Source organism: Paraglaciecola aestuariivivens (genome assembly GCF_052983255.1).
In genome coordinates, this window is sequence record NZ_JBRKBA010000004.1 from 1 (window position 1) to 230,686 (window position 230,686).

Sequence of the window (230,686 nt, forward strand, 5' to 3'; positions counted from 1 at the left end):
TTATTCTTTGCTGTTGAAGAAAAAGTAACTGGCTCGAAGGGATTCGAGACATAAACAATCAGGGATGATTGCGCGAAGCGTGCTTTTAAATTTAAGCCAAGTGCAACGACCGCTTTCTCAGTAGAGCAGATGAAGCAATTAATCTATACGATAAGCAGGGGTGTCGATTTGAACTATATTTAGGCCATGCATACAAACCCAGCCTTGATAACTGTCTTCGCCATTTCCAGAAAACTCAAAAGCAAATTCACTTTTCAGATCTAGTTTACCTTTTACGCTACCTAGGCGGGTTTTTATCCTTGCTACACTAATAAGTTGTAGTTGTTGACGTTCACAATACTGCTCAAGTTGTACTTTTATTGACTCTGAAATAGCCCGAAAGCGCCAAAAGGTTGCAGCTAAAATAAAAATACCTATCAGCAATATCAAATCATATAAGTTCATGGGGCTTTTTGTCCAAATAGTTGCCCAATGGCTTGGGTTAATTGTGGGCTTTTGTCGGGCCACCTTAACATGCCCAACATAGTTTCACGTAGTGAAGGAATTTGTACTAAATCTGAAAATAAACCAGAAAACAGCCCAAACTCTTGTTTGGCCAATAGATCTAGATAGCTAACTAAAAAGGTCTTATCTAACAAATACTGCCAGTGTCTTGCCGCGATTAGCATAACTAATGGCTCTTGAAACTGCGTTTGGTTGGCGTTTTCTAGTAGGGTATGCAATAAGTTTTTTACCTCTGTTTTGGCCTGACTTTGACATAAGGCTCGAAGAACGGCTTGCATTATTTGTGGATCATTTGGCGTTGTTTGATACCAGTTAATTAGCACTAGACTTAATGGTTCATCAACTTGATGATTTTCGAGTGCTGAGCAAATGGCTTCTTGTACTTGAGGGGCTAAATGCAAAAACTGTTGCATGAGTTGCTGTTTAAGCTTGGCTTGAGTGTTGTCTGTTGTCTCAGTTATAAGGGCACAGAAATCAGCTATGCCTTGCATGGGCACTAAGCGCCAATCCTGCATAGTAGGCGTACAAATATACTGTTTTGCTAAGTCTAAATGTTCAGATAGCGGGGTGGCTAATGTGGTTCGACAAATACTGTTGAAGCTGGCCAATTGTTGTTGAGAGGGCACAAAAGTAAAAGGGTTTTCTGGTAATTGATTATTAGGGTTATCTTGTTTATCTAAACTTTTCCCTAATGCTTCAACCACTATATGCAAAAACTGTTGCCTACCCGCATTCATTACTAAGCCTTGCTCATCAAGGGGCAATTTTACAAACCAAATATATAACTCTTTGCTGAGTTGTTTGTTAAAAAATAAAATGCCAAACCAAGCGTGTTGTTGACGAGGGAAAGGTGCGGCTTGACTGCCATTTTCAATGTCTAAAAAAGTTTGGCTGCTTAACGGCCTAATGCCGCGAGCCATGTCAAAGACACGGTAGTCGGTGCCAGCTTGAAGTAAAAATTCACTGATAGTATTGATCTGACTCATGATATTCTTATGGGCAATTGGAAAATAATTAAACTGAACATCGAGCTAATACTCGATTCGCTTAAGGTTTAATCTGTTAATCGGTCGATCATGCCACGTAGTTACAAAGAAGTCGAAATTCTACTTATAAATTTAGAGCAAGCAATGTGTGAGGTTAATTTGTGGTCTAGTTCAGCACCTGCAAAAAGTGCCTTAACCAGCACGGTGCCTTTTGCTTACGATAAAATGCCGTTTGAACAATGGTTGCAGTTTATTTTTATTCCTAAAATGCGCGGGTTAATTCAAAACCAACAGGCGCTACCTACACAATTAGCACTTTCACCTATGGCTGAGCTGCAATGGGGAGAAAATCATTGTGTAAAGGTGAAGCGCATTATTAGCCAAATAGATTTAATTTTTACAGATAATTAATATGACCCTAGAGATTATTTATCAAGATCCTTACTTAGTGGCCATTAACAAACCTTCTGGTTTATTAGTGCACAGAAGTATGATTGATAAGCATGAAACTCAATTTGCGATGCAAATGTTAAGAGATCAAATTGGCCAACATGTTTTTCCTGTACACCGTTTAGATAGACCAACATCTGGCGTATTGGTGTTTGCCCTTTCAGCTGAGATTGCCAGGCTCTTAGGCACACAATTTGAAACACAAAGCATTGAAAAAACCTATTTGGCCATAGTCAGAGGGCATGTAAAAAGCGCAGGGCAAATTGATCATCCTTTGAAAGAAAAGCTCGACAAAATAGCCGACAAACAAGCTAAACAAGATAAACCCGCGCAAGAGGCTCAAACTTTTTATAGCCCACTGGCACAATTTGAATTGCCTTTTGCAGTGAGCCGTTATCCTAGCGCTCGATATTCGGTGGTTAAGTTAACGCCTAAAACCGGACGAAAGCACCAATTGAGAAGGCATATGGGCCATATAAACCATCCTATAGTGGGTGATACTACCCATGGTGATGGCAAGCATAATAGTTTTGTTCGTCAGCAATTCAACTTCAACCAATTGGGGTTAACCTGCAAATCTATGTGTTTGACTCACCCAATTACTCAAATCCCTTTAACGTTAAAAGCCGAGCTCGACAAAAACATCAAATTATTGCTAGAAAAATGGCACACTAGCCCCAATCAATTAGCACAGTGGAACCAGCTGTAGCATTAAAATATTTAATTTAGGAAGTTAATATGAGTAAAGTGGGCATTTTTGTGGGGTCGGTATATGGCAACGCACAACAAGTGGCAGAAGACGTCAAAGCCTTGCTAGATGAACAAAAGGTGCAAAGTGAGGTGTACACCGATCCTAGTATTGATGATTTTAAGCAAGCAGCTGCGATCTTAGTGATTAGCTCAACCACAGGTCAGGGTGACATTCCCCCAAATTTAGAGTTTTTTATTCATGACTTACGTGAACAATTTCCTCTGATGGCGCAAAAGCCATTTGCCGTTGCGGCTTTAGGTGACAGTAGTTATGGCGACACTTATTGTGGTGCAGGAAAACAAATATTTGATTTGTTGAGCGAACTACAAGGTCAAGCAATAACAGATGTACTTTTAGTTGATGCGTGTGAAACCTTAGAGCCAGAAGTTGAAGTCTTAGCTTGGGTAAAACAATGGTTGCCTAAACTTGCAGAAATAAACTCTTAATAAGGTTTTTCAGGCATAAAAAAAGCGCCTAAGGCGCTTTTTTAAATTCTCTGACAAATTAACCTAAAGCTTTAATTTGTGCAGCAAGGCGACTCTTATGACGAGCAGCTTTGTTTTTATGGATTAAGCCTTTAGTTGCCATGCGGTCAAGTAAAGGTGTTGCTGCAGTGTATGCAGCTTGAGCAGCTTCTTTATCACCAGAGGCGATTGCAGAAAGTACTTTTTTCAAAGATGTACGTGTCATAGAGCGACGGCTAGCGTTATGTTGACGACGCTTTTCCGCTTGTATAGCACGTTTCTTAGCAGACTTGATGTTAGCCAAGTTGGAACTCCCAAAAAATTCTAGTCAAAATTCAAGGGTGCGGATTATGCGGATGAAGTGACTCTATGTCAATTGATTTTGCGGATTTTATAGCCAAAAGTACGATTCTTTTTGTATTTACTAGAGATTCTTTAACAGTGTTTTGCCTAGCAAGTGTTATTCGGCAGTATATTAACCCAAGTAGACTCGAATAAATGGACTCTTAGCGTAAATTTCGCGCATAATAACCCTTTTGTTGTTAGGGAAGCAGTGGGTGTCAGCGAAGTTATTTAAATCAGGCATGATTGTCAGCGCCATGACCTTTATCTCTCGAATTTTAGGTTTAGTGCGAGATGCAGTGATTGCCAACCTCATGGGCGCAGGTGCCAACGCTGACGTATTCTTATTTGCTAACAAAATCCCCAACTTTTTGCGCCGCCTTTTTGCCGAAGGGGCTTTTGCTCAAGCCTTTATTCCTGTCTTAGCTGATGTCAATCACAATCAAGATGAACAACAACTTAAACGCTTTATCGCTAAGGTCAGTGGCACCTTAGGTATGATAGTTACAGTAGTGACTATTATAGGAGTGATTGGTTCACCCATTTTAGCCGCGCTTTTTGGTATGGGCTGGTTTATTGACTATGTTAATGATGGGCCTGCTGGCGCTAAGTTTGAACTGGCGTCCTTGATGTTAAAAATCACCTTTCCATATTTATTATTTGTGTCTTTAACCGGGTTAGCTGGGGCGATATTAAATACCCTAAATAAATTTGCGGTGGCGGCCTTTACCCCAGTTTTGCTGAATGTGGCCATTATTAGCTGTGCGATTTATCTGGCGCCACAATTTGCAGAGCCTGCTTTTGCTTTAGCTTGGGGGGTGTTTTTAGGTGGTTTATGTCAATTGCTCTTTCTGTTGCCATTTTTATACCGGGCGGGCTTGTTAGTTAAACCTCAGTGGGGATGGTCAGATCCCGAAATAGTACGGGTTCGAACCTTAATTATTCCTGCTCTTTTTGGGGTGTCTGTAGGGCAACTGAATCTGTTGTTTGATACCGTTATTGCTAGTTTCTTAGGTACTGGGGCAATTTCCTGGCTGTATTATTCAGATCGCTTATTGGAGTTTCCTTTAGGTTTGTTTGGCATTGCCATTGCCACAGTGATTTTACCCACTTTGTCTAAAAACCATGTGTCGCAAAATGCTCAGGCATTTAGTGAGAATATTGATTGGGCAGTTAAAATGGTTTGTGTGTTGGGTATTCCTGCAGCGACTGGCTTGTTTATGTTGGCTGAACCTATGCTTCTGACTATTTTTCAAAGAGGTGAGTTTCGCCCAGAGGATGCAACTTTTGCTTCGCATAGCTTAATGGCTTATTCCTTTGGTTTGTTAAGTTTTATGTTGGTCAAAGTCTTGGCTCCCGGGTTTTATTCAAGACAAGATACCAAAACGCCAGTGAAGTTTGGTATATGGTGTATGGGCGCCAATATGTTATTTAACCTGATCTTGGTTTTTCCTTTTGACTATGTAGGCTTAGCCATGGCAACGTCTTTATCGGCCTTGATGAATGCCGTTTTGTTATATGTCGGATTATATAGAAGGGGTGTTTATCAGGCTTCTAAACAAACTTTAGTCTTAGTCACTAAAATTTTACTTGCCAGTGGGTTAATGGCAGCCACCATTTATTATTTCAATCCCAGTACTCAGCATTGGGTTAGCTACGGTTTATTTGAAAAAATCCAGCAGTTAACTCAACTTATCTTTATGGGGGCTGGGGTATTAGCGGTGAGCTTATTGGTCTTTGGGGTAAGAATTTCGACTTTCTCTGCGACTGTGTTGCAGAATAAATAAAAATTAATAGTATGAATGTGGGAAATTTACCCAATGTTCATGTATACCGCTTTCAATCATTCTAGAGTCAGTTATAATCCGCGCCTTTAAATGATTTTTAGTGGGCCAATGGCTTTTGGCAAGAGGTAAAAAGAGAACGTAGTGGAATTAATTCGTGGCCTACATAATATTCGAGAAAAACACCAAGGCTGTGTATTAACCATTGGTAAATTTGATGGCGTGCATCTAGGGCATCAAGCAGTGTTGACTCAAGTAGTCGAAAAAGCCAAAGCCTTGAATTTACCGTCCACTGTCATGGTATTTGAGCCTCAGCCCGAAGAATTGTTTACCCCAGAGCGGGCACCAGCACGATTAAGTTTATTACGCGATAAATACACCCAACTCAAAGCTTTGGGCATAGATAGGTTGTTGTGTGTAAAGTTTGACCGCCATTTTGCGAATTATAGTGCGACAGATTTTGTGGAAGGATTGTTAGTTAACAAGCTGGGCATTAAATATTTAGTAGTAGGTGATGATTTCAGATTTGGCAAAGGCCGAGTAGGGGATTTTGATACTTTAGTGGCTGAAGGAAAAAAGTGCCATTTTGACGTGGTCAGTACCCAAAGTTTTCGCCTAGCCAAATGCCGCATTAGCTCTACTGCGATTCGCCATGCGATTCGCCAAAATGATTTTGCGTTAGCAGAACAAATGTTGGGGCGGCCTTTTACTATTGCTGGCAAAGTGTTACATGGCGATAAGCGTGGACGAACCATAGGGTTTCCCACCGCCAATGTACTGTTAAAACGTTGCAAGGCGCCGGTAAATGGCGTGTTTGCGGTAAATGTAACAGTGAATAATCAAGTCTATGCTGGGGTGGCGAATATTGGCCATAGACCCACTGTAAATGGGCAGCGTTCGCAATTAGAAGTCCATCTGTTTGATTTTAGTGGCAACCTTTACGGACAATTTATTAGTGTGGCATTACTGAGCAAAATACGAGAAGAAATGAAGTTTGATTCTTTTGAATTGCTTCATAAACAAATTCAACTAGACGCCATCGAAGCGAAACGTCGCTTGGCTGTGTCTTGAAATTTTTACTGTAACCATTGACCAATTTGGATTTAACCAACAATGAGTGATTATAAACATACCCTAAACTTGCCTGAAACAGAGTTTCCAATGCGTGGCAATCTGGCTCAGCGCGAGCCCAAAATGCTAAAGCAATGGACTGATAAAAAACTCTATCAGCAAATTCGCGATGCCAAGCAAGGGCACAAACCTTTCATATTGCATGATGGCCCTCCTTATGCAAATGGCGATATTCACATTGGTCATGCGGTAAATAAAATTCTTAAAGACATTATTGTTAAAGCTAAAACTTTATCTGATTTTGATGCCCCTTACGTACCTGGCTGGGATTGCCATGGTCTTCCTATCGAACTCATGGTAGAGAAAAAAGTCGGTAAGCCAGGTAAAAAAGTGACGGCGGCTGAATTTAGACAAAAATGCCGTGATTACGCAGAAAAACAAATTGCCGGGCAAAAAGCTGACTTTATTCGATTAGGTGTATTAGGTGAGTGGGATAAACCCTATAAAACCATGGACTTTGCTTCTGAGGCCAACATCATTCGTGAGTTAGGGCATATTGTTCGTTCTGGACACTTAGAAAAAGGATTTAAGCCAGTACATTGGTGTACCGATTGTGGCTCTGCCTTGGCAGAAGCAGAAGTAGAATATCAAGACAAAAATTCTCCTTCTATTGATGTGCGTTTTAAAGCAGTTGATACAAAGGCAATGGCCGAATGCTTTTCTGCAACCGTCAAGGGTGATGTGTCAGTGGCTATTTGGACCACCACACCTTGGACCTTGCCGGCTAACCGTGCGGTCACTATTCATCCAGAATTAGAATACAGTTTGGTTAAGGTCAACTCAGATGCAACTGAAGAGTCTTTAGTTATTGCAACTGACCTAGTAGACGAATGTATGCAGCGTTTTGGTTTTGAAAAATTCGAAACTTTAGGTGTGTGTAAAGGTCAAGATCTTGAAAATCATAAATTACAGCACGCATTTTATGATTTTTCTGTGCCGCTAATTTTAGGTGACCATGTTACCACTGAATCTGGTACCGGCTGCGTACATACCGCCCCAGGGCATGGTGTAGACGATTTTAATGTGGGCAAACAATATGGGCTTGAAGTTGCTAACCCAGTAGGGGCCAATGGGGTGTATTTAGAAGGCACGCCTTTATTTGCTGGAGAGCACGTATTTAAAGCTAACGACCATGTAATTGAAGTGTTAAAAGAGCATGGCGCGTTATTGCATCATCATATTTATAACCACAGTTACCCACATTGCTGGCGACATAAAACGCCTATTATCTTTCGTGCTACACCTCAGTGGTTTATTAGCATGGATAAAAATGGTTTACGTCAAGCGTCGATCAAAGAAATTCATAATACTCAATGGATCCCAGAGTGGGGTGAAAGCCGTATTGAAACTATGGTGGCGGGCCGACCTGATTGGTGTATTTCTCGTCAACGTACTTGGGGTGTGCCTATAGCGTTGTTTGTGCATAAAGACACAGGAGATTTACATCCTCGTACCGATGAGCTACTTGAACAAGTGGCACTATTAGTTGAGAAAAAAGGCATTCAAGCCTGGTGGGATGTGGATCCTGTTTCTTTGCTAGGTGATGATGCCGATACCTTTGTGAAAGTGCCAGACACTTTAGATGTATGGTTTGACTCAGGTGTAACTCATTACTTTGTGGTAGATAAACGTGACGATATTCCCGCTTCGGCAGATTTGTACTTAGAAGGTTCAGATCAGCACAGAGGGTGGTTTATGTCGTCTTTGATGACTTCGGTGGCCACTAAAGGCCATGCCCCATACAAGCAAGTGTTAACCCACGGATTTACTGTTGATGGTGATGGTAAAAAGATGTCTAAGTCATTAGGCAATACTATTGCGCCTCAGCAAGTAACAGGCAAGCTAGGTGCTGACATTTTACGATTATGGGTAGCTTCAACTGATTATCGCAGCGAAATTGCAGTGTCTGACGAAATCTTAAATCGTTCTGCCGATGCTTATCGCCGCATACGTAATACTGCGCGCTTTTTATTGGCTAACCTCAATGGCTTTGATCCAAGTACAGATTTAGTACCAGTAAACGACATGGTTGAGCTAGACAAGTGGGCAGTAGGCCGTGCTTATAGCATGCAACAAGATATTATTGCTGCTTATGAAAAATACGACATGTTAGTGGTCACCCAAAAGCTTATGCAATTCTGCTCAATTGAGTTAGGCAGTTTTTATTTGGATATCATCAAAGATCGTCAATACACGGCTAAAGGTGATAGCCATGCTCGTCGTTCATGTCAAAGTGCGCTTTACCATATTATTGAAGCACTAGTACGCTGGATAGCCCCAATCACCAGCTTTACTGCGCAAGAGTTGTGGCAAGCCATGCCTTGGCAACAAGATGAGTTTGTCTTTACAGGTAAATGGTATGACGGCTTGCAAGAAGTCAACTTAGAAGGCGATTTTGATAATCAATTCTGGCTGCAAGTTTTAGCGGTTAAAAATGAAGTAAACCGCTGCATTGAGATGACCCGTAAAGAAGGAAAAATTAAAGGCTCTTTGCAAGCAGAAGTGACCTTGTATGTGAATAGCGAATTGCATGCTCTGTTAGCTAAGCTGGAAGATGAATTACGTTTTGTATTAATTACCTCTGCGGCAAAAGTGCTAGTTAACCAACAAGCTCCAGCAACAGCCATGGCAACTGAAGTTGAAGGCTTGTCGGTGTCGGTAAGTGTATCTGAAGCACAAAAATGCAGTCGTTGTTGGCATCATAGAGAAGATGTGGGCGCTAACGGATCGCACCCAGAGTTATGCCACCGTTGTGTAGATAACGTGGAAGGTGAGGGCGAAAAACGCGCTTATGCCTAAGCTGTTTACGCAAACAGGCTGGCGCTTTTTATGGGTGTCAGCGTTAGTTTTGATCCTTGATCAATACACTAAAGGCTTAGTGCTAGAACACATAGAGTTGTACCAAGCGATTCAAGTTTGGCCGTTTTTTAATTTAACTCATGTGTACAATTATGGCGCGGCCTTTAGCTTTTTACATGATGCTGGTGGGTGGCAACGTTGGTTTTTTACCTTAGTTGCCTTTGCAGTTAGCGGTTTAGTGCTGTGGTGGTTAAAACACACCCATAAGCCCCAACTTTTGTTACCTATTGCTTTTAGTTTGATTATAGGCGGCGCATTAGGCAACGCCTTAGACCGCCTAGTTCATGGTTACGTGATAGATTTTTTAGTCTTGTACTATCAAGACTGGTATTGGCCAGCATTTAACCTGGCCGACAGTGCGATTTGTGTCGGCGCGGTAATGTTAGTCATAGATATGTTTAAAAATAAAGAGGAACCCCATGCCTGAACAAGCAAACGGTATTATTAAACAAGGCAGTGAAGTGGTTTTACACTTTGATTTAAAGTTGGCAGATGGCTCAGCTGCAGATAGCACTAGAGTGAATAATAAGCCAGCTAAACTGGTGATTGGTGATGGTAGTCTAACGCTAAACTTTGAAGACTGTTTATTGGGGCTGGCAGCTGGGGATAAAAAGTCTTTTACCTTAGAAGCAGAAGATGCCTTTGGCATGCCTAATCCAGATAACTTGCATCATCTAGAACGTAGTAAATTTAGTGCCGATACCCCAGCCGAAGAAGGTATGATCATTGCCTTTACTCAGCCAGATGGTACAGAATTACCTGGGATCATTCGTGAAGTGACAGGGGATTCAGTGACAGTGGATTTTAATCACCCACTGGCTGGCCAAGTCATCACTTTTGACGTAGAAATATTGTCGGTAAACTAAGCCCTATTTTAAGGAAACCTTATGCAAATCCATTTAGCTAACCCTCGCGGTTTTTGCGCTGGTGTAGACCGAGCCATCACTATAGTTGAACGCGCATTAGAAATGTTTCCTGCGCCTATTTTTGTGCGTCATGAAGTGGTGCACAACAAGTTTGTAGTAGATGGTTTACGCAATCGTGGTGCTGTGTTTGTCGATGAATTATCTGAGGTACCAGACGATAGCCTAGTGATTTTTTCTGCTCATGGGGTATCACAAGAAGTGCGCAAAGAAGCCGACTCTCGTGGTTTAAAAGTATTTGACGCGACTTGCCCATTAGTGACTAAAGTTCATATGGAAGTGATGCGAGCCAGTAAAAGAGGCACTGAGTGTGTGTTAATAGGCCATTCAGGTCACCCCGAAGTAGAGGGCACAATGGGGCAATACGACAACCCTAATGGGGGTATTTATTTGGTGGAGTCGGTGGAAGATGTCGCCAGCTTACAAGTAAAAAATCCGCAGCATTTGTATTATTGCAGCCAAACAACTTTATCGGTTGATGATACGGCTGATGTTATTGATGCGTTAAGAGAAAAGTTTCCAGCCATTGAAGGGCCGCGCAAAGATGATATCTGTTATGCCACCCAAAATCGTCAAGATTCAGTTCGAGAATTAGCCGCCGATTGTGACTTATTATTGGTAGTTGGTGCGCAAAATAGCTCTAACTCTAATCGTTTACGCGAATTAGCGGAAAAAATTGGGGCCAAAGCCTACTTGATTGCCGATGCCAATTGCATTCAACAGGAGTGGTTAGAAGGTGTACAACACATTGGCGTGACAGCCGGTGCTTCAGCGCCAGAAGTCTTAGTACAAGGCGTAGTTTCACGACTTAAAGAGTGGGGTGCAACCACAGCGACTGAGCGAGCTGGACGCGAAGAGAACATAGAGTTTGCAGTGCCTAAAGAGTTAAGGGTTAAAAACCTTAGTTAACTTTTGTTGTGTAGCTTATCTAGCTTATCCCTCATATTAATGAAAGCAGGCCTTAGGCGACGATTGCATAGACTGGTTAATGCTTAAGGTTTTACATTGGCTATCTTCGAGCTGAGTGTTTTTAGCTGTGGCGATTATGGTGTAAGTAGTGGCCGATACATTTTCTACTTTAAAATTATAATACTGACTTTGTGGCATGCCTAGTTGCGTGCCCAAGGCATAGTGATGGTTTTCTATTCTGTAGGCTTCTTGTTGCACTTTTAATTGTAATAAGTGATTAATTCCTTCTCCCCGGCGGGCACTGATGATCTGTTGTTTAAAGGATGGAAATATCACTGCTGCTAAAATACCGATTATCACCAGCACTACTAATAATTCGACTAGTGTGATCCCTAAAAACATGTGATTGGGCTGCTGCTGTAGCTGTTTGTCGTCCTTGAAATGGCTTGGCATAAGTTTTCCTTTTATGCATTTTTATCAAATTACACTATATTTTACTCAAAGGATTTGAGTATAGGCTTATTTAAAATAAGTGCTAAGTAAGGATACATATCATGCCCAAGTATAGTGGCCTGACGTTATTAGAATTATTAATTACCTTTTCGGTATTATTGCTACTCGTCACCTTAGGTGCCCCTGCTTTAACCTCTGTTCAAAAAAATCTTCAATTACGTGGTGCCGCGCAAAATAGTTATTTTGCCTTTCAGCAAGCACGCTCTTCGGCTATTGCCAAAAATACCCCCATCACTGTGGCTATCCAGGCTGGTGAAAATTGGTGTGCAGCTATTAGCGATTCCGGTGAATGTGACTGCCGAGTTGTGAATCAATGCACCTTAGATGGCGCTGAGTATAAGATAGACCACTCAGACTATCGCTTTGTGCAGCTACACAAAGTGACCTTTGGAAAACAACAGATAGCAGTATTTGACGCCAATCGGGGGTTAGCCATAGGGCATGCAGGCTCAGTAATATTTTCAGATGGCGATAAACAATTAAAGTTAATTTTAAGCAATTTGGGGCGGGTAAGAATTTGCGCCATTGAAGAGCCTTTAGGTGGATACCCAAAATGTTAGTTTTGCGTACAAAAGTTAAGGGAAATAGCTTAGTTGAGATGATGATAGCTATGACTTTAGGTTTAGCCTCAATTACTGCAATGGCGTCTTTAGTGGGGCACGGCATAGGGCTAAATAGTAGCTTGCTGGCTAAATCTCGGCTAGATGAAGAAATTAATGCGGTTATGGCAGTGATGACAGATGATCTTAAACGAGCGGGATTTCATGGGTTAACTCAACCTATGCTCGACACGCCCAATCATTTTATTAACCCTTTTGCCTCAGTGTTGTCGGTCTCGGCTTATAGCAAAGAGTCGGCTAACAGCTGTATCACCTATGCCTATGATCAAAATCAAAACGGCCTATTAGATACTAAGGATAGCAACGAAAATTTTGGCTTTAGACTAAAAGATAAAGCTATTGAGATGCGATTGGCGGGTTGGTCTTGTGAAGAAAATGGTTGGCATGATCTGACAGATCCTAGTGTAATTAAAATTACAGAGTTGCAATTTGAACTTAAAAAGCACCAAGTCTTGCAACTGTCACACAGTCAAATTCAAATTAGCTTACATGCCCAATTGATAAAGTACCCTGAACTGTCAAAGCATGTTCAAGCCACAGTGTTGCTAGCCAATTATGACTAATCCAATCAGGTTAAATGCTTCTGGGCTAGGTCAACAAAGTGGAGCTGTAGTGCTACTCACAGTGGTTTTATTGCTTATTATGGTCACCTTAGTGACCTTATACACCGGAAAAATACAATCTTTTGAGCATCGCATTGCAATAAATGAACAAAACCAAAAATATGCGAATGTCGCAGCTAAATCTGGCTTAGCCACCAGTTTAGCTATATTAGCAACCAATAAAACTTGGCCAAGTAGCACTATCAAAGAAGATTTGCCTGATGCCAGTCACTATCTAGCTCAGGCTAACACTCAAACCTTAAAAGGTGGACGTAAACTCGTCAGTATTAAAGCAACTGGGCAGTCACCTGATGGATTAGCCACATCAGTTTTGCAAACACAAGCTGTGATTTATCCACTTTTATTTAACTTACCTGTCGCCCCTTTAATGGTCAAAGCTGGGCTAGCTCAGTATCAACAATTTGCAATAGGCTTTAATCCAAATGGTAGAGGAACGGCTTTGCCTTTGTCGATTTGGACAGATGCACCTATAGTGCTCACTTCCTTGCATTTTAGCTGTGACTTAAGCGACTTTTATTCACAAACTTGTCATATCAATCCTTATTCACAAGCGGGCGATAAACGCGACGACATAGCTGATGCCTCGGGCAGTTTTCCTAGCGATATTTTTAGCTATTTGTTTAATTTACCTACTAAGCATTGGCGTTATTTAAACCAATTGTCAGATCTTGAATTAGCTGAATGCAGTGCATTAGACATAGGCAGTAAAGGGCTGATTTGGGTTAATGGCGACTGCGAAATTTCTGGCAATACTCAAGTAGCCAGTGAAAACCAACCCATTATTTTAATTGTATTCGACGGCCAATTAACCTTGCAATCTAAGGCTTTGGTTTACGGCTTAGCCTTAGTGTTTAAACCCGCTAGCTCGACAAACACGCTGGATATTAGTATGCAATCTCAAGCCATGGTGCAAGGTGCAGTGGTGGCTAATTTTAAGTTAGGTGAGCATTCAGGCATGGTCAGAGTGGGGTATAACGCAGCCGTTGCAGCTGCTTTGCAACAAAACATCCATTTGTTGCGTGTGGCTAAAGTGCCTGGTAGTCATCACGACTTTTAATCTTATGCTTAATAAAAAAGGAAAGTTATGCATAAAGTGTTAGGTTTTACCTTAATAGAAGTTTTAGTTGCCTCTATGCTGATTATGCTAGGGGTAACGGGCTATGTAAGCTTACAAAGTGAATATGTGTTGGCTGACGACAAACTAAATTTACGTTCAAGAGCTTGGCAATTGGCTGAACAAAAACTGGATGATTTAACTTTGTTTACTCAGCTAAGTAAAGACTCAGGTGAGCTGGCCTATGCAAGCATTACCAATAATAGTGGTGGTACAATCCCCGCTGGTGAAAAGCTAGTGAGGTTGTCTAGCAAACAACATACTCAAGCCTATGTATTAAAATGGACAGTGATAGATTTATATTATGTTGACAGTAATTTTGATGGAGTAGCAGATAGCTGGATCCAAGTTGGTGACCCTCTATTTCCGAGCTCTCCTCCATTATTTGCTGATTTAAAGTCTGTGGCTATAACAGTTGACTGGCTTGATACACAAGGAAATAGCAAAAGTATTAGCTTAATGGGCCGACTTGCTCCCATGGCTATAAGTCAAAGTGCTCAAGTGACCCATCTATCAGCCAGTACCTTCGCCCAACCTTAAGTATGCTAACTTACTTCCAGCAAGCCGCGGGGCTTTTATTCATCGATTGATCGACTGTTAACGGAGTACAATCAGAGTCTTTGGTTTGGCTACCTTTAGCCGCAGCCTTTAGGGTATAAGTGGTTGCCGATGCATTTTCTACGCTAAAAGTGTAATAATCACTGGCAGGAAGGGTGAGTTGGGCTGTGGTAGCATAAGAGTCGTTTTCTAAGCGGAACGATTCTTGTTGCATTTGTAATTGTAAAAGCTGGGTAATGCCTTCGCCACGTCTTGCGTCAGTTACCTGACCTTGAAATGATGGGAAAGCCACGACAGCAATGATACCCACTATGGCAATAGCAATCATAAGTTCTATTAGGGTGAGCCCTTTTATACCTTGCATATTATTTTCATACCTCAATTGTTTTGTTTATCGACTATTATTGCCAACGTTGTAATCCGATTATAGGCAAATTTTTTTATGAAAAGGTATCAGTTTTGTTAACTAAGTACTTTCAGCAAGGCCTAACGTTACTTGAATTGCTGGTTACTATTGCAATTATCTCTATTGTTGTTGCTATTGGAGCACCCTCAATAATGCAAGTGCAAAAGTCACTACAATTAAAAGGGGCGGTGCAAACCAGTTACTTTGCATTTCAACAAGCTCGTTCAGAAGCCATAAGTGCAGGGGCCGATGTCACTGTATCTTTAACTTCAGGAACCAATTGGTGCATTGGAATAAGTGATAGCGGTGATTGTGATTGTAATCAAGTAAACGCTTGTACTATTAACGGAGTAGAGCAGATAGTTAAAGGCAGCGATTTTAATCAGGTTAGCATGCAAGATTTAAATTTTGGTGCTGATAGTATCGCCACCTTTGATGGCGTTTTAGGCTTTTCGGTAGGCAGTTTAGGCTCTACCGTTTTTACCGATGGTAGCAACGAAGTGAAATTAAACCTTAATAACATGGGCCGTGCGAGTATATGTGTGCAAGCTGGCTCTGTAGGTAATTATTCAGCATGTTAAATATTAAACCAAAGCGCAAGTTATCTTATCGGTACCAGTCAGGGGCATCACTGATTGAGCTTATGATTGCTATGGCGTTGGGCATTGCAGCTTTGTCTGCCATTGCGTCTTTGGTGGGTTATGGCATAGGCGTTAATGGCAAGTTATTGTCTAACTCGCGCCTTAATGAAGAAATTAATTCAATTGGTGCGCTTATTACTCGTGATATTAAGCGAGCCGGTTTCAACGCTGATACCATTAATATGGTTAGCAGCCCAGCAGACTTCCCCTCAGCTTTTAGAAATTCAGTGGTGGTTTCTGAACACCCAGATGAAGATGAAGACAGTTGTTTATTGTATGCATACGACCAAAATGCAAATGGGGTGTTAGATACAGTAGCAAATAATGAAAACTTCGGATTTCGCTTGCGCAATGGGACAGTGGAAATACGCACAAATGGCGCTACTTGCGCCAGTGAAACATGGCAAGCCCTCACCGATCCAAAGATAGTAACTATCACTGAACTCAGTTTTGATACCGAACTGGTGACTTTCAATAATATTGTTAGTACTCAAATCACCCTTGAACTAGAAGGAGAGTTGGTGGCCAACGATAACTTATCTCGTCTATTTACTAGCCGTTTTTTAGTGAGGAATTATGACTGATTTAAGCAACTTATCTTATGCAGCCTCAACTAAGCAGCAAAAAGGGGCCATGGTAATAGTGACTGTGGTATTACTCTTGGTGATGGTGAGTTTAGTGACCCTATACACAGGCAGAATTAAATCCTTTGAGCATAAAATAGCGCTAAACACCCAGAATCAAAATATGGCATTTCAGGCTGCAGAAGCGGGGTTAATGCACGCATTTGCAGTACTCAGCGAAAATACTAACTGGGATGGCAGTGCCATAAACCAAACCTTAAGCAATAACAGTAGTTTTGTGGCCACAGGTGTGCGTCAAGCCGTAGTGCGCGAATCCAACACTATGACCTTAGTGACCATCACGTCAACCGGAACCTCGGCAGATGGTCTGGCAACAGTGACTATGACAGAGCAAGGGATTAACTATTCAGTATTGGCTAATCCACCTGATGCTCCTCTTATTGTTGCGGGCGGATTAAACGTGTCGGGCAACTTTGAGGTGGTCGCCAACCCTAATGGTGGAGGCGTAGGAGTGCCTTTATCGATTTGGACTGATTTAGATGTAGATATGGATAACGGCAGCGGCACGACTTGTGGATTACAAGAATATACAGACGGTGATTGTAGTTCTTCGCCTTATTCTGAAAAGGGCTTTCAAGATTTAGATATAGTGGATAACGATGCAGATTTTCCCACTGATTTAATGGAATACCTTTTTAATGTGCCTGAGTCTGAGTGGAATACCTTACGCAATGATGCCGATTTAGTGCTGAATGATTGCTCAACCTTAGGTGGTGGTGAATTTGGTCTGATTTGGATAGATGGTGAATGTAGTTTAAATGCCGGTGATGTAGTGGGCAGTGCTACCGACCCGGTGATTTTAATAGTTACCGATGGCGACTTAACTATGAATGGTGGTGCAACTATTAATGGCATGGTGTTTTCGTTTAGAAAACCCACCACTGTTTTAGATTTTGAATTAAATATGATTGGGGGAGCCAGAGTAAATGGTGTGGTGGTCTCTAATCATCCTGTAGGTCACGCAAACGGTACATATAATGCCGTATATGATGCAGAAGTTTTAGCGATGCTAGAACAGCATGATGCATTTCAAAGGATAGCCCGTGTTCCTGGTAGTTGGAGAGATTTCTAAGAGGTGTTTATGAAAGGCTTTACTTTGATAGAGGTGCTAATTGCCTCGTTAATTATTATGCTGGGGGTGACAGGTTATGTCACTTTGCAAAGTCAATATGTACGTTCAGACGTTAAACTCAATTTGCGCAATGTGGCCATTCAGTTAGGCCAGGAAAAACTTGATGATTTACGCCAGTTTACCCAATTAGAAACCACAGCTGGTGCCCAGGCCTATAATGATATTGCCAACAATCAAGGGGGCGATATTGCCGCTGGTAATGTCGACATAGCCTTAACTGCCGATGATACCAATACTTATACCTTTAACCGAAGTTGGACAGTAAGCAATCAGTATTTTGTTGATACCGACGCCAATGGTACGCCAGATACTTGGGTTGAAGTAGGTGACCCAGGCTTTCCTGTTACTGTGCCAATTGTTGCCGGGCAAAAAGCAGTCAGTGTGACCATTAGCTGGACAGACAATGAAGGTGATGCTAAGTCTATGGTATTCGACGCAAATATTGCTCCTGTGCCCATGGGCAATAGTTATCAAGCCACCAACGAATCTGATAGCGCTAAAACTAGCCCCAATGTCAATTATACCCCGGGTCAAGCACCAGATGTCATTGCCTACGAATTAGGTAATGGCGAAAAAGTTGAAACCAGTAAGCCTGTGCCAGAAATCAATAACAGAGGCGACAACAACATTGTTCAATTTGAAACCATTAAATATATTGAGTTATCTGATGCCACCGAAAAGCTCGAACAAGAAGAATTTTTAAACGTCAATTGTAGTTGTACCTTAGCCGGCGTTGGCGATGGCTTAACTCCAGCTATGACTGTATTAGTAGACGGTAAACTAACTATCGAAAAAGGCCAAACGGTAACTAAAATGACTGGCGTTGTAGCCGATAGTCAACAACCCGATTTGTGTAATCAATGTTGTGCTAATCATCATGATACTACCACTATGGTGACCGAAGAAACCTATTACCGACTTGAAAACGGGGCAGCGCACAAACACTATGACAGACTAACCAATGGCACTTATGCCTTAGCCTCAAGTGTGGGGGATGATTATGATGAAATCTGTCGCTTTAAGCGTATTGATGGCTATTTTACTTTATACCCAGATTGGCAACTGTTAGATATTATTGAGTTTCCTTCCAACTATTTGTTTAGTGAGGCTAATTTAAGTGCCTATACTGGCTATACCGAAGGGGTAATAGAAGCCGAGATAGAAGGCAATTTTTATCCCACTCGCCCATCAGGACGAGATTTAGAGGTTGCACCAGGAGGGTATCAGTTAATCTCACGTGGTATTTACCTTGACCGTATGAAATCTAGTCATTTAGCTGAAGTTCAAGCTAAGTTGACCGCAGGAGACTCAGATTGGAAAGCCATCACGCCATTTTATGATATTAACTTATCGCTTTTATCCAACTGGTCGTCATCAAACACCAGCGTGGCCACTGTAACCCAAGAGCCGATTGCTTCTATCGTTGATCCAACCAATGACTATTACGGCACCTATAGCCGCGGTCGAGTAGGCGCACTCAGTGATGGCAGCACAGTAATAAGTAGTCAAGCCTACGGACATAATGCCAGTATTACCGGCACTTATCCTGTTTCGCAAGACGAAGTGAATAAAGTAAAATTGGACGATTCGTTGACTGTAACAGTGAATTCTAAAGCCTCTAGTGAAAAATTTTATGGTTTAATTGGTGATATTAATTGTTTAATTACTGTGACTACCACTACCAGAGGGGTTACTTCTCAAACCACTAGTGCTTGCGAAACTAACAATAACAAAAAGTCTAACTATGTTGATTTATCTGGATTGTCTATTATTCCAACTCCATCACAATTTGTGTGCACAGTGACTATACCTAATGGTAAAGCCACACCTTTCTTTAGTTGTGAGGATGTCTCAGAAAATTGGACTGGAGATATTGATTTTGCCCTTTCTGTACCAGGCAGTAATTCAGTCGCCCTTAGTGTGCAATATCCAGATGGTAGTGTAGTTAATTCTTCTACTATGAATATTTCTACAGCGTTATCGGGTACCTCTAGCCAAGAGTACAATTTAATTATTGAGATCGATAAATAACCGCTAATTCATGGGCCAGCCGTATCGCTTAAAAAAGTGACAGCTGGCCTGTTGGTTTTAATCTTTTTAGTTAGTTGTAGGTGAGTCCTTTGTTTGATTTAACCATATGAAACAAAAAGACGGTGGCTGGAATGCAGTAGATAAAGGCACTACACAACCAAATATACAAAAATGCATCTAGGCTAATTATGCTATTGTTCACTAACGGTTCAAATAGCATAAGTGCACTGTTAGCGCAGGCGTGGAACAATATGATAAGTAATAAATGTTGTTGTTGCTTAATATACAAATAAGTAAAACAAAAACTAAAAGCCAACAAATTCACTAATAAAGCGCTAATAAGTAAGCTATTTGGCATGGCGATAAACTTAGGTATATGCCAACAAGCCCAAATTATAAACACAAAAACAGAGCTTAAAGCTGGCGAGAATCGCTTAAGTAAATTAGGCAGCAAAAAGCCGCGCCATCCTAACTCTTCTCCCAAAGCCACTAATAAAATTTGCCCGCCAATTAACATTAAATAATCTAACTTAGAGGTTAAAAGGTGCTGCAATACCAAGTTTGTGTCATAACCCGTTAAGAAAAATGACAAAATCACAATAGATAAAGTCAGTATTGGCATTAAAGCATAAAGTAAAACCGCATTTTGTCTTGGTTTAATTTGAGATAACAAGGCTTTTACTCCGCCTAGCCTACCTAATAAATAGGTGATACTTAAAGCGGCAATTGCAGGGCTATAAACAAAAAAAGCTTGGTACAGTGACTGATTAAGTGTCTGGTTTACCTGCTGTAAAACTAAGGTTAACAAGGTAGAAATAAGCGGGGCTAAGATAAAAGTGAAAAGCCCAGTTAAAAAAATAAAACTGGCTATAGGGTATCGAGCTATGATTTTTTTCATAAATCGTGTTTGTATTTTTGTTAGTGTCAATAATTGATAGCGAAAAGCTAAGCTACAGATTATATTGATTAATTATTTGCATGATGGCGCTGGAATCTTGCACATTTTTATTTAGATAGAGATATACAGGTAAGGCATTTAGCTGATAAAAATAAAAATTATCATTGGGGTATTTGACTTCTTCCACTGTAAAAGGCGCTTGATATCCAAGCACACATTCGCCCCTGTTGTAGGTTAAAGCTTTAATTGCATCGGCATGGTTTTTGGCTTGCATGTTAATCGTATAACCCAGCTCCTTGGATAAAGCTTGTTGTTGGCCATAGGTGTAACCCGAGATTAAAATAAGCTCACGAGCTTTAAGATCATCTAAGGTTTGAATTTGCCATGCGTCTTGATTACAAATAGCACCTAAAACAATAAAATATACAGGCTTCTGACTTTTCAAAAACTGCTCTGGGGTACTAATAAAGCTGTCTATTACTATAGTAAAATCAACTTTCCCTTGTTCTATATATAACTTAGTGCGTTTATTGGGCAGCTCGTAGGCAGAGTAAGATAAACCAGTTTGACTAAATATATGTTCAACTTTTTCGGCAATAGTGCCTAAAACTTGGCCGTTTTCACTGTAGTGGTAAGGAGCAAAGTTCACATAGCCCCATTTTAATTTGGCCGACTGTGAAGCCAAGGCAAAAATGCTGATTAAACTTAGGCCAATTAGTGATAAAGATTTATAAAACATCCTAGCTACACGTACTTCTTTGCTCAATGGTTGCCTCTATATTTACACATTGTCTAGATATTGCAATTAATTTACCAACAGAATAAAGAGCTGCTTGTGTAATTACGACCCTTATCTATGCGGGCAATACAGGTGCAAAGGCCATGTAGTATTAACCAGTGATGCATATCGACTTTAAACTCAGCAGGCACTACTTTTAATAGTTTTTCTTCTACTTCTTTGACGTTTTTTCCTGGGGCAAACTTGGTGCGGTTTGATATTCGGTCAATGTGGGTGTCTGCCGTTATGGTTTGCCAACCAAATGACAATGAATGCAGAAAGAGTAAGTTTAAAAAATATGAAAATCAGCCTCGTATTAGTTTGGCTGCTGAGTTTAGACTTTTTAGGTCCATTGTATCGTTCTTTTCAGGTTACTCATTCATTTATCATGTTGTTTTGGCCGATAATCAACGCTTTTTTTGCTCGCAAACTATCGACTAAAAAGGCTTTTAATTCTTTAATACGTGGCGTATGTGCCAAGTTTGGATGACTTAGCACCCATAGGTCTTGATAGGGGGTGGGTTTTGAGTTTTTTATACCGACTAAATTTTGAAAGTGAGGTGCGATATAACAGGCACCTCTTATCATCCCATAGCCCTGGTTTGCCATTTGATGGCGCAAAGTTAAATCGGACACACTAAGCACTACCTTTGAATTAGGGTAAGGTGAACGTTCAATCCAGTCAGGTTTGTTAAAAGAGTTTGTGTGAATTATCCATTGATATTGTTCAGGCGGTGTATTGTCTAAATATTCTTGCGTAGCGTAGTACTGAGTAGCAATAGGGAACAACCTATGCCCCACAAGGTGCTCATCCGGTGAATTTGATACTCGTACTACTACATCTGCTTCACACTTCTCTAGATTTACGAGGTCGTAAGAGGTGTCAATATTAAGTTTAATATGTGGATGAGATTGTTTGAACTGAATCAGTTCATCAAGGAGTAAAAACTGTAAAATGGGTGGAGGAACCGAAAGCGTAATCTCGCCCACTAAATCGAGCTGGTGAGCTCTTTCAAATAACTTATCCTGAGCAACTAATGAATCGATTTTTTGGGCTGAAATAAGCAGCTTTTCGCCAAGAGGTGTCAATTGGTAGCCACTGCTAGTTGGCTCTGCTACGTAAGAGCCAATTCGCTTATTTAACGTGGCTAGACGTCGCGATACCGTAGCGTGATTAACTCCAAGTTTATAGGCCGCGTTGCGCAAAGTCTTGCCTTTATGTATGGCCAATATAAGTCGATAATCGTCCCAATTTTGCATAGGTTTATCCATTTATAATATGCTAAAGTTTTTTCACTCCATCAGCATTATGCACTGTAAAAGAAGTAATGCGCCATTCATTGTTGTTTTTTCGCAACAGGTAAGTTACACCAACGCGGTTAAATTCATCGCCAGTTTGTTTGTAACGCCCCGCGATATTGCTCGCTATCGCTAGGTTTTTATCGATCATACGCACATTCACGTTAATCCATCCAACACGCTCAACCCCCTGACTTTTAAGGTTATCTAAAAAAGATTGAGTTCGAAGGTAAAATTCAGATGAGTCGATAATGTAAGGAGAAACAGAAGACGACATCACCATTATGGTATCGGCATACAAATATGGGGCGTTTTTAAACTCTTTTGTGTGTAAATAGTGATTGTATTTTTCCATGTATTTATTAAAAAAACTTTTTATATCAGTGACTTCTTGTTGTTTTAAAGGCTCTGTTGAGGTTATCTCTGCTCTTGCTTGTGAAGAAAAGTAAACGGTAAAGCACATCACGCAAAGTAACATATAGTTTGTGAATAATTTCATTGTTTCAATCCTTTATTATCGTTTTCTGCATGGGCTGGATGTGAAAGTAAAAGCCTCAAAATTGCTCTTATTTCAATTCTCTTGCAAAAGGCATAAATGTAAGTAAGAGAGTTTGGTAAATATACTAACAATATAGAGAAGCTGTTACATGGAGTGTTTTTCGGGCATTTTGTTGCGTTTATGCAACAAGTGATACTGTGAAGGGGGAGAGCACAAAAGTGACTTTATAAAACCGAAGGAAGAGCTTAGCGCTAATTATTGTAGTCGTGAAGATAAAGCTATTCAGTCTTATCTTTAAACTCACACAAATCTTCAATTATACAAGAGCCGCAGCGCGGTTTACGGGCAATGCAGGTGTAACGCCCATGTAGTATTAACCAGTGGTGTACGTCTACTTTAAACTCAGCTGGCACCACTTTTAATAGTTTTTCTTCTACTTCTTTGACGTTTTTACCAGGGGCAAACTTAGTGCGGTTTGATACTCGGTCGATGTGGGTGTCTACCGCTAAGGTGGGCCAACCGAATGATAATTATCGTAGATAGGCATTAAGACTTACATACGTATTCATGTTAATAGTTTATTGAAAATAATTTCACTACATCGCATATTGTTAAAACTTAATCGTTTAAGGGGGTTTATAAATGAAAAACCTTTCAATAATATTACTATTTTTAGGGCTGTGTGCCTGCACTAATATAAGTAAAAAAACTAAGACAACAAATATTTCCTCTAATTATGTTCCACAAGAATATGTGAAGTTAACGCATCCTCAGTGGAGTAAGAACGCAAGTTTTTATCAAATTAATACGCGACAGTTCACACCTGAAGGAACATTTGCAGCCGCTGAGCATCAACTACCACGATTAAAAGAACTTGGCGTAGATATTCTTTGGTTAATGCCGATTCATCCGATTGGCGAAGAAAACAGAAAAGGATCCTTGGGTAGCCCTTATTCAGTAAAAGATTACTACGGTGTTAATCCGGAGTTTGGTACCTTAGATGACTTAAAAAGCTTTGTTAACGCTGCTCACGAATTAGGTATGTACGTTATTTTAGATTGGGTAGCAAATCATAGTGCTTGGGATAATGAATTAAGACATAAGCACCAAAATTGGTATACAAAAAATTCGCAAGGTAACTTTCAACCTACGCCGTGGTGGGATTGGTCAGACATAATCGACTTTGATTATAACGTACCAGAAATGCGTGAATACATGACTGATGCAATGAAGTATTGGGTCAAAGAAGTAAATATTGATGGCTATCGATGTGATGTAGCTGGTTTTGTTCCTCTCGATTTTTGGGAAAACGTTAGGGCGGAGCTAGACGCGATCAAGCCCGTTTTTATGTTAGCTGAATGGGAAATGCGTGATTTACATGCTAAAGCTTTTGATGCTACTTATGCATGGTCTTGGCAGGAAGCTATTCATGATATTTTAAGTGGTCACGCTGATTTAAATAGATTGTTTGTATACTATTCATGGAATGAGGGAGCGTATCCGAAAAATAGCTATCGGATGACGTATGTTTCAAATCACGATGCTAATTCATGGGAAGGAACCGTGTTTGAGCGTTATGGTAGCGAAGAAAAAGTAGCGACAGCAATCGTATTGTCTATTGTCGGTGAAGGTATGCCATTAATTTATAATGGACTTGAAGCTGGGAATATTAAGCGGCTTGAGTTTTTTGAAAAAGATCCTATCGAATGGAAAGAACATAAATTTAAGCCATTGATTCAGAAGCTCTTAGCTTTGCAGAAACAAAATAGTGCGTTGTGGCATGGTAAATATGGCGCGACAATGGAGCGTATTTATAATACTAATCCGACAGAGGTGTTTAGTTTTATCCGCGAAAATACCAAAGATAAAGTGTTTGTTGTGATTAATTTTTCTGATAAAGAGCAAGATATTCAATTTATGGGTCCACAAACAGCTGGAGTATATACAGAGCTATTTAGCAAACAAAAGGCAACGCTTACTGAAGACGCAAGCCTTAAGTTGGCGCCTTGGGAGTATAGAGTTTATGTCCGGTAATGTTTAAAGGTTAAGCGTTTATTTGAGGTTTTCAAATTAAGATAATCATACGTAGGGCACATATCGTATGATTATCTTAATATTTCAATTAAAAATTAGTTACTCAGTCTTTTCTTTAAACTCACATAAATCTTCAATTATACAGCTGCCACACTTTGGCTTACGCGCCACACAGGTATAACGTCCATGTAAAATGAGCCAGTGATGTACATCTACTTTAAACTCTGCTGGTACAACTTTTAATAGCTTTTTTTCTACTTCAACAACGTTCTTACCCATAGCAAATTTAGTGCGGTTTGATACTCGGTCGATGTGAGTGTCTACCGCTATGGTGGGCCAGCCAAAAGCTGTGTTCAGCACCACATTCGCGGTTTTTCTGCCCACCCCTGGCAATGCCTCTAGGGCTTCACGATTTTCTGGCACTTGGCTGTTATGCTGATCTATTAGAATTTTGCAGGTTTTAATGACATTTTCAGCTTTGGCGTTAAACAGGCCTATGGTTTTGATATATTCTTTTAAGCCTTCAACGCCTAAGGCATATATGGCTTCTGGAGTGTTGGCCACAGGGTAAAGTTTGTCTGTGGCTTTATTTACCCCAACGTCGGTCGATTGCGCAGATAAAATCACCGCTATCAATAACTCAAAAGGGCTACTGTAATTTAGCTCTGTGGTGGGGTGTGGGTTAGCATCGCGTAAGCGGGTTAATATTTCTAAGCGTTTTTGTTTATTCATTTTTGGTCGCTTTTTTCTTATTAAAATCAATGCCCTTGGTTAGCCAAGTTAGTTAGGCTTAGTGGTTAACTCTCAGCTGTGACTCTGGCTCGTTGCACCACTTTTTGCTCGGCTTTTAAGGCGAAAATTTTATCCATGTGGGTATCGAGTAGATTTTTTAATGCAATTAATAGCCCCATACATAAAAATGCTCCTGGGGGTAAAATTGCCAATAAAAATGGGCTGTCGGTTTCAAATACTGTGATTTTTAAACTGCTGGCCCAATCGCCTAATAATAAATTGGCCCCAGAAAACAAGGTGCCATAACCTAATAACTCGCGCATTGCGCCTAATAATACTAATACAGCGGTAAAGCCTAGCCCCATCATTAGCCCATCAAATGCAGATTTGCCCACAGAGTTTTTAGATGCGTAAGCTTCTGCGCGGCCAATAATGGCGCAGTTGGTTACTATTAATGGAATAAATATGCCTAGGGCTTGGTACAGGGTAAAGGTATAGGCATTCATTAATAACTGCACTATGGTGACAAAGGCAGCAATAATCATCACAAAAATCGGAATGCGAATTTCGCTAGGCACCCAGTTTCGAATAATAGAAACAGTAGTATTAGAGCCAATCAACACTAAGGTGGTGGCCAAACCTAAGCCCAAGCCATTGGTTAGGGTAGCAGTGACAGCCAAAAGCGGACACAAACCTAATAGTTGCACTAAGGCAGGGTTGTTTTTCCATAAACCCTGCCAACTTAATTGTTTAAATTCATTCATGGCTAACACTCGCTGTTGCAGTGATGTTTGGGCAATGCTGTTGTGAATTAAATATCTGATTTTTATTGGCTAAGTAGTAATCAGCCGCCAGCTTAACCGCTTTAACTACCGCTCTTGGAGTAATGGTTGCACCAGTAAATTGGTCAAATTTTCCCCCATCTTTTTTGACCGACCAAGTGGCTGTTTGTGTTGGTTCATAAAGTTGTTGGTTAAAATCTAGTACCCAGTCACTCACTCTTAACTCAATTTTGTCACCTAAGCCTGGGGTTTCTTTGTGCTCTAGTATCCGTACACCAGTGATTTTAGCGCTGTTACTTGGACCATCTGTAATGCCTACAACAAGGTTTATTTTGCCGCTGTAACCTTCCATTGCTGTGGTTTCTATTGCAACAGCTACCGCTTGGCCATCTTTAGTGGCGCGGTAAACCGCATGGGGCTCAGTTGTACCTAGTAGTTCGGGTGAGGTGACCCATACACAATCTTGCTGGATCACATTGTCGTAACTGTTTTTATCTAACACTGCATGTAACACTTTGAGTAGTTTTTGTTGTTGCTGTAGCGCTATTTGGTCTTTGGTACCAAAAAAGGTGAGTGCGATTAGCGCAGTGGTAAAAATAGCAAAGGCGGCTAAAATCAGTCCATTTTTAGCCATAGTGCGTTGGATTGAGTCTGTCATGACTTACCCTTATTGTTACTTGCACCTTTGGCGGCTGCATGTCCATAAGTGCGTGGACGGGTAAAATAATCGATTAAAGGCACGGCCATATTCATGATTAAAACGGCAAAAGCCACGGCATCTGGGTAGCCGCCCCAAGCACGGATCACATAAACCCATAGGCCAATGGCGGCACCAAAAATAAGTCGGCCTTTATTAGTGGTCGAGGCAGAAACAGGATCGGTGGCAATAAAAAATGCCCCAATAATAATGCTGCCATTAAACAGGTGGAATAGGCTATCTGGATGCAAGTCGCTGTCTACCAGAGACATAACCATGGCGCAAACCGCTAAACTCGCAAGCATGCTGACAGGTATGTGCCAGTTAATGACTTTTTGTTTAATTAAATACAGTCCACCTAATAAATACCCCAAACCTACCCAGCTAGACGCCACACCAAGGCCAGTAATAACGCTGTCGAAAATGGGGAATTCGACTGCTTCTGTATAGGTAAGACCTTGAGTCAATGCGGTTTTTACTGTGTCTAAAGGTGTTGCCATAGTACTGCCGTCTATACCCGTTTGTAACTGCACTATGCTAAAGCCTTCTTGGCTATAACCAGTGAAAATGGCATAAAAAGCATCAATAAAGTCGTGCCCATACTGACTTAAACCCAAAGGCGGCAGCCATTGTGTCATTTGTACTGGAAAAGACACCAGTAACATCACATAAGCCGCCATGGCAGGGTTAAATAAGTTAAACCCTAAACCACCATAGAGTTGTTTGACTATGGCAATGGCAAAAAAACTGCCAATAACCACTACCCACCAAGGAGCAAAAGGGGGAATGCTTACCGCTAGAAGCATGGCGGTGAGCACGGCACTGTTGTCTTTTATGGCTCGTTCAAAATCACGTTTGCGTAATTCTAAAATGGCCGCTTCGGTCACAACTGCAGTGATTACCGCTAAGATAATTTGAATTATGGTGCCCCAACCATAAAACCAGCTTTGTAATATTATGCCTGGGATCATGGCAAGCATAACCAAGCGCATTATCTGGCTAGTATCACGCTTGATATGTTGATGGGGTGAACTGGCTAGTCGATAGTTCATTGTGATTTATCTTGTTCCTTTTTTGCGGCTTGTTCTGCAGCTTTTTTGGCTTTAGCTTTGGCCACCGCTGCGGCTATACGACGCTTTTTTAATTCGAGTTGTTGATCTTCTTTTGACTCAAGCTTAGGTGTTGTGGAACTTTGGCTAATGTCAGTCTCAGTTACTTCGCTGGTTTTAGCCAAGCGTTTGGCTTTAGCTTTAGCCACAGCTGCGGCAATTTTAGCTTGTTTGTCTTGATCTATTGGTGGTTTATTATCGGCACTTTTGCTTGTTGGTTTTTTGCCCTTAGGGGCAACATTTTGCTCAACCTGCTCAACCTGCTCAACCTGCTCAACCTGTTCAACCTGCTTAGGCTCATTTTTAACTTGTGGAGCCGAAGGGCTAGACGCTTTTGCTTGTTCTGCAGCTTGTTTTTTAGCTTTTGCACGGGCTATCGCCGCTTGTACTCGAGCATTTGAGCTGGAAGCTGGCGTTTCAAGCTTGGCTGGTTTGTCAGAGGTTTCAACCTGAGTATTAGCAGTAGAGCTTGCCTTGCCTTCTACTGCTTGGTCAGGCTCTTGGCTTTGTTGGGCTTTTTTAGCTTTAGCTCTAGCTAAAGCCGCAGCAATTTTGTCTTTGGCATTATTGCCTTGGCTTTGCATGGCGGCTTTTCTGGCTTCTGCCGCTAAGCGATGTTTTTCTTCCCGAGCTTGTTGTTCGGCTTCTAATCGCGCGGCGCGTTTTTCAAAGCGCTCACGAGCTTTGTCGGCTTTTTGTTTTTCTTCTTGTTCGATTCGAATTTCTGATTTGGCCACACGATAATAATGCACCAAGGGAATTTCACTTGGGCATACATAAGCACAGGCGCCACACTCTATACAGTCAAATAAATTGTATTCTTGGGCTTTATCTAGCTCTTTAGCTTTGGCGTGCCAAAACATTTGTTGCGGTAGCAAGCTAGCAGGGCATACATCGGCACAAGCACCGCAGCGAATACAGGCTTGTTCATTCGTACTAGACACTTCTTGTTCGCTAGGCAATAAAATACAGTTAGTGGTTTTAACCACAGGTACTTGATCGCTGACTACAGAGAAACCCATCATAGGGCCACCCATTATGATGTTTTTCTTGGTTTGCATGGCGCTTTTATATTGCGCATGTTGCATTAGATCTGAAATAGGAGTGCCAATCATTGCCCACAAATTACAAGGTTTATCAACTGCTTGTCCTGTGACAGTTACCACCCGTTCGACTAGTGGTTTGCCAGCAAAAATAGCATCGGCTATGGCATAACAGGTACCCACATTATGCATGATCACACCTACGTCTACCGGCAGACCTTGGGCGGGGACTTCTCTATTGGTTAACACTTGGATCAGTTGTTTTTCGCCACCCGCAGGGTATTTAGTGGGCACTGCTACAACTCGGTAATTAGGGTTTTCGCGACAGGCCACTTGCATGGCTTCTATGGCCTCGGGCTTGTTGTTTTCAATCCCAATGATCACATGTTTAGGGTTTAACAAGTGAGTTAAAATGTCTATGCCTTGGCGAATTTGCCACCCATGTTCACGCATTAAGCGATCGTCTGAGGTGATATAAGGCTCGCACTCTATGCCATTAATAATCAAAAATTCGATATCTTTTTTAGGCGAAGACTTAATATGGGTAGGAAATCCAGCGCCACCCATTCCACTAATACCCGCATCACAAATTTTTGTGAGTACCTGCATTTTAGCTACATTTTGATAATCGGCTAAAGGCTCAAGGGAGATCCACTGATCTTGCTGATCACTTTGAATTTCTACCGTTAGCTCTGGAATACCTGAGGGATGCGCTGAAACATGTGGATGAATGGCGACGATTTTACCCGAAGTAGGTGCATGCACTGGCACCGCAAAGGGGTTCATGCTTTTAGTTAATGCTTGGCCTTTTAAGACACTTTGATCAGGTTCAACTATAAGATGTCCTTCGACGCCAATATGCTGTTTAACTGTGACATAAAGCTTATCTGGGATCGCCTGTTTTTCTATAGGCGTTTGGTTAGATAGGTATTTTTGCTCAGCAGGAAATACCCCTCCAGGAAAGTCCCATAGTTCTTGGTTATCCAGTTTTTCGATGATTTGATCATAATTATCAGGCATGTTGAGCACTTATCCTATTTGCTTAATAGGAATGGCCTGCATGTCCCATTTCCACGAAGATGGATTTTCTGCCACAGGAACCATGTCGATACAATCAACAGGGCAGGGGTCGACGCATAAATCACAGCCAGTGCATTCGTCTATTATAACAGTATGCATTTGTTTGGCTGCCCCTAAAATGGCATCCACTGGGCAAGCTTGAATACATTTAGTACAACCTATACATTCGTCTTCTCGAATGTAGGCCACTTTTTTAATATCTTGTGAGCCATGTGCTTCATCTAAAGATTTGGCTTCAACCCCCATTAAGTCGGCTAGCTTTTTTATGGTGGCATCACCGCCTGGTGGACATTTGTTAATTTCGTCTCCATCAGCAATGGCTTGGGCGTAAGGTTTACAACCTGGATATCCACATTGACCACATTGAGTTTGAGGCAAGATTTCGTCGATTTGATCCACTAAAGGATCGCTTTGTACTTTAAAGCGAACTGCGGCAAAGCCTAAAATAAGGCCAAAGATTAGTGCTAATACACCAATGGCGATAAGCGCACTAAAGATAGTCAAAGATAACGACATTAAAACTTCACCAAACCAGTAAACCCCATAAAGGCCAGCGACATTAAACCTGCGGTAATCATACCAATTGAGGCACCTTTAAAAGGTTTAGGCACATCGGCCACAGCTAAGCGTTCGCGCATGGCGGCAAATAAAATCAGTACTAAAGAAAAGCCGATTGCAGCGCCAAAGCCGTAAACAACAGATTCCACAAAGTTATGTTGTTGATTAATATTTAACAAGGCCACGCCTAAAACTGCGCAGTTTGTGGTGATCAGAGGTAAAAATATGCCTAAAAGGCGATACAGAGTAGGGCTGGTTTTATGCACTACCATTTCGGTAAATTGCACAACCACAGCAATAACCAGAATAAAACTTAGGGTACGTAAATAACCTAAGCCTAATGGAATAAGTATATAGTGCTCAACTAAATAGCTCGACAGAGACGCCAAGGTCAGGACAAAAGTGGTGGCCATAGACATGCCTATAGCAGTTTCTAGTTTTCCAGAAACCCCCATAAAAGGGCAAAGGCCTAAAAACTGCACCAACACAAAGTTGTTTACCAGTACTGTACCTATTAATAATAATAAAAATTCGGTCATCTTTGCGGAATATTAGCCTAGGGTAATTACGACCCGCCTATTATCGTTATTTCAGAGTGCATTAACAACTTGATATTAAAAAGTTTATTGGCAAATGCTGGAAATCTTTAAATAAAGCTGAATTCATTAAGGAAATGACTAAGGCGTGTGGGTGTTGCGCTTTGAATTGGCTCCCCCTCCCCGACTCGAACGGGGGACCTGCGGATTAACAGTCCGTCGCTCTAACCAACTGAGCTAAGGGGGAATTCAATTTGTATAGTATTTAGCGTAAGACACTTAATACTCGAAACATATTTGGCTCCCCCTCCCCGACTCGAACGGGGGACCTGCGGATTAACAGTCCGTCGCTCTAACCAACTGAGCTAAGGGGGAACTCTATGCTTCTGTTAAATATCAAGTCAGTGTTTGAACCAAGCTGATTTTCAACGGTGGCGAATGTTAATGAGCATACTGCCTGCTGTCAACACTCAATTTCAGGTTTTTATGCTTATTTGTATGATCTTTGGGCGATCAGTTAATTTATTGCAAAATAAAGCAAAAATTGCTGGTTTAATGCGCACAAAAAGCTGAGCAATAACCTCAGTAGCAGTATAAATTTTTATAAGCTGGTTTTTAATTTCTTTATAGCTTTTTGTTATTAATAATTTGTTGATAGCTGTATGTATAGTCAGTAATTAACAAAACTGTAACCTTGACTGGCGACACTAAAGGTTAGTATTTACTAACAGAAATTATTGTCGACACCTAGCGCAAAGGGCGCCAATTAAAGGGCGAGGGCAGTTATCCACGAAAGCTGTGGATAACCTTGTGAATTAAATTGTGTAGAGAGTGGATCTGGCTAGGCTATCTTTGTCAATAGTTTAAATAATAAATTCAAGGTGATTATTATAAATCTTTATATTTCAAAGGCTTATCTTTTTTGTTGATAGTTCGGCAAACTTAAGGCCAAGTATGAATTTTGTAATAAACATGCTTGTGTGTTGTTTTTAAAGAGAAAATTTAATTACTAGATTTATTCTTAATTTATTTTAAATTTTGCTGTCGGTTATTTTTACATCAATCAGAGGTTTTTATTTTCTACTGGTAAATTTTTGCCTAAAAGTGTCAATTAACAGACACTCGTTTGTAGTAAAAAAGATACAGTATGAGATTTGAGTTTGTTAACAACTTTGTAACATGCAAAAAGACTAAATATTCCCATGAAGAATAATAAATCGCGTATTATAGGCAAATTAACTAAAGGGTTAATAAGTGCAAGCAAATGCATAAATAAAAAGATCAAAATCAAGCTTTGATCAAAACTGACTAACCCTAGTGTGCTGTTTATTGACTAATTAAGAATGAGAACCCTATTGACCACCTCCAATAATTCCAAATCAGACCTCGATTTATTGCAAGACGACATTGGTCCTACTTTGCGAAAAATGACCTTACCTATGATCGCTGCCATGGTGATGTTGATGACCTTTGGTTTAGTAGATACCTTTTTTATTGGAATGTTAGGTACCCAACAATTAGCCGCCATTAGCTTTACCTTTCCAGTTACTTTTACCGTTATCAGCTTAAATATAGGGCTGGGAATTGGCACATCGGCAGTGATAGCCAAGTTATTAGGGGCCAAACAACATTCAAAAGCCAAAGAAACCGCCACTGGAGCTTTAATGCTAACTATGGTGTTGGCGATTTTACTGGCCATTATAGGTATGCTGAGCATTCAACCTATTTTTAGCCTAATGGGCGCAGATCCTCAGCAATTGGTGCACATTCAAGATTATATGTTGGTGTGGTACGCAGCTGGGGTGTTTTTAGCCTTACCTATGGTGGGCAATAGTGTATTGCGCGCTTCAGGTGATACTAAAACTCCCAGTTACATTATGGCGGCAGGGGGCTTTATTAATGCTGCCTTAGATCCTATCTTAATTTTTGGTTGGGGGCCTGTGCCAGCCTACGGTATACAAGGGGCTGCGATTGCCACCTTTATTGCATGGGCAGTGGGTTTATTCTGTGTGTTGTACATACTAGTGGTGAAACGTCAGTTAGTAGAAGCTAGGTTGCTTAGTTGGGCTCAGTTTAAACGCAGTTGCCAAGGCATTTTAAAAATTGGCTTACCTGCTGCTGGTGCCAATATGTTAACGCCTATAGCCGCAGGGGTAGTAACCGCAATAGTGGCGGCTTATGGGCCAGAGGCGGTGGCTGCTTGGGGCGTGGGCAGTCGATTAGAGTCAATCGCGGCTTTAGTGGTGTTATCTTTATCTATGTCTTTGCCGCCCTTTATTAGTCAAAATTATGGGGCGAATAACTTTGTTAGGGTGAAACAGGCCTATTTGTTATGCATTAAATTTGTTGTGCTGTGGCAGCTGGTTATTTATGTGCTGCTGGCTTTACTTGCCAACCCTATTGCAGAGATCTTTAGCCGTGAACCCGCCGTAATTCAAACCATAGTGTTGTTTTTATTAATTGTGCCTTTAGGTTACGGTATGCAAGGCGTAACTATATTAACTAATTCGTCTTTTAATGCTATTCACATGCCTATGTCTGCATTGTTGTTAAACAGTTTAAGGCTGTTTGTATTTTTTGTGCCTTTTGCCTTTATTGGTAGTTATTACTTTGGTTTGTTTGGGTTATTAATAGGAACAGTAGTAGCCAATGCTATGGTTGGCTTGTTGTCTTTTAGGTGGTTTAGAAAAGTGTTAATCGCACGTTTAGAGCATAGTGCTAATAAAAGTGGATCTGTATGAGTAGAGCATTCGAATTATCCTCAAGTTATTCGCCAGCCGGTGATCAACCTAAAGCAATCAAAGCCTTAGTTGAAGGTTTAGATGACGGCTTAGCCCGACAAATTTTATTAGGGGTAACAGGCTCGGGTAAAACCTTTACTATGGCAAATGTCATTAAAGAAGTGCAACGACCCACCCTTATCTTGGCGCACAATAAAACCTTAGCTGCCCAATTATATGGGGAAATGAAAGAGTTTTTTCCCAATAATGCAGTGGAATACTTTGTATCTTATTACGACTATTACCAACCCGAAGCTTATGTGCCCTCTAGCGATACCTTTATAGAAAAAGACGCCTCTATTAATGAACACATAGAACAAATGCGCTTGTCGGCAACCAAAAGTTTGATGGAAAGGCGAGATGTTATAATAGTGTCAAGTGTGTCGGCTATTTATGGGTTAGGAGATCCTGAATCCTATATGAAAATGTTGGTTCACTTTCGCCAGGGCGATATTATGGATCAACGTGATATTTTGCGCCGCTTAGCCGAAATTCAATATACCCGCAATGATGTGGCCTTTGAGCGAGGCACCTTTAGAGTTAGGGGCGATGTGATCGACATTTTTCCTGCTGACTCTGAACGTCATGCCATACGCGTGGAGTTGTTTGATGCTGAAATTGAACGCATCAGCGTGTTTGACCCGTTAACCGGTGCGGTAGAAAAAACCGTAACACGAGCAACGGTTTTTCCTAAAACCCATTATGTGACCCCAAGAGAAAAAATTCTTGATGCCATTGAGCATATTAAAGTAGAGCTCAAAGAGCGTCGCGAACAGCTTAAATCTGTTAATAAGTTAGTAGAAGAACAAAGGGTAGCGCAACGTTGCCAATTTGATATTGAGATGATGCAAGAGCTAGGGTATTGCTCGGGCATTGAAAACTATTCACGTTACCTATCTGGCAGACCACCGGGCGATCCTCCTCCTACCTTAATCGATTATTTTCCTGCTGATGGTTTGTTATTTATTGATGAATCCCATGTCACAGTGTCACAAATTGGGGCTATGTATAAAGGCGATAGATCGCGCAAAGAAACCTTAGTGGAATATGGCTTTCGCTTACCTTCGGCTTTAGATAACCGGCCATTAAAGTTTGAGGAGTTTGAACGAATTTCTCCACAAACCATTTATGTATCGGCCACCCCAGGTAAGTTTGAGTTGGCCACCGCCCCTGATGATATTGTTGAACAAGTGGTACGTCCAACGGGTTTGATTGATCCTGAGATTGAAGTTCGTCCTGTGGGCACTCAAGTGGACGATTTGCTTTCAGAAATTCACTTACGCGTGGCTAAAAACGAAAGAGTGTTAGTGACCACATTAACCAAACGCATGGCAGAAGATCTTAGCGATTACTTAGACGAGCACGGGGTAAAAGTGCGCTATCTACACTCAGATATAGATACAGTGGAGCGCATCGAAATTATCCGCGATTTACGCATAGGTAAGTTTGATGTGTTAGTTGGCATAAACTTGCTTAGAGAAGGCTTAGATATGCCTGAAGTGTCGTTAGTTGCCATTCTAGACGCCGACAAAGAAGGCTTTTTACGTTCAGATCGCTCTTTGATCCAAACCATAGGTCGTGCCGCCAGACACATTAATGGTAAGGCAATTTTATACGGCGATAGGATCACAGGCTCAATGCAAAGAGCAATGGAAGAAACTGACAGAAGACGAGAAAAACAAAAAGCTTACAACTTAGAACATGGCATAACTCCCATGCAACTTAATAAACCTATTACCGATATAATGGATGTGGGTGATGGAAAAGCAGACGGTAAAGTGAAACTGCGCTTAGTGGCCGAATCTAAAAAAGGTTACCAAAGCTTAAGCACACCACAGTTATTACAAAAAATTGCCGAGCTAGAAAAGCTTATGTTTAAAGCTGCTAAAGAGCTTGAGTTTGAAAAAGCCGCGAATTTACGTGATGAAATTGAAGCCTATAGAGCGCAGATCAGCAAAAACTCTTAAGGGTATTTTTAGGTAAAAACTAGCCGGATGTGAATTGATGTAAAAATATCCGTTGTAATCCGGCCTAGCGTTTTCTACTATGTGCTTTAGTATCAAGAACTATACCTATAAGTGGTGCTGTTATGTTAAATCGTCTGCAAGAATCAGATATCAAATTATTACGCGTATTTTACGCTGTGGCCTCATGTAATGGCTTTACTGCGGCCGAACCTGTGTTACGCATGCAACGTCCAAATATTAGTGCGGCCATTAAAAAACTCGAAGAACGCTTAGACTTAGTTTTATGTCATAGAGGCCGAGGCGGCTTCCAAATGACCAAAGAAGGCGAAGTGGTGTTTCAAGAAACCAAGCGCATCTTTAATTCATTTGATAACTTTGTATTTAATTTAAAAAGCTTGCACGACGATTATTCTGGACACATTACTTTAGTGATGATGGCAGGCTTGCCTTTGTCTTATCACTTAGCGGTGAGTAAAGCCGTTAAAAGTACCATGAAAAAATTCAATGATATTCATGTGAATATTCAAACTCGTTTATATAACGAAGTGGAACACGTGGCACTTTCGGGTGAATGTCATTTAGTTTTGTCTACTTACGATATGGTAAAACCTGAGTCTGTTACCTTTCACCCTGTTGAAGTCTCTTGTACAGGCCGTTTGTATTGTTCGCCAGCACATGTATTAGCCAAATATCGTGATGGTTTACCCGATAATATAAAGATTGGTGATTATCCGGCCATTGGTATTTCGGGTTTGTCCTCGGCTAACTATATTTCTGATGACACGCGCATGGCCATACAAACCTTTTCTGATTCTTATGATGGCTGTTTATCGGCAATAATGACGGGTGAATATGTAGGTTTGTTACCTGATTATGTGTTAACTAACCAAGCAGCAGGTTTAGGCTTAGTGCCAGTAGGTAAAAATTTGTTTGAGTTTAAGCACGATTTGTTTGTGATGAACGGTAAAAATACCCGTTTAAATCCTGTGCTTAGGCATTTAATTAAAGAAATAAGCTACTTTATTCAACAAGTCGAAAACTAATCAAGCAGCGCTTAAAAAGATAAAACCGGCTAAATCAGTATTTAGCCGGTTTTTTATGGTCGGTTTATTCGTAGGCGAGAGGGTCGGTGACAGCATTGTCGGCAAAAGCTTCAAGCCTTTCTTGACAGGCTCCACACTTTCCACAGGCTTTTTCGCGGCCGTTGTAGCAGGTCCAAGTCAGCGAGTAATCTAAGTTCATAGCCAATCCTGCGGTTAAAATAGCGGTTTTGCTCACCTCTAAAAAAGGTGTAACGATTTCTACCGCTTCGTAATTGGCAATGGCACACACATCATTCATCTTGTGGACAAACTCTGGGCGACAATCTGGGTAAATAGCATGGTCACCAGAATGGGCGCCATAAAATACTTTGGTTGCCCCTAGGGATACCGCATAACCTACTGCCATAGATAATAAAATCATATTACGGTTTGGAACCACAGTGGTTTTCATGCTTTGCTCTTCGTAGTGACCTTCAGCTACCTCAATATCAGAGGTTAAAGATGAGCCTCCTATTAACTGGTTGATGGTAGAAATATCCACTACTTTATGGGCCACGCCTAATTTTTCGCAGGCTCTAGCGGCGTAGGTTAATTCCTTTTTGTGTCTTTGACCGTAATCAAAGGATAACGCATGAATTTCAAAACCCTGTTTATGGGCATGGTGTAAAACAGTGAACGAGTCCATTCCGCCAGAAAAAATGACGACTACCTTTTGTGACATGGGCTTAGCTTCTTTATAATCAATTGAATACGCGCAATTTTAAGTGATTTAAGGCAAAATTCCCACTAAAGGGAGCGTCATGCCCAAAGGAAACCTTTTGAATACCTATAAAATAAATGAAATTTTTGAATCCTTGCAAGGCGAGGGCAGCTACACTGGCTTGCCTTCTATTTTTGTTCGTTTGCAAGGTTGCCCTGTTGGTTGCCCTTGGTGTGATACCCAACATACTTGGACTGTGGATCCCGCGCGGCAAAAAGAGCCAGAACAAGTCATGCAACAAGACTATGAGTCAGAAGACTGGTTTGCTTTATCTTGCCCCGAGTTTTTAGCTTTATACAATAACAAAGGCTACCAAGCTAAACATATAGTGATTACCGGCGGTGAGCCTTGCCTATATGATTTAACCGATTTTACTAGTCAGCTAATTGCAGCAGGCTTTAGTGTGCAAATTGAAACCAGTGGCACCTACGAAATTCTTGCTCATCCCGATACCTGGGTAACAGTTTCGCCCAAAGTGAATATGCCTGGTGGCCGAAAAGTGTTGGCCAGTGCCATGCAAAGAGCCAATGAAATTAAACATCCTATTGCCATGCAAAAACACATAGAAGAATTAGATGAGGTATTAACCTTGTTGGCCGATCAGCCCATGCCAAATGTTTATTTGCAACCTATTAGTCAACAAAAGCGCGCCACCGAGCTTGCAATTAAAACCTGTATAGCGCGTAATTGGCGCTTGTCATTACAAACTCACAAATTTATTGGAATCGAATAATAAGGCTGTAACTACAAGCATGAATGCAGAACAATTTTTACAGGATTACGCCAACGCATTAAATAGGTTTGATCCGCAGTTAGTAAAAAATTTTTGGTTGGCCCCTACTGTGATAATGCAAGAACACAGTAAAAAAATAATGATGAATAACCAAGATATTGTCGAGGCTTTTAAACTTACCTTAGGGCAATTGCAGCAGCATGGGGTGGCCAAAATGGTGCCCGAGTTGCAACAAAATTTGCAGATGTCTGATACTTTATCTTTTTCTAAACTGAGTTGGCAATTTTTTGATAAACACGGCAGTGAAATGTTTCAATGTGCGTCATCTCATACTTTACAAAAAATGCCAAACGGTGAGTTACGTATCATAGTGATAGTAGTTGAAGACACACAAGATGCCTTAGCTAAAATATTTCCTTTATAGAGGTGAATGTATTATGAGTAAATGGTTAGCCTTATTTTTGCTGGGCTGGAGTTGTCAGGCGTTAAGCGCAACTTGGCAAATTACTTATCCGCGTACTGACGAAAATGGCGCCCAAATTGATGCCTACCCGTTAAAGCTTTTAGCCTTAGCATTAGATCAAACTGGGGTTAAATATCAATTAGTGGCGTCAGAAAACGAGCTGCCTAAAAACAAAGCTCTAGCCCGCCTTAAAGACAACCGCGAAATCAACATAGTATGGGGCATGACCACAGAGCAAAGGGAACAAGACTTTTTGCCTATTCGCATTCCTATTTTTAAAGGACTAATTGGCTGGCGGTTATTGCTTATTCGAAGTGATATGTCAGCCCGTTTTAAATATATTCAGCAACTTGAGCATTTAGTTAAATTAAGTCCAATTCAGGGACGAGATTGGCCCGATACTAAAATTTTACAATCCAATGGCTTTGACGTGGTGACTGAAAGTAGCCATGAGGCAATGTTAGCCATGTTAGAAAATGCTCAAGGGGATTTTTACCCTAGATCTATTGTTGAAATATGGCCTGAAGTTGACAATCTAGCCTCCAATAGCCCAATTAATATTCAGAGTAATTTAGCTCTGCATTATCCTGCTGCTGTGTATTTCTTTGTTAATAAAAGTGGCTTACCTTTGGCCAACTTAATCGAAAAGGGCTTAGAAAAAGCAATTGAGAGTGGGCAATTTGATACTTTGTTTTTAGAAAGCTATGGCGCTTTTATTGAAAAGTCACAGTTGCAAAAACGTACTATTTATTCATTGCAAAACAATTTTTTGCCTGAGAAAACTCCCCTTAATCGCAAAGAATTGTGGTTTGAAGGAAGCCTTAATACCGCGCCCAAATAAAAAAGCCAAAGTGTTAGTCACTTTGGCTTAATTAAGCAGCTAGGTTAATCCTTAAACCTTGCCGTGAATGCTTTTCATTGAACGCCCTGACGGGTCAGCATTATTTTTAAAGCTTTCATCCCACTCTAATGCTTCTACTGTACTACAGGCTATAGACTTGCCACCTGGTACACATTTAGCTGCGGTTTCTTGTGGGAAATAGCTTTCAAAGATAGTGCGGTAAAAATACCCTTCTTTGGTATCTGGGGTGTTAGTGGGGAACCTAAATTCCGCAGACGCAATTTGTTGATCATCTACTTGGGTTTCAACAAAGTCTTTAATGGAATCAATCCACGAATATCCTACGCCGTCTCCAAATTGCTCTTTTTGACGCCATAATACTTCGGCTGGCAGGTACTCGTTATTGTCAAAGGCTTTACGTAAGATCCATTTTTCCATTTTGCCGTCTAAGCACATTTTGTCTTGTGGATTTAGGCGCATAGCCACATCCATAAACTCTTTATCTAAGAAAGGCACACGGGCTTCTACCCCCCAAGCCGAGGTCGATTTATTGGCACGGGCACAATCAAACATATGCAAACGTTCAAGCTTACGTACGGTTTCTTCGTGGAATTCTTTGGCATTGGGTGCTTTGTGGAAATACAAATAGCCGCCAAAAATTTCATCAGCACCTTCACCCGACAGTACCATTTTAATGCCCATAGCTTTGATTTTGCGGGTCATTAAATACATAGGGGTAGCGGCACGAATAGTAGTAGTATCGTAGGTTTCTAAGTGATAAATCACATCACGAATGGCATCTAAGCCTTCTTGAATAGTAAAGTGAATTTCGTGGTGTACTGTGCCTATCATATCGGCAACTTTCTGGGCCGCTAATAGATCAGGTGCACCTTCAAGACCCACAGCAAAAGAATGCAAACGAGGCCACCAGGCATCAGATTGATCGCCATCTTCAATGCGTTTAGCCACATATTTAGCTGCCACAGCAGAAACTAAAGAAGAGTCTAAACCGCCCGAAAGTAATACAGCGTAAGGTACATCAGACATTAAGTGTGACTTAACCGCTTTTTCAAAGGCAACTTTTAGGTCTTCTAAGTTAGTTGGGTTGTTTTTAACATTGTCGTATTGCATCCAGTCGCGCTGGTAATACTTAGTTAATTCACCGGTTTGGCTCCACATAAAATGCCCAGGCGGAAATTCTTGAACGGTTTTGCACACTGGCACTAGGGCTTTCATTTCTGAGGCCACGTATAAATTACCGTGTTCGTCGTAGCCTGTGTATAGCGGAATAATGCCTATATGATCTCGCGCAATAAGGTAGGCGTCTTTTTCTTGATCGTATAATACAAAGGCAAACATGCCTTGTAATTCGTCAATAAAGTGCACACCTTTTTGTTGATAAAGGGGCAAAATGACTTCACAGTCTGATTTGGTTCTAAAATCGTAAGGCCTGGCTAAATTGTCTTCTAGCGCTTTGTGATTATAAATTTCGCCATTTACGGCTAACACTTGATTATTATTGCGGCTAATTAGCGGTTGAGCGCCTGTGTCTACGTCGACAATGGCCAAACGTTCGTGACATAAAATCGCATTATCATTATTCCAAATGCCTGACCAATCTGGGCCACGGTGGCGAAGTAATTTGGAAAGCTCTAATGCTTGCGTTCTAAGTTCTGTGACATCACTCTTGATGCCCAGAATACCGAAAATACCACACATAAAAATTGTTCTCTTAATTGCATGTTTAAAGGGCTTGCTATTCCTTGCTGGAAAGCCTGAGTGTTCGATTTTTACTCGCTTAAGCGGGTAAACCGTAGTTTTGAATGTGCCAGTCTGAGAAAAAAAAGCAAGGACTAAGTGATATTTTCTTACACCAGTTGGCTATTAGTAAGAATAAAGCGAATTAGAGTAGGTTTGAATTGGGTTACAGGCCAAGCAAAGACCTGTAACCTAAAGTCGAGTTAAGACTTAATTGGGGCGTTGAAACTCACTGGTGGCCGACCATTGTGGCCAGTCAGATGAAGTAACCAGTGCGTGGCTAACTTCAAATAACACTTGAGTGTCTTGTTGCATGCCAGACAAGTCCCAATTTTCGCGAAAATGATCACATACCTGATGATAACAACCTGTAGTGATCACTTCAGTACGTTTGCGATAAGCTGCGGTGGCTTCATCAATAGGCTCCATTCCACCTTTGGCGTATAAGGCTGGCACACCTTGTTTGGCAAAGCTAAAGTGATCAGAGCGATAATAATAACCGCGCTCTGGGTGCTCTTCTTGGGTTAAATAGCGGTTTTGACGTTTAGCTGCGGTTTCTAAATAGCGCTCTAGTTCAGACTTGCCCATACCTATTACTGATAAATCTTTCGTTTTACCTGCCACACTCATGGCGTCCATGTTGATGTTGGCCACGGTTTTGTTTAAAGGAATAATAGGGTACTGAGCATAATATTTAGAGCCAAGTAGTCCTTGCTCTTCGGCGGTTACCACTAAAAAGGTGGTAGAACGTTTGGGCTTGTTATTCAGCTTAGCAAAGGCTTTGGCCATTACGAGTGACGACGCCACACCTGTAGCATTGTCCAGCGCGCCATTGTAAATTTGGTCGCCTTGTTTACTTTCATCTTTACCTAAATGATCCCAATGGGCGGTAATAATCACATGTTCATCAGGTTTTTCGCTGCCTGGTAAGGTGGCAATCACGTTGTAACTTTTAGATTTTTTAAAGCTGTTGTTCACTGTCACTGAAGCGGTTAAGCCCAACGCTTGATTGTATGGACCGGCAATGGCTTTGGCTTTTTGTTCGGCAAAGTTAAGGCCAGCATCGGCAAAGACCTTGTGTGCCGCTTCTGTGGTTAACCAGCCTTCAACTGCAACTCGATCCGCATTGCCATTTTCGCTAACTAAGCCATATTGTGCACCACTCCAGCTATTGGCAACTACCGACCAACCATAAGAGGCAGGGGCGGTTTCGTGAACGATAAGAGCGCCCGCTGCACCTTGGCGACTGGCTTCTTCGTATTTGTAACTCCAGCGACCATAATAGGTCATGGTTTTGCCTTGGAATTTTTCACCTGTGGGGTTTTCAAATCCTGGATCGTTGACCAAAATTACCACTGTTTTACCTTTAACATCTAAACCTTGGTAATCATTCCAATCGTATTCTGGTGCATTTACCCCATAACCCACAAAGACTAACTCTGAGTCTTTTAACTCAGCTACTGCCTGCTCTCGGCTAGTAGAGGCTATCATGTCGGTTTTATAGATAAATTGGTTATCGCCAATGCTTAGGCTCATATCCGGATCAGCAGTCATTTCGATTAAATCTACTTGCTGTAAATAACTGTCGCCGTTACCAGGTTGAAAACCTAATTGTTTAAACTCAGTGACTAAGTAATCTAGGGTTTTCTTTTCACCTAAAGTGGCCGGCGCTCGGCCTTCAAACTCATCTGAAGCTAAGGTTTTAATATGAGTTTTTAAATCATCTTGATTGATGCTTTGATAGGCCTGTTCAAAGTTGTCCACTTGAGTTTGAGGTTTAGCTTGTTCGGTGTTGCAGCCTGTTATTGCTAAAGCAATAGGCAGACACACTGCGAGTAATGAATGGCAAGTTTTCATAGAGTTGCTCTTGTAGTTAAAGAAGTAAAAGTTTATAACAGCTCGCATTTTTACATAGGATGGAAGGTTAGGGCAATTGTGAAAACCTGGCATCACGCATTTATTCAGCAACTCTCTATGTTGCCCATGCAACAACTCGAGCAAGTTTTTGCTTTGAGCCAATTTCAAAACTGGCCAAATGCCGAGGGCTTAAATGCCTTAAAGCACAGATTAATGGCTAGCTCAAAGGCCTGCCCAGAGTTTATTTGTCAAAATCAATTAGCGCCTACAGAGCAATACTATGAGCAAATTATTTTTGAACAAGGCCTGATCCCAACTCGACCAAATAATTGGCACGACCTGTTTAACGGACTGATTTGGCTACAGTTTCCTAAAACCAAAGCCTTGTTAAATAAATTGCATGTAGAAGATATTCAGGAATATGGTTTATCGCCACGTACCTTAAGACGCAATAATATTACTCACTTTGATGAATGTGGGGTGGTGCTCACTTATCAACAAGGCAGTGAAGCAGAGCAATTAATTGCCGAATTAAAACAGCATAACTGGCAACTGGTTTTGCTAAAAAATAGGCATTTATGGGGCAAGCAACTTAATAGTTTTATGTTTGGCCATGCAAACTTGGAAATGCTGTTGCAGCCTTTTATAGGGTTAACCGGTAAATGGTTGGCGCTAGAGGTGACTAGCGAATTTGCTGAAATTGATTATCAGCAAAAATTACACGAGCTTGATAAACGTTTGACTGAAGTGCTTAACCAACAAAACTTGATGGCAAATAAAAAGCCGTTAATGCCACTGCCTCTGTTAGGCATCCCAGGAGTATGGGATGCCAATCAAGATCCGAGCTTTTATGACAATACCGATTATTTTCGGCCTAAGTCAAAATTTACAGGGCAATAGTTAAGGCCCAAATTGACCAAATAATTAAATAAGGGGCAATGGCGATAGTGTAGGTGCGTTTAGTTGATAGCTGGGTCCACTGGCTCAAGCCCACCGCAATTAAATACATTACCCAAATGCTTTCTAAACGAATACTTTGCATTAATGATGACCATTGTGACCCCATATCCACCGAAAAAATAAAAGCCAAAGAAGTAGGTGAAATACTAATGGGTGATAGTTGAGTATCTTGTGCCAAGGTCACAATTAAAATGGCTAATAGGCTAGACACCATAGCTGGCAAACTGACCCACCAAGAAAATCCATACCAGTCTGTATAGCCTTGCACGCACTCTTCGTCGGCTTTTGTGACTATATTTAAATACAGCGCTAATATTGCGTTAGCTATAATTACCGCAAAAGCTGAGCCAAATACCCCAGTCCAAACCGATTGCGATTGATCGGCCATGGCGTTTCGCACTGCACTTTGTTCAGCTGGACTCATTTGACCAGCAATAGATTGCACCATGAGCTCGTTGTACCAAGCAAAATCCACAAAGTTAAAATACATGTATACCGGCACTGCGCCCACAATAGTGACCAATAAAAATGGGATCCAAGACCAATTATGAATGTCACTTATGGTGGCAAAAACCTGATTAGGCTTACCAACTATAAGCTTTATGGCTTGAAAGGGATTTGTTACCGCTTGCATGTATTTCTCCAAATAAATTACTGCCAAAGGCAAGTGTATGATAGATAAGGTTATCAGGTCTTAATTTGTCGGATATTGTTACATATTTTTTTTCACAACTGCATGTAATAAAACCAAAAAATCAGCGACTATAAGTTGCAGGCGGTCACTCAATAGGAAAACGGAATGATAGAAATAAAACAATTGGCAAAAAAATTTGCTGTGGAAAACCCTAAAAAGCTCAGTGAACAAGAGAAAAAAGATCCGCGTCTAAAAGGGCGCTTTTTCCATTCGGTACAAGATGTTTCTTTTACCTGTCAAAAAGGTGAAGTGTTAGGTTTGCTCGGACCTAATGGAGCGGGTAAAACCACGACTTTACGTATGTTATCAACGGCACTTAAACCAGATGCTGGTAGTGTAGAAATCAATGGCGACAATGTATTAACTAACCCGGTTATTGCGCGTAAAAAAATTGGATTTTTATCTGGCTCTACTGGCTTGTACGGGCGCTTAACAGGGCGTGAAAATATCCATTATTTTGGACAATTGCATGGTATGAGTGAAGCAGACATTCTCACCCGCATTGAACATCTAGCCGATTTGTTAGATATGCATAACTTTTTAGATAGACGCTCTGAAAACTTTTCTACAGGCATGAAGCAAAAAACCGCCATTGCCCGCGCAGTAGTACATTCACCTGAATTAGTAATTTTAGATGAGCCCACCACTGGGCTAGATATTATGGCAACACAAACCGTACTGGATTTTATTCGTGGATTAAAAAAACAAGGTACCCCTGTGATTTTTTCTACCCACCATTTAGATGAAGTAGAAGAGTTGTGTGACAAAGTGACTGTGATTGATCAAGGTAGCACTATGTTTGATGGGGATATTGCTAGCTTTAAAGCCTTATCTTCAGGCTCGTTACATCAATCTTTTATGGCCGCCATTCAATCAACTGCTAGCGAATAAGGATAACAATCATGTGGTTAGTATTTAAAAAAGAAATAAAAGAATTACTCCGCGATCGTAAAACCTTGTTTTTTATGATTGCGTTACCTTTGCTTATTTTTCCAATTATTTTTGGGATAGTAGGTTTTGTCAGCAAACAAGCTATAGATAAGGCCGAAACCAAAGTCTTAAACTATGCCTTAGTGGGGGGCGAGTATGCTCCGCAGATAGTGACCGACTTACAACAGCCAGATAAATTTAAGCGTGTAGACATAGAAGCAAACGCAGATTTTGCTCAGTTGATCCGTGATGATAAAGTCGACTTTGTTTTAGAGATCCCCGCTAACTATTCTAATGATGTGTTAGAAAATGGCCAAGCAAACCTTAAACTGCATTTTAACGATGCGGGTTTAAATCTGGTGTATAGACGGGTTAATGACATAGTAAAAAATCAATCTGAGCTATTCCAACAATCAGCCTTTACTCAGTTAGGTTTAAATGAACAACAACAAACTGCTTTAATCAAACCCATAGTATTAGAAAAAGTAAATACCGCAGATGATCGCGAAAACTGGGGTGAAAAAATTGGCGGTATGTTGCCTTATCTGTTGTTTATTATCTGCTTAACTGGTGCCATGGCGCCGGCCACAGATATAGGGGCTGGGGAAAAAGAGCGCGGTACCTTAGAAACTTTACTGATTTCTCCCATAGACAGAAATAAAATCGTAATGGGTAAGTTTTTAACCATTGCTTTTGCTGGAACCATGACAGCACTAATTACAGTGGCGAGCATGGTGATATGGGGCTTAGTGTTAAGCCAAGGCATGGCCATTAAGTTTGTGGCCGATTTTATGGCTCAAATTGCCATGTTAGACTTTTTATTGATTTTCTTAATGTTAGTACCTGTGGTGGCAATCTTTGCTGCGGTATTACTGAGTATTTCGATATACGCTAAGAGCTTTAAAGAGGCACAAAGTTATATGGGGCCTATGACTATATTTGTCATTATTCCTATTATGATTTCACTACTACCTGGGGTAGAACTAAAAGGTGCCTGGGCTTGGGTGCCTATTACTAATGTTTCTTTAGCGATGAAAGAGTTAGTGAAAGGCACTATGGATTATTTCCAGCTTTTTGCTATTTTTGGTTCCACTGTGGTGATAGCTGGCGCTTTATTTGCGTTTTGTGTGTATTGGTTCAACCAAGAAAAAGTGCTGTTTAGATAAACCTTAGCTTTTACCTAATAAGCCATGCAATGATGCATGGCTTTTTTTGGCAACTTGCCAGTGAAGTAAATATTAAGGTGGCGTGCTTATGCCGCTCGGGTGCAGTTTTTGCCGCCTTTTTTGGCTTCATACAAAGCTTGGTCGGCGCGAGAAAATAACCCAATGGGTGAATCTTGGGTTTCAAAAGTCGCGCTACCAATACTGCAAGATATATTATGCAGTTGCAGCAAAGGGTGGTGCAAAATGGCTTGGCGAATACGTTCGGCAATTAATCCATTGATAGGGCTGTCGGCATCTGGCAGCAAACAGCAGAATTCATCACCACCAAATCTAAAGGCAAAGTCTGAATCACGTAAACAGTTTTGAATAGTACTGGCGCAGGCTAGCAGTACTTCATCGCCTGTATGGTGACCATGTACATCGTTTACTTGTTTAAAGTTATCCATATCTAATATCAGCAACCCAAATGGGTTACCACTGCGCTGGGCTTGATTAACTAACCTAACCATAGACTCATTATAACTGGCTCTATTACCTAAGCTGGTTAAAAAGTCTTTCATCGCAAATTGTTTAATTTTGTGATGCTCTAAGGCGTTTTTGAAGGGATAACAAAAGTGCATATGCATTTGTTGCAATATTTGCCAATCTCTAAGGCTTAAGGGCTGCGTAAGGGAATAACCCATAGATGCTAAGGTGATTTTATCTTCTTTACATTTAAGGGTTTTGCTGTGGCTGTTTTCTAACCATTGGCCTAAAGCTAGATGCGTATCTTCAAACTGGATTTTTATCCCAGACAGCGGTAGGGTTGAGGTTAATTGCTGAAAATACACCTCAGTTAATTTAGGTAAATCTATGGTAGTGAGTAACTTTTGGATAAATCTATTCAGTGTTTGTTGATCTAGGCCTTGTTTACCGCCCAAGCCTAATCTTTGACTAGATTCGTCAAGACTTAAATAGGGTTCAGCGACATTGGGGTCGTAAAACTCATTAAGTTGTTCCAATGTTCTCTCCCGCCAAAAAATTGGCTAATTGCTATACAAATTGGTTCTTAGCTAGCACACAGCAAATACCGTGCCTAGCTAACAAAAATAAAGGTAGTAGATCGGCTATGCATGGAAATTTAGGCAACATCCTTATTTTAATGTCTGTTGCAGTAACCACAGTTTGGTTATTTAAGCGGATAAACTTACCGCCCATTTTGGCTTATTTATTTTGTGGGATAGTGGCAGGGCCAGATCTTTTGGCTCTATTTGAGCACCCTGAAGACATGCAAAACTTTGCCGAGCTCGGCATAGTATTTTTACTTTTTTCCCTAGGTTTAGAATTTTCCTTGCCGCGCATGTTAGCCATGCGCCACTTAGTGTTTGGTGTTGGCTTAGCGCAAATGTTAGGTACCAGTGCGGTATTTATGTTGGCAGCTTGGTTAATAGGTTTTGATGTAAAAGCCGCTTTGGTAATTGGCGGTATGATTGCTTTATCTTCCACCGCTATAGTCATTAAACAAACCTCAGACATGGGGATTTTAAATACTTCAAGAGCCCAAATAGCAGTGAGTATTCTATTGCTGCAAGATTTAGCAGTAGTGCCATTGTTGATTTTGGTGCCTTTACTAGCTGCCGATTCTGAACAAAGTTTAGCTATAGCCATTTCTATGGCATTTTTAAAAGGCTTATTAGTGGTGGCTATTTTAATGTCTATTGGTAAATGGGTATTACCAAAAGTCTTTAGCGAGGTGGCGCGTACCCGTACCGACGAGCTCTTTGTTTTAACCACTATTTTAGTGGCTTTAATGGCTGCAGGCTTAGCCTTTTCTTTTGGCTTGTCTATGGCGTTAGGGGCCTTTTTAGCTGGCATGATGTTAGGTGAAAGCCAATACAGGCATCAATTAGAAGCGGATATTCGTCCTTTTCGCGATATTTTGATGGGGCTATTTTTTATCACCATAGGCATGCGCTTAGATTTAATAAACCTGCCTTCACAGTTGCATTGGGTGGTGTTAGGCCTAGTGGTGATTATGGGGCTAAAAGTATTAATCATTAAAGTCTCGGCCAATCTTTTTAAACTAGGCCCACAAGATGGTTGGGCTGCTGGAATCAAACTTTGTCAAATGGGCGAATTTGGTTTTGTGTTGGCAGCACTGGCGGTTGATCACGCCATTTTAACGTCACAACAAGGCTCGTTATTTTTAACTATTGGGGTGATCAGTATGGCCATGACACCTTGGTTAGTGGATAAAAGCCCAATTATTGCCAAAATGTTAAGCTCGCGCCAATTAGACACATCTGGGCTTCAACCCTTATCTAGTCATAGCGAAACCTTAGTCGACCATGTGCTCATTTTTGGTTATGGACGAGTGGGGCAATCTGTTAGTCGATTATTAAAAATCGAAGCCATTCCCTATTTAGTGGTTGATGCGGACCCGGTGCGAGTACAAGAAAGCCAAAATGCCGGAGAGCCCGTGTTTTTTGGTGATGTAAAACAAAAAGACATTTTGCGTACAGTTGGCATTGAACGGGCAAAAATGGTGTTAATTACTTTTGATCAACATGAAAAAGCCATGAGTGTGATCCATCTGATCAAAAGCTTATACCCTGATTTGCCTATAGTGGTACGCACCAGAAAAGATTACCGAATGGAAGAATTACTTGGGGCTGGTGCCTTTCAAGTGGTGCCTGAAATTCTCGAAGGTAGCTTAATGTTGGTCACCCAGGTGTTGCAAATGTCGGGCGTTCCTATGTCGCGCATTCTCAAACGGGTGCGTAAAGAGCGCAAAGCCCACTACGCTAATATGCATGGTTTTTTCCCAGGTGAAACCACAGAAATGGATTACGTAAAGCAAGATAAGTTAGAGTTTTTACATGCGGTGATTTTAACCCCTAATGCTTATGCGGTAGGCAAAACCCTAGACCATTTAAATTTAACTAAATGGGGTGTTAAAATTAAAGGCTTAAGACGCGATAATCACGAAATTGCAGAGCCTGACCCTATGGGCATTTTACTGGCAGAAGATATTTTAGTGATTGCCGCGAAACCCCATTTAGTAGAACGTGCTGAGCGCTATTTGTTAGAAGGGAGTAAGCCTGACTAAGTTAACCATTAAGGTTGGGGTGTCAGGCTTTTTTGGGATCAATTACTTTGGTTACTGCCAATGCCTTTAAGTAAGCGGCCTAATATATCGGCACCGGTTATTACTCTTGGGTTGTCGCCAGTCCAAACTAGTATCACATCGGCATGTAACACTTCATCTGAGTGAGGCTCAAGGTCGTGGGCCAGTTTAAGTTTTTTCATGGCTTCGCCTAAAGAGCAGTTTTCATCTTCAATAATTAATGGACGGTGGCAATAAGCATAAGGGTCTTGGTTGGCTTCTTCGGTGATAGTCGCGCGAATAAAACCATCTGCATCTAACATTAATAAGGGAGTGTTTTCTTCATCCATTAATAATACCCATTTGTGCCCAGAACGATTCACCGCTTGGCTAAACTCGGTAAATTCTGGTGTGTTAGGCTCAGGTAAAATGGGTAGGTCTAGTTTACATGGCAAAACAATCATACTGTTAGGGTCGAGACTTTCGCCTTCTTGGCTAACGGTTATTTTGTCTACTTGTAAAAAGTTTAATGCCCCAACACCTTGTACATGCTCCATGTCGGTTTCTTCAGATTCAATATGCGCGTTAATAATGGCGGTTAATTCTTTTTCACGAAAATAGGTAATACCTTCACGACCTAACCAGCCATCTAGAATCAGTGCAGTTAATTTGGCCACCGGAAATAATAAAATTTGATAAAACTTAATCACAGGGGTGAGAACCGAGGCTACTTTTAAGGCGTTACGTGAAAAATAGGCTTGTGGGAATATCTCACCTAAAAAGGTAATAGCGACAGTTGAGAATAAAAACGAATACATACCTGCTAATACAGAATCAGACAACAGGGTTAGCAATACGTTTATGGATACATTGCCCCACAAAATGGTCGACAATAAAAAGTTAGAGTCTTCGCGCATCGACAAAATAATTTGCGCGCTGTGATTATTTTGTTTGGCTTCTACTTCAAGTTGCAACCGACTTAAACTGAAAAATGCTAGGTTTAAACCAGAAAAAATCGCCGATTGAGTAATACAAAAAGCGATGCCAATCCAAATTAAAATTTCATAAGTCATTGATTTAATTCTGCTATTTAGATGTTGTTAAATAATAGTATGCCCTTATTTTAGGGCTACCAGTTAAGGATTTTTTTATCTGGTCATTTTTTTATGTGAGGCTATCACAATTTTGTAGGTAAACATGCATTGTTATGCAATCATGCTACGTTTTATTTTTATTACAGGCTAAGCGTAAGCTTAAGTTTAGGTCTAGTATTGGTTCATCACCTTCGATGGTTGGTGACCAACAAAGTAGGTAAGTTATGAAAATTGGAATTTTGTCGCGCAATAAAAATTTATATTCTACCAGTCGGCTTAAAGAGGCTGGCTTAGCGAGAGGTCATGAAGTTGACATCATTGACACCTTGCATTGTTACATGGATATAACCAGTAGTAGACCAGTGGTGCGTTATAAAGGTAAAGAGTTACCTCAATACGATGCCATTATTCCGCGTATAGGTGCGTCAATTTCGTTTTATGGTACAGCTGTGGTCAGACAGTTTGAAATGACCGGCAGTTTTTGTGTAAACGAATCTGTAGCCATCAGTCGCTCACGCGATAAATTACGCTCAATGCAATTGTTGTCTCGAAAAGGCGTAGGATTACCCCGCACAGGCTTTGCTAATCGACCAGATAACATTAAAGATTTAATTAAAAATGTGGGTGGTGCGCCTTGCGTAATTAAATTGCTTGAAGGTACGCAAGGCATTGGTGTGGTGTTAGCAGAAACCGCTAAAACCGCCGAAGCTATAGTTGAAGCCTTTATGGGCTTAAATGCTGACATCTTGATCCAAGAGTTTATTAAAGAAGCTGGCGGCGCAGATATACGTTGTTTCGTAGTAGGTGACCGAGTAGTTGCTGCTATGAAAAGGCAAGGTGCAGAAGGGGAGTTTCGCTCAAACTTGCACAGAGGCGGCTCGGCGGTACTGGTTAAATTAACCAAAGAAGAGCGCGCCACAGCTGTCGCTGCTGCCAATATCATGGGCTTAAATGTCTGTGGGGTTGATTTGTTACGCGCCGAACGTGGTCCAGTGGTAATGGAAGTGAATTCGTCACCCGGTTTAGAAGGGATCGAAAAAGCCACCCAAAAAGATGTCGCCGACCTGATATTTCAATTTATCGAAAAAAACGCCAAGCCACATAAAACCAAAACCCAAGGTAAAGGCTAGGGCAAAGCTTTAGCACTGCTTAAACCCTTAAATTAACAAAGGCCAAACAATTTGTTTGGCCTTTGTTTTATGCAAAAACTTAAATTAGTTTTTTGTTTGTTCTTCTGGGTTAAGAATACGTACTTCGCGTTGAGGGAAGGGAATTTCAATACCATGTTCGCGTAAGGTTTCGAAGATAGTTAATAATAAGTCACCGCCTACGCGATTTTTACCATCATCTATACCGTACATCCAAAACTCCACAAACATATTAATGCCAGAATCACCAAAGCTATCGATTTCGCAGTCAGGGCGTTCTTCAAAAGGAATATCTTCACCACTGATCACTTGAGGGTGCTCTGCTACCGCTTCTTTAATAAATTCCACCATAGCTCGCACATCTGTGGCATAAGGCACAGAAAAATCTACTCTGTAACGCTGTTTGGGATCTTTGTGAGTCCAATTAATCATTAACGATGAAATGAACTTTTCGTTAGGAACTAAAATATCTTTGCCATCGTAAGTTTCAAGCACTGCGTAACGCATGCGAAATTCGCGCACAAAACCTTTTTGTCCATCGTCTAACTCAACAAAATCCCCAACAGTTAATGAGCGGTCGAGTAAGATAATAATGCCGGATATAAAGTTAGAAGCGATAGATTGTAAACCTAGACCTAAGCCTACACCCACAGCACCACCAAATACTGCTAAGGTGGTTAAATTCACTCCCATTACATTCAGCAATAACAAAATAACTATACAGAATAGGCCTACTTCGTAGAGCTTGGTAAAGACTTCTTTGGTGGGGATATCTAACGAAGCTTGTTTGCGAATAACGGCTTTACCAAAGTTATTTGAAACCCGGCCTAACCAAAATAAGAAGCTACCAAAAATTAACACCCGTGCCACACCGTAGGCAGAAATGCTCACGTTGCCCACATTTAACGACATTTCTTCAAGGGCACCAATCACAGTGGATAGTTGCCCAGATAGATGCAAGATCAAAATTGGTAAGCCTATCCATCTAAACAGCGAAGCGGCAAATTTGTGTTGAACAAAGGCTCTAATCAAGGAGTTAAAAAATAACAACACAGCAATAGCTAAGGCGGTTTCAATTAACCAAGGTGTGTAGGCTAAGCTTTCCCCTGCTTTAGTCGACACTTGTAATAAAATAATCGCCACTAAAGGAAATAATATGCCCCCTATACGGTAGCCTAGCTTGCGTACAGGATGGGCAGTGTCGTCAGGTTCGTTGTGGGTTAAGCCCACGCCATGACGAATTTTATAAGCTAAAGCAAAGGACACGGCATAAATAATCACTATTGCTAAAAGCTGTAAATAGGTATTACTGTCAACTAATGCCAGTTCAACTCTTTGTATAGACTCATCTAAAAAGGTTGTGAATGAATTGGCGGTCATAAAGGTTTACTCGTTAAGCATAAAAGTTGTCACTATGAATGAATAAATGCTTGTTGCCTAGTAGAAATGCATGTATTGCTGTATTTTAGGATGCATTCTATTTTTTTAATTTCAAAAGAATAATTATTTAAAAGAAGACCTTAGATTGCAAAAAATTAATCGCGTTAAAAAATCCTTGGTGTTAGCTAGCGTTTTACTTGCACCACATGCACTAAGTACCGAAATGGATTTAGGTTACGACAGCCGTTACGTTAGCGAAGGGCGCAATAACTTAGCCGGTGAAGGGATTACCTGGTTACAGTTAAGTCATCAGGTTAATTCTACCTTCTCTGTAGTGAGCTTGTATGGCGTATCTGATGTGTATGATGAATTCAATCTTGGATTGGTTTATGCCAATAGTTTTAAGCAAATTGATTATTATGTCAGTTATACCCATTTATCGTTTTTTAAAGATGACCAAACAGATAACGAAATTGGCTTTGGGCTAGGCTATGGGCCGTTAGATTGGTTAAATTTAGCCCTAGACACCACTTACAGTGTTGAAGCAGAAGGGGCCTTTGTTGAAGTGAGTGCCAATTCATCCTATGCCATTACTCCTTATTTAAGCCTTAACCCTTATCTAAAATTTGGGTTTGATTATGGGTATGCCAGCGACACGCACCGAGGATATAACCACACCGCAGTAGGCAGCATGTTGAGCTATCAGCATAGTGACAAGCTAGGATTAAATTTGATACTGGAACATAACCGTTTAAGTTCGTCAGTACAGGGCCTTACCCAGCAAAAAAATAATAACTGGGCAGGGCTGCATTTAGTCTATCAATATTAACTGCTGGCTTTAGGAATACTGTGTAAAAGGTCATCGTAATGGGCGTAGATTTTTCCTACGTCCATCTTGTTTAAAAAGCCCGAACAAGTTAAATAGGCTAATAAATATCGGGCATCTTTTACCCAAGGCGGCAGGTATTTAGGTGCCATACATAAGCCCATTTTTTCTAATTTATATAAAACTGGGATGTCTTCTATGTCTAACTTGCCGCAAAACAATAGCCTTAGGCAATCGGCTCTTCCATTTGCGGCTATGGCTTTTAAAAAGTTATGAACACGTATTAAGCCCTCTAGGTAAACCCCATCTTTAGTAAATGGTGCACCACCTGTTAAAACTCCACCACGAAAGACTCTACGACTATTTTCGTAGGCCTGAGACTCACTGCCAATTCGACCTAAAAAGTAATGATAGACCTCTAAGAAGTCGGCTCCTTCAATGGCCATTTGTATGGCAATAATGCGATCCGCTAAGCGGCGTAATCTGTCTAAATCGATAGAATTGGTAATATATTCTGCAAATACCGCTAAGCCTTCTTGGGTTTTGGTGGTGCCAGGGTGCCCAGCCGCCAATATTTTTAGGTGTGGTTGATTTAAGCCATTAATAGAGGTGGCAACATGAATATGGGCTTCGTGGTTGATCAATTGTTGGGCATCAAGATCAGTAAAACAGGCGGTTTTTCTGATCCGAATTAACTTAGGACTAGCTAAGGCATTGGCCGACAGTTCATCAACAATTTCTATTTTAGGCGCCTCATCGCCAAACATATTTTTCACCGCAATTTGCATTTGTTCGGCTATGCCCGAAGCTAAGTAACAAACAGGAGCAGGTGCGCCTAAATCGTAATTTGCATAACTGCTAATTTGTTTGTCGAAGCTGGTGGCCAACTCTAAAGGGGTAGATTTATTATCAACAAAAGGGTTAGTGGGTTTGCCATAAAGTTTTTCTGAAAAGTGATAAAACTTAGCCGTACCAGTAGAAGCCATCATTAGCGCACTGTATTCTAGCTTTACCGCAATTCTTTCTAACCACTTATCTACATCTGACGTGCCTAATAGTGCTCTGGCATCTCGCACCGCATCTAAGGTGGGCTGAGGGTTAAACTCTGGATAACTGATCTCAGGCAAGGCTTTTGCTTGCGTGGCAAAAAACTGACGTTTAGCTTCTCTAGGCCATTCAACATGGCTCAAAATGCGAATAGATTGGCTGGCGCCATACAGTAGTGAACTGACAGTTTGAATTCGCTGTTTTTCAGTTTCGACAGACATGCTTATTTATCGTCCTTAGTATGGTTAGCCTCTGGGTTGGTTTTATTGTCTTGCACGCTAATAGGCATAGGCTTACTGGCTTCACCTGCATACACACTGATATGCGGAAAAGGTATTTCAATGCCCAATTGGTCAAAAGACTTTTTAATCTCTTGGTATATAGTATTTTTTAACGCTAGAAAATTTTCGCGTTTGGCCCAAACTGAAAACTGAATATTGACAGAAGAACTACCAAAGCCCAATAAAATAAACAAAGGAGGGGGTTCGTCTAAACATAAAATGTTTTTAGTGGCTATATTGGTTAGCACTTCACGTACCTGCTCTATATCTTCTTTGTAGGCAATGCCAATTTGTAGATCGGCACGGCGGATAGGAAAGCGGGTAAGGGTTGTCACTTGGCTTTTAATCATGGACTCGTTTGGAATACGCACAAATAAGTTTTCGAAGGTACGGAGTTTTACAGACAATAAATCTATTGAGATCACTTCACCTGTAGTTTCGCCAACGCGGATAACGTCACCAATTGAAAACGGCCTTTCCATCATTAAAAATATGCCACTGATTAAATTCGAGGCAGAGGTCTGAGAGGCAAAGCCTATGGCCACGCTTAAAATACCAGCTGCACCTAATACCACACTTAAATCAAAACCAAGTTCACGTAGGGCTGAGACAAACATTAAAATGAAAATGCCGTAAAAAACCGCGCGCCTAAGTTGTACTCTTCCATGGGGGCCTAAATTGGCTAGCTCTAAGCGCATGATTGCGGCACTGGCTAATTTTGCTAAAAAGTATCCGACCACTAAAATAATAACGGCTTTGCTGATAGCAAATAGATGTAATTGTTCCATTAAGCTCATGGCTGAAGTGCTGTCTGGCATCATTTTCTCCTATGACCAGTAGAGGCTAATTTAATAAGTCTTTAATCGACTTTACAAAGTGATGGCTGTCGGAAATTTGCCTAGCCTTAGATACTAAATTTTGGCTGTTTTGCATGCTATCAGGATGCTCTGGCCTAAGTTTTAAACCGGTTTTTTTACTGTCGTTGTGCTGAGTGATTTCTATTTCTTGGGTCCAAAAACCGGCTTCTTCTGTGTGATATAGAGATAAAAAGGGCACGGGCAAATTGATCCTATCTATTTTTAATGGATCTGTGTGCTCGTTATGAATAATCACTTTAGTAATGGCTCGGTGTGAATATTTTTCTAATAAAGTTAGATTGACTCGCGCATCGGTATTTTTGGCGTAGCAGAGTTCACCTTGCATAGTATTGGTGCCAAACCACGAATCTGAAGGCCTAAAAAAAGGCATATCAATTATGGGTAAATGGTTGTCTGGATTAATTAAACCAAACCATAAAGGCGAACTCACGTACAGCTCAGCATGTTCGTTAGGTAATATGTTTAATCTGGCTGAAGGTCTAGCTACCACTGAACGGTCGGCTAATTTAGGCTCAACTATGATATTTGGCATAGTATGGGTAACTAAATGTCTAGAGAAGTTTATGTCTTTTAATGAAGCATTAGATTTTAGGCTTTTTAAAACAATAGCTTTATTTTGCTCTATTTCACTGGTTTGATCCCAGACTATCCACTCTTTTTCTAGGCGTTGCACACTTATTTTGCGCTCCCCAAGCCCCCATTGTTTTATTTGCTCAACAGAGAATGGGATGTCTCCCCACCACTTATTTTTACTAGCCATGCATTCTCCTAGCCAGATTAGATTAAGTTACTCACTACAACTAGCATATATCACAAAGCATAATTTCCGACTAACATTATGCGCGGTTTTATCAACAAATACCTTTACTTAAAAAACTAAAATAAAATCTTGCACAAAAAAACATCAATATTATACTGTATGTATAAACAGTGTTTGTTGGAGGGTTTTATGAACTGCGCAAATGGATCTCAATTTGATTTATCTCAATATGCTTATCGTCATAGTGTTCAGTTAGTGCTTGATGATTTGGCAACAGGTTTATGTAAGCAAAAAACGCTAAGCAGAGAAGGGGACCCATTGTTGTCTAGAATGGATCAATTAAGAGCTTTGGCTAAAAAGCTGCAAAAAAACAAAATGAGTACGCAAAAAAATCAGCAAAGCAGTTTTTGTTTTTAACTAAGCTTAAGACAGGTATTTTATACCCTGTAAAATTAAATCTGGATTGAGTGATTTAAGGGGGGGGGTATATTGAATCTAATCTGGACTTTTAGGAATTAAGTCGGGCATTCATTTTTAAAACCTATAAACTAGGTTTACTATCTTTGTGCTAATCCTTACATTTATTTTAGGAAGTTTATGATCAATAACGATGTATTACGTCGAGTCCGTTATATTTTCGATTTTAACGATGCAAAAATGCTTGAGATTTTTGCTCAAGCTGATTACCCCGCTACCACCGAACAACTTCATTCCTGGTTAAGAAAAGACGATGACCCGGCCTTTGTTGCTATCACCGATTTACAATTTTCTTTGTTTCTAAATGGCTTAATAAACCATAACCGTGGCAAGCGAGAAGGGGTAGAAGCACCAGTTGAGCGCCGTTTAACCAATAATATTATTTTTATGAAGTTAAAGATCGCCTTAAGTATGCAAGCCGAAGAAATTTTGTCTGTGATGGAACTAAGTGGCTTTAAAATGAGTAAACATGAACTCAGTGCTTTGTTTAGAAAACCTGAAAACCGTCAATACCGCTTATGTAAAGATCAAATATTGCGTAATTTTTTAAAGGGCTTACAACTTAAAATCCGTGGTGATGGGTAATAGTAGTAAGGCTTAATTGCGGCGTTATGGTTTTGGCTCTTAGTTGGCATTAAAGGTTGAGTAAAAATTGATTGTGCTTCCAGGTTTTTTTCTAGCGGTATTGCTTGGTGTGATTGCTTGGCTTTTAAGCCAGTATTACAATGGGCCTGTGATGCTTTTTGCCTTATTGTTAGGCATTGCTTGGTCTTTTTTATACGACAATACGCGATTTAAGTCTGGGATCGACATGGCTGCAGGCAGTGTTCTACGTTTGGGCGTGGCGCTGCTTGGATTACGCGTGGCTTTTAGTGATCTTACCGCCTTAGGTTGGCAAACCGCTTTAGTTTTATGCCTGGGTATTATTAGCACGCTATTAATTGGAGTGGGTTTAGCCAAAGCTTTTGGTTTGCAAAAACGTTTTGGCGTACTAACCGGTGGGGCAGTGGGCATATGTGGTGCCTCTGCAGCTTTGGCCATTTCATCTGTACTACCTGCAAGTAAAGCGCAAGAGCGAGATACTTTGTTGACCATTGTATGTATCACTGCTTTATCTACCACAGCTATGCTGGTTTACCCGATTTTAGCCAGTTTTCTTAATCTCACTCCAACCCAAACCAGTATCTTTTTAGGGGGCACCATTCATGATGTGGCTCAGGTGGTAGGGGCAGGGTACTCTGTTTCTGAGCAAACAGGCGACTTAGCCACCTTAACTAAACTGGTTAGAGTAGCGTTTTTAATGCCAGTTGTTTTGTGTATTGCTTGGGTGATCAAGCGTAAATTTATTCATAACACTTCAACTTCAGTTAATAATGCCCCAGTTGGCATACCCGCATTTTTAAGCGTATTTGTGATCCTAATGGTGCTAAACAGTGTGGTAGATGTGCCACCAAGCATGGGGCTGTTAGCAACTGATATATCTCGTTTTGCGTTAATTATTGCTATGGCAGCTATAGGTTTAAAATCTAACCTTAGGCAGCTACAAAGTGTTGGAGTTAAACCCATTTTGTTGGTGGTGTTAGAAACACTTTGGTTAGCAGGCGTAATATTATTGGCGTTAGCTTATTTGTAAGGCCTATTGACCTTCATTATTTATTTTCATTAATAAATGTGATGCCTAAGGGCAGCTAATTCATCTTATACTCTTACCATTCTCACACCTTAATAAAAGCTAACCCCTATGCCTAAGAGTATCTGTCAAATTTGGACGAATAAATCTAATCTAAATGAAACAAAAATTGTTGAAAAACCTTACTCTGAAGATCAGCTTCAAGCAGAGGAAGTGCTGTTACAAGTAGAAAGCTTAGGGTTTTCGGCTAACAACATTACCTATGCGGTGTTTGGTAGCAAAATGGGCTACTGGGGCTTTTTCCCTGCCGATGAACACTGGGGTATAGTGCCTATGTGGGGATTTGCCACAGTTCTTGAGTCAAAGCATAGCGAGATTAAAGCAGGGGAAAAAGTGTTTGGTTATTTGCCTATGGCCTCTCATTTAGTGATCAAAGCAGGCAATATTTCTGCCAGCCATTTTTTTGATGTGAGTGACAACCGAAAAAGTATCTCACCTGTATACGATAACTATGTGCGCTGTGCTAATGATCCTAGTTACCGCGAAGAAAACCAAGCTTGGCAACTAAATTATCGGCCATTATTTATGACCTCTTTTGTATTAGATGACTTTGTTGGTCAGGCTTTAGTGGCCAGTGAGCCATCCATCCAACAAGTGATATTAACCAGTGCTTCCAGTAAAACTGCCTATGGCACCGCGCACCTTTTACAAAAAAATAAAGATCAGCGCGGCAATGATTATCAAGTTATCGGTTTAACATCAGAAAAAAATAAAGCTTTTACCGAGCAGTTAGGGTGTTACGACAAGGTTTGTAGCTATGCTGAAATAGCAGGCCTAGCCTTAGACTTAGGCACTTGGGTGTTAGACTTTGCTGGAAATAAAGCTTTATTACTGGCCTTGCAGCAACAATTTAATCACCCGCAAAGCAAAATTATATTAATTGGCTCAACAGACGTAGATGCACAGCAGCATAAACCTAATGGTCAGATAAACAGTGAGTTTTTCTTTGCGCCAGATCAGGTTAGAAAACTAACTAAAGCCTGGGGCCAACAAGGGTTAGCAACTAAATACGCCCATGCCTGGCAGAACTTTTCGCAACATTTAAGCGGAAAAATTACTCAGGCCAACTACCATGGGCCACAACAAATTCAAGCCCTATTCCAACAAGGGCTAAACAACCAGCTTAATAACCAACATATTAATGTCTTAACTTTTTAAATTGTTAGGCGGCCTAAGGGTTTTAAACTTAAAGTTAAGGCTGTTTATTGGCTTACCGAAAGTGGAATTTTAATGCTGTCTGCCACTATTTCGTATACCTCACCTATGGGTAAGGCTGAGAGTTTTTCAGTTAGGTCTTGCTGGTAATGTTGGCTTTGCGCCTCAGTACGTTGTTTTTTAACTAATTCACCGGTTAATTCTACGGTTTTATCACTACTATCAGTGGGAATAAAAAAGCCATAATCGCGAAAGGCAACGCGTATGACATGTTGATTTTGTTGCGCAATAAAAAAGCAACCTTTCTTTTTGCAAACCTTGGCAATTCTTGTTTGCATTTTAAACGTTTTACCTAAGTATTGCTCAGGTGACTGGCTGAGCGTATCTAGGCTAACGCTTGGCAGTTGAGCATTAAAGTGGGCGCCAAATGTTTCGCTTTTATGGTCTGCTGCTATAGGGTCAGACAAACGAATAACTTGTGCATTTAGGCATGCATGACTAGCAAAAAACAGTAGAAAAAATAAAATAACTCGCATGAACAGCCCATCAGTTAATTTGAGGTGAATAAGTTAATTTAACAAGATAGTGACGCATTGGGAATCTTATTTGCTCGCAGCTAATGAGCCTTAGTAGCTGGTGTGCTCTTTCCACCATTTGTTACTCAGTATAGGTAATTTTGCTTGTTTAAAATGTTGTAATGCCATCAACCTATCGGGTTGATTTAAAAACTGGCCAAATGGCACCACCTTTTGACCGTCTGCTAAACACATATATGAATGCTCAAAAGGCGTGTCGGCTTCTGTAGTAGTTACTAATAATGACGCTTTGTTAAAGCTACACACTCTTTGTGGATAATATAATCCTGCCTGAAATATGACTTTATCTGGATAAATTGTAATAACTTGCTTTTGATAAGTGGCAAGTGATCCTCGATACATTAAAAAAGCTAAAAGTCCTGCTTCTAACCCAGCAAAAGGTAATATTAACCAAGCCCCAGCTAGCGTCCAGATTAGGGCAATCATCATCACAAAAAGTGTGACTAAAATAATCGCGTGTTTAGTTTGCTGCCATGAAGCAGAGCGGTTTGGTTGTAAAATTAAAGTCAGTACATTTTGCTGACGTTTTAGTTTGACCATAGTGGGTGGTTTTACTCATTAAATAATGAATTCTTTTTGTTTCTGTTAATTAATTCTGGCAAAGTCCATTTTCAAATTTTTAGTATAGGACATGCATAGCTAATGTCGTTTTTATCTGCAATTAGAGCCTGGCATTGGATCTTTTTGCTTCTATGGGTAGCGCTAGTCGCCTATCAGCCTCAACCTCAGGTACTACTCCAAGAGTATTTAGGGTTCTCGCTTTTAGGAATTTTAGGTGCCTTATTCGCCAACTCTACTGGTGCTGGTGGTGGTGTGGTATTCATGCCATTTTTTAACCAGTTAGAATTTTCGGTCATGACTTCGGTGGCCACTAGTTTTGCCATTCAATGTTGTGGCATGACAGCAGGCGCGTTAACTTGGTGGGCTTATCAACAAAAACTCAAAATTCACCAAGCAGAACTTGCAGGGCAATGGCAGGCCTTAGTAAAAGTATTAATCATAGTGGTGCCCAGTGCTTGTGTTGGCTTATGGGCAGTACAATATTCTGCAAATTTTCTTGAACAATTAACCGATACCACTGGCCTACATACAGGCTTTGGGGTGTTTTCAATGTTATTGTCGGTAGCCATCATTTTTACTATTTATGCGCTGGCCAATACCCCTATAAAAAGTCAAGCTAGTGTTGGTGACCTAATATGTTTAGGGCTTTTGGCCTTGGTAGGAGGCGCTATTACAGCTTGGTTATCTATTGGGGTAGGTGAGCTTATTGCGGTATATCTGATCATGCGTGGTTTTAATGTGACCTTTTCAATTGCTTTAGCAGTGATGCTAAGTGCATTTGTGGTTTGGGCTGGGGTGATATTTCATGTGTTGGTAAGCCAAGCCATTTATTGGCCTGTGGTTTTGTTTGCCGGATTGGGGGCTGTGTTTGGGGGAATATTGGCCAAACAGTTAGTTTTGTACTTTTCTGCTAAACGCTTAAAGCTGTTTTTTGCGGGATGGATTTTTATTTTGGGTTTAAGCGCGTTACCTTTTTAAACCTTATACGCCGGTTTATTAAAAACGTAAGTGGAGTACAACTTGGCTATCAAATCTTATGTAATTAAAAAGTTCTCTGGGCAGCCTAAACAAGAGCTAAAGCAACTGGATGAAGTCGCAGTCGAAGAGCCGCTGCAAATTTGGCTAAAGTCTTTAGAAGGTCATAATCAAACGCAGTTATTATTTACCACTATGCGTACACCCGGAAACGATCTTAACTTAGTCAAAGGATGGTTGGTAACTAGTGCAGTGGTGCAACAGGCTGACGATATCATCTCAATAGTGCATACGGGGTCTGGGCGGCTAAAACAGCAAACGACTAACCAAGTTTTGATCACCTTAAAAAATGCAATCAATTGGCAATCATTACAAAGGATTGAAGTGGCCAATTCAGCTTGCGGAATTTGTGGGCAACAAAGCATTGAGCAACTATTAGAAAAATTACCCATAGGCACTAAACAGCCCACTGCACCTTTCACTTTTGATGTGACTAAGCTATTTCAGTTAACCCAAAGCTTAAATCAGCAACAAAGTGTATTTGCTAAAACTGGCGGCATACATGCTGCCGCTTTGTTTAACAGTGATCTGCATATTGTTGATGTGCAAGAAGATGTGGGTCGACATAACGCCTTAGATAAGTTGATCGGGGCTAACTTAGCCAACTTATGGCCCCAACCCTATGCGCCATTAGGCTTATTATTAAGCGGTAGAATTAGCTTTGAATTAGTACAAAAAGCGGCCATGGCAAACCTTGGTTTGATTGTGGCTTTAGGTGCACCATCTAGTTTAGCCATTGATTTAGCCAAAGAATGTGACATCTGCTTAATTGGTTTTGTTAAGTCTTCTGGGTTTAACTGTTATGCCGGCAGTGACAAACTTAGCTAATGCTAGTTGGGTATAGGTTTGTAAAGCTGCCAACAAAATTATGCTAGGGTATAAAAACTTATTTGCTGGGTGTTTATTAAAAAGCCATGTCTAAAAACAATATTCACATAGTTGAGCTGACTACCACTCCTGCTAAAAAGTGGGCCGCAGGCTTGCCTGCCGTGTGGTCTGCATATAAAAACGTGACCAGTAAAGTCGGGGCACTACAAGGCCCTAAGTTGTTAACTCAATTAAATCAAATACAAGGATTTGATTGCCCAGGTTGTGCTTGGCCAGATCCACTAGATAAACGTGCGACCTTTGAATTTTGTGAAAATGGAGCCAAAGCTGTGGCTGATGAAGCCACCCAAAAGCGCGTTGATGCTAACTTTTTTGCCCAATTTAGTATTGAACAACTAAAACAAAAATCTGATCGTTGGTTGAATGAACAAGGGCGATTAGTTGAGCCAATGTATATGCCACCGGGGGCGACGCATTATCAAAGTATTAGTTGGTCGCAGGCTTTTGCACTTATCGCTAAGCAATTAAAAGAGTTGCCCAGTCCAGATCATGCCGCCTTTTATACATCAGGTAGAACCAGCAACGAAGCGGCCTTTTTATATCAACTTTTTGTTCGCCACCTAGGCACTAATAATCTTCCCGATTGTTCGAATATGTGTCACGAATCCAGTGGCGTGGGGTTAACCGAAACCATAGGAGTTGGAAAAGGCACAGTCAGCCTGGCTGACTTAGAAAGTGCCGAGGCGATTTTTATTTTTGGTCAAAACCCTGGCTCAAACCATCCACGAATGTTGACTTCACTGCAAAAAGCCAAGCGCCAAGGGGCAAAAATTGTAGTGATTAACCCCTTAGACGAAACTGGCTTAATTAGATTTAAAAATCCTCAAGAACTACAAGGCATTATTGGTCAGGGTAGTGCCTTACGAGATTTACACTTAGGGGTAAAAATTAACGGTGATGTGGCTTTTTTAAAAGGCTTATGCAAGTCGCTGATATTACGCCACGAAGCTGGCGAGGCGTGTTTAGATACTGATTTTATCGCACAATATTGCCATAATTATGCGGCCTTTAAACAAGACATTTTGGCTACCTCATGGGCTGATATTGTTAGTCACAGTGGACTTAGTCAACAACAAATTGAACAAGCCGCAGATATAGCCTGTGCCTCCAGCAAAACTATTTGTTGCTGGGCAATGGGCATGACTCAACATAAAAATGCGGTGGCGAATATTCAGCTAATCACCAACTTTTTAATGCTGCAAGGTAACTTAGGTAAAGCGGGAGCTGGGGTATGCCCAGTGCGGGGCCACAGTAATGTACAAGGTGACCGTACAATGGGGATTTGGGAAAAACCTTCAGCGGCTTTGTTAGCGGCTTTAGCTACTGAATATCAATTTGATGTTCCCCAAACCCCAGGCTACGACTCAATAGACACCATACACGCCATGGCCGAGGGTAACATTCAGTGTTTATTTGCCATGGGAGGAAACTTTTACCGCGCTACTCCAGATCATAGTGCCACCCAAAAGGCTTTAGCAAAGTGCAATTTAACCGTACAGGTATCTACCAAATTAAATCAGTCGCATTTGTACACAGGTAAAAGTGCTTTGATTTTGCCTGCCTTAGGCCGCACAGAAATCGATGAACAAGCATCGGGTATTCAAACCGTTACTGTAGAAAACTCTATGGGGGTAGTGCAAACCTCACATGGTAAGTTGCCCCCTGCATCACCTAGTTTAAAAAGCGAGGTGGCAATAGTGGCGGAGTTGGCGGCTTGCACTCTAATCAATAGCCAAGTGAATTGGTTGCAGTTAGCCCAAGATTATCGATTGATCCGCGACCAAATAGCCAAAGTGATACCGGGTTTTGAAAACTTTAATCAAAAAATTGAACAGTTTGGCGAGTTTGTGTTGCCTAATGCGGTGCGTGATAAACGCCAATTTTTAACAGCAACTGGTAAAGCCAATTTTGTGGTGCATGCCATAGAGCCAATAGACGTACCGTCAGGCTGCCTGTTAATGATGACCATTAGAAGTCATGATCAGTTTAATACCACTATTTATACCAATAATGATCGTTATCGCGGTATTTATGGCAGTCGTAAAGTGGTCTTGGTTAACCCAGATGATATGGAAGAGCAGGGGTTAAAAGCTGGGCAGAAGGTGACCATTTGTAGTCATTGGCCGAATGAAAAAATACCAGTACGCCAGATCCAAGACTTTAGTGTAGTGGCCTTTGGCATACCAAGAGGTTGTGCGGGCGCTTATTATCCTGAAACCAATGATCTCATTCCATTAAGCAGTGTGGCAGATAAAAGTAATACGCCCGCTTATAAGTCTGTGGTGATAAGCCTACACAAACAAAGTAGTTAAGAGTCGGCGCGGCTTATAAACTTAGACTCGGCTGTGTTAACTTTGATTTTTTCACCGTTTGCAATGTACTCGGGAACTTGTACCACTAAACCTGTGGTTAAAGTTGCGGGCTTAGTTCGGGCGCTGGCAGAGGCACCTTTGATAGACGGGTCGGTTTCTGCAATGACTAACTCTACTGCAGCGGGAAGTTCAATGCCAACGGGTTTACCTTCAACTAATAAGACCTGCAAACCTTTAGTATCTTCAGTGATAAAAGGTAGCTCTTCACTTATGGTGTCTGTGTTTAAAAAGTATGAGCTGTAATCTTCGTCATCCATAAACACATATTCATCGCCATCAACGTACGAGAAACTGACTTTTTTGCGTTGAAAATCAATCAGGTTTAGTACTTCATCGGCCTTAAAGCTTTCGTCTGCTTTGGCACCTGTGCCTACTTCATATAAGCGCATGCGATACAAGCTGGCACCTGCACGCCCACTTGGGGTAAGTTTATTAATATCTTTAACTAGGTAAGATTTTCCATTGTGCTCTATGGCGGCATTCTTTTTAATTTCACTGGCTTTTGGCATGCTTGACTCTCAAAGTGGATTTGCGCCAAAAAATAACATGAAAACAAAATTAGGCAAGAGAAGTTGTAATTTGCCATAATTCCCACCTTCGTATTTGCACCCAGCTAAATTTTTTAAGGCGCTATGTCAAAAACTTCATCTTTGTTTGCCGCTGATGGCGAGTTATCTAAGGCCATTAGTGGATTTGTGCCACGTAAAGCGCAAACCGACATGGCAGTAGCGGTAGAAAAAACCATAAAACAAAAAGCGCCGCTTATTGTTGAGGCAGGCACAGGCACAGGTAAAACCTTTGCTTATTTAGCCCCTGCTTTGTTGTCAGGTAAAAAAACCATAGTCTCAACAGGGACCAAAAACCTGCAAGAGCAGTTATTTCACCGCGATTTACCTTTGATTAAAAAAGCCCTTAAATCTACCGGTAAAACCGCCTTATTAAAGGGCCGGGCGAATTATTTATGCTTACACAGATTACGCCAGCATAGCGGCAATAGTACTTTACTGGAACGCTCTACACTGGATGAGTTAACTCAGGTGCGTCAGTGGGCTTCGGGTACAAAAAGCGGTGACATGGGAGACATGAAATCCTTAAAGGATGATGCCAAAATTTTACCTTTTGTCACCTCAACCGCAGATAATTGTTTGGGCAAAGATTGCCCTGACTATGAAGACTGCTACATGGTTAAGGCTAGGCGCAAAGCTCTAGATGCTGATGTGGTTGTGGTTAATCACCATTTGTTTTTTGCAGATATGGCGTTAAAAGACACAGGTTTTGGTGAGTTAATTCCTGAAGCAGATCTCGTGATTTTTGATGAGGCGCATCAAATCCCCGATATTGCCAGTGAATACTTTGGTGAAAGTTTATCTAGTAGGCAGCTGCATGATATTAGCCGCGATATAGATCTCTTGTATCGCACAGTGTTAAAAGACGCCAAACAATTACAAGTAGCAGCGGATAAGTGCAAAATGTTAGCCGCTGATTTGCGCATATTGTTTCCAGAAAATCCGCAAAAAGGCAATTGGCGGCAAATGCTAGAACAGCCTGAAGTGCAAAAACAGGTGGGTAAACTCACCGATGCCTTAGGGGTATTGCACGAAGTACTTAGGTTACATATAGGCCGAGATAAAGATTTAGATAACATTTATGAAAGGGTGTCAGAAGCTAAAGGCAAGTTAGCGAGTTTAACCGACACCACTAAGTTAGGTGTGAGTCTATGGTACGAAACCACCATGCGCCATTTAGTGTTGCACTTAACGCCTTTGAGCATAGCCAAAAAATTTGCAGACTTTATTGCAGAGCCTAAGCGCAGTTGGGTGTTTACCTCTGCCACCTTGATGGTTGATGGCGGCTTTAAACATTTTCAACGGCAAATGGGCTTAAACAGTGCCAGTACCTTAGCCTTAGATAGCCCCTTTGATTACCCTAAACAAGCCATGCTTTGTGTGCCGCGTTTTTTACCCGAGCCCAATGCTAAAGACATGCGCGCAACTTTGTTAGAAATATCAGTGCAGTTAGTCAAAGCTAGCCGTGGGCGCTGTTTTTTACTCTTTACTAGCCATGCTACCCTCAATGCTATTGCCGATAAGTTAGCAGATAAAATCAGTAACCCAATTTTAGTTCAAGGCTCAACCACCAAGCGGGCTTTATTAGAAAGTTACATAGAGAATAAAGATGCCGTACTGCTAGGTACAGGTGCATTTTGGGAAGGGGTTGATGTAAGAGGCGATGACTTAACCTGTGTGTTAATTGATAAGTTACCTTTTGCCTCGCCAGATGATCCTTTATTACAAGCGCGCATTGAAGATTGCCGAAAAGCCGGTGGCAACCCCTTTGCTCAATTACAAATTCCACAAGCGGCCATAGCATTAAAACAAGGTGCAGGCAGACTAATTAGAGATGAAAGCGACAAAGGGGTACTGGTTATTTGTGATAACCGCTTAGTCACAAAAGACTATGGTAAAGTTTTTATGGGCAGCTTGCCTGATATGCATAGAACCCGAGATCTAAACAAAGCCATCGCATTTTTACAAAGTATCCATAGTGAAAAAGACCAACTTGAGATAACCCAATGAACATTTTAGTGATAGATACTGCTACCGAAGCCTGCTCAGTCGCGTTAGAAATAAACCAACAGGTTTTTCATCGTTTTGAAATTTGTCCACAGCAGCATAGTCAGCGTATTTTGCCCATGATTGATGAGCTGTTAAAAGAAGCCAATTGCCAGCTACAAGATTTAGATTATTTAGGCTTTGGTCGTGGTCCTGGTAGTTTTACTGGTGTACGCATTGCAACAGGTATTTTGCAGGGATTAGCGTTAGGCATGCAATGCAAAGTAGTTGGGGTTTCTACTTTAGCCGCAATGGCGCAACAAGCCCTTGCTCAAGAGCAAAGCCAAAGTGTCATTGCTGCCATAGATGCACGTATGTCTGAAGTGTACTTTGGTCAATATCAAGCACAAAATGGCTTGATGGGCTTAGTCGCAGAAGAGCAAGTATTGGCACCCGAAGACGCAATAGCCATAATGCAACAAAGCAGTGGTGCTGGAGTGGGAACAGGCTGGCAAGCCTATCCAAAATTATGCTCGCATAGCTCTGTGCAACCCTTGGCTGAGATTTTATACCCTAACGCGCTGTATATGCTGCCCTTAGCTAAAGCACAAGTAGAGCAAGGCCAAGCGGTAGAAGTGGAAGATATTCAACCGGTTTATCTGCGTGATAAAGTCACATGGAAAAAACTTCCTGGCCGAGACTAAAAAGTGGAACAATTCTTGTATTCAAGAATGCTTTAAACACTGCCCTTAAGTAAATTTGACAGGTTAGGAAGTCGTCTTGAGTATTGAGTCAGTATCTTCACTAAAAGCCTCAGAGATAGGTCGTGCCACTAAAGGCAAACCCAATGTGGCTAAAGTTGAACCCGCTAAAGCGGATCGCGCTGTACCTAATCAGGTCAGTGTTATTCGTGCTGGTGGACAGGAAGCCTTTGAAAAAGCCGAAACATTTAACCAGTTTAGTTCTAGTACCTCAACCAACAGTTTGCACGAAAAATCAGCCATAGCTGCGTATCAAAGCATGTTAAAAGAGCAACAAAGACAAGATATTCAATTATTGTTAGGCGTAGATACCTTCGTCTGATCCTTTCCAGCTTTAGCTTAATATAAAAAGTATGTTAAGTTCAGTGACAGTTCAGTTAAGATAAATCAAACTACAAAGTAATGGTTCGCCACATAAAAGAGGTAAAAAATGATCCGTTTTAGTATGTTAATGAGCCTAGTATTGTTAATGGGTTGCTCGACTTTCCCAGACAAAATTAAACTCCCAGACAACACTCAGCTAGTGAGTTACGAAGAAGCATCGGCCAATGCAGAGCAAGTCACGGGCAAGATGATCCGTTGGGGTGGGGCCATTGCAAAAATCGAAAATAAGCCTGATTTTACTGTATTTGAAATGGTGTATTACCCACTTAATGGCTATGGCCGTCCTATTTCTGACGACGAAAGTATGGGCAGATTCAGGATCAAAGTAAAAGGTTTTATGGATCCTATGGTGTATAAAGTAGGGCGCTTGATGACCTTTACTGGTGTCTTAGGAGAATTAGAAAAAGGCATGGTGGGTGAACACAAATATGTATTCCCCAGTGCCCAGGCCAAAGGTTATTATTTATGGAAAAACGTTCAACGTATTGATGTAAGTGGTGTGCACCTGTGGCATCAAGATTATTGGTATGGCTATTATCCACGCCCTTATCACAGACGCTATTTTATACGCGCTTCGGGTGAAGTCAGTAATCATTCTGCCCCGGCTAACCGACCTAGCGTTACTACTTACCCTAAGCCAATAAAAACTCAAAGAGACGAAAAATAAAACCAAGCTCATCAGTATTGATACAAGGAGTAAGAGTATGAAACTAGGTAAAGTGATAGCGATTTGCAGTGTACTATTGTTGGGCTGTAGCCAAACGCCAGGGCACGACCAAGCCTCTGCTAAAGAGAGTTCGTCTAGGTTATTAAATGAAAAGCCGGCTTTTGCAGAACGCGGTAAATGGGGTTGGCCAATGAAAAGCAACAGGGAAAGAGAGCAGGAAAAACGCGAACAACAAGCGTTTAGAAATGACCCAAACAGAAAAACAAAGGATTAAAACCATAGTGTTTTGATGTTTAAATTCGTTTAAAGTGAGCGGATGTTAATTGCCTTTATTGGCAGTGTTTTTAAAAAAGAGCGGCAAGCTATTGCCGCTTTTTTTATTTGTTAAAAAGGATATCTAGTGCAGTCTTTAGAATTTACTTTAGCCAATCTCACCCTTAAAGGCATAGGTTATGGCAACCCCGATAAACCAATTATTTTAGCCCTGCATGGTTGGCTAGATAATGCCGCTAGCTTTTCGCCAATCTCAGAGTACTTAACTGATTATTATGTGGTGGCAATTGACCTTACCGGCCATGGTTTGTCATCGCACCGAAGTGCCGGCGCACATTATCATTTAATCGACTTTGTTTACGACTTGCATGAATTGATTGCTGGGCAGAATTGGCAAAGCATCATACTGATGGGGCATTCAATGGGCGGTATTATCGCGACTTTATATACCAGCTGTTTTCCCGAAAGGATCCACAAACTTATTAGCATAGAATCTTTTGGACCTATGACTAAAGACAGTCACAGTAGCCCAGAGCAATTGCGTGAATCTATTCTAAGCCGATTAAAAGCAGAGCAATCTGCTGCCAGTCAGCCCAAAAGTTATGAACGTACCCTACAAGCACGAGCAACAGCCGGTGATATGCAACTTTCATCCGCCAAATTATTGATTGATAGAAATGTTCGCGAACACCAAGGTCAACTGTTGTTTAACACAGACAGACGTTTACGTACTTTTTCTTCATTGCGAATAACCGAAGAGCAAGCTGAAGCTTTTATGCGAAATATTCAATGCCCAGTTTTAGCTATACTAGGCAATCAAGGCTTTGAGTCTATGCGCACAACCTTAGACAAAAGGTTAGATTGGGTAGCAGATCTGACTGTTCAGCATTGTAACGGTCATCATCATTTACATATGGACAATCCCCAACCAGTTGCAGCTGCAATAGTGCGATTTTTGAGCAAACAGTCAACTGGTCGTAGTTGTTAATACTTTGTTGATTTATCTTTGTGAAAGCTTTAGGTAGACTTGGCCTCAAGATAAAAATAACAAACGAACCAGTAGTTATTGGTGAGTGACATCTGACTAAGTCATGCTCGGAGGCATAGTGGAAAAAATTTGGTTAAAAAATTACGACTCTAGGGTTCCTGCCGAAATAGACCTAGAAGCATATAGTTCGATAGTGGATATTTTTGAACAGTCTATTGAAAAATATGCCAGCAATATTAGCTACATCAATATGGGTAAAAGCATTACCTTCCAAGAATTAGACAAATTATCGCGGGACTTTGCCGCTTATTTGCAAAACTCTGGATTAAAAAAAGGTGACGCTGTTGCCATAATGATGCCAAATTTACTGCAATACCCAGTGGCATTGTTTGGTATTTTGCGCGCCGGCATGACAGTGGTGAACGTAAATCCACTTTACACAGCTAGAGAGCTACAGCATCAGCTTACCGACTCAAGCGCAAAGGCCATTATCATAGTTGAAAATTTTGCCTGTACTTTAGCCGAAGTCATTGATCAAACAGGGGTCGAAACCGTTTTACTGACCTCTTTAGGTGATATGTTATCGCCGGTAAAAAAGGTTCTGACTAACTTAGTAGTAAAGTATGTTAAAAAAATGGTGCCTGCTTATCATTTGCCTAAAGCCAAGTCTTTTATGCAAGCCCTTAAACAAGGCCAATCTTTGTCTTATACCCGCCCTAATGTTGAGCCTCAGGACTTAGCATTTCTGCAATACACAGGTGGTACTACAGGTGTATCTAAAGGGGCTATGTTAACCCATCAAAATATCGTGGCTAACTTGCAGCAAACCTCGACTATTTTGGAAACTGTTATTGAGCCAGGTAAAGAATTAGTAGTCACTGCATTACCTCTTTATCATATCTTTGCTTTACAAGGTAATTGCTTAACTTTTGTTAAATTTGGCTGCCCTAATTTACTGATCACTAACCCAAGAGATATGCCGGGCTTTGTGGCTGAGTTAAGCAATTATCCGTTTACCGTTATTACTGGGGTAAATACTTTATTTAATGGCTTATTAAACACCCCTGGTTTTGCCGATTTAGATTTTAGCCGCCTTAAATTTGCTTTAGGTGGGGGAGCGGCGGTACAACGCCCAGTGGCCGAAAAGTGGCAAAAAGTCACTGGCCATGTATTGCTAGAAGGTTATGGATTAACAGAATGTTGCCCAGTAGTGACAGTTAACCCTCCGCATTTAGAGGCTTATAAAGGCTCTATTGGTATGCCAGTTCCTTCAACTGACATAAAATTAGTGGATGAGCAAGGCCAAGAAGTGGCCGAAGGCGAACCAGGCGAAATGTTAGTGAAAGGTCCACAAGTTATGAAGGGCTACTTAAACCGACCAGATGCCACAGCGGAAATGATAGTTGATGGTTGGTTAGCCACAGGTGATATAGCAACTTGTGATAAAGACGGATATTTTTATATAGTCGATCGCAAAAAAGACATGATTTTGGTTTCGGGCTTTAATGTGTTCCCTAACGAAATAGAAGAGGTCGCAGCTATGCACGAAAATGTGCTAGAAGCCGCTGCTATAGGTGAGCCAAACGAAGTTTCTGGTGAAATTGTGAAGTTGGTGGTGGTGCTAAAAGAACCCGGCTCAACTGAACAAAATATTATTGAACACTGCCGCGAACACTTAACAGGTTATAAAGTTCCGAAAAAAGTAGAGTTTACTGACGAGCTTCCTAAAAGTAATGTTGGTAAGATACTGCGCAGAGAATTACGCGATAAGTAAAGCTTATTAACCCACGTTTTTTACCCAGATGTAAAAAGCCGGCAGCAGCCGGTTTTTTTATGGCGTAAAAAGCCACAGATTTTGGACATTCATGCAATATAGTTTTATCACTACCAATCAAGCATTAGCCGACTATTGTTTGCAAGCTAAGCAAGCCAGCGCCATAGCAGTAGACACTGAGTTTGTGCGGACTCGTACTTTGTATCCTAAATTAGGTTTGATTCAAATTTATGATGGCCAACAACTGGTATTAATCGATCCTTTAGCCATAGATGATTTTAGCAGTTTAACCGCACTGTTAACCGATCCTCAGGTGGTAAAAGTGTTGCATTCTTGCTCTGAAGATCTAGAAACCTTTTGGCATGCCTTTAAAGTCATGCCAAGTCCTATTTTTGATAGTCAGTTTGCCGCCAGTTTATTAGGTATGGGGCCCGCATTAGGTTACGCCAAATTGGTTGAAACTATGTTAACTATTACGGTAGACAAAGGCGAGTCTCGTACCGATTGGTTAGCTAGACCTTTACGTGAAGAACAATGTGACTATGCCGCAAAAGATGTGTTGTATTTGCTACAACTCTATCCAAGCTTAACCCAGCAAATAGAACAGCAAGGCAGGCTTAATTGGGTGTATACAGAAATGGAACATTTAGCCCAGAAAAAACGTTTACAACCCGATGCTGAGTCTGTGTATTTGTCTATGAAGAATACTTGGAAACTCTCGGGTAAAGCTTTGTTAGTATTTAAAAAGCTTGCCGCCTGGCGAATTCAAACCGCTAGGCAAAGAGATCTGGCACTCAATTTTGTGGTAAGAGAAGAAAATCTCTTTACCATTGCTCAGCAGCAACCTAAAAACAAACAAGCTCTAGCTATTTTGCCGGGGATCAATGCCCATGAGGTGCGTATTCATGGCGATGCACTGCTTAAAATAGTGCAAGACTGTCAACAGGCACAAGCAACAGATTACCCTGCCAGAGTTAACCGTTTAAATGACATAGATGGGTACAAAAATGTGGTGTCTAAAGTGAAAAAAGTTTGTACTCAACAAGCCGAACTACACCAGTTGCCGGTAGAATTGTTAGGCTCTAAAAAGCAAGTTAATCAATTACTAAAGTGGTGTTGGTTTAATGAAAGTGAATATGCTCAATCTGACTTACTGCCAGACTTAGTTAGTCACTGGCGTGGTGAGATTTTAATTAAAGAATTAGCTAAAATAGCGGAACTTAATTTGCCCAGTCAACTAACCGGAGAGCAGCACTAATGTTATGTGCGGTGTATAAAAGCAGCAAAAAACAACAAACCTACTTGTATGTGCCAGCGCGAGATGACTTTTCTAAAGTGCCAGATGGGTTATTAAAAACCTTTGGTAAACCGATTTTTTTAATGGTGATGCCACTAAAAAAGGATCGCAAGCTTGGCAGTGTTGATATTGATAAGTTGCGTTCAGAACTGACCTTAAAAGGCTTTTATCTGCAATTGCCGCCACCACCTGAAAATATGCTAAAGGCTCACTTACAGCAACAAAAACAAGCAGGGAAAGAATGAAAGTGTTGAAACTATTATTACCCAAAGTGGTGGTTATAAGTTGGGTTTTGTTTGCCTGTTTGGCTCAGGCAAAAGTGCCCTTTGAACAATATGTATTGGAATTAAAAGCCGAGGCCACAGAAAAAGGATTTAGCCAAGCGTTGGTAGATCAAGCTTTTGCAAACCTAGATTATAAAGAAAAGGTAGTGAAGGCAGACAAAAATCAGCCAGAACGTAAAATTACTTTAGACAGTTATTTAGCTACCCGTGTACCTGACTGGAAAGTGAAAAAAGCGCTTAGCTTGCTCGAGCAACATCACAACCTTTTAAGCCAAGTTGAACAAGAGTACGGTGTACAAAAGCGTTTTATTGTTGCTCTGTGGGGTAATGAAAGTAACTTTGGCAGTTACATGGGCAAACACTCAGTTATTCAAGCGCTGGTCACCCTAGCTTATGAGGGGCGCAGAGAGGCGTTATTTAAAAAACAACTTTTTGCCGCATTAGAAATTTTACAACAAGGCCATATTGAATTAGAAAACTTTGTTGGGTCTTGGGCAGGAGCCATGGGCCAATCGCAATTTATGCCTACATCTTTTTTACACTACGCAGTAGATTTTGATAAAGATGGCAAAAAAGACATATGGAACAGCCACGCAGATGTGTTTGCCTCAATAGCAAACTTTTTAAAATCCGAAGGCTGGGATCAACAATATACCTGGGGTAGACAAGTTAAAGTGCCTAAAAACTTTGACTTCAACTTAATTGGCTTGAGTAAAAAGGCTAAAAAGACCCTTGCTCAATGGTCGGCTCTTGGAGTAACTAAGTTTGATCAACAAGCTTTACCACAAGTGCCAATTTTGGCTTCACTGATCGCCCCTGATGGTGAGCAAGGCAGGATATATTTGGTTTATCAAAACTTTGATACTTTGATGAAATGGAATCGCTCAAGTTATTTTGGGGTATCTGTGAGTTATTTGTCTGATCGAATTAAAAAAGGTCGTTAAACAGATGATGACCTATGCTCACCAAAGTATTCAAGGCCAGCCAATAGATTTACCTGTGGGAAAAGTGGTGTGTGTGGGGCGCAATTATCTAGCCCACATTGATGAATTAGGTAATCAGGTACCCGAACAGCCCTTACTTTTTATTAAACCTAATACCGCCCTTACTCCTCTAGAGCAACCAGTAGTTATCCCTAAAAACTTAGGCGCTTGCCACAATGAAGTGGAAATAGCGGTGTTAATTCAGCATCCACTAAAGCAAGCCAGTGAAGAGCAAATAAAAGACGCGATTTGGGGGCTAGGTTTAGGCTTAGATTTAACCTTAAGAGAGGTTCAAGATAAAGCTAAAGCACAAGGTCACCCTTGGGAACGAGCCAAAGCTTTTGATGCAAGTTGTCCAATGTCAGGGTTTATTCAGCTGCATAAACTAGATAATTTAACTAATTTGAGCTTTAGTTTACGAGTAAATGATAATCTACGTCAGCAAGGCAATACTCAGAATATGCTAGTGTCAATTCAAGCCTTATTAAAGGAAATATCCCAGAGTTTCACCTTGTTGCCAGGAGATATAGTAATGACAGGTACCCCTAAAGGAGTGGCAGCATTATTGCCTGGTGACCAATTAAGCTTAAGTTTAGACTCGCATTTTTGCGTAACCACAGTGGTTGAGTAAGTATGAATTTCTCCTTTGAATTAGTAGTAGACCCAGCCAATGAGTTACTTATTGTTGATGTGGTGGGCAAAGTAAGTTTAGTGGTAGACGTAGAACACATGTTAAAAAATGTAATTAAGATGGCGGGCAAACATCAAGTTAAAAATGTGGTGTTAGATGTCACCAAATTCTATACCGAATGTTCAAATGTTGAAATTGCCAAGCTTATGATCGATTTGCAAAGCCAAGGATTACTTGAAGGGGTGAAAATTGCTCGTATTGTTTGCCCAGAAAATAACGTACACACTATTATAGAAGGCATGGCTGATAGTCTAGACCTGTCAATTAAAAACTTCGAATCGCGTAGTCAGGCCATGCTCTGGTTATTGTTTGATAAAGTTGACTAAGCTCAACTACCCAACAGAGTAAAACAAAATATGGAAAAGTATTGGGAAACCAAAACCCTGTCACAGATGAATCAAGAAGAGTGGGAAGGGGTTTGTGATGGTTGTGCAAAATGTTGTTTACATAAATTTATTGATGACGAAGCGGTAGAGCAGGCACAAACAACAGATCATATTCAGCAAGGTGAACATATTCATTACACCAACATAGTTTGCCAATTGTTAAATACTAAAACCTGTGATTGTACCCAATACCATCAACGCACACAGTTAGTGCCAGAATGTGTGAAACTAACCAAAGATAACCTGCAGGATATCTTTTTTATGCCGCAAAGTTGTAGTTATCGAAGACTGTATGAAGGCAGAGGCTTACCTAGTTGGCATCCCTTGTTAAATAAACAAAAAAAATCAGCCATGCATAAAGCTGGAATGTCGGTTAGAGGTAAAACGGTTTCAGATAAAGATGTAAACCTTGATGACTTTGAAGATTACATAGCCTTGTGGCCCATTGAAGATCTAGATTAAAACTCTCATCAGGCATAAAAAAAGCTCACAAATAATGTGAGCTTTTTTAAATTTAACGCTTTTTAATTAAATTGTGCGCTGTTGCCATAAGCGTGTGACTAACACAGTTGCCCATAGAGCGGTATAAATGGCAAAAATCACTATCATCCATTGTGGCATGCTCATGTCTAAAAATGACCAATTTAAGTCACCACAGTCACCGGTAGCAGCAAAAATGTTTGGCAGCCATTCATGCAGTGGCGCCCAACTAGGAAAGTTAGGTTCAAACTCACAAGTTGCAAAAAATGGATTAGCCGCTGTTTGAATATCAACATGTTCAATGGCTATGCGTAGCCCCCAAATTGCCGATACGCCCCAGCCAACAAAGCCTAATATTCGGGTGATAATATTGTTAATTAACATTGCGGGTATAGCTGCAAATAATACTCCAAATACAGCTGTACGTTGATATATGCACATTATGCAAGGCTCAAGGCCCATGGCATGTTGAAAATACAATGCAATGATTTCTAGAATGAGCGCAGAGGCAAATAATATGCCCCATGCGCTTTTGCTTGCAGCTAACTGCGATACTTTAGCTATTGATATCATACTTAGTGCGGTTTCGCTTCTGCACTAGGCATAGCCCCAGTATGATGTTCAATAAACTGCATGTCATACAACCAGTCGGTTAAATCGTACAATCCAAAGTAGGTACAAGCTAAACCAACCAAGGTTAAAACAATAGTATAAGGCAAAGCCATATACACCATAGTGCCGTAAGACAATCTAAGTAGAGGTGCAATCGCTGAGGTTAACAAGAATAAAAACGCAGCTTGACCATTTGGCGTTGCAACACTAGGTAAGTTAGTACCTGTATTGATAGCAACAGCAAGTAAATCAAATTGGTCGCGAGTGATTACCCCATTATTTAATGCTGCAGTAACCTCAGTGATATAAACCGAGCCAACAAATACGTTATCGCTAACCATAGATAACAAACCATTAGCTAAATAGAACATCACTAATTGGGTGGTGCCCTCAAAAGTTAATACCCAATTAATAACAGGGGTAAACAAGCCCTGATCAATAATCACCGCAACAATGCCAAAAAACACACAAAGCAGGGCAGTGAAAGGCAGAGCCTCTTCAAAAGCTTTACCTATAGAATGCTCGTCAATAATCCCACTCATTGAAGTGGTTAACACTATGATAGATAGACCAATTAAACCAACAGCAGCTAAGTGACCTGCTAAGCCTATCACTAACCAAACCGCGATTAAGCCTTGGACCACTAAACGCGCTTTGTCTTGAGTGGTGAGGTTCTCTTCAATATTTGCATCATAAGCAGTAAGAATTTCTCTTACTCTTGATGGAATTTGTGCGCCATAGCTAAATAGTCGAAATTTTTCTACCACAAATGTTGTGGCTAAGCCGGCAAAAAATACTGGAATAGTTATTGGCGACATACGAATGAAAAATTCGACAAAGCCCCATCCAGCTTTATCAGCGATGATGAGGTTTTGTGGTTCACCCACCATAGTCATTACGCCACCTAAAGCAGTACCTATACCAGCATGCATCATTAGGTTACGTAAAAACGCACGGAAGTTTTCTAAATCGTCACGATTGGGATGAGGGAAATCATGGTCGTGAGAGTGGTCATGGTCTGAGTGAAACTCTTTACCCGAGGCGACTTTGTGGTAAATAGAATAAAAACCTAACCCCACTGTAATAATAACTGCTACTACTGTTAGCGCATCTAAAAAGGCCGACAAAATCGCCGACGATGCACAAAAAGCAATAGAAAGGACAATTTTGTTTTCGAGCTTAAGCACCAACTTAGTGAAGAGATACATAAGTAGCCCTTTCATAAAGTAGATACCTGCCACCATAAACACTAACAGAAATATAACTTCAACATTCACCACCATCTCGTGTTTCATGTGTTCTGGTGTGGTCATGCCAATAAACATGGCTTGTATTAACAGTAATCCACCAGGCTGCAAAGGGTAACACTTTAACGCCATGGCTAAGGTGAAAATAAACTCCAGTACTAATGCCCAACCCGCAATATAGGGATTATAGGCAAATAGAATGGGGTTGATAATAAGGAACGCAATAATAGCCTGTTTGTACCAAGTTGGGGCTTTGCCCAAAAAGTTGGCTGCGACTGCTTGTGGTATGGTCATTTGCATAAGCGTGATGTCCTTGCTGAATATTATAATTATTTAAATCAACGGGTAGTCAGAGTGTAAACAAAAATTCGTCTAAAATCCCATAGTTAAGCGATTTTTTGGTAAAAAATATGAGCTTTTTAATAATAGATTGTTAACATCTCAAAGATTCGTTGTTACCGACAAATATCATCTGGTACAATCAGTTTATTCTGAATGGTTTCAATAACGAACCTAACTAAAGAAGTGAGTGGTTGATGATATATAAGGCACAAAGCCCAGCAGGATTCGCTGAAGAGTACATAGTAGAATCGATCTGGAGTGGACGCTTCCCGCCAGGTACTATTCTTCCTGCTGAACGCGAGTTATCTGAATTAATTGGCGTAACTCGTACTACTTTACGAGAAGTGCTACAACGTTTGGCTAGAGACGGTTGGTTGACCATTCAACATGGAAAACCTACTAAGGTAAATAATTTCTGGGAAACCTCAGGATTAAATATTTTAGAAACCCTAGCACGTTTAGACGAAGACGGTATTTCAGAACTAGTTGATCACCTATTGGCCGCCCGAACTAATTTGAGTGCGGTATTTATTCGAGGGGCTATCCGTAATCAACAACAAAAAACCATTGAAATATTAAACCAATATTTAGACCTTCCTGATGACGGTAAAGTTTTTGCTGAGCGTGATTATCAACTTAATCATGATCTAGCCTTTATCTCTGGCAACCCAGTTTATGTGTTAATGATGAATGGCTTTAGAGGTTTGTATTCGCGTATTGGTGGTTATTATTTCTCTGATCCAGAATCAAGAGAAGTGACGCGCAAGTACTATCGTACTTTGCTAGAACTGGCGGAAAAAGGCGACTACGAAGCTGTGCCTCTAGTGGTAAGAAATTACGGCATTGAAAGTGGTAAAATTTGGCAAACCTTACGCGATGATATGCCTAAAGGTTTGGTTGATTAGCCTTAAATATCTGGGCTAACAAAGTTGTTAGCTCAGTTTTAGTTTGTTTTATCCCCTTAATTTTACTTTTTTCTAAAATTCATTTTATAGCCTATTTTGATTCATTAATGCTAGCTAAATTAGTTAGTTAGAATTTAAAACTTTTATAGCAATTCCACGTATACATTAGCAAAAGCCCAAATCAGAATTAAAAAGGTATGGGTATTAGTACCTATGTACAATTTGACTAGTGGTTGGAGTTTGCCAAATTAAAATTCCTGAGTACACTGCAGTATCAGCTAGCAAGCTTATTTTTATAGTAAAGATATTAAAATCTTGAATGGAGTCTAATGCTCGATAAACAACAAAACTCTAGTTATACAGTGGCTGTTGACCTTTTGGTGGACGAAATCGCTGGAACTAAAGACGTTAGCAATGAGCAACTTCCAAGTCTGTTTCAGCAGGCAGCTCAGTATTTTCAAGAAGAGCCAGCCAAAAGACTTAAATTAGCTGAGCTTAAAGCCCAAATGGATGAACTAAAAATATCCATTCAATCTAGTTCAGAAAAAACTGCGATGGCATTAAGGCAACAACTTAATACACTAAGCAACCAGTTAAAGTCTGAGCAACTTTCACAGCAAAAACAGCGCCTTGCTAGATTAAACTCTGTGACAGATCTTTGTAGACAGTTATTAGCCCTGACTGAAGGGGATAATTACGAAGAAACCCAGTTATTAAGTGCAAAGTTTTTAACCACTCTAGTGTTGTTTTCTCCTGAACAGGGTAAAAGGCAAGCTGAGTTGCATCAAAAACTAAAACCCGCCTATAAAGCCGTATTAAGTCTGCGTTTACTAGACCAATTATTACGAAGTGAGGTGGTTAAAAACCCTTATATTCTTAAGCATTATCAGGCTGAACATCGTTATCAACAGCAAGATTTTGCAAAAGAATCATTTATCCAAGCTGTGGTGTTGCCCATTATAATAGCGGCTATGTTTCAAGATGTAGGTTTACTTCATCCTGAATTAGTCAATATTTTATATGGTAAAGAAAAAGATCAAGATCCCTATCGTTTGTTAGAAAAAGACGAACGCGAAAAGATGCTGCGCTTGAGTTACGAATATACAGTTGATTATCTGAAAAATGGTTTAGGTTGCCAAATTTTAACGTCTGGAACTCCAGAAGAGCGCGAGGCATTTTCGCTGGCTGAGCAAAAACGCCTGCAATTTCAATTGGGATTAGTACAAGATGCCAGTTCATCTAAGTTAGGTACCAGCGAAATTATTAAGATCCCGCAAATTTATACTTCGGTCATTTTTTCTACTAAGCGAGATTACCAACGAAAAGAGCTGCCCACAGCAGCTATTTTACTTGCCCAATTAGCCATTAAAAAGGCGATAAGCTCGCAAATATCCAAGGCCTTTTTAGATATAGTTGGGCAATTTCCATTAGGTTATGGGGTTGCTTATATTGCACAAGACTTAAATGGCGAAGAACTCGAGTTTTACGAATATGGGATTGTTTCAAGGTTAAACCCCCAAAAATTTGACGAACCCATTTGCCGCTTAGTAACAAAAAATTTAATTTACTTACCCCATGGGAAAACAACAGTCATTAAAAAAGAAAGAAACTTACATTTTCAAGAGGCCAGAAAAAAACTGATAAAAGTGGATCCCAAACGTTTGGCTAAGATAATGCAAAAGCTTTCGCATAGTTATGTAGAGGGTAAAACCCCCGCTATCATCCCTTATTTTTGGGAGCCGCATAATTTCTTTTTTGTTGAAGGTCATCAAAATCTTTGGAGTATGGTAAAATAATATACCTAAACTAGCATTAGCTAGCGGTAGTTAGCTGCCGCCCTTGATTGAAGATTAGTAACGCAAAGATCAACTCTATTACCCCACCTAAAACTGCTCCAGTAGCAAACTCAGCGTTTAACACTATGCATAAAGCACCAACCAGCATTAAACTCGCGCCTAAAGCCCAATAAATTTTACTGCCATACAGGGTAGTAAAAATTAAATACCTAACCCCAATCATCAATAACATAATGGGATAAAACCAAGCCACATAAATTGATGCCACAGTAAAGGCAATAAACAAACCAACAAATAATATTATTGTGCTTTCTATGGCTAATTTACCTAAAGGGTTGTCCTTACTGTGTTTGCCACTGCGCTTAAAGAGCTTGGCTAATAAAATTGAAAGAGGAAAAATTAACATGCCGCCAAAAAACAGGGTTAACATGCTAGCTTGTGCAGAAAAAAACAACCCAACTAAGCCTGCAATACACCAAACTAACCCCGACACTAATACTCCAGTCGCACCCCCTAAATAACTAATATGCATGTTGTGCTGGGCTTGTTTAAATTGCATGTTTTTTCCTTAGTCATGAGTGAGTGATTAGTTTGTGTTTAAAATTTAAACTGTGACTCTGTTAACTTTGCCTTGCGATTCATGCCTTTGCAAAATATTTTTAAACCCCAGCTAATGCGGCCTATTTTGCCGCTGAATGTAAGCAACAAAATTCAGTGTTTTTTGTTATTCTGAGTTTAATCTCTTATCTAAATTTATTGTTGAGTATCAAACTATGAGCGAGTCGCCCCTCACTGCATTTGATTTTATTATTGTTGGCGCAGGGTCTGCAGGGGCGGTTATGGCTGCTCGTTTATCTGAAAATCCACAGATTAAAGTGTGTTTGATAGAAGCGGGCTCGAAAGATAAAAATCCACTTATTCATATTCCTTTTGGGTTGTCTGTGTTGGCCAGAATTAAGCACTTAAATTGGCACTATTACACTAGTGAACAATCCCAGCTGAATAATAGAAAACTTTACTGGCCACGGGGAAAAGTATTGGGCGGCTCAAGCTCAATTAATGCCATGTGTTATATCAGAGGTGTACCTGCAGACTACAACAACTGGCATCAGTCTGGCGCACAAGGTTGGCAGTGGTCAAAGGTTTTACCTTACTTTAAAAAATCTGAAAAATTTCAGGCAGGAGCAAGCGAGTTACACTCAGACCAAGGTTTGTTGCAGGTCAGTGAGTTACGTCATCACAATCCACTGTCGAATGATTTTGTCAAGGCCGCTGAAGTTTTAGGGCTTAACCAAGTGCAAGACTTTAATAGTTTAGAGCGTGAAGGATTAGGTTTTTATCAGGTTACCCAAACCAGTGGGCAGCGATGTTCAAGTGCTAAAGCTTATTTAAAACCTGCCATGCTAAGAAATAATTTGACTGTTATAACTGAAGCCTTAGTTGAAAAAATCTTAGTTAGCGAGGGCAGGGCCACAGGAGTACAAGTCAAGCTTGCTGGCAAAAGTACTCAGCTTAGTGCAGGTAAAGAAGTGATACTCAGTGCAGGTGCAATAAACTCACCCCAGCTATTAATGTTATCTGGAATTGGCCCTGCAGAACATTTACAACTAAAGCAGATTAAAGTTAAAAGGGATTTACCTGGGGTGGGGCAAAATCTACAAGATCATTTAGATGTTATTGTGCAACATAAGTGCAAAAAGCCAGCAAGTTATGCGGTGTCATTACGCAAACTACCTGCTTATATTCAAGCGGCCTTTAAATATGCCTTTAACCGTCAGGGATTATTTACCAGTAATATAGCTGAGGCGGGAGGCTTTGATAAAAGCCAATACAGCACTGAATTAGCTGATCTTCAGTATCATTTTTTGCCGGCTTTATTAGAAGATCATGGCCGCACTACGGTTTTTGGATTTGGGTTTGGCTTGCATGTTTGTGCGCTTTACCCAAAAAGTCGAGGCCATATTCAACTCAATTCCAACAGGCCAGATGATCCGCCAGTCATAGACCCAAATTATTTATCTCATAAAGAAGATATCAAGGTTTTACTTGCTGGCCTAAAACGGGCGAGAAAACTGCTAGCGGCTGCCAGTCTAAGCCATTACCAGTCATGGGAAGTAAGCCCTGGTAAAAGTCTACAAAGTGATGAACAGCTCATTAACTTTATAAAAGCGCAAGCACAAAGCATTTATCACCCAGTTGGTACCTGCAAAATGGGCAAAGCTGATGAAGCCACCAGTGTGGTTGATGCAGAGTTAAAGGTGCTGGGTATTAAAGGTTTAAGGGTGGCTGATGCTTCCGTTATGCCAACTATAGTTGGCGGTAATACCAATGCCCCTACTATTATGATTGCTGAACGATGTGCTGATTTTATTAAGCACGACCATAAGCTTTAAAAATAAATATTTATTATAGTTCTCAATGATTTAGATGGATTAACCGGCTTAATTTAGGTATGGTTTTTAGCGTCTAGGGTGTAATGAAAATAAGAAGAGTACATGAAAAAAATTTTACAAACTGTGTTATTTAGCTGTGTGTTAACAAATTGTGCCAACCAGCAAAATATCGCGCAACAGCTCCAGCAGCCAATAGAACAACAGCCCTTGCCTGAATTAGATTGGCAGAGCAAGGATTTCCAACTTCTTGATGTGCTAAAAAAAGACGATATTTTTGAACTAAATGAAAGTGCGCAACAAGCTTTTTATGCCTATTTTAACGCACCTGAAAATCAACATATTGAAGATCACGTTCGCTTATATAACTATATAGATCAGTTGTTAGATGGGTTTAGTTACAAGGGTGATACATACAGTGCCGATGTGGCTTCTACTATGCTGTCGGGCAACTGTTTATCTTTAGCCATTTTAACTAAAGGTTATGCCGACTTAGCTAATTTAAAGGTTAAGTTTTATAAAGTAAATTCTGCTCCAATTTATCAACGTGAAAATGGCGTCACCACTATCTCTTCACACGTGCAGACCCATATTTTTTCTTCAGGTAATAGAAAAAATAAAAATAAAAATGCCCTAGTGATCCCAGGTAAAGTGATCATCGATTATTTCCCAAGTACAGCTAATATCATTGGCGCAGAAGTTTCGGAAAATGACTTCATTTCTATGTATTACCAAAACTTAGCGGCTAAAGCCCTGATTAACAAAGAATTTGATTTAGCTTATTCGTTGTTGGTTGAAGCCATGAATCTTTCTCCTACTAACTTAGCCACTATCAATTCGTTAGCGGTACTCTATAAAAAAGCAGGACTTAATCTGCAGGCCGAATCTTTGTATCGTTTTACCTTAAATCACACTAAAGGCTCGGTAAACTTATTAAGCAACTACATAGTGTTTTTAAGATCAAAAGGCGAGCTTGAACAAGCGGAAGAACTAGAATTACGTTATCAAGAAATAGAAGATGATAATCCTTATAAGTGGTTTGATTTAGCTAATAAAGCCTTTAACGAGCGTAAGTTTAAAAGAGCCTTAAGGTTTTACGAAAAGTCTATCGAAGTTGCGCCATATCTACATGAAAGTTTTTTTGGACAGGCTAAAACTTTTGCCCGTTTAGGTTATAAATCAGAGGCTAGAGATGCACTAGAAAAAGCGGTAGAGCTAGCGTTTAAAGCTTCAGATGAAAAACTTTATTACGCAAAATTACAATCACTCTAAGTGGCTAGTTGGGCAGGGCTAAATGGCTGAGTTGCTTAAAGATAAGTATTCTATACAGGTTGCCAAAGACATTGCTTACAGTATCAATCAAGTGTACGCCCCATTTGATTCGTCTGGTTTTGTTAAACATGTTGCACAAGGGTTTGATGAGCTTGAATTGATGGCGCGAGCGGCAAAAATCGCCCAGAGTTTAGGCTATTATTTGCCCCAAGATTTTGCGCAAAGTGTCAATATTTTATTGGCGTCACTAAAGGTACCAATAGAGCTAGATGCAAATAACAATATGGCTGGCTTTTGGTATTTGCCACACAATCTATATGTTGCTCAGCACGGCTTGCATGATTTTGAATTGTCTATGTCTGCGTTTTACCATATGACACAAAAGTTTAGCTGTGAATTTGCTATACGACCTTTTATTCAAGCTTACCCTACACAGGCTATAGCCTTATTTAAACAATGGGCTAAAGATCCCAATCTTGATGTCAGGCGATTAGTATCAGAAGGTACCCGCACAAGGTTGCCATGGGCTAAACAATTACCAGAATTTATTCAAGATCCCAGCCCTGTCATTCAACTATTAGAGTTGTTAAAAGATGATAGCGAACTCTATGTTAGGCGCTCAGTAGCCAATAATCTGAATGATATAGGCAAAGATCATCCCAATTTACTAACCGAGATCGCAGCTAGATGGTGGAAAGGCGCCAATGCGCAAAGAAAATGGTTAGTTAAGCATGCACTGCGCTCGGCGATTAAGCGCGCAGATGTAACAGCATTACAGATTTTAGGTTATCAACAAAATGTTGAGCTTAGCATTCAGGGATTAACTGTTAGCCCTACCACAGTTGTTAAAGGTCAAAGTGTAGAACTGGCTTTTAGTTTAACTAACCAATCTCAACAAAGTGTGGCGTTAATGGTGGATTTTGCCCTACATTTTGTCAAAGCGAATGGGCAATCAAAACCTAAAGTATTTAAACTCAAAGCTTTGCAACTAGCCGCACAAAGCCATCAAGACTTTGTTAAAAAAATTAGCTTTAAACCTATGACCACTCGCACTTTATACAGCGGCGTGCACAAGCTAGAGGTGATAGTTAATGGCAAGGTTTTACAAGTCACCGACTTTTATCTAGATGCGGGCAGTTAAAAATACATTTAGTTAAAGACATTTAGCAGTAAAAATATTGATTGCGCAGTTACACATTTCTTCAATATGACTTTGGTCAGCATAAATTCCATCAATCAATAATCTGGCAATGCCGTGCATGGTTGCCCAAGTGATTTGAGCTAAACGTAGGGTTTCTTCACCTGCGGGCAATAAACCTTGTTGCTGCCAACTTTTGGTTAATTTCACTTGATAATGAAAGCTAGGGTAGGCCACATCTCTTAGTGCTTGAGTTGCACTATTTTGCTTCCAAATGGTGCGACCAAACATCAGGTCATATAATTCAGGGTTGGCCGTGGCATAACGAATATAGCCTTGAAAAAATTCTCGATACTTATCTTTTGTTGATAGCAACTCTTGATTAAAAATCTGTTCAGCATCTTGTTGCCAACGCACAAAACCTTGTTCGGCAATGGCGCAGAGCAATTGATTTTTATCTTTAAAATGGTGATAGGGGGCAGTACGTGATACACCAGCACGATCCGCTAGCTTGCGTAAAGACAGACCTTCAACCCCAGATTCTTTTAATAATTGGTGTGCACAATCGAGCAAAGTACTGCGCAAATCGCCGTGGTGATAATTTGTTTTTGTTTGAGGCTGGGTCATTTTTCCTAAATAGCTCATAGTGGTCTATTAATATTTGTGATGTTTTCTATCTTGACAGTGTCAACATAAGCTTTTATCTTGACGCTGTCTAGTTTAACTTTATTTCACAGTCTCTGCTTGTGTTTGCACAAACAAGTTTGGCCAAGGAGCATTACGGTGTCTGATATCGAATTTTCCAAGTTAACAACCCTAAGTATTAGCATTGAGCAACATATTGCCCATATCCAACTATGTCGTCCTGAAGCACTAAATAGCATGGTCCCAGAATTTTGGACTGAATTGCCACAAGTACTAAGAAAAATAGATGCCGAGGCATTAGCTAGAGTGATAGTTATTTCGTCGCAAGGTAAACACTTTAGCGCGGGTATGGATCTAGCAGTGTTTACTAATATGGCCAAAAGTTTTAGCGGTGAGCCAGCTAGACGGGCAGAGCGAATGCGCCGTACCGTGCTTGAGTTGCAAGATAGTTTTAATGCGCTAGAAGAGGTTCGCATGCCGGTTTTAGTAGCGATGCAAGGTGGAGTAATAGGCGGGGCAGTGGATATGATCAGCGCCGCTGATTGCCGGTATTGTACTCAAGATGCGTTTTTTACCATTAAAGAAACTGAATTAGGCATGACGGCAGACGTTGGCACCTTACAACGATTACCTCATTTAATTCCTCAAGGTTTAGTTCGCGAATTGGCTTACACAGGAAGAAACATGCCCAGTTCAGAAGCCAAAGACTGTGGTTTAGTCAATCAAGTATTTAGCGATCAGGCCAGTATGTTAACTGGGGTAATGCAAATTGCTGCAGACATTGCCAAACATTCTCCTATGGCAGTGGCAGGGTGTAAAGAAATGCTCAATTACACTCGCGATCATAGTGTTAACGATAGCCTTAACTATATGGCTACCTGGCAAAGTGGCATGTTTCAAATGCGAGATATTCAAGAAGCCATGGCCGCTTGTCAACAAAAACGTATGCCGGTTTATGCCGAGTTGCATAAAAAATCTTCTGGCTTGTAAGTCAGTAACAATAAGATAAAAAATAGGAATAGAAAGATATGACTGCCAATGCCGCTTTAGCCCAAGGGTTAGCAAAGTATCCGCATTTATTAAAACCACTAGATTTAGGTTTTACTCAGTTAAAAAACCGGGTGTTAATGGGGTCAATGCACACAGGGTTAGAAGAAGCCCCCAATGGCCATGTACGTATGGCGGCCTATTTTGCTGAACGTGCTAAAGGTGGGGTTGGCCTAATAGTAACAGGCGGTATAGGCCCCAATGATGAAGGGGCGACCCATAAAGACACTAAAAGATTAGATACACAGCAGGCGATAGCCGAGCATAAAATGATTACTGATGCCGTACACCAACATGGCGCAAAAATTTGCATGCAGATCTTACACACGGGTCGATATGCTTATAACCCCGAGTTGGTGGCACCATCCGCAGTGCAAGCGCCAATTAATCCATTCAAACCTAAAGCTTTAGATGCTCAAGGTATAGAAAAACAAATTCAAGACTTTATTCATACCTCGGTTCAAGCCCAAAAAGCTGGCTATGATGGGGTAGAAATCATGGGTTCAGAAGGGTATTTTTTAAATCAATTTATTGCTGCGCGTACCAATCATAGAGAAGACGAATGGGGCGGTAGCTATGAAAACCGTATACGTTTACCACTGGAAGTGGTGCGTCGAGTGAGAGAGGCTGTAGGGCCTAACTTTATTATCATTTACCGCTTATCTATGCTGGATTTGGTAGAAGGCGGCTCGACCTACCAAGAAGTGGTTGAATTAGGCCAAGCCATAGAAACAGCTGGCGCAACTATAATTAATACCGGCATTGGCTGGCACGAAGCGCGTATTCCTACTATTGCGACTAAAGTGCCACGCGCGGCTTTTACTTGGGTCACGGCTAAATTTAGACAAGCCTTGTCTATCCCTGTTATCACCTCAAACCGTATTAATACTCCAGAAGTGGCTGAACAAGTGCTGGCCCGAGGCGATGCCGATATGGTGTCTATGGCGCGCCCCTTTTTAGCCGATCCCGACTTTGTAATAAAAACCATGCAAGACCGTGCCGATGAAATCAATACCTGTATCGGTTGTAACCAAGCCTGTTTAGATCATGTGTTTGTTGGCAAAATGACCAGTTGCTTGGTCAACCCTCGTGCATGTCATGAAACAGAATTAAACATAACGCCAAGCCAACAAGTGAAAAATATTGCAGTAGTAGGAGCAGGACCTGCGGGCTTAGCTGCAGCCACTACTGCCGCTCAACGCGGTCACAAGGTCACTATCTTTGATGGCGCAAGTGAAATTGGCGGACAATTTAATATCGCTAAACAAATTCCTGGTAAAGAAGAGTTTTACGAAACCCTCAGATATTACGCCCGTCAGTTAGAATTACTTAAAGTAACAGTTAAACTCAATACTCGGGTAGATGTGCATAGTCTTAATAATAGCGACTTTGATGAAGTCATTATCGCCACTGGTATTGCTCCACGAACACCGCCTATAACAGGCATTGATCATCCTAAAGTGCTTAGTTATATCGATGTCATAGTGCATAAAAAGCCAGTGGGCCAAAAGGTCGCGATAATTGGCGCCGGTGGCATTGGCTTTGATGTATCTGAATACCTTTCCCATGCGGGGGAGTCCACCAGTCAAAATATTCCTGCCTTTATGCAGGAGTGGGGCATAGACATGACCTTTGCTGCACGCGGAGGCATTGAAGGCGTTAAAGCCGACCCTACGCCTTCTCCTCGAGAGATCTATTTGTTGCAACGTAAGTCCAGCAAAGTTGGTGCAGGTCTAGGTAAAACTACTGGCTGGGCGCATAGAGCAGGATTGCTTAGCAAAGGCGTGAGTATGCTAGCTGGGGTTGAATACTTAAAAATTGATGACAAGGGCTTACATATTAAAGTCAATGATCAAGTACAAGTATTAGGCGTCGACAATGTAGTCATTTGCGCAGGACAAGAGCCGCTACGCGAGCTAGTAGATGGCTTGACTAAACCTCATCATTTAATAGGCGGTGCAGATGTAGCTACTGAATTAGATGCCAAACGGGCGATTAATCAAGGAACCAGGCTAGCGGTTGAGTTATAAGCTGAAAATCAACAGGTGATTGTTCAAAGACGGCTCACAGAGCCGGTTTTTTATGCCCTAAGGTTTGGCCTATTTTATTACCCTTTTTCATACTCAGTTACATTTAGTACTCTTCAGCTTAATTGTGTTGCTGTTCAATCTAGATTAATGTTTATAAGTCAAAATTTTAGCTACGACTTTGCTGTTGTGGCTGTCATCTTAAAAAGGAAAACCGGATGCACAAAATCCCATTTTTACTTAGCGCCGCGCTAAGTATCACAATAGCAATTTCACCTTTGGCCTTTGCCAAATCTAAGCTTGAAAAAGTGACTGAGGTAGAAGGCATCAGTGAATACACCTTGGATAACGGCTTGCGAGTCTTGTTGTTTCCAGACCCAACCAAAGAAACCGTCACAGTTAATGTGACCTATCATGTTGGCTCAAAGCATGAAAACTACGGTGAAACCGGTATGGCCCACTTGTTAGAACATTTAGTGTTTAAAGGCAGCCCTAAACATAAAGATATACCGGCAGAATTAAGCTCACATGGAGCCCGCCCAAATGGCACGACTTGGACAGACCGCACCAATTATTATGAAACCTTTGCTGCCAACGATAAGAATATCAATTGGGCATTAAGCATGGAATCAGATCGTATGGTCAATTCGTTTATTGCCAAAAAAGATCTTGATAGCGAAATGACAGTCGTTAGAAACGAATTTGAAGCCGGCGAAAATAGCCCGTTTCGTATTACCTTACAAAAAATGGCTGCATCAGCTTATATGTGGCACAACTATGGTAAATCGACTATTGGCGCTCGTGCCGATTTAGAAAACGTACCAATCGATCGCTTAAAAGCTTTCTACAAAAAGTATTATCAGCCCGACAATGCTACGCTCATCATTGCTGGCAAGTTTGACCAAGCAGAGATGCTAGCCTTGGTTGATAAATACTTTTCACCTATTCCAAAACCTGATCGGGTGATCCGCCCTTTATACACAGCTGAACCCGCTCAAGATGGCGAAAAAAGTGTCACTATTAGGCGTGTAGGTGACGTACAAATGACAGGTACGGCTTATCACATCCCAGCTGGATCTCATGAAGATTACGCAGCTATTGACGTACTAACGCACATATTAGGTGATACCCCTAGTGGACGCTTACACAAAGCCTTAGTTGAAGAAAAACTTGCTAGCCGTGTATATGGTTTTAACTTTCAGTGGCAAGAGCCAGGCTTAGCATTTTATTTTGCTGAAGTAGATAAAAACGCCCCGTTGAACAAAACCTCAGACGCCATGTTGTCGGTGCTTGAAGACTTAAATAATCAACCCATTACCGACCAAGAAGTTGAGCGAGCTAAACGCGCTTTACTAAAAAATATCGAGTTGTCTTTTAACTCATCTGAAAGAATTGCTTTAAACCTGAGCGAGTGGTTAGGAATGGGCGATTGGCGTTTATATTTTCTACATCGCGATCGACTTGAGCAAGTCAGTACTGCTGATGTGCAGCGTGTAGCAGACACCTATTTGCAAAGAAATAACCGCACAGTTGGCCATTTTATCCCAACAGACAAACCAGCCAGAGTAGAGATCCCAGCAGTTGACAGTGTCACTGATATGGTCAAAGACTATCAAGGCCGTGCAAAAATTGCTGCCGGAGAAGTATTTGAGCCTTCTTTTGATAACATCGACTCACGCACAGAAGTGACTAAATTAGATAACGGCACAGAATTGTCTTTGTTATCTAAAAAGACCCGAGGCGAGTCTGTGGTGGTTTCCCTTATGATGAACATGGGAACTGAACGCAGCTTACAAGACAAAAGTACTGTGGCCAGTGCAACCACTGCTATGTTGATGCGTGGTACTAGTGAATTAACTCGCCAGCAAATTCAAGATGAGTTTGATAAGTTAAAAGCTCAGGTAAACCTTTATGGCGGATCAGATTGGTTAGTGGCGAATGTCACCACAACCAAAGAAAACTTGTCGCCAGCGTTAAATCTATTACACCAAGTGTTAACCGATCCCGCTTTTGATCAAACCGAGTTTGAGCAATACAAATCGACCCAAAAAGTAGATATTGAAAAAAATCTGCAAGATCCGCAACGACTTGCCTTTAATGCATACAGTCGTGTGCAAAACCCTTATCCAAAAGGCCATCCTAATTATCAGCCCACTTTTTCAGAAGCATTAGCAAGCCTAGATGCGCTTAAATTATCGGACTTAAAAACCTTTCACCAAGGTTTTTTTGGCGGTAATAATATGAAGATTGGGGTAGTAGGGGATTTTGAAGCAAATCAAATAACAGCAAACTTAGAAAAACTTTTTGGCAACTGGAATGCCAAAAATGACTATAAACGTGTTGCTGATCCCTATAAGCAAGTAACAGCAACGCCAATTTCTTTTGATACTCCTGACAAAGAAAACGCCACTTTTGTTGCGGCCGTTATGTTGCCTGTTGGTGAAAACAGTGACGATGCTGCGGCATTAGAGTTAGGTAACTATATCTTTGGTGGAGGCTTCTTAAATAGTCGCTTAGCCACAAGGTTAAGACAAAAAGATGGCTTAAGTTATGGCGCAGGTTCATTTATCACAATGAATTCACAAGATGACAAATCTACTATGGGCGCGTACGCAATTTGTGCACCACAAAATTTAACTAAAGTCGAAATTGGCTTTAAAGAAGAGTTAGCCCGTATGCTAAAAGATGGCTTTAGCGCTGAAGAAATAGAAAGTGCTAAATCTGGTTTGTTGCAGGGCAAAAAAGTCAGCCGATCGCAAGATCCTGAGCTAGTGCGCACACTACGCAAAAATTTGCAGGTGGACAGAAACATGCAATGGAACAAAGCGTATGAACAAAAACTCGCTTCGTTAACCGCGGCTGATGTTCAGCGTGTTATGAATAAATATTTGAAAGTAGAAAACTTCTCAATTATTAAAGCTGGGGATATGAGCAAGGTCGCAACTGACTAAGGGTTACTTTTAATTGCTTACTTAGAAACCAAAACGCCCTTTTTTAAAGGGCGTTTTTATTTAGATTAAAACAGTAAATAAGCGCTACTAAGCAAGGGTTGTCAACGCATCGCCAGAATAAGTTTCTAATTGATCTAAGTTACCTTGACGGATCTTATTTGCCCATTGAGGATCTTGCAGTAGTGCTCGTCCCACTGCGACTAAATCAAACTCGCCTTTTTCGAGGCGTTCAACTAAATCATCAATCGCGCGAGTGCTTGAGTCTTTACCAGCAAATGCCCCAAAAAAATCGTCATTTAAGCCAACTGAGCCCACAGTCATAGTCGCTTTGCCAGTTAGCTTTTTGGTCCAACCGGCTAGGTTTAGGTCTGAGCCACTAAACTCTGGCTCCCAATAGCGTCGGGTAGAGCAATGAAAAATGTCTACTCCAGCATCGGCTAGTGGTGCTAAAAACTGTGCGAGTAACTCTGGGGTTTCTGCTAACTTGGCCGTGTAATCTTGTTGTTTCCATTGTGAGTAGCGTAAAACAATAGGGAAGTCAGGACCTGTGGCCGCCCGAATCGCTTTAATAATTTCCACCGCAAAACGACTACGGTTGGCCATGCTTCCGCCCCATTCATCAGTGCGTTGATTGGTACCACTCCAGAAAAACTGATCAACTAAATAACCATGGGCGCCATGAATTTCAATGCCGTCAAAACCGATGTTTTGTGCATCTTTAGCTGCCTGAGCAAAAGCATTTATTACATTATGGATGTGCTCTACCGTCATAGGCTCAGCAATTTGTTTGCCTGGTGATAACAAACCTGAGGGGCCAGCACTTGGAAGTTCAGGGTAGGGGGCTTTTTTAGGATTTCGTGCCATACCTACATGCCACAGTTGAGGTATGATTTTACCTCCTGCAGCATGGACTTCTTGCACCACATTTTGCCAAGCCGCTAAGGCCTGCTTGCCATAAAATTGAGGAATGTTTGGGTCCATAGTCGCAACAGCATCATTAACTGTTGTGCCTTCGGTTATTAACAAACCTGTACCACCTTCGGCGCGACGTCGATAATACTTAGCCACTTCTTGGGTAGGAATACCATTAGGAGAAAAGCTGCGCGTCATTGGCGCCATGGCAATTCTGTTGTTTAGTGACAAGTTGTTTAAACTAAATGCTTTAAACAATGCGTCAATTTTATGAGACATAGCGCGTCCTAGTTATTTTTTAGTGAGATCTGGCCACACAAACTTTTCAGTTTTTGGCTGTTTAGTTTGGGGCTGGCAAAATGTATCGAGATAAAGTTGTTCTACTTTTGCTCTGGCCCAAGGAGTTTTACGTAAAAATTTAAGGCTAGATTTAATTGAGGGATCACTGGTAAAACAGTTAATTTTGATTATTTTGCCCATTTTCTCAAAGCCTAGCTTAGCTTCGAGTGATTCCACTATGCTTTGCAAAGTTAAGCCATGAAGTGGATTGTTTTTTTGTTGTTCTGTCATAGGTGTTACCTATTAAAGGTCTATGGGTTTAGCTTTGAGTGCCATTATTATCGGCTTTTTATTGGTAAAAAAAAGCCCTGTAAATACAGGGCTTATATTTATTTTTTGAATAGCAACTTATTAGCCAAAGTTTTTAGCGGCAAAGTCCCAGTTAACTAGTGCCCAGAAACCTTCTAAGTATTTAGGGCGAACATTACGATAATCAATGTAATAGGCATGTTCCCATAAATCTACAGTTAGTAGAGGTGTTAGGCTAGCGTCTGTTAGAGGAGTACCGGCATTGCTGGTATTCACTATGTCTAAGCTGCCGTCAGCAGTTTTTACTAACCAGGTCCAGCTAGAGCCAAAGTTATTCACGGCTTTGTCATTTAACGCGGCTTTAAAGTCGGCAAATGAGCCCCATTTTGCATTTATTGCATCAGCTAAAGCACCAGTTGGCTCACCGCCACCATTTGGACTTAGGCTGTTCCAATAAAAAGTATGGTTCCAAATTTGTGCTGCATTATTAAATACGCCACCTTCAGAATTTTTTACGATTTCTTCAAGGCTTTTGCTCGCCAAATCTGTACCTTCAACTAAACCATTAAGTTTAGTCACGTAAGTTGCATGATGTTTACCATAGTGATATTCCATAGTCTCAGCTGAGATATGAGGTTCTAACGCATTTTTTGCATAAGGAAGAGCAGGTAATTCAAAAGCCATGTTATTTCTCCGTAAGGTAGGTGATGAATAATTCAAATTAGAATCAGTCAATGCTAGTACTTTATCTCACTTTGTAAAAGTCCAGCTAGGTATTTGTTAAAACAAAATCCACTGATAATCAGCAGATATTGAGACAAATACCCATTTTTCAAGTATTCAAACCAATCTAGGGTTAAATCCTTTATTAGAAGTATGATAAAACTTGGTATCAAACCTTGAAAACGTTAAGCTTGACGCCACATAGAATTATCTGCAAAGCATTAAAGATTTATCGTTAACCGAGAGATGTTATGGACACTATTGAAAAAATTAAACAACAAATTGCTGAAAACCCTATTCTTTTATACATGAAAGGCTCACCTAAATTACCAAACTGTGGGTTTTCTGCGCAAGCATCACAAGCGTTAATGTCGTGTGGCGAACAATTTGCGTATGTGGATATTCTGCAAAACCCAGATATACGAGCTGAATTACCCAAATATGCAGATTGGCCTACTTTTCCGCAACTTTGGATTGACGGTGAGTTAATTGGAGGATGCGATATTATTATGGAAATGACCCAGCAAGGCGAACTTCAAGAGATTGTAAAAGAGTCTGTAGCTAAAAGAGCTGAGAATAAAGACGCTTAGTCTGAAAGTATTCCTAGATAAAAAAATAGAGCGCTTAGCGCTCTATTTTTTTGTTTGCTCAACAAGTTCTACCTAGCATTGTTAGGTTAAGACGTTGGGCCTATCAAAATACGTTCGACTTCTTTTGTCTTTTTCTCATTGGCCGCAATGCGCCGGCGTAAATCATCAATCTGATTAATTAAATCGTTATTTGCTAAAGCTGTGGCAATGATTTTCTCACGTAAACTGGCCAATTGCTGTTGTGTATCTGCATCGGCTTGGCTAATTTGCGCCACTTTTGTACTAAGTTGTTGCAAAGTCGTGGTTTGTTTTTCGATTTGCTCACTGACTAGCGATAGGCTGGTATTATTCTGGGCCACTTCATTGTTTAGATTTTGCTGAAGACTTTCACTTTTTGTTCTAAAAGCGGTTAAGCTTTTATTTAGCTCACCAATTTCAGCTTGGTTGCGACGCCAGGCCGAAGCCCAAAGTTTATCCATTTGCTCCCATAGCTCTGCGGTTTTATTGCTTAATTCTGAAACCTTAACCTGCAAAGCTGCGGCAGATTGATCCATGTCTTCACCCGTAGCCGACAATCTCGATTCCAATTCAGTAATACGACTTTGTGCTTGTTGCAAAACTTTAAATTGAAGATATGACCAATAGCCCCCACCCGCAGCAAGTACCATTAGTAAAAAAATAAAAGCTAACCATGAAGGGCCGCTATTCTTAACTTTAACTGGTTCTAAACCCTGATCTTCATCAGTAGAACTCGTAGTTGCTGATTGAGATGCACGACCACGTGTTCGGTGAAAAGAGGCCAAATCATCTTCTTCTAATCTAATTTTAGGAAAGTCATCTAATGGATCTGAAGGCATTTTATATTCGGTTGTTAACTAGCATGTGGCTGATTATACATAGCTAAACAAACATTGGGAGAGGAGAGGCATTAGAAAGTGCAGATTTTGCTGGAAATTTATTTGTATAAACTGGGATTGGGATTAGACCTGCGATAGTTTGTGGGCAATAAAAGCTAAGCTAACGATTTTTATATAAGTATTTTAAGCACTTAGGTCTAAAGGTAAATGTCTATTTATAGGTGACTAAATGGGTAAATTAAATAAACCTCCAAACGTTGTCCATCTGAGTTTTAATCTATACACTGCAAATTAGGAAGGCTTAATTTCCGGTAATAAAAATATTCAAATAAAACCAGATTGTTTGCGGTTTGCAATTCATAGGGAAGTGCTAAGTCATTATATGGCTTTTAGGTTGTAAAACATCTGTACCAAGAGGATAAAAATGCTAAATAAGTGGTTCAATTCAGCCAATGTATTCGTTATTTTTTTAATGGTTTTTAGTGCTTGTGGAGGTGGAGGAGGCGACGATTCCACTCCTATACCAACGCCTGTCACTATTTCTCCCACTGTTAGTGCTGGGGCTGACTTTTCTGTCACAGAAGGAGAAAGCTTTACCTTAGTGGCAACAGGCTCGGATCCAGACGGTAGTATTACCTCAGTGCAATGGACACAAACGGCTGGTACAAGCGTTGATTTAGGTGATGCCAATACAGCAAATTTAAACCTAGTGGCACCTATGGTAAACAGTGATGAAGTACTAAGTTTTACTGTGACAGTAGTAGACAATGATGGTGCTGCAGCCACAGATACAGTCAAAGTAACGGTAATCAATAATAATCAGGCGCCACAAGTTGATGCTGGTGAAGACCAAAGCCTAAACGAAAAAAGTAGTTTTAAATTAGTTGCGAGTGCATCAGATTCCGATGGCAGCATAGCCTCTTACGCTTGGACTCAAACTGCTGGTACAACCGTTGACTTAGGCAATGCAAATACTGCTAGTCTGACCTTGACTGCACCTAGTGTTGAAAATGACGAAACGCTTACCTTTAGCGTAACAGTATTAGATGATGAAGGTGCCAGCAATACAGATTCGGTAAATGTGACAGTTATCAATGTTAACCTTGGCCCTAGTGTGAATGCAGGAACAGACCAAAGTGTCGATGAAGAAGCCAGTTTTAGCCTGTTGGCTAGTGCCTCAGATCCAGATGGCAGCATTGTTTCTTATGCATGGTCGCAAACGTCCGGCAGCCTGGTGGATTTAGGCAGCGCAGATTCTGCAAATTTAGAGTTAGTGGCCCCAAGTGTTACAGAAGACGAAACCTTAAGTTTTGAAGTTACAGTGACAGATAATCACGGTGAAACCGCCTCAGACTCTGTTTTGGTTCAGGTTAATAACGTAAATAAGTTTCCTACTGTTGAACTAGGTGACAATTTAACTATTAACGAAGGAGCTGAATTTACTTTAGTCGCAAATGCAACTGACTCTGACGGTAGTATTGTCAGTTATCAATGGACCCAAACATCTGGTATTGAGTTCGAAACTGCGGCCACTAATCAGGCGAGTTTAGAGGTAGTAGCACCTTATGTTTCAGAACCAATAGTTGTAACTTTTGAAGTTATAGTCACAGATAATCAAGGTGCGACTGCAGTTGATAATATTAGTGTCACAGTTGCCAACATTAATACTGCACCCGTGGCTGAGGCTGGAGAGCAGCAAAGCGTTGATGAAACCCAAGGTTTAACTTTGGTGGGCTCTGGCACTGATACTGATGGCAGTATTGTAAGCCAGTTGTGGACTCAAACTAGTGGTCCCCGCGTTACCCTAGAAAATGACGACACAGAATCAGCTAGTTTTGTTGCTCCCACAGTGACTGAAGACACTGAACTTATCTTTGAGTATACAGTGACAGATAATAACGGCGAATCGCATACCGACAGGGTAAAGGTTTTAGTTGTTAATAAAGAGTCGGGGATCAGTGGCAAATTAACCTTTGAACGCTTTGGCTTTGTAGAAAGTACTAATTTAACAGGTTATATCAAGCTAGACGTAACTAACCCTATTCAAACTGCAGCTAAAAAAGTGGTAGTAGAAGTGCTAAATTCATCAGATGAAGTAGTAGCAAGCACTATAACAAATGAAACAGGAGTCTTTCATTTTGCAGAAGAAAACATCACCTCAGGTCAAAACTATAGGTTGTTAGCTAAAGCTCAGCTTGAATTGGATGATCAGGTTAATGATGGTTTTAAAATAGTTGTGGTGGACCAATCAACCTCGACTAATTTAAGTGAACAGCAGTTATATACATTTGAAACCGAATCCTTCTTATATGAAGGGGACTATTTTCAACTTGATATTCATTTAACCGCAGGTTGGGATCAATCCAATAATACTTTTGATAGTGCAGCTAGTTTTGCCCAACCTTTTGCCATTTTAGATACTTTGTATAAAACCGCAGAGTTTTTAATAGTAGGAGGTATTGAGTTTCAAGATAGCCTGAATAGCTTATATATTAATTGGACCAGACAAGATGGCTATTCTGAAAGTAAAAGTGGCTTTTTTGAACTTACCAACAATCGAATATTTTTAAATGGTTACATAGGCCATGCAAATACAGCTGACGCCAGTAATTATCCCGGCGCTGAAGAGTTTAATGAGCATACTATTTCTCACGAATTTATTCATTTTTATCAAAAAAATCTAATTGGGCGTGATGATACAAGGGGCGGTGAACATGAAGGCTTTGAAGCTAATGATCTGCGTTTAGCTTTGTCTGAAGGTATGGCGAATGCGTTGTCTTTTGCGGCACTAAATGATTGGCGAGATTTACGAATGCCTGCCGATATCATAAGTGAAGTTCCAGTGATCGATTTGTATTCAATCGCCCAAAGCAACCATAGTGATTGTATGACAGACTATGCAGGTGAAAACAACACTACTATTAGTCTTCCTTGTTATCGTGTTTCACCTTTTTCTGAGCATAGTAATGCTTATTTCATTTTATCCTTAATCGATACCCAAAGAGATGCCACTAAGTGGACCTCAAACTTATCTGCAAGTATAGGTTTAAGTGGCCTACATCAAGCAATGCTTGGCGCTGCAGATAGCGAGGCAGCTATGACCATATACAGTCTAGCTGAGCAAGTTAAGCAGGCGTTTCCTAAGGGGGCTGGTTTGGTCAACGACTTAGGAGAAAAACTGAATATGCAATTTGCAGATGAGTGGGGCACGGGGCAAACCGCTATCGATTTTTTTACATTGTCTAACGGGCAGGAATTACCGTCATTTACTTATTTACCCATTTATACCGAATTAGAAGGGCAAGACGAAACGGCATTATGTTTTAACGGTGGTGGCTTACAAAACAATGACTACCGTCCAGGGGTGTTAAGGTATGTTAGATATAAAGCTACCTTGGATGGAATGTTAACTGTCACTGTGCCCGATGCTCTTGATAGTCAGAGTAAAAGAATTGGATTCCATTTTTACGCCCATACCAAAGGCCAAGAATCAGAGTCAGCACTTTTTTACCCTAACGGCAATATCGACCAATTTGAGTTTTTTGCCTACGCTGGCAAAGAGTATATTATTCCTGTACAAATCCGCGACTATGAGCGGGAGTCAGAAATTAGGTTTGATGAACCCGAAACTGTTTGTAGTTCAATCTCTGTGGTGATGCAATAATCTAAACAATAGATAACCTCGCCCTCTAAATTGCCAAACATAATATGGTTTATTTAGAGGGATCTATGCATCTTTAGGTAGTGGCGTCCCCACCTGGAATCGAACCAAGATCTAAGCCTTAGGAGGGCCTTGTTTTATCCATTAAACTACGGGGACTTAGATGTTTAATCTCAATATTATGTCTTAGCCTTGGTAGGAATAAAACCCTTGTTACTCTTTATCGTCTTGCAACAAAATCGTTTGGTTGAATATTAGCCAAAGGCAAGCCAGAAACTGAACTAACCACTGCTGAGTCTGTGTAGACTCGCTTCACTACTACTTTTTCTGGGTGTAAATGAAATTGTCTATGTGATTGATTTTTATCGTCAAAAAATTGATTCAGTTGAAATAGAATAAGCTGGTCGTTTACTTTAACTCCACTTTGACTGCCAATATTAATGGTCAGTTCGTCATTATTTACTGTTAGTACTCGGCCGTATGCGGGTAAACAACTTACTGATTCATCAATGCTTTGCACTAAAGTTTGGATCATTTCTTGGGTCGCTTGACCAAAAGTAGAGGTCCACAGTTGACGGCTACTGGAGTCTAAATCTGTATGTAAATCAAAATCCCAAGGCGCAGTAATACTTTGTTTATCTTTAAATACTTGTTCTCCTGTTTGCCCATTGTATAAAGCTAGGGAGAGGGTCAAATTTCTTTGCATTTGTGGATCCTGCCAAAAAGCTAAAGCAGAAGGAGGCAAGGGCTCCACAGCAAAGTTTTCTATTTCACCAAAAAGTACATACTGAGCATTAGATTGTTTTGCAAGCTCTACTACTATGCCGTGTCTTTCACTATCAAGGGTTTGCAAGTAAAAAGGCTCAATTCGATGAATATGTGCGTAGTTGGCGTATTGCTGACTTTCGCTTTGGATTTTTTCGGCTAACACTTTGCCAAAGTCATATAAATTGCCAGCGGCAGCATGTTGCCGATTGTATAGTGGGTAATAAGTAGTAGTAATAAACTTTTTGTAATCTGAGGCCATGCATTGGGCTTCTTGTGGAAAAATATCTGCTCGAATAGAAACAGTTATTACATCGTCATGATACATTTCATCAATTAGCTCTATTGCATTGACTTCACCCGCCGAGCGTATTTCAAATCTATCGTCTTGCAATAATCCGTTTGCTAATGATTGCACACTAGAAACCGAGGCGCCTGCAAAGAGTAGGGCTTGTTTAATTGCCTCTTGGGTGGCGAGTTGGCGCGCAGCATCTTTCTCACCTCTTTGAACTACTGCTTGGCCAGTGGCTTCGAACCAAACGGCTAAACTAAGCTGGCTGTAGCAAAACATAGTTAGCACTAAAAAGCATTTAAATAAGTTGCGTTGTTTCATATAGAGTTCTTAATCTTTACTTTTTAAGTTAAGGACAAAATTTTGGCATTTGCCCAGTTTCACTTGAATAATAAACATTAAGCACAAACCATACCTAGCTGCAAAATGAAACTACAAAGTGATTAAATTAGATGGCAAAACACAACAGACTTATAATATATAGGTACAGATATTGCTAGGTTGTAAATATAGATTTTAAATCAAGCTATCAATACGAGTAAGACAATGCAAAGCCCAAAACAACTAAGCCTTTATTTAATCTTATTAGCCTCTTGCTGCTTGTTAATGAGTAGTTGTAGCAGCTTATTTAACAAACATGTGGAGTGGGAGACGCTGGCGCCAGATACCTACCCAGTAATCTCTGCTGTGGGTTATGCGCCTATTTCTGCTCAGCAAGGTAGTTCTGAATCGGTGAAAATGTTGATGGCATTAAAAGCGTCTAAATTAGATGCTTACCGAGAGTTAACTGAGCAAGTTTATGGACAAAAAGTTGACGGTGGGCAATCTGTTGCTAGTTTGATTGTTCAAGATACGCGTTTAAGTAGTTCGGTTCAGGGTGTTATACGTGGAGCTAGAGTTATTAAAAGTTACCCAGTAGGCAATGATACTTATGCTACTGAGCTTGAACTTGATTTTAAATTAGTAAACGATATTTATTTATCTACTGCTCGTCCTAAACGGGTTAAGAAAGTTCATTATTATTAATTAGCAGTTGTGATGAGTTGGTTAAAGTAAAAGTATTAGGTAGTTTTATGACCCGCTTTTTAGCAGTATAGTAATAAACTGTTTGGCTTAACTAGTTAAGCACTCACACCACCACCAGGTGTGCCACCCTTAGTGCGGCCACTTTTATCATAAGTCATGCTTTCTTTGGCGCGAGACTCTAATAAAAGATTGCGTAAATGTTCTAAGCGCAGTTGACCTTGCTCTACCGCAGTTTGATTAATTTGGGTTCTAAATTGACATTGAGCAACCATTTCTTTGGCTTGCTCAAATAAGGCAATAAGCTCAGGCTCATCTTTTTGTTGTTGGGTGGCTTTAGCGTAAAGCTTAGCAATTAGATTATCCTGCTCTTGCACATTATCTAATAGGCTTTCTTTGGTTTTTAATAAGTTGATCAGAGATTCTGCATCTCTGCTACTGATTAGATGAAGCTCAGACTCAAGTACTTGTTGTAGCTCAAGTAAATTGGCTTGTTGGTTTGTGATCGCTTGTTTAAGGTCAGACATAACAATGTTCTAAAATAAAGACAGCAACCATTATGCTGTCTTTACGCTTTAGAACCAAATATTTCTGCTTCTAAGGTAGCCATTTTTTGCGCTAAAGAGTCTGGGTTGATTTTGTATTCCCCATTGGCTATCGCTTTTTTCAATCGCTCAACTTTTTCCTGATTAACAGGAGCTTCCGAAGCTTTTTTCTGAACTTGACTTAATTGTTGTGCAGAAGAAGTCAAAGACACTGAGTCTTGACGAACTGCAGAGCCTGCTTTTTTCTGGGTATCAGCTTGTTGGGCGTTATTGTTATTCAACGCCTGCTGTTGCTGACTAAGCCTTTGATTTTCTAGCGTAGGCTTAGATCCGCCATTGTTTACATTATTAATAGACATAATTTATATCCACTACCTTTAATTTAACCTCGATATAGATATCGGCCACCAAGCCCATATCTTTAATTTATTTCCCTATTTTTATCCTTAATTTTTACTATCTTTAGTAAGTTTAGAATAATCATACAGTTATACTATCTTTATTGCATTAAATCGCGATTTCTACTTGTCCTGTACTGGCAACTTTGGCCATTATTTTTTTATTCGAACGACGATTTCTTACTGTTATGGTTTCACCCATATTACCATCTTCTAAGGCAATCCCAGAGGTTTTTACTTGCATACCAGAAATTGCTGCCGAAATTACTACTCTGTCACCTTTGCACACGTAACATAAATTCTTGGCTTCTACTGGGCGTCCTGGTGAAATACGGCGTTTTATTCGTGCGCCTGTAACCTGTTCAATGTCGCTAAAAGTGCTCATTCTTAGGCGCTTTTTGTCCATATAAACTATGTCCAAATTATCTTCAGATAACAAAGTTCCAGGACTAACAGCATTGGCCATCACCACTACCGCTTGAATTTCTACCGCTTTGACCAACACAAACATATACCAATCTTTTGCTGAGCATTGAGCTTTGACGGTAATATTAGATTGGCTTAGTGATTCTGGCGTTGCACTAAAAGTTAAGGAATTAGGGCATTGTGGAATGTGTAAACGTGAGTCAATGGGCATAGCCGATATTTCTAGGGTTTTGTCGTTATTTGGGTTCAATTGTCCCATCACGTATTCTTCAACTTGTTTAATAAGCTGGGTATTAGCTAAATTATTTTCTTCAGCCGCCGTTAAGGTGCTGTAGAAACAGCAATTAATTAGTAGAAGTACGACTAATCTTTGAAAATAATGTAATCTATTCATGTTCACTTATTATTTAGTTGTATATGCATTGGGCAGATCAATCAAACCTGCAAAGTCAATATTTAGTGGCATACAAAGGAATATTTTCAATCTTTTGTTATGCTCTGTTAGTCACTTAATAAAGCGTCAAATTATTGTAATAGCCTGCTAATAACTTTGTAGATAAGCAAAAGTTACGCCGCTTTTAGATCGCATGGGAGTTATACATGTCTGAAATTATGAACTCGGTCAATCAACGCACACAATTAGTGGGCGAAAACAGATTGGAGTTATTGTTATTCAAACTGAATTCAAGACAACGTTTTGGGATCAATGTATTTAAAGTGCGTGAGGTGTTGCAATGTCCAGCCTTAACATCCATGCCCAAGTTAAACCCTTTAGTTAGGGGCATAGCACATATTCGTGGGCAGACCATATCGGTGATCGATATGAGTTTAGCTACAGGCGGCAGAAAAATTGAAGATCTGTCTACCGCTTTTATTATTATTGCTGAATATAATAGCTCTGTGCAGGGTTTTTTAGTGCACTCGGTGGAGCGTATTATCAATACAAATTGGCAATCTATTATGCCTCCACCTAAAGGCAGTGGTCGTGCAAGTTACTTAACTGCGGTGACCGAAATTGAAGATGAGTTAATTGAAATTTTAGACGTAGAAAAAATTCTTAACGAGATCTCTCCAGTTAATACCGATTTAAGTGACGAAGTAGCAACCAACCTCAAAGTTGAAAACGATGAAGAAAAAATTATCTTCATTGCCGATGATTCGTCTGTGGCGCGCAATCAAGTTAAAAAGGCATTGTCGGCCTTGGGCTTAAAAATTGAATTAGCAAAAAATGGTTTAGAGGCTTTAGAAAGATTAAAAGAAATGGCCGCTGAAACTGGAGATATAACAGATAAAGTTGGGGTACTGGTATCAGACATTGAAATGCCAGAAATGGATGGCTATACCCTTACCGCAGAAATTAGAAACACCCCAGAGCTAAAAAACCTACACGTTATTTTACATACTTCTTTAAGTGGGGTTTTTAATCAGGCTATGGTGCAAAAAGTGGGGGCCGATGATTTTATTGCTAAGTTTCATCCAGATGAGTTAGCCACCTCAGTACAAAAATGGTTTGGGAATAAATAAGCTAGGCTAAACTTATATAGGTGATTGTCAGGAAGTATTAAGTGACAGAAATAAAGATAGATGAGCAGCGCTATTTATCCTTTTGCTTTTTTCTAGAAAAAGCATGCGGCATTGTGTTAGGCGAAAATAAGCAATATTTAGTTCGTAGCCGCTTAAGTCCATTGGTACATAAACTTCAATATGAGTCTATCGACGACCTTATTGATGCCATTTTGTTAAATAAAGACAAATTGCAAAACATGGCGATAGAGGCCATGACAACCAATGAAACTTTATGGTTTCGCGATCAATACCCTTTTTCTATTCTTGAACAAACTTTGTTAGATAAATTTGCCTCGCAATCAAGAAGGATGCGAATTTGGAGCGCGGCCTGCTCTTCAGGTCAAGAGGCTTACTCTATCGCCATCACAATTTTAAATTATCAAAAACGTCATAAAAACAGCTTTGCTGGTGGAGTGGAAATTCTGGGAACAGATATTTCAGAGCAAATGGTTAGACACTGTAGAGATGCTGAGTACGATCAATTGGCGTTGGCACGAGGACTTCCCGAACCCTATAGACACGAATATTTCACTTTATCTAACAATGATAAATTAAAGTTGAACGCACAAGTCACAGCTTTAACTCAGTTTAAGCAATTAAATCTTTTACAAAGTTACGCGTCTTTAGGTCAATTCGACATTATCTTTTGCCGAAACGTTTTAATTTATTTTTCAGAAGAGGTAAAAAAACAAATACTGCAAAAGATTGCCGCTTGCCTGCAAGAGGGGGGCGTTTTATTTCTAGGTGCTTCAGAATCTATCGCAGATTTAACCAATATTTTAACCCCAGTAAGATGCAACTCAGGCCTTTATTACCTTAAAAAAGCGCCATAAATCCCGACCTTAGCAAATCTTTCTCAATTTTATTTAAGCCAAAACTAATCAATGGCACAGCCTTTGCTACTTCTTATGAAAACGAGGAGAACAACATGGCTATTAGCTTAGACAAATTGATGGGATTTCATCACAAAGCATTGCAAGTCCGTACCGAAAGGATGGAAGTCATTGCTGGAAACCTAGCCAATGCTAATACCCCTGGTTATAAAGCCAGAGATATTGATTTTAAAAAAGCGATGAAAAGTGCGCAACAAATGCAAAACCAAAGTTTGGTTCGTACTCACGAAAACCATATCAAAGGGTCAATGCAAGCAACAGGCGATTTACAATTTCGCATTCCTAGCCAGCCAGATACAGGTGATGGCAACACTGTTGATGTACAAATTGAAAGAAATACATTCTTAGACAATGGCTTACGCTATCAAGCTGGAATGGAATTTCTGAATGGCAAGATTAAAGGCATGAAAAAAGCCTTAAGTGGAGGACAGCAATAATGAGTCTTTTTAATGTAATGGATATTGCCAGTACCGGCATGAGTGCACAAAGTGTGCGACTTAACACCACTGCCAGTAATGTTGCCAATGCCAATAGTGTTAGTAGCAGTATTGACGAAACCTATAAAGCGCGTCACCCAGTTTTTGCCGCTGAGTTAAAAAGTGCGTCAGAAGCCCAAGGTGCAGGTTCGCGAGTGAATGTGTTAGGCATAGTGGAAAGTTCTAAACCATTGCAAATTGAATATAGTCCAGGGCATCCCATGGCAGATAAAGACGGTTATATCTATAAGCCTAATGTCAATGTAGTAGAAGAAATGGCCGACATGATGTCAGCCTCGAAGGCTTACGAAACCAATGTGCAAATTGCCGATACCACCAAGCGTATTTTTAGACATGTATTACGTTTAGGGCAAGGCTCCTAGGTAGTAATTGAACTACCCAGATTAGATAGAGGATAAATTGTGGAATCAATCAATAATGGCCTAAATAGCGCATTGTATTGGCAGCCAGAAACCGTTGATGTTGACGATGGCAGTAATCAAACACTGACGCAAGAAGACTTCTTCTCATTGTTAACCGAGCAGTTGGCTAACCAAGACCCAACTAAACCAGTTGATAATGATCAAATGGTTGCTCAAATGACCAGCTTTACTATGGCCGACGGTATCGAACAGCTGAACGAAAAATTTAGTGCTTTTGCCACCTCTATGACCTCCAATCAAGCGTTGCAAGCTTCTAGTTTGATCGGACAGCAAGTCTTGTTGCAAGGTGATATTGGTTATATTTCTGGTCCTGGTCAAAATATGTCTGGGGTCGTTATTGCCGAACAAAGTGTTCAAGAACTTGAGCTTACCATTCAAAATGAAATGGGAGAGGTAGTTAGAACAATCAATGTGGGCACCCAGCCTGCAGGCAACATAGAATTTAATTGGGACGGCACAGATAAACACGGCAATGCCATGCCGCCCGGCAATTATGTTGTTAGAGCGCAAGGACAGGTTGGTGGCGAATCAGTGATCTTGCCAACGGCCGTAAACAGACATGTAGATAGCGTGAGTTTAGCGGCGAGCAGTCAAGGTATTATTTTAAATTTGGATGGCGATGTTAGCGTGAAGCTCGACGAAGTCATCGAAATCGGTGGTTAACAGGAGAAAGCAAAATGTCTTTTAATATAGCTTTAAGTGGTGTTGCAGCCGCACAAAGAGACTTAGATACGACGGCAAATAACATTGCTAATGTGAATACAGTAGGTTTTAAAGAGTCTCGCGCAGAATTTGGTGATGTTTATGCCCAGTCCTTGCTAGCAGGGGGCAAAACCAAAGTGGGTGATGGGGTTATTACCCAAGAAGTGGCCCAACAATTTTCTCAAGGTAGTCTGCAGTTTACCAATAACGCATTAGATTTAGCTATAACAGGCAATGGTTTTTTTGCCACTGTGCCAGAAATAGAATCTCGTGATTTTTCTTTCACGCGAGCAGGTATGTTTAAGCTAGATTCAGACAACTTTGTGGTGAATTCAAACGGCGACAATTTATTAGGTTTTCCAGTAAATGCCGATGGCACTTCTTCTTCAGTTGCACTAAGTACGACTATTCCCGTGAGTATTCCTGATTCATCTGGTTCACCTACAGCCACCAGTGAAGTGGGGCTAAAAATGAACCTGCCTGCAGGAGATGATGCTGTGGATCCAGATTTGTTTAATCCTGATGATACCCTAACTTACAATGCCGCAACCTCAGTGACTGTCTTTGATTCATTAGGCGACAGTCACGTGATGACCTATTACTTTATGAAAGATATCAACAATGCTAACCAATGGATTGGTGTGACTTATGTTGATGATCAACCTTTACAAACTCAAGGTGATACCCCTGGAACGCCCCCTACTACTGGAGATAACGTAGTTGGTGAAACTTCATTAGGTGCGGGGAATGGCATCGCCGGATTTAGAATGCAATTTAGTCCAGGCGGAGATTTTCAGGCCATTTATAATGCCGATGGTACGTCAGTTCCAACTGGAGACGTGGCTTCTGAGCCCCTAGGTGCAGGTATTTTATTAAATGGTTCATTACCATCACAAACTATCACTACTAACTTTGCTTTAGATGTGACTAACTCAATTAGCGAAGAGCCTACTCAATATGCTTCGTCGTTTGAGGTTACTTCCCTCGAGCAAAATGGTTTAGCGGTTGGGCGTTTAACTGGTATTGATATTGGTGCAGACGGCTTGGTTCGTGCCACTTATTCAAACGGTACTTCTGAACCTATTGTACGTGTAGCTTTGGTTCGATTCTCTAATGATCAAGGCTTAACCCAACAAAGTAGTACCCAGTGGCAAGAAAGTATCTTGTCAGGTGAAGCCCTAGCAGGTGAAGCCACTACAGGTACCTTTGGCGACATTAACTCATCGGCATTAGAGCAGGCAAACGTTAACCTCACTACTGAGCTTATCGACCTGATTATTGCCCAAAGAAACTTCCAAGCTAACTCAAGAGCCTTAGAAGTGAATAATCAGCTAAATCAAACAGTATTGAATATTCGTTAATAACTTACTGATTTTTAAAGTATTAATAGGCCACATTGTTGTGGCCTTTTTTATGCTTATAGCAAAGTCCAAGTAATCTGGGTAAATGGCATTGAATTTGCAGTCAATTAAATAAGATCCAACAAAGTCAAGATTCTGTCATGGACAAACTACTTTACATTGCCGCCAGTGGCGCTAAACAAGATTTACTCGGAACCTCGGTTCGAGCAAATAACTTAGCCAATGCGCAAACCAACGGCTTTAAAGCCCAGTTAGAACAAGCTAGAGCTATGCCTGCATTTGGTGAAGGCATGCCAAGCCGGGTATTTGCAATGACAGAAAACGCAGTGAATAACTTTGACGGTGGCGCCATGATCCAAACAGGGCGCGAATTAGATTTGGCAATTCAAGGTGAAGGCTGGTTTTCGGTACTAGATGCACAAGGTAACGAAGCCTACAGTCGTAACGGAAGTTTTGAAATTGGTGCTAATGGCGAACTCAAAGATTCGTTTGGCAATAGTGTGGTAGGAGATTTTGGCCCAGTGATCCTGCCCATCCCAATTTCTAATATTAATATTGCTAACGATGGCACTATTTCTGTGAGGCCACAGGGCGCGCCAGAAACCATTTTAGAAGAAGTCGGACGTTTAAAATTTGTGAATCCGAATGTGGGTGATATAGAGCGCGGCACAGACGGACTATTCCGCCTAAAAAGCGGTGAAATTGCGCCAGAAAGTCCATTAGTGAGTGTGCGCACTGGGGTGTTAGAAGGCAGTAATGTGAACCCAGTAGAAGAAATGGTCAATATGATCAGCTTGCAGCGCCACTACGAAATGCAAGTCAAATTGATGAAACAAGCGCAAGAAATTGATACCCGTGGCAATCAATTATTAAGAATTATCTAGATTAACTGGCTGGCAACGAGGAATTTGTCCTTTTTATTTAACCCAGCATACCAACAAGTTTATTAGGAGAAAAACTATGCATCCTGCATTGTGGATAAGTAAAACCGGCTTAGATGCCGCTCAAACTGATGTGTCGGTCATATCCAATAACTTGGCCAATGCCAGCACAGTGGGCTTTAAAAAAGACCGCGCAATCTTTGAAGACTTACTCTATCAAAATATTAATCAACCAGGTGGCCGTTCCTCAGCAGATACCGAATTACCCTCGGGTTTAATGGTAGGGGCAGGAAGTAAAGTAGTGGCTACCCAAAAAGCACATACTCAAGGCAATATGTTAACCACAGAAAACGCCTTAGATATGTCAATTCAGGGCGACGGTTTTTTCGAAATTTTGCAGCCAGATGGCAGCATAGCCTACACCCGTAACGGACAATTTACCTTAAACGACCAAGGCCAAATTGTGACCCCAGGGGCAGGGTTTTTATTGCAGCCTAATATTACCGTGCCAGAAGATGCGCAACAAATCACCATTTCTCAAGATGGTGAAGTGTCTGCCACAGTGCGTGGTCAGGCCGACGGTCAAGTGCTAGGCCAAATTACCTTATCAAACTTTATTAACCCAACCGGGCTACAGCCTATGGGGCAAAACCTCTATGTAGAAACCGCTGTTAGTGGTGCCCCCATTCAAGGCGTACCGGGTTTACAGGGAATTGGCAATATAGTGCAAGGGGCATTAGAAACCTCTAACGTTAATGTAACCGAAGAATTAGTTAATTTGATTGAAAGCCAGCGTTTGTACGAAATGAACTCAAAAGTCATTTCGGCTGTGGATCAAATGCTCGGTCAAGTGATTCAACAACTGTAAAATGAGATTAACCGTGATTATGTCAGTTAAGCTAAAAAACCTTGTCATCGCCATAGTTATGGGGCTGATGGTCATGGGGTGTCAGTCTACTAACGCCAGTCGTGAACCCTTACCAAATGACCCATTTTATGCGCCAATTCAGCCTGATATTCCTAGACATAAGGTGACGCAAGACGGTTCGATATTTCAATCGGATATGGCCAATAGCTTATTTTCAGATGTGAAAGCCAGACGAGTTGGCGACATTATTACTGTGAATTTGCAAGAGAATACCCGAGCCACTAAATCGGCTGGCACTAGTACCTCTAAAGAAACTGGGGTTGATGTTAACCCTATAGTGGGATTAGGTGGCAATGCGATTAATTTAGGCAATGAGTCTATTCAACTGGGTGTGAGTGCCAGTAATGATTTCTCTGGTGATGCGTCAACCAATCAAAGTAATAATCTGGTAGGCAATATCTCAGTCACAGTAGTGCAAGTTTTAGCCAATCAAAACTTGTTAGTTCGCGGTGAAAAATGGCTGACTTTAAACAATGGCGACGAATATATCCGCTTAACTGGTGTAGTGCGTCCTGCTGATGTGAGTCCAGAAAACGAAATCGACTCAACCAAAATTGCCAATGCGCGTATTCAATACAGTGGAACTGGCAGCTTTGCGAATGCGCAAGAACAAGGCTGGTTATCACAGTTTTTCACTTCTGAATATTGGCCTTTTTAATTGGGAGTTGTATATATGAAAATATTTAGATGCTTAATCTTGTTAACTTTACTGTTAGCTCCTGTTACTCAAGCCCAAAGAATTAAAGATCTTGCCAGTATTCAAGGGGTGCGAAGCAACCAATTGGTTGGATACGGTTTAGTGGTGGGTTTGCCTGGTACTGGCGAACAAAGTCCTTTTACCGAACAAAGTTTTCGCACTATGTTAACTAACTTTGGCATTAGTTTATCGCCCAGTGTTAAACCTAAAATTAAAAATGTGGCAGCGGTAGCTGTGCATGCTGAGCTTCCTCCTTTTATAAAGCCTGGACAAACTATAGATGTAACAGTGTCTTCTATCGGTGAAGCCGCAAGTCTACAAGGTGGCACTTTAGTACAAACCTTTTTAAAAGGCTTAGACGGTAAAGTTTATGCTGTTGCTCAAGGCAGTTTAGTGGTGAGTGGCTTTGGCGCTCAGGGCGGCGATGGCTCTAAAATTGTGGTCAATACCCCAACTGTAGGACGTATAGCCAATGGTGCCTTAGTAGAAAGAGCAGTGCCAAGTGGCTTTATGCAAAACGACTATCTCACCTTAAATTTAAATTATCCCGACTTTTCTACGGCTAAAATTCTTGCTGATACCATAAACAGGCGCTTAGGAGCGGATCCTGATAAAGGCTATATTATAGCGACCCCTATAGATGCCGCTTCGGTGCGCGTCTCTGCGCCTCGGGATGTAGGGCAAAGAGTAGGCTTTCTAGCTACCTTAGAGAACTTTGAGTTTACCCCTGCTAAAGCATCAGCCAGAGTGGTGATTAATAGCCGCACTGGCACCATAGTGATTGGCCAAGATGTGCGCTTACTGCCCGCTGCTATTACTCATGGTGGGTTAACTGTGACCATTGCCGAAAATCAAACCGTGACTCAACCTAATGCCTTGGCAGAAGGCGACACAGTAGTTACTACCCAATCCATAGTGGATGTGAATTTAGATGATACCCGTATGTTTAACTTTAACCCCGGCGTGACCTTAGACGATTTGGTCCGTGCGGTGAATGAAGTGGGGGCTGCGCCAGGTGATTTAATGGCAATTTTAGAGGCGCTTAGAGAAGCAGGTGCCTTGCAAGGCGAGTTGGTGGTGATTTAAGGAGCCATGATGGATCAATCAATGATCACCCAAAGTCCACTTGAGTTATCAAGAAACGCCAATGATATTCAAGGGTTAGACAGGTTGCGTCAAGCGGCACAAAGTGGCGACACTAAAGCGCTAGATGAAGCAGCCAAACAATTTGAAGCGATTTTTGTGCAGATGATGCTTAAATCAATGCGTAAAGCACAAGATGTTATGGTGGATAAAGATAGCCCTTTTAACTCTGAGCAAGTGAAATTTTATCGTGGGATGCACGACCAACAATTGGCCAGTGATTTAGCCAGCAATGGCAGTATTGGCTTGGCCGACATAATAGTGCGGCAACTAGGCAAATTAGGTGATGGTTACATGCCTGCCGAAGCGCTACGAAATGACGGCAATCTGTCATCGATTAACCGTGATGCCATTAAAAGCGTACAAAGTGCACAACAACAAGTTCTAGCTCAAAGCCCGATTCAAAGTTTTCAGGGTATTAAAGCCGCTGGTTTTGAAAGTGTTCAATCCTTTATTCAGCAACTTTACCCAGTAGCCCAACAAGCTGCTCAAGAACTTGGCCTAGATCCCAAAGCCTTATTAGCCCAAGCCGCGGTTGAGACAGGTTGGGGGCAGCATATGATCCACAATAAAGACGGACAAAATTCGCATAATTTGTTTGGTATCAAAGCCGGTAAAAGTTGGCAGGGCAGTCGTGCCTTAGTTAATACCTTAGAATTTGAACAAGGTATGCCACAAACTAAAAAGGCCCCGTTTAGAGTCTATCCATCTTTTGCTGAGTCAATGCAAGATTACGTAAGTTTTGTGCAACAAAACCCTAGGTATAGCGAAGCGGTAAAACAATCAGATTCGCCTAAAGCTTACTTTACAGAATTGCAAAAAGCCGGTTATGCCACCGATCCTCAATATGCCAATAAAATCATGGCGGTACTTGAAGGTCAGCAGTTTAAGCAATTTACTCCGCAAGCCGCTAATGCAGCCAGTGCAGCAGGTGACACCTTATGATTACCAGTAGTTCGAACAACAGTACCCGTAATGCAGATTTGTTTAATATTGCCAAAAGTGGGGTGAATGCCAGTAATCAACTGTTGAATACTGCAGGTCACAATATTGCCAACGTAAACACCGAAGGTTATGTGCGTGAGCGCACCAGCTTTACCAGTCAGCTAACCGGGGGAGTTGGGCAATCTACTACTGAGCGTATCATTAATGTGTTTGCGCAAAATCAATTAAGGCGCGATACCACTTTACATAGCGAACATGAAGCCTATTACACTAAAACCACAGTGCTGGATAATGTATTTGCTAGTGAAGCTAACAATATTTCGTCCAGTATTAGTCGCTTTTTTGCATCGGTGCAAACCGCTACAGATGATCCAACCAATATTGCTGGTAGGCAATTGGTGTTAGGTGAAGCTGAATCTTTAGTTGGACAAATAGGCACAGTCTCGGGGTTTTTAAGGCAAAAAGAAGAAGAACTTAACGCTGAAGTCAGTGCCAATATCGGCAGCCTAAACGCTATTATTCAATCTATTGCAGATTTAAATGATGCCATAAGAATTAATCAATCAAATAATAAGTTTGATGAGCCAGGCACCTTAAAAAATCAACGGGATCAAGCTGTCTTAGAATTAGCTAAATTAGTGTCGATTGAAACTCGCCCAAGTGGTAGAGACGATGGCGCTGTGATGGTGAATTTATCCTCAGGTGAATCTTTAGTACTAGAAGACGGCTCTTTTAACGTATTTGAAGTTAGCTCTGGCGCAGATTTAAATGATGTATCTTTAGAGTTAACCAGCAACAGCAAACCTACTACCTTAAATATTAAAGAAACAGATTTAGGTGGGCGTTTAGGCGGGTTGTTTAGATATCGTGATGAGGTGTTGGAAACCAGTAGACGAGAGTTAGGACAAATTGCCCTAGCCTTAACTGAGTCTGTAAATACAGTGAATCGCCAAGGGATGGATTTAGATCAGCAACTCGGCTCAAATCTATTTGCTTTACCAACTTTTACTGGTTTGAATTTTCCCGGAAACAGTTCCCCCAGTAGTATAGTAACAGGCAGAGTGAGCGAGGGGGCGGCTAGCCAAATTACTAGTTCAGATTATGAAATTATTATTGATTCTGTGACGGGTGGCGCACCACCTACTTTAGATATTACGGTCAATGCGTTAAATCCAGATGGTAGCCCAGTAAAAGACATAAACGGTTTGCCTATTAGTCAATCTTACACAGGTATTGCTGCGCAATCAGGCACCTTTAGCGCCATTATGGGAGGAATTGAATTAGAATTTGCCAGTGGCGCCAGTTATAGTGCGGGCGACCAGTTTTTAATTCAACCGACTAAAAATACCGCTGATTTAATTGAAGTGGTGATGACCCGCCCTGAAGACTTGGCCTTAGGTGCGCCCTTAAGAGTGGGAGCCAGCATCAATAATTTAGGCGATGCCCAAATTGTCTCCACTAAGATCACTAATACCTTTATTGATAACACTTTTACGGATAGTGCTGCTTCAGCCTTTAACAACCAAGGTGACATCCATGGTCCAGGTAACTCCCCTACAGGTGTAGGTGGTGTGGGTGCACCTGCTCAAATTGTATTTTCAGCGGCTGATGAATATCAGGTGTTAGATAGTGCGGGCAGTGTTATTACAGTGGTATCTGGAGTAACAGATTTTAATAATTTACTTGAGCAGGCTAAAAATAATGGAGCAGGCCCAGCTTGGCCGGCTGCCTTTAGTGCCTTAGATGACTACCCTGGTTTTGATTTGTCTTTACAAGGTCAGCCTCAAGCGGGAGATAGCTTTAGTATTGGTTATAACACAGACGGCTTAAACGATAACCGCAACGGCTTATTGATGTCTGACTTGCAAAACAAAGACAGCATGCAGCTAAACAATAATGGTTCAGGTGCACCTGTAAGTTTCCATGAAGCTTATGCCAATATTATCAGTGATGTTGGACAAAAATCTTCTAGTGCCGATATAGCATTACAATCCGCAAAAGCGCTTAAATCTCAATCCTCAGACTGGGTGCAATCTGTGTCTGGGGTTAGCTTAGATGAAGAAGCTGCCAATTTGGTTAAGTTTCAACAATCTTATGCGGCAGCCGCGCGCTTGTTAAGTACGGCGCAATCTTTGTTTGATACTATTTTAAGTGTTGTACGTTAATTCGAGGCAGTAAGGCAAAACTATTATGCGTATTTCAACTAATCAACTTTACGATCGCAGTATTCAATCTGTTTTGGATAACCAAAGTGATCTGTCTGATATCCAGCAACAACTTGCATCGGGTAAAAAGTTGTTACGTCCTTCTGACGACCCTGTAGGGGCGGCAACAGTGATCCGCTTAACAGAAGAAATAGAACTCATTGAGCAATACAAAAAAAATAACAACTTACTGACAAATAGTTTAGAGCAAGAAGAAACAGTATTAAGTAGTGTGAATACTGCGGTAAACCGTGCCCGTGTTTTAATGGTGCAGTCGGGTAATGGCATTATTGGCCCTGACGATCGCAAGGCCATAGCCATAGAGTTAAAACAAATTCGCGATCAAGTATTTGATTTAATGAACAGTAGAAACCCAGCAGGCGAATACATTTTTGCCGGGTTTCAATCGGGTTCGCCCGCGTTTAATTACAATCCCAGCGCCTCTGGCAATAAATACAGCTTTGCTGGTGATCAGGGCGAAAATAAAATTCAAATTTCTGATACCGTAGCTTTAACCGTTAATAACTCGGGGCAAGAGGTATTTGAAAACGTATTGGCGCGATTAAAATCTAGTATTTCTGGCTCCTCTGGGGCAACAGATGTATCTCTTGCTGTGCAGGGGCAATCTGCTTTTGACAAATTTCATAAAAAAAATTACGACGCAACTACGCCGGCAAACAATGAATTTCAAGTAAGCATCATTTCACCCACCCAAGCACAAGTTACTAATTTAGGGACTGGGGCTGTCATGGAGACCTTGGATTTTATTAGTGGTGAATCCATGCTTTACCAAGGATTAGAAATCACCATGACTGGTGTGCCAGGGGATTCAGTGAACTTCCAATTAGATCCACCGCAGAAAAAGAATATTGCCGAAACCTTAAACGACTTTATCAATGTGCTTAATAACAGTGAAGTGTCGGATGTAAACTTTGCAGAAGCCATTTCAGATGCCTTAACTGGTGTAGACAATGCCTTAACCAGTGTGGGTAATGCTATGTCAGCCATAGGTGGAAGAATGAATGTGGCAGATTCTGTTTTTTCTTCAAATTTAGATTTAGAGATTTCTAATAAAACTGCGCGCTCTAATATTGAAGAAGTTGATTATGCCGAAGCTGTTTCGCAGTTAAGCCGCCAAGAGTCTGCCTTAGAAGCCGCACAAGCTACTTTTGCTCGTGTAACTGGCACTTCGTTATTTGATTATATCTAGAGGTAAGCGGCTCTAATCAAGCGTTCTAATATCGATGTGGGCCAAATACACACAACTTTTATTATCTTGATGAGATGAGTAATAACTCAGGTATAAGTTGTGCCCCTCAAGCACGCAGCCAGGGTAACTGTTGTCTCCAGATGAAGGTAAAACCATTAACTCCTGAAGATGCCCTGTTTCTAAATGCATTGTTAGTAGTGCTGTTACTAATTTTTTTTGTTTAACAATGCGCGCAGCCACTAAAGCATAGTTTTGATTAAGTGCTAGCATAGTGGGGCCACCTAAATAGCGACCTAAATCAGTCCAGCGCCATTGCTTAAAGGGCGCCTGGCTGTGCCCTAATTGTGCAGTGAAACTATCGGCATCACGCCTAACTAAGGCATAGGCTTTGTCACCTTTAAAAATAAGGTCACTTTCATTTGGATAGCCTTTATTATGTTTCGCTAAGCTAAGTACGCTTTTTTGTTGTAAGTAAAAACCACGTCTGGGGTCGCCTGCATATAAATCTAAGGCCTGCTGTTGTTTGTTGTAAGCTAATCCATAAGCCTGATTATTATGCCATCTTAATCGCCACAACCACCATCCGGGCTGACCAAAGGTTTTGGCGCTAGACCAGCTATGACCATCTGCTGAAAACCAATTTACATTCTCTGAGGCTTTTGAGCCAAGATACCTTGCATAGGCGGTTAATAATAATTTGCCTTGGGGGGTAACTGTGATTTTAGGATCGCGCAAATCACAGTTTGGCACCCGAATTTGCTGTGTTTGTATCACCTCTGCTTGTTTATCTAGCCGTAAAATACAGATATTTCCATCGATACTTAGGTGGTTTTTAGCTTCTCGATAGACACAAAAAAAGTCATTTTTAAAGGCGCATAAATCCACAAAAGCATTGTGCTTTGCTCTAAAACCAATCTTTTTTAGCAAATTTAGATACATTTTTAAAACTTTTTTATTTTAATTAACTTATTGAAACTCATGTAAAAAATTATAGCAAAAGCGGCAAAAGTTGGCCGCTTTTGTGAAAAAAGGCAATTTATTGTTAAAGGGATTTTTATATGGGTCGATACAATTTCCGAGAGAGCCAGTAGTAATGAATTTTTAAATTAAGAAATCATTATTCTATTAGTGTTATTTAACCAACCGAATATCTATTCGGTCGCCAGATTCGTCTGGACTGAGAGTGTAGGAGAAAAACCATGGGTTTATTCGTAAATACCAATGTATCATCGTTGAACGCGCAGCGTCAGTTGTTCAGTTCTTCACAATCACTAAACACGTCATTTGAACGTTTATCTTCAGGTTTTCGCATTAACCGTGCTGCAGATGATGCCGCGGGTTTGCAGATTACCGACAGATTAACCACCCAAGTACAAGGTTTAAACCAAGCCGCACGTAACGCCAATGACGCTATTTCACTAACGCAAACTGCAGAAGGTGCATTAGGTGAGGTAACCACGTCTTTACAACGTATTCGTACGCTTGCTGTGCAAGCACAAAACGGCATTAACTCATCTGCCGACCGTGTTGCTCTGCAAAAAGAAGTCACAGCACTTAAAAATGAAATCAGTCGTATCGCGTCTGATAGCCAATTTGCCAACTTAGATATTCTTAAAGGTGACTTTTCATCTAAATTCTTAGTGGGTTCAAACGGTGGCCAAACTATTTCAGTTAACTTAGAAAGAACCAGTGGTTACGGTGCCTCAGGCTTAGGTATTGGCAGCACTGATGTTTCTACAGTTGCAGGCGCATCTGCAGCCCTAACCGCTGTTTCAGAAGCTATTTCTGCAGTGGGTGGCGTACGTGCTGACTTAGGTGCGTTACAAAACCGTTTCCAATCGACTATTCGTAACTTAACGAATATTTCAGAAAATGTAGCGGGCGCAAGAAGCCGTATCAGAGATACTGACTTTGCATCTGAAACTGCGGAATTAACCCGTAACCAGATCGTACAGCAAGCTAGTTTGACAGTGTTGAGTCAGGCTAACCAGCGTCCACAAGCAGCTCTATCTTTACTAGGTTAATCTTAAAAGGTTAGTCATCTACATCGACTAACTACCGATTGACCTAGGTTTCGAGACCCTTCTTCTGTTTAGGGGCTTAGAGGCCAGGGGGTAGTGCACTGGGTTGATAAGAACCGAGCAGTTGAGAGTTTCGCTCACTCTCTCCTAACGAAGAGCGCTCAGCCGGAGAATTTCTCCGGCTTTTTTCGTCTCTTAACTAATTGATAAATAAGCAAATAATAATTTAGTTAATTTTTTGACTAAAGAATTTTTGCTGCCTGCACGATAAGTTCACATAGACGTTACGCAACTAATAATAAAAATCATGCGAACGGCTCTGCAGAGACTGAATAATAATAAAAATAAGAGTCCTGCAACCATCAAGGCAACTAATAATAAAAATAGTCGGATGGTGCTTACAAAAAAATCGTTAGGAGATTAAAAATGAGCTTATTCGTCAACACAAATGTGTCGTCGTTAAATGCAACGCGTCAGTTGTTTACGTCGAACAATAATTTAAGTACCGCGTTTGAACGCCTGTCGTCGGGTTTTCGTATTAATACTGCGAAAGATGATGCGGCAGGATTGCAAATATCCAACCGTTTAACTACCCAAATTTTGGGTTTAGATCAGGCTGTTCGTAATGCCAATGATGGTATTTCGTTAGCCCAAACCATTGAAGGTGCCTTAGCCGAAACGACTTCTGCGTTACAGCGGATCCGAGTTTTAGCGGTGCAAGCGCAAAATGGTATTAACTCTTCATCCGATCGCATTGCTCTGCAAAAAGAAGTGAAAGCACTAAAAGATGAAATGAGCAGAATTGCTGCTACGTCGCAATTTGGTGGGGTAAATGTGCTTGATGGCGCTTTTTCTTCTGCTTTTTTAGTAGGAGCCAACGCTGGACAAACCATTAGTGTGAATGTTGAGCGGACCGGCGGTTTTGGTGCCTCAGGCCTAGGTATTGCTGACTTAAGCGTGGACACTGTGGCAGGTGCTTCTGCAACCTTGACTTCTGTTTTAGAAGCTATTTCTATCATAGATGCGCAGCGAGCTGATTTAGGTGCCATACAAAACAGATTCCAATCAACCATCCGAAATCTCAGTAATATATCTGAAAACGTATCTGCGGCAAGAAGTCGTATTCGGGATACTGATTTTGCCGTCGAAACGGCAGAGTTAACCCGCTGGCAGATTATTCAGCAAGCTAGTGTGACTGTGCTTGGACAAGCCAATCAGCGTCCGCAAGCGGCACTTCAATTATTACAAGGTTAATTAACGAGTAAAATATGATGCATATTGTTGAGCAATTGCGGGGGCAGGCTGCAACAAAATGGGATGAAACTATCTAAACATTGCCAAGAGCAGTAGCTAGGTAGAATTAAAACGGTCGAATTGCAAAATGTGGGGGCAGGCTGCAATCGACCGAGGGATATCAAATTATTAAGAGTTTTCAACAGTTTACAACAAATGTAAGGGCGTGCTTTGTTTTGTTTAACTAATTTGGCCGAGGCTTTTTTAGTTAAAAATTGCTAACAGACAGATAAGACGCCAGGAGGTAGTGAGGTATTGAGGTTTAGGCCATCATACCTGTCTGTCAGCTTGAGCATAGGCTCACACGTTTTACTTTTGTTTCAGTGCGTCAAACACTTAACAAAATCGCTAACCAGGGTACCAGCTAGCAATAAAGATAAAGCATATGGCGTGCCAATTATGCCATGAAGTTTAAAAAAATTAGCATTACCAAAAAACACAGTCACATAAAAACATAATAACAGTGGCTGACTGGTTAGGAGTTTTAAAATGAGTTTATTTGTTAACACTAATGTTTCGTCGATAAATGCCACACGGCAGTTGTTTACGTCGAACAATAATTTAAGCACCGCTTTTGAGCGATTGTCTTCAGGCTTTCGAATTAACGGTGCCAAAGATGATGCAGCAGGGCTGCAAATATCTAACCGATTAACCTCACAGGTTTTGGGGCTTAATCAAGCAGTAAGAAATGCCAATGATGGTATCTCTTTGTCGCAAACCATTGAAGGCGCGTTGGCTGAAACTACTACTGCGTTACAACGTATCAGAGTGTTAGCGGTACAGTCGCAAAATGGTATTAACTCATCTTCAGATAGGGTGGCCTTACAAAAAGAGGTCACGGCATTAAAGAATGAGATCAGCCGTATCGCCTCAACTTCACAATTTGGTGGAGTGAATATTTTAGATGGATCTTTTTCCTCAGCCTTTTTAGTTGGGGCCAATGCGGGGCAAACCATAAGTGTCAATATTGAGCGAAATGGTGGTTTTGGTGCCTCGGGTTTGTTAATAGCTAATACCTCTGTACTAACTGAAGAGTTTGCGTCAGCAACAATGACATCGATCTCAGAAGCTATTTCTATTATCGATGCTCAGCGCGCAGACTTAGGTGCTATACAGAATCGTTTTCAGTCAACGATAAGAAATTTAAGTAATATTTCTGAAAATGTGTCAGCGGCAAGAAGTCGCATACGTGATACAGATTTTGCCGTAGAAACGGCAGAGTTAACCCGTTGGCAAATTATTCAACAAGCCAGTGTGACTGTTTTAGGTCAAGCAAACCAAAGACCACAAGCAGCCTTACAGTTGCTTGGATAAAAATCAAAGAGGGTAGGAAATGAGAGGCCTCCCTGGGGCAATGCCCTAATACAAAGGAGTGTCGACAGTATTGCTAGGGAAGGCTCTATTTTAAAGGTTATTGAAGGCTAAAAATGTTTTTCAAAAACCATAACAGAGTTTGCTCCAACTCCTAACGTGAGCAAGTTGGCTGGGGACATGGATTGGCTTTTATGCCCTCAGTCTTTTTTATTTCAAGCCTTAAGGTATTAACTAGTCTATTGTTTTACCTTAGTTTTTTCGGCTTTTTTAACATAATGTTGAAATTAAAACGCCGACTAACAGGACCGAGAGTGTAGAAGTTTGGTTGAGAGGCCAGTATTCAGCTCTTCTAACCCTGCCAGTCGGACAGAAACCTTATTTGCTCCAACTCCTAACGTGAGCAAGTTGGTCGGGGTCACTTTCATGGTGTTTGCCCCGGCCTTTTTTATTACAGGCTAATAACTTGACACTATTAGCATGTGACTTTTCTAAAGCAGCTTGTGTGCCAACTTTATAAGTAACCATAATTTTAGTTAAGTTGCGATGCTTTAACTCTTAGGCTTCTTGTTATTTCAGTTTCATCTTTTTCTTAAATAGTAGATCCAAGGCATTTAAATGCTGGGATTTTTATTGTCCTAAGTTATTGGTAAATAAAATAAATTTATTGCTTTTAGGGTAACGAGCAAAAAATATCAAAAAAAAACTAAAGTTCCTCAAGCCTTGGTCGATAACGTTAGTTGAGGGGTAGTCCGCGTGACTTCTTTTAGGTCTCTTGATGATAGAGGTGTCATCAAGAGGTAAGTGAGGCGAAGGGCAAAAAGAGGTTTTTGCGTTTCGATACTTTGAGGCAAACTTACTGGTACAGCATCGTTATCGGCGCTCAGTGAGTTTTCAGGAGGTTTTTATGACTTTATTTGTTAATACAAATGTGTCGTCTTTGAATGCTCAGCGCCAGCTGTTTAATTCAGGACAGGCGTTAAGTACATCATTCGAAAGATTATCGTCTGGTTTTAGGATAAATCGTGCTGCAGATGATGCGGCGGGTTTACAAATATCCGATAAGTTAACTAGCCAGGTGCAGGGTTTAAACCAAGCTGTGCGTAATGCGAACGATGCCATTTCTTTGACCCAAACAGCCGAAGGGGCGTTAGGTGAGGTAACCAGTTCTTTGCAGCGTATTCGTGTATTAGCGGTGCAAGCTCAAAACGGGATCAACTCTTCTGCTGACCGTGCGGCCTTACAAAAAGAAGTGACAGCACTGAAAAATGAAATCAGCCGTATTGCGTCTGATACTCAGTTTGCTGACACCGATTTACTTAAAGGTGACTTTTCTGCCACTTTCTTGGTAGGGGCCAATGGTGGGCAAAATATTGCCGTTGCCTTGAATCGCACTGGTGGATACGGTGCTTCAGGTTTAAGCTTAGCTGACACTAAAGTGGATACCGCGTCGGATGCGTCGGCTGCGTTAACCGCTATAGATAATGCAATTTCGTCTATTGGTAGTGCTCGAGCTGATTTAGGTGCTTTACAAAACCGTTTTCAGTCTACTATTCGTAACCTAAGTAATATCTCTGAAAACATTGCAGCTGCGCGTTCACGTATTCGTGATACCGACTTTGCTGTGGAAACTGCCGAATTGACCAGAAATCAAATTGTGCAACAAGCGTCTTTATCTGTATTAAGTCAAGCAAACCAACGACCGCAAGCGGCTTTGTCGTTATTGGGCTAGCCCAAAGGCTTGAATTTTATACATAGCAGGGATTGGCTACTAAGGTAAGTAGCCAATCGTGTATTTACAGAGGTGATTTATGGATATTAATACTTCACAAGTTGGCCAAAATTTTGCTTTAAATAGAGCTGAGCCAAAGTTAGAGAAAGAGAAAGTTGCGGCATTGTCTGCGGATTCTTTTGAAAATAATGCTCAACAAATTAAAGCTAATGCTATTTCAGCCGAAATAGAGATACAAGATAGTGAATTGAACGAGGATTCAATTGAAACTGCTGTTACGCAAATCAGTGAATTTGTGCAAGCCAATAATAGGCAGCTCAACTTTTCCATTGATGAAGGCAGCAAAAAACAGGTAGTTAAAGTAACAGATGCGGAGTCGGGCGAAGTAATCCGTCAAATACCTTCGGCAGAAGTGCTAAAATTATCTGAACGCTTACAAGATCTGCAGACAGATGTAGGTAATGTTGTAGGCATGCTGTTTAGTAAGCAAGTATAAATTGTGAGTCGTTCGAGGTTAACCTTCAATATGTTGAAGGAATAGAGGTGAAAAATGTCAATTCAATCATTAGGTGTGGGATCAGGCTTAGATCTAGAAAGCCTGGTGACGCAATTGTTAGAGGCAGAAAGTAAGCCAAAGACTGAAGCTTTAAATAAAAAAGAAGAAGCAGTCGAAGCGGAAATTTCTGGTATTGGCAAACTGAAGTCTAAACTCGAAGACTTTCAAGAAACACTTGATAATCTGCGTAGCGACAAAAACTTGAAGGGCCGCGAGCCTAGTATCAAGAATCCATCAGAGTCGAATGAACCTTTTACTGCTGAAGCGTCAAATAGTGCAGTAGAAGGCTCGTATGATATAGCTGTCACGCAGATTGCTAGAGGCAGCAGAATCGAAACTGATGATGGTGCATTCACTAGTACTAGTGATCCTATTTATACTCAGCCAGGTTTATTAGATCCTGCATCAGGTTCATTAACCTTTAAGATTGATGCCTTAAGCGAAAGTTTTACTATTGATGTGACGGCAGGCATGACCTTGCAGCAACTTAGTAGTGCCATTAATAACTCAGCCGACAACTTTGGCGTGCAATCAAGTATCATCAATACGGGCACAGACGCTGGTGGAGTTAAGCTAGTGTTTTCGTCAAGTAAAACAGGTTTTGGCAATGATCTTGTTATTGTTAACGACAATGATTTAGCTGAATTAAATCGTGTTGCTACCACTAACTCGGCTGAAAACCAAAGCTATCTTCCTACTGTGCTCCCCGCACAAAACTCTAAAGCCACTATTGATGGTATTGATGTAGAAAGTAGCACCACAAAGTTTGATAATACTATTGAAAACGTATCTTTTACTGTCAGTTCTAAGTCTGATTTAGCGGCAGATGGAGTGACTTATTTAACCTCTAAACTCAACATTGGTTTTGACAAAGAAGCGGTAGAAGAAACCATTAGAGAATTTGTTGAAAACTTTAATGCCCTGCAAGCCGAAATTAAACTTTTAACTAAGTACGGCGAGTCAGATTTAGAAGACGATGGGGCGCTAGCAGGAGATTCATTAGTAAGAGGTATTCAAACAGGGATCAACAATATTTTGTTTTCGTCTGTTGATTCGTCATCATTAGGTGGGTTATTTCAATTAGGTATTGAATTAAACGATAATAACGAACTTGAAATTAGCTCCAATGACAAAATTGGTTTAGGCAGTGGTGACGACAGGCTGAAAGCCGCATTAAGTGATAACTTTGATGAAATTGCAGCCCTGTTTACTGACGAAGACCAAGGTATTGCGGTGCGCTTGTTTGACTATGTTGAAGAGTACACCAGCTATAGTGGTTTGCTTAAGTCTCGTGAAGACAGTGCCAAAGATCAACGAGAACAAATTTTTGATGACAGATTGGCCCTTGAATTAAGGTTAGCCAATACCGAACAAATTTTACGTGATAAATATTTAAATCTTGACCAAACCGTGGCTCGATTAAATGCCACAGGTTCAGCCTTATTAGCGTCATTGGGATAATTATTTATATGTTAAACAATTCAATTTATAGGAATATATCATGGCGTTAAAAGGTATCAATGCCTATAAAAAAGGCAACTTAAAGCAAGATATTACCCAGGCCGATCCGCATAAACTTACCTTAATGTTAATGCAGGGTGTGTTAGATAAGCTTGCTTATACTAAAGGCTGTATTGAAAGAAAGGATTATGCAGGTAAGTCTGAGCACTTATCCCGTGCCACCGCGATTTTAATGAATTTACGTGACACCCTTGAGTTAGAAGCTGGGGGAGAGGTGGCAGAAAATTTATTTGCCCTCTACGACTATATGATCCAAAGATTGATTGATGCCAATGTACAGAATAGCTTGAAGATTGTGGATGAAGTGATTACTCTGTTTTTACCGATTAAAACGGCCTGGTCGCAAATTCCCGAGTCTGCTAAGCAAGAAGCGTACGAATTGCAAAGGCAAAAACGTCAAGCTGCAGTTTGAAAACATTAGAACTCGATCACTCATATACACCCAAACAGTTAACAGTCATCAATCAGGATCTGGCCGCCTTGCTTTCAAGCGCAGATCCTGATCAAGCTCAGTTTTTAAAACTGGTGTCTCAGCGCGACGAATTTATCCAAAATTATCTTAAAACCCTCGACAATCCACTTAAAAAAGACTTTGTTAATGCCGAACTTAAAGTAAATGGCGCGTTAGTTGCTTATGCTGAACAATCTTTTAAAGCGTCATTAAAACAACTAAGTGGATTAGTTCGAGGTCGCAAGGCAGTCAAAAAATACAAGTGAAGCGAAAGCTAATCACGGGTATTATCCTAAAGACTAGTGCTTGAAATGACGTCATAACAATATAAATAATAAGGTCGTGTATGTTTGATAATAAAACAATCCTAATAACGGGCGGCACGGGGTCTTTTGGTAAACGCTTTTCTGCCTATTTATTAAAACATTACTCTCCGAAAAAAGTCATTGTTTACTCTAGAGACGAATTAAAACAATTCGAAATGCAGCAGCAGTTTACATCGCCTTGTATGCGCTTTTTTATTGGTGATGTACGCGACAAAGAACGCTTAAAAGCTGCCATGCGCGATGTAGATTATGTGGTACATGCCGCCGCTTTAAAACAAGTACCAGCGGCTGAATACAACCCTAATGAATGCATTAAAACCAATATATACGGTGCCCAAAACGTAATAGATGCGGCCATAGAAACCGACATCAAAAGGGTGATTGCTTTATCAACCGATAAGGCAGCGAATCCAGTAAATTTGTATGGGGCAACTAAACTAGCCTCAGACAAGTTATTTGTTGCAGCAAATAATATATCAGGGGCTAAAGGTCCACGTTTTGCCGTAGTGCGTTATGGCAATGTAGTAGGGTCACGAGGCTCAGTGGTGCCATTTTTCCGTCAGTTGCTGAATCAAGGTGTGACTAAGCTGCCAGTCACCCACGAAGAAATGACCCGTTTTTGGATTACCTTAGACGAAGGTGTAGAATTTGTGGTGAAAAACTTCCAGCGTATGCATGGTGGTGAAATCTTTGTTCCAAAAATTCCGTCAATTCGCATTATTGATTTAGTGGAGTCGATAAGTGGCAATAGAGACTATGAATTAGTGGGTATTCGCCCAGGAGAAAAACTGCATGAGGTGATGGTGCCAGAAGAAATGGCTCATCACTCATTAGAATTTGATGATCATTATGTGATCACGCCAGCCATTAAGTTTTTTGATAAAACGGTTAATTACCTAGAAAATAAACTAGGTGAAAAAGGTCGACAAGTAGAAAGTAAGTTTGAATACCATTCTGGTACCAATCCACACTTTTTAACTGTACAAGAGTTGCAAGCACTTGATAAAGAAACACTATAAAGGCTAATCACATGATCCCATACGGACAACATTGGGTTGATGAGCAAGATATAGACGCTGTGGTAGAGGTTTTGCGTCATCAGTTTTTAACTCAAGGTGCTATGGTTCCGAAATTTGAACAAGTCTTATGTGACTATACTCAAAGCCAATATGCCATAGCAGTAAATAGTGCCACCTCGGGTTTACATGCGGCGTGTTTAGCTGCCGAATTAGGGCAGGGCGATTGGCTGTGGACTGTGCCTAACTCTTTTGTTGCATCGGCAAATTGTGGTTTATATTGTGGCGCAAAAATTGACTTTGTGGATATCAATCCAAGTACTCGAAATTTAGATGTACAGGCCCTTGCAGACAAACTATCCGAAGCTAATAAATTAAACTGCTTACCTAAAGTTTTAGTTGTTGTACATTTCTCTGGGGCAAGTTGTGATATGCAGGCCATTTCTGCCTTAACCCAAAATTACGGAATAGTTGTAATTGAAGATGCAGCTCATGCTCTTGGTGCTAGTTATTTAGGCAATAAAGTCGGCAGCTGTCAGTTTTCAGATATGACAGTGTTAAGTTTTCATCCAGTTAAATCTATTACCAGTGCCGAGGGTGGTGCTGTACTAACCAATAGCTCGGCTTTCGCAGAAAAATTAAAACTGGTGGCAAAACATGGGGTAACAAGGGACCCGGCTCAAATGCAAGGAGATAGTCATGGCCCTTGGTATTACCAACAAATAGCCCTAGGTTATAATTATCGTTTAAGTGATGTACATGCCGCTTTGGGCTTATCTCAACTTAAAAAGTTAGACTCTTTTATTCAAAGACGCACCGAACTCGCCCTGCGCTACCAAAGCCTACTGAGTGATTTACCTTTAACCTTGCCTGTTATTGATGAGCATAACCCCAGTGCATGGCATTTGTATATGGTAGAGCTTAAGGCGCATAGCAGAGATAAAATCTACGCATCATTACAAGCAAAAGGAATAGGGGTGAATGTGCATTATATTCCCATTCATCTACATCCTTATTACCAAGAATTAGGCTTTAAAAAGGGCGATTTTGCGGTGTCAGAAACCTTTTATCAACACGCCTTAACTTTGCCATTGTTTCCAAGCATGACCAACCAACAACAAGATAGGGTCAGTCATGTATTGCATGAGGTACTGCAATGAATATTGCCATCATTCCAGCTCGTGGTGGCAGTAAGCGTATTCCCAACAAAAATATTAAAAATTTTGCTGGGCAACCTTTGATTGGCTATTCCATACAAGCGGCTCAACAAAGTGCTGTGTTTGATAAAATTTTAGTTTCTACCGATAGCCAAGCAGTGGCAGAGGTGGCCTTGCAATACGGTGCCGAGGTGCCCTTTATGCGGCCAGAACATTTATCCAACGACCTTATTGGTACCCGCCCAGTCACTAACCATGCCATTAGTTATTGTATTGAGCAGGGCACTAAGCCAGATTTTTGTTGTTGTATTTATGCTACTGCGCCGTTTTTACAAAGTCATTATTTACAACAAGGCTTGCTCGACCTTAAACAGCATCCGGCTAAAGCCTTTGCTTTTTCGGTTACCAGTTTTGCTTTTCCAGTACAAAGAGCCTTAGTTAAAACAGCTGATGGGGTTGCCCCTATGTTTGCTAAGGATATAGCTAAACGCTCACAAGATTTGCCCGAAGCCTATCATGATGCTGGGCAGTTTTATTGGGGACGTACAAACGATTATTTATCAGATAAAGGCATATTTAGTCAGCACAGTTTAGCTGTAGTACTGCCTCGTCATTTAGTGCAAGACATTGATACCCCAGAAGATTGGCTACGCGCTGAATTAATGTACAAAGCCTACATGCAGGAGCGGGGCAATGACTGAGGAAAACACGCAACAGCCAGACAAAGTTTTGATCATTCGTATGCTGTCGACCGCAGATGCTTTTGCCATTGGTTTACCTGTAGTGCAACTTTATCAAAGGCGATTTCCGCAAGCTGAGATTCATTTTTTAACCTTTGAACAAGGTGGGCAGCTGATTGCTAAAGCCGCGCCTCAGGTCAAAATACATAAAGTAGAAAGCCAGCAGTGGCCAGATGATTTCTTTTTAGCTATGGAGTCGTTTTTAGGTTTAGCTGAACACATAATTGGCCAGCAATACAGCCAAATTATCAATCTAGACACAGCATTTATGCCTTGCTTTTTAAGCCGCTTTTTAAAAGATGCATTAGAGCCTGTAGTTGGCAATTACTTAAGTCAGTCTGTGCAACAGTTATTAGATAAAGTCCAAGACCAAAGTTTACAAGCTGATTACGTAAACCAAGCCAGTCAGTATTTATCTAGCACTTTTAGCACAATTTATAAGTGGCATGGCAGTGCTTGGCAGATGGGTAATTTACCCGAAGGCGGCTACCAAGAATATTACTTAAGGCACTGTTGTGGTTTAGAAGTTAAGGATCTGTCGCTTAAATTAGCCATTACCCCAGATAAAAGGCTAGCCAAGATAGCCAAACAGCAAAATGTGATTGGATTATGTTTTAGCCAATCAGAAGATGGTTATCTGTATCCTTACCCTAATGAATTAAAAAAAGCCTTAGAGGGCCTAGGTTATTATGTTTGGTTAGATTCTGACACCAACAATGATCCCCTCAGTTTGTGCAAAATGTTAGCTGCAAGTCATTTATTTGTTGGTAAAGCCAGTGGCTTAAAATGGTATGCACAAGGGGTAGATTGCCCCAGTTTAATCATTAGTGGTGACAGCCAAGCTGAGGTTTTTATGCCCGATTTTGCTACTGAGCCTACGCCACGCTGTGAACAACACGGGCAAGCAAATCATGGGTTAAGCCCAGCCTTAGTTTGTAGTTGTGACAAGCCAATTGATTTAGCCGAAAGTATTCAATCCATTTTTGACCATTTTGCCCAAGAGCATAACCATGCGTGATATTCATATAGCCAATAGAAAAATTGGACCCAAGCATAAGCCATTTATTATTGCTGAGCTTAGTGGCAATCATAATCAGCAGTTAGACTTAGCCTTAGATATGGTGCAAGCCGCGGCTAATGCTGGAGCCGATGCAATTAAGCTGCAAACTTTTACTGCCGATAGCATGACATTAGATGTGGATAATGCTCATTTTGTTATCCAAGAAAAAGACAGTTTATGGCATGGCGAATCGTTACATGCTTTGTACCAAAAAGCTGCCACTCCCTATGCTTGGCATCAACCTTTATTTGATAAAGCCCAGTCTTTAGGCATGCTCGCCTTTAGTTCACCTTTTGATGAACAGGCGGTGGACTTTCTTGATGAACTCAATGTGCCTTGTTATAAAATTGCCTCTTTTGAATTAACCGATTTGCCACTTATTCGTAAAGCCGCAAGTAAAAACAAACCATTGATTATGTCTACTGGAATGGCCAGCTTAACCGAGATTGAACAAGCGGTAAGCGTAGCCCGCAATGCCGGTTGCAACGATATTATCTTATTAAAATGCACTAGTACTTATCCGGCCGAGCCTACCCAGTCTAATATTCTTACCATACCCCATTTGCGAGAGGCTTTTGGTTGCCAAGTGGGGCTATCGGATCATACTGCTGGCGTAGGGGTGTCGGTAGCGGCTGTGGCACTTGGTGCAAGTGTAATAGAAAAACATTTTGTATTAGATCGTCAAGCTGGTGGGGTAGATGCGGCATTTTCTTTAGAGCCTGATGAATTGTCGTCGCTGGTAAAAGAAACCACCCGAGCTCATCAAGCATTAGGTCAAGTGACTTATGGTGGCAGTCCAGCCGAAGAAAAGTCTAAACAATATAGACGCTCAATTTATGTAAGTGCCGATATTCAACCAGGCCAAAAGTTAAGCCCAGATAATATTCGTATAGTAAGACCCGCTTTTGGACTCGCCCCTAAGCATTGGGACAAAGTCATGGGAAAAGTAGCCAAACAGCCTTTAGTTAAAGGCACCCCTTTAGATTGGTCGATGTTCGAGTGAGCTCTGTATGCGCGTAGCGTTTCGAGTAGAAGGCACCCCTAAATTGGGTTTAGGTCACATCATGCGTTGTATGGCCTTAGCTCAAGGTTTGCATAAGGCTGGGCATCAAGTGTTTTTTTTTATGTCAGAGGTGTCATCACAATTTTGCCAAAATCGTAGTGATTGGTTAGGCGAAATTATACCTTTAATTGACTTAGACCCATCAAAACAACCAGAGTGGTTAGTAGAGCAGTGTTGCACGCTTAAGGTTGATTGGTTAGTGCTTGATGGTTATCAATTTGAGCAAAGCTATAGGCGCTTTTTGTCATCAAAACATTTTAAGCTGGCGGTGTTTGATGATCTTAATAATAGCGGCGAGCTGTATGCCGACTTAGTTATAAATGGGGCGCCAAAAGCCCATGAGTTAAACTATCTTACAAAGGCGCCTAATGCCAAATTGGCCATAGGAAGTCAGTTTCAAGTGTTAAGGCAAGAGTTTTTTCAGGTTGAGCGAAACAATTGGTCATCGCGAAACAACCTAAGCTTAATGTTTGGGGGCAGTGATCCTAAAAATATGACCATAAAATTACTCGCAGCATTGCAAAAACAAGCTGCCACTATGCCTATTACGGTCATTACTGGTGCGGCCTACGAAAATCTACCCCAATTAACCCATTTACTTAAACACAGTCAGTTAAAGGTCAAGCATATACACAACTGTCAAAATATGGCCAAAGAATTAGTGCACAGTAAACTGGCGGTATCGGCGGCTGGTGGCAGTCAATTTGAGTTACTGGCCTGCGCTGTACCCGCTTTTTTGGTGGTGGTCGCAAACAATCAGTTGCCAGCCACCCAAGCCGCGGCTAATCAAGGCTGGTGTCATTTGATTAAGCAGGATGAAGCAGAAATAGATGAATTAGCTAAACAGTGTTTGTCAGTGTGGCAAAATCCAGAGTTATTGCAGCAGATGCATAAATTAGCCTTGGCACAGCCGGTAATAGATGGCGCTCAAAACATAGCGCAGTTAATGTTAGCTCAGACTCAGCAAAGTGAGAGGCCAAGATGACCGCCCAGATCCCAAGCCATGCCTTTACCCCTCTACAACAAGCGCACCTTAAATTAGTGTGGCAATGGCGAAACAGCCCTCGGATAAAACAAAATATGCACAATGATGCCCCAGTAAAATGGGAAGAACATTGCGCTTGGTTTGAATCATTGCAAAAAAACAGCAGCCGTCAATTCTTTGTGTTTTTACAAAATCAGCGCCCAATTGGAGTACTAAATTTTTCTGACATGCACACAGCTACGCCAGAGTGGGGATGTTATTTAGGCGAAACCAATGTATGGCCAGGTAGTGGTATTATTTTAGAATTCGCCGCGTTAGATTTTGCAGCTCAGCAGCGGCCATTTAGTCATTTGTTGGCGCAAGTGTTGTCCTTTAATCAGGCGGCCAATAAAATGCATAAAGTGTTTGAGTATGAACAAGTTAGAAGTGAAAAAGGTGGGCAACGAAACGGCCAAGATTACGATATACTGCATTACAGTTATGAGCTTAAGTTGTGGCCAGCAAAGCGCGACAAAATACTTAAAAAGCTGCCTAAAAATATCGCCCTAGCTGCGGATAAAATTGAATTTTTAGAAATGGGATCAAAGTGAACTTAGAACAACAAATTAAACAAGCCATGCAGCAAGTTGCCGAATTAAGCGACTGCACCCTAATTGAGCCAATAGAAGCTAACACTTTGTTGTTAGAGTGTGGCTTAGACTCTCTAGGTTATGCCATGTTAGTGGCACAGCTTGAAGAAGACTTAGGGTTTGACCCTTTTACCGAATTACAAATCGAGACTTACCCTAGTACTTTTGCTGAGTTTTTAGCGATTTATCAATTAGCTGCGCAGCAGCAATAACTCTGCCATGCCTAGCCTGCTAGAGAGATTACAAAGTCTGCCCAAAACTGGGGTGATAAGTTGCGCAGGTAAAAATGTGAGGGTAGAGGAGTTGATGCTTAGAGCGGGTGAAGTTAGGCAACAGCATCCACAACTTGAAGGTCAAAGCATTGCTTTAAATTACACCAATTTAGTGGAATTTATTAGTGCTATTATGGCTTTTGATGGCTGGTGTTCTGCCCTATATCTATGCCCACTTAAAGTGCATCCAGCGCAAATAGATTCAATAAAATGGCCACTGGAAAATAACAATCTTGGGCCAATCATAGCTAATGTGACTAGCTATGACTTAACAAGCGAATCAAGCTCTTGGTTTTTAGCTACATCGGGTACTACAGGTCAGCCAAAATGGTATTCACACTCATTTGAAGCATTAACCGCCAGCACTAAATACAGTGAGCAATTACAAAGCTTAAACTGGGGATTGTTGTATCAACCCTTTCGATATGCTGGACTGCAAGTCGTATTGCAGGCTTTATTAAGTGGCGCTGATTTAGTGGATGCCGCTGAGGTTGAACCTTTAGAACTAATGGCAATATTGAAACAAAACAATGTCAGCGCTATTTCGGCCACCCCTAGTTTGTGGCGACAATTATTAATGACCGGGCAATTGTCAGAGCTATCCCTAAGGTATTTGACCTTAGGTGGTGAGATTGCCGATCAAAGTGTGTTAGATAAGCTTAAAGCTTTATTTCCAAAAGCAAAATTACGCCATATTTACGCTTCTACCGAAGCTGGCGTTGGCTTAATTGTCAGTGATGGTTTGGCCGGTTTTCCGCTTAAATGGCTTGATGATAAAAAAAGAGCTGTTGGGCTAAAAATATCAAATGAGCAAAACTTAATGGTTAAGCCCAAATTTAACCTTAGCCAAAACTTAGCTTTGCAAACCGATAGTCAAGGTTACTTAGATACTCAAGATAAGGTGGAAATTGTAGGTGATAGGGTGCGGTTTATAGGCCGAGCAACAGGCACCATTAATGTAGGCGGCAATAAAGTTCAGCCCGAAAAGGTGGAGCAAGTGTTATTACAATCGGCTGATGTTCTGCAAGCTAAAGTGTATGCTAAAAAAAGTGCGTTGATGGGGGAGTTAGTAGTGGCTGATGTCATAGTTACCTCAAATGCTGCTGAGCAACAGGTTAAAGCTCAACTATTGAAATTATCCAAAGAGCAATTGCAACGCTTTGAAATACCAACCAAGATTAACCTAGTGCAGCAAATTAAGCATGATCCTAGTGGCAAGTTAAATAGAAAGTGAAACAGGAAGCAAACACATGACAGATTACGTCATTATTACCGGAGCCAGTAAGGGCTTAGGCTTGGCGATTTGCCAACAAGCAGTAGAGCAAGGTTATGGCGTGATTGGTATCGCTAGGCAGCTTTCTGACGATTTTTCTGCTTTAAAACAAGCTCATCCAAAGACTGTGCACTTTTTGTCTGCAGACTTAGCGAAGTTAGATGCCTTGTCAGAACTGTGCAAACAAATCATAAAACAATTTGGACGACCTTACGCTTTAATTAATAACGCAGCGGCCGGGCATGATGGAGTATTAGCCACTATGCCAAACTCAGCCATTGAACATCTGTTGCAACTCAATGTGCAAGCGCCTATTTTACTCAGTAAATATTTAGTCCGTTCTATGCTATTAAACCGCAAGGGTCGTATCATCAATATTTCTTCTATCATAGCCAAAACGGGTTTTAACGGCCTAAGTGTATATGCAGCCAGTAAAGCCGCATTAGAAGGATTTAGCCATTCGTTGGCACGTGAAGTAGGCAAAGCAGGGATTACAGTAAACTGTGTGGCACCAGGTTATATGCAAACAGACATGACCAACAGTTTACAGGGCGATAAATTAGAAAGTGTAAAACGCCGCAGTCCTTTAGGAAAATTAGCCACAGTAGAAGACGCGGCAGCCATGGTAGTGTATTTGCTTAACGAAAAAGCCGCGGCCATTACCGGTACAGTAATGACTGTAGATGCCGGAAGTACGGCTTAGTGTAGTAAACAGGCTAGATTAAAGTCGATTCAAGGCAAGCCGATACTGACTACTAAGTAAAACAAAATTTGTGATTAAAAGAAGAGCCAAACATGCCACAATGTTTCACTGAGAATCGGTTATTGTGAATCATCCAGCCTCAAGAGTGGTGATCTTTGGTGCCAGTCTGTCTGGCTGTTCGGCGTTTAAAGATATTGCTGATCTCTATGACGTAATAGCATTTTCCGACAACGACAGTAAAAAGCACCATACTCAAATTGAAAATATCCCAGTTGTTGCACCTTCTGAAATAGCTGCATTAAAGCCAGAGCTTATTCTGATCGCCAGCGAGTTTTTTGAACAAATTCAAACTCAACTAAAGCATCTAGTGCCAGATATAAAAGTTGAAGTATTACCTGCGCGGCTGATTAAACCCATACAACTTAAACACTCGCATCGCCAAGGACAAACGGCGGTAGACTTACTGTTGATGCTGTGCAAAAACTTAAGTTTGCATAAGGTACCGCATTATATAGACGCAGGCACTTTATTAGGGGTCTACCGAGATAACGCCTTGATCCCTTGGGATGATGATTTAGATTTTGCCATTAACGCTGACTATTTAACCCATAGCATCAGTGTACTAGACTCGCTGCTGCCCAAAATGCGTGAGATAACAGGTGTAACCTGGACCTTGCATCAATATATTAATCAGCAAACCTTCGGAGCGGTACCAATTGGCGCCATACGAGCGCTAAAGTTATTACCTAATGATGAAAGACATGTTTTTCCAGGCATCGACTTTTTTGTTAAATATATCCAAGGGCAATACATGGACTATTGTTTGGCCTCCCGTGGGTTTCGAATGCCAGCTAAGCACTTTAGTTCTACCCCTAGTCATGAGTTTGCTGGCGGTTTGGTGTCTTTTCCTAATGAAGTAGAACACTATTTAACGGGTCATTATGGTGACTGGCAAACCCCGAATAAAGACTGGTCGTTAAGCGAAGTTAAGTCGGCTACAGTGTTTCAGGGGGAAGTGAATAAAAAGCACTAATGTATTAGTAAAGTTTAGAATGCCAAAGATTTGAGACAAATGCTCGAAGTTGGAAAGTGTTGATAATTAAACTTAATCTATTAGTGCAGGTGTTAATGTTTTTATTTATGAAGTCGATATTATTAGAAATGCTTGATTTCTTTGCTTTATTTCTGCCTGACAGGAGCTGAATTGAATGATCAAGCTTAAGTCATTAGCCTATTAAAAAGTAGAGTCCAGAATATGGAAAATGGACCTTGCCATTTCTTTGCATTCTTATAAAGCATTAGGTTTTCAGCACTTACACCATTACATATTCATTAGGTACGTAGAATTTTAGTTGAGCGGTTTAGGTTATTTAATAATGTCAGAAATAGTTAAAAAATTGCTGAGTGCTATCAAAACAAAGAACATTAAAGTCGTTTCATTTGATGTGTTCGATACTCTTGTCTTTAGAAAAGTTTCGCGCCCTAATCAGGTATTTTCGCTCGCATATCAACATTTTAACCAAAACATGCAGTTAGCAATCTGTGCTGAAGAGTATAGAGAGCTCAGAGTAAATGCAGAAAAACGGGTGAAAAGAAATGTTGCTCATGGCGAAGTTAGTTTGGGTGATATATATGCAAGTTTGCCATTTTCGACACAGATAAAGAGCGAACTAAAACAAGCTGAACTGGAAGTAGAACAGCAAGTCAGCTTCGTTTTTCAGCCTATGTATGAGTTTGTTGTTGGCTTACGTAAACTTGGCATTGATGTATTTTTTATTTCAGACATGTATCTGAGCCGCGAGCAAATACGTAAGTGTTTTTTTGCTGATTATCCATTATTAGAATCTATACCACTGCACGTTTCATCAGAATATAAATTGAATAAAGCTTCCGGACAAATATTTAACTTTTTGGCAGAGAAGTACAGTATTAATAAATCAAATTGGATGCATTTAGGAGATAACAAAATCTCAGATTTTGAAATGCCTTTGCTGCAAAAGCTGGATGCGCGTTGGTTATCACCTCAATTAGATGCATTAAAAATATTTCATTTAGAAAGTACCTTAAGTACCGAAGAGCAATACTTTAATGCCGCTCGATTTTTATCATCAACCCACAAGCAAGCTAAACACAATCCTATAGCCTTTGAAATTGGGGCACTAGTTTGCGGTCCGGTGTTACTTTCTTTTGTTGATTGGATAATAGCGCAAACTCTTAAAGTTAATAGCAATTGTATATTGTGTTTAATGAGGGAGGCTGAAGTATTTGCCCCGCTAATTGAATTGCGTCTTAAACAAAAATCAATTCAGGACATAAGGGTCAAAAAGCTTTATGCATCGAGGAAATCAACTTTTTGGCCTTCTATAAATATCGAATGTACTCATTGGTTTGAAGATCTTATTTACACTCTCGTACAAAGGCGCGGTTATACAGTTGACGACTTTTATCGAGACTTTTTAATGGAGCCTGATGAAGTTTACATTGCACATAAAAACGTATTAGTACGCGATGCTGACGGGGTATTTCATCAAGGTCAAAACCTATTAAAGCAATTGACCACCGCCGCCCGATTAAATAGCCAAGTAGTAAAACAATATATAGTTAAACAAAAAACGCTCTTTACTCGATATTACCAGCATAATATTGGCGAAGAATTTAGTCAGTGTACAGTAGTAGATTTGGGGAATGGTGGTACCATTCAGTACCAAATACAAGCTATTTTAGATAACAAATGTGCTGGAAATTTGTTGTTCTATTCGTCTGACAGGATTTATCGATATTCTGATTCTACTTATTACTCCAGCTTTATAAATGCGCAGACTGACCAAGGAAATTTACGCCAGATTTTATCGCGTTCGCCAGAATGTCTTGAGCCATTTTTAGTGGGAGATTGTGGCACCACTCTTGGTTATGCTGACGATAAAGTTGGCTCACCTGTTACTGCAGATCATTTGTCTAAAAACTCTGCGCCAGTTCTAGATTTTATGCGAGGTGTACTTAACTACTTTGAGCAGCATCACGAGTTGGGGTTTGGTAACGTTGTCGTTCAACAAGTCATTCCTATTTTGTATCGTTATATTCAACTTCCTACTAAAGCGGAAGCTGAATTGTTCACCGAAATTTTGCATCAAGATAATTTTGGTTCAAATGATTCCTATCCCATAGTGACGCCAAAACAAATCGACGAAGTTAGAAATTGGGGAGTGAACAATTTTTATCAAGAATTTTGTCGCTATCCCAATGTTAAAGTAGGTAAAATTCACTGGCCTCAAGCCGTTATAACCTTGTTATCAGAGCGCTTTTTGTCTCGCCAAATGGGCCTAATGTCAATGGACACAGACAGTGATGTTATAAATTTACTTGAACGACTGTTAGAGCGAAAGTGGGATAAATTTGCTGTTTATGGGGCGGGTATATTTTTCGAAAAGTTAATGCCTTATTTGCAGAAACATAATTTGCAGGTGGAATGTTTAATTGATCGAAAGGCCGAAATCTCGGGAACATATCAAGTTGCGAATTTTGATGTGGTTAGCCTAGATTCTGCGTTGCAGTCAGGTACCACAAAAATTTTGATCTCTTCTTTTGCCTTTAAAGATGAAATTGCCAGAAATATTTATGATCAGTCCTGTAAGGGAAATTTCAAAAATGTAGAAATTTTGAGTTTGTGATTGAAAAGTGAGCTTTTACTTTAGTTTTTGAATGTTGAAACAGTACGTTAAAGCATTAGCTTATGTCACTAAACCTAGAATGACGGCGTACTCCTAACTAGCAAAATGTAAATTGTAATCTAATAGGAAATAGTTATGAAAAGACAACTTTTAATCCACTCATTAAGTGAGTTACAGAGTATTTATTTGCCTATTTTGCAATTGATAAATGCTAAAAAAATAGGCGAAATAGGGGTTGAGTTTGCAGGCAATACCAAGGTGCTTATTGAGTTACTCGAAAAAACTCATGGAGAGCTTTTTTCTATCGACCCAAAACCTAATGAAGAAGTTGAAACTCTTTTTAATCAACACAGTGTTGCAAATCTTTTCAAAGGAAAAAGTTTAGACGTCATCACTGAGTTACCATCGATGTGTGCTTGGTTTATCGATGGTGACCATAATTGGTACACAGTGTTTAACGAACTATCAGCGATTCATAAAACTGAAAAAAGCCATGCAGAAGGACATTCAGTTATTTTTTTGCATGACATTGGGTTTCCTTGGGCTTTTAGAGATCTTTATTACAATCCAAATGATATACCTAGTGAATATTTGCATCCTCACTGCTGGGAAAGTGGCGTTTTACATGACAACACAGCAGAAAAAAACAAAGGTTTCAGAGGAATGGGACATTTTGCCATTGCAACACAAGCAGGAGGAGATAAAAATGGCGTGATGTGTGCTGTTAATGATTTTTTAGCACAACATTCTGATGCCTATAGCTTCTACAATATACCGGCAGTATTTGGTTTGGGAATATTGGTGCCAAAATCACATAAGTTTCACAATGAAATTCACTCGATTGTGCTTCCTTATGTTGATAATCCTTTGTTAAAAAAGCTTGAAGAAAACCGATTAGATAACTATTTAAAGGTCATTGAGTTGCAAGATGCAAGAAATTAAAAAAGTAGTATTTTTAGCTGACTTTTTAAGGTTTTCGGCCTTTTCTAAAGAGCCAATTGTAACCATAAAAAGTACTCAATGGCTTGCCAAAACATTAGATTTTCCTTTGCGCCAGGTTTTACAAAATATTGAGTTTCAGCAAAAATGGCATAAAAAAGGAGTAGATTCTTATGAGTACTATGCAGCTATAGGTAAGACACCAAATTTGGCTGGCTGGGCATCGTCTTTGTATGATATTAATGCTAATACCAAGTTGGACAAGCTTACTCAAAGAGACTTTGCAAACTCATTGGTGATAGGCTGTGAGCTACCCGAGGTACTTTGCCAGTCTTTTGAACGTAATGGAATTATCTATCTAGATACAGTCGCAAGTCCCATAAGATTTTCAGAAGATATTATAAACTGCTGGCGCTCTAACTATTTACCAATCCAACTAAAATTAGCTGAGTTCATGTACGACAAATCTTTGCATTATTATTTTGCAAATATGATTCAGGCGAAATTTATTTGGGCGGCTACAGAGAAGATTTGCGAAGAAACGGCCCTAATTGTAGGTCAAGTGAATGATGACAAATCTTTAATTGATAAAAAACTGGGTAAGTTAGTTTCACTCGATGCCTATGAGCATAATATATTAGAAATTTTAAAGAAATATCCTCAGGTTTTATATAAACCTCATCCATATTCGAATAACTCTGGCTATCTAGAAAAACTAATTAAAAGTAAAAAGTACAATATTAACTGTACAGATACTAATTATTACCAATTATTGTGCACGGAAAACATCTCTCATGTATATGGGATTAATTCTGGTTCACTTACCGAAGCTCAATATTTTAATAAACCTGCGACTCATTTTATGGATCCTCTCTATAATATCGCAGATTGCACAAATGCTGCTTCGATTGTAAATACACCTGTTGAAATAGGTCATCAATGGTTAACCCCACAATTTTGGAAAAGTATTCTCAAATCTGTAGTACAAGTAAATGAAGGCGAATTACCACGAATGGATCACTTGAGCTATAAAAATACTCTTAGAAGGTCTTTAAATGCAGATTGGAATTTTGCCCAAATAGACAAGGTAAAAGTGTAAAGATGATTGATGTGATGCTTTGTAGCAAGCACTTAAGGCTATCAATAGCCAGTCGATTAGACATTATAGTTAAGTATTTGTATGCATTAAATTACCTGGGTAAGTTGCCTAACTTTGCCAGTTTGGATACCAACGAGCTATACCATAAACATATCCATATTCGAACTGGTTCAAAGGAGCCTGGGGACGAGTCGAGGAAAAGCGATATAAATGATTTTTGTGAATTATATGAAGAACTAATTGAAAGCTTAAAGCAGGGATATAACGCTCAATTTCCCATCCCGATTTCTTCAAAAAACCAATTACCTCTTAATGGCGCTCACAGAATTGCCGCTTCACTTGCTTTAGGGGTTACTCCTGAAATTATTTTCAGTGACGAAAACATTGGGGGATCATGGGATTCAAATTGGTTTAAGAACGCCGGTTTTAGCAGAAATGAACTGAATATTATTATTAAAGCGTTTACTTACTCACAAAAATATCAAGACATGTATTTTTTTATACTTTGGCAGCCATCATCTGAGCTATGGGGGAGTATCGAAAAAGACTTATCTGAGTATTTTAATAAAGTGTATGAAGATGAAGAGTGCCTATCACAAGATAGCTTTAATGAGTTCGTTCGTGATGTATACAGTTATGATTGCGGGCCTAAAACAGCCCCTAATATTGAAAGGAAGTTAGCCTATTTAAACGAATCTGAAGGTCGATTTAAATACTTGATAATGGAATCGAAAGCACCATTAACGCCAAAAGACTTAAAAGCGATAAAACAGAAAATTAGAAAGAAATATCAAGATGTTTGCCCGCTAGATAAATTTATAACCTTACATTTTTCCGAGTCAAAAGGTGAGTTTAAGCATCTAGAAGATATTTTGTTAAATGAAGAAAACATGAAAGTTCTAAAAACACGTAGTCAGTTAAGTGAAGACTTTATTGATAAATTATATTGCTATCAACAAAAGCTAGAAGAATTAAACATTACTAAAAGTAAATGCTGTGTTGTTGGGTCGAGTATTCTTAATGGCTTAAATTTGAGGAAAGCAGATGATATAGACTTTACTTTATTGAAAAATGAACGAGACGAAAAGTTTGATAATGGCGTAACTAAAATGGGTGAAATAGATGTTGTTGCCTATAACTATGCTCGAACGTTTTCATTTAATGAAATGAAAGTTACAGATACTCAATTAATACAAAACCCTAAGTATCATATTTTCCTACGCGGACTGAAATTTGCACACCCCAAAATTGTCCTTCAGCGAAAACAACATCAAAGACGAAAAAAAGACATTGATGATATAAAATTACTTGGTCAATATTTGCGAGCAAACGCTTGCTTTTAATTATGGGGCCATTCTTTAACTAAGTTATCCCGTTTAGTTTTTATGTCATTTGCGCTTACCAAAGCCAGCTTTCAAAGATAAATTGCTCTAATTAACATAATTGGGACAGTCTAATCGCACAAGTATTAATCCCTTAGCATTTGGTTTATACAAAATTAAGGTAAATATTAATTCCCCTTAAGCTTTGAGTTAATTAACTTGGTTGCCATGTATTTGTGCGTTTGATAATCATTTTCAGACATTGACATGTAGAACAAGTCTTTTAGTTTCAATTGTTCTAATAATTCTACTGCTCTTGAGCCGTTATTTAGGAGCCCATGAGCACAATGACTATTTTTCTCAGCATAAAAACCAATAAAATATGAAAAATCAAAAGCTGTAAAATTGTGTTTGGGAAAGTTTAAAGAGGCGGCGCCTAATTGAATATTTTCTGACACTATATATTTAGGCATGACTAAACTGCACTTATTGGTATTAAAGCTGGCATTGAGTGCAGATCTTGCTAAAGAAATGGGATTAATAAATAAATTATCATCTTCGATTTCTAGCACTTTAAAATAGGTGAACCCATTAAAGGTGGTTGGTAAAGGTTCTTGGTCATTTACCATTAATATAGTATTTTTTTTACCTTTTATTGGGACATTAGATAAGCATTGGTTTTGGTAAATAATAAAATCTGGCTTTTCATAAACTTCAGTACAAATATCAGTATGATTTATAATTTTCACCTTATTTATCCAGGAAAATTCAGTCGTTAAGATATGCTTGAAACTTTCGGTAAATTTAATAGAGTCAGTGACAATAATTACCGAAGGATCCGGACAACTATACTCCATATTTATCAATTGTCTGGTTACTTTGTTGTATGAAGAAATATCAAAGTTTTCAATTTTATTCGCTGATATTAACCTCTTTATTTTTGCAAAATTACTTTGCCATTTTGATTTGGCATCTTGAAAAGTTTTAGAAGGTACCTCAGTTGTAGAAACTGAAAAAAGCAGTTTAGTCAGGACAGCATTTGCGTAGTTAACCGTGCCGTACAAGTAATAAAAAAGTAGAGAATGCCCATTTTTAAAGGAATCGAATAACATCTCTTTTTGATGTTTTATAAGCCAATCCGCTTGCTTATTTGTTGAAACTTTCTGAGTTAAAAGTAGCTCAAATTTGTTTAATTCTTGTTTTAGCAAGTCCTGAGAATATAAACGGTTAAATTTCTCAAGATAATTCTGCAAAAGTGAATTTGAAAAAACAATTCTAACTAGTTTTTCAGTCACTAAATTCTTTTGCTTCGCGTCCGAAACTATTAATAATTCACTAGGCCTAAGCGGCAATGTACCGGCTATTTTTGCTCCGTCACTGCAGTTGTAAAATTCTTGGCCTTTGGGTTTAGCGTTAGTGACTTGTTCTATCACCTGGCGCGACACCTTGAATTCGTGTTTGGTATTCACTTTTGGGCGAAAGTTGCCTGGTACCACTAGCGAAGTATTCGCACTGTCTTGATAGTTATATGTTTCTTGGCCATCGTCTTGGTAATAGCCAGAGGATTTTGAATGATGATGCTTAACATCTACAAAACCTAGATCAACGCCAATTAAATAGATGCTGGTAAAGCCAATCGTACTGAATAAGTCACAGACAAAATTACTAACGGTAGGGAAGGCATTTTGCAGTACTTGGTAGTTTTCGCGCCCCAGCACATTTAACGCCGAAATGGTTGAAGATTCCCCTTCTTTAAAGGCTATCATCACGTCTTTGTATAAATCACAGGTGTCTGGGTGAATACCGTTGCATGAGATTAAGGTGATCTTTTTTAAATAATCTAAATCACCAATTAACACGGCCCAATCGTAGGTGCTGCGGTTTTGTTCTATTTCTGCGTGAAAGTCTGGGGTTATGCCATGCCTATGTAAGGCTTGCAGAGCGGTGCCACAACTTACAACAATGGCTTGCTCTTGCCATTCTTTAATGGCCTCGATAGAGCTATCTAAAGACGGGCCATTGCCAACAATAAAAATCGGCACTTCTTTGTCATCGTAATTCAGTTGGCTGGCAGGGTTGGCGGTTAATATTGGGAGCTTACGGCGCATACCTTCAGTGGTGTGAGCTATACCGTAATAAGCATGATCAAAATATTCCCCCATAGATATCACCACTTGCAATTGCTCTCTTAATTGGGTGATAGCTGAATTTAGCGAAGCGTTGTAATAACTTTGATAAAAATAGGTACTGTTAAGTAAATAAGGCCCTATAGAGTAAAACTGGCTAAGTAGATCTCTAAATAAATTCGAGCCATCATCGCCAATATTTAGGTAAATACGTGAGTCTGATTGCTCTACTGTGGCAAAGATATGTTGCCAGTCTATGGCAAATAAAGACGCATAAAAAAAGTCGGGATTAGGCTCACAAATGAATAGCTTTTCTACTGTGTGATCTTGCAGTAGCTTTTCTAATTGGTAACCCACGCCTAACCCAAACATAATAATTGAAGGCACAGTATCGGGCAGGGCGCCCACTTCTTCTTCGGCTTCGGCCAGTAATTCTTCAGTTTGTTTAACAAATTGATAATGAATATAGTGCGCCAGCTTATTGCCTTTATAACCCAGCACTAGCCCATCTTTATTAGGTTGTTCATTAAAGTTTTCAAAATTAACAATGCAATCTTGTTTGGGCGATTCACTATACCAAGCATGCAAGCTGTCTTTTTTAATCACATTAACTTCGCCATTGGCTTGACTAACTGGTAGCCATTTTTTTGGCTGGTAGTCGCAAAACTCAGCATAAATATCCGGGAAATAACGTTTTAATGCTGCTAAATTTTGCTCAAACAAAGTGTTGGGTGGGGTTAAAAGTTGTTGGTTTTTGGGCTGATTTACAGGTGTCCAGCTGGGTAAGTAATCTAAATGTTGGGCTTCTGATTGAATGCTAAAACCCGCGTCTTGTATGGCTTTCCAACTACGCTCTGTAAGGTCTTGATACAAAGAGTCAAAGACTTGGTGATTATAGTGTTTGTATAAATAAAAGTCTTTGATGGCAAAGTGTTCAACTAACTCGTTGATATCTTTAATTAAGTCACGTCCGTCTTTTTCTAACTGCAAAAAGAGCGCGCAGCCTTGGGCTTTTGCTAGGCTTAATATGTCGTGCCAAGCTGTGGTCATTACTGAGCATTGAAAATATTGTAATTCCGGCTCGTAAATAATCAGATTTTTAATTTTATGCTGGCTAAGCAAGTGCTTAAGGTGCAAACCCAAGCCACATCCTAAAACAACTAAACACTCAACCTCTTTGGGTAAAGCAGGCATAGTCTGCAACTTTTGCATGCTGCTTAATTGTTCCAGTGAGTTTATGTCTTCAGGTTCGTTATAGCTAGACACCTGAGTTTGAGTGAGTTGGATCTGTGGGCAATGTTGACTAATTTGTTGATATTGAGCCAAGACTTCTTGTTCAGGAGCAAAACCATAAAAAGTCCGGCCCATACCATAGTCAACAATATTGTGTTGGCCGTCTTTGTTAATAAAAACCGAAAAATTGTCTAACTTGGGGTTTTCTACATAAGGTAATAGCGACGGTATATGCCGCATAAATGCATTAATGTTGTCGTGATGAGTTTGTAAAATATGACTGGCGAGTTGCGCATCAAGTTTAGCTTGTTGGTTTTCATCTTTCTCAAGGTGTAAACGAATGTTTTTTAACATGTTTGGTTTGACTCTTTGGGCTTTCGCTAGCGCTTTATTGGCTTATATTAAGCTATCGGCCTCGCTAAAAAAAGCTAAGTCACTGAAATTTCAAATAGAAACTAACTAATACTCTGTAGAATTCGAGCTTAGAATTGGCTAATCAGTTATTAACATCTGTACTTAGGTCTAATTGGCTAGATTTTACACAGCTTGCTAGTTACTGCTATTCTTAAGCAAGGTAATAGAGGTAACTCAAATGATTAATCTAAATTCCGACAGTAACGGGTCTTTACTGCAACAAGTGCAAAATAAACAAGAGTCCATACTGGAAAAATTGGCCTCGGGTAAGCGCATTAATAGTGCCTCTGACGGTGCCGCCGCACAGCAAATTATCGACCGTTTAACCACTCAAGTTGAAGGCAACAGACAAGCCATTTCCAATGCCTTTGATGGGGTGTCCTTAGCCCAAGTGGCAGAAGGGGGGTTAGCTGGAATTAATCAAGATATCGAGCGTATTCGCGAACTCACAATACAATCTGGCAATGGCATTTTAAGTGATTCAGATCGCCAAGCATTACAAGCAGAAGTTAGCCAGCGTCAAGCCAATATTGCGCAATCCATCGAACAAACGCGTTTTGCTGGGCAACCATTGTTAAGTCAAAACGGCGAAATTAATTTTCAAGTCGGGGCCAGTAGTGGTCAAAAGTTAGCGGTTAACACCCAAGATGTGAGCGCAGGCTTAAACGATTTACTCAATATTGATTTATCTAACCCACAAGATCTAGAACAAAGCTTAGCCTCGGTAGATAGTGCCGCTGAGTTTGTGGGCCTTGCTCGGGCTGATTTAGGTGCCACTCAAAACCAGTTTGAAAGTACCGCTCGAAACCTAAGTAAAGCCGACGAAAATGTTGCCGCAGCAAGAAGTCGAATTCAAGACACAGATTATGCACAAGCGGTATCTAGCAATGTAGAGGCTAGTATTTTGAGTCAAACTACTTTAGCGGTGCAAGGCATGGCCAATCAACAACAGGGTCAAGTTTTGTCATTGTTAAATGGCTAGCCCAAGTCTTCCATTACCACTTCTAAAAAGGCTGGCTTACTGCTTTTTTGTGTTTTAGGGCTTTTTTTAGCTAATTTGTGCGAAAAATAGTCGCAAATAAAAAATGCCTTAAATAATATTGCTATCCCACATTGAAAGGTTAAAATCATAACCAATACAGTACATTAGAATAAAAATTAAGGCTGAGATTTGCATGAGTAATATTTTGATTATTAGTTCTGACATTGCGCGGGCAAATAATCTAAGTACCATTCTTACCTTTCTTGGGGAGCCAAGTAGCGAAGTGTTATTTGCCCAAGCTGTGCAAACCTTAAAAGAAAAAAACGATATTAAAGCCGTGCTAATAGACGCGCCCTCAATTGAATTGGCGCAAGATATCAGCGAAAAATTTCCTCAGCATCCTTTTGTGTTTATTAGTGACTTAGATAACTTCGACGCCCAAGCTAATTTAGTGGGGGCGCTATGCGAGCCTGTTACATATCCAGCCTTAACCCAAATGTTGCACAGGTGCCAAGAATACAAACGTCGTCAACCTGCCAGTAAAACCAGTGTGCACAATAAAACTCGCTTGTTTCGCAGTTTAGTGGGTAAAAGTAGTCAAATTCAAAGTGTGAGGCACCTCATAGAACAAGTGGCGCCAACCGAAGCAAATGTACTTATTTTAGGAGAGTCGGGCACAGGTAAAGAAGTGATCGCCCGCAATGTACATTTTTTATCTAACCGCAATGACAGTATATTTATTCCGGTTAACTGTGGAGCTATTCCTGGTGAGTTATTAGAAAGCGAACTTTTTGGGCATGAAAAAGGCGCCTTTACTGGAGCAGTTGGAGCCAGAAAAGGCCGTTTTGAGCTCGCCGAAGGCGGGACCTTATTTTTAGATGAAATTGGCGACATGCCGCTGCAGATGCAAGTTAAACTGCTACGTGTATTGCAAGAACGCACCTACGAAAGAGTAGGGGGCACTAAGCCAATAAAATGTAACGTTAGGGTGATTGCCGCAACTCATCGTGATTTAGAAAGCATGATAGCCGATGGCCAATTTAGAGAAGATTTATACTACCGCTTAAATGTGTTTCCAATCGACAGCCCCGCTCTGCGTGAGCGAAAAGAAGATATTCCGCTGTTGTTACAAGAGTTAGTTTCGCGCCTAGAAATCGACAACGCCCAAATTAAATTTACCGAAAATGCCCTGACTTCACTGATGGAGCATAAATGGGCAGGCAATGTGCGTGAGCTATCTAACTTAGTTGAACGCTTAATGATTTTGTACCCCAATCAGCTAATAGATGTAGGGGATTTACCGCATAAATATCAACACTTAGATGCGGATAGCTATGAGCCTGATTACCCAGACGAATTACTTGAGCGTGAAGCCATTAATGCTATGTTTGGGGCCTGTGATGATGAAGCTGATGAGGCCGATGATAGCAGTAGCTCAACTGAGCTAGTAACAGATTTTCCTGCCGAAGGATTAAACCTTAAAGAGTATATTTCTGAGCTTGAAGTAAGCTTAATTAGCCAAGCCCTTGAGCAACAAGATTGGGTAGTGGCCAGAGCCGCCGATGCCTTAGGAATGCGCCGTACCACTTTAGTAGAAAAAATGCGCAAATATAATATTAGCAAAGAGTAATCTTAAGCATTCTGCTTTAAAGCTGTCACTGGTGTCATTTTATTGACCCTCAAAAACTCCGTTCTTATAGTCTAACCTACTGATTTATCAGGATTATCCCTGTTGGCATGGCATGTGCTTTAGTCCAGCTGTAATGATTCTGTCTAAGTTTTGACGTGAGGACATATGGGGACACAAAACATGCATGGCAATTCTTCCATTGACGTAACAGCAGGTGCAAAAAACGCCGTGGATATTCATCCAGACGCTGCGTCTTGCCGTGTAAACAGTCAAGAGCTAGAAGCCCTTAGATTGCAAGCCACGCGATTGCAACATTTGTTACAAGTGATGCCCGCAGGAGTCGTTGTGGTGGATGGCAAAGGGGTAGTTAAACAATCCAATAACTTGGCCAAAGCTTTGTTAGGTGAGCCGCTAGAAGGCCAATTATGGCGAACTATTATAGCTCGCTCTTTTAAACCTCAAGCCGACGATGGACACGAAGTGTCTCTTTTTGATGGGCGTAAAGTGAAGTTATCTATTACCCCCCTTGAGCAAGAGCCTGGTCAGTTGATTGTGTTAACTGACTTGACCGAAACCAGACAGTTACAACAACGAATTAGCCATATGCAAAAACTCTCGTCACTTGGCAAAATGGTGGCATCTTTGGCCCATCAAATTCGGACACCTTTATCGGCGGCCATGTTGTATGCAGCAAATCTGTCGAATAACACCTTAAATCAAACTCACAGAGAAAAATTCAGCGACAAGTTGGTGTCGCGCTTACGCGATTTAGAAAGCCAAGTGAATGATATGTTGTTGTTTGCTAAAAGTGGCGAACAACAAGTGATCAGTGAAATTTCACTATCTAGTTTGATCACAGAAGTTCAACTAGGTGCAGAAGCCATGCTTGAAAAACATCAAGCTAAGTTAACCCTAGCCTTACCTGATCCTGATGTTGTTATTATGGGCAATAAAACCGCCTTAGCGGGGGCTTTACAAAATCTGATCCACAATGCCCTTACTGTACAACCACAAAATGCGGTTATTACCCTTAGCGCCACTGCCCAAGTAAATAATCCAGACTGGGTTGATTTATGTGTAGCCGACAATGGTCCAGGAATTGCCGAAAAGCATAAAAAGCGCTTATTTGAACCTTTTTATACCACTAAAAGTAACGGCACAGGTTTGGGCCTAGCAGTGGTAAGAAGTGTGGCTCAGTCACATCAAGGCCGCGTTCAAGTACACAACCAAAAGCAAGGTGGCGCCTGTTTTACCTTGTCATTACCCATCTTTAAAACCACACAAGCGACACATACCAATCAAGCTAATGTGGCAGAAACTCAATCGCAACAACACTACGCTCGTGTAGCGGGGAGCTAATATATGACCCAATCTAAAATTTTGATAGTTGAGGACGATGCTGGTTTACGCGAAGCCCTAGTTGATACCCTAATGTTAGGTGGATACCAAGTGATTGAAGCCGACAGTGGCGAACAGGCTATGATTAAATTGGCCGAACAAAGTGTTGATTTAGTGGTAAGTGATATTCAAATGGAGGGCATGAGTGGCTTAACTTTATTAAAAAATATTAAGCTTAAATATCCTAATTTGGCTATTTTACTCATGACCGCCTACGCCACCATAGACGATGCCGTACAGGCCATGCGTGATGGTGCCACCGACTATTTATCTAAACCCTTTGCTCCAGAAGTGTTATTAAATTTAGTTGGCAGATACGCACCTGCACAAAAAGTAGAGTCGCGTACTCCTGTGGTTGATGATCCCAGTAGTTTGCAATTATTAGCTTTAGCCAAAAAAGTGGCGCGCTCAGACGCGACCGTTATGGTGTTAGGGCCTAGTGGTTCGGGTAAAGAAGTTTTAGCCCGTTATATTCACGATCAATCGGCTCGTAGCCAGCAACCTTTTGTGGCCATTAATTGCGCGGCGATCCCCGAAAACATGCTTGAAGCCACTTTGTTTGGTTACGACAAAGGCGCATTTACCGGTGCCTTGCAGGCTTGCCCAGGTAAGTTTGAACAAGCCCAAGGCGGCACTATTTTGCTAGATGAAATCAGTGAAATGGCTCTCAACCTACAAGTGAAATTGTTAAGGGTCTTACAAGAAAAAGAAGTAGAGCGCTTAGGCAGTCGTAAAACCATAGCGTTAGATGTAAGAGTCATAGCAACCAGTAACCGTAACTTAAAACAAACGGTTGATGCTGGAGAGTTTAGAGAAGATTTATACTACCGCTTAAATGTTTTTCCATTAACCTGGTTACCTTTAGATAAAAGGGCTGGGGATATTATTCCATTAGCCGAACATTTAATAGATCGTCATTGCCTAAAACAGGGCAGTGCCATTGCTAAACTCACCGCTGCTGGTCGCAGTAAGTTATTGCAACATAGTTGGCCAGGTAATGTGCGCGAACTAGAAAACGTGATCCAACGTGCACTGATATTATCAGATGGCCAGCAAATTGATGCACAAGATCTTATGATCGAACAGGATATGCCTAGTGCAAATCCAGTGACTTCTGAGCTAGAGATTCAAGAAGAAGATAACAGCAAGTTAGGCTCAGAGTTACGACAGCAAGAACATCAAATTATTTTAGACACCCTGCAAAGTTGTAAAGGTAGACGTAAAGATGTGGCCGAGCGCTTAGGTATTAGTCCTAGAACCCTAAGGTACAAATTAGCTAAAATGCGCGAAGTTGGCATAGATTTACCCGCCTAACACACTTAAGTTGTACCCCTTTAGCCACCGTTTATACGGTGGCTTTTTTTATCTATGACTTAATTAAATGCAGCTATGCATAACCTTTGACTTGGTGGTGCGCTTGCGGCGCTTTTGTTTGATTTAACTAAGAGTCAATTTTATGACGTTAAAATTACACACGTCTACCTATTCAAGTTATTGAAAAATAACAATAAAATTAATTTTGCTGTTATTTTTAATTTGGCATTCACCTTGCTAATACACTAGTTAGTTAAAGCAAAAGTTAAATTGCAAATTGGCAAGTGGAGCGTCTTATGGACATTAAAGCACAGTCTCTTTATCAAGAATTACAAGGCATGGCCGAGCAGACCAAGTTAGGGTTGGGCGAGTCTAATGCTATTGGCGGTAATCCGTCTTCGCAGAACTTTGCCGCTCTACTTAGTCAAGCCGTTGGTACGGTGAATGAATTGCAATTGGACTCTAAAGAAAAAGCCATAGCATTTGATATGGGTGATAAAAGCTTAAGCTTGGCCGATGTGATGGTAGCCAAAGAAAAAGCCGGCATTGCTTTTGAAGCAACAGTTCAAGTCAGAAATAAAGTACTTGATGCCTATAAACAAATAATGAATATGCCAGTTTAGGAGCTAACGCGTGGCTGAAGCAGCAAGTACAGAATTAGCGATGAGTGATACGGGTACAGATATGTACTCAGATGACTCAGTGCCAGAGCAAAAATCTGGTTTTATGGACTCCATAGGCAGTCCAGATTTATTCCGTCAAATTACCTTAGTTGTGGCATTAGTGATCTGTGTGGTCATTGCCATTTTTATTTTGATCTGGGCGCACGAGCCTGACTATCGTCCTTTAGCGACTATGGAAACCCAAGAGTTAATCGAAACTCTAGATTATTTAGATCAAGCGCAAATTGACTATCGCTTAGAAGGCAATACGGTTTACGTGAGTGGCGAGCAATACCAAAGCATTAAATTAGGTATGACCCGTCAAGGCATTAGCCAAAGTGATTCGGCTGGTACCGACATCATCATGCAAGATATGGGGTTTGGGGTCAGTCAAAGGGTAGAAAAAGAACGTTTAAAACATGCCAGAGAAAAACAAATTGCGTCAACTATAGAAGAAATGAATGCGGTGTCTCGGGCTAAAGTTTTATTGGCTTTACCTAAAGAAAATGTGTTTGCAAGACGCGAGAAAAAAGCCAGTGCAACAGTAGTAGTCACCACTAGACGTGGAGCGATGATTTCAAGTGAAGAAGTGAATTCTATCATTGATATTGTGGCCTCAGCAGTACAAGGCCTAGAGCCAGACCGGGTAACAGTGACTAATAGTAATGGACGTTTGTTGAATTCTGGCTCGCAAGGGGCGGAATCTGCGCGTTCACGCAAAGAATACGAATTAGAGCAAAAACGTGAAAGTGAATACCTAGAAAAAATAGACTCAATATTAATACCAGTATTAGGTTTAGGAAATTACACAGCCCAAGCTGATGTCACTATGGACTTTACCTCGGTTGAGCAAACTCAGCGCAGCTACAACCCAGATTTGCCTGCTATTCGTAGTGAAATGACAATAGAAGATAACAGTATTGGTGGAGTGATAGCTGGTATTCCTGGGGCGTTAACCAATCAACCCCCAGTTGAATCGAATATTCCCGAACAAGCTGTAGGCACAGGTGCGTCTCGTACTACCCCTGGGCGTAACCACAAAGAAGAAACCCGTAATTACGAATTAGACACTACTGTTAGCCATACCAAGCAACAGGTAGGGGTAATACGTCGATTAAGTGTTTCAGTGGCGCTAGACTATATCACCACTACTGCCGAAGATGGTACGCAAACTAGCGTGCCTAGACCACAAGCCGAATTGTTAGATATTCGTCGTTTATTGCAAGGTGGCATTGGTTTTGATGTGACTCGTGGTGACTCTTTAGAAGTTGTGAGTATTCCTTTTAGTCGCGAAGGTGAAGTGGCACCAGTAGAAATGCCGTTTTGGGAAGATCCCAAGTTTTTACCCTTGCTTAAGCTTGGCGGCGGCATATTTATCATAGCGCTGTTAATCTTGGTTGTGGTTAGACCTATGGTTCGCAAGCTTATTTACCCAGATGATGTGAAATCAGATGATACAGATGCTGATGAAGGTCTAGACTTAGGTGATGAAACCATCAGCTTGTTAGCCGAAGAGTTTGATGAATCACAAGTAGGCTTCGCCGCTGATGGTACCTTTATGCTGCCAGACTTACACAAAGATGAAGATGTGCTAAAAGCCGTAAGAGCGCTAGTTGCTAACGAGCCTGAGCTATCTTCACAAGTGGTGAAAAACTGGATGTTATTAGATGAATAATACAAATTTAAATTCTTATTGGGTAAAAGGTTAGAACATGGCTGAAGAACAACCAACCGAAGAAGTAAGCTATGACGTCAGTAAATTAGAAGGGGTGGATAAAGCCGCTATTTTATTACTGAGCTTATCAGAAGATGATGCTGCGCAAATATTAAAGCATCTTGAGCCCAAACAAGTGCAAAAGTTGGGTCAAGCCATGGCGCAAATCGATGATATGACTCAGCCTAAAATTACCGCTGTGCATAAACACTTTATCGAAGAGATCCAAAACTACAGCACCATAGGTTTCCAAAGCACAGACTTTGTGAAACGTGCTTTAACTTCGGCCTTAGGTGAAGATAAAGCCGCCAACCTAATAGACCAAATTTTAATGGGATCTGGGGCCAAAGGCTTAGACTCATTAAAATGGATGGACTCTAAACAAGTGGCCAGTATTATTCGTAACGAACATCCGCAGATCCAAACCATAGTGATGTCGTACTTAGATGCCGAACAATCGGCTGAGATTTTAAGCCAATTTCCAGAAAAAGTGCGCTTAGATCTTATGATGCGTGTGGCTAACTTAGAAGAAGTACAACCTGCCGCATTGCAAGAGCTGAACGAGATAATGGAAAAACAATTTGCAGGTCAAGCCGGTACACAAGCTGCCAAAATGGGCGGCTTAAAATCAGCAGCCGACATTATGAACTACCTAGATACCAATATCGAAGGTCAGTTAATGGATGCTATCCGCGAGCAAGACGAAGAAATGAGTCAACAAATTCAAGACTTGATGTTTGTATTTGATAACTTGGCCGATGTTGACGACAGAGCCATTCAGTCTATTTTACGCGAAGTACAACAAGAAGCGTTGCTTAAAGCCATTAAAGGCGCAGAAGACGAACTTAAAAATAAAATTACCAAAAACATGTCTAAACGCGCAGCCGAAATGTTGCTGGATGATCTTGAAGCCATGGGCCCTGTACGTATTAGTGAAGTGGAAACTGCACAAAAAGAAATTCTTTCTGTGGCACGACGCTTGGCTGATGCCGGTGAAATTATGCTGGGTGGCGGTGGTGGTGATGAGTTCTTATAACCGCACCACAGAGCATAAGAGCTTATTTATATGACAGTTAAAGCGTCGCCAGAAAACGTTAAAGCTTGGGATCTGCCTTTTGTTGAAGACAGTCACCTAAAAGACGAAAACAAGCCAACTAATGCGCTGAATCGTAAATCTGATTGGAAGTACGAACCACCAGAAGAGCCTGAAGACATTCAGCCACCCACTGCAGAAGATATCGAAGCCATACGTGCTGCTGCTCATGCCGAAGGTTTTGCTCAAGGGCAACAAGAGGGATATGACAAAGGCTATGCCGCGGGATTAGAAAAAGGTCATCAAGAAGGCTTAGAAAAAGGTCTTGAAGAAGGCACTAGCCAAGGTCTTGCCACAGGTGAAGAACAAATACAGCAGCAAATTAGTAGCTGGGTGGCACTTATTGATGCGCTACAAAATCCTGTAGCGCAAGTTGAACAAAACCTTGAAAAAGAGTTGGTTTTGTTAGCTGTGAGTCTAGCTAAAGGGGTGATCCGCGCTGAAGTTAAAACTAATCAGGACCTGATTTTTCAGGCATTAAGAGAAGGGCTTAAAGCCTTACCTATTCAAGAAAAACACTATCAAATTTGTTTACATCCAGACGACATCACTTTGCTAAAAAATCATTTTAGTGAAGAAGATATAGCTAAGCACAATTGGGATTTGGTGGAGTCTGCTGAGTTAAGCCCTGGAGGTTGTGAAATAGTGACTCAAACCAATGCGGTGGATGTGTCTATTGAGCGCAGGTGCAAAGATGTCATTGATAAGTTTTTACTTGAGCAAGGGCTAAGTCATGTTAGTCAAAGTGACGAGTAACTTATGACCACTGGCATGTTAGACAGGATCAAACAACTAAAAGAGCAAGTGCCACAAGCTCCAGTGGTAGCTTCGGGTAAATTAGTCCGAGGAATTGGTTTAACGCTAGAAGCGGTAGGCTGCCAAATGCCAGTGGGTAGTCAGTGTTTAATTCAAACCGTAGATGGTGAAATTGAAGCCGAAGTGGTTGGGTTTGCTGAAGATGTCACTTACCTTATGCCTACCGAAGCGGTTAAAGGAATAGTGCCCGGCTCACGCGTACAGCCGTTAAACCGCGAGCAAGGTCTGGCGGTAGGCATGGAATTATTAGGCCGAGTGATAGATGGCAATGGCCAACCTTTAGATGGCTTAGGCCCAGTTAAGGCCGAAAAACGTGTACCTTTAACTCGTCCACCAATGAACCCTTTGTTACGTAAACCTATTACTCAACCGCTAGATGTGGGAGTGCGTGCCATAAACTCTGTAGTAACAGTAGGTTTGGGGCAGCGCATGGGATTATTTGCCGGTAGTGGTGTGGGTAAAAGTGTGCTTATGGGCATGATGACTCGGGGCACAGCAGCAGATGTAGTAGTAGTGGGGCTAGTAGGTGAAAGGGGCCGAGAAGTTAAAGAGTTTATTCAAGATATTTTAGGTGATGATGAGCGGCAAAAGTCTGTGGTGGTTGCTTCGCCGGCAGATACCTCGCCATTAATGCGTTTAAAAGGCTGTGAAACCGCAGTAACTATTGCCGAATACTTCAGAGATAAAGGCCTAAACGTACTCTTATTAATTGATTCGTTAACTCGTTATGCCATGGCGCAGCGAGAAATTGCCTTAGCCGTTGGCGAGCCACCCGCGACTAAAGGCTATCCACCTTCAGTATTTGCGCGCTTACCTGCCTTAGTTGAACGAGCCGGCAATGGTGCTGAAAACCAAGGCTCAATTACCGCTTTTTATACCGTATTAACTGAAGGGGATGATTTACAAGATCCCATAGCCGATGCCGCACGGGCGATTTTAGATGGGCACATAGTATTGTCTAGAGAATTAGCAGATTCGGGGCATTATCCGGCTATCGACATTGAGTCATCAATCAGCCGGGTTATGCCTCTAGTGGTGTCAGATGAGCATGTGCAAGCGGCCAGACGAATTCGTCAGGTGTACTCCACTTACCAAAGAAATCGCGATTTAATCAATATAGGGGCTTACACCAAAGGCACAGATCCTCGCATTGATTTATCGATAAATGCCGAACCAGCCATTAATGCTTTTTTGCAACAAGGTATGCAACAGGTATTAAATTTTGAACAAAGTATCACAGACATGTCTACCCTAAGTGGTGGACTGGGCAAAGGTTAGGCAGATAAATGGCACAGTCTCAACTACAAATAGTGGCAGAGTGGGAGCGTAAAAAGGAGCAAAAGTTAGTCCAAGACTTTCAACTCGCTCAGCAAGCGGCGCAAAGTAATAAGCAAAAACTGTCAGGACTTGAAAACTACCGACTCGATTATCTACGTCAAGCCCAACTCAAAGCTAAGCAAGGGGTGGGCAGTGTAACCTTTGGCCAGCATCAGCAATTTATTGGCAAACTAGATAAAGCCTGCGAAATGCAAATGCAGGCAGTGAACCAAGCCGTATTAGTGGCCGACCAAAGGCGCATGCAATGGTTAGCCCAACAACGCAAAAGAAAAGCAGTTGAAATGCTACTAGATAAGCAACAAAAAGCTAAACTTAAGCAAGAAGAAAGAATCGAACAAGCTCTGTTAGATGAGCTCTCTCTACAGAAATTCGTTCGTAAATAATCAGATTTCCCGCCAATTTAAACAGAAGTGGAATGGTCTTTGCTCTTTCATTTAGCAAATGCCAAAAAATAGCTGTTTTTACTTACTCAATATCAGCTTATACAGGCCAATAAATCCATGGCTTTTAACTTAAAGTCATTTAATTCAATAGGTTAGCGAACTTATTTAGAGTTCGAGGGAAAGTTAAGAATGATGCAACAAGTTGCCACTGCGCTATCAGATATTGCCGCTTTTGCCACAGGTGGTGAAGCCAATGCCAACTCAAATTCTGATACACAGGCACAATTTACTAAAATGTTGCAAGAGCAAAGTCAGTCGCAACTGGACAAGGTGAGTAAGCCGCCAAGAGCAACTCAGACTCCAGAGCCAGTTGACACTAAAAGCGCACCAGACTTAGCCCAAGCTGGAGCGATAAAGTCATCTAACTCCTCGACTGACGCACAAGCATTAGCAGCCGAGCAAGGCCAGCAACAAGCTGAGCAATTAGATGAAAGCTCATTAAGCAAAAACTTAGACACCCAGGTGCACGAAGACAAGCCAGTTACCTCCAGCAAAGAAAATTTAAGTAGTGATAAAAGTGCGCAAACAGCCAATGAGTTAAAGATTGTTGCAGAGCAAAAGGCTGAAACTTTGGCTTTATCAAGCGCTGAGGCTGAGCAAGTCCAAGAAAGTAGCCAAACATGGTTTGATTTAGTTGAAAAGTTACAACAACTCGCCGCCAAAGTGAGCGAGCAACCAGAGCAAAACAAAGAATTAGAACAAAACATCAGCTTAACGCAACTTGCGGTTGATACTATGCCTGAGCTTGAACATGCCGACCCTTTGTTAGCGCAATTAACCCCAAATCAGCAAAAATTAGCAGCTGAAGATATAGCAACTGAAGATATAGCGGCAGTGCCCACTCAGGCACAGAATGAAGTTTTGCCAATAACAGATAAAGTTAAAATAGACACCCAAAGTTTGGCGCTGATGCAAGAAGGGATCAGCACTATCCTTAGCCAATTACCTAGTAATCAAGGCGAACAACCAAGCCAAGAACAAGTGCTTGAAAAGCTCTTAGCTCAGCCTGACTTATTGGCAGCCATGCTAAAACAAATGAATGAGTTAAAACAGCAATCAGACCCATCTATGAGCAACAGGGCAACGCAAACAGAGCAAGCCCCATTATTAGCTAGCGTAAAGCAGTTTGAGCAGGCTCCTGATATCAAGCTACAACAGCTAAATAAGGCCGTGCCTATTGCTGAGCTAGATTTAACTAAGGCTGACACTCAGGCCTTGCTTAAAGAATTGTTAACTGAGCCTAATAAACCCGCAGGCAATCAGGGGGGGGACCAAACTTTAGTGGCAGATAAAAGTGCCGCTTTACCAAACAAGCTAGGGCTAGAAACCAAAACACACCTACAAGTTGAACAACAAGTCGAATCTAAAGCCCAGCAATCTTTAGACAATGGCCAAAAGTCAGCTGTGAATCAGGTCATAGCAGCAGAACAAACCCTTGAACTAAATGCGGCGGCTGAGGCACTTAAACCAACAGTTAAACCGTCAATTCAGCCAACTAAAACCCCGAGTGATTTAGCTCAAATTGCACAGCTTCCCGAAACCAAACTAAACAAAGTTTTGGCTCATATAGCTGCGCAATTATCCCAAGATAAAGACTCTGCAGAGGCGCTTAGCCCGCAGATGCAAGCACAGCAGTTAAGTGTTTCTAATGTGGCAGAAGGCCATGTAAAAGAGTTTATTAGTGTACTTAAAACTGGGGTAGAAGAATTTAAACAACAAATGGCTAAAGGTAGAGAGCCAGGCCTAGATTTAAAAACCTTAGTGTCAGATGCCTTAGCAAAAATAGCGGATCCCGTTAGCGCCAATAAAGTGGCACCTAATGTAGAGCAAGTGACTCAAAGTGTTTCGCAGTTAGTTGATTTTGCCCAAAGTTTGAGCCGCGCCATGGATCAGCGTCAAGATCACAGCTACCAAGCTATGGTGAAAGATGTCGGCCAAGTGCAAGCTGAACAATCCAAGCAACTGCATCTAAATCAATTAGACACTAAGTTAGATAAGGCCATTAATATCACTAAGCCAGAAGGTCATCAGCAACTAGCTGAAAAAGTGCGTTGGATGGTGAATACCAGAAACTTGGTTGCTGAAATAAGGCTAGATCCTGCCGAGCTAGGCTCGGTGCAAGTTAAAGTCGCTATGTCTGGCGAAACGGCCACAGTCAACTTTGTGGTGCAAAGTCAACACGCAAGAGATGCAGTGGACACAGCCACCCCTAGACTTAAAGAGATGTTGGCTGAAAAAGGCATCGAATTAGGTCAGTCTTCTGTGCAACAAGAAGACAATGGGCAAAGCCCTGATGAACAAGGCGAATTGGCGCATGGAGCCAACTCTGCTATGCCTGATGAAGCTGAGGCTGAATCAAACGAGCAACTTGTGGCACAACAGTCAATAGTGAATGGCGCCTTAGGAGGCATTGATTATTTTGTTTAAACCCGCAATTAAATGTCTGTTGAACGTTGCCAATTTTGATTTGCCGCGGATAATAGACTTAGCATTCAATCTTTTGAGAGAGCAGCATGGCTGAAGAAGAACTACAAATTGAAGAAGGCGGCAAAAAAAGTAAGTTAATTATTATTATTGTTGCTGTGGTGGTACTGCTAGCGGGTGGTGGTGGAGCTTATTTCTTTTTAATGGGCGGAGAAGAACCAGAAGTGGCAGTAGAAGGTGAGCCAATGGCCGAAGGAGAAGCCGCAGCAGCTGCTCCGGTTGTAACTGGCACGGCTTTGTATGTGGCTATGCCACGGCCCTTTGTATTTAATGTCCCTGGCTCTACTCGGGACCGTTTAGTTGAAATTAAAGTACAGCTCATGATGCGAGGCTCAGATAACGAAGAGCAAGCAAAAATGCATATTCCGTTAATTGAAGGCACCTTATTAAAAACCTTTAGTACCGCAAATGCAGATGATTTAGTTACTGAAGCTGGCAAAATTGCCATTCGCGACAGTGCGTTAAAAGAAGTACAAAAAGTAATGCAAGAGATTACCGGCGAAACCACAGTAGAAGAAGTTTTGTTTACCGGCTTTGTGATGCAATAACCACTTTTTATAAAATGAGAGAATTAGGTTGAGCGATTTATTATCCCAAGACGAAATTGATGCCCTGTTACATGGCGTTGATGATGTTGAAGAAGAAGAGATAGAGTCAAGCGAGTCAGATGGCTCTGCGATTGAATACGACTTTTCTTCACAAGACAGGATTGTGCGCGGGCGCATGCCAACCCTAGAAATAGTCAACGAGCGCTTTGCACGGCACATGCGTGTGAGCTTGTTTAATATGATGCGACGTTCGGCTGAAGTCTCGATTAACGGCATTCAAATGATTAAGTTTGGTGAATATATTCACACCTTATTTGTGCCAACCAGTTTGAACATGGTGCGCTTTCGTCCGTTAAAAGGAACGGGCTTGATCACTATGGAAGCACGTTTAGTATTTATTTTAGTCGATAACTTTTTTGGTGGCGATGGGCGTTATCACGCCAAAATTGAAGGACGGGAATTTACCCCAACCGAACGTCGTATTATTCAAATGTTGCTTAAGCTGATTTTTGAAGATTACAAAGAAGCTTGGGCGCCAGTGATGGACGTGTCGTTTGAATACCTAGACTCTGAAGTGAACCCTGCGATGGCCAATATTGTTAGTCCAACCGAAGTAGTGGTGATCAGTTCATTCCACATTGAATTAGATGGCGGCGGCGGTGACTTCCATGTGTCTTTACCTTATTCGATGTTAGAGCCGATACGTGAATTGTTAGATGCTGGGGTGCAAAGCGACAAAGAAGACACAGATTTACGTTGGAGTAAGGCCTTACGCGACGAAATTATGGATGTGCAAGTGCAACTTTCTACTCATATGATGGATGTGCAATTGCCACTACAACAAATAATGGAATTAGAAGCAGGGCATGTTATTCCCATAGAAATGCCCGAACACATCACAGTGTTAATTGAAGATTTGCCCACTTTTAGAGCTAAGTTAGGGCGTTCTCGAGACAATGTGGCGCTAAAAATTACCGAAAAAATACCACGCCCAACTTCAGTGAAGTCTGAGCTACAACTATTAACCAAAGGTGGTCGAAGAATTGACAGCGACGCCGAATTGCAATCTCTCGAAGACGATTGGTAAAACTTGAGTCGAGTGAGTACGGAGTAAATTATGAGTGAAGAAGAAGGTATGGACGATTGGGCAGAAGCCATGGCAGAGCAGGCCGAAGAAGAAGCGAATGCTGATAAAGCCGCTGGCCCAGAAGTCGCCGAATTAGAAGAATTTGATGGTGATCAAGAGATAGGCCCTAAAGAAAAACGTAAACTTGACACTATTTTAGATATTCCCGTGACCATTTCTATGGAAGTGGGCAGAAGTAATATTAGTATTCGAAATTTATTGCAGTTAAATCAAGGATCTGTGGTAGAACTTGATCGAGTTGCCGGAGAGCCATTAGATGTTTTAGTAAATGGCACGTTGATTGCTCATGGAGAAGTAGTAGTGGTCAACGATAAATTTGGTATTCGATTAACTGATGTTATTAGTCAACTGGAAAGAATCAAAAAGCTTAGGTAAACAAAACTCATATAAAACATGGGCTTGGGTGTTCATGAGCCCATGTTTTATGCTCCCTTTTAAGGCCTATTCTGCGCCTGAAAGTCTGTCTAACCCCGCATCAATAGTGTCAATTTTTTTGTCTTTATTATTGGTTTTGGCCGTGGTTTTTATGCTGGCGTTCATTATGCGTCGGTTTAATGTCACTCATACTGGTACGTCCAATATGAAAGTTGTGGCCTCTATGATGGCCGGCACTAAAGAAAGAGTCATGGTGATAGAGGTTGGGGGCGAACAGCATTTATTGGGCGTGACGGCACATAATATTAATCACCTAGCGACCTTAAATTCACCTATAACGACTCAGAGTGCAACTGGGCAAGACTCCTTTAAAGATAAGTTGGCTATGTTTATGGCCGGTAAAAACCCTGCGCAAGCCTCGAGCCATGAAGCACAGTCTGATGTTAAGGGTAAAAACTAATGAAAAAGTCTTTATCTTTGTTGTTATTCATCGCTTTAACTAGCCTAAGTTTTTATAGCTATGCACAGCCTGGTATTCCTGCCTTAACCTTAACCGACAACCCAGACGGTAGCCAAGAATACACCATGACTTTGCAGGTTGTGGCCATAATGACGGCCCTAAGTTTATTGCCGGCCTTTGTGATGATGATGACCTCCTTTACCCGCATCATTATTGTGTTGTCTATTCTGCGTCAGGCCATAGGTTTACAACAATCACCGTCAAACCAAATTTTAATTGGGGTGAGCTTGTTTTTGTCGATGTTTATTATGGCGCCGGTTTTTGAAAAAATAAACGACACCGCACTGCAACCCTATTTAAACGAAGAGATTACCTCTATTCAGGCCTATGAGTTAGGTAAAGAGCCTCTTAGAGCTTTTATGCTTTCACAAACCCGAGTGAAAGATTTAGAAACCTTTGTGCAAATTGGTGGCATGGATGGACAATTTCAAGATCCCACTGACGTACCTATGAATGTATTGATCCCAGCTTTTGTTACCAGTGAATTAAAAACCGCTTTTCAAATTGGCTTTATGTTGTTTATTCCGTTTTTGATCCTCGATCTGGTGGTGGCCTCAATTTTGATGGCCATGGGTATGATGATGTTGTCGCCCATGATTGTTTCTTTGCCATTTAAATTAATGCTGTTTGTGCTGGTGGATGGCTGGAACCTGATATTTGGCACCTTGGCCAATAGTTTTGGTATGGGCTGACCTATGCAAAACATGCCGTTTTCTACAAATACAGTATTGATTGAGGTGAAATTATGAGTCCAGAGGTCTTTGTTGAAATATTAAAAGAAGCCTTACACATGGTGATCTTGCTAGTGTCGGCGATAATTTTACCTAGTTTGTTTGTGGGTTTAATAGTAGCGGTGTTCCAAGCGGCTACCTCAATTAACGAACAAACCATGAGTTTTTTACCGCGCTTAATTGTGACCTTGTTAGCCTTAAGTTGGGGTGGGCATTGGTTAGTACAGCAGCTAATGGATTTTACTTTTACTATGGTAGAACGCATTCCAGAGGTTGTAGGTTAGTCATGCCAGTTAGCGTTAGGCAAGGTTAAGCAATGGAATTTGCAAGCAGCACCATTACTCAATATTTGGCCGACTTGTTGCTGCCATTTATGCGTATTTCAGGCTTGTTTGCTTCTATGGTGGGCTTAAGTGCAAAGAGTGTAGCGCCGACCACCAGAGCCTTATTAACCCTGTTTTTAACTTTGTTAATTATGCCGGTGATCCCCCCTGTGCCAGTGCAAGAGGTCTTTTCTGTCGGAACATTTTTGTTGGTTATCCAGCAGATCATCATAGGTGTGGCCTTAGGCTTTATTTCTAATATGGTGTTAAACACCTTTGTTTTAGCAGGACAGATAGTTGCCTTGCAAACAGGTTTAGGATTTGCGTCTATTGTTGATCCGGTCAATGGGATCAATGTGCCAGCAGTGGGGCAGTTTTATTTAATTTTGGCCACCTTAATGTTTTGGGCATTAGATGGGCATTTAGCCATGATCCGCATGGTTGTTATGAGTTTTGAGGCCTTTCCCATAGGCCAAGCCTGGTTTGCCCCTGAGCAATTTAGAGATATTGCCCATTGGGCAGGTTGGATGTTTATCTCGGCTGTTACCTTGTCGCTTGCCCCAATAGTTTCGTTATTAATTGTGAATTTAGCTTTTGGGGTAATGACTAAAGCCGCGCCTCAGCTCAATATTTTTAGTATTGGTTTTGCCATTGCCCAAATTATGGGCTTATTAATTATTTGGCTAACCCTAGACAACCTAACACACCACTTTGAAATTATGTGGGATAGAGCACAAAACATGATGTGCCAATTAGTGTTGGTATGCCCTTGAGGAGGTAAGACGTGTCTGATGCAAATGAAAAAACCGAAGAACCCACCTCCAAAAAGATTGAGGACTCCCGCAAGAAAGGTCAAATAGCCCGATCTAAAGAGTTGTCAACTGCCTTGGTATTAATTGCCAGCGCCATTTGTTTTTTAATTATGGGATCGCAAATCGCCACGGCCATTTTTAAAGTGACCCAAAGAACTTTTACTTTGTCCCGTGATGAAACCTACGATTGGACTCACATGTTTCAAGCCTGGGGTTTTGCCATTGAAACCATCACTTGGCCAGTGTTGTTGTATATGCTCATTGTGACTGCTGCGGGTATTTATGGAAACATTGCCCTAGGTGGCTATAACTTCACTTGGGATTCTGCCGCCCCTAAAGCACAAAAAATTAGTCCTATAGCAGGGTTTAAACGTATGTTTGGCATGAACAGTGTGGTGGAGTTATTTAAAGCCATAGCCAAATTTGTGGTGGTGGCCGCTATGGCTTATGTGGCCTTAATTATGTTTGAAGACGAAGCCTTGCACCTTGATTTAGAACTGTACCCCCTCAACCTTTTCCATGCCATGGATCTGATTGCTTGGGGATTTTTAATTATGTGTTGCGCCCTGATCCCTATTGCGATTTTTGATGTGCCTTACCAAAGCCACAAGCACAACAAAGAAATGAAAATGTCACTGCAAGAAGTTAAAGACGAACGCAAAAATGCCGATGGTGATCCTCAAGTTAAAAGTCGTATTCGTAAATTACAATATCAAGCCGCGGCAAATCGCATGATGCAAGAAGTACCTAATGCAGATGTGGTGGTAACTAACCCCACTCACTTCTCAGTGGCACTAAAATATGACCAATTAGGAACTCGCGCGCCTACCTTAGTGGCCAAAGGGGTAGACGAAATGGCCATGCATATCCGAACTATTGCTACCGCCCATGACGTACCTATTGTGGCTTCACCTATGCTGGCTAGGGCAATTTATTACTCTACTGAAGCGGATCATGAAATTCCTGAAAAACTGTTTATGGCAGTGGCACAAGTCTTGGCTTATGTTTATCAACTTAAAGCCTTTAAACAAGGTAAAGGTAAGCGTCCTAAACCTTTAAAAACTAACTTGCCTATCCCTCCTGAGTTAAGACGCTAAGCTGTGAAACGTAATTTATTTGCCGGTTAGCAAATTAAACCCTTATAAATTTCATACTTGGCGTACTAGTTGCTTTGTCTTGTTTTAATAAGATTAACTCTAACAAAGCGTCAATTTTTCGTTTATGCAATTAGCCTCCTATTTAAATCGCTTCGATAGCAGCCAAGTAAAATCTATCGCCTCAGGTTTAGGCGCACCTTTGGTGTTATTAGCCATTATGGGCATGGTGATTTTGCCCATGCCGGCCTTTCTTTTAGATATTTTATTCAGCTTTAATATTGCCCTGTCGTTAATGGTGATTTTGGTTTCTGTGTTTACTAAAAAGCCAGTGGATTTTGGTATTTTTCCTTTGGTTTTGCTTATCGCTACCGTTTTGCGCTTGGCATTAAATGTTGCTTCAACCCGTATTGTATTACTAGAAGGGCACGAAGGGGGCGACGCGGCAGGAAAGGTAATTCAGGCATTTGGTGAAGTGGTAATTGGCGGAAATTATGCCGTAGGTATAGTGGTGTTTGCCATCTTATTGATCATCAATTTTAAAGTGGTAACCGCAGGTGCAGGGCGTATATCTGAAGTAAGCGCGCGTTTTACTCTAGACGCCATGCCAGGTAAACAAATGGCAATAGATGCGGATCTAAATGCGGGCTTTATTGACGCAGACGAAGCCCGCAAACGCCGCTTTGAAATTACTAGCGAAGCTGACTTTTATGGCTCAATGGACGGTGCCTCAAAATTTGTGAAAGGTGATGCCATAGCCGGTTTATTTATTATGTTGATCAACATAATAGGCGGGTTGTTTATTGGGATCATCCAGCACGATCTAACCTTTAGTAATGCAGTAGAAATCTATACCCTATTGACCATAGGAGATGGCTTAGTAGCACAAATTCCTTCGTTATTGTTATCGGTTGCCACCGCTATTATTGTAACCCGCGAAAACGATTCCCAAGAAATGGGGAGCGAGCTGTCTAAACAATTAGGTAATCCGCAGGCGCTATATATTACTTCAGGTATTTTATTTGTAATGGGTATAGTGCCAGGCATGCCAAACATAGCCTTTTTAGGTTTTAGTGCCTTAGTGGGGGGGTATGCTTATTATTTACATTGGCGTAAACAAAAACTCGCTCAGCAACCAGAAGTGCTTGCCCCTGCAACTAGTCAAAGTCAGCAACCCGCAGAAATCAAAGAGTTGGGTTGGGATGATGTGCAACATGTAGATACCATAGGGTTAGAAGTAGGCTATCGCCTCATTCCTTTAGTGGATAAAGCCCAAGGTGGAGAGTTACTAACCCGTATTAAAGGGGTGCGTAAAAAGCTTTCGCAAGAATTGGGATTTTTAATTCCTCCTGTGCATATTCGAGATAATTTAGATTTAAGCCCAAATAACTACAGCATCTCTATGTTAGGGGTGACTGTAGGCGAAGCAGAGCTGAGCCATGACGATGAACTGGCCATCAATCCAGGCCAAGTATTTGGCAAATTAGACGGAAAAGTCACTAAAGATCCGGCTTTTGGTTTAGATGCGGTATGGATTAAAGCCAGTCAAAGAGAGCATGCTCAAACCTTAGGTTACACGGTAGTAGATGCGGCTACTGTGGTAGCTACGCATTTAAGTCAGCTATTAACCAATAATGCTTATCAATTATTAGGGCACGAAGAAGTACAGCAATTGTTAGATTTGCTAGCTAAAAACAGTCCTAAATTAGTTGAAGGCTTAGTACCAGATATTCTACCGCTAAGTACAGTAGTGAAAGTGCTACAAACTATGTTGTACGAAGGGGTACCAATTCGCGATATGCGTTCAATTGTACAAACCTTGTGTGAGTTTGGACCTAAGAGTCAAGATCCAGATGTATTGGTCTCGGCTGTACGTATCGCCTTAAAACGCCTCATTATTCAAGAAATTAACGGTGGAGCTGCAGAAATCCCTGTTATTACCTTAGCTCCAGAGTTGGAACAAATGTTGCACCAGTCATTACAAGCAGGTGGAGCGGATGGGGCTGGCATAGAGCCAGGGTTGGCAGAACGTCTTCAAGGTTCATTAAATGAAGCCGCTCAACAACAAGAATTAGCTGGCGAGCCAGCAGTATTACTGACATCTGGCATGTTAAGGCCAGTGCTATCGAAGTTTTTAAAACACTCAGTGAATGGATTGCATGTGTTGTCGTATCAGGAAATTCCGGACGACAAACAAATAAAAATCGTCAGTGCAGTGGGTCAATAATCTGACACAAAGTGAATACTTAAGGTGTTACACGAGGAGTAAATATGAAAATCAGACGTTTTTATGGCAAGGACATGCGTGAAGCGCTCAAGCAAGTTAAAGATGAACTTGGTGGAGATGCGGTGATCATGTCAAATAAAAAACATGCTGATGGCATTGAAATAGTTGCGGCTTACGATAAAGAGCCTGAGTCGACTCTTACACCCGCTAGCCAAAAGGTGAATTCGCAGATTGAGTCTAGTGCGCCAACTCCTACTCTAAGTGAAATTATTGGTGACTCTGCCCCTGATAGTTTAAAAGCCTTGCTAGAAAAGCAATCAAAAGCTAATCAACAGTCGGTTAATGAGCAAGCTGCGCCTATACAGGCAGAGCGTTTTGCCAAAAATCCCAGCAGCCAAACCAACTCAACACAATATCAAAGCGAATCCAATGCAATTAAAGAAGTGCGTCAAGAGCTATCTTCATTACGCAACTTATTGCAATTTCAAGTTTCAGGTCTGATTGAACAAGAAAAAAACCGTAAACACCCCATGCACGGCTATTTATTACAAAGATTACAACAAATGGGGATTTCAGAATCTCTGTCAGAAGAAGTGGTGTCTTATGCCCCTGAGTCAGCTGACGAAAGGCAAGCATGGTTATTTTTATTAAAATTATTAGCCAATAAGTTACAAACTAAAGATGACGATATTCTAGCTCAGCCTGGGGTGGTTGCACTGATGGGACCAACAGGTACGGGTAAAACTACCACTATTGCAAAATTAGCGGCCAAAGCTGCGCAGAAATACGGCTCAGACCAAGTAGCTATCATTACGCTAGATAACTATCGAATAGGAGCCTTTGAGCAAATCGCCACTTACGGAAAAATTATTGGTTGTCAGGTAAAACAAGCACAAAACTCTAACGATTTATCAGATTTACTTTATCAATTTAGAAATAAACGTTTAGTGTTAGTTGATACCGCTGGTTTTAGTCAAAAAGATGCTAGACTAATCAAACAGTTAGATACTATAAATCAGAATGCTTGTGTTAATATTCGAAAATATTTAGTGATGCAAGCAAACTGTCAATATCGTGTTATGCAACAAACTATAAATGAATATCGACAGGTTTCTCTGCATGGGTGTATATTGACTAAGTTAGACGAGTGTTACAGCTTAGGAGAAGTAATAAGCGTGGCAATAGAAAACAAATTACAAATTTGTTATTTAACTGATGGTCAACGTGTACCAGAAGACCTACAAGTTGCAAGCACAAAATTTTTGATTACTAGTGCTGCGAAGCTTTATAAAAAATTCGGTTTAATTCATACTAACAGCCATAATGTTAATAAAGCAGCAGTGGCAGTATGATTGAGGACCAAGCGAGTAGCTTAAGAAGAATGAATCAATCTCGATTAATTAAAGTAATAGCCGTGACCGGCGGAAAGGGTGGCGTGGGTAAAACCAATGTTACCCTGAATACTGCGATCTCTCTTGCTCAACAAGGCAAAAGAGTCATGGTGCTAGATGCCGACTTAGGCTTAGCCAATGTAGATGTGTTACTTGGCCTAAGAGTTGAAAAAAACTTATCCCATGTATTATCGGGAGAGTGCACCTTAGATGATGTGTTGGTTGAAGGCCCCTATGGCATAAAAATCGCGCCTGCAACTTCTGGCAGTCAATCTATGACAGAATTAACCCCTACTGAACATGCTGGGTTAATTCGGGCTTTTAGCGAACTACAATCGCAAATTGATGTGTTAATTGTAGATACCGCAGCCGGCATCTCAGATATGGTATTAAGCTTTTCGAAAGCTTCACAAGATATCATGATGGTGGTGTGTGATGAGCCAACGTCGTTAACCGATGCCTATGCATTAATTAAAATTTTAAATAAAGAGCACGGAATTTTTAGATTTAAAATTGTTGCCAATATGGTGCGCAGTATGCGCGAGGGTGACGAACTGTTTTCTAAACTGACCAAAGTAACTAATCGCTTTTTAGATGTGGCATTAGAGTTAGTGGCAGTGGTGCCATTTGACGAAAATGTAAGAAAATCAGTTAGAAAACAAAAAGCCATAGTAGAAGCTTTTCCTACATCACCCGCTTCTATGGCCATTAGACGATTAGCTAAAAAAGCCATGGAGTGGCCCATACCCAATCAACCTGGTGGGCATTTAGAATTTTTTCTTGAACAACTTGTATCTAAAAAAGCAGTGGGCGAAGACAGGTGAACAGTAAAGCTGCGGCTTATCAGCAATTAGCTGACAAGAACGAATTAGTTGAAAGACACGCTTCTTTAGTGAAGCGTATTGCGCATCATCTTATGGCTAGATTACCAGCCAGTGTTTTGGTAGATGATTTAATTCAAGCAGGCATGATAGGCTTATTAGAAGCATCGCGTAATTTTGATGGCAGCAAAGGCGCAAGTTTTGAAACTTTTGCAGGCATTCGTATTCGTGGTTCAATGTTAGACGAAATACGCAAAGGGGATTGGACTCCGCGCTCTGTACATAAAAACGGGCGCGCCATTACCGAAGCAATTAATCAAGTTGAGCGCGAAACGGGACGTGATGCTCGTGATTTAGACGTTGCAGAGAAGCTACAAGTCAGTATTGAAAGCTATCACCAAATGTTAAATGAGGTGAATGCCGGTAAAATCATTGGCATGGAAGATCTAGGAGTAACGGAAGACGTAGTCAGTACAGAGCAAACTAAAGGCTCAGATACGCCTTTTGAAGATTTAGTACAAGGGTCGTTTCAAAAAGCATTAGCCTACGCAATTACTACTTTGCCAGAACGTGAAGCGATTGTTTTGTCCTTATACTATGATGAAGAATTAAATTTACGTGAAATAGGTGAAGTGCTGGATGTGAGTGAATCCAGAGTGAGTCAAATACATAGCCAGGCCATGTTGAAGCTTAAAGCTCGCATGCAATATTGGCGTACAAACGAAAATTAAAATAACAATAAATTGGGTTTTAAGTTAAGCATTAAAACTCTCACCGGAGGTAGTTTTGGATAAGAATATGAAAATCCTAGTTGTTGATGACTTTTCAACAATGCGACGGATTATCAAGAACTTACTTAAAGATCTTGGCTTTACTAATATACAAGAAGCAGACGATGGCAGCACAGCATTGCCTATGTTGCAGCAAGGTGACTTTGACTTTGTAGTAACAGATTGGAATATGCCAGGAATGCAGGGGATCGACCTACTTAGAGCGATTCGTTCTGATGCAAGCTTGAAACATATTCCTGTTTTGATGGTAACTGCTGAAGCGAAAAAGGAACAAATCGTAGCTGCAGCTCAAGCTGGCGTTAACGGTTATGTGATTAAGCCTTTTACCGCCGCCACGCTTAAAGAAAAACTGGCCAAAATATTTGAACGTCTAGGGTAAATTCAGACTCACCTGATTACGAGGAAAGACTGTATGACTGCCTTAAACTCTGCGCCCATTTCTTTAGAAGATGCTAAGAAATTAGTCAGCTTAATTGAAAAGGGCGAAAACCAGCAAGCCAGAGAGCTATTAGACGCTGCTGGCGCCCAAAATTCTATTGAATTATTTGCTGAGGTTGGCAAGTTAACCCGTCAACTTCATGATTCTTTAAATAATTTTCAGCTCGATCCTCGTATCATTAATATGACCAATGAGGAAATCCCCGACGCTCAAACTCGTCTTACTTACGTCATTGAAACCACTGAAGAAGCGGCAAACAAAACCATGGATTTAGTGGATTCTTGTATGCCTATAGCCGAAAAGTTGCAGCAAGGAATTGCTGAAATCGCCCCTGAATGGCAAAAGCTAATGGAAAAAAACTTGCAGTTAGGTGAGTTTAATACCCTAGTTAAACAAGTTGATAGATTTTTAAAAGCCAGTGGTGAAGATTCTGCCACTTTAACTAATTTATTAACCGAAGTGTTAATGGCCCAAGGTTATCAAGATCTTACCGGGCAAGTCATAAGACGAGTCATAGAATTAGTTAAAGAGGTCGAAGACAATTTAGTCTACATGTTAACAGTGTTTGGCAAGGCTGATGCCAAAGAAAAGACAGAGGTCGTTGAAAAACCTAACAAATCTAAGAAAGAAGCCGATAAGGTAAAAGCTGAAGGTCCTATTTTAGATGCCGACAGTAGGGAAGACGTTGCGTCGGATCAAGACGACGTAGATGATTTGCTTTCAAGTCTTGGGTTTTAGAGGTGCTAAATAATGGCTTTTGATGTTGACGAGGAAATACTACAGGACTTTCTAGTTGAAGCTGGAGAGATCTTGGAGCAATTACAAGAACAGCTCGTTGATTTAGAGAATAACCCTGAAGACGCGGATTTACTTAACGCGATTTTTAGGGGATATCATACGGTAAAGGGTGGCGCGGGATTTTTATCGCTCACAGAGCTGGTAGATATTTGTCATGGTGCGGAAAATGTCTTTGATGTTATGCGCAATGGGCAACGCACGCTAACCCCAGAATTAATGGACGTTATTTTACAGGCCACTGACGAAGTGGTAGAAATGTTTGATAATGTTAAAGCTGGCGAACCCCTAGTGCCAGCAGAGCAAAGCTTAATTGATACCTTAACCCGATTAAGTCAACCTGAATCAGCAGATGAAGCCAGTTCAGCCCAAGCGCAACCCGAGGTGACTGAAGCCCCAGTTATTGAGGCTGAAAAAGACCAATCAAAAGCCACAGGTGATTCGGAAGATTTTAGTGAAGATGAATTTGAAGCCCTGTTAGATGAATTACATGGTGAATCTGCGCCTGGTAAATCTAGCACAGCTTCGCAGGCAGACAGCCAATCTTCAGATGAAGATATCAGTGATGATGAGTTTGAAGCCTTACTTGACCAGTTGCATGGCAAAGGCCAATTTAGTGCTGAAGAAGCCAGTGACAATCAGCCTAGCTCTACAGCTGCACAAGAAAGCCCAGATACTTCAACAAATGACGACATCACTGATGATGAATTTGAAGCGCTATTAGATGAATTGCATGGAAAAGGTCAAGGGCCAGCTAAACCTGAACCTAAAGCCGCAGCCAAAGCTCCAGAAGCGCCTAAAGCTGAATCACCTAAAGCGTCAGCTCAGCCAGCCAAGCCGATAGAAAAGCCTGTTGAAGCCAAACCAATAGCGGCCAAGAAAGAAGAAAAGAAAACCGCTGTTGCACCACAAGCTGAAACCACAGTTAGGGTAGACACTAAACGTTTAGACCAAATTATGAATATGGTGGGCGAACTGGTTTTAGTCAGAAACCGTTTGTTAAGTTTAAGCACCAATGTGAATGACGAAAGCATGGCCAAAGCCATAGCAAATTTGGATGTTGTCACCGGTGACTTGCAAGGTGCGGTTATGAAAACCCGCATGCAACCCATTAAAAAAGTGTTTGGACGTTTTCCTCGTGTTGTGCGCGACTTAGCTCGTACCCTAAAGAAAGAAATTACCTTAGAGCTTGAAGGTGAAGAAACAGATTTAGACAAAAATTTAGTTGAAGCGCTTGCTGATCCCCTAGTGCATTTGGTCCGCAACTCAGTGGATCACGGCATTGAGATGCCAGAAGAGCGCAAGGCTGCCGGTAAACCAACTATGGGCACTGTTAAGCTATCTGCTTCGCAAGAAGGGGATCATATACTGCTGACCATAGTTGATGATGGCAAAGGCATGGATCCTGAAAAGTTAAAAGACATAGCTATTTCAAGAGGTGTGTTAGATGCCGATTCTGCCGCTAGAATGACAGATGTTGAGGCGTTTAACCTTATATTTGCCCCAGGCTTTTCTACCAAAACCGAAATATCAGAAGTTTCTGGTCGTGGTGTGGGCATGGATGTGGTTAAAACCAAAATTAATCAGTTAAATGGCTCGGTTAATATAAATTCTAAACTTGGTGAAGGCACTACTTTAGAAATTAAAGTGCCCCTTACTTTAGCCATTTTACCTACCTTAATGATTGTAATTGGTGATCAAACTTTTGCTTTGCCTTTAGGCTCAGTTAACGAAATTATTAACGTTGATATGCAAAAAACCAATACAGTTGATGGACAATTAACTATGATAGTGCGCTCGAAGGCGATACCACTATTTTATTTACGTGAATGGTTGTCTAAAGGTAAAGTTGAGATTGATAAGTCTAAAGGTCATGTGGTGGTAGTACAAATTGGCACCCAACAACTAGGCTTTGTGGTGGATGCATTAATTGGACAAGAAGAAGTGGTGATAAAACCACTAGATGAATTGTTACAAGGTACACCAGGCATGGCGGGAGCAACCATTACCAGTGACGGTGGAATTGCCCTAATTTTGGATGTACCTGGACTATTAAAGCGGTACGCCAACAAAAAATCTTAGTCGGGCGGTGTTATAAAACGCCTAGAAATATAATAAGTTTAATAAAGGTTAAATAGGCGAGAATGGCTTACAAGGTTTTAATTGTTGATGATTCAACTTTTTTTCGCCGCAGAATAAAGCAGATACTTGAAGAAGATACTGAGTTAGAGGTAGTGGGAGAAGCCAAAGATGGCGAAGAGGCGTTAGCACTAGTAAAATCGTTAAACCCTGATGTTGTAACCATGGACGTAGAAATGCCGGTAATGGATGGAATTACGGCCGTCAAAAACATCATGGCCTACAAAACTGTGCCAATTATCATGTTTTCATCTTTGACCCATGAAGGGGCGCAATCTACTTTTGATGCCTTAGATGCTGGGGCGGTAGATTTTTTACCGAAAAAATTCGAAGATATTGCTCGTAATAAAAAAGATGCGGTGACCTTATTGCAAAATAGGGTGAAAGCTTTATGTAGCAAACAAGCCTCGCAGAATAACGATTATAGTCAACCCAAATCATCCGCTTTGTCTGCTTTGCGTAGGCGTGCACAAATTGAAAAAGTCACTAAAGCTGCAGACGTTGTTGCAAATACTGTTAACCAAAGTTCATTGCCATCTGGCAAGTGCGGCTGTATTGGCATTGGTACCTCAACGGGTGGGCCTGTGGCCATCCAGCAAATCTTAACCAAGCTACCGGCTGATTTTCCTGTGCCAGTGGTATTGGTGCAACATATGCCCGGTACTTTTACCCAAGCTTTTGCTAAACGCTTAAATGAACTGTGTGAAGTTAAAGTAAAAGAAGCCGAAAACGGCGATATTTTACAAGCAGGAACATGTTATTTAGCACCTGGTGGAAAACAAATGACCTTAGAAGGTCGTCCTAGCCAACCAAGGGTTTTGATTTCTGAGCCTGAAAAATTTCCCCGTGAAACCTATAAGCCCAGCGTAGATGTGACCTTTGAGTCACTTGGCAACGTTTATGGCGGCAATGTGTTAGCCATTATTCTTACTGGCATGGGGACAGATGGCAAAGATGGTTGTAAATCATTAAAAGACAAAGGCGCCAAAATTTGGGCTCAAGATGAAAAAAGCTCGGTTGTATATGGCATGCCAGCTGCGGTGACCATTAACAAAATTTCAGAAGCAAGTTTTGACATTGTTGAGATGGCAAATCAAATCAAAAAAGAAATTTTAGCTTAGTGATAGTGGAGTAATGGGGTGACTGAATTAATTGAAGGGTATGAACGAAAGAAAACAACATTTCTTTCAGTCTGCCAATCAGTGTATTGGGTGATCCTGTGAAAGTTTGGACAGTTGCTAATCACAAAGGTGGCGTAGGTAAAACCACTACTACTGTGACTATGGGCGGGTTGCTCGCACAGGCTGGCCATAAAGTCATTCTTATTGATACCGACCCGCAAGCATCCTTAAGTTATTATTTTGGGATAGATGCAGAGACGCTCACCAGCAGTTTGTATAATGTTTTTGTGGCGGGCAAGTCGCTTAGCAAAGAGCAATTATTGAATTGTTTGCAACCTACAAGTTTAGAGTCTTTGTATGTCTTACCTGCTTCTATGGCCCTGGCTACCTTAGACAGAAAGCTAGGTACGCAGTCGGGTATGGGATTGATTCTAAAACATGCTTTAGGGCTTATCGCAGACGAATTTGACTATGCTATTTTAGATTGTCCTCCTGTGCTTGGAGTCTTAATGATCAATGCATTGGCGGCATCTGACAGAGTGATTATTCCAGTTCAAACAGAATTTCTAGCCCTAAAGGGCTTAGACAGGATGCTGAACTCTATGCAAATAATGCAAAAATCCTTGGCGACACGCTTTAAATATACCATAGTCCCTACTATGTATGATAAAAGGGTAAAAGCTGCCACAGGCTCATACAGCACCCTAAAACGTACACACCAAGGACATGTTTGGGGAGGGTTAATTCCTATAGACACGCGATTTAGAGACGCGAGTCAGGCGCAAAGTCCCCCTTCGGTTTATGCGCCAAAATCCAGAGGCGTGTTTGCCTATGCAAAACTCTTAACCTATTTACAAAGTTTGGACAAAGAACTGTGAGTCAAAGCCCTTTTGCTAATGAAGATGTAATGGAAGATTATATGTCAGCGCTTTTGACTGACGAGCCCATTATTGAAGAAGCACAACGCCAATCGGTTGAACAACTTCTTAATACCGCGCCTTCTGTTAGGTCTGAGCCTTTTGAGCCCGCCCCAAAGAAAGCGATTGAAGTGGTTAAAGTTCTTGAGCCACAAGTCGAAAACAACAATAAGGTCAAACAAAAGCCAAAATCGATCATAAAGCCAGTTATTCCCACTGAGGAGTTTCAAGTTTTATTATTTGAAGTGGCGGGTATGACCTTAGCAGTGCCATTAATGGAGTTAGGTGGCATACACAAACTGCAAAATACCAGTCCAATATTTGGTAAGCCAGCCTGGTTTAAAGGCGTATTATTGCACCGAGATGAAAAGTTTAGCGTTGTAGATACAGCCAAATGGGTGATGCCAAAAACTTCAGTCGATAAGCTGGCAGACTCGATAAATTATCAATACCTTGTACTCTTAGGAGAAAGTGGTTGGGGATTGGCTTGTGAAAGCTTAGTGACCACTGAAGTACTTTTACCAGAGGATGTAAAATGGCGAAATGTTGAAAGCAGTCGCCCTTGGTTATCTGGCATGATAAAAAAGAAAATGTGTGCCTTGGTTAACGTACAACAGATGATTAGTATGTTAAGCCAAGGTTTAAGCAGCAACGATTAGCCCATTGAGGCCGGAGCATTAGGAATGAATGACCTTAGAGATTCAAGCAATACATTAGCTGCAAATGGCGATGAAGTTTTGCAGTGGGTAACCTATAAATTAGGTGATGAAACCTATGGCATTAACGTAATGCAAGTGCAAGAAGTCTTACGTTATACCGAAATTGCACCTGTTCCTGGTGCCCCTGATTATGTGTTAGGTATTATTAATTTAAGAGGTAACGTTGTTACAGTTATTGATACCCGCTCGCGTTTTGGTTTACCTTCTTCTGATATTTCAGATAGCACACGTATAGTGATCATTGAGTCAGAAGATCAAGTTGTTGGAATTTTGGTAGATAGCGTGGCTGAAGTGGTGTACTTGCGCTCTTCTGAAATAGACAGCGCGCCTAATGTAGGCACAGAAGAAAGCGCTAAGTTTATTCAAGGGGTAAGTAATAGAGATGGTGAATTACTGATCTTAGTTGATTTAAATAAATTACTCAGCGACGATGAATGGAACGAAATTACCAACATTTAAAACTCATGTTTATGCAGTTTAACCAGATAGTTGGTGAATTTTACTTGGCAATTAATGTGGCACAGAACCACAAGAGAACTTTATGAGCCTTACTCTGCTGTTAAGCCTATTTGCTATTTGTTTGTCTATTGGATGTGTTTTAGCCATAAAAAGCCTTAGACAAAGCTTGCGCGAAAGCCAAGGAAAAATCGAGCTGCAACAAACTAAACTCGAACAGTTAAACAATCACAACACCCAATTAAATCACGAGTTGCACGAAATGCGCAGCGGAAACTTTGGCCTAAGTAAACGCTTAAAAGCATTAGTGCAGGATGTGGAAAAGCTACAAGCTGCCCAGCAAAGCCTAGCAGAGCAAGATCCACAAGTGCGCTTTTACAGCAATGCAGCCAAATTGATCAATCAAGGCGCAAGCATTGAAGACGTGATGCAAGAATGCGGTATTCCATCAGCAGAAGCAGAATTGTTATTTAATTTGCATCGCGGTTCTAAATAACCCTCACCAATTTTCCTCTTAACGTCAGCTACTGGCGTTGATTTAGATTTTGTCTTATACAGATTTCATATAAAAGTTATATCACATACTAATTCTTTTAGACGTCTAGACGTAAAGATGTTGACATTTGCTAGGCGATAAGCCAAATTTAAAACCATCACTTTTTGCCTTGGAGCCATTATGCCTATTAGAATTCCAAGTAACTTGCCTGCTCAAAATGTGCTTAACAATGAGAATATCTTTGTTATGGATAGTCAACGTGCTGCGACGCAAGATATTCGACCTATGGAAGTGGGCATTTTGAATTTGATGCCCAATAAAATGGAAACCGAAGAACAGTTTTTACGCTTGTTATCCAATACACCGCTACAAATTAATATCGATTTAATTCGTATCGATAATCAGGCACCTAAAAATACCCCAGCTGCTCACATGGACAATTTTTATGTGGAGTTTGATGATATTGCCAGTAAAAAGTATGACGGATTAATAGTAACAGGCGCACCTTTAGCCCATTTAGCGTATCAAGATGTGAAGTATTGGGACAAAATGACAGTGATCATGGACTGGGCTCGCAGGCATGTGCAGTCAACCTTGTTTTCTTGCTGGGCCGCACATGCTGCTATTTATCATTATTTTGGTAAAAATAGAGCGCTTCGTGAGCATAAGTTAAGCGGAGTGTATAAACACTTTGTGCAAAATGAACATGATGAACTGTTACGTGGTTTTGATTCAGAGTTTTATGCTCCTCAGTCTAGATATGGTGAAATTAGCCTAGCGGATTACCAAGCTATACCCCAATTAAATGTTTTGGCTAAATCACAGGAAGGTGGGGCTTATATTATTGCCTCAGAAGATAAACGTTTGGTTTTTGTGACTGGTCATCCTGAATACGATGCACAAACGCTCAAACAAGAATACCTAAGAGATTTATCAACTAATGCTCAACCACAAATCCCAGTAAACTATTTCCCTGATGATGATCCAAATAAACCGCCAGTGATTAATTGGCGCGCCCATGGCAGTTTGTTATTTACTAATTGGCTTAACTATTATGTTTACCAAACCACGCCTTATGATTTAACCCAGTTGTCAGACTAGCCAAGCCGAATTAAGGAAAAACATTGACTCACACAACCGCTAACCAACAACTATTAGATGCCGCAAAAGAGCGGATATTATTATTGGATGGCGCTATGGGCACCATGATCCAAGCGCATAAGCTAGAAGAGCAAGATTATCGTGGCACCCGCTTTAAAGACTGGCACACAGATGTTAAGGGCAATAATGATCTGTTGGTGTTAACCCAACCTAAGATTATTTATGATATTCATTGCGCTTATTTAGCGGCAGGTGCAGATATCATAGAAACCAACACCTTTAATGCTACCTCTATTTCTATGGCGGATTATGCCATGCAATCATTGGCTAAAGAGATCAATATTGAAGCCACTAAATTAGCCAAACAAGCGGCCGAAAAATTTACCCAACAGACCCCAGAGAAACCCCGTTTTGTGGCTGGTGTATTAGGGCCAACCAGTCGCACTGCGTCAATTTCTCCTGATGTGAACGATCCGGGTAAACGTAATGTGACCTTTGATGAACTAGTAGAGGTGTATATTGAAGCCACCCAAGGTTTAATCGAAGGGGGGGCCGATCTCATAATGTTAGAAACCATTTTTGACACCTTAAATGCCAAAGCGGCACTTTTTGCTATTCAAGAGGTGTTTGAATCAATGCAAATTTCTTTACCTTTGATGATTTCTGGCACCATAACCGATGCTTCTGGGCGAACGTTATCTGGACAAACAGCCGAAGCTTTTTACTACTCACTGAACCATGTTAAGCCGTTTTCTTTTGGCTTAAATTGCGCACTGGGCCCCGATCTTTTGCGCCAATACGTAGAAGAAGTATCGCAAGTGGCTGAGTGCCTAGTGTCGGCTCATCCTAATGCAGGCTTACCTAACGAATTTGGCGAGTATGATTTAGAAAGTGATGAAATGGCCGAGCATATTAAAGAATGGGCGGCGTCGGGCTTAGTCAATATAGTGGGGGGGTGCTGCGGTAGCACCCCAGAACATATTGCGACTATGGCAGAGGCGGTGAAAGGCTTTGCCCCGCGAAAAGTCGTTCAACAAGAAATCAAATTGCGTCTTTCTGGTTTAGAGCCATTTGTACATTAAGGAGCCAAGATGCATAGCCTAAATAATGATGATTCAAGTCAAGCCTCAGCTAATTTTATTAACGTTGGTGAACGCACCAATGTCACTGGCTCAGCTATTTTTAAACGGTTAATTTTAGATGGCGACTACGAAAAAGCCTTAGATGTTGCCCGCCAACAAGTTGAAAATGGCGCACAAATCATAGATGTGAACATGGATGAAGCCATGTTAGATTCTGAAGCAGCTATGACGCGCTTTTTGAATTTAATCGCTTCAGAGCCCGATATTTCTCGGGTTCCTATCATGATTGACTCATCAAAATGGTCAGTTATAGAAGCTGGCTTAAAGTGTGTGCAAGGCAAGGCCATAGTGAATTCTATTAGCCTAAAAGAAGGTGAAGAAAGCTTTTTAGCACAAGCCAAATTATTAAAACGTTACGGCGCTGCCACTGTAGTCATGGCTTTTGATGAAAAAGGCCAAGCTGATACCGAAGAGCGCAAAGTAGAAATCTGTACTCGCAGCTACCAATTGTTAACCGAAAAAATAGGTTTTGCCCCGCAAGATATCATTTTTGACCCTAATATTTTTGCGGTAGCCACTGGCATAGAAGAACACAATAATTATGCCTTAGACTTTATTAACGCTACTAGACGAATACGTCAAACCCTGCCTCATGTACATGTTTCTGGCGGCTTATCTAATGTGTCGTTTTCGTTTCGTGGCAATAACCCAGTTCGCGAGGCTATGCACTCAGTATTTTTATACCATGCAATCAAAGCAGGTATGGATATGGGCATAGTGAATGCTGGGCAGTTAGAGGTTTATGATCAAATTCCTGTTGAGTTAAAAGATGCAGTTGAAGATGTGATTTTAAACCGACACGACAACGCCACAGATAAATTATTAGAGCTAGCACCCAAGTATCAAGGGGGCGGTAAAGCTCAGGTTAAAGATAACCTTGAATGGCGAAGTCTTCCGGTAAATAAACGTTTAGAACACGCACTGGTGCGCGGCATCATGGACTTCATCGTAGAAGATACCGAAGCGGCAAGGCTAGAAGCAGATAAACCCCTGCAGGTCATTGAAGGGCCATTAATGGATGGCATGAATGTAGTAGGGGATCTATTTGGCGAAGGTAAAATGTTTTTACCTCAGGTGGTTAAGTCTGCCCGTGTGATGAAAAAAGCTGTGGCTTATTTAAACCCCTATATAGAGCTTGAAAAAGACCAAGGCAGCAGCAATGGCAAAATTTTATTAGCCACGGTTAAAGGGGATGTACACGATATAGGTAAAAATATTGTTGGGGTTGTACTGCAATGTAATAACTTTGAAATTATCGATTTAGGGGTAATGGTGCCCTGTGCAAAATTATTACAAGTCGCAAAAGATGAGGAAGTGGACATTATTGGCTTGTCTGGCTTAATTACCCCATCCTTAGATGAAATGGTGCACGTTGCTAAAGAAATGCAGCGACTGGATTTTGAGTTGCCGCTTTTAATTGGTGGTGCCACTACCTCTAAGGCTCATACTGCGGTAAAAATTGAGCAAAATTACCAGCATCCAGTGGTATACGTGCCGAATGCCAGCCGTGCGGTAGGTGTGTGTCAAAGACTGATTACTGCCCAAAATAGGCAAACCTTTGCGGCAGAGTTGGCGGCAGATTATCAAAAATTGCGCGAGCAACATGCCAAAAAACGCCCTCGTACTCAGCCTATTTCATTAGCCCAAGCACGTGCCAATAAGTTCAGCTGCGACTGGCAAAGTTATCAACCGCCAGTACCTAATAAACTAGGGATCACGCCTATTTCAGTGACCCTGTCAGAACTGGTGAATTATATTGATTGGACCCCATTTTTCTTAACTTGGTCATTAGCAGGCAAATACCCAAGGATTTTACAAGACGAAGTGATAGGCAAAGAAGCGCAAAACCTTTTTGCCGATGCACAAGCTATGCTTAAAACGCTTTGTGAAGATTTAACCCTTAAAGCTTCTGGCGTGATGGGAATTTTCCCTGCAAACAGTGTGCAAGATGATATTGAAATATACGCAGACGAAAGCCGTCAGCAGGTAGTGCAGGTCGCCCATCATTTGCGCCAGCAAACCGCAAAACCTAAAGGCGCTAATTATTGTTTAAGTGATTTTGTAGCGCCAAAAGAGTCGGGACAAGCCGATTATTTAGGGGCCTTTGCAGTTACGGCCGGTACTTGGGAAGACGACTTAGCCAAGTCTTATGAAGACCAAAGCGATGATTATAATGCCATAATGGTAAAAGCCTTAGCCGATAGATTTGCCGAGGCTTTTGCAGAATATTTGCATGAAAAAGTACGCAAAGAAATATGGGGTTATGCACCCACAGAGCAACTATCTAATGACGAGTTAATTCGCGAGAAATACCAAGGGATACGCCCAGCACCAGGCTATGCGGCCTGTCCAGAGCATACTGAAAAACAATTGATTTGGGATTTGCTAGATACCGAAAACCTGACCGGCATGAAGCTTACCGAAAGTTACGCCATGTGGCCCGGTGCGGCGGTCTCGGGGTTTTATTTGTCGCATCCAGATTGCCGTTATTTTGCAGTTGCCCAAATTCAAGAAGATCAACTCGAAGATTATGCCCAGCGTAAAGGCTGGACACGTGAAGAAGCTGAAAAGTGGTTAGGGCCAAACTTTCAATAAGGACGTTATGATGCAAGATAAACCTTTTAGTCAAGCCTGTGAAAATAACAAAGCACCTATTGTTGCTGTGCTAAAAGCTGAATTTAAGGATTCAACTAAGGTTTTAGAGATTGGTTCTGGTACTGGCCAACACGCAGTTTATTTTGCTTCAAAGTTACCCCAACTGATTTGGCAAACCAGTGATAGGCCAGAATATCATGCCGACATTCAAGCTTGGTTGAACGCCTGCCCAAGTCCTAATTTAATCTCTCCTATACCTTTAACTATTGGTAAAGATGAATGGCCATCGATGGATTATGATGGGGTATTTACTGCCAACACCACCCATATTATGCAAGCCCATGAAGCGCAAAAAATGATGCAAATGGTTGCCGAGTATTTACCCTCAGGAGGAGTATTTTGCCAATATGGGCCATTTAAGTTTGACCAAGCTTATACCAGTGATTCTAATCGAGATTTTGATGAGTCTTTATTAGCTCAAGGCTTTGGTGGCATTCGCGATTTAGCAGAGTTAAAAGCTTGGGCGCAACCACTAACTTTGATCCGAGCAGTACCTATGCCAGCCAACAACTATTTATTAGTTTGGCATAAATCTTAATTTAAGCTTTATGCTTGTAGGGTAGGAGTTGATCGGCATTGTTTTTATACTCTTCCATGTGCGACTTTTCTTGTTGCACAAAACGCTCTACCGCTTCATGAAAGACCGCTTCTTTTAACGAATGATTGCTGTAACAATAAATGGGTTCAAATCCGCGTAAAATTTTGTGTTCACCCTGAGTACCAGGATTAAAGCGCGCAATGTTTTGTTCGATACAAAATTCGATACCTTGATAATAACAACACTCAAAGTGTAAGTTTTCAATCTCTTCTAATGCGCCCCAATAGCGCCCACATAGTTGCTGTTGGTTATATATAAATAGGGCACTGGCAACAGGTTGATCATCTTTGCAGGCCACCACTAACATTAGGTTGTCATGTAGATCTTCAAAAATTTTCTGGAAAAAAGCCTGAGTTAAATAACCTTCATGACCACTTCTTTTTAAATAGGTTTGTTTATAACAAGTATAAAAAAACTGCATGTTTTTTTGGGTTAATTTGTCGCCATGCAAGCGATAAATACTTAAACCTGACTCAATGACTTTGCCGCGTTCTTTTTTAACGCTTTTGCGTTTGCGAGAATTAAAGTGCGATAAGTAATCTTCAAAAGAAGTGTATTGCCGATTAAACCATTCAAACTGCACTGATGTGCGCTGCATTTGCCCGTGCTCAGCTAACAAGTCACTGGTTTGTCGCTCTAAAAACAGCCAATGCATAGATGACATACCAAATATTTGTAACTGGCTTTTTAGTTGTTCGGTTAAAATGGGTAATAAATCAGCTGCATCCACTTTGTTGCTTAACATTAAGCGTCCACCTGTTACTGGGGTAAAGGGAATAGCAGAAACAAGTTTAGGGTAATAATTGAGACCGTATTGACGATAGGTATTTGCCCATGCAAAATCAAAAACGTATTCGCCATAACTGTGGTTTTTTTTATACAGGGGCAACACACCCACAGCTTCAGAGTTTTGGTAAATTACTAAATGGTAGGGAAGCCAACCAGATTTACCCCCAACTGAGCCTGAGGCCTCTAATGCATGTAAAAATTTGTATTGGCTAAAAGGGTTGCTGTTTTCAGCAAGTGTATCCCACACAGTTTGTCCAACGCGTTCAATAGAGCTAAAAAATTTGAATCTATAGTTTGCACTAAGCATGGACAGTCCATCACCTTTTTATTGCTAAGCTTAGGTCAATTATATGACAGAAAAAGATACAAAGATCATTAAATCTACATTAACCCGATTATTGGCTGCAAGAGAGCATAGCAAACACGAACTATTAACAAAATTATTAGAGCGTAATTTTGACTATGATTTATCTATCGAATGGATTGAGAAGTTTAATCAACATAATTTGCAAAGTGAGCAACGCTTTGCCGAAGCCTTAATTCGAGGCCGAGTGAATAAAGGCATTGGTGAGTTACGTGTTTTAAATGAGTTAAAGCAACATAAAATTCCACCAGAGGTGATTAATTTGGCCTTTGAGGAAGAGCCAGTTGATTGGTTTGAATTGGCCATACAAGTACATGCTAAGAAGTACAAAAATCAGCCAATAATAGACCATTTAACTAGGCAAAAGCGTCAAAGATTTCTCTATTCTCGTGGATTTTCCCAAGAACAAATTCATTACGCGTTAAATTCAAACAAATATTAAGCAACTTTAGGTAAATACTGGCCTTAACAAAAGTCTACTAACCTGATATCTTCACCGCCTAAGCAATTTCTATGCTGCTTCGGGTATAAAAGCAACCTTTTCATTCATTATTAATATTGCAGGACTATAAATGAGTAAATCTACCGCCCAAATTCGGCGCGCTTTCTTCGATTTTTTTGCCGACAAAGGGCATCAACAGGTACCGAGTTGTTCTTTGGTTCCAGCGAACGATCCCACTCTTTTATTTACCAACGCAGGTATGAACCAGTTTAAAGATGTGTTTTTAGGCACTGAAAAGCGCAGTTATTCTAAAGCTGTTTCTTCTCAACGTTGTGTAAGAGCTGGCGGTAAACATAACGATCTAGAGAATGTAGGCTATACCGCTAGGCACCATACCTTTTTTGAAATGTTAGGAAACTTTAGCTTTGGTGATTATTTTAAAACTGAAGCTATTCAATACGCTTGGGAGTTTTTAACTCAAGAATTAAAACTACCCAAAGAAAAGCTATTGGTAACCATTTATCACGATGATGAAGAAGCGTTTGATATTTGGTCGAACAAAATTGGCTTACCAAAAGAAAAAATCATTCGAATTGCAACCTCAGATAATTTTTGGTCTATGGGTGATACTGGTCCTTGTGGCCCTTGTTCAGAAATATTTTATGATCACGGCGAACACATTTGGGGCGGCCCACCGGGAACGCCTGAAGAAGATGGTGACAGATTTATCGAAATCTGGAACTTGGTTTTCATGCAGTTTAATCGTCAAAGTGATGGCAGCATGCAACCTCTACCTAAGCCGTCAATTGATACGGGAATGGGCTTAGAGCGTATTTCTGCGATATTACAAAATGTGCATAGTAATTATGAAATCGACATTTTTGACAACCTAATCAAAGCCACGGCCAAAGTTTTAAATTGCACCGATTTACAAGATAAATCGTTAAGAGTGATTGCAGACCATATACGTTCGTGTAGCTTTTTGATCAGTGATGGCGTAGTGCCTTCAAACGAAGGACGCGGCTATGTATTAAGACGTATCATCCGCCGAGCAGTTAGACACGGTAATAAGCTTGGCGCCACAGATGTGTTTTTCTATCAGTTAGTTAGCGCTTTAGAATCTCAAATGGGCGATGCTTACCCAGAACTCACGGCGAATAGAGCTTTAATCGAAAAAGTGTTAAAAACCGAAGAAGAACAGTTCTCTCGTACCTTAGAAAGAGGCATGAGCATTTTAAACGATGCCCTAGATAAACTGGATTCTGATTTAGTACCAGGTGAGTTGGTGTTTAAGTTATATGATACTTATGGTTTTCCAGCTGATTTAACCAATGATGTTGCTAGAGAAAAAGATCTTCGTATTGATCAGCAAGGATTCGAAGCCGCTATGGCTGAGCAACGTAAACGTGCCCAACAGGCGAGCCAGTTTGATAAAGACTACAATGACCAACTAAAGTCTAATTGTACCTCTGAGTTCAGCGGCTATGATTATGTTGAAAGCCAAGCTCAAATATTAGAAATATTTTCAAAGGGTGAGCAGGTCCAAGAGCTAAACGCAGGTGATGAAGGCAGCATTATTTTAGATGTTAGTCCATTTTATGCAGAAGCGGGTGGACAGGTTGGCGATACCGGCTTGATAACGGTTGCTGATTCTCAGTTTGAGGTAACAGACACCACTAAAATAGGTCAAGCTATTGCGCACAAAGGTAAGGCCAAAGGCAAGCTTAAAGTAGGCGATAAGGTTGAAGCTAAATTTGATGCTGATAGACGAGATGCAATTAAGCTAAATCATAGTGCAACTCATTTATTGCATGCCGCGTTAAAACAAGTGTTAGGCGAGCATGTTAATCAAAAAGGCTCACTGGTTACAGATGAAAGGTTACGTTTTGACTTTTCGCATTTTGAAGCTTTAACAGCTAAAGAATTAAGCCAAATTGAGGTGTTAGTGAATGAGCAAATACGAGCTAATCACACGCTAGAAACTCAATTGATGAACATAGACCAAGCTAAAGAAGCAGGTGCTATGGCGTTGTTTGGCGAAAAGTATGATGAACAAGTGCGGGTTGTTTCTATGGGGGAATTTTCCATGGAATTATGTGGCGGCACACACGTAAAACGAACAGGTGATATAGGGTTATTTAAAATTGTCTCTGAAGGCGGCATTGCAGCAGGAGTGCGCAGAATTGAAGCTGTCACTGGTCAAAAGGCCATTGCTATGATGCAGTCACAAGGCCAACAAATAGCTGATGTTGCGCAATTATTAAAAACTGATCCGCAGGGCTTGTCTCAGCGTATCAATCAACTACTTGAGCAAGGTAAACAAGTTGAAAAGGAGCTTGATAAACTTAAGCAACAACTTGCCGCCAATGCGGGGGCTGATGTACTTAGCCAAGTAGCTGAAATAAAAGGTACTAAAGTACTGTCAACTATAGTAGAAGGCGTTGAACCTAAAGCATTAAGAGCAATGGTCGATGACTTTAAAAATCAACTTGGTAGTGCAGTAATAGTTTTAGCGGTTAGCGAAGTAAATAAAGTGAGTCTTATTGCTGGGGTAACCAAAGATTTAGTCACAAAAGTAAAGGCTGGCGAATTAGTAAACTTTGTCGCTCAGCAAGTAGGTGGAAAAGGTGGGGGCAGACCCGATATGGCGCAAGCTGGCGGCTCTCAACCTGAACAACTACCACAAGCTATTACTTCTGTGACTAACTGGCTTGAAGAAAGGCTTTAACTAAGAATTTGTCGGTTGTTTTTTGCAGTGACAACAAAAATAGGGAAAAACCGAATGGGTAAATTTTCTGGCGTTGCCAGTAATTTACACTAACTTTAAGGGAACTGATATTTTAACGGATAAAGGAGCAAGCGAATGCTAATTTTAACTCGTCGTGTTGGAGAAACCCTAATGGTCGGTGACGAAGTCACTGTGACTGTGTTAGGAGTAAAAGGAAATCAGGTCAGAATTGGTGTTAACGCACCTAAAGAAGTATCTGTTCATCGTGAAGAAATTTATATGCGTATTCAAGCTGAAAAGAATGTGCAAATGGCTGCGAATGAAAAAACTGCCGAAAATGAAGGTGATTAACTTTTATTCGGTATAAAAAAAGCTGGGAAACCAGCTTTTTTTATGGGTTTTTTTTGAGTGTGAATTGACCATTAAATCGCCTAACAAAAGGTTTAAATACGTCAAAAAATAAACACTTAGAGACGAATTGTTTAAAATGCCAGCAAGCTGTCATTAAGTTAATAAAAAGTATTTGACTTACTTCTGAGGATAGGTAAACTTCGGCTCCACATTTAGGAGAGCTTAGTTTTATTAACTAAGAGCATACAACTAAAAAGTAAGGTGATTTATCTTACTTTGCAGAGTAAAGTTAATCTTTTAATGTGGTAAAATCCAAGTTCCGGAGAGGTGGGTGAGTGGCTGAAACCAGTTCCCTGCTAAGGAACCGTACGTTAATTCGTACCGAGGGTTCGAATCCCTCCCTCTCCGCCATTGGATTAAGTTTTTTTAGCGTGCGTGTGTAGCTCAGCTGGATAGAGTACCTGGCTACGAACCAGGCGGTCGGAGGTTCGAATCCTTCCACACGCGCCATCTTATTTAGGTTTTAGAAGAATAATTTACAAAGTTAGTTATACTTCTAAAATTAGTTTGAGTTTGGATAGTTAATTCAAACTAAACAAAAAAACTAAGTACGACTTAGTTGTTAATCAGTTTACCACGCGTGTGTAGCTCAGCTGGATAGAGTACCTGGCTACGAACCAGGCGGTCGGAGGTTCGAATCCTTCCACACGCGCCACATACCAAGCCCTAATCATTTATGATTAGGGCTTTTTTGTTTTAATTTATTTCTTGGCTTTTTATATTCCCATTGATTCATTCAGGCTGAATGAATGTTTTCTTATTTTTTATGCTTTTTTACTCAGCCAGCTTTGTTGTGTTTTTTCAAACCCCATGATACTTAAACTAATCGCGCTCAATTATTGTGCTGATTAAGGGATGGATTATGATACAAACAGATGTTGCCAGTGCTCTAGCTGAAGCTGCCAATTTGTTGGTGGTGGGCATGTTAGTGGTATTTTTATTTTTAAGTCTACTCATTGGCGCTATTTGTTTGATCAGTTGGCTAAATCAATTGTGGCCAGAGCCAACTGGGGCAACGGATAGTGTTGCTCAGCCTGCTAACCCATCATCTGGCTCACCTGCCGTGCCTAAAAATGTTGTTGCAGCAATCAGTGCAGCCATTTCTCAGCACCGACAGTCTCACTAGTTTAATTAAAAAGGAAGTTCTCTTATGTCTAAGCCGCTGGCGATTACTGACGTGGTATTACGTGATGCACATCAATCCTTGTTTGCCACAAGATTACGCTTAGAAGACATGCTGCCAATAGCCAAAAAGTTAGATGATATGGGCTATTGGTCTTTAGAAACTTGGGGAGGCGCAACCTTTGATGCCTGCATACGTTATTTAGGTGAAGATCCGTGGGAGCGCATTAGACAATTAAAACAGGCTATGCCTAAAACGCCCCAGCAAATGTTGTTAAGAGGGCAAAACCTTTTAGGTTATCGGCACTATGCAGATGATGTGGTAGAAAAGTTTATTGAGCGAGCCCATGTGAATGGGGTAGATGTTTTTCGCATTTTTGATGCCATGAATGATGTACGTAATTTGCAAACTGCCATCAAAGCAGCGATTAAACAAGGGGCACATGCTCAAGGCACTTTGTCTTATACGGTTTCGCCTGTACATAACCAGCAAACCTGGCTAGATATGGCAAACAGGCTACAAGATTTAGGTGTGCATTCTATCTGCATAAAAGACATGGCAGGCTTGTTAAAACCCTACGAATGTGAAGCTTTGGTTAGTCGTTTAAAAGAAACCCTAGAAGTGCCTTTAGCCTTACATTGCCATGCAACCACAGGGTTAAGCACCGCCACTTATCAAAAGGCCATAGATGCTGGGATTGATATTCTAGATAGCTCTATCTCTTCAATGAGCATGACTTATGGTCACACAGCAACAGAAACCTTAGTTTCAATAGTAGAAGGTACAGATAGAGATACCGGCTTGTCACTTACTGCGTTAGCCGACATAGCCAGTTATTTTCGCGAAGTACGTAAAAAGTATGCCCAGTTTGAAGGTAGCCTAAAAGGAATCGATGCGCGTATTCTTACCGCCCAGGTACCTGGAGGTATGTTGACTAATATGGAGAGTCAATTAAAGGAGCAAGGAGCAGAAGATAAGATGAACTTAGTGCTGCAAGAGATCCCTAAAGTGCGAGAAGATCTTGGCTTTATTCCTTTGGTAACGCCTACGTCTCAAATAGTGGGCACGCAAGCTGTGATCAATGTCATTACAGGTGAAAGGTACAAAAGTATCAGCAAAGAAACAGCAGGGGTGCTCAAAGGCGAATATGGCGCTACTGCAGCACCGGTTAATCAGGCATTGCAAGATAAAGTATTAGCCGGAGAAGCGCCTATCACATGTCGTCCTGCCGACCTAATCAAGCATGAACTTACTGCGCTAACCAAAGAGCTTAAAGAACTTGCCGAAAAAGAACAATTCAAGGTTGCAGAGGCCTTTGTAGAAGATGTTTTAACCTATGCATTGTTTCCACAAATTGGTTTGAAATTTTTAAAAAATCGCGGCAACTCCGATGCCTTTGAACCTAAAGCGCAAGCCCAAGTCACCTCAGCGCAGCCGAGCAAAACTCAGGCAACTAAAGCAGTATCTAGTTACTCTGTGAGTGTGGACGGCCAAGTGTATTCAGTACAAGTGGCTGAAGATGGCAACCTAAGCCACATAGAAAGGGTTTCTGAGCCTCAGTCTAACCCGAATAACCAAAACGCAAACAATGCTTCAGGCACAAGCTTAAAGGCTCCTTTGGCCGGTAACATATTTAAAGTCTTAGTTAATTCTGGTGATCAGGTTAAGGAAGGTGACGTGGTTATCATAATGGAAGCAATGAAAATGGAAACTGAAGTGCGTGCGGCAGTGACAGGTAAAGTGCTAAGTGTGGCCACTAAAGCCGGTGATGCTGTACAAAGCGGACAACCTTTATTAGTGATTGGGTAGGGCTGACACATGGAAAAATTATCCATCTTATGGCAAAGCACTGCTTTAGCGCACTTCTCAATTGGGCAAGTGGTAATGATGTCTGTTGGGGCTTTATTGTTATTTTTGGCCATAGTAAAAAAGTTTGAACCGCTACTTTTATTACCTATAGGCTTTGGGGCGGTATTAACCAATATTCCTTTAGCAGGGTTTAGCGAAGTGGGTGGGTTGTTGTATTACATCTATCATATTGGCATTGATACTGGTGTGTTTCCTTTGCTTATTTTTATGGGCGTTGGAGCAATGACAGACTTTAGTGCTTTGATCGCAAATCCACGTATGTTGCTGTTAGGTGCAGCAGCGCAATTTGGTATATTTGGCACCCTGTTTGGTGCCATTGCCCTTAACTTAGTTCCAGGTTTTGCCTTTAGCCTGCAAGACGCGGCGGCTATTGCCATAATTGGTGGGGCAGATGGCCCAACAGCAATCTTTTTAGCCTCTAAGTTAGCCCCAGATTTATTAGGTGCCATTGCGGTAGCTGCTTATTCTTATATGGCGTTAGTGCCTATTATTCAGCCCCCTATTATGCGTTTATTGACAAATGAAACAGAGCGCAAAATTCAAATGTCGCAATTGCGTGAGGTGTCTAAACGAGAAAAAATTATTTTTCCGTTAGCAGTGTTATTTTTAACTATTTTGTTTTTACCTACAGCTACCCCCCTAGTAGGCATGTTTTGTTTAGGCAACTTAATGAAAGAATCTGGGGTAGTGGATAGACTTAGTCACAGTGCTCAAAACGAAATCATCAATATAGTGACTATCTTTTTAGGGCTAGCTGTAGGCTCTAAACTTTCAGCAGATAAATTTTTAACTGTTGAAACCTTAGGGATTTTAGCCTTAGGTGCCATAGCCTTTTCAATGGGAACCGCAGCTGGGATATTAATGGCCAAAGGCTTGAGCAAAGTCAGCAGCCAAAAAATTAATCCATTGATTGGCGCTGCAGGTGTTTCAGCCGTGCCTATGGCGGCTAGGGTAGTAAATAAAGTAGGGCTAGAAGCCAACCCTCATAACTTTTTATTAATGCATGCCATGGGGCCCAATGTCGCTGGGGTACTAGGTTCGGCGGTAGCAGCCGGCATTTTATTGGCTTTAGTTGGCTGATCTATTGCAGCGGATGATAAAAGCTAACTAATTTGACGGTTAACTAAGGCCTGATGTGAGTCCATTAATTTTTGCGTGTACTCATGTTTAGGCCAAGTAAAAAGCACATCGGTTTTACCAGACTCAACAACTTGGCCGTCTTTCATAATAATCACCTTGTCGGCAATGTGCCTAACTATGCCAAGGTTATGGCTAATAAAAATAAAGCCTAATCCTAGATCTCTTTGAAGTTTCATTAATAGATTCACTGCTTGAGAACGAACCGAAGGATCTAAGGCAGCAAAAGGTTCATCTGCCACTATCACTTTAGGGTTAAGAATTAGCGCTCTAGCCAAGGCAACCCTTTGTTTTTGCCCATCTGACAGCATATGCCGATAAAAAAATTGATGTTCTGCCATTAATCCCACTAGTCTTAAAGTGGATTCGATTAAAGCAATACGCTCAGCTAATTTAAGTTCGGTATTAAGTTTTAATGGCTCATGTAAAATTGAGCCTAGGGTTAAGCCTGGGTTTAAGGATTCATTACTATTTTGAAAAATCATTCTAATATCGTGGCTGCGTTTATTAATTTTGGTTTCGCTTATTTCTTCACCATTTAATAAAATTTCCCCGCTTTTGGGTCGCTCTAAGCCAACCAATAATTTGGCCAATAAGGATTTTCCAGAACTATTATTGCCAACTATGGCTAGCGTTTCGCCGGCTTTTAAATTAAAACTCACAGGGCCTAAATTAAACTTACTAACTGGCTTACCCCATAAGGGCTGAGTTTGATTACTAAAGGTCAATTCTTTTACGTTAATTAAGTCCATTATTTGGTATCCCAATGTAATGGAAAATGGCAGCTATAAAAGTGTTTATGGACGCGCCTAATAGGAGGTTTTACCACACACTCACGCCTTGCTCTTGGGCATCTAGGCCCGAGTCTGCAGCCTATAGGTAAATGATGCAATGTGGGTATTGTGCCGCCTAAAGAGGTTAAGTTAGATTTAGGTGGTAGATCTTTTCTAAAGCTTGGGGCGCTATCTAACAAAGCCTGAGTATAAGGGTGCAGTGCTCTTTTTCTTAATTGGTTAAGCTCACCACTTTCTACTGATTGGCCACAATATAAAACCGTCATGTAACTGGCAATACCAGAAATAGCCTGTAGATCATGGCTTACAAAAAGCACACTCATTTTTCTTACTTGATTCACCCGATTTAACAGTTTAAGAATTTGAATTTTAGCCGTGACCTCCATGCCTTTGGTGGGGTCGTCTGCAATAATAATTTTGGGATTGGAAGCCAATGCCATAGCCACCATGAACTTTTGCACTATATCGTTAGCAATTTGATGAGGGTAACTGCTTAAACATAATTGATGATTTTTAATTCCCACTTTGTGCAACAACTTAATCGCCATTTCATGTTTTTTGGCGCGCCTTTGCCAGAACCATTTTTGCGTAAATTGCTCTTCTGGCAGCATTTCTTTTAGTTGTTCGCCTAAAGTTAATAAAGGGTCTAAAGAATCTATTGGGTTTTGAAAAATCACAGAAATATCATTTCTGATGAGTTTACGTCTTGCTTTGACAGACATAGTCAGAAGATCTTGTCCTAACCAAGTCATACGATCGGCCGTGATTTTCCAACGTACAGGCAAGGCGCCAACTATCGCTTTGACTATTAAACTTTTACCTGAGCCAGACTCACCCACTAAGGCATGAATTTGCCCTTCATGGATGACTAAATTCACTTTATCTAAGGCTTTTACCCAACTACCAGACAAGTCAATTTCTAAGGTGAGGTTTTTAATATCCAGTAAAATCATTAATGTAGCAGCCTATTTCTTAAGGCAGACCGCAGACCATCGCCAACTAGGTTAATTGAAACCATCATTAAAAATAGTGCGCCACCAGGAATGGCGATATTCCAAGGAGCAATATAGGCCACTTCAATGCCTTCCCATAACATTGCACCTAATTCTGACACTGGCGCTTGCGCCCCTAACTTAAGGAAACCTAGGGCGCTGATGTCTAGAATAGAGACTGATAAGGCGAGGGTAGCTTGCACCACTAATAACTCTCCCATATTAGGTAAGATGCTACGGGTAAAGATATGAAATTTACTGGCACCATCAAGCTTAGCCGCCAAAATATACTCTTTAGATAATTCTCGCCTGATAAAATCACGGGTTTGGTGAACAAACTGCGGGATCAAGGCCAAGGCAATGGCCCACATACTGTTAACTAAACCTGGGCCCAAAATAGCAATAATAATAATGGCAATTAATAAAGTAGGTATGGCTTGGATTGAATCTAATGTGTGATTTAGAAAGCTCGACCTAAAGCCTCTGCTCATGCCAGCTAAGGCACCTAGGCTTACCCCTAATAACATAGCGGTAATCACCAAAAGCAAACTAATACCAAATGTCATACGGCATCCATAGAGCACCCGAGATAATAGATCTCGACCTAAAGCATCGGTACCAAATAAGTGAGTGATTCCGCCATTAGGATCCCAGGCTGGCGGAATTAATAAATCCGCGGTTTGTTGCATGTTTGGATCAAAAGGCGCCAATAACGGGCAAAATATCGTAATAATGATAAAAAACATGAAACAGAATAACCCTGCCACAGCCACATGGTTTTCTTTGAACTCCATCCACGTAAATTGCAGTGGAGAAGGGTGGTGTTCTTCTTGATATAAACTATATTGAGGCACGTTCAGCCCTTCTACGTCTTGGATCAGTTAACCTAATCATTAAATCTATCGACATGGTAAATATCACCACTAAGGCAGAAACTGCCAACATACCAGCTCTAATGGCTGGGTAGTCTTGTTGATATATTGATTGAATGAGCCAGTTACCAATGCCAGGCCAAGAGAAAATACTTTCAACTATCATGGCGTTAGTTAACAAAGTTGGAAATTGCATGGCCAATAACGGCAAGATAGGAATAATGGCATTTCTTATTCCATGGCGAAACAAAATTTGAGTTGGGGTCAATCCACGTGCATAAGCCGCTAAAATAAATTCACTATTAAGAGTTTCAATTAACGAACGCCTTGAAATCCGCAATATTAAAGTGGTGGTCACTATTGCAATAGATGCGGTAGGCAGAATCAAATGCCTAAGGGCATCATTAAAGGCTTGCTGTTTATTGGGTAAATCAGATAACAAAATATCGATTAAAATAAAGCCTGTTAGATTAGGAACTTCAAAGACTAGGCTAATACGACCTGATAAAGGGAACCAGCCTAATTGTAACGAGAAAAATAAAATAAAAATGATGGCCAACCAAAATACAGGAATCGAATACCCCACAACACTGACAGTCAATAAACTGTAGTCAGTGAGTTTATGGTGGCGTAGTGCCGCTAAAAATCCTAAGGGCAGACCAAATAAAAACGACAAGGTAAGGGCATAGGCACTTAATTCTATGCTGGCAGGTAAGTAGCGGCCAATTTCGTCATATAAGGGTAGGCCAGAGCTAAAACTATACCCCCAATCTCCAGCAAACAACTGGCTCATATAGTACCAATATTGAGAGAAAACGTTCTCGGCGGCATATTCGACATGACCTTGCGCAGGTGCTTGGTGGTCGATTCTTAAACCGGTCAAATTCTCAGCTGGAATACCCGGAAATAGATAGGCCAAACAAAAAGATAACAAACTTAAAATAAATAAAGTGATTAGCACTAAGTTGGTATAACGAAGCAAAACATTTAACATTAGTGTTTCTCCACCCCGCCAAATCTCACTCCACCATAAGGGTTGATGACAAAACCACTCAGTCCACTTCTATAGGCTTGGTATCTTGAGGCGTGAGCAATGGGGATTAGAGGCAGTTGTTCTGCTAATAAGTCGTTGGCTTTACCGTAAAAGTACGCGCGTTCGCTGATTTCAACAAATTCTAATGCTTGGTTAATTAACCTGTCATATTCGGGTGAGCACCACATTGCGCGATTGGTTCCTGAGTCAATGGCGGCACAAGATAACAAGGGGCGATAAAAGTTATCGGGATCACCATTGTCGGCAGACCAACCTATTAATACCGAATCGTGTAAACCTTGGTTTAACCTTTGCCTAAAAGTCGACCATTCGTAGCTAACGATATTTACTGTTATGCCTACATCTTGTAAATAGGCTTGAATTAACTCTGCCATTTTGCGTGCATTAGGGTTGTACACCCTTTCTACTGGCATTGCCCAAATGTTCATTACAAAGCCATCTTCTACACCATTGTCATTAAGCAACTTTTTAGCCGCAACTGGGTTATAGCTTAAGGTTTTTACATCGTTTTGAAACGCCCAAGAGGTAGGGGGAACGATATTTTTAGCGGTAATAGCACTGTTAAAATAAATGGCTTCAATTAACGCGTTTCGGTCAATGGCCATGCCTAAGGCGCGGCGTACGTCTGGGTTATCAAAAGGGGGCTTAGAGGTATTAAATGCCCAAAATCCTATATTAAAGCCGGGTTTTTCATCCAGCACTAAGTTTGGCTGTTGGCGAATAACATCTAGCTCACTATGGGCAGGTAAAGCAATGGCATCACATTCACTGGTAATTAATTTAGCTAACCTGAGTGAGCTTGATGGCGTGATGTCAAAAATGAGCGAATCTACTAAGGCAATCTCTTTCCAATATTTTGGGTGTTTGGCATAACGAATAAAGTGGTCTTGGCGAAACTCCACTAACTGATAAGGGCCAGTTCCAACCGGTAAATTATCAATTAACCCCATTTGCCCGCGCTCTTGTAAAACTTGGCCGTACTCAGCTGAAAGTATTACCGCAAAATCCGTGGCTAAATTGGCTAAAAACGAGCTTTCGGGTTTGTTTAAATTAATTTCTACCCTGTAGCCATTTACGCGCCTTACATCTTTGATTAAATCCCCTAATTTTAAACTGTCGGTATAGGGATATTGGCCACCCGAAACTGTGTGGTAAGGGTGATCAAGTAAACGCCACCTATCTATACTAAACACCACATCATCGGCATTTAAGGTACGGCTGGGGGTAAAATTTTGGGTGTGGTGAAAGGAAACATTTTTTCTTAATTGAAAAGTATAAGTTTTACCGTCGTCACTGATTATCCAACTGGTTGCTAATGCTGGCACAAAACTACCAGTGTCAGGTTCAAAGTCGATTAGGCGATCATAAATTTGATGAGCAGATGCATCGCCTGTGGTGCCTGACGTATCTAATTGGGGATTAAAATTAGCTGGGCTGCCTTCAGAGCAGTAAACAATATGATTAGGGTGATGTTCGGCTTTAAGTAATTTGTCACAAGCAGACAGGCCAAGACCCAAAGTCAGCATAAATAACCATTTGCCTAAAAAGGGTAAAGTTGGCTGATTACAAATATTCACTTAATTCATTTAATCCAAGCTTTCGTTAGTTTGTTCTAACAAATTATATTTCTTTAGATAACCTCTAAGTTGATGATACGTCAATCCTAACTTGTCTGCAGTTTTCTTTTGATTAAATTGACTGTCTGATAAAGCCTGTTTTAACAAGTCTATTTCAAAATTTTGCGATAACTCTTTTAAATCAACCGGAAAATCAAAACTAGGGGCAGTGACTGTGGTGGGCGTTGTAGGCGCAGCAACAGCTTGAGCTTCTGAAGCAGGCTCAGCAGGTTTTTGGGCTTCTATAATTCTATCTTGGGTTTTAACGCGCGCTTTAGGACGATAAGAGGACTCAAAAGGGTCTAAAATAATATTGTGTACGGGTAAGTTAGGGTTGTTACTGCGATATACTGCACGCTCTACCACATTCTTTAACTCCCTAATATTCCCAGGCCAATGGTACTCTAATAATGTGCGTTTGGCTTTTTCGGTAAAGCCACTAAATAATTCCATATCCAGTTCACGGGCCATATTAATAGCAAAATGTTCGGCTAACATCATGATGTCTTCTTTACGTTCGCGCAAAGGAGGTAAAGTAATAACATCGAAAGCCAATCTGTCTAATAAATCGGCCCTAAATTCACCTGAGTCTGCTAAAGCCGGCAAATCTTCATTGGTGGCGGCAATGAGTCTAACGTCTACTTTAACGCTACGTGAACCACCTACACGCTCAAATTCGCCATATTCGATAACGCGTAATAACTTCTCTTGAACCATTCCCGAAGTATTGGCTAATTCATCTAAAAACAAGGTGCCGTTGTGCGCCGTTTCAAACCGACCTTCGCGTCTTTTAGCGGCACCAGTAAACGCCCCTGCTTCATACCCAAAGAGTTCGCTTTCTAATAAGCTTTCATTTAACGCTGCACAATTTAATTTTAAATAGGTTTGCTCCCAGCGTTTAGATAAAAAGTGCAAGCGGGCAGCCACTAGTTCTTTACCTGTTCCTCGCTCACCAATGATTAACACGGGTTTGTTTAGCGGCGCAATTTGCGAAATTTGCTCAAGGACTTCTAAAAAATTATTGGAGTGGCCTAGCAAATTATCTTGTTGGCGAAAACGGCTCATCAATATCCTTAAATAATGGTCTAAATGACTAACTTATAGTCGACTTACTAATTATTGTAGATCTCGCCAACTCAGGTGTAAATTATTATTTCTTTAAAATCAGTAATTTAGTTAAATTGTTATGTTGGCCTAGTTATTGAATACCTAGTAACAAGACAAACCATTAATAGGGTTAAAACAATTTTAACCGTTATTTACAAGTAAGAGGTAAAAATTATGGGTATCTTTTCGCGTTTCACCGACATAGTGAACTCAAATATCAATGCCATTTTAGACAAGGCTGAAGATCCTGAAAAAATGGTGCGCCTAATTATTCAGGAAATGGAAGATACCTTAGTAGAGGTACGTTCTGCATCAGCTAAAACCCTTGCGAGCAAAAAGGAAATTTCAGCACAAATTAGTAAAGTGCAAAATGAGGCAACAGATTGGAAAGCTAAAGCTGAATTGGCTATCAGTAAAGATAGAGAAGATTTAGCCCGTGCCGCTTTACAAGAAAAGAAAAAATGTGATGAGCAAGTGAAAGCCTTAACTGCAGAGTTAAGTGCAGTAGATGAGCAAATTACTAAATTGCAAAGTGAAGTGGGACAACTTCAAGAAAAATTAGCCGATGCTAAAACTCGTCAAAAAGCGATAATTCTTCGCCAAAAAACAGTGAGTTCTAGGCTAGAAGTAAAAAGAACCTTAGACAGTGGCAAAGTGGATGCTGCAATGGGACGGTTTGAGCAGTATGAGCGTAAAATTGATGATTTAGAATCTCAGGTTGATGCTTATGATTTAGGTAAGAAGACTTTGGCTGATGAATTTGCCGAGTTAGAGTCAGACGATGAAATCGATGACGAATTAGCTGCATTAAAGAAAAAAATGAAAAGCAAAAGTGCGGCAAAAAAATCATAACAAAGTCAGAATAAAAGGAGAGTCATTGTGGGAGATGTAATTGGAATTATAGTCGCGCCTATTATTATTTTTATGATATTTGTGGCGCCTATTTGGTTGATTATGCATTACCGAAGTAAAAAGCAGATCAACCAAGGGCTAACTGAAGCTGAATATTCTACTTTACAAGAGTTAGCTGACAGAGCAGATAAAATGGCCGACAGGATCCATACCCTTGAAGCCATTTTAGATGCCGAAGCACCGGAGTGGAGAAACAAAGTATGAAAACTTACGGCACCTTACATCGCGATCCCAGTAAAGGAAAAATCGCTGGGGTTTGTGCTGGGTTGGCAGAGTACTTTGGGATTGAGCTTTGGTTAGTACGAATTTTAACCTTAACAGGCTTTTTCTTACTTGCTCCGCCTTTTTTCTTTGTAGGTTATATCGCAGCTTGGTTTATTTTAGAAAAAAAGCCACAAGGCTACGCCAGTCGCACTAAAGCCGAGAGTTCTGTGCATGGCACTCAAGATCATAAAAGCATGGGCAAAGGATGGCATAATGCTGTGCCAGAAGAGCCAGAGAAAGTGGTGGTAAAGTCAAAGATTTGGCAAGCAGGCGAACCACCTAAACAAGCTTTTTTTGATATAAAACAACGTTTTGAAAGTAACGAAGAAAGATTAAGAAAAATGGAAACTTATGTCACCTCTTCAGAATTTCAGCTTAATCGAGAGATTAGTAAATTATAATTCCCTTATCAAAATACAGCGCAAGGATGGGCTGTTTTTGCCTTTATAGAGACTAAACTAACATTCATGCAGAATTCATTTTTAGCTCACCCTAAAGTTAAGCGTACTACTCAAAAACTTTCAGATAGTGCCGCACGGCTATTAGATCAACAAGTAAACTTGGCTGTTACTGGGCTTAGCGGTAGCGGTAAAACTGCTTTTATTACGTCTTTGGTTAACCAGCTTTTAGAGGCAAATCATGGTGCCCAATTACCCTTTTTCTCAATCCACAGAGATAATCGACTAGTAGGGGTTAAGCGCGATATTCAACCTAATTTAAGCTTTAGTCGCTTTGCTTACGAAGATGCCATGCAACAATTAACCGCCGAACAGCCCAAATGGCCAGGTTCAACCACAGGCATTTCGCAAATTAGGTTAAAAATAAAGTTTAAGCGCCAAGCAGGCTTAGGTAAGTTGTTTAAGCATGATGCCACCTTAACCTTAGACATTACCGACTACCCAGGTGAGTGGCTGTTAGATTTACCTTTATTAGAATTAACCTATTCGCAGTGGTGTAAACAGTGTGAAGCAGAATGGCAAGATGCAACACGCAACGCCTTGGCTCAAGACTTTTTAAAACATATATCAGAGCTTGATTTAACTGCGCAAGGCGACGAACTGGCTCTGCAACATATCGCCCAGCTATATACTGAGTATTTAACTCAATGTCAGGCTAAAGGTTTTCAATTACTGCAACCTGGGCGTTTTATTTTACCTGGCGAATTAGCAGGTGCGCCAGCTTTGCATTTTTTTCCTATTCCCCAGGCATTAATTGAGAAATATGCCCTTGATTTAGAAAAGCCCGCTGAAAGTAGTCATCTAGCCTTGTTAATTCAGCGTTTTGAACATTATAAAAAACAGGTGGTGAAGCCTTTTTATACTGAGCATTTTAAACACTTTGATCGTCAGGTGGTGTTAGTTGATTGTTTATCGGCGTTAAATCGAGGATTTGATAGTTATCAGGATCTGCAAAAGGCCTTAGATTGGATCATGACTAGCTTTGAATATGGCAGTTCCAATATTCTAAATCGGTTATTTCAGCCAAAAATCGATAAGTTGGTTTTTGCTGCCAGCAAGGCCGATCATATTACTCCTGATCAACAAGAGAATTTAGTTAAATTATTAGAAAGCATGTTGCACGAGTCCAGAAAACAACTGCAATTTGAAGGGGTTGGTACAGAGTCTACCGCTATCTCGGCGATCCGCGCTTCACAATCTAGCCTAGCAACATTAGAAGGTAAGAGTATTCCAGTGTTAGAAGGGCGAAATCACCTAGGCGAGTCTATAAGGTTATTTCCTGGAGAAGTACCAAAAAACTGTCCTAAACCTGCGTTTTGGCAGGAGCAACAATTTGCCTTTCCGAAATTTTCACCCCCTTTATTATCATCACCAGCTGTTTTACCCCATATAAGAATGGATCAGGTGTTAGATTTTTTATTGGAAGACAAACTTAGATGAATAATGAGCATCAAAACACTAGTCAACAAAATAACAAAATTAAACAAGCTTATGTGTTTGACAGTGAAGTTGAAGCAGAGCCTTTGCAGCCTGAGAAGCTTAAACCCGCACAAAAAATTACAGATGAACAAGCCCTTAGTTTAACCCCTATAGAGCCAACTCTTGAGACTCAAGCGCAAAATAATCAGCCTATTGATTCACACAAACCAGCAGCAAAAAGCTCAAGATGGCGCCTGGCTGTTGTTGGGCTAGTGCTGGTGGCAAGTTTGCTTGAAGTGGGCTTGTTTATGTATAGCGCAATCAACCAACAAGACTGGTTGGCCGGGCTGTGGTTAGTGATTTTGTTTATCGCGATATTGGCGTTAGTGCGCTGGGGATTTTATGAATTAAAGAGTTTAACAGAGCTTAAAAAACTACAAAGCTTAAGAACTAGATCAAGTGAACTGGCCAATAAACAGGTAATTGGCAGAGCTGAGCAACACTGTCTTGAGCTGATAAAAAGCTTACCAAAACAGGCGAAACCTTGGGTGCAAGACTGGAGCACTAGCCTTGAGTCACATCACACAGATAGTGAAGTTTTGGCGCTTTTTGAACATAAGGTCATGGCTGAGCTTGACAAACAAGCCTTACAAAAGATTAAAAGCCATGCCTCTGCGGCCAGTGTGTTAATTGCGCTAAGTCCTTTTGCTTTGGTGGATATGTTAATAGTGCTTTGGCGAAATATTCTGATGTTAAATCAAATAAGTCGCATTTATGGACTGCGGCTTGGGTATTGGGCCAGGATCAGGTTAATCAAAAACATTTTGCATAATATGTTGTATGCAGGGGCGGCAGAAATTTTGTCTGATGCCGGTAATTATGCACTAGGTGCAAGTGTGACTAGCAAACTCTCTACTAGAGTAGCGCAAGGGCTGGGGGCAGGGGTACTTACCGCTAGGTTAGGTTTAAAAGCCATAGATCAAAGTCGGCCTTTTCCTTGGTTATCAGAGCCTAAACCTGGCCTGTCTGAATTAAGCAAACAATTGCTTTCTGACCTACGTAACCACCTAAGCTAAAGTCTATAGCTGGCGCTTAATAGCGCGCTGTTAAGAATTTTTTTGTAGCTTAATCTTTACACTTTTTAGGGCGTTTTTCAGCGGCGAAAGCCTTTTGATTTCAGTGAATATGAGTACACTTTTGTGCATAAGCAGTAGCAACTTAGTGTGAACAAATGTCAAAAAATACCAAGTACGTTTCCCATGAGCCGGATGAGAATGGCATAGTTCATTGGAGCGCCAAAGAAAATAAAATTTGGGCAGATTTAGTTAAACGTCAAAAGAAAATTATTACAGGTCGTGCCTGTGATGAATATTTGCATGGCTTAGAGTTATTGGATTTGCCTGAAGATCGCATTCCTCAGCTTGCTGAAATTAATCAAGTGTTAGCCAGAGAAACGGGTTGGCAAGTTAAGCAAGTCCCTTCGTTAATTAATTTTGATTCGTTTTTTAAATTGCTGGCAAACAAGCAGTTTCCTGTGGCGACTTTTATTCGTACAGAAGAAGAGTTTGACTACTTACAAGAGCCAGATATTTTCCATGAAATATTTGGTCACTGTCCGTTATTAACCAATCCGGCTTTTGCGCACTTTACTCATACTTACGGTAAATTAGGCTATGCAGCAAGCAAAGAAGAGCGAGCATTTTTAGCTAGGTTGTATTGGTTTACGGTTGAGTTTGGATTGGTAGAAACCAAACAAGGAACCAGAATTTACGGCGGTGGGATCTTGTCTTCACCAGGTGAAACTTTACATGCGTTAGAATCAGCAGAGTGTGAACATTTTCCAATGAACCCACTGGATGCCTTACGCACACCTTACCGTATCGATATTATGCAGCCGATTTATTATTTATTGTCTTCATTTGATTCGTTATACGATATTGCTGAAATGGACATAATGGAGCTGGTTGCCCAAGCCAGAAGTAAAGGTTTATTCGAACCTAAATTTACCCCAAAAGTGAAACAAGCTAGCTAAGCTCTTTAGCTAGTTCACTTAAATCCTTACCTCAATTCAGTTTTTATTGCTTGGTAAATTTACCAAGCAATAAAACTGTTCTCATTGCTTAATTTGTAATAATATCTTTACAATATTCTTTGTTTGTTCTGGTTACGAGGTTGTAAATGCGCTTAGAGGTAAATTGTCAAGATCGCTTAGGCATTGCTCAAGACGTACTCGATATTTTAGTGGCTCACGAAATTGACCTTCGTGGTATCGAAATTGATAAATCTGGAAAGATATTCTTAAACTTTCCCAATATTGAATTTGCTGATTTTCAACACCTAATGCCAAAAATCCGCATGATTGATGGTATTGAAGATGTAAAAACCACCCCTTTTATGCCTATTGAGCGTGAACAATATCAATTACAGGCATTATTACAAACCTTACCTGATCCAGTATTTTCTATAGATGTAAAAGGTAGGATCATTTTAGTTAATGAAGCAGTTACCGCTGGTTTAGAGGTAGAGCAAAGCGATATTTTAGGTACCGAAATTTGTGAGTTAATTAAAGGGTTTAATATTGCCCGTTGGTTAGAAAGCAAAAAGCCACAAGCGGTAGCCCATAGGATCCGATTTTTAGAACAAGACTATTTATTAGATATGTTGCCGGTTTTAGTGCCTGATTCAGATGGCTCTGCAAACTTTGCAGGTGCAGTCTTGATGTTGAAGTCAGAAATGCGACTTGGCGAACAATTAACGGTTTTTCATCAAGCCAGTGTGGATAGTTTTATTTCTATTCAGGCAGAAAGCAAAGCAATGAAAAATGTGATCAAAGAAGCCAAACGAATGGCAGAGCTTGATGATCCCATGATTATTTTTGGTGAAACAGGAACGGGTAAAGAAGTCTTGGCAAAAGCTTGTCATGAGGCGAGTCGCAGAAGTGAAGCCAGTTTTGCAAAGTTAAATTTTGCTTCCATACCTGAAGACCTAGCTGAACTAGAGTTATTTGGCTGTGGGGCAGGTGATAGCCGGTATCCACAAGGTAAAGCTGGAGTATTAGAGGAAAGCCAAGGTGGCACCCTATTTTTAGATGAAATTGGCGATATGCCAGCAAAATTGCAATTGAAGTTATTGCGAGTAATAGAAACTAACCTATTTTGTCGTCTTGGGGAAACTCAAGAGCGTCAGGCAGATATGCGCATCATTTGCACCACCCAAGCAGATTTTGCCAAACTCATGCAAGAAGGTTTGTTTCGTGAAGATTTGTTTTACCGCTTAAATACTCTAAGTTTAGTTTTACCACCTTTGCGTGAACGTAAATCAGATGTGATTACCTTGGCCGAATGTTTTGTAAAACAACATAGCCTAAAACTAGGTCGCAAAGCGCCTAAGTTAAGTAAATCTTGTATTGATTATTTGCAGCTTTATCCCTGGCCTGGCAATGTGAGGCAACTAGCCAATGCCTTATATCGAGCGGTGTCGTTATTAGAGGGCAACATACTAGACAAAGAACATATTCAATTACCTTCTTGTTCTACTACTGTTAGTTTTGTCTCAGAAGAGTTTGAAGGCAGCTTAGATGACGAAGTGAAACGTTTTGAAAAAGATATTCTTATGCGCCTCTATCCTAATTACCCAAGTACCAGACAATTAGCCAAAAAGTTAGGCTTAAGTCATACCGCTATCGCCAATAAACTTCGTGAATATGGGATCAATAAAAAAACCTTAAAAATTGCCTAACCAGCTAAGCTAGTTAGGCGGCTTTTTACAGGCTTTTAATTGGTAATTCTGTGGTATTTTTTACCTGTTTAAGGGCAAAAGTTGAACTGAGGTGGTCAACTAAAGGTAGGTTGGTGAGTTTGGTTTTTAACAGGTGCTCGTATTCTTCAATACTTTCCACTATCACTTTAAGCAAATAGTCTTTGTCGCCGCTAGTGGTATGGCACTCTACTATGGCATCAATATTTTGAACGGCTTTCTCAAAATCATTGAGTGATTCGCCGTCGTGATTTTTTAGGGTCACATAAATAAATACAGATACCCCTAGGTTTAGCTTTTTATTGTCTAATAAGGTGACTTTTTGCAGAATGATTTTTTCTGCTTCTAAACGCTTAACTCGCCTCCAACATGGGGTATGAGATAATCCAACTTTTTGGCTTAGATCGGCCATAGAAACGGTCGCATCTTTTTGCATGACTCGCAAAATTTCACGATCAAATTTATCAAGTTTCATAAAGATAATGTTAACTGGTAGATAGAAGTCGCTAGCATGATGAAAAGTTAATTCATTTTCAAGATAAAAAAGAGGATATTTATCCTAGTTGTTAATTTGAATTTCGAAAAATGCAAAAATCTTATTTTAGCTGCCAATTAATTCGCAATAAGTGTCCTATATCAACTGATATATCATGCCCATTATTATAAGCATAAACGAGATCTTAGCATGTCAGTATTTGAGCACCCAGAATTTGACGACCACGAACATGTGGCGTTTTTTCAAGATAAAGCGTCAGGGTTAAAAGCCATAATAGCAGTACATAATTCAAACCTAGGTAACGCTCTAGGTGGATGCAGAATGTGGCCTTATATGAACGATGAAGAAGCCTTAAGAGATGTGCTTAGATTATCTAAAGGCATGACCTACAAAGCAGCTATGGCTGGACTTAAACAAGGTGGTGGTAAAGCCGTGATTATAGGCAATCCTCGTACCGATAAAAGCCCGGAAAAAATGTTAGCTATGGGTAGGTTTGTGCAAAGTTTGTCGGGTAAATATATCAGTGCCGAAGATTCAGGCTTAACAGTTGACGATCTCAAAATAATGGGGCGCGAAACCCAGCATGTGGCAGGCATTCAAGCTAAGTATCATGTCAATTCAGAGCCGGCAGATGGTAATCCTGCTCCTTCTACCGCTTATGGTGTATTTGTTGGATTAAAAACCTCAGTTAAACATGTGTTTAATTCAGACTTGCAAGGCATTCGAGTAGCGATCCAAGGATTAGGACATGTGGGCTACAGGTTAGCTAAACATTTGCATGAAAGTGGAGCTGAGCTGTATGTAACTGATATTCATTCTGAAAATGTTGACAAAGCTGTGGCAGAGTTTAATGCGACTGCCGTGACTCCAGATGAAATTTACAGTTTAGATGTTGATGTGTTTGCTCCTTGTGCAATGGGCGCTATTTTAAACGAAGACACCATTAATAAACTTAAAGCCAAAGTGATAGCCGGAGCGGCAAATAATCAATTGGAAAAAGAGCAATTTGGTCAGCTGTTAGTTGAACGCGGTATTTTGTACGCACCAGATTACGTTATTAATGCTGGTGGTATAATTGATATCTATCATCAAACTATTGATAGTTCTGATGCTGAGTTACGTGCTCATATTGAAAAAATTAACGATACAGTATTAGAAATTTACCAACGTGCAGAAGCAGAAAATGTGGCGACTAACATAGTGGCAAATCAAATTGCTGAAGAACGTTTTGGACAATAATTAAAATCTATTAAAAGTGGGTTGCATATAGGATTAGCTTTGTTCATAATGCGCCCGCTCTAACAAATAGCACTTTGTTTTTGTTAGGCTTTTCAATGGTGACCTTTCGGTCCCCTCGCAATGATACTTTGTGAACTCGGTCAGGCCTGGAAGGGAGCAGCCGCAGCAAACGACTCATGTGCCGAGGTGTGGCTGGAAGGGCACCACCATTCTACTTCAAGCGTCACTCTCTTTATTTTGATCTAAATAACTCATGGCTTGCTGAACAGCATTCACTACATTCATTTGCATTTGTTGCCTTTCGTTTTGTGGCATATAAAAAGACATATCAACTTCAAACCTAATATACCTAGGCGGAATTTGATTTAAGGCTAAACAACAAAGGTCGGCAATATAATCTTCGCTGTTAGTTTGCGCTAAACCTAATTTTTCTATCCTTTCTAAAACCAGCTGTTCGTAATAATTGTGGATATCATCGTTTAGTTTCATAAGTTGCGTTCGACCTTTTTAATTTAGCTATGTTGTTACTATAAACATAATTTAAATAAAGCACCTAATTGAATATTCACTTCATTAAGGCTTGCTAACTTTTATTATATATTTCAAAGGTTTTTATGAGTCTGTAAATATTTTGTTACTTTTTCAGCGATAAGCCTTATTGACAAATTTAGATTGATCAAAAGTTCACCGCCAATATTGTTGACCCAACCTTTTGCTAGTGTATATTAGGAATCATGTTGATCAAAAAGTGATCGCTTTGCGCGCTTTTTCAACATTAAGGCTACTAGCCTGATATTAAATACAAGTCGTTTTAACGACGTATACAACTAACAGTATGTCCAGGGAGACAAACATGTTTACAAATTCAAAAATGGCGAAGTCAATTCGTTTAGCTATGGCTGCGGGTGTTGCTTCAACAGCTATGCTTGCATCTCATGTTGTTAATGCACAACAAGACGCTGACGCAGAACAAAATGAAAAGTCAGTAGAAAAAATATCCGTTACCGGTTCTCGTATTAAATCTCAAAACTTTGAAAGTGCTAGCCCAGTATCTGTTACTTCAGATGTTGAAATTAAGCTTTCTGGTTTTACACGTATCGAAGATTTAATGAACTCTTTACCGCAAATCGAAGCGGGACAAACGTCATTTATCTCTAATGGTGCGTCAGGTACGGCTAACTTAGATTTACGTGGTTTAGGTCCAACACGTACCTTAGTGTTAGTGAACGGTCGTCGTTTACAGCCAGGTGGTGTGTATTCTCAATCGCCTGACATTAACCAAATTCCAGCTGCACTAGTTAAACGTGTTGAAGTGTTAACTGGTGGTGGTTCTTCAACTTATGGTGCCGATGCGGTAGCCGGTGTTGTTAACTTTGTAATGGACGATCAATTTGAAGGCATTGAGCTAACTGTTGGTGCGTCTGGTTATCAGCACAACAATAACAATAGTTATATTCAAGGCCTAATGGATGCCAGAAACTTTGAATATCCTGATGGAAATAGTGGTATCGACGGTAAGAGTTACAACATCGATTTCACAGCCGGTGGTACCTTTGCTGACGGTAAAGGCCATGCAGTAGCATACGCCACTTGGAGACGTAACGATGAACTTCGTCAAGCAGCCCGTGATTACTCTTCTTGTGCATTAAACAATGCGGGTAATTCTTGTGGTGGTTCATTGAACACTATCATACCTTCATTCTTTATCGGTGATATCGACCCAGCTACAGGTATTCAAGACGATTATGAGTTATGGTCAATTGACTCTAACAGCGCCTTTATTCCTCAAGATGGTACGCGTTATAACTACGCGCCGGTAAACCATTTTATGCGTCCAGATGAAAGATTCTCAATTGGTGCTTTTGTTGACTATGAAGTAAATGAACACTTCAATCCTTATATGGAAGTGAGCTACATGAATGACCGCACTGTAGCGCAAATCGCTGAGTCTGGAACATTCTTCGCAGAACAATATAACCTAGATGTTTCAAACCCATTATTAAATGATACTCAACGTCAACAGTTGATGGATCGTTTTAACTTAACTATGGACGACCAGTTCTCGGTTTATATCGGTAAGCGTAATGTTGAAGGGGGCCCTCGTGCTTCTAGCTTAGAGCATAATTCATTCCGTATCGTATTAGGTTCTGAAGGCGACATTAACGACATGTGGAGCTATGATGCATCTTTCCAATATGGTAGCTCTTCATCTTCGGCTGCTTATTTGAATGACTTCTTCGCCCCAAGAATTGCTACTGCCCTAGACCCAGATTTATGTGCGGCAACAGCAGGTTGTTTACCATACGAAGTGTTCACTTTTAATGGTATAACGCCTGAAGCTGCAGCAACACTAACTGGTGTGGCAATTTTGAACGGTGTAACCAGCAATACTATCTTAAACGCTTATGTGAGCGGTGATACAGGCATGGCCTTCCCAAGTGCTGAAGATACTGTACAAGTTGTATTTGGTATGGAGCATCGTAAAGAAGAGTTTGAGCGTTTATCAGATGAAGTGTTCGCACGTGGTCTGTTATTAGGTCAAGGTGGTGCAACAGCTAGTATAGTTGGTGACTACAGCGTTAACGAAATTTTTGCTGAAGCACAAGTACCTGTGATCCAAGGTGCTGATGGCGCTGAAAACCTAGTGTTAGATCTTGGTTATCGTTATTCTGACTATGATACATCTGGTGGCGTATCTACTTATAAAGTTGGTGTTAACTACGAGCCAATGGATGACTTTAAAGTTCGTGCCAGCTATAACCGTGCCGTTCGTGCGCCAAATGTTGGTGAGCTATTCGCACCTCAGAACACTGGTTTATGGAACGGTACCGATCCATGTGGCGGTATCATTGCTGACGGTGAAACTCCAGCTCAAACTGCAGCACAATGTGCTAACTCAGGTGTTACTGCGTCTCAATACGGTAACATTGCGTTAAGCCCTGCAAGCCAATATAACGGTTTGTTTGGTGGTAACCCAGATCTACAACCAGAAGTTGCTGATACTTATACTTTTGGTGTAGCTGCTAACCCATTTGAAAACTTTGCTATGTCAGTGGATTACTGGGATATCGAACTTAATGACGTTATCGGTGCAGTAGGCTCTCAGTTAACTGTTGAACAGTGTGGTTTAACGGGTGACCCAGCATACTGTGACAACGTAGTACGTGCCGGCTCTGGTAGCTTATGGCGTGGTACTGCTGGTTTCGTACGTTCAACCAATGTTAACTTAGCCGGTCGTCGCTGGCAGGGTGTTGACTTTTCTGGTAACTACGAAGCTGAGTTAGGTGAAGGTACTATTACGGCTAAGTTCGTAGGTACTTTGATGACTAAGAAAGAATATGACCCTATCCCAGGTGATGATTCTGCTAAGTACGATTGTGCTGGTGAAGTGAGTGTTAACTGTTTCGCACAGCCAGAATGGCGTCATAGCTTAAGCGTTACTTATACTACTGGTGAATGGTGGTCGGTTGACGCTAAATGGCGTTATTATGGTGATGTTGGTTACAACCTTGAATCAACTGATACCTTAACAGTTAATAACGGTGGTATTGATGCCCAATCATACTTAGACCTTAAAGCTTCATTTGATGTGAATGAAAACTTAGGTGTGTTGGTTGGTGTGAATAACGTACTTGATAAAGAGCCGCCTATGGTTGGTGGAACCTTGTCTAGTAACGCTAACACTGTTGCTGGATTCTACGATACTTTAGGTCGTTACTTGCATGCGAGTGCAACCTACAGATTTTAATTAGTAGATAATTAAATTAAAAACAGCGGGCAAGCCCGCTGTTTTTTTATGTGTTTTTGTGAGAGTTTAGCTAGATAGTCTTTTTAAATTTATAGATAAATGATTAACCAACAATTACGCCAATTAGAAGCGTTAATACATAAGCAACAATTTGTAGAAGCCGAATCACTTTGTAAAGAATTATCCGACCACCCACAAGTACAGCCCAGTATTTTACATAGAGCCTTGCTGCACATTTATACCCATACACAGCAATATTCCAAAGCCGTTGCCTTGTTAAAACCAGAATTTTTAGCCCAGCCTAATAACCGCTCTCTGTGTGACCATTTAGCCAATATATATCAACAACAACAAGACTTTGTAGAAGCTGCAAACTGTTACCAGCAGTATTTAGCCTTAGCACCTAATGACTCTGAAGCGCGATATAATTATGGCTTTAATTTACGCCATGCAGGAGAGTTTGACCAAGCCATAGAGCAATACCAGCTCGCTCTATCCCTTAAAATAAGTCAGCCAGAAGAAGTTTTAGTCAATATTGCGGTGATTTATTCAGATCACTTAAATGCTGCCAAGCTGGCTAAACAGCATTTAGAACAAGCCCTTGTGCTAAATCAAAATTATTTACCTGCTTTATTTAATTTAGCTAACTTGAATGAGCAGTCTGGAAATAAACAAGCTGCATGTGAGTTATTTAATAAAATATTACAGCTAGAGCCTAATCATTTTGAAGCTTTAGCTAGGTTAGCCGACGCTCAGGAGTTTAGCTCTGAAGACTCGCCTATTATTACTAAATTGCAAACCGCCATACAGAATAAAGCTGTGCCAGCAACAGTGAAAACCGATCTGTTATTTGCACTAGGTAAAGCCATGGATGGATGCGCAAATTACTCACAAGCGTTCGACTATTATCAGCAAGCTAATCAGCTAAATAAAACCTTATTACCTGAGTATATTCCTACTGAATTTGAACAATATGTAGATGAACTCATCAGGTTTTTTTCTAATTCTTGGCTTAGCCAAAACAAAACTCAGTCGGCGGCCATGCCTGTGTTTATTTGTGGCATGTTTCGCTCAGGCTCCACTTTATTAGAACAAATATTGGCTTCGCATCCTAATGTTAGTGCGGGAGGCGAGCTTGAATATTTTGTTAGAAAAGCTAAAGGTGAGTTAAGTCCCTTTCCTAGTGGGTTAAACAATCTAGCCCAAGTTGAATGGCAAAATATGGCCAAGGACTATCAGAGCTACCTTAAAAAGCGCCATCCGCAGGCCAAACTGATAACAGATAAACGTCCTGATAACCTATTTTACCTGGGCTTGATTTTAGCGGTATTTCCTAAGGCAAAGATTATTTTTACCGAGCGTGAAGCCTTAGATAATTATTTGTCTATTTACTTCCATCGTTTAGGTAGTGCCATGAGTTATGCTACAGATCTTAAGCATATTCAGCATTATCACAGCCAAATTACTAAGCTGAAAAATCATTGGCAAACACTTTTTAGCCAGAACATCTATACAGTCAATTACGATGAGTTAATTAGTCAGCCGAAAGAGCAGATAGAACAGCTGTTGTCTTTTATTGGATTAGATTGGTCAGACTCATGTTTAAACTTTCATCAACTTAACAATCAGGTCAAAACTGCAAGTGTTTGGCAAGTAAGAAAACCTTTGTATTCCACTTCGTCTGGACGATGGCGCCATTATCAAGCCCAACTTGCAGGCATTTTACCTCATTAGTTTGGCATCACTAGTCAACTAAATTGGGACCAAGTACTTGGCGTATGGGACTTAGGTAGGCTTCAAAGTGGCGCCAGCGCTCTAAAGAGCTTAAATAGGGGGCTTGCCTAACTTGTTCTGCACTTGGGGTAGCAACTGGGCGGGTATTGGTAAAGTAACTTAAACAAGACTCTTCAAAATCAACTTGGCAAAAGTCTAATAGTTTTTCAACTGTGGGCTTAAACTGCTTGATCAGATCTTCATAGTTTACAGTCATAATGTTGTTGGGCAGCACGCTATGCCAATGCTGCATTAACTCAATGTAGTTTTTATAGTGCTCAGCTATGCTTTTTAAATCATTAGCATAAGGCACCCCTGAAGCAAAAAACTGAGAATAAATGCTCCAGCTACACGCCATAGGGTGGCGCCTCACATCGATTATTTTAGCCTTAGGAAATAACAAACATATTAAGCCAATATGCTGAAAATTGGCTGGCAATTTATCGATAAAATACTTGCCACCTTGTCTAAAGGGGCTGACCGCATCTAAATACCTTTGTGCTAACTGCTCAAGCTGTGGCTGGGTTAATTGCTCAACAGCTGCCGGATACTGCCCTGGCAAAGCATTTTTGCCAATATCTAAACTATGCACTATTTGTGGCATAGCCGTGAGTTCCATAGTGCCATCAATTAACGAATGGCTGGCTAATATTTGTTCCACTAGGGTTGAGCCACTTCTAGGTAAACCTACTATAAAAATCGCTTCATTTTCATTGGCTTTAGGTACTTGCCGATTAGCAAACAATGTTGAATTAAAATGCTGTTTTAGGGCCGCATTTTTGTTGTTTTTGGTGTAACTCGAACCTTTAGCAAGTATTTGATTGGCGGTTTGGTAAAAACTAAAACTTTGCGCATAGTGTTGTTGGTCTTCTAGGGCCTTGCCTAAAGCAAAATTAATTAAGCTTAGGTTGTGTTGATCAAGCTTATTACCGCTTGCAAGTTCACGCATCTTGCTAATTTCTAACGCACTAAAACGGTAAGTTTTGGTATTGGCTAAATTCCAATAGGCCTCGCCTAGTTGTGGGTTAATGGTTAAAGCCTGATGGTAATAGTTCAGCGCTTCTTGCAGCTTTCCTTGAATTTTACACAGGTTGCCCAAACGTAACATGCCTAGGCTGTTGTCTGGCTGAAGGGCGAGTAATTTTTGATAGCTATTTTGAGCTTGTGCGTAATCGCCGACTTTGACTTCTGCTTTGGCTGTTACTGCTAACAGGCCAATGTTATCTGGGTGTTCAAGCCACTGCTTTTGCGCGTAATCTAAAGCTTTTGCGGCTTGGCTTGTTTGTATCAGTGCATCAATATATTCAATCGCTAGTTGGCAATCTAAGGGTCGCTCTGTCACGCAATGGCTTAGAATAGCTAAGCGCACGTCAGGTCTACCGGCTGCTGATGATATTTTTGCCATTAACCTTAAGCAGCGAATTTCGTTTGGCACAAGGGATAATAATTCACGACATTGATGCTCTGCGGCTTGTATTTGGCCCTGATTAAATCTCGCATTAGCCTGTTCGAGTTTCTGGTTAAAATCAGTAATTAGGTTAAATTGTTGGCTGGCCTGCTGGGCTTTAGCTGTTGCTTGGTTGGTTAAATATAAATTTTCGAGGATCTTCCAAAGCTGCGCTTGTTCGGGTATTACTTTTACTAAGCGTTCAAGTTCGTCAGCAGCTTCTTTGGGCGGGTTATTATTAACTATCTCATCCGCCAGCTTTATCACTTGTTGCGGAGCAAGATTGATAAGGTATTTTTCATCTAGGCTGTGATTTTTGGAATGCGCTATATTTTGCATCAATATCCTATACAAGGCTAAAGGGTTAGTTAGATTAACAAAGCCGATAAATTAAGTTGGCATGATATCGCAGGGAATAGTCATACGAGAATGGTCAGATTCAAAGCTATTAGTACCATGCCAAAAATAGCTGGGGAATAACACGCATAATCCTTCCTCTGGACAAATTTGTTTGCCGATTTGTTCTTTTTCATTTAGCGCCAGCGAGGTTTCACCAAATTTTACCCAACCGCTTTTATTAGGATCGTGAGGCTGCATATTTTGGGGTACTTCGATGTAAGTACAACATGATAACCAACCTTGTGGGTGTACATGATTAACGTGAAAGCCTCCCCCTTGCAATCGCACAGACCAACTACCTGAAAACTTAAAACTTTGGGTGTTGCTATTTAAAAATGGATGATTGGGATCAACAGGCAAGTTGGCTAAGTACTTTGAAATGCGTTTTTCTAGCACCTGTTTAAAGTCTTGAATAACTTTTGCTGGCTCTGATAACAGTCTACCTACAGTTTGGGTGCCTCCTTTCACGCTTTGGTCTAAGGGTTGCAATTCACCTTTATGCATTGCGCTGAGCTCAGCTCTTAATACCGACATAAAATGCGCTAAATCTTGATAGCCTTCGGGCGTTTCCAAAAATTCAGCATCGATAAAGTCTTCATAATTATTTAACCAGCTTGCTCTAGGATCGTCTAATAATCGCCAACATAACCCCTTATAAGCCCAAATTTCTTGATTTAATGGCGCAATGTCTGCAGCTTGGTCTAGGTAGGAAAGGGCTTTAGGGTAGGCCGCTTGCTTTATAAAATAATTGGCAATGTCAATTAAGTATTTAACATTTTGAGGTTGAGCATGGTGGGCCTCAAGTAATAGCTTAAGAACGTCTTGACTGTTTTCCGATTGCTGGTTCTTTATAACCGCAAGGGCATGTAAAAATTGTGGCTCTCTGCCTATTTTGTCAATGGATGAGGTTAATACTGCCTGAGCTTTATCTGGTTGTTCTGACATAATTAACATAGCAGCGTAAGAGAATAATAAAGCCGCAGAATTTGGCAGTTGCTGAAAGGCCTGTTGGTAAGAACTTAAAAATTGGTCTTGCTGATTTTGCTCCCAAAAGACTTTATTTAATGCCTCATGAGCATCTACGTAGTCGGGCTTTAATGCTATGGCCTTTTGCAAGTTTTGAATGGCTAGCGGTAAATTTTGACTGTCGTAAAATGCACAACCAAGATTAAAATACAGTTCAGGGTAGGGGCGTTTTAAGGCTTCAATTTTTTCATAAGATTGGATAGATGCCTGTGGCTTGCCAATCAATCGATAAATCACCCCTTTATTGTGTAAACACTGAATGTCATTAGGTACTAATAATAAGGCTTGGTCATATAATTCTAAGGCGGCAGGGTAGGCTTCATATTGTTGATAGACATAAGCTAAAGCACTTAATAATCTAGGGTGTTTAGCATGAAATTTTAGAGCCTGTTGCAGCTTGTTTATGGCTTGCTCAAATTCTTGGGTATGAGTCAACATCATGGCCCAGTTGATCCAAGCATCAATGTTTTTATTGTCTAAATCTAATGCCTGTTTAAATTGCTCAGAAGCTTGAGCAAACTGACCTAATTGCACTAACAAATTGGCATAGTTTGATAAAACCGCCGGTTGCTTGGGGTTAGACCTAAGAGACTGCAGAAAATATTGTTTAGCACTTTCAAGTTCGCCTAACTGCTTTGCTGCTAGGGCTTTAATATGAAAAGCGTCTGCATGCGCGGGAAATTGACCAAGAACCTTATCGCACATCAAAATAGCGTTTTGGAATTGATTATTGCGCAAGGCTGCAATAGCTTGATTGAGTGACATAGTTATCTCTCTTTAAAAACTGCGGTTATAAGCAAGTGTTACTGCACTTATGCATAACAGGTCAAAAAGCCACTCATTATTAGGCGATTCACTAGGGCAATCTTTACCTCATCACCTAAGCCGCCTGGTATGTTAGACACCACAAAACTTGGCGTATTTAAAATATACTGTAATGCCTCTTGAGCACCTGGATGAATCAGTATTTGTTCACCTGGTATGCGTAAGTCTAAAATTTCAGGCGTAGCAACTAACTCTGAAATCGCCAGTGGGTGGTGTTTGATGGTACTGGTAATAAGTACCTTATTGTTTGTTTGGCTGTGTTGTAACTTAGCTAAATCAAAGACTAAACGTGCTTTACGTTTATTTAATGACTGCTGTACAAAAGCGGCGGATTGACTTTGAGATGCTAAGTTTTGAACCGAGCTTTGTAATTGTTCAACTATGCAACTAAGGCTATCTTGACTGGTGATATTATCAGCACGTAAGCCAGCATTACTTCTTAGTGGTTGATTGATATCTGCAAGATTATCAATCAGTGCAATTAAAGTTTCCCTCACAGTTACAGGAACAAAACCAATGGATAGATGAATTGATTCTGACAAGGATTGAGCGGTATGGGCTGTGCCTCTAGGTAAATAGAGTAAATCGCCAGGACCTACGTCATAGACTTGATGGCGACCTAAATTAGGCGGCGCTTCTCCCCAGCCTTTCCAAGCATTAGGTTGATGAGAGGGTTCATCAGAAATCAACCACCTCTTTTGGCCTTTTAATTGAATAGCAATGACGTCTAATTCGTCGTAATGCACAGGCGCCGAAGAGTCATTATCACTCCAAAAAATCACCACACCTACTTTGGTATTAAAAATTTGTTCTAAGGCACGGGTGAATTGACTTAATGGGGGCGCCATTTTCTCAACATCAGGAATACGTACTGTATAGCCACTTGCATGATAGGCTTTAATTAATTGCAAAAAGGCTTCTGGATCAGCGGTTTTATGTGCTTTAGGAGGGGCAGTTGTAGGTGTGGCAATATGACATGTAAGTTTATCTGAATACCTGTCATAAGCGTTTAAAATACTCTGCTCAGGGTTGTCGCCTAATAATTTGGGTAAATCTGAATTGTCTCTGCCAATTAACGCCAATGGCTTTTTCCCGACTATTTGTTCAAAAAAGTCGTGGTAATGAAAAGGGGCGAGGGCAGCAGATAATATGTTTTGGGCTTCTTGTAAAATCAAAACTCTAATTCAATTTAGCAAAGGAAAACTCAGTGTAACTTTTTAACATGTATTTTCAAGCGGCTTAAAGTTGCATGCCCTTAAGGTAAGAGAAAGTCACATAGTGCATTTTTGATAAATTGAAGGCTAATACAAAATTTAGTGTAAAGATTTAATTACTAATAAAGAGAAAGCTTGTGCAAATAATGCGCAAACAAACGCTCTAGCTAGATGAAACATTGATTAATAAGGGTGCTTGTGCTTATCATACTGCCGAGGTTCACTACCTCTTTTCCAAATAAAAATGTCGTTAAAGCGACACTCTTCAAATGTGGTCCAGGGAGACATACATGTTTAATTTTAAAAAAAGTGCTGCGGCAATATCTGTTGCTGCTTGCTTGGGAGTTTCACTTCCAGCGCTAGCCAATAACACCAATGGTTACATTACTGGTAACTCAGTAACAACTACTGGTCAAACTTTATCAAACGTATCAATTTCAGTAGAAAACTTAGAAACAGGCCTAAAACGTTCTGTTGTTTCTAGTGCTGATGGTTCGTTTCGTTTTCCATTACTTCCGCCAGGGCGTTACAAAGTTGTAGCTGAAAAAGATGGCTTTAGAAGTACTATTCAAGAAAGCGTTAATGTAGGTATCAGTGGTAAGGTTAATATGAACCTTGCGTTGAGCGAAGCCAACATGGAGCGTATCGAAGTTACAGGTTCTGCCATTTCTCTTGTAGACGTTACTAGTACTAACACTGGTATAGTGGTTGATTCAGTTACTTTAGAAAAGGTTCCAGTTCCTCGTGATCTTACAAGTGTTGCTTTATTAGCGCCAGGTACAACTAAAGGCGATTCAGCTTTTGGTAACGTTCCTTCAATTGGTGGAGCATCTGCTGCAGAAAACGCCTACTACGTAAACGGCCTTAACTTAACTAACTTCCGTACTGGTGTGGGTTCAAGTAACCCTCCATTCGAAATGTTTGAAACATTTGAAGTGAAAACAGGCGGATACTCTGCAGAATTCGGTCGTGTTACTGGTGGTGTAATTAACGCTAAAACCAAAAGTGGTTCTAACGAATTTAAATGGGGCGTAAACCTTTTTGTTGAGCCTGATGCTTTACGTGAAGACAAAGCTTCTGAAAAGCGTGCTGATGGATCTTATCGTATTGATAATACCCAAGATAAAAACACCTTTTGGGATGTTAACTTATGGGCAAGTGGTGCATTAATTGAAGACAAATTATTCTTCTATGTACTTTACAACCCACGTTCTGACGTATTTGAATACAATGGCTCTGAAACCATTAGTGGTGACAATACTCTTCAAAGTGTGTTTAAAGATGAAGATGAAGATGCGTTTTGGGGTGCTAAAATTGATTGGTATATCAATGATTCAAACATCTTAGAATTAACTGCGTTTTCTGATGAAAGCTCAACTATTAATACCCGTTACAGCAGTGTAAACGGCACTATCCAAGGCGACGGTGCAGAAGGTTTCACTGATGAAGGTGGCCTAAACGCTACAGTTAAGTACACCAGTATTATTTCTGATGACTTCTCAATCTCAGCTCAGTACGGTATCAACAAAGCCAACAGAACTACAGCCAGTGCACTAGATTCTAACCCGGTAATTTACCGTCGTTTCGATAGCACAGGTGGATTCGTTCCAGGTGGTAACTTCGCTAACTTCCTAGTTGATATCGGCGACGATAAACGTGAAGTATTCCGCGTAGACGCTGACTGGTATTTAGGCGACCATGAAATTCGTTTTGGTATCGATTCAGAAACACTAACGGCAAATGCTAATACTGTACTTTCTGGTGGTAACTACTACCTAATCTACGTTGATGACGTTACAGATCCTGCTAACCCAGAGCCTTATGAAGTTCGTCGTAGAACTTACTCTTCTGGCGGTGCATTTGAATCTAAAAACTTCGCTTATTACATTCAAGATCAATGGCAAGCCACTGATAACCTAGTTATCAATGCGGGCCTACGTAATGATTCATTTGAAAACTTTAACGGTGCTGGCGAGTCTTTCATTGATTTAAGTAATCAATGGGCGCTACGTCTTGGTGCGGTTTATGATGTAAATGGCGATGGCGATTCTAAAGTATGGGCTAGCTATGGTCGTTATTACCTTCCAGTTGCAGCAAATACTAACATTCGTTTGTCTGGTGCCGAAACTTATATCCATGACTTTAGAACATGGGAAGGTTTTGCAGATCCAGCGCTAGAAGTACCTAACTTCAATGAAAATGGTACACCAACTCGTCCTCAGCAAGTTTTCTCTGACGGTGATGTGCCTAACGCAGGTGCCATAGTTGACTCGTCAATCGAGCCTATGTATTCAGACGAATTCATCGCTGGTTATCAGTTCCAGTTAACTGATGAGTGGAGCATGGCTGTTCAAGGTACATACCGTGAGCTTGCAACTACTATTGAAGATGTTGCAATTGACTTTGGTTTTAACAAGTATCTAGAGAGAGAGTTTGGACGTTCATGTGAAGAATGTTCTGGTTTCCACTATTACGTGTTAACTAACCCAGGTACTGATTTAAGTTTCACTGCTGATGATGGTCAAGAATATACTATCCCAGCAGCTGATTTGAATTACCCTGAATCAATTCGTAAGTATGCAGCTATAGATGTAACTTTCGAAAAAGCATGGGACGGTGTTTGGTTGTTAAACGCAGCTTATACTTGGTCACATAGCTGGGGTAATAACGAAGGTTACGTTCGTTCTGACAACGGTCAAGATGATGCAGGTTTAACTACTTTGTTTGACCAACCTGGATTATTAGACGGTGCTAACGGTAACTTACCAAACGACAGACGTCACTCGGTTAAAGTTTTTGGTTCTTATCAAGTAACTGAAGACCTAAACCTTGGTGTGAATGCTTCATGGCAGACAGGCCGTCCTAAGAATGCCTTTGGATTCCACCCAACTGATCTATTTGCTCAGTTGTACGGATCTGAGTCTTTCTATGCCAATGGTGAGCTAGTTCCTCGTGGCTCTCTAGGTACTACTCCTAGCGTATTAGCTATCGATGTTACTGCTAGCTACAATGTTCAAATTAGTGAAGATTATGATCTAACTCTTAGAGCAGATATCTTTAACGTATTGAATAGTGACTCAGTAACAGAAGTTAATGAAATCCATGATGATGAAGGTTTTGCTGCCGGTTCTGGTAACATAAACCCTACATTTGGTTTGCCAACAAACTGGCAAACTCCTCGTTACGTTCGCTTAAGTGCTTCTTTGAAGTTCTAAGCTAATTTAACTAGGATAAGCTAGTAATAAGCCCTGCTTTTGCGGGGCTTTTTTATTAGTCTCGTAAAGGCTAATGATTTACTTGAGGAACCTTTGGTTAAATGAACGACGTAAATACCCTTTTAAAAAACTTAGTTTCTGCGGTTAAATTAGGTGACGCAAAACAATCTGCGAATTGTCTGCAGTTATTAATAGAGCTAAAACCTAAGCTACTACAAAATTGGCTGGGTGTAGCCAAAATGGGCATATTGTCTGGGCATATTAGTTATGCCAAACAAGCTTTAGCTATGCTTGAAAATCAACCAGAACTAGCGCTGGCCGATAAATTGCAACATTGTGCTATGTTGATTGAAGTAGGGCAGATTAACTTAGCCTATGAACACGCCTTAGCACTTGAAAAAACTATGCCTAATTCACCGGAAGTGTGCCATTTATTAAGTACAGTGGCATTGCAATTAGGTTTTGCCGAACAGGCAAAAAGCTATGCCAATAAAGTGCTACAACAGTGGCCTATGTCGGGGCAAGCATTGCTGATTTTAGCTTCTGCCCAGAAGATTAAGCCTAATGATGAGATTTTTGCGCAATTACAAGGGGCAGAGGGGGCAGTAACAGCTACCAATAACCCTCAGTCAATTGCTTCTTTTTATGCCGCGCTTAGCAAAGTCTACGTTGATATTAATGATCATGAAAAGGCCTTTGAGTTTGCCAAAAAGTCTAATGCTCCCATGGTAAAGGTCGCAAACTATCAAGCCCAAGAAGACCAACAGAATTTACGTTTTATTGCTTCGCAATTTAATGCTCAATCACCTCAGACTCACGCAATTAAAGCTGCTAGCAAAACTAATCCTATTTTTATAGTAGGTTTGCCTAGAAGTGGAACCAGTTTATTAGAGCAAATGATTTGTAGCCACTCTGAGGTGTTAGATGGTGGCGAGTTTAATGGTATGGAGCGTGCTGCTCGTGTTTTAACTAAAGGTTTGCCGATAGGAAGCAGTGCAGAACATTTTGATGAACACAAATTAAATAATAACGTAGAGGCTATTCGTAACGCTTATTTGCAGTACGCTCATCAGCGATTTGGAAGCGATGGCATAATAGTAGACAAAAGCTTGTCGAATAATCGCTATTTGTGGTTAATTAAAAAAGTGTTTCCACAATCACCTATTATTTATATCAAAAGAGACCCCCTTGATTCAGCCTGGTCATGTTATAGAACACATTTTAGTAGTGGCCTGGGGTGGTCAACCAACCTAACCCAAATGGGGATTTATTTTGGGTTAGAAGAAAAGTTAAGTAATTTATGGTTGGAACTTTATCCATCGTCTATATTCTCTTTAAATTACGAAGAGTTAGTTGCCCATCCCCAGCAACAAATAAGCGAATTATTAAGATTTTGTGGTTTAAATTTTGAAGCAGAAATATTGAACTTTTACAAAAATACACGACCTGTATACACAGCGTCTGTTACTCAAGTAAGAGAAAGTATTCATCAACAAGCGGTAGGCCCTAGCTTAAAAGTTAAACACTTGTTAACTCCGTTCTTAGATGAATACCAAAAAATTAAAAATGAACAAAGTTAAAAAATAGGTGATGTAAGCAAAGTCATTGATACTTTTGTTAAATTGCAACCATTAATTTTAACAATATATGGTTGTTTAACCTAATGAGTAACTTGACAATTTGCTTACATCCATGTGAACATTCATCGGTCTTAGTCTTTAAATTTTTAAGGCTAAGCCCCTTTAATTAACAGAGCTTAATAGCCCCTAGCCGACATTTTTGTAAGCTCGGTTAGGATTCAAAACAAGAAAATTGGTTGGGAATTATGTCCAAAATGAGCAAGAGAAACCTTATTGCTTCTGCCGTCGTTGGTGCAATAGCACTCGGTAGCAGCGCCGTTGTCTCTGCAGACCCGTTAAATGAACTTCATAAAGAAGAAGCTAAAATTCACGCGGCTGCAAAGAAATCCCAAGAGAAAATAAATAACCTATATGAGCAGTCTCAAGAGTTATTTGTTGAATATCGTCGTGTAGTAGACGAAACGGAAAATCTTAAAGTCTACAACGATTATGTAGCTACTTTGGTTGCCGACCAGCAACGAGGCATTGACTCGTTACAAAAGCAAATCGATGGTATTGATGGTGTTAAACGTGGTGTTGTTCCACTTATGTTTAGAATGATCGATAGCTTAGAGCAATTTATCAATCTTGATGTTCCAATTAATCTTGAAGAGCGTTTAGCGCGCGTAGAGCGTTTACGTGATGTTATGGCTAATTCAAACGTCACAACTTCAGAGCAGTTCCGTCAAGTTATTGAAGCTTACCAAATTGAAAATCAATACGGTCGTCAAATTCAAGCTTATCAAGGTAAGTTGGATTATAAAGGCACTGAAATCACGGTTGATTTTTTCAACTTGGGTAGAACAGCACACTTAGCCTTATCTCTAGATGGTAAGAGTGCATGGGTGTGGGATAACGATGCCAGAGAATGGCAAGAGCTAGGTGATGAGTACCTAAGTGCAGTGGTAACAGCTGTTCGTATGGCTAACAAACTACTTCCACCTAACCTTCTTAAACTACCCATTAAAGCTGCGGAGTAATATTGATGAAAACTGTATTTAAATCCATATTAGCTGCTGCCTCTATTGGCTTGTTAGCGTCTTCAGCTCAAGCGGCAACGTCTCTTGAAGCCTTGCTTGAAGAAGTGAAGAAAAACCGTGTTTCTGAAGCACGCATTAATAAACAACGTGAAGCTGAATTTCAATCTGCTCGTGCAGACAAGCAAGCGCTTTTAAGAAAGGCTCAAGCTGAACTTAAAGCTGAAAAAGATCGTGGTGAAAGACTTCAAAAGCAATTTGCTGATAACGAAGTTAAACTTGCTGAGAAAGAAGTTGAATTAACCCAAGCCACTGGTACTTTAGGTGAAATGTTTGGTGTAGTTCGTCAAGCATCTGCTGAAGCTTACGGCCAAATCTCTACTTCGATTGTAAGTGCAGAATTCCCAGGTCGTGGTGAGTTTTTAAAGCGTATGTCTGAAGAATCAAAAGGTCTACCTAATATTCAAGAATTAGAAGACTTATGGTTTGCGCTTCAAACTGAAATGACTGAGTCTGGCCAGGTTTCTCGTTTTACTACTGAAGTAGTAAGCTTAGATGGCGGTTCAAAACAACAAGAAGTAGTTCGTGTAGGTACGTTCAACTTAGTTGGTGAGCAAGGCTATTTAATCTATGACGATCAAAATGAAATCGTTCAACCTCTAGGTCGTCAACCAGATAGTCACTTGGTTTCTTCTGCCCAAGAAATGCGTACTGCTACTTCTGGCTTAGTTCCATTTTATGCTGACCCTTCTAGTGGTGGTATTCTTGGTCTATTGAAAGAAAAAGCAACTATGATGGAGCGTTACCACGCTGGTGGTCCAGTTGGTTATACTATTACAGTTATGCTGTTTATCGGCTTATTGATTGGTGTATACAAAGTACTTACTTTGACCATTATTGGCGGCAAGATGAAAGCTCAACTGAAAAACGTTGAAAATCCTTCTAGCGCTAACCCTCTAGGTCGTATTCTTCAGGTTTATCAAGAAAATAAAACAGCTGATGCTGAAAACCTTGAGTTAAAACTTGATGAAGCCATCTTGCGTGAACTACCTAAGATCGAAAGTGGCATCAACATTATTAAGATTTTTGCTGCAATCGCTCCGTTACTAGGTCTACTAGGTACGGTAATTGGTATGATCGAAACCTTCCAACAAATTACCTTGTTTGGTACAGGTGACCCTAAATTAATGGCAGGCAGTATCTCAATGGCGTTGGTAACAACTGCTCTTGGTATTATTGCAGCACTTCCATTATTACTAACTCACAGCATTGTTGCTGGACGTAGTAAGTCTATCATCCACGTATTAGATGAGCAGACTGCTGGCATAATTGCTACTCACGCTGAGTCGGAGAACGCCTAAGATGTTATACCTGATAGAATTATGGGAATCTGTCAGGGGTTTTATTGCTGCTGGCGGCGACGTGTTATACGTTGTTGCCGTAGCGCTCTTTCTTATGTGGGTTTTTATGATAGAGCGTTACTGGTATTTAGCTTCGGTGTTTCCAAAACTTAGAGATGAGATTATCGCTAAGTGGGATGCACGCGAAGATACTACCTCTTGGTATGCGCATAGAATCCGTGACACATGGATTTCACAAGCGTCAGATGGCCTTAGCACAAGAATGTTGTTAATTAAAACGCTTGTTGCAATGTGCCCTCTTATTGGTCTTCTTGGAACAGTTACCGGCATGATCGGTGTGTTTGAGACCATGGCGACTCAGGGTACTAGTAACCCTCGTCTAATGGCTGCAGGGATCTCAATGGCAACTATTCCAACTATGGCTGGAATGGTGGCAGCTTTATCTGGTGTATTCTTTAGCTCACGTTTAGAAGCTAAAGTAAAAATTGCCAGAGAAAAGTTAGTTGACGCCTTGCCCCATCATTAAAGAGAGGATCTTATGGGTCGTAAAGTTAGAGTAGAAGAAGATGCAGCAATTGATATGACACCTATGCTAGACATAGTGTTTATCATGCTTATCTTCTTCATTGTTACTACCGTTTTTGTTAAGGAAGCGGGTGTAGATGTTAATAAACCTCAGGGGGAGTTAGCTGTTACGCCAAAAAATGCAAACATTTTCATAGGTATAACCGCTGATGGAAAAGTTTGGATGGATAAACGTCAGATTGACCCGGACAGTGTTCGCGCTAATCTAGAACGTTTAATGGCTGAGCAACCCTCAGATGTGATTATAATCCAGGCAGACAAAGAGGCTGAACATGGCCTAGTTATTGAAGTTATGGATCAGGTGAAATCAGCTGGTATTGATCGTATCTCAATTGCAACGGCAGGTAGTTAATATGGGTCGATTAATAATTTCTATACTTTTAGGCGCAGCAATCGCCTTTGGTTTGTTTGTTTTAATGGCTGAATTAATTGCTAATACCGGTAGACCAGTTGAAAAAGCTGCGCCTACTCCAGTCATTGATATTGTTATGGCCACGCCAGATGACGCTACTCAGTTAAGAAAACGAGTACCGCCACCGCCGCCGCCACCGCCACAGCAACCACCTAAGGTTGAGCCAATTGAACCAGATGTAGCAGATGTTGATACAGATGGCCTTGGTTTCAGTATGCCTTCTGTTGATGTTGGTGGAGCGTCAGTGAACATTGGTAGTGTAGGGGCAATGCGAGATGGTGATGCAACACCTATAGTTCGAATTGAGCCTAAATATCCAGTGCAAGCTGCACGTGACGGTAAAGAAGGTTGGGTTAAGCTTTCGTTTACTATCAACGAAGTAGGCGGAGTTGAAGACGTTGATGTTATCGATTCAGATCCTAAAAGGGTATTTGATCGTGAAGCGCGTCGTGCTTTAAGTAAATGGAAATACAAGCCTAAAATCGAAGACGGTAAACCTATGAAGCAGTATGGCCTTATAGTGCAATTAGACTTTAAGTTGGATCAATCATAATGAATAAATTTATAAAACATTTATGTGCGGTTTCAGTGATTTCTGTTGTCGCTAGTATGCCAATTAATGCTTATGCACAAGCTTCAGGTCCAATCGTTTGTCCAGATTATAAGCGTGGCACCACTAACATACCTGGCCAAAAGGTCGGTAAAAAAGTTGGTAAAGCATTAGAAGCTTATAATAATGACTTGATTGACGAAGCTATTAGTATATTGATGGAAATTGATACATCAAATACGTTCGATAGAGCATTTACTGATAGATTTCTTGGCAACTTGTTAGCTACGCAAAATGGCAAAGCTAAAGAAGCCATTAAGTATTTACAGCGTGCTGTTGCACCTGGCAAGCTTAATGATGCTGAACAAGTAGGCACAATTAAGTTAATTGGTGATTTAAGTCTTCAAGAAGCTGAGTATGAAAATGCGATTGCTTCTTATCAACAATGGTTGGATATAACCTGTAAAGAAGACTTTGATGTGTATTTCAGAATGGCGAATGCATATTACCAAATGCAACGTTATGCTGAGATTATCGCGCCAATTAATAAAGCTATTGCTTTAGCCGACAAGCCAAATAAAACCGCTTATGCGCTTAAAATGACCTCTTTTTATAATCGTAAGATGTATAAAGAAACCATTGAAGTGCAAGAGTTGATGGTGAAGTTATTCCCAGATGATAAGGCACAGTGGACGCAATTAGGATTTTTCTACATGTTAGTAGAAGATCATAAAAAAGCGCTTTCTACCTTTGAAATGGCCTATCACCAAGGTTATTTGACTAAAGCTGCTGAAATTAAAGCACTTAGCCAACTTTATTCTTTAAACGATATTCCAATTAAAGCTGCACAAGTTTTAGAAAAACATGTGAAGTCTGGTTTAGTTAAAAAAGAAGAAAGAATGCTAACCAGTATTGCCTCTTCTTATCAGCAAGCTAAAGAGCTTAAAGAAGCTGCGCAATATTATGGTGAGTCAGCTAAATTGACTTCTGATCCAGACTTATACCAAAAACAAGGCATGGTTTACTATGCCATGGAAAGTTATGACAATGCCTTAGCTGCTCTGCAGAATGCATTAGATAACGGGTCTGAGAAAAAAGGTCCTATTCATTTAGCTATGATGCAAGCTAACTTTGATAAAGGTGATTTTAGATCGGCATATAAACATGTGCTAGAAGCTAAAAAAGACCGTTCTTCTGCTAGAAACGCAAGAAGTTGGGAGCCCTACATTAAAGAAAAAGCGAAAAATCGTAATATCAAACTTTAATTTAAAAAGCTCCCTCGGGAGCTTTTTTTATAGCTAAATCCTAAGGCAATATTTGCTGAAACAATCTTCTTACTTTACTAGTGAGTTGTTTTTTGCCGGTTAATTCAAATTGCCTAAGCAGGAAGTCCATGGCTTTGTTTTGCAATAATAAGCCTATTAACAGTGCTTGTTCATTGCCCTTTAAATTATCAATGTTATTGCGGCTTTCTAATAAATAGTTGGTTAATAGGCGTTTGCAACTACTTAGTGGCCTGTTCCCCTGAACAAAGTGTTGAATTATTGCTAAGTTAGAACTGGGTAACGATAGTGAGCTACTTTTAAGCAGTTCTAATAGGCAATCTGCTTCTAAATTTTGCAATTCTTTATCCATATAAAATAACAGATCAGCACAGAATTCTGAGTGAATGCCTTGAATCTTTGCTTTGGCAGATGCAGTTAGGGCATTAATGTAGATACAACTATGCTCACCACTAGATACCTCGGCCTTGTGGCTGACCTTGTAGGCAGCATATCCGTGCTTACGCCAAAAGCTTAATAAACTTGCTGAGCCGCCAAATGCGCTAGTAACAAACTCAACGTTATGCTCGAGAGCTTGTTCATGAATATAAGCCAGTAACTGTGAGCCTATCCCTTTATTTTGCTCAGTTCTACATACTGCGATACGGCTAATACGCCATTGCCGACTGTGGCAAAACTCAGCAAAATGGTAAGTAGAACTTATATTTTGTGCAACTAAATGACCTTTTACTCGACGTTCATTGGCGGAAATTTTGTCAGCTATTGGGGCTAGGTGATGGCCACCTTCTAAATTTATTTGTGCCGCAGCTATTAGTTTATCTTGGCATTTAGCTATAACTAGCATGATATCAGGGGCGTCTAATAAGCGCTGTAAATCGTCGGGACTGGTTTGATAGTGCGCATCAAGTAATAAGGCAAAGATGTTAGCTAATAAATCGGGTTGGCTAAGTAGCCATTGTTGTTCGACTAGTTGGAAGCAGACTTTGTCACTAGAGTCTATAGACATTTTAGGGTCTATAGGTTGATGATAAAAAAAGCTGCTAAACCAAAAGTTTTCTAAACTGTCTTGCTCAAACCAGCGAATAGGGTGGCTGAGTGTCTGAAACTTTGCTTGCGGGTTATTGGCCAATAATTGTCTATTAAACCTTAACTCAAAGCCTTTACCGCTGCCTTCATATCCATGCTGGGTGGCGCTAAACACCACGCGCTTAAATCTCTTGCTTAACTTTAATAATATATTAACTGGGATGGCCGAGGCTTCATCAATTAACAATAGGTCGGGCAGTTCGTCAGTTATAAGCAAACAATCAATGGCTTTAAAGGACAATTGACTATTTTGATAACTTAGGCGCTTTTTATCAAAGTTAGGCTCGGTCAAGCCTTGTTGGGCATGGTTAAACACCTGAGTCACATTATTAATAGTAGGCGCGCTAATCCATATCTTGATGCTATTTTGTTGCATTAATTGCGCAGCAGCTATGCCTAAAGCCGA

212 protein-coding genes, 6 tRNA genes, 1 other RNA gene and 2 pseudogenes (1 of these 221 cut by a window edge) are annotated in these 230,686 nt (G+C 40.7%); 160 read left to right on the forward strand and 61 right to left on the reverse strand.

Going from position 1 to position 230,686, the window contains the following annotated elements; all coding sequences use genetic code 11:
• Nucleotides 1-138: 138 nt before the first annotated feature.
• Together ACVCDT_RS06835 and ACVCDT_RS06840 are read right to left on the reverse strand one after the other, a co-directional pair.
• Nucleotides 139-444 (reverse strand): DUF3301 domain-containing protein, encoded by a 306-nt coding sequence (locus ACVCDT_RS06835; RefSeq protein WP_447132023.1) that lies wholly within the window; start codon nucleotides 442-444, stop codon nucleotides 139-141.
• Nucleotides 441-1,490, reverse strand: a complete 1,050-nt coding sequence (locus ACVCDT_RS06840) for a DUF3549 family protein (RefSeq protein ID WP_447132024.1) — start codon at nucleotides 1,488-1,490, stop codon at nucleotides 441-443. The genes ACVCDT_RS06835 and ACVCDT_RS06840 overlap by 4 nt, the downstream gene beginning before the upstream one ends.
• A 90-nt stretch (nucleotides 1,491-1,580) precedes the next feature.
• Here ACVCDT_RS06840 and ACVCDT_RS06845 point away from each other — a divergent pair, with 90 nt between their 5' ends.
• Genes ACVCDT_RS06845 through ACVCDT_RS06855 form a run of 3 tightly spaced genes read left to right on the forward strand, consistent with a single transcriptional unit; the run spans nucleotide 1,581 to nucleotide 3,137 of the window.
• Entirely contained in the window at nucleotides 1,581-1,901 is a 321-nt protein-coding gene (locus tag ACVCDT_RS06845) for a YqcC family protein (RefSeq protein WP_447132025.1), read from the forward strand.
• A 1-nt stretch (nucleotide 1,902) separates the two neighbouring features.
• Nucleotides 1,903-2,649, forward strand: coding sequence for a tRNA pseudouridine(65) synthase TruC (truC, locus tag ACVCDT_RS06850; RefSeq protein WP_447132026.1), 747 nt, complete (start codon nucleotides 1,903-1,905; stop codon nucleotides 2,647-2,649).
• Nucleotides 2,650-2,678: 29 nt separating this feature from the next.
• Complete coding sequence (locus ACVCDT_RS06855; protein WP_447132027.1) at nucleotides 2,679-3,137, forward strand: flavodoxin; 459 nt, start codon at nucleotides 2,679-2,681, stop codon at nucleotides 3,135-3,137.
• Between the two features lie 58 nt (nucleotides 3,138-3,195).
• Here the strand turns inward: ACVCDT_RS06855 and rpsT are convergent, their stop codons facing one another.
• Nucleotides 3,196-3,459 (reverse strand): 30S ribosomal protein S20, encoded by a 264-nt coding sequence (rpsT, locus tag ACVCDT_RS06860; RefSeq protein ID WP_299074140.1) that lies wholly within the window; start codon nucleotides 3,457-3,459, stop codon nucleotides 3,196-3,198.
• A gap of 253 nt (nucleotides 3,460-3,712) precedes the next feature.
• Here rpsT and murJ point away from each other — a divergent pair, with 253 nt between their 5' ends.
• The 6 genes from murJ to ispH all read left to right on the forward strand — a co-directional run bounded on the left by murJ (nucleotide 3,713) and on the right by ispH (nucleotide 11,103).
• Nucleotides 3,713-5,284 (forward strand): murein biosynthesis integral membrane protein MurJ, encoded by a 1,572-nt coding sequence (murJ, locus tag ACVCDT_RS06865; protein WP_447132028.1) that lies wholly within the window; start codon nucleotides 3,713-3,715, stop codon nucleotides 5,282-5,284.
• 141 nt (nucleotides 5,285-5,425) lie between these two features.
• Nucleotides 5,426-6,352, forward strand: coding sequence for a bifunctional riboflavin kinase/FAD synthetase (ribF, locus tag ACVCDT_RS06870; RefSeq protein WP_447132029.1), 927 nt, complete (start codon nucleotides 5,426-5,428; stop codon nucleotides 6,350-6,352).
• Between the two features lie 42 nt (nucleotides 6,353-6,394).
• Nucleotides 6,395-9,211: an isoleucine--tRNA ligase gene (gene ileS, locus ACVCDT_RS06875; protein ID WP_447132030.1), complete on the forward strand. Its 2,817-nt coding sequence runs from the start codon at nucleotides 6,395-6,397 to the stop codon at nucleotides 9,209-9,211.
• Nucleotides 9,204-9,698, forward strand: coding sequence for a signal peptidase II (lspA, locus tag ACVCDT_RS06880; protein WP_447132031.1), 495 nt, complete (start codon nucleotides 9,204-9,206; stop codon nucleotides 9,696-9,698). Before ileS ends, lspA begins: the two co-directional genes overlap by 8 nt.
• The gene (fkpB, locus tag ACVCDT_RS06885) at nucleotides 9,691-10,137 is read left to right on the forward strand and encodes an FKBP-type peptidyl-prolyl cis-trans isomerase (RefSeq protein WP_447132032.1); all 447 of its coding nucleotides are present in this window, start codon (nucleotides 9,691-9,693) and stop codon (nucleotides 10,135-10,137) included. Before lspA ends, fkpB begins: the two co-directional genes overlap by 8 nt.
• Before the next feature lie 21 nt (nucleotides 10,138-10,158).
• Nucleotides 10,159-11,103, forward strand: a complete 945-nt coding sequence (gene ispH / locus ACVCDT_RS06890; RefSeq protein ID WP_447132033.1) for a 4-hydroxy-3-methylbut-2-enyl diphosphate reductase — start codon at nucleotides 10,159-10,161, stop codon at nucleotides 11,101-11,103.
• Nucleotides 11,104-11,139: 36 nt separating this feature from the next.
• On the opposite strand, the gene ACVCDT_RS06895 is transcribed toward ispH, so the two are convergent.
• A complete protein-coding gene (locus ACVCDT_RS06895) occupies nucleotides 11,140-11,556 on the reverse strand; it encodes a type IV pilin protein (RefSeq protein WP_447132034.1) in 417 nt (138 codons plus the stop codon).
• 101 nt (nucleotides 11,557-11,657) lie between these two features.
• On the opposite strand from ACVCDT_RS06895, the gene ACVCDT_RS06900 reads away from it, so the two are divergent.
• Genes ACVCDT_RS06900 through ACVCDT_RS06915 form a run of 4 tightly spaced genes read left to right on the forward strand, consistent with a single transcriptional unit; the run spans nucleotide 11,658 to nucleotide 14,513 of the window.
• Entirely contained in the window at nucleotides 11,658-12,176 is a 519-nt protein-coding gene (locus ACVCDT_RS06900; protein ID WP_447132035.1) for a GspH/FimT family pseudopilin, read from the forward strand.
• Nucleotides 12,170-12,799, forward strand: a complete 630-nt coding sequence (locus tag ACVCDT_RS06905) for a prepilin peptidase dependent protein B (RefSeq protein ID WP_447132036.1) — start codon at nucleotides 12,170-12,172, stop codon at nucleotides 12,797-12,799. The genes ACVCDT_RS06900 and ACVCDT_RS06905 overlap by 7 nt, the downstream gene beginning before the upstream one ends.
• The gene (locus tag ACVCDT_RS06910) at nucleotides 12,792-13,916 is read left to right on the forward strand and encodes a hypothetical protein (RefSeq protein WP_447132037.1); all 1,125 of its coding nucleotides are present in this window, start codon (nucleotides 12,792-12,794) and stop codon (nucleotides 13,914-13,916) included. The genes ACVCDT_RS06905 and ACVCDT_RS06910 overlap by 8 nt, the downstream gene beginning before the upstream one ends.
• 27 nt (nucleotides 13,917-13,943) lie before the next feature.
• Nucleotides 13,944-14,513, forward strand: coding sequence for a type IV pilus modification PilV family protein (locus ACVCDT_RS06915; RefSeq protein WP_447132038.1), 570 nt, complete (start codon nucleotides 13,944-13,946; stop codon nucleotides 14,511-14,513).
• Between the two features lie 10 nt (nucleotides 14,514-14,523).
• Here the strand turns inward: ACVCDT_RS06915 and ACVCDT_RS06920 are convergent, their stop codons facing one another.
• Nucleotides 14,524-14,895, reverse strand: coding sequence for a type IV pilin protein (locus ACVCDT_RS06920; RefSeq protein ID WP_447132039.1), 372 nt, complete (start codon nucleotides 14,893-14,895; stop codon nucleotides 14,524-14,526).
• 95 nt (nucleotides 14,896-14,990) lie between these two features.
• On the opposite strand from ACVCDT_RS06920, the gene ACVCDT_RS06925 reads away from it, so the two are divergent.
• From ACVCDT_RS06925 to ACVCDT_RS06940, 4 genes are read left to right on the forward strand one after another with little or no spacing between them, the layout of a single operon-like run.
• The gene (locus tag ACVCDT_RS06925) at nucleotides 14,991-15,518 is read left to right on the forward strand and encodes a GspH/FimT family pseudopilin (RefSeq protein WP_447132040.1); all 528 of its coding nucleotides are present in this window, start codon (nucleotides 14,991-14,993) and stop codon (nucleotides 15,516-15,518) included.
• Nucleotides 15,512-16,162: a prepilin-type N-terminal cleavage/methylation domain-containing protein gene (locus ACVCDT_RS06930; RefSeq protein WP_447132041.1), complete on the forward strand. Its 651-nt coding sequence runs from the start codon at nucleotides 15,512-15,514 to the stop codon at nucleotides 16,160-16,162. Before ACVCDT_RS06925 ends, ACVCDT_RS06930 begins: the two co-directional genes overlap by 7 nt.
• A complete protein-coding gene (locus tag ACVCDT_RS06935) occupies nucleotides 16,155-17,294 on the forward strand; it encodes a PilX N-terminal domain-containing pilus assembly protein (protein WP_447132042.1) in 1,140 nt (379 codons plus the stop codon). Before ACVCDT_RS06930 ends, ACVCDT_RS06935 begins: the two co-directional genes overlap by 8 nt.
• A gap of 9 nt (nucleotides 17,295-17,303) precedes the next feature.
• Complete coding sequence (locus ACVCDT_RS06940; RefSeq protein ID WP_447132043.1) at nucleotides 17,304-19,385, forward strand: prepilin-type N-terminal cleavage/methylation domain-containing protein; 2,082 nt, start codon at nucleotides 17,304-17,306, stop codon at nucleotides 19,383-19,385.
• A 70-nt stretch (nucleotides 19,386-19,455) separates the two neighbouring features.
• Here the strand turns inward: ACVCDT_RS06940 and ACVCDT_RS06945 are convergent, their stop codons facing one another.
• The 6 genes and pseudogenes from ACVCDT_RS06945 to ACVCDT_RS06970 all read right to left on the reverse strand — a co-directional run.
• A complete protein-coding gene (locus ACVCDT_RS06945) occupies nucleotides 19,456-20,283 on the reverse strand; it encodes a CPBP family intramembrane glutamic endopeptidase (protein WP_447132044.1) in 828 nt (275 codons plus the stop codon).
• A 52-nt stretch (nucleotides 20,284-20,335) separates the two neighbouring features.
• Nucleotides 20,336-21,049 (reverse strand): transporter substrate-binding domain-containing protein, encoded by a 714-nt coding sequence (locus ACVCDT_RS06950; protein WP_447132045.1) that lies wholly within the window; start codon nucleotides 21,047-21,049, stop codon nucleotides 20,336-20,338.
• 44 nt (nucleotides 21,050-21,093) lie between these two features.
• Nucleotides 21,094-21,327: pseudogene (locus ACVCDT_RS06955) on the reverse strand (hypothetical protein); the annotation flags it as partial.
• 109 nt (nucleotides 21,328-21,436) lie between these two features.
• The gene (locus ACVCDT_RS06960; protein WP_447132046.1) at nucleotides 21,437-22,321 is read right to left on the reverse strand and encodes a LysR family transcriptional regulator; all 885 of its coding nucleotides are present in this window, start codon (nucleotides 22,319-22,321) and stop codon (nucleotides 21,437-21,439) included.
• 22 nt (nucleotides 22,322-22,343) lie between these two features.
• Complete coding sequence (locus tag ACVCDT_RS06965) at nucleotides 22,344-22,859, reverse strand: DUF6841 family protein (RefSeq protein ID WP_447132047.1); 516 nt, start codon at nucleotides 22,857-22,859, stop codon at nucleotides 22,344-22,346.
• A 278-nt stretch (nucleotides 22,860-23,137) separates the two neighbouring features.
• Nucleotides 23,138-23,386 (reverse strand): annotated as a pseudogene (locus ACVCDT_RS06970) (iron-sulfur binding domain-containing protein); the annotation flags it as partial.
• A gap of 115 nt (nucleotides 23,387-23,501) precedes the next feature.
• On the opposite strand from ACVCDT_RS06970, the gene ACVCDT_RS06975 reads away from it, so the two are divergent.
• On the forward strand, nucleotides 23,502-24,893 hold the full coding sequence (locus ACVCDT_RS06975; RefSeq protein ID WP_447132048.1) for an alpha-amylase family glycosyl hydrolase: 1,392 nt from the start codon (nucleotides 23,502-23,504) through the stop codon (nucleotides 24,891-24,893).
• Between the two features lie 99 nt (nucleotides 24,894-24,992).
• On the opposite strand, the gene nth is transcribed toward ACVCDT_RS06975, so the two are convergent.
• The 9 genes from nth to ACVCDT_RS07020 all read right to left on the reverse strand — a co-directional run bounded on the left by nth (nucleotide 24,993) and on the right by ACVCDT_RS07020 (nucleotide 31,805).
• Nucleotides 24,993-25,625: an endonuclease III gene (gene nth, locus ACVCDT_RS06980; RefSeq protein WP_447132049.1), complete on the reverse strand. Its 633-nt coding sequence runs from the start codon at nucleotides 25,623-25,625 to the stop codon at nucleotides 24,993-24,995.
• A gap of 65 nt (nucleotides 25,626-25,690) precedes the next feature.
• Entirely contained in the window at nucleotides 25,691-26,389 is a 699-nt protein-coding gene (locus tag ACVCDT_RS06985) for an electron transport complex subunit E (protein ID WP_447132050.1), read from the reverse strand.
• Nucleotides 26,382-27,065 (reverse strand): electron transport complex subunit RsxG, encoded by a 684-nt coding sequence (gene rsxG / locus ACVCDT_RS06990; protein ID WP_447132051.1) that lies wholly within the window; start codon nucleotides 27,063-27,065, stop codon nucleotides 26,382-26,384. Before rsxG ends, ACVCDT_RS06985 begins: the two co-directional genes overlap by 8 nt.
• Nucleotides 27,062-28,156, reverse strand: coding sequence for an electron transport complex subunit RsxD (rsxD, locus tag ACVCDT_RS06995; RefSeq protein ID WP_447132052.1), 1,095 nt, complete (start codon nucleotides 28,154-28,156; stop codon nucleotides 27,062-27,064). The genes rsxG and rsxD overlap by 4 nt, the downstream gene beginning before the upstream one ends.
• A complete protein-coding gene (gene rsxC / locus ACVCDT_RS07000) occupies nucleotides 28,153-30,276 on the reverse strand; it encodes an electron transport complex subunit RsxC (RefSeq protein WP_447132053.1) in 2,124 nt (707 codons plus the stop codon). The genes rsxD and rsxC overlap by 4 nt, the downstream gene beginning before the upstream one ends.
• 9 nt (nucleotides 30,277-30,285) lie before the next feature.
• Nucleotides 30,286-30,852: an electron transport complex subunit RsxB gene (gene rsxB / locus ACVCDT_RS07005; protein ID WP_447132054.1), complete on the reverse strand. Its 567-nt coding sequence runs from the start codon at nucleotides 30,850-30,852 to the stop codon at nucleotides 30,286-30,288.
• Nucleotides 30,852-31,433 (reverse strand): electron transport complex subunit RsxA, encoded by a 582-nt coding sequence (gene rsxA, locus ACVCDT_RS07010; protein ID WP_447132055.1) that lies wholly within the window; start codon nucleotides 31,431-31,433, stop codon nucleotides 30,852-30,854. Before rsxA ends, rsxB begins: the two co-directional genes overlap by 1 nt.
• Nucleotides 31,434-31,600: 167 nt before the next feature.
• A tRNA-Asn gene (locus ACVCDT_RS07015) sits at nucleotides 31,601-31,677 on the reverse strand.
• Nucleotides 31,678-31,728: 51 nt separating this feature from the next.
• Nucleotides 31,729-31,805 (reverse strand) — tRNA-Asn (locus tag ACVCDT_RS07020).
• A gap of 980 nt (nucleotides 31,806-32,785) precedes the next feature.
• On the opposite strand from ACVCDT_RS07020, the gene ACVCDT_RS07025 reads away from it, so the two are divergent.
• From ACVCDT_RS07025 to ACVCDT_RS07035, 3 genes are all read left to right on the forward strand, one after another.
• Nucleotides 32,786-34,171: an MATE family efflux transporter gene (locus tag ACVCDT_RS07025; protein WP_447132056.1), complete on the forward strand. Its 1,386-nt coding sequence runs from the start codon at nucleotides 32,786-32,788 to the stop codon at nucleotides 34,169-34,171.
• Nucleotides 34,168-36,177 (forward strand): excinuclease ABC subunit UvrB, encoded by a 2,010-nt coding sequence (gene uvrB / locus ACVCDT_RS07030; protein ID WP_447132057.1) that lies wholly within the window; start codon nucleotides 34,168-34,170, stop codon nucleotides 36,175-36,177. Before ACVCDT_RS07025 ends, uvrB begins: the two co-directional genes overlap by 4 nt.
• Nucleotides 36,178-36,299: 122 nt before the next feature.
• A complete protein-coding gene (locus ACVCDT_RS07035; protein ID WP_447132058.1) occupies nucleotides 36,300-37,220 on the forward strand; it encodes a LysR family transcriptional regulator in 921 nt (306 codons plus the stop codon).
• Between the two features lie 64 nt (nucleotides 37,221-37,284).
• Here the strand turns inward: ACVCDT_RS07035 and queC are convergent, their stop codons facing one another.
• Nucleotides 37,285-37,941: a 7-cyano-7-deazaguanine synthase QueC gene (gene queC, locus ACVCDT_RS07040; protein ID WP_447132059.1), complete on the reverse strand. Its 657-nt coding sequence runs from the start codon at nucleotides 37,939-37,941 to the stop codon at nucleotides 37,285-37,287.
• Between the two features lie 79 nt (nucleotides 37,942-38,020).
• Between queC and queE the strand changes: the two genes are divergently transcribed.
• Genes queE through ACVCDT_RS07055 form a run of 3 tightly spaced genes read left to right on the forward strand, consistent with a single transcriptional unit; the run spans nucleotide 38,021 to nucleotide 40,017 of the window.
• A complete protein-coding gene (gene queE / locus ACVCDT_RS07045) occupies nucleotides 38,021-38,713 on the forward strand; it encodes a 7-carboxy-7-deazaguanine synthase QueE (RefSeq protein WP_447132060.1) in 693 nt (230 codons plus the stop codon).
• 19 nt (nucleotides 38,714-38,732) lie between these two features.
• Nucleotides 38,733-39,137, forward strand: coding sequence for a DUF6841 family protein (locus tag ACVCDT_RS07050; RefSeq protein ID WP_447132061.1), 405 nt, complete (start codon nucleotides 38,733-38,735; stop codon nucleotides 39,135-39,137).
• A 13-nt stretch (nucleotides 39,138-39,150) separates the two neighbouring features.
• Entirely contained in the window at nucleotides 39,151-40,017 is an 867-nt protein-coding gene (locus ACVCDT_RS07055) for a transporter substrate-binding domain-containing protein (RefSeq protein ID WP_447132062.1), read from the forward strand.
• Nucleotides 40,018-40,068: 51 nt separating this feature from the next.
• Here ACVCDT_RS07055 and asnB read toward each other — a convergent pair whose 3' ends face one another.
• Both asnB and ACVCDT_RS07065 read right to left on the reverse strand, forming a co-directional pair.
• Nucleotides 40,069-41,736 (reverse strand): asparagine synthase B, encoded by a 1,668-nt coding sequence (asnB, locus tag ACVCDT_RS07060; protein WP_447132063.1) that lies wholly within the window; start codon nucleotides 41,734-41,736, stop codon nucleotides 40,069-40,071.
• Between the two features lie 249 nt (nucleotides 41,737-41,985).
• Nucleotides 41,986-43,632: a M28 family metallopeptidase gene (locus tag ACVCDT_RS07065; protein WP_447132064.1), complete on the reverse strand. Its 1,647-nt coding sequence runs from the start codon at nucleotides 43,630-43,632 to the stop codon at nucleotides 41,986-41,988.
• A 78-nt stretch (nucleotides 43,633-43,710) separates the two neighbouring features.
• Between ACVCDT_RS07065 and ACVCDT_RS07070 the strand changes: the two genes are divergently transcribed.
• The gene (locus ACVCDT_RS07070; RefSeq protein ID WP_447132065.1) at nucleotides 43,711-44,532 is read left to right on the forward strand and encodes a DUF3025 domain-containing protein; all 822 of its coding nucleotides are present in this window, start codon (nucleotides 43,711-43,713) and stop codon (nucleotides 44,530-44,532) included.
• Here the strand turns inward: ACVCDT_RS07070 and ACVCDT_RS07075 are convergent.
• Nucleotides 44,519-45,226 carry a YIP1 family protein gene (locus ACVCDT_RS07075; RefSeq protein WP_447132066.1) on the reverse strand — a complete coding sequence of 236 codons (708 nt, stop codon included), beginning with the start codon at nucleotides 45,224-45,226 and terminating at the stop codon, nucleotides 44,519-44,521. The genes ACVCDT_RS07070 and ACVCDT_RS07075 overlap by 14 nt on opposite strands.
• A 165-nt stretch (nucleotides 45,227-45,391) precedes the next feature.
• Here ACVCDT_RS07075 and ACVCDT_RS07080 point away from each other — a divergent pair, with 165 nt between their 5' ends.
• Both ACVCDT_RS07080 and ACVCDT_RS07085 read left to right on the forward strand, forming a co-directional pair.
• A complete protein-coding gene (locus ACVCDT_RS07080; RefSeq protein WP_447132067.1) occupies nucleotides 45,392-46,177 on the forward strand; it encodes an ATP-binding cassette domain-containing protein in 786 nt (261 codons plus the stop codon).
• A gap of 11 nt (nucleotides 46,178-46,188) precedes the next feature.
• Nucleotides 46,189-47,382: an ABC transporter permease gene (locus ACVCDT_RS07085; RefSeq protein WP_447132068.1), complete on the forward strand. Its 1,194-nt coding sequence runs from the start codon at nucleotides 46,189-46,191 to the stop codon at nucleotides 47,380-47,382.
• 86 nt (nucleotides 47,383-47,468) lie between these two features.
• On the opposite strand, the gene ACVCDT_RS07090 is transcribed toward ACVCDT_RS07085, so the two are convergent.
• Nucleotides 47,469-48,383 (reverse strand): GGDEF domain-containing protein, encoded by a 915-nt coding sequence (locus tag ACVCDT_RS07090; RefSeq protein ID WP_447132069.1) that lies wholly within the window; start codon nucleotides 48,381-48,383, stop codon nucleotides 47,469-47,471.
• A 107-nt stretch (nucleotides 48,384-48,490) separates the two neighbouring features.
• Between ACVCDT_RS07090 and ACVCDT_RS07095 the strand changes: the two genes are divergently transcribed.
• Nucleotides 48,491-50,470 (forward strand): monovalent cation:proton antiporter family protein, encoded by a 1,980-nt coding sequence (locus ACVCDT_RS07095; RefSeq protein WP_447132070.1) that lies wholly within the window; start codon nucleotides 48,491-48,493, stop codon nucleotides 50,468-50,470.
• Between the two features lie 38 nt (nucleotides 50,471-50,508).
• On the opposite strand, the gene ACVCDT_RS07100 is transcribed toward ACVCDT_RS07095, so the two are convergent.
• Nucleotides 50,509-51,540, reverse strand: coding sequence for a DUF21 domain-containing protein (locus ACVCDT_RS07100; RefSeq protein ID WP_447132071.1), 1,032 nt, complete (start codon nucleotides 51,538-51,540; stop codon nucleotides 50,509-50,511).
• A gap of 245 nt (nucleotides 51,541-51,785) precedes the next feature.
• On the opposite strand from ACVCDT_RS07100, the gene rimK reads away from it, so the two are divergent.
• Nucleotides 51,786-52,691, forward strand: coding sequence for a 30S ribosomal protein S6--L-glutamate ligase (gene rimK, locus ACVCDT_RS07105; protein ID WP_447132072.1), 906 nt, complete (start codon nucleotides 51,786-51,788; stop codon nucleotides 52,689-52,691).
• Nucleotides 52,692-52,775: 84 nt separating this feature from the next.
• On the opposite strand, the gene ACVCDT_RS07110 is transcribed toward rimK, so the two are convergent.
• Nucleotides 52,776-54,089, reverse strand: a complete 1,314-nt coding sequence (locus tag ACVCDT_RS07110; RefSeq protein ID WP_447132073.1) for a mechanosensitive ion channel family protein — start codon at nucleotides 54,087-54,089, stop codon at nucleotides 52,776-52,778.
• A gap of 145 nt (nucleotides 54,090-54,234) precedes the next feature.
• Here ACVCDT_RS07110 and ACVCDT_RS07115 point away from each other — a divergent pair, with 145 nt between their 5' ends.
• Entirely contained in the window at nucleotides 54,235-54,918 is a 684-nt protein-coding gene (locus tag ACVCDT_RS07115; RefSeq protein WP_447132074.1) for a hypothetical protein, read from the forward strand.
• Here ACVCDT_RS07115 and ACVCDT_RS07120 read toward each other — a convergent pair.
• From ACVCDT_RS07120 to ACVCDT_RS07130, 3 genes are read right to left on the reverse strand one after another with little or no spacing between them, the layout of a single operon-like run.
• Entirely contained in the window at nucleotides 54,915-56,183 is a 1,269-nt protein-coding gene (locus ACVCDT_RS07120) for a peptidase MATCAP family protein (protein ID WP_447132075.1), read from the reverse strand. The two genes, ACVCDT_RS07115 and ACVCDT_RS07120, sit on opposite strands and share 4 nt — an antisense overlap.
• A gap of 2 nt (nucleotides 56,184-56,185) precedes the next feature.
• The gene (locus ACVCDT_RS07125; protein ID WP_447132076.1) at nucleotides 56,186-57,061 is read right to left on the reverse strand and encodes a mechanosensitive ion channel family protein; all 876 of its coding nucleotides are present in this window, start codon (nucleotides 57,059-57,061) and stop codon (nucleotides 56,186-56,188) included.
• A 25-nt stretch (nucleotides 57,062-57,086) separates the two neighbouring features.
• Nucleotides 57,087-57,881: a DUF432 domain-containing protein gene (locus tag ACVCDT_RS07130; RefSeq protein WP_447132077.1), complete on the reverse strand. Its 795-nt coding sequence runs from the start codon at nucleotides 57,879-57,881 to the stop codon at nucleotides 57,087-57,089.
• A 189-nt stretch (nucleotides 57,882-58,070) separates the two neighbouring features.
• On the opposite strand from ACVCDT_RS07130, the gene ACVCDT_RS07135 reads away from it, so the two are divergent.
• The 4 genes from ACVCDT_RS07135 (at nucleotide 58,071) to ACVCDT_RS07150 (ending at nucleotide 61,206) form a co-directional block, all read left to right on the forward strand.
• A complete protein-coding gene (locus ACVCDT_RS07135; protein ID WP_447132078.1) occupies nucleotides 58,071-58,298 on the forward strand; it encodes a hypothetical protein in 228 nt (75 codons plus the stop codon).
• 180 nt (nucleotides 58,299-58,478) lie between these two features.
• Nucleotides 58,479-58,943: a YehS family protein gene (locus ACVCDT_RS07140; protein WP_447132079.1), complete on the forward strand. Its 465-nt coding sequence runs from the start codon at nucleotides 58,479-58,481 to the stop codon at nucleotides 58,941-58,943.
• 67 nt (nucleotides 58,944-59,010) lie between these two features.
• Nucleotides 59,011-59,991 (forward strand): YeiH family protein, encoded by a 981-nt coding sequence (locus ACVCDT_RS07145; RefSeq protein WP_447132080.1) that lies wholly within the window; start codon nucleotides 59,011-59,013, stop codon nucleotides 59,989-59,991.
• A gap of 108 nt (nucleotides 59,992-60,099) precedes the next feature.
• Nucleotides 60,100-61,206, forward strand: a complete 1,107-nt coding sequence (locus ACVCDT_RS07150; RefSeq protein ID WP_447132081.1) for a DUF2855 family protein — start codon at nucleotides 60,100-60,102, stop codon at nucleotides 61,204-61,206.
• Between the two features lie 44 nt (nucleotides 61,207-61,250).
• Here ACVCDT_RS07150 and ACVCDT_RS07155 read toward each other — a convergent pair whose 3' ends face one another.
• Nucleotides 61,251-61,739, reverse strand: a complete 489-nt coding sequence (locus ACVCDT_RS07155) for a DUF4920 domain-containing protein (protein WP_447132082.1) — start codon at nucleotides 61,737-61,739, stop codon at nucleotides 61,251-61,253.
• Nucleotides 61,740-61,829: 90 nt separating this feature from the next.
• Nucleotides 61,830-62,339: a DUF2244 domain-containing protein gene (locus ACVCDT_RS07160; protein ID WP_447132083.1), complete on the reverse strand. Its 510-nt coding sequence runs from the start codon at nucleotides 62,337-62,339 to the stop codon at nucleotides 61,830-61,832.
• Between the two features lie 102 nt (nucleotides 62,340-62,441).
• On the opposite strand from ACVCDT_RS07160, the gene ACVCDT_RS07165 reads away from it, so the two are divergent.
• The 3 genes from ACVCDT_RS07165 (at nucleotide 62,442) to ACVCDT_RS07175 (ending at nucleotide 66,595) form a co-directional block, all read left to right on the forward strand.
• Complete coding sequence (locus tag ACVCDT_RS07165; protein WP_447132084.1) at nucleotides 62,442-63,338, forward strand: sulfite exporter TauE/SafE family protein; 897 nt, start codon at nucleotides 62,442-62,444, stop codon at nucleotides 63,336-63,338.
• A gap of 42 nt (nucleotides 63,339-63,380) precedes the next feature.
• Nucleotides 63,381-64,223 (forward strand): formate dehydrogenase accessory sulfurtransferase FdhD, encoded by an 843-nt coding sequence (locus tag ACVCDT_RS07170; RefSeq protein ID WP_447132085.1) that lies wholly within the window; start codon nucleotides 63,381-63,383, stop codon nucleotides 64,221-64,223.
• An 86-nt stretch (nucleotides 64,224-64,309) separates the two neighbouring features.
• A complete protein-coding gene (locus ACVCDT_RS07175) occupies nucleotides 64,310-66,595 on the forward strand; it encodes an FdhF/YdeP family oxidoreductase (protein ID WP_447132086.1) in 2,286 nt (761 codons plus the stop codon).
• On the opposite strand, the gene efpL is transcribed toward ACVCDT_RS07175, so the two are convergent.
• Nucleotides 66,592-67,164 (reverse strand): elongation factor P-like protein EfpL, encoded by a 573-nt coding sequence (gene efpL, locus ACVCDT_RS07180; protein WP_447132087.1) that lies wholly within the window; start codon nucleotides 67,162-67,164, stop codon nucleotides 66,592-66,594. The two genes, ACVCDT_RS07175 and efpL, sit on opposite strands and share 4 nt — an antisense overlap.
• A 123-nt stretch (nucleotides 67,165-67,287) precedes the next feature.
• On the opposite strand from efpL, the gene yoaA reads away from it, so the two are divergent.
• The 13 genes from yoaA to ACVCDT_RS07245 all read left to right on the forward strand — a co-directional run bounded on the left by yoaA (nucleotide 67,288) and on the right by ACVCDT_RS07245 (nucleotide 78,157).
• Nucleotides 67,288-69,231, forward strand: coding sequence for a DNA repair helicase YoaA (yoaA, locus tag ACVCDT_RS07185; protein WP_447132088.1), 1,944 nt, complete (start codon nucleotides 67,288-67,290; stop codon nucleotides 69,229-69,231).
• On the forward strand, nucleotides 69,228-69,911 hold the full coding sequence (gene tsaB / locus ACVCDT_RS07190) for a tRNA (adenosine(37)-N6)-threonylcarbamoyltransferase complex dimerization subunit type 1 TsaB (RefSeq protein ID WP_447132089.1): 684 nt from the start codon (nucleotides 69,228-69,230) through the stop codon (nucleotides 69,909-69,911). The genes yoaA and tsaB overlap by 4 nt, the downstream gene beginning before the upstream one ends.
• A gap of 76 nt (nucleotides 69,912-69,987) precedes the next feature.
• Nucleotides 69,988-70,290, forward strand: coding sequence for a hypothetical protein (locus ACVCDT_RS07195; protein WP_447132090.1), 303 nt, complete (start codon nucleotides 69,988-69,990; stop codon nucleotides 70,288-70,290).
• Between the two features lie 108 nt (nucleotides 70,291-70,398).
• Complete coding sequence (locus tag ACVCDT_RS07200; protein ID WP_447132091.1) at nucleotides 70,399-71,019, forward strand: Slp family lipoprotein; 621 nt, start codon at nucleotides 70,399-70,401, stop codon at nucleotides 71,017-71,019.
• 37 nt (nucleotides 71,020-71,056) lie between these two features.
• Nucleotides 71,057-71,293 (forward strand): hypothetical protein, encoded by a 237-nt coding sequence (locus ACVCDT_RS07205; RefSeq protein WP_447132092.1) that lies wholly within the window; start codon nucleotides 71,057-71,059, stop codon nucleotides 71,291-71,293.
• Between the two features lie 126 nt (nucleotides 71,294-71,419).
• Nucleotides 71,420-72,280 (forward strand): alpha/beta fold hydrolase, encoded by an 861-nt coding sequence (locus ACVCDT_RS07210; protein WP_447132093.1) that lies wholly within the window; start codon nucleotides 71,420-71,422, stop codon nucleotides 72,278-72,280.
• A 118-nt stretch (nucleotides 72,281-72,398) separates the two neighbouring features.
• Nucleotides 72,399-74,054: a long-chain-fatty-acid--CoA ligase FadD gene (fadD, locus tag ACVCDT_RS07215; protein ID WP_447132094.1), complete on the forward strand. Its 1,656-nt coding sequence runs from the start codon at nucleotides 72,399-72,401 to the stop codon at nucleotides 74,052-74,054.
• A gap of 91 nt (nucleotides 74,055-74,145) precedes the next feature.
• The gene (rnd, locus tag ACVCDT_RS07220; protein ID WP_447132095.1) at nucleotides 74,146-75,312 is read left to right on the forward strand and encodes a ribonuclease D; all 1,167 of its coding nucleotides are present in this window, start codon (nucleotides 74,146-74,148) and stop codon (nucleotides 75,310-75,312) included.
• A complete protein-coding gene (locus ACVCDT_RS07225; protein WP_447132096.1) occupies nucleotides 75,312-75,596 on the forward strand; it encodes a YcgL domain-containing protein in 285 nt (94 codons plus the stop codon). Before rnd ends, ACVCDT_RS07225 begins: the two co-directional genes overlap by 1 nt.
• A complete protein-coding gene (locus ACVCDT_RS07230; protein ID WP_447132097.1) occupies nucleotides 75,593-76,579 on the forward strand; it encodes a lytic murein transglycosylase in 987 nt (328 codons plus the stop codon). Before ACVCDT_RS07225 ends, ACVCDT_RS07230 begins: the two co-directional genes overlap by 4 nt.
• Before the next feature lie 4 nt (nucleotides 76,580-76,583).
• Nucleotides 76,584-77,249, forward strand: a complete 666-nt coding sequence (locus tag ACVCDT_RS07235; protein WP_447132098.1) for a fumarylacetoacetate hydrolase family protein — start codon at nucleotides 76,584-76,586, stop codon at nucleotides 77,247-77,249.
• A gap of 2 nt (nucleotides 77,250-77,251) precedes the next feature.
• Nucleotides 77,252-77,635, forward strand: coding sequence for a hypothetical protein (locus ACVCDT_RS07240; RefSeq protein WP_447132099.1), 384 nt, complete (start codon nucleotides 77,252-77,254; stop codon nucleotides 77,633-77,635).
• A gap of 30 nt (nucleotides 77,636-77,665) precedes the next feature.
• On the forward strand, nucleotides 77,666-78,157 hold the full coding sequence (locus tag ACVCDT_RS07245) for a YcgN family cysteine cluster protein (RefSeq protein WP_447132100.1): 492 nt from the start codon (nucleotides 77,666-77,668) through the stop codon (nucleotides 78,155-78,157).
• A 66-nt stretch (nucleotides 78,158-78,223) separates the two neighbouring features.
• On the opposite strand, the gene dsbB is transcribed toward ACVCDT_RS07245, so the two are convergent.
• A complete protein-coding gene (dsbB, locus tag ACVCDT_RS07250; RefSeq protein ID WP_447132101.1) occupies nucleotides 78,224-78,748 on the reverse strand; it encodes a disulfide bond formation protein DsbB in 525 nt (174 codons plus the stop codon).
• A gap of 2 nt (nucleotides 78,749-78,750) precedes the next feature.
• Nucleotides 78,751-80,334 (reverse strand): sodium/proton antiporter NhaB, encoded by a 1,584-nt coding sequence (gene nhaB / locus ACVCDT_RS07255; RefSeq protein ID WP_447132102.1) that lies wholly within the window; start codon nucleotides 80,332-80,334, stop codon nucleotides 78,751-78,753.
• A 236-nt stretch (nucleotides 80,335-80,570) separates the two neighbouring features.
• On the opposite strand from nhaB, the gene fadR reads away from it, so the two are divergent.
• Together fadR and ACVCDT_RS07265 are read left to right on the forward strand one after the other, a co-directional pair.
• A complete protein-coding gene (fadR, locus tag ACVCDT_RS07260; protein ID WP_447132103.1) occupies nucleotides 80,571-81,281 on the forward strand; it encodes a fatty acid metabolism transcriptional regulator FadR in 711 nt (236 codons plus the stop codon).
• A 329-nt stretch (nucleotides 81,282-81,610) separates the two neighbouring features.
• Nucleotides 81,611-83,077: a hypothetical protein gene (locus tag ACVCDT_RS07265; protein WP_447132104.1), complete on the forward strand. Its 1,467-nt coding sequence runs from the start codon at nucleotides 81,611-81,613 to the stop codon at nucleotides 83,075-83,077.
• A 16-nt stretch (nucleotides 83,078-83,093) separates the two neighbouring features.
• Here ACVCDT_RS07265 and ACVCDT_RS07270 read toward each other — a convergent pair whose 3' ends face one another.
• The gene (locus ACVCDT_RS07270) at nucleotides 83,094-83,636 is read right to left on the reverse strand and encodes a DUF7010 family protein (protein WP_447132105.1); all 543 of its coding nucleotides are present in this window, start codon (nucleotides 83,634-83,636) and stop codon (nucleotides 83,094-83,096) included.
• Between the two features lie 214 nt (nucleotides 83,637-83,850).
• Between ACVCDT_RS07270 and ACVCDT_RS07275 the strand changes: the two genes are divergently transcribed.
• The 3 genes from ACVCDT_RS07275 (at nucleotide 83,851) to ACVCDT_RS07285 (ending at nucleotide 87,880) form a co-directional block, all read left to right on the forward strand.
• Nucleotides 83,851-85,470, forward strand: a complete 1,620-nt coding sequence (locus ACVCDT_RS07275; RefSeq protein WP_447132106.1) for a GMC family oxidoreductase — start codon at nucleotides 83,851-83,853, stop codon at nucleotides 85,468-85,470.
• 102 nt (nucleotides 85,471-85,572) lie between these two features.
• Nucleotides 85,573-86,739 carry a tetratricopeptide repeat protein gene (locus ACVCDT_RS07280; protein ID WP_447132107.1) on the forward strand — a complete coding sequence of 389 codons (1,167 nt, stop codon included), beginning with the start codon at nucleotides 85,573-85,575 and terminating at the stop codon, nucleotides 86,737-86,739.
• A gap of 22 nt (nucleotides 86,740-86,761) precedes the next feature.
• On the forward strand, nucleotides 86,762-87,880 hold the full coding sequence (locus tag ACVCDT_RS07285; protein WP_447132108.1) for a DNA alkylation repair protein: 1,119 nt from the start codon (nucleotides 86,762-86,764) through the stop codon (nucleotides 87,878-87,880).
• 12 nt (nucleotides 87,881-87,892) lie between these two features.
• Here ACVCDT_RS07285 and ACVCDT_RS07290 read toward each other — a convergent pair whose 3' ends face one another.
• A complete protein-coding gene (locus ACVCDT_RS07290; protein WP_447132109.1) occupies nucleotides 87,893-88,522 on the reverse strand; it encodes a TetR/AcrR family transcriptional regulator in 630 nt (209 codons plus the stop codon).
• 138 nt (nucleotides 88,523-88,660) lie between these two features.
• Between ACVCDT_RS07290 and ACVCDT_RS07295 the strand changes: the two genes are divergently transcribed.
• The 3 genes from ACVCDT_RS07295 (at nucleotide 88,661) to ACVCDT_RS07305 (ending at nucleotide 94,547) form a co-directional block, all read left to right on the forward strand.
• Nucleotides 88,661-89,512 (forward strand): crotonase/enoyl-CoA hydratase family protein, encoded by an 852-nt coding sequence (locus tag ACVCDT_RS07295; RefSeq protein ID WP_447132110.1) that lies wholly within the window; start codon nucleotides 88,661-88,663, stop codon nucleotides 89,510-89,512.
• 38 nt (nucleotides 89,513-89,550) lie between these two features.
• A complete protein-coding gene (locus ACVCDT_RS07300; protein ID WP_447132111.1) occupies nucleotides 89,551-91,599 on the forward strand; it encodes an oxidoreductase in 2,049 nt (682 codons plus the stop codon).
• Between the two features lie 215 nt (nucleotides 91,600-91,814).
• On the forward strand, nucleotides 91,815-94,547 hold the full coding sequence (locus ACVCDT_RS07305; protein WP_447132112.1) for a M16 family metallopeptidase: 2,733 nt from the start codon (nucleotides 91,815-91,817) through the stop codon (nucleotides 94,545-94,547).
• Nucleotides 94,548-94,634: 87 nt separating this feature from the next.
• Here ACVCDT_RS07305 and ACVCDT_RS07310 read toward each other — a convergent pair whose 3' ends face one another.
• The 3 genes from ACVCDT_RS07310 to sodB all read right to left on the reverse strand — a co-directional run bounded on the left by ACVCDT_RS07310 (nucleotide 94,635) and on the right by sodB (nucleotide 96,731).
• Nucleotides 94,635-95,738, reverse strand: coding sequence for an NADH:flavin oxidoreductase (locus ACVCDT_RS07310; protein ID WP_447132113.1), 1,104 nt, complete (start codon nucleotides 95,736-95,738; stop codon nucleotides 94,635-94,637).
• Between the two features lie 12 nt (nucleotides 95,739-95,750).
• Nucleotides 95,751-96,029 (reverse strand): VF530 family protein, encoded by a 279-nt coding sequence (locus tag ACVCDT_RS07315; RefSeq protein WP_447132114.1) that lies wholly within the window; start codon nucleotides 96,027-96,029, stop codon nucleotides 95,751-95,753.
• A gap of 120 nt (nucleotides 96,030-96,149) precedes the next feature.
• Nucleotides 96,150-96,731 (reverse strand): superoxide dismutase [Fe], encoded by a 582-nt coding sequence (gene sodB / locus ACVCDT_RS07320; protein WP_447132115.1) that lies wholly within the window; start codon nucleotides 96,729-96,731, stop codon nucleotides 96,150-96,152.
• 290 nt (nucleotides 96,732-97,021) lie between these two features.
• On the opposite strand from sodB, the gene ACVCDT_RS07325 reads away from it, so the two are divergent.
• The gene (locus ACVCDT_RS07325) at nucleotides 97,022-97,360 is read left to right on the forward strand and encodes a Grx4 family monothiol glutaredoxin (protein ID WP_447132116.1); all 339 of its coding nucleotides are present in this window, start codon (nucleotides 97,022-97,024) and stop codon (nucleotides 97,358-97,360) included.
• A gap of 86 nt (nucleotides 97,361-97,446) precedes the next feature.
• On the opposite strand, the gene ACVCDT_RS07330 is transcribed toward ACVCDT_RS07325, so the two are convergent.
• Entirely contained in the window at nucleotides 97,447-98,217 is a 771-nt protein-coding gene (locus tag ACVCDT_RS07330) for a hypothetical protein (RefSeq protein ID WP_447132117.1), read from the reverse strand.
• Nucleotides 98,218-98,641: 424 nt separating this feature from the next.
• On the opposite strand from ACVCDT_RS07330, the gene ACVCDT_RS07335 reads away from it, so the two are divergent.
• Entirely contained in the window at nucleotides 98,642-101,881 is a 3,240-nt protein-coding gene (locus ACVCDT_RS07335; protein WP_447132118.1) for a PKD domain-containing protein, read from the forward strand.
• A gap of 81 nt (nucleotides 101,882-101,962) precedes the next feature.
• Here ACVCDT_RS07335 and ACVCDT_RS07340 read toward each other — a convergent pair.
• Nucleotides 101,963-102,037, reverse strand: a tRNA-Arg gene (locus ACVCDT_RS07340).
• Nucleotides 102,038-102,098: 61 nt separating this feature from the next.
• On the reverse strand, nucleotides 102,099-103,256 hold the full coding sequence (locus ACVCDT_RS07345) for a flagella assembly protein FlgT (protein ID WP_447132119.1): 1,158 nt from the start codon (nucleotides 103,254-103,256) through the stop codon (nucleotides 102,099-102,101).
• Nucleotides 103,257-103,541: 285 nt separating this feature from the next.
• Between ACVCDT_RS07345 and ACVCDT_RS07350 the strand changes: the two genes are divergently transcribed.
• Complete coding sequence (locus tag ACVCDT_RS07350; RefSeq protein WP_447132120.1) at nucleotides 103,542-103,961, forward strand: LPP20 family lipoprotein; 420 nt, start codon at nucleotides 103,542-103,544, stop codon at nucleotides 103,959-103,961.
• 95 nt (nucleotides 103,962-104,056) lie between these two features.
• Here the strand turns inward: ACVCDT_RS07350 and flgN are convergent, their stop codons facing one another.
• The 3 genes from flgN to flgA form a co-directional block, all read right to left on the reverse strand.
• Entirely contained in the window at nucleotides 104,057-104,485 is a 429-nt protein-coding gene (flgN, locus tag ACVCDT_RS07355; protein ID WP_447132121.1) for a flagellar export chaperone FlgN, read from the reverse strand.
• A gap of 41 nt (nucleotides 104,486-104,526) precedes the next feature.
• Nucleotides 104,527-104,862, reverse strand: a complete 336-nt coding sequence (flgM, locus tag ACVCDT_RS07360; RefSeq protein ID WP_447132122.1) for a flagellar biosynthesis anti-sigma factor FlgM — start codon at nucleotides 104,860-104,862, stop codon at nucleotides 104,527-104,529.
• A gap of 148 nt (nucleotides 104,863-105,010) precedes the next feature.
• Nucleotides 105,011-105,721, reverse strand: a complete 711-nt coding sequence (flgA, locus tag ACVCDT_RS07365; protein WP_447132123.1) for a flagellar basal body P-ring formation chaperone FlgA — start codon at nucleotides 105,719-105,721, stop codon at nucleotides 105,011-105,013.
• Between the two features lie 206 nt (nucleotides 105,722-105,927).
• Between flgA and ACVCDT_RS07370 the strand changes: the two genes are divergently transcribed.
• The 13 genes from ACVCDT_RS07370 (at nucleotide 105,928) to flgL (ending at nucleotide 118,776) form a co-directional block, all read left to right on the forward strand.
• Complete coding sequence (locus tag ACVCDT_RS07370; protein ID WP_447132124.1) at nucleotides 105,928-106,851, forward strand: chemotaxis protein CheV; 924 nt, start codon at nucleotides 105,928-105,930, stop codon at nucleotides 106,849-106,851.
• 41 nt (nucleotides 106,852-106,892) lie between these two features.
• Complete coding sequence (locus ACVCDT_RS07375; protein ID WP_447132125.1) at nucleotides 106,893-107,726, forward strand: CheR family methyltransferase; 834 nt, start codon at nucleotides 106,893-106,895, stop codon at nucleotides 107,724-107,726.
• A gap of 95 nt (nucleotides 107,727-107,821) precedes the next feature.
• Entirely contained in the window at nucleotides 107,822-108,223 is a 402-nt protein-coding gene (gene flgB / locus ACVCDT_RS07380) for a flagellar basal body rod protein FlgB (RefSeq protein ID WP_447132126.1), read from the forward strand.
• Complete coding sequence (gene flgC / locus ACVCDT_RS07385) at nucleotides 108,223-108,645, forward strand: flagellar basal body rod protein FlgC (protein ID WP_447132127.1); 423 nt, start codon at nucleotides 108,223-108,225, stop codon at nucleotides 108,643-108,645. Before flgB ends, flgC begins: the two co-directional genes overlap by 1 nt.
• A 39-nt stretch (nucleotides 108,646-108,684) precedes the next feature.
• Complete coding sequence (gene flgD, locus ACVCDT_RS07390; protein WP_447132128.1) at nucleotides 108,685-109,368, forward strand: flagellar hook assembly protein FlgD; 684 nt, start codon at nucleotides 108,685-108,687, stop codon at nucleotides 109,366-109,368.
• 14 nt (nucleotides 109,369-109,382) lie between these two features.
• Nucleotides 109,383-110,768: a flagellar hook protein FlgE gene (gene flgE, locus ACVCDT_RS07395; RefSeq protein WP_447132129.1), complete on the forward strand. Its 1,386-nt coding sequence runs from the start codon at nucleotides 109,383-109,385 to the stop codon at nucleotides 110,766-110,768.
• 140 nt (nucleotides 110,769-110,908) lie between these two features.
• The gene (locus ACVCDT_RS07400; protein WP_447132130.1) at nucleotides 110,909-111,652 is read left to right on the forward strand and encodes a flagellar basal-body rod protein FlgF; all 744 of its coding nucleotides are present in this window, start codon (nucleotides 110,909-110,911) and stop codon (nucleotides 111,650-111,652) included.
• Between the two features lie 76 nt (nucleotides 111,653-111,728).
• The gene (gene flgG / locus ACVCDT_RS07405) at nucleotides 111,729-112,517 is read left to right on the forward strand and encodes a flagellar basal-body rod protein FlgG (protein WP_447132131.1); all 789 of its coding nucleotides are present in this window, start codon (nucleotides 111,729-111,731) and stop codon (nucleotides 112,515-112,517) included.
• Between the two features lie 19 nt (nucleotides 112,518-112,536).
• Entirely contained in the window at nucleotides 112,537-113,235 is a 699-nt protein-coding gene (gene flgH, locus ACVCDT_RS07410; protein WP_447132132.1) for a flagellar basal body L-ring protein FlgH, read from the forward strand.
• Nucleotides 113,236-113,250: 15 nt separating this feature from the next.
• Nucleotides 113,251-114,360 carry a flagellar basal body P-ring protein FlgI gene (locus ACVCDT_RS07415; protein ID WP_447132133.1) on the forward strand — a complete coding sequence of 370 codons (1,110 nt, stop codon included), beginning with the start codon at nucleotides 113,251-113,253 and terminating at the stop codon, nucleotides 114,358-114,360.
• Nucleotides 114,361-114,369: 9 nt separating this feature from the next.
• Nucleotides 114,370-115,362: a flagellar assembly peptidoglycan hydrolase FlgJ gene (flgJ, locus tag ACVCDT_RS07420; RefSeq protein WP_447132134.1), complete on the forward strand. Its 993-nt coding sequence runs from the start codon at nucleotides 114,370-114,372 to the stop codon at nucleotides 115,360-115,362.
• Nucleotides 115,359-117,527 (forward strand): flagellar hook-associated protein FlgK, encoded by a 2,169-nt coding sequence (gene flgK / locus ACVCDT_RS07425; protein ID WP_447132135.1) that lies wholly within the window; start codon nucleotides 115,359-115,361, stop codon nucleotides 117,525-117,527. Before flgJ ends, flgK begins: the two co-directional genes overlap by 4 nt.
• Nucleotides 117,528-117,552: 25 nt before the next feature.
• Nucleotides 117,553-118,776, forward strand: a complete 1,224-nt coding sequence (flgL, locus tag ACVCDT_RS07430) for a flagellar hook-associated protein FlgL (protein ID WP_447132136.1) — start codon at nucleotides 117,553-117,555, stop codon at nucleotides 118,774-118,776.
• Between the two features lie 12 nt (nucleotides 118,777-118,788).
• Here the strand turns inward: flgL and ACVCDT_RS07435 are convergent, their stop codons facing one another.
• The gene (locus ACVCDT_RS07435; protein ID WP_447132137.1) at nucleotides 118,789-119,715 is read right to left on the reverse strand and encodes a hypothetical protein; all 927 of its coding nucleotides are present in this window, start codon (nucleotides 119,713-119,715) and stop codon (nucleotides 118,789-118,791) included.
• Between the two features lie 260 nt (nucleotides 119,716-119,975).
• Here ACVCDT_RS07435 and ACVCDT_RS07440 point away from each other — a divergent pair, with 260 nt between their 5' ends.
• The 23 genes from ACVCDT_RS07440 to ACVCDT_RS07550 all read left to right on the forward strand — a co-directional run bounded on the left by ACVCDT_RS07440 (nucleotide 119,976) and on the right by ACVCDT_RS07550 (nucleotide 143,934).
• Nucleotides 119,976-120,800, forward strand: a complete 825-nt coding sequence (locus tag ACVCDT_RS07440) for a flagellin N-terminal helical domain-containing protein (protein WP_447132138.1) — start codon at nucleotides 119,976-119,978, stop codon at nucleotides 120,798-120,800.
• Nucleotides 120,801-121,223: 423 nt separating this feature from the next.
• The gene (locus ACVCDT_RS07445) at nucleotides 121,224-122,051 is read left to right on the forward strand and encodes a flagellin N-terminal helical domain-containing protein (RefSeq protein WP_447132139.1); all 828 of its coding nucleotides are present in this window, start codon (nucleotides 121,224-121,226) and stop codon (nucleotides 122,049-122,051) included.
• Nucleotides 122,052-122,579: 528 nt separating this feature from the next.
• A complete protein-coding gene (locus ACVCDT_RS07450; RefSeq protein ID WP_447132140.1) occupies nucleotides 122,580-123,404 on the forward strand; it encodes a flagellin N-terminal helical domain-containing protein in 825 nt (274 codons plus the stop codon).
• A 904-nt stretch (nucleotides 123,405-124,308) separates the two neighbouring features.
• Nucleotides 124,309-125,133, forward strand: coding sequence for a flagellin N-terminal helical domain-containing protein (locus ACVCDT_RS07455; protein ID WP_447132141.1), 825 nt, complete (start codon nucleotides 124,309-124,311; stop codon nucleotides 125,131-125,133).
• Between the two features lie 79 nt (nucleotides 125,134-125,212).
• Nucleotides 125,213-125,629 (forward strand): flagellar protein FlaG, encoded by a 417-nt coding sequence (locus tag ACVCDT_RS07460; protein ID WP_447132142.1) that lies wholly within the window; start codon nucleotides 125,213-125,215, stop codon nucleotides 125,627-125,629.
• Nucleotides 125,630-125,683: 54 nt separating this feature from the next.
• Entirely contained in the window at nucleotides 125,684-127,150 is a 1,467-nt protein-coding gene (fliD, locus tag ACVCDT_RS07465) for a flagellar filament capping protein FliD (protein WP_447132143.1), read from the forward strand.
• Nucleotides 127,151-127,190: 40 nt separating this feature from the next.
• Nucleotides 127,191-127,622 carry a flagellar export chaperone FliS gene (gene fliS / locus ACVCDT_RS07470; RefSeq protein WP_447132144.1) on the forward strand — a complete coding sequence of 144 codons (432 nt, stop codon included), beginning with the start codon at nucleotides 127,191-127,193 and terminating at the stop codon, nucleotides 127,620-127,622.
• Nucleotides 127,619-127,927, forward strand: a complete 309-nt coding sequence (locus tag ACVCDT_RS07475) for a hypothetical protein (protein ID WP_447132145.1) — start codon at nucleotides 127,619-127,621, stop codon at nucleotides 127,925-127,927. Before fliS ends, ACVCDT_RS07475 begins: the two co-directional genes overlap by 4 nt.
• A gap of 80 nt (nucleotides 127,928-128,007) precedes the next feature.
• Nucleotides 128,008-129,006: a UDP-N-acetylglucosamine 4,6-dehydratase (inverting) gene (gene pseB / locus ACVCDT_RS07480; protein WP_447132146.1), complete on the forward strand. Its 999-nt coding sequence runs from the start codon at nucleotides 128,008-128,010 to the stop codon at nucleotides 129,004-129,006.
• Nucleotides 129,007-129,017: 11 nt separating this feature from the next.
• On the forward strand, nucleotides 129,018-130,163 hold the full coding sequence (gene pseC, locus ACVCDT_RS07485; protein WP_447132147.1) for a UDP-4-amino-4,6-dideoxy-N-acetyl-beta-L-altrosamine transaminase: 1,146 nt from the start codon (nucleotides 129,018-129,020) through the stop codon (nucleotides 130,161-130,163).
• A complete protein-coding gene (pseF, locus tag ACVCDT_RS07490) occupies nucleotides 130,160-130,861 on the forward strand; it encodes a pseudaminic acid cytidylyltransferase (RefSeq protein WP_447132148.1) in 702 nt (233 codons plus the stop codon). Before pseC ends, pseF begins: the two co-directional genes overlap by 4 nt.
• Nucleotides 130,854-131,918 (forward strand): glycosyltransferase family 9 protein, encoded by a 1,065-nt coding sequence (locus ACVCDT_RS07495; RefSeq protein WP_447132149.1) that lies wholly within the window; start codon nucleotides 130,854-130,856, stop codon nucleotides 131,916-131,918. The genes pseF and ACVCDT_RS07495 overlap by 8 nt, the downstream gene beginning before the upstream one ends.
• Nucleotides 131,911-132,963 (forward strand): pseudaminic acid synthase, encoded by a 1,053-nt coding sequence (gene pseI, locus ACVCDT_RS07500; RefSeq protein ID WP_447132150.1) that lies wholly within the window; start codon nucleotides 131,911-131,913, stop codon nucleotides 132,961-132,963. The genes ACVCDT_RS07495 and pseI overlap by 8 nt, the downstream gene beginning before the upstream one ends.
• A 7-nt stretch (nucleotides 132,964-132,970) precedes the next feature.
• On the forward strand, nucleotides 132,971-134,008 hold the full coding sequence (gene pseG / locus ACVCDT_RS07505) for a UDP-2,4-diacetamido-2,4,6-trideoxy-beta-L-altropyranose hydrolase (RefSeq protein WP_447132151.1): 1,038 nt from the start codon (nucleotides 132,971-132,973) through the stop codon (nucleotides 134,006-134,008).
• Nucleotides 134,005-134,598: a UDP-4-amino-4,6-dideoxy-N-acetyl-beta-L-altrosamine N-acetyltransferase gene (gene pseH / locus ACVCDT_RS07510; protein ID WP_447132152.1), complete on the forward strand. Its 594-nt coding sequence runs from the start codon at nucleotides 134,005-134,007 to the stop codon at nucleotides 134,596-134,598. The genes pseG and pseH overlap by 4 nt, the downstream gene beginning before the upstream one ends.
• Nucleotides 134,595-134,849: an acyl carrier protein gene (locus ACVCDT_RS07515; RefSeq protein WP_447132153.1), complete on the forward strand. Its 255-nt coding sequence runs from the start codon at nucleotides 134,595-134,597 to the stop codon at nucleotides 134,847-134,849. Before pseH ends, ACVCDT_RS07515 begins: the two co-directional genes overlap by 4 nt.
• Before the next feature lie 7 nt (nucleotides 134,850-134,856).
• Entirely contained in the window at nucleotides 134,857-136,143 is a 1,287-nt protein-coding gene (locus ACVCDT_RS07520; RefSeq protein ID WP_447132154.1) for an AMP-binding protein, read from the forward strand.
• A 16-nt stretch (nucleotides 136,144-136,159) separates the two neighbouring features.
• Nucleotides 136,160-136,885 carry an SDR family NAD(P)-dependent oxidoreductase gene (locus tag ACVCDT_RS07525; RefSeq protein ID WP_447132155.1) on the forward strand — a complete coding sequence of 242 codons (726 nt, stop codon included), beginning with the start codon at nucleotides 136,160-136,162 and terminating at the stop codon, nucleotides 136,883-136,885.
• A gap of 124 nt (nucleotides 136,886-137,009) precedes the next feature.
• Complete coding sequence (locus ACVCDT_RS07530) at nucleotides 137,010-137,918, forward strand: LicD family protein (RefSeq protein ID WP_447132156.1); 909 nt, start codon at nucleotides 137,010-137,012, stop codon at nucleotides 137,916-137,918.
• Between the two features lie 343 nt (nucleotides 137,919-138,261).
• On the forward strand, nucleotides 138,262-140,553 hold the full coding sequence (locus ACVCDT_RS07535; RefSeq protein ID WP_447132157.1) for an HAD family hydrolase: 2,292 nt from the start codon (nucleotides 138,262-138,264) through the stop codon (nucleotides 140,551-140,553).
• A 135-nt stretch (nucleotides 140,554-140,688) separates the two neighbouring features.
• Nucleotides 140,689-141,495, forward strand: coding sequence for a class I SAM-dependent methyltransferase (locus ACVCDT_RS07540; RefSeq protein ID WP_447132158.1), 807 nt, complete (start codon nucleotides 140,689-140,691; stop codon nucleotides 141,493-141,495).
• A complete protein-coding gene (locus ACVCDT_RS07545) occupies nucleotides 141,482-142,591 on the forward strand; it encodes a polysialyltransferase family glycosyltransferase (protein WP_447132159.1) in 1,110 nt (369 codons plus the stop codon). Before ACVCDT_RS07540 ends, ACVCDT_RS07545 begins: the two co-directional genes overlap by 14 nt.
• 2 nt (nucleotides 142,592-142,593) lie before the next feature.
• Nucleotides 142,594-143,934: a hypothetical protein gene (locus ACVCDT_RS07550; protein ID WP_447132160.1), complete on the forward strand. Its 1,341-nt coding sequence runs from the start codon at nucleotides 142,594-142,596 to the stop codon at nucleotides 143,932-143,934.
• A gap of 167 nt (nucleotides 143,935-144,101) precedes the next feature.
• Here ACVCDT_RS07550 and ACVCDT_RS07555 read toward each other — a convergent pair whose 3' ends face one another.
• Nucleotides 144,102-147,626, reverse strand: coding sequence for a motility associated factor glycosyltransferase family protein (locus tag ACVCDT_RS07555; protein ID WP_447132161.1), 3,525 nt, complete (start codon nucleotides 147,624-147,626; stop codon nucleotides 144,102-144,104).
• Nucleotides 147,627-147,864: 238 nt separating this feature from the next.
• Here ACVCDT_RS07555 and ACVCDT_RS07560 point away from each other — a divergent pair, with 238 nt between their 5' ends.
• The 35 genes from ACVCDT_RS07560 (at nucleotide 147,865) to ACVCDT_RS07730 (ending at nucleotide 184,858) form a co-directional block, all read left to right on the forward strand.
• Nucleotides 147,865-148,668 carry a flagellin N-terminal helical domain-containing protein gene (locus tag ACVCDT_RS07560; RefSeq protein ID WP_447132162.1) on the forward strand — a complete coding sequence of 268 codons (804 nt, stop codon included), beginning with the start codon at nucleotides 147,865-147,867 and terminating at the stop codon, nucleotides 148,666-148,668.
• A 193-nt stretch (nucleotides 148,669-148,861) separates the two neighbouring features.
• Nucleotides 148,862-150,298, forward strand: a complete 1,437-nt coding sequence (locus tag ACVCDT_RS07565) for a sigma-54 dependent transcriptional regulator (protein WP_447132163.1) — start codon at nucleotides 148,862-148,864, stop codon at nucleotides 150,296-150,298.
• Nucleotides 150,299-150,463: 165 nt separating this feature from the next.
• A complete protein-coding gene (locus ACVCDT_RS07570; protein ID WP_447132164.1) occupies nucleotides 150,464-151,657 on the forward strand; it encodes a sensor histidine kinase in 1,194 nt (397 codons plus the stop codon).
• Nucleotides 151,658-151,660: 3 nt separating this feature from the next.
• The gene (locus ACVCDT_RS07575) at nucleotides 151,661-153,010 is read left to right on the forward strand and encodes a sigma-54-dependent transcriptional regulator (protein WP_447132165.1); all 1,350 of its coding nucleotides are present in this window, start codon (nucleotides 151,661-151,663) and stop codon (nucleotides 153,008-153,010) included.
• A gap of 296 nt (nucleotides 153,011-153,306) precedes the next feature.
• Entirely contained in the window at nucleotides 153,307-153,633 is a 327-nt protein-coding gene (fliE, locus tag ACVCDT_RS07580; RefSeq protein WP_447132166.1) for a flagellar hook-basal body complex protein FliE, read from the forward strand.
• 10 nt (nucleotides 153,634-153,643) lie between these two features.
• Nucleotides 153,644-155,347: a flagellar basal-body MS-ring/collar protein FliF gene (fliF, locus tag ACVCDT_RS07585; RefSeq protein WP_447132167.1), complete on the forward strand. Its 1,704-nt coding sequence runs from the start codon at nucleotides 153,644-153,646 to the stop codon at nucleotides 155,345-155,347.
• A gap of 37 nt (nucleotides 155,348-155,384) precedes the next feature.
• Nucleotides 155,385-156,422, forward strand: coding sequence for a flagellar motor switch protein FliG (gene fliG / locus ACVCDT_RS07590; RefSeq protein ID WP_447132168.1), 1,038 nt, complete (start codon nucleotides 155,385-155,387; stop codon nucleotides 156,420-156,422).
• A 30-nt stretch (nucleotides 156,423-156,452) separates the two neighbouring features.
• Nucleotides 156,453-157,235, forward strand: a complete 783-nt coding sequence (fliH, locus tag ACVCDT_RS07595) for a flagellar assembly protein FliH (protein WP_447132169.1) — start codon at nucleotides 156,453-156,455, stop codon at nucleotides 157,233-157,235.
• A 3-nt stretch (nucleotides 157,236-157,238) separates the two neighbouring features.
• Nucleotides 157,239-158,573 carry a flagellar protein export ATPase FliI gene (fliI, locus tag ACVCDT_RS07600; RefSeq protein WP_447132170.1) on the forward strand — a complete coding sequence of 445 codons (1,335 nt, stop codon included), beginning with the start codon at nucleotides 157,239-157,241 and terminating at the stop codon, nucleotides 158,571-158,573.
• An 8-nt stretch (nucleotides 158,574-158,581) separates the two neighbouring features.
• Nucleotides 158,582-159,016, forward strand: coding sequence for a flagellar export protein FliJ (fliJ, locus tag ACVCDT_RS07605; RefSeq protein ID WP_447132171.1), 435 nt, complete (start codon nucleotides 158,582-158,584; stop codon nucleotides 159,014-159,016).
• A gap of 189 nt (nucleotides 159,017-159,205) precedes the next feature.
• Entirely contained in the window at nucleotides 159,206-161,503 is a 2,298-nt protein-coding gene (locus ACVCDT_RS07610; protein ID WP_447132172.1) for a flagellar hook-length control protein FliK, read from the forward strand.
• Between the two features lie 86 nt (nucleotides 161,504-161,589).
• Nucleotides 161,590-162,108: a flagellar basal body-associated protein FliL gene (fliL, locus tag ACVCDT_RS07615; RefSeq protein ID WP_447132173.1), complete on the forward strand. Its 519-nt coding sequence runs from the start codon at nucleotides 161,590-161,592 to the stop codon at nucleotides 162,106-162,108.
• Between the two features lie 28 nt (nucleotides 162,109-162,136).
• Entirely contained in the window at nucleotides 162,137-163,195 is a 1,059-nt protein-coding gene (fliM, locus tag ACVCDT_RS07620; protein WP_447132174.1) for a flagellar motor switch protein FliM, read from the forward strand.
• A gap of 30 nt (nucleotides 163,196-163,225) precedes the next feature.
• Entirely contained in the window at nucleotides 163,226-163,630 is a 405-nt protein-coding gene (gene fliN / locus ACVCDT_RS07625; RefSeq protein WP_447132175.1) for a flagellar motor switch protein FliN, read from the forward strand.
• A 166-nt stretch (nucleotides 163,631-163,796) separates the two neighbouring features.
• The gene (gene fliO, locus ACVCDT_RS07630) at nucleotides 163,797-164,090 is read left to right on the forward strand and encodes a flagellar biosynthetic protein FliO (RefSeq protein ID WP_447132176.1); all 294 of its coding nucleotides are present in this window, start codon (nucleotides 163,797-163,799) and stop codon (nucleotides 164,088-164,090) included.
• Nucleotides 164,090-164,842, forward strand: a complete 753-nt coding sequence (gene fliP / locus ACVCDT_RS07635) for a flagellar type III secretion system pore protein FliP (RefSeq protein ID WP_447132177.1) — start codon at nucleotides 164,090-164,092, stop codon at nucleotides 164,840-164,842. The genes fliO and fliP overlap by 1 nt, the downstream gene beginning before the upstream one ends.
• Nucleotides 164,843-164,895: 53 nt before the next feature.
• On the forward strand, nucleotides 164,896-165,165 hold the full coding sequence (fliQ, locus tag ACVCDT_RS07640) for a flagellar biosynthesis protein FliQ (RefSeq protein WP_447132178.1): 270 nt from the start codon (nucleotides 164,896-164,898) through the stop codon (nucleotides 165,163-165,165).
• Between the two features lie 32 nt (nucleotides 165,166-165,197).
• Nucleotides 165,198-165,977 (forward strand): flagellar biosynthetic protein FliR, encoded by a 780-nt coding sequence (fliR, locus tag ACVCDT_RS07645; protein WP_447132179.1) that lies wholly within the window; start codon nucleotides 165,198-165,200, stop codon nucleotides 165,975-165,977.
• Nucleotides 165,978-165,988: 11 nt separating this feature from the next.
• Entirely contained in the window at nucleotides 165,989-167,113 is a 1,125-nt protein-coding gene (gene flhB / locus ACVCDT_RS07650) for a flagellar biosynthesis protein FlhB (RefSeq protein WP_447132180.1), read from the forward strand.
• A gap of 124 nt (nucleotides 167,114-167,237) precedes the next feature.
• Nucleotides 167,238-169,337, forward strand: coding sequence for a flagellar biosynthesis protein FlhA (flhA, locus tag ACVCDT_RS07655; protein ID WP_447132181.1), 2,100 nt, complete (start codon nucleotides 167,238-167,240; stop codon nucleotides 169,335-169,337).
• Between the two features lie 44 nt (nucleotides 169,338-169,381).
• Nucleotides 169,382-170,689, forward strand: a complete 1,308-nt coding sequence (gene flhF, locus ACVCDT_RS07660) for a flagellar biosynthesis GTPase FlhF (RefSeq protein ID WP_447132182.1) — start codon at nucleotides 169,382-169,384, stop codon at nucleotides 170,687-170,689.
• Nucleotides 170,686-171,552, forward strand: coding sequence for a MinD/ParA family ATP-binding protein (locus ACVCDT_RS07665; protein ID WP_447132183.1), 867 nt, complete (start codon nucleotides 170,686-170,688; stop codon nucleotides 171,550-171,552). The genes flhF and ACVCDT_RS07665 overlap by 4 nt, the downstream gene beginning before the upstream one ends.
• On the forward strand, nucleotides 171,549-172,280 hold the full coding sequence (locus ACVCDT_RS07670) for an RNA polymerase sigma factor FliA (protein ID WP_447132184.1): 732 nt from the start codon (nucleotides 171,549-171,551) through the stop codon (nucleotides 172,278-172,280). Before ACVCDT_RS07665 ends, ACVCDT_RS07670 begins: the two co-directional genes overlap by 4 nt.
• A 55-nt stretch (nucleotides 172,281-172,335) precedes the next feature.
• Complete coding sequence (gene cheY, locus ACVCDT_RS07675; RefSeq protein ID WP_447132185.1) at nucleotides 172,336-172,719, forward strand: chemotaxis response regulator CheY; 384 nt, start codon at nucleotides 172,336-172,338, stop codon at nucleotides 172,717-172,719.
• A gap of 33 nt (nucleotides 172,720-172,752) precedes the next feature.
• A complete protein-coding gene (locus ACVCDT_RS07680) occupies nucleotides 172,753-173,517 on the forward strand; it encodes a protein phosphatase CheZ (RefSeq protein WP_447132186.1) in 765 nt (254 codons plus the stop codon).
• A gap of 12 nt (nucleotides 173,518-173,529) precedes the next feature.
• A complete protein-coding gene (locus ACVCDT_RS07685) occupies nucleotides 173,530-175,656 on the forward strand; it encodes a chemotaxis protein CheA (RefSeq protein ID WP_447132187.1) in 2,127 nt (708 codons plus the stop codon).
• Nucleotides 175,657-175,718: 62 nt separating this feature from the next.
• Nucleotides 175,719-176,834, forward strand: a complete 1,116-nt coding sequence (locus ACVCDT_RS07690) for a protein-glutamate methylesterase/protein-glutamine glutaminase (protein WP_447132188.1) — start codon at nucleotides 175,719-175,721, stop codon at nucleotides 176,832-176,834.
• A gap of 98 nt (nucleotides 176,835-176,932) precedes the next feature.
• Nucleotides 176,933-177,712 (forward strand): ParA family protein, encoded by a 780-nt coding sequence (locus ACVCDT_RS07695; RefSeq protein ID WP_447132189.1) that lies wholly within the window; start codon nucleotides 176,933-176,935, stop codon nucleotides 177,710-177,712.
• Complete coding sequence (locus ACVCDT_RS07700; RefSeq protein WP_447132190.1) at nucleotides 177,709-178,410, forward strand: chemotaxis protein CheW; 702 nt, start codon at nucleotides 177,709-177,711, stop codon at nucleotides 178,408-178,410. Before ACVCDT_RS07695 ends, ACVCDT_RS07700 begins: the two co-directional genes overlap by 4 nt.
• A gap of 24 nt (nucleotides 178,411-178,434) precedes the next feature.
• A complete protein-coding gene (locus ACVCDT_RS07705; protein ID WP_447132191.1) occupies nucleotides 178,435-178,929 on the forward strand; it encodes a chemotaxis protein CheW in 495 nt (164 codons plus the stop codon).
• Between the two features lie 82 nt (nucleotides 178,930-179,011).
• Complete coding sequence (locus ACVCDT_RS07710; protein ID WP_447132192.1) at nucleotides 179,012-179,422, forward strand: DUF2802 domain-containing protein; 411 nt, start codon at nucleotides 179,012-179,014, stop codon at nucleotides 179,420-179,422.
• A gap of 180 nt (nucleotides 179,423-179,602) precedes the next feature.
• Nucleotides 179,603-180,523: a homoserine O-succinyltransferase MetA gene (gene metA / locus ACVCDT_RS07715; RefSeq protein WP_447132193.1), complete on the forward strand. Its 921-nt coding sequence runs from the start codon at nucleotides 179,603-179,605 to the stop codon at nucleotides 180,521-180,523.
• A 23-nt stretch (nucleotides 180,524-180,546) separates the two neighbouring features.
• Nucleotides 180,547-181,605, forward strand: coding sequence for a homocysteine S-methyltransferase family protein (locus ACVCDT_RS07720; RefSeq protein ID WP_447132194.1), 1,059 nt, complete (start codon nucleotides 180,547-180,549; stop codon nucleotides 181,603-181,605).
• A gap of 9 nt (nucleotides 181,606-181,614) precedes the next feature.
• Nucleotides 181,615-184,260: a methionine synthase gene (gene metH / locus ACVCDT_RS07725; RefSeq protein ID WP_447132195.1), complete on the forward strand. Its 2,646-nt coding sequence runs from the start codon at nucleotides 181,615-181,617 to the stop codon at nucleotides 184,258-184,260.
• A 7-nt stretch (nucleotides 184,261-184,267) separates the two neighbouring features.
• On the forward strand, nucleotides 184,268-184,858 hold the full coding sequence (locus tag ACVCDT_RS07730) for a DUF938 domain-containing protein (protein WP_447132196.1): 591 nt from the start codon (nucleotides 184,268-184,270) through the stop codon (nucleotides 184,856-184,858).
• A 1-nt stretch (nucleotide 184,859) separates the two neighbouring features.
• On the opposite strand, the gene ACVCDT_RS07735 is transcribed toward ACVCDT_RS07730, so the two are convergent.
• Complete coding sequence (locus ACVCDT_RS07735) at nucleotides 184,860-186,014, reverse strand: GNAT family N-acetyltransferase (RefSeq protein WP_447132197.1); 1,155 nt, start codon at nucleotides 186,012-186,014, stop codon at nucleotides 184,860-184,862.
• Nucleotides 186,015-186,057: 43 nt separating this feature from the next.
• Here ACVCDT_RS07735 and ACVCDT_RS07740 point away from each other — a divergent pair, with 43 nt between their 5' ends.
• From ACVCDT_RS07740 to ACVCDT_RS07780, 9 genes are all read left to right on the forward strand, one after another.
• Nucleotides 186,058-186,513, forward strand: a complete 456-nt coding sequence (locus tag ACVCDT_RS07740; RefSeq protein WP_447132198.1) for a regulatory protein RecX — start codon at nucleotides 186,058-186,060, stop codon at nucleotides 186,511-186,513.
• A 130-nt stretch (nucleotides 186,514-186,643) separates the two neighbouring features.
• On the forward strand, nucleotides 186,644-189,241 hold the full coding sequence (alaS, locus tag ACVCDT_RS07745) for an alanine--tRNA ligase (protein WP_447132199.1): 2,598 nt from the start codon (nucleotides 186,644-186,646) through the stop codon (nucleotides 189,239-189,241).
• Nucleotides 189,242-189,376: 135 nt separating this feature from the next.
• On the forward strand, nucleotides 189,377-189,592 hold the full coding sequence (gene csrA, locus ACVCDT_RS07750) for a carbon storage regulator CsrA (RefSeq protein ID WP_447132200.1): 216 nt from the start codon (nucleotides 189,377-189,379) through the stop codon (nucleotides 189,590-189,592).
• 321 nt (nucleotides 189,593-189,913) lie between these two features.
• A tRNA-Ser gene (locus tag ACVCDT_RS07755) sits at nucleotides 189,914-190,003 on the forward strand.
• A gap of 22 nt (nucleotides 190,004-190,025) precedes the next feature.
• Nucleotides 190,026-190,102, forward strand: a tRNA-Arg gene (locus ACVCDT_RS07760).
• Between the two features lie 128 nt (nucleotides 190,103-190,230).
• Nucleotides 190,231-190,307: transfer RNA gene (locus tag ACVCDT_RS07765), tRNA-Arg, on the forward strand.
• Nucleotides 190,308-190,514: 207 nt separating this feature from the next.
• Nucleotides 190,515-190,778, forward strand: coding sequence for an OadG family protein (locus tag ACVCDT_RS07770; RefSeq protein WP_447132201.1), 264 nt, complete (start codon nucleotides 190,515-190,517; stop codon nucleotides 190,776-190,778).
• A 24-nt stretch (nucleotides 190,779-190,802) separates the two neighbouring features.
• A complete protein-coding gene (gene oadA / locus ACVCDT_RS07775) occupies nucleotides 190,803-192,584 on the forward strand; it encodes a sodium-extruding oxaloacetate decarboxylase subunit alpha (protein ID WP_447132202.1) in 1,782 nt (593 codons plus the stop codon).
• 9 nt (nucleotides 192,585-192,593) lie between these two features.
• Nucleotides 192,594-193,724 (forward strand): sodium ion-translocating decarboxylase subunit beta, encoded by a 1,131-nt coding sequence (locus ACVCDT_RS07780; protein ID WP_447132203.1) that lies wholly within the window; start codon nucleotides 192,594-192,596, stop codon nucleotides 193,722-193,724.
• Nucleotides 193,725-193,747: 23 nt separating this feature from the next.
• Here the strand turns inward: ACVCDT_RS07780 and ACVCDT_RS07785 are convergent, their stop codons facing one another.
• From ACVCDT_RS07785 to pspF, 6 genes are read right to left on the reverse strand one after another with little or no spacing between them, the layout of a single operon-like run.
• The gene (locus ACVCDT_RS07785; RefSeq protein WP_447132204.1) at nucleotides 193,748-194,533 is read right to left on the reverse strand and encodes an ATP-binding cassette domain-containing protein; all 786 of its coding nucleotides are present in this window, start codon (nucleotides 194,531-194,533) and stop codon (nucleotides 193,748-193,750) included.
• The gene (locus ACVCDT_RS07790; RefSeq protein ID WP_447132205.1) at nucleotides 194,533-195,528 is read right to left on the reverse strand and encodes an oligopeptide/dipeptide ABC transporter ATP-binding protein; all 996 of its coding nucleotides are present in this window, start codon (nucleotides 195,526-195,528) and stop codon (nucleotides 194,533-194,535) included. The genes ACVCDT_RS07785 and ACVCDT_RS07790 overlap by 1 nt, the downstream gene beginning before the upstream one ends.
• Nucleotides 195,528-196,421 carry an ABC transporter permease subunit gene (locus tag ACVCDT_RS07795; RefSeq protein WP_447132206.1) on the reverse strand — a complete coding sequence of 298 codons (894 nt, stop codon included), beginning with the start codon at nucleotides 196,419-196,421 and terminating at the stop codon, nucleotides 195,528-195,530. Before ACVCDT_RS07795 ends, ACVCDT_RS07790 begins: the two co-directional genes overlap by 1 nt.
• Nucleotides 196,408-197,433: an ABC transporter permease gene (locus ACVCDT_RS07800; protein WP_447132207.1), complete on the reverse strand. Its 1,026-nt coding sequence runs from the start codon at nucleotides 197,431-197,433 to the stop codon at nucleotides 196,408-196,410. Before ACVCDT_RS07800 ends, ACVCDT_RS07795 begins: the two co-directional genes overlap by 14 nt.
• Nucleotides 197,433-199,019, reverse strand: coding sequence for an ABC transporter substrate-binding protein (locus ACVCDT_RS07805; protein WP_447132368.1), 1,587 nt, complete (start codon nucleotides 199,017-199,019; stop codon nucleotides 197,433-197,435). The genes ACVCDT_RS07800 and ACVCDT_RS07805 overlap by 1 nt, the downstream gene beginning before the upstream one ends.
• A 60-nt stretch (nucleotides 199,020-199,079) precedes the next feature.
• Nucleotides 199,080-200,174, reverse strand: a complete 1,095-nt coding sequence (pspF, locus tag ACVCDT_RS07810) for a phage shock protein operon transcriptional activator (protein ID WP_447132208.1) — start codon at nucleotides 200,172-200,174, stop codon at nucleotides 199,080-199,082.
• 216 nt (nucleotides 200,175-200,390) lie between these two features.
• Here pspF and pspA point away from each other — a divergent pair, with 216 nt between their 5' ends.
• The 7 genes from pspA to tyrR all read left to right on the forward strand — a co-directional run bounded on the left by pspA (nucleotide 200,391) and on the right by tyrR (nucleotide 207,007).
• Entirely contained in the window at nucleotides 200,391-201,068 is a 678-nt protein-coding gene (gene pspA / locus ACVCDT_RS07815) for a phage shock protein PspA (protein ID WP_447132209.1), read from the forward strand.
• Nucleotides 201,069-201,095: 27 nt separating this feature from the next.
• Entirely contained in the window at nucleotides 201,096-201,332 is a 237-nt protein-coding gene (gene pspB, locus ACVCDT_RS07820; RefSeq protein ID WP_447132210.1) for an envelope stress response membrane protein PspB, read from the forward strand.
• The gene (gene pspC / locus ACVCDT_RS07825) at nucleotides 201,329-201,793 is read left to right on the forward strand and encodes an envelope stress response membrane protein PspC (RefSeq protein WP_447132211.1); all 465 of its coding nucleotides are present in this window, start codon (nucleotides 201,329-201,331) and stop codon (nucleotides 201,791-201,793) included. Before pspB ends, pspC begins: the two co-directional genes overlap by 4 nt.
• Nucleotides 201,794-201,859: 66 nt before the next feature.
• Entirely contained in the window at nucleotides 201,860-203,290 is a 1,431-nt protein-coding gene (locus ACVCDT_RS07830) for a YcjX family GTP-binding protein (protein ID WP_447132212.1), read from the forward strand.
• Nucleotides 203,287-204,345: a YcjF family protein gene (locus tag ACVCDT_RS07835; RefSeq protein ID WP_447132213.1), complete on the forward strand. Its 1,059-nt coding sequence runs from the start codon at nucleotides 203,287-203,289 to the stop codon at nucleotides 204,343-204,345. Before ACVCDT_RS07830 ends, ACVCDT_RS07835 begins: the two co-directional genes overlap by 4 nt.
• A 155-nt stretch (nucleotides 204,346-204,500) precedes the next feature.
• Nucleotides 204,501-205,301, forward strand: coding sequence for a phenylalanine 4-monooxygenase (gene phhA, locus ACVCDT_RS07840; protein ID WP_447132214.1), 801 nt, complete (start codon nucleotides 204,501-204,503; stop codon nucleotides 205,299-205,301).
• Nucleotides 205,302-205,447: 146 nt separating this feature from the next.
• The gene (gene tyrR / locus ACVCDT_RS07845) at nucleotides 205,448-207,007 is read left to right on the forward strand and encodes a transcriptional regulator TyrR (RefSeq protein ID WP_447132215.1); all 1,560 of its coding nucleotides are present in this window, start codon (nucleotides 205,448-205,450) and stop codon (nucleotides 207,005-207,007) included.
• 25 nt (nucleotides 207,008-207,032) lie between these two features.
• On the opposite strand, the gene ACVCDT_RS07850 is transcribed toward tyrR, so the two are convergent.
• Nucleotides 207,033-207,500: an Lrp/AsnC family transcriptional regulator gene (locus ACVCDT_RS07850; protein ID WP_447132216.1), complete on the reverse strand. Its 468-nt coding sequence runs from the start codon at nucleotides 207,498-207,500 to the stop codon at nucleotides 207,033-207,035.
• Between the two features lie 210 nt (nucleotides 207,501-207,710).
• On the opposite strand from ACVCDT_RS07850, the gene ACVCDT_RS07855 reads away from it, so the two are divergent.
• Both ACVCDT_RS07855 and ffs read left to right on the forward strand, forming a co-directional pair.
• Complete coding sequence (locus ACVCDT_RS07855) at nucleotides 207,711-208,760, forward strand: Glu/Leu/Phe/Val dehydrogenase dimerization domain-containing protein (RefSeq protein WP_447132217.1); 1,050 nt, start codon at nucleotides 207,711-207,713, stop codon at nucleotides 208,758-208,760.
• Nucleotides 208,761-208,864: 104 nt separating this feature from the next.
• An RNA gene (ffs, locus tag ACVCDT_RS07860) (signal recognition particle sRNA small type) lies at nucleotides 208,865-208,961 on the forward strand.
• A gap of 15 nt (nucleotides 208,962-208,976) precedes the next feature.
• Here the strand turns inward: ffs and ACVCDT_RS07865 are convergent.
• On the reverse strand, nucleotides 208,977-209,249 hold the full coding sequence (locus tag ACVCDT_RS07865; RefSeq protein WP_447132218.1) for a late competence development ComFB family protein: 273 nt from the start codon (nucleotides 209,247-209,249) through the stop codon (nucleotides 208,977-208,979).
• Nucleotides 209,250-209,613: 364 nt separating this feature from the next.
• Between ACVCDT_RS07865 and ACVCDT_RS07870 the strand changes: the two genes are divergently transcribed.
• Nucleotides 209,614-212,508 (forward strand): TonB-dependent receptor domain-containing protein, encoded by a 2,895-nt coding sequence (locus tag ACVCDT_RS07870; protein ID WP_447132219.1) that lies wholly within the window; start codon nucleotides 209,614-209,616, stop codon nucleotides 212,506-212,508.
• Nucleotides 212,509-212,607: 99 nt separating this feature from the next.
• Nucleotides 212,608-214,242: a tetratricopeptide repeat-containing sulfotransferase family protein gene (locus ACVCDT_RS07875; RefSeq protein WP_447132220.1), complete on the forward strand. Its 1,635-nt coding sequence runs from the start codon at nucleotides 212,608-212,610 to the stop codon at nucleotides 214,240-214,242.
• A 10-nt stretch (nucleotides 214,243-214,252) separates the two neighbouring features.
• On the opposite strand, the gene ACVCDT_RS07880 is transcribed toward ACVCDT_RS07875, so the two are convergent.
• Genes ACVCDT_RS07880 through ACVCDT_RS07890 form a run of 3 tightly spaced genes read right to left on the reverse strand, consistent with a single transcriptional unit; the run spans nucleotide 214,253 to nucleotide 219,153 of the window.
• On the reverse strand, nucleotides 214,253-216,067 hold the full coding sequence (locus ACVCDT_RS07880; RefSeq protein WP_447132221.1) for a tetratricopeptide repeat-containing sulfotransferase family protein: 1,815 nt from the start codon (nucleotides 216,065-216,067) through the stop codon (nucleotides 214,253-214,255).
• Between the two features lie 51 nt (nucleotides 216,068-216,118).
• The gene (locus ACVCDT_RS07885; protein WP_447132222.1) at nucleotides 216,119-217,918 is read right to left on the reverse strand and encodes a tetratricopeptide repeat protein; all 1,800 of its coding nucleotides are present in this window, start codon (nucleotides 217,916-217,918) and stop codon (nucleotides 216,119-216,121) included.
• A gap of 47 nt (nucleotides 217,919-217,965) precedes the next feature.
• Nucleotides 217,966-219,153: a JmjC domain-containing protein gene (locus ACVCDT_RS07890; RefSeq protein WP_447132223.1), complete on the reverse strand. Its 1,188-nt coding sequence runs from the start codon at nucleotides 219,151-219,153 to the stop codon at nucleotides 217,966-217,968.
• A 329-nt stretch (nucleotides 219,154-219,482) separates the two neighbouring features.
• Between ACVCDT_RS07890 and ACVCDT_RS07895 the strand changes: the two genes are divergently transcribed.
• The 8 genes from ACVCDT_RS07895 to ACVCDT_RS07930 all read left to right on the forward strand — a co-directional run bounded on the left by ACVCDT_RS07895 (nucleotide 219,483) and on the right by ACVCDT_RS07930 (nucleotide 229,176).
• Nucleotides 219,483-222,407 (forward strand): TonB-dependent receptor, encoded by a 2,925-nt coding sequence (locus ACVCDT_RS07895; protein ID WP_447132224.1) that lies wholly within the window; start codon nucleotides 219,483-219,485, stop codon nucleotides 222,405-222,407.
• Nucleotides 222,408-222,508: 101 nt separating this feature from the next.
• Nucleotides 222,509-223,987 carry a sulfotransferase family protein gene (locus tag ACVCDT_RS07900; protein ID WP_447132225.1) on the forward strand — a complete coding sequence of 493 codons (1,479 nt, stop codon included), beginning with the start codon at nucleotides 222,509-222,511 and terminating at the stop codon, nucleotides 223,985-223,987.
• A 254-nt stretch (nucleotides 223,988-224,241) separates the two neighbouring features.
• The gene (locus tag ACVCDT_RS07905; RefSeq protein ID WP_447132226.1) at nucleotides 224,242-225,006 is read left to right on the forward strand and encodes a DUF3450 domain-containing protein; all 765 of its coding nucleotides are present in this window, start codon (nucleotides 224,242-224,244) and stop codon (nucleotides 225,004-225,006) included.
• Between the two features lie 5 nt (nucleotides 225,007-225,011).
• Complete coding sequence (locus ACVCDT_RS07910) at nucleotides 225,012-226,364, forward strand: MotA/TolQ/ExbB proton channel family protein (protein WP_447132227.1); 1,353 nt, start codon at nucleotides 225,012-225,014, stop codon at nucleotides 226,362-226,364.
• Between the two features lies 1 nt (nucleotide 226,365).
• Nucleotides 226,366-226,890 (forward strand): MotA/TolQ/ExbB proton channel family protein, encoded by a 525-nt coding sequence (locus ACVCDT_RS07915; protein ID WP_447132228.1) that lies wholly within the window; start codon nucleotides 226,366-226,368, stop codon nucleotides 226,888-226,890.
• 12 nt (nucleotides 226,891-226,902) lie between these two features.
• On the forward strand, nucleotides 226,903-227,301 hold the full coding sequence (locus ACVCDT_RS07920) for an ExbD/TolR family protein (protein ID WP_447132229.1): 399 nt from the start codon (nucleotides 226,903-226,905) through the stop codon (nucleotides 227,299-227,301).
• 1 nt (nucleotide 227,302) lies between these two features.
• Nucleotides 227,303-227,914 carry an energy transducer TonB gene (locus ACVCDT_RS07925; protein WP_447132230.1) on the forward strand — a complete coding sequence of 204 codons (612 nt, stop codon included), beginning with the start codon at nucleotides 227,303-227,305 and terminating at the stop codon, nucleotides 227,912-227,914.
• Nucleotides 227,914-229,176 (forward strand): tetratricopeptide repeat protein, encoded by a 1,263-nt coding sequence (locus ACVCDT_RS07930; RefSeq protein ID WP_447132231.1) that lies wholly within the window; start codon nucleotides 227,914-227,916, stop codon nucleotides 229,174-229,176. Before ACVCDT_RS07925 ends, ACVCDT_RS07930 begins: the two co-directional genes overlap by 1 nt.
• Before the next feature lie 40 nt (nucleotides 229,177-229,216).
• On the opposite strand, the gene ACVCDT_RS07935 is transcribed toward ACVCDT_RS07930, so the two are convergent.
• Nucleotides 229,217-230,686 carry the 3' portion of a tRNA(Met) cytidine acetyltransferase TmcA gene (locus ACVCDT_RS07935; protein WP_447132232.1) on the reverse strand. It continues 630 nt past the right edge of the window, so 1,470 of the gene's 2,100 nt are visible here — the last part of the coding sequence; the start codon falls outside the window, past its right edge; it ends in the stop codon at nucleotides 229,217-229,219.

Bases quoted from the DNA above. Each gene is read 5' to 3' on its own strand.
- ACVCDT_RS07850 (WP_447132216.1), bottom strand. From the start codon at position 207,500: ATGAAACTTGATAAATTTGATCGTGAAATTTTGCGAGTCATGCAAAAA.
- ACVCDT_RS06845 (WP_447132025.1), top strand. From the start codon at position 1,581: ATGCCACGTAGTTACAAAGAAGTCGAAATTCTACTTATAAATTTAGAG.
- dsbB (WP_447132101.1), bottom strand. From the start codon at position 78,748: ATGATATCAATAGCTAAAGTATCGCAGTTAGCTGCAAGCAAAAGCGCA.
- flgM (WP_447132122.1), bottom strand. From the start codon at position 104,862: ATGTCTATTAATAATGTAAACAATGGCGGATCTAAGCCTACGCTAGAA.
- ACVCDT_RS07905 (WP_447132226.1), top strand. From the start codon at position 224,242: ATGAGCAAGAGAAACCTTATTGCTTCTGCCGTCGTTGGTGCAATAGCA.
- ACVCDT_RS06940 (WP_447132043.1), top strand. From the start codon at position 17,304: ATGAAAGGCTTTACTTTGATAGAGGTGCTAATTGCCTCGTTAATTATT.
- ACVCDT_RS07885 (WP_447132222.1), bottom strand. From the start codon at position 217,918: ATGTCACTCAATCAAGCTATTGCAGCCTTGCGCAATAATCAATTCCAA.
- ACVCDT_RS07080 (WP_447132067.1), top strand. From the start codon at position 45,392: ATGATAGAAATAAAACAATTGGCAAAAAAATTTGCTGTGGAAAACCCT.
- queE (WP_447132060.1), top strand. From the start codon at position 38,021: ATGCCCAAAGGAAACCTTTTGAATACCTATAAAATAAATGAAATTTTT.
- efpL (WP_447132087.1), bottom strand. From the start codon at position 67,164: ATGCCAAAAGCCAGTGAAATTAAAAAGAATGCCGCCATAGAGCACAAT.
- ACVCDT_RS07705 (WP_447132191.1), top strand. From the start codon at position 178,435: ATGAATGACCTTAGAGATTCAAGCAATACATTAGCTGCAAATGGCGAT.
- ACVCDT_RS06905 (WP_447132036.1), top strand. From the start codon at position 12,170: ATGTTAGTTTTGCGTACAAAAGTTAAGGGAAATAGCTTAGTTGAGATG.
- ACVCDT_RS07125 (WP_447132076.1), bottom strand. From the start codon at position 57,061: ATGCCAGACAGCACTTCAGCCATGAGCTTAATGGAACAATTACATCTA.
- ACVCDT_RS07055 (WP_447132062.1), top strand. From the start codon at position 39,151: ATGAGTAAATGGTTAGCCTTATTTTTGCTGGGCTGGAGTTGTCAGGCG.
- fliL (WP_447132173.1), top strand. From the start codon at position 161,590: ATGGCTGAAGAAGAACTACAAATTGAAGAAGGCGGCAAAAAAAGTAAG.
- ACVCDT_RS06900 (WP_447132035.1), top strand. From the start codon at position 11,658: ATGCCCAAGTATAGTGGCCTGACGTTATTAGAATTATTAATTACCTTT.
- ACVCDT_RS07400 (WP_447132130.1), top strand. From the start codon at position 110,909: ATGGACAAACTACTTTACATTGCCGCCAGTGGCGCTAAACAAGATTTA.
- ACVCDT_RS07560 (WP_447132162.1), top strand. From the start codon at position 147,865: ATGATTAATCTAAATTCCGACAGTAACGGGTCTTTACTGCAACAAGTG.
- ACVCDT_RS07245 (WP_447132100.1), top strand. From the start codon at position 77,666: ATGGAAAAGTATTGGGAAACCAAAACCCTGTCACAGATGAATCAAGAA.
- tyrR (WP_447132215.1), top strand. From the start codon at position 205,448: ATGCGCTTAGAGGTAAATTGTCAAGATCGCTTAGGCATTGCTCAAGAC.
- flgC (WP_447132127.1), top strand. From the start codon at position 108,223: ATGAGTCTTTTTAATGTAATGGATATTGCCAGTACCGGCATGAGTGCA.
- fkpB (WP_447132032.1), top strand. From the start codon at position 9,691: ATGCCTGAACAAGCAAACGGTATTATTAAACAAGGCAGTGAAGTGGTT.
- metH (WP_447132195.1), top strand. From the start codon at position 181,615: ATGCATAGCCTAAATAATGATGATTCAAGTCAAGCCTCAGCTAATTTT.
- ACVCDT_RS07285 (WP_447132108.1), top strand. From the start codon at position 86,762: ATGGCTGAGTTGCTTAAAGATAAGTATTCTATACAGGTTGCCAAAGAC.
- fliO (WP_447132176.1), top strand. From the start codon at position 163,797: ATGCGTCGGTTTAATGTCACTCATACTGGTACGTCCAATATGAAAGTT.
- ACVCDT_RS07035 (WP_447132058.1), top strand. From the start codon at position 36,300: ATGTTAAATCGTCTGCAAGAATCAGATATCAAATTATTACGCGTATTT.
- pseB (WP_447132146.1), top strand. From the start codon at position 128,008: ATGTTTGATAATAAAACAATCCTAATAACGGGCGGCACGGGGTCTTTT.
- ACVCDT_RS07685 (WP_447132187.1), top strand. From the start codon at position 173,530: ATGGCTTTTGATGTTGACGAGGAAATACTACAGGACTTTCTAGTTGAA.
- ACVCDT_RS07135 (WP_447132078.1), top strand. From the start codon at position 58,071: ATGAACTGCGCAAATGGATCTCAATTTGATTTATCTCAATATGCTTAT.
- csrA (WP_447132200.1), top strand. From the start codon at position 189,377: ATGCTAATTTTAACTCGTCGTGTTGGAGAAACCCTAATGGTCGGTGAC.
- pseF (WP_447132148.1), top strand. From the start codon at position 130,160: ATGAATATTGCCATCATTCCAGCTCGTGGTGGCAGTAAGCGTATTCCC.
- ACVCDT_RS07240 (WP_447132099.1), top strand. From the start codon at position 77,252: ATGAATTTCTCCTTTGAATTAGTAGTAGACCCAGCCAATGAGTTACTT.
- ACVCDT_RS07290 (WP_447132109.1), bottom strand. From the start codon at position 88,522: ATGAGCTATTTAGGAAAAATGACCCAGCCTCAAACAAAAACAAATTAT.
- ACVCDT_RS06960 (WP_447132046.1), bottom strand. From the start codon at position 22,321: ATGCAAAATTGGGACGATTATCGACTTATATTGGCCATACATAAAGGC.
- ACVCDT_RS07830 (WP_447132212.1), top strand. From the start codon at position 201,860: ATGCAGAATTCATTTTTAGCTCACCCTAAAGTTAAGCGTACTACTCAA.
- ACVCDT_RS07155 (WP_447132082.1), bottom strand. From the start codon at position 61,739: ATGCGAGTTATTTTATTTTTTCTACTGTTTTTTGCTAGTCATGCATGC.
- ACVCDT_RS06840 (WP_447132024.1), bottom strand. From the start codon at position 1,490: ATGAGTCAGATCAATACTATCAGTGAATTTTTACTTCAAGCTGGCACC.
- fliG (WP_447132168.1), top strand. From the start codon at position 155,385: ATGGCTGAAGAACAACCAACCGAAGAAGTAAGCTATGACGTCAGTAAA.
- uvrB (WP_447132057.1), top strand. From the start codon at position 34,168: ATGAGTAGAGCATTCGAATTATCCTCAAGTTATTCGCCAGCCGGTGAT.
- ACVCDT_RS07785 (WP_447132204.1), bottom strand. From the start codon at position 194,533: ATGGACTTAATTAACGTAAAAGAATTGACCTTTAGTAATCAAACTCAG.
- alaS (WP_447132199.1), top strand. From the start codon at position 186,644: ATGAGTAAATCTACCGCCCAAATTCGGCGCGCTTTCTTCGATTTTTTT.
- ACVCDT_RS07050 (WP_447132061.1), top strand. From the start codon at position 38,733: ATGAATGCAGAACAATTTTTACAGGATTACGCCAACGCATTAAATAGG.
- ACVCDT_RS07370 (WP_447132124.1), top strand. From the start codon at position 105,928: ATGTCTGAAATTATGAACTCGGTCAATCAACGCACACAATTAGTGGGC.
- ACVCDT_RS07870 (WP_447132219.1), top strand. From the start codon at position 209,614: ATGTTTACAAATTCAAAAATGGCGAAGTCAATTCGTTTAGCTATGGCT.
- ACVCDT_RS07160 (WP_447132083.1), bottom strand. From the start codon at position 62,339: ATGGTCAAACTAAAACGTCAGCAAAATGTACTGACTTTAATTTTACAA.
- ACVCDT_RS07100 (WP_447132071.1), bottom strand. From the start codon at position 51,540: ATGACTTATGAAATTTTAATTTGGATTGGCATCGCTTTTTGTATTACT.
- ACVCDT_RS07880 (WP_447132221.1), bottom strand. From the start codon at position 216,067: ATGCAAAATATAGCGCATTCCAAAAATCACAGCCTAGATGAAAAATAC.
- truC (WP_447132026.1), top strand. From the start codon at position 1,903: ATGACCCTAGAGATTATTTATCAAGATCCTTACTTAGTGGCCATTAAC.
- flgB (WP_447132126.1), top strand. From the start codon at position 107,822: ATGGCTATTAGCTTAGACAAATTGATGGGATTTCATCACAAAGCATTG.
- ACVCDT_RS07730 (WP_447132196.1), top strand. From the start codon at position 184,268: ATGATGCAAGATAAACCTTTTAGTCAAGCCTGTGAAAATAACAAAGCA.
- ACVCDT_RS07440 (WP_447132138.1), top strand. From the start codon at position 119,976: ATGGGTTTATTCGTAAATACCAATGTATCATCGTTGAACGCGCAGCGT.
- flgJ (WP_447132134.1), top strand. From the start codon at position 114,370: ATGGATCAATCAATGATCACCCAAAGTCCACTTGAGTTATCAAGAAAC.
- pspA (WP_447132209.1), top strand. From the start codon at position 200,391: ATGGGTATCTTTTCGCGTTTCACCGACATAGTGAACTCAAATATCAAT.
- yoaA (WP_447132088.1), top strand. From the start codon at position 67,288: ATGTCAAAAACTTCATCTTTGTTTGCCGCTGATGGCGAGTTATCTAAG.
- ACVCDT_RS07065 (WP_447132064.1), bottom strand. From the start codon at position 43,632: ATGAAAACTTGCCATTCATTACTCGCAGTGTGTCTGCCTATTGCTTTA.
- ACVCDT_RS06910 (WP_447132037.1), top strand. From the start codon at position 12,792: ATGACTAATCCAATCAGGTTAAATGCTTCTGGGCTAGGTCAACAAAGT.
- ACVCDT_RS07835 (WP_447132213.1), top strand. From the start codon at position 203,287: ATGAATAATGAGCATCAAAACACTAGTCAACAAAATAACAAAATTAAA.
- lspA (WP_447132031.1), top strand. From the start codon at position 9,204: ATGCCTAAGCTGTTTACGCAAACAGGCTGGCGCTTTTTATGGGTGTCA.
- fliJ (WP_447132171.1), top strand. From the start codon at position 158,582: ATGGCACAGTCTCAACTACAAATAGTGGCAGAGTGGGAGCGTAAAAAG.
- ACVCDT_RS06920 (WP_447132039.1), bottom strand. From the start codon at position 14,895: ATGCAAGGTATAAAAGGGCTCACCCTAATAGAACTTATGATTGCTATT.
- rsxC (WP_447132053.1), bottom strand. From the start codon at position 30,276: ATGCCTGATAATTATGATCAAATCATCGAAAAACTGGATAACCAAGAA.
- ACVCDT_RS07900 (WP_447132225.1), top strand. From the start codon at position 222,509: ATGAACGACGTAAATACCCTTTTAAAAAACTTAGTTTCTGCGGTTAAA.
- ACVCDT_RS07710 (WP_447132192.1), top strand. From the start codon at position 179,012: ATGAGCCTTACTCTGCTGTTAAGCCTATTTGCTATTTGTTTGTCTATT.
- ACVCDT_RS07140 (WP_447132079.1), top strand. From the start codon at position 58,479: ATGATCAATAACGATGTATTACGTCGAGTCCGTTATATTTTCGATTTT.
- ACVCDT_RS07925 (WP_447132230.1), top strand. From the start codon at position 227,303: ATGGGTCGATTAATAATTTCTATACTTTTAGGCGCAGCAATCGCCTTT.
- ACVCDT_RS07575 (WP_447132165.1), top strand. From the start codon at position 151,661: ATGACCCAATCTAAAATTTTGATAGTTGAGGACGATGCTGGTTTACGC.
- ACVCDT_RS07805 (WP_447132368.1), bottom strand. From the start codon at position 199,019: ATGCTGACTTTGGGTCTTGGCCTGTCTGCTTGTGACAAATTACTTAAA.
- queC (WP_447132059.1), bottom strand. From the start codon at position 37,941: ATGTCACAAAAGGTAGTCGTCATTTTTTCTGGCGGAATGGACTCGTTC.
- ACVCDT_RS07150 (WP_447132081.1), top strand. From the start codon at position 60,100: ATGCCTAAGAGTATCTGTCAAATTTGGACGAATAAATCTAATCTAAAT.
- asnB (WP_447132063.1), bottom strand. From the start codon at position 41,736: ATGTGTGGTATTTTCGGTATTCTGGGCATCAAGAGTGATGTCACAGAA.
- ACVCDT_RS07085 (WP_447132068.1), top strand. From the start codon at position 46,189: ATGTGGTTAGTATTTAAAAAAGAAATAAAAGAATTACTCCGCGATCGT.
- ACVCDT_RS07735 (WP_447132197.1), bottom strand. From the start codon at position 186,014: ATGCTTAGTGCAAACTATAGATTCAAATTTTTTAGCTCTATTGAACGC.
- ACVCDT_RS07325 (WP_447132116.1), top strand. From the start codon at position 97,022: ATGGACACTATTGAAAAAATTAAACAACAAATTGCTGAAAACCCTATT.
- ACVCDT_RS07415 (WP_447132133.1), top strand. From the start codon at position 113,251: ATGAAAATATTTAGATGCTTAATCTTGTTAACTTTACTGTTAGCTCCT.
- rsxG (WP_447132051.1), bottom strand. From the start codon at position 27,065: ATGACAGACTCAATCCAACGCACTATGGCTAAAAATGGACTGATTTTA.
- pspF (WP_447132208.1), bottom strand. From the start codon at position 200,174: ATGAGCCGTTTTCGCCAACAAGATAATTTGCTAGGCCACTCCAATAAT.
- ACVCDT_RS07915 (WP_447132228.1), top strand. From the start codon at position 226,366: ATGTTATACCTGATAGAATTATGGGAATCTGTCAGGGGTTTTATTGCT.
- ACVCDT_RS07455 (WP_447132141.1), top strand. From the start codon at position 124,309: ATGACTTTATTTGTTAATACAAATGTGTCGTCTTTGAATGCTCAGCGC.
- ACVCDT_RS07790 (WP_447132205.1), bottom strand. From the start codon at position 195,528: ATGATTTTACTGGATATTAAAAACCTCACCTTAGAAATTGACTTGTCT.
- fliS (WP_447132144.1), top strand. From the start codon at position 127,191: ATGGCGTTAAAAGGTATCAATGCCTATAAAAAAGGCAACTTAAAGCAA.
- fliR (WP_447132179.1), top strand. From the start codon at position 165,198: ATGGAATTTGCAAGCAGCACCATTACTCAATATTTGGCCGACTTGTTG.
- rsxB (WP_447132054.1), bottom strand. From the start codon at position 30,852: ATGTCGTTATCTTTGACTATCTTTAGTGCGCTTATCGCCATTGGTGTA.
- ACVCDT_RS07310 (WP_447132113.1), bottom strand. From the start codon at position 95,738: ATGTCTCATAAAATTGACGCATTGTTTAAAGCATTTAGTTTAAACAAC.
- ACVCDT_RS06855 (WP_447132027.1), top strand. From the start codon at position 2,679: ATGAGTAAAGTGGGCATTTTTGTGGGGTCGGTATATGGCAACGCACAA.
- ACVCDT_RS07665 (WP_447132183.1), top strand. From the start codon at position 170,686: ATGATTGAGGACCAAGCGAGTAGCTTAAGAAGAATGAATCAATCTCGA.
- ACVCDT_RS07910 (WP_447132227.1), top strand. From the start codon at position 225,012: ATGAAAACTGTATTTAAATCCATATTAGCTGCTGCCTCTATTGGCTTG.
- ispH (WP_447132033.1), top strand. From the start codon at position 10,159: ATGCAAATCCATTTAGCTAACCCTCGCGGTTTTTGCGCTGGTGTAGAC.
- ACVCDT_RS07315 (WP_447132114.1), bottom strand. From the start codon at position 96,029: ATGACAGAACAACAAAAAAACAATCCACTTCATGGCTTAACTTTGCAA.
- pseC (WP_447132147.1), top strand. From the start codon at position 129,018: ATGATCCCATACGGACAACATTGGGTTGATGAGCAAGATATAGACGCT.
- fadR (WP_447132103.1), top strand. From the start codon at position 80,571: ATGATATATAAGGCACAAAGCCCAGCAGGATTCGCTGAAGAGTACATA.
- ACVCDT_RS07535 (WP_447132157.1), top strand. From the start codon at position 138,262: ATGTCAGAAATAGTTAAAAAATTGCTGAGTGCTATCAAAACAAAGAAC.
- ACVCDT_RS07570 (WP_447132164.1), top strand. From the start codon at position 150,464: ATGGGGACACAAAACATGCATGGCAATTCTTCCATTGACGTAACAGCA.
- oadA (WP_447132202.1), top strand. From the start codon at position 190,803: ATGTCTAAGCCGCTGGCGATTACTGACGTGGTATTACGTGATGCACAT.
- ACVCDT_RS07350 (WP_447132120.1), top strand. From the start codon at position 103,542: ATGAGTAGTTGTAGCAGCTTATTTAACAAACATGTGGAGTGGGAGACG.
- ACVCDT_RS07740 (WP_447132198.1), top strand. From the start codon at position 186,058: ATGACAGAAAAAGATACAAAGATCATTAAATCTACATTAACCCGATTA.
- ACVCDT_RS07335 (WP_447132118.1), top strand. From the start codon at position 98,642: ATGCTAAATAAGTGGTTCAATTCAGCCAATGTATTCGTTATTTTTTTA.
- ACVCDT_RS07930 (WP_447132231.1), top strand. From the start codon at position 227,914: ATGAATAAATTTATAAAACATTTATGTGCGGTTTCAGTGATTTCTGTT.
- fliH (WP_447132169.1), top strand. From the start codon at position 156,453: ATGACAGTTAAAGCGTCGCCAGAAAACGTTAAAGCTTGGGATCTGCCT.
- ACVCDT_RS07495 (WP_447132149.1), top strand. From the start codon at position 130,854: ATGACTGAGGAAAACACGCAACAGCCAGACAAAGTTTTGATCATTCGT.
- ACVCDT_RS07920 (WP_447132229.1), top strand. From the start codon at position 226,903: ATGGGTCGTAAAGTTAGAGTAGAAGAAGATGCAGCAATTGATATGACA.
- ACVCDT_RS07800 (WP_447132207.1), bottom strand. From the start codon at position 197,433: ATGTTAAATGTTTTGCTTCGTTATACCAACTTAGTGCTAATCACTTTA.
- ACVCDT_RS06930 (WP_447132041.1), top strand. From the start codon at position 15,512: ATGTTAAATATTAAACCAAAGCGCAAGTTATCTTATCGGTACCAGTCA.
- ACVCDT_RS07120 (WP_447132075.1), bottom strand. From the start codon at position 56,183: ATGTCTGTCGAAACTGAAAAACAGCGAATTCAAACTGTCAGTTCACTA.
- ACVCDT_RS07460 (WP_447132142.1), top strand. From the start codon at position 125,213: ATGGATATTAATACTTCACAAGTTGGCCAAAATTTTGCTTTAAATAGA.
- ACVCDT_RS07690 (WP_447132188.1), top strand. From the start codon at position 175,719: ATGGCTTACAAGGTTTTAATTGTTGATGATTCAACTTTTTTTCGCCGC.
- rimK (WP_447132072.1), top strand. From the start codon at position 51,786: ATGAAAATTGGAATTTTGTCGCGCAATAAAAATTTATATTCTACCAGT.
- ACVCDT_RS07875 (WP_447132220.1), top strand. From the start codon at position 212,608: ATGATTAACCAACAATTACGCCAATTAGAAGCGTTAATACATAAGCAA.
- flgA (WP_447132123.1), bottom strand. From the start codon at position 105,721: ATGAATAGATTACATTATTTTCAAAGATTAGTCGTACTTCTACTAATT.
- ileS (WP_447132030.1), top strand. From the start codon at position 6,395: ATGAGTGATTATAAACATACCCTAAACTTGCCTGAAACAGAGTTTCCA.
- pseG (WP_447132151.1), top strand. From the start codon at position 132,971: ATGCGCGTAGCGTTTCGAGTAGAAGGCACCCCTAAATTGGGTTTAGGT.
- ACVCDT_RS07165 (WP_447132084.1), top strand. From the start codon at position 62,442: ATGTCGTTTTTATCTGCAATTAGAGCCTGGCATTGGATCTTTTTGCTT.
- sodB (WP_447132115.1), bottom strand. From the start codon at position 96,731: ATGGCTTTTGAATTACCTGCTCTTCCTTATGCAAAAAATGCGTTAGAA.
- ACVCDT_RS06985 (WP_447132050.1), bottom strand. From the start codon at position 26,389: ATGAATGAATTTAAACAATTAAGTTGGCAGGGTTTATGGAAAAACAAC.
- flhF (WP_447132182.1), top strand. From the start codon at position 169,382: ATGAAAATCAGACGTTTTTATGGCAAGGACATGCGTGAAGCGCTCAAG.
- ACVCDT_RS07110 (WP_447132073.1), bottom strand. From the start codon at position 54,089: ATGACCGCCAATTCATTCACAACCTTTTTAGATGAGTCTATACAAAGA.
- ACVCDT_RS07450 (WP_447132140.1), top strand. From the start codon at position 122,580: ATGAGTTTATTTGTTAACACTAATGTTTCGTCGATAAATGCCACACGG.
- ACVCDT_RS06975 (WP_447132048.1), top strand. From the start codon at position 23,502: ATGAAAAACCTTTCAATAATATTACTATTTTTAGGGCTGTGTGCCTGC.
- ACVCDT_RS07200 (WP_447132091.1), top strand. From the start codon at position 70,399: ATGATCCGTTTTAGTATGTTAATGAGCCTAGTATTGTTAATGGGTTGC.
- fliP (WP_447132177.1), top strand. From the start codon at position 164,090: ATGAAAAAGTCTTTATCTTTGTTGTTATTCATCGCTTTAACTAGCCTA.
- ACVCDT_RS07565 (WP_447132163.1), top strand. From the start codon at position 148,862: ATGAGTAATATTTTGATTATTAGTTCTGACATTGCGCGGGCAAATAAT.
- ACVCDT_RS07130 (WP_447132077.1), bottom strand. From the start codon at position 57,881: ATGGCTAGTAAAAATAAGTGGTGGGGAGACATCCCATTCTCTGTTGAG.
- ACVCDT_RS07545 (WP_447132159.1), top strand. From the start codon at position 141,482: ATGCAAGAAATTAAAAAAGTAGTATTTTTAGCTGACTTTTTAAGGTTT.
- flgE (WP_447132129.1), top strand. From the start codon at position 109,383: ATGTCTTTTAATATAGCTTTAAGTGGTGTTGCAGCCGCACAAAGAGAC.
- flgN (WP_447132121.1), bottom strand. From the start codon at position 104,485: ATGTCTGACCTTAAACAAGCGATCACAAACCAACAAGCCAATTTACTT.
- ACVCDT_RS06835 (WP_447132023.1), bottom strand. From the start codon at position 444: ATGAACTTATATGATTTGATATTGCTGATAGGTATTTTTATTTTAGCT.
- pseH (WP_447132152.1), top strand. From the start codon at position 134,005: ATGACCGCCCAGATCCCAAGCCATGCCTTTACCCCTCTACAACAAGCG.
- ACVCDT_RS07235 (WP_447132098.1), top strand. From the start codon at position 76,584: ATGATGACCTATGCTCACCAAAGTATTCAAGGCCAGCCAATAGATTTA.
- ACVCDT_RS06895 (WP_447132034.1), bottom strand. From the start codon at position 11,556: ATGCCAAGCCATTTCAAGGACGACAAACAGCTACAGCAGCAGCCCAAT.
- ACVCDT_RS07230 (WP_447132097.1), top strand. From the start codon at position 75,593: ATGAAAGTGTTGAAACTATTATTACCCAAAGTGGTGGTTATAAGTTGG.
- ACVCDT_RS07265 (WP_447132104.1), top strand. From the start codon at position 81,611: ATGCTCGATAAACAACAAAACTCTAGTTATACAGTGGCTGTTGACCTT.
- flgH (WP_447132132.1), top strand. From the start codon at position 112,537: ATGTCAGTTAAGCTAAAAAACCTTGTCATCGCCATAGTTATGGGGCTG.
- ACVCDT_RS07855 (WP_447132217.1), top strand. From the start codon at position 207,711: ATGTCAGTATTTGAGCACCCAGAATTTGACGACCACGAACATGTGGCG.
- ACVCDT_RS07075 (WP_447132066.1), bottom strand. From the start codon at position 45,226: ATGCAAGCGGTAACAAATCCCTTTCAAGCCATAAAGCTTATAGTTGGT.
- ACVCDT_RS07865 (WP_447132218.1), bottom strand. From the start codon at position 209,249: ATGAAACTAAACGATGATATCCACAATTATTACGAACAGCTGGTTTTA.
- ACVCDT_RS07175 (WP_447132086.1), top strand. From the start codon at position 64,310: ATGTCTAAAAACAATATTCACATAGTTGAGCTGACTACCACTCCTGCT.
- ACVCDT_RS07680 (WP_447132186.1), top strand. From the start codon at position 172,753: ATGACTGCCTTAAACTCTGCGCCCATTTCTTTAGAAGATGCTAAGAAA.
- ACVCDT_RS07345 (WP_447132119.1), bottom strand. From the start codon at position 103,256: ATGAAACAACGCAACTTATTTAAATGCTTTTTAGTGCTAACTATGTTT.
- ACVCDT_RS07225 (WP_447132096.1), top strand. From the start codon at position 75,312: ATGTTATGTGCGGTGTATAAAAGCAGCAAAAAACAACAAACCTACTTG.
- ACVCDT_RS07305 (WP_447132112.1), top strand. From the start codon at position 91,815: ATGCACAAAATCCCATTTTTACTTAGCGCCGCGCTAAGTATCACAATA.
- fliN (WP_447132175.1), top strand. From the start codon at position 163,226: ATGAGTGAAGAAGAAGGTATGGACGATTGGGCAGAAGCCATGGCAGAG.
- flhA (WP_447132181.1), top strand. From the start codon at position 167,238: ATGCAATTAGCCTCCTATTTAAATCGCTTCGATAGCAGCCAAGTAAAA.
- nhaB (WP_447132102.1), bottom strand. From the start codon at position 80,334: ATGCAAATGACCATACCACAAGCAGTCGCAGCCAACTTTTTGGGCAAA.
- ACVCDT_RS07280 (WP_447132107.1), top strand. From the start codon at position 85,573: ATGAAAAAAATTTTACAAACTGTGTTATTTAGCTGTGTGTTAACAAAT.
- ACVCDT_RS07540 (WP_447132158.1), top strand. From the start codon at position 140,689: ATGAAAAGACAACTTTTAATCCACTCATTAAGTGAGTTACAGAGTATT.
- tsaB (WP_447132089.1), top strand. From the start codon at position 69,228: ATGAACATTTTAGTGATAGATACTGCTACCGAAGCCTGCTCAGTCGCG.
- fliD (WP_447132143.1), top strand. From the start codon at position 125,684: ATGTCAATTCAATCATTAGGTGTGGGATCAGGCTTAGATCTAGAAAGC.
- flgK (WP_447132135.1), top strand. From the start codon at position 115,359: ATGATTACCAGTAGTTCGAACAACAGTACCCGTAATGCAGATTTGTTT.
- metA (WP_447132193.1), top strand. From the start codon at position 179,603: ATGCCTATTAGAATTCCAAGTAACTTGCCTGCTCAAAATGTGCTTAAC.
- ACVCDT_RS07270 (WP_447132105.1), bottom strand. From the start codon at position 83,636: ATGCAATTTAAACAAGCCCAGCACAACATGCATATTAGTTATTTAGGG.
- ACVCDT_RS07770 (WP_447132201.1), top strand. From the start codon at position 190,515: ATGATACAAACAGATGTTGCCAGTGCTCTAGCTGAAGCTGCCAATTTG.
- ACVCDT_RS07205 (WP_447132092.1), top strand. From the start codon at position 71,057: ATGAAACTAGGTAAAGTGATAGCGATTTGCAGTGTACTATTGTTGGGC.
- flgG (WP_447132131.1), top strand. From the start codon at position 111,729: ATGCATCCTGCATTGTGGATAAGTAAAACCGGCTTAGATGCCGCTCAA.
- pseI (WP_447132150.1), top strand. From the start codon at position 131,911: ATGCGTGATATTCATATAGCCAATAGAAAAATTGGACCCAAGCATAAG.
- ACVCDT_RS07330 (WP_447132117.1), bottom strand. From the start codon at position 98,217: ATGCCTTCAGATCCATTAGATGACTTTCCTAAAATTAGATTAGAAGAA.
- fliE (WP_447132166.1), top strand. From the start codon at position 153,307: ATGGACATTAAAGCACAGTCTCTTTATCAAGAATTACAAGGCATGGCC.
- rsxA (WP_447132055.1), bottom strand. From the start codon at position 31,433: ATGACCGAATTTTTATTATTATTAATAGGTACAGTACTGGTAAACAAC.
- ACVCDT_RS07555 (WP_447132161.1), bottom strand. From the start codon at position 147,626: ATGTTAAAAAACATTCGTTTACACCTTGAGAAAGATGAAAACCAACAA.
- pspC (WP_447132211.1), top strand. From the start codon at position 201,329: ATGAAAACTTACGGCACCTTACATCGCGATCCCAGTAAAGGAAAAATC.
- ACVCDT_RS07520 (WP_447132154.1), top strand. From the start codon at position 134,857: ATGCCTAGCCTGCTAGAGAGATTACAAAGTCTGCCCAAAACTGGGGTG.
- ACVCDT_RS07780 (WP_447132203.1), top strand. From the start codon at position 192,594: ATGGAAAAATTATCCATCTTATGGCAAAGCACTGCTTTAGCGCACTTC.
- ACVCDT_RS07895 (WP_447132224.1), top strand. From the start codon at position 219,483: ATGTTTAATTTTAAAAAAAGTGCTGCGGCAATATCTGTTGCTGCTTGC.
- rsxD (WP_447132052.1), bottom strand. From the start codon at position 28,156: ATGAACTATCGACTAGCCAGTTCACCCCATCAACATATCAAGCGTGAT.
- flgL (WP_447132136.1), top strand. From the start codon at position 117,553: ATGCGTATTTCAACTAATCAACTTTACGATCGCAGTATTCAATCTGTT.
- ACVCDT_RS06915 (WP_447132038.1), top strand. From the start codon at position 13,944: ATGCATAAAGTGTTAGGTTTTACCTTAATAGAAGTTTTAGTTGCCTCT.
- ACVCDT_RS07525 (WP_447132155.1), top strand. From the start codon at position 136,160: ATGACAGATTACGTCATTATTACCGGAGCCAGTAAGGGCTTAGGCTTG.
- ACVCDT_RS06965 (WP_447132047.1), bottom strand. From the start codon at position 22,859: ATGAAATTATTCACAAACTATATGTTACTTTGCGTGATGTGCTTTACC.
- fliQ (WP_447132178.1), top strand. From the start codon at position 164,896: ATGAGTCCAGAGGTCTTTGTTGAAATATTAAAAGAAGCCTTACACATG.
- ACVCDT_RS07095 (WP_447132070.1), top strand. From the start codon at position 48,491: ATGCATGGAAATTTAGGCAACATCCTTATTTTAATGTCTGTTGCAGTA.
- ACVCDT_RS07445 (WP_447132139.1), top strand. From the start codon at position 121,224: ATGAGCTTATTCGTCAACACAAATGTGTCGTCGTTAAATGCAACGCGT.
- ACVCDT_RS07610 (WP_447132172.1), top strand. From the start codon at position 159,206: ATGATGCAACAAGTTGCCACTGCGCTATCAGATATTGCCGCTTTTGCC.
- ACVCDT_RS07275 (WP_447132106.1), top strand. From the start codon at position 83,851: ATGAGCGAGTCGCCCCTCACTGCATTTGATTTTATTATTGTTGGCGCA.
- ACVCDT_RS07550 (WP_447132160.1), top strand. From the start codon at position 142,594: ATGATTGATGTGATGCTTTGTAGCAAGCACTTAAGGCTATCAATAGCC.
- ACVCDT_RS07435 (WP_447132137.1), bottom strand. From the start codon at position 119,715: ATGTATCTAAATTTGCTAAAAAAGATTGGTTTTAGAGCAAAGCACAAT.
- ACVCDT_RS07300 (WP_447132111.1), top strand. From the start codon at position 89,551: ATGACTGCCAATGCCGCTTTAGCCCAAGGGTTAGCAAAGTATCCGCAT.
- rnd (WP_447132095.1), top strand. From the start codon at position 74,146: ATGCAATATAGTTTTATCACTACCAATCAAGCATTAGCCGACTATTGT.
- ACVCDT_RS06945 (WP_447132044.1), bottom strand. From the start codon at position 20,283: ATGAAAAAAATCATAGCTCGATACCCTATAGCCAGTTTTATTTTTTTA.
- phhA (WP_447132214.1), top strand. From the start codon at position 204,501: ATGTCAAAAAATACCAAGTACGTTTCCCATGAGCCGGATGAGAATGGC.
- nth (WP_447132049.1), bottom strand. From the start codon at position 25,625: ATGAATAAACAAAAACGCTTAGAAATATTAACCCGCTTACGCGATGCT.
- fliI (WP_447132170.1), top strand. From the start codon at position 157,239: ATGACCACTGGCATGTTAGACAGGATCAAACAACTAAAAGAGCAAGTG.
- ACVCDT_RS06935 (WP_447132042.1), top strand. From the start codon at position 16,155: ATGACTGATTTAAGCAACTTATCTTATGCAGCCTCAACTAAGCAGCAA.